Below are 225097 nucleotides of genomic sequence, written 5' to 3' on the forward strand. Positions count from 1 at the left end.
GGGTACCGGGGTGGTCAGCAGCGTGATGACCGTGGTGGCCGTCCGAGCGGGGGCTTCGAGCGCCGTGACGACCGGCCGCGTGGCCCGCGCCGTGAGGACGACCGGCCCTCCGGCGGCGGCTTCCGCCGCGACGACAACCGCGGCGGAGGTTCCGGCGGCGGTTTCCGCCGTGACGACAACCGGGGCGGAGGTTCCGGCGGCGGTTTCCGTCGGGATGACAACCGGGGCGGTGGCTCCGGTGGTGGGTTCCGTCGGGATGACAATCGGGGCGGGGGCTCCGGCGGCGGCTTCCGCCGTGACGACAACCGGGGCGGGGACCGTGATCGTGGGCCTCGTCGCGATGACGACCGTGGTGGGTACCGGGGTGGTCAGCAGCGTGATGACCGTGGTGGCCGTCCGAGCGGGGGCTTCGAGCGTCGTGACGACCGGCCGCGTGGCCCGCGTCGTGACGACGACCGGCCCTCCGGCGGTGGGTTCCGCCGCGACGACAACCGCGGCGGAGGCTCCGGCGGCGGCTTCCGCCGTGACGACAACCGGGGCGGGGACAGGGACCGGGGCGGATACCGCGGCGGTCAGCGCGACGACCGTGACCGTGGTGGCTTCCGGGGCCGCGATGACCGGGGCGGCGACCGCGATCGTGAGCCGATCAAGCGGCTGCCGATTCCGGACGACGTCACGGGCGACGAGATCGACAAGGACGTACGCCAGGAGCTCATGAGCCTGCCGAAGACCCTTGCCGAGGATGTCGCGCGCAACCTGGTCATGGTGGCCCGGCTGATCGACGAGGACCCCGAGGAGGCGTACGCGTACGCCCGTATCGCCCTCCGGCTCGCGTCCCGCGTCGCCGCTGTGCGTGAGGCGGCCGGGTTCGCGGCGTATGCGACGCAGAAGTACGCCGAGGCGCTCGCCGAGTTCCGGGCGACCCGGCGGATGACCGGGTCCGTGGACCTGTGGCCCGTCATGGCGGACTGCGAGCGTGGGCTCGGGCGTCCCGAGCGGGCGATGGCCATGGCCGGCGAACCCGAGGTGCAGAAGCTGGACAAGGCCGGACAGGTCGAGATGCGACTGGTGGCTGCTGGGGCCCGCCGTGACATGGGCCAGATCGACGCCGCCATCGTGACGCTCCAGAGCCCCGAACTCGCGTCCAACTCGGTGCAGCCGTGGACGCCGCGACTTCGCTACGCGTACGCGGACGCCCTGCTGGAGGCGGGGCGCGAGGACGAGGCGCGGGAGTGGTTCGGGAAGGCGCTGGAGGCCGACAAGGACGGTTCCACCGATGCGTCGGACCGGCTCGCAGCGCTGGACGGCGTGGAGTTCGTCGACGCCCTCGGTGACGACGAGACGGCCGAGGAGGACACGGTCGACGAGGTCGCGTCCGGAGACCTCGACCACGAGGACGACGTGCGTGACGACGCCGACCTCGATGACGAGCGGGACGAGGATCAGGACGGTTCCGGGGACGGTTCGGTCAAGGCTTAGCAGCTGCTGAAGAGGGGCGGCACTCCGACCGGAGTGCCGCCCCTCTTCACGTTCCGTATCGGTCTGACGATCCCGGGCAGCTTCGCGGATCAGTCGAGGGCGAGGCTTCGCATGACCAGACCCGTGGCCGGCTTCGGGCCGAACGACGTCGACTTGCGGGGCATGGTGACGCCCTGCCGGGCCAGGTCCCGGACGACCTCTTCGCGTACGGGATGCATCAGGACCGCCGTGCCGTCGAGGCGTTCCGCCTGCTCGACGGCTGCCGCGGTGTCGTGGATGTAGCCGATGTGCTCCGGTGCGTCGGGGATCCTCCACACGTCGTCGAGCAGCGTGGAGTGCAGGACCGTCGCGTCCAGGGCGCGCCAGGCGTCGGGGCGGTCCGTCCGGATGGTGCGGGCCAGCAGGGCCGGGTCGGGGCGGTCCACCAGGTGGAATCCGCCGTCGCCGGTGAGGAGGAACGCGTTGCCGCCGGCCGCGGCTCGGGCCAGCGCGTCGAGGGCGCGGGGGAGCGGCCCCTCGACCTGCCGGACGCGGAAGAGGCCGTTCAGCGCTTCCAGGGCCCGGGAGACCGGCAGCCCGCGCAGCAGCCGGTGGATGGCGCGGACCTGGAGGGGGTGGCGGGCCGTGTCGACGAGGAGGACGAGGCCGCGGTCCCACGGCCCGGGCGCGGTCTGTTCCCGCTGGAGCCGGAGGTAGGTGGCCCAGCGGTGGTGGCCGTCCGCGATGAGCGCCTGGTGCCGGGCGAGGTCCGACGCGATCGCGCTCCGTTCGGCCGGGTCCGTCACGGCCCAGAGACGGTGCCGGAAGCCGTCCTCCGTCGTGGTGGCGAGCAGCGGTTCCCGCAGGACCGTGCGCTCGATCACCGCTGCCGCCCCGGCGGGTGCGCCCGGCTCGCCGCGGTAGGTCAGCAGCAGCGGCTCCAGATGGGCCCCTGTCGTACGCATCAGCTCCGCGCGGTCCGCGACGACGTCGTCCATGACGTCCTCGTGGGGCAGCACGATGCCCTCGGAGGCGGGGGAGAGGGCCAGGGCGCCGATCAGGCCCCGCTGGAGGATCTCGTCGTTCCGCTGCTCGTAGACGTACAGCACCGGGTCCGGGTCCGGGGCGATGACGCCCTCGGTCAGCCAGCGGTCCAGGGTGGCGGCCGCCTGCCGGTGCCGGTCCCCGGCGGTGTCGGCCTGGGGGAGGATGAGGCGCACGATGTTGTGCGGATCCGCGGACTCCAGGTGGTGCAGCCCGTCGGGCCTGACGACCACGTCGTACGGGGGCGACGTCACGGCGGCGAGGCTGCCGACCCGCTCGGGGACGTAACGCAGTCCGCGGAACGGGGAAAGCCGCAGTCCCTGGTCGACGGGGCCTGAAGTGTTCATCAGGGCATCGTATGTGTGCAGAGGGCATGCGCGATGATCGGGGCAGAACGCATGGAAGAGGAGCGAGTCATATGAGCCACCAGCAGGACAGGTCCCGGCCGGCGGGGAGCGGTACGGCGCTGAGCGAGGCGTACGACACGGCTCTCCTCGACCTCGACGGGGTCGTGTACGCGGGCGGCGAGGCCATCGGCCACGCCGTGGAATCGCTGGCTCGGGCGCGGGCCGGGGGCATGCACCTCGCGTACGTCACCAACAACGCGCTGCGCACGCCGGACGCGGTGGCGGAGCACCTGACGGAGCTCGGGGTGCCCGCCGAACCCTCCGACGTGATCACCTCCGCCCAGGCCGTCGCCCGGCTGGTCGCCGACCAGCTTCCGCCCGGGGCACGGGTGCTGGCGATCGGCGGCGAAGGGCTGCGGGTCGCGCTGCGTGAGCGCGGACTGGTGCCGGTGGAGTCGGCGGACGACGACCCGGCGGCGGTGGTCCAGGGCTACGGCGGACCGGACATGGCGTGGGGGCGGTTCGCCGAGGCGAGCTACGCGATCCGGCGCGGGCTGCCGTGGTTCGCGTCCAACACCGACCTGACCATCCCGGGCGCCCGGGGCATCGCGCCCGGCAACGGGGCCGCGGTCGAGGTCGTTCGGATCGCCACCGGGGCCGAGCCGCAGGTCGCCGGGAAGCCGTTGCCGCCGATGCACCGCGAGACCGTGCTGCGGACCGGGGCGAAGCGGCCGATCGTCGTCGGGGACCGGCTGGACACGGACATCGAGGGCGCGTCCAACGGGGGCGTGGACTCGCTGCTGGTGCTGACCGGGGTGACCGACGCGGCGCAGCTGCTGGCCGCCCCGCCGCAGCACCGCCCGACCTATGTGGACCGGGACCTGCGGGGGCTGCTGACCGGGCAGCCCGAGGTGACGCCCGCCGGTGACGCGTACCGGTGCGGGGGCTGGACGGCCGCCGTGCGCGGGGGTGAGCTGGCCCTGGAGGGCGAGGGCGAGGCGCTCGACGGGCTGCGGGCGCTCTGCGCGGCGGCCTGGGCCTTCGCCGGTCCGGGTGTGTGCGGGCTGGGGACGGGGAAGGCCCTCTCCGGGCTCGGGCTCTGAACCGGATCCCCGGCGGCCTGGCGGACCGGCCCTGGGCTACCCGCTCGCACCGGGCCCGGCGTTGCCCGACGCCCTTGGGACGCGAAGGTGTTGAGGGTGTCGAGGGCCTGGGGCTGCGGGCCGCGACCAGTGGCGCGAAGAGGAAGATAGGTTAACCTAACTTGGCGCTGCTCGGTGGTCTGCCCGTGCCCCGTGCCGTGCCGCTCCACCTCACCGACTCCGGGAGTACGACCATGCAGCGCCTCACCGCGGAATCGGTGACCCTCGGCTACGACCAGCGGGTCATCACCGAGAACCTCTCGGTGGAGATTCCCGACAACTCCTTCACCGTGATCGTCGGTCCCAACGCCTGCGGCAAGTCGACCCTGCTGCGGGCCCTGGCCCGGATGCTGAAGCCGAGCCGGGGGCAGGTGCTGCTGGACGGGCAGACCATCCACCAGCTGCCGGCGAAGAAGGTCGCCCGGACGCTGGGGCTGCTGCCGCAGTCCTCCATAGCCCCCGACGGGATCACCGTCGCCGACCTCGTCGCCCGCGGCCGCTACCCCCACCAGGGGCTGCTGCGGCAGTGGTCGCCGGAGGACGAGCGGGTCGTCGGCGAGGCCATGGAGTCCACCGGAGTCGCCGAGCTGGCCGATCGCTATGTCGACGAACTGTCCGGCGGTCAGCGCCAGCGGGTCTGGATCGCCATGGCGCTGGCCCAGCAGACGCCGCTGCTGCTGCTCGACGAGCCGACGACGTACCTCGACATCCAGCACCAGATCGACGTCCTCGACCTGTGCGCGGAGCTGCACGAGACGCAGGGGCGCACGCTGGTCGCGGTGCTGCACGACCTGAACCACGCCGCGCGGTACGCCACGCATCTCATCGCGATGCGGGACGGGGACATCGTCGCGGAGGGACCGCCCTCGGAGGTGGTCGACGCGGCGCTGGTGGAGCGGGTGTTCGGGATGCGGTGCCAGGTGATCGACGATCCGGAGACGGGGACGCCGCTGGTGGTGCCCGCCGCCCGTAAGGCTCGGAAGGTCGCCGCGTAAGAGGTGGGCCGGGGGCACGGCGGCGGGTGCGGGGCGCGCCCCGGCGGGCGCTTTGTCCTCAATCGCCGGACGGGCTTGATGGTGCCGTCGCTCGTCCTTGACGGTGCGGGCCGGGACGGGCTCGAAACGCCTACAGCAGCGATCTCAGTTTCAGCAGGTCGCGGAAGCCCGCCTCCAGGCGTACGCGGCCCGAGCCCCACGCCTTCGCGAAGTTCAGGTCGCCGTCCACCAGTGCCACCAGGTCGTCGCCCGTCATCGCGAGCCTGATCTCGGCCTTCTCCCGGGGCGGGCCCTCGACCGTGTCCCGCACCTGGATCCGGCCGTCGGCCAGCCTGCCGGTGAACGTGACGTCGAGGTCCTTGATGTGACAGCTCAGCGAGCGGTCGAGGGCGGCCGCGCCGCGCACGTCGCCCTCGGCGGCTGCGAGGTTGTCGGAAAGTCTTGTCAGTGCGCTGCGGCACTCAGCCATGGTCGCCATCGTGCTCGACGGTACACCGGCCCGCCGATGTAGCGTTTCGGCATGAGCGACTGGACGCCGGAGGCGGGGACACCGCCCGTGAGCACGCCCGACGAGTCGGACCCGGCGGTGGACGGGCCGGTGGCGGGCACGCCCGACACCGGGGGGCCGGGCCTCGGCGTGCCCTCTTTCGAGCCCTTCGAGCCCGTCGAGCCCGTGCCCCTGGGGGTCGTGCGCACCCCCACCGGCCATGGAGCGGTGGACGCCCGGCTGGAGCGCCTGGCCGATGCGGACCACCTCCCGGCGGACGGGCACATCGAGGTGTACGAGGATGTACACCGTGGGCTGCGGGCCGAGCTGACCTCGCTGGACGCCCGTCCGGCCGCCGCATCCGGTCCCGTACCCACACCTTCGCAGCACACGCATCACGACAACAGGAGCTGAACCGAACGTGGCAGGAGTGGCACGTCGCCGCCTCGACGCCGAGCTGGTACGCCGCAAGCTCGCCCGCTCGCGCGAGCACGCGAGCCAGCTGATCGCCGCGGGGCGCGTCACCGTCGGCCGCACCACCGCGACCAAACCCGCCACCCAGGTCGAGACGGCCGCCGCGATCGTCGTGACCAAGGACGACGGCGATCCGGAGTACGTCTCGCGCGGCGGCCACAAGCTGGCCGGGGCGCTCGCCGCCTTCGTGCCGCTCGGACTGACCGTCCAGGGGCGGCGGGCGCTGGACGCGGGGGCGTCGACCGGCGGGTTCACCGACGTGCTGCTGCGGGCCGGGGCCCGGCAGGTCGTCGCCGTCGACGTCGGCTACGGGCAGCTCGCGTGGTCGTTGCAGTCCGATGAACGGGTCGTCGTCAAGGACCGCACCAACGTGCGGGAGTTGACGTTGGAGGCCATCGACGGGGAGGCGGTCGACCTGGTGGTGGGGGATCTGTCGTTCATCCCGCTGGGCCTCGTGCTGCCCGCCCTCGCCCGGTGCGCCGGGCCCGAGGCCGATCTGGTCCTCATGGTCAAGCCGCAGTTCGAGGTGGGCAAGGAGCGGCTCGGCAGCGGCGGAGTGGTGCGGAGCCCGGAGCTGCGCGCCGAAGCCGTGCGCGAAGTGGCGCGCCGGGCCTGGGGGCTCGGTCTCGGTGTACGGGGGGTGACGGCCAGTCCGCTGCCCGGCCCGTCGGGGAACGTCGAGTACTTTCTGTGGCTGCGGGCCGGCGCACCTGAGCTGGACCCCGCGGATGTCGACCGTGCAGTGGCGGAGGGGCCTCGTTGACGACGAATGTGACCACGAATACGGCACGAACTGTCTTCCTTTTGGCGCACACCGGCCGGCCGGCCGCGATCCGCAGCGCGGAGCTCGTCGTGCAGGGGCTGTTGCGCAACGGGCTGGGCGTGCGGGTCTCGGCGACCGAGGCGGCCGATCTGCCGCTGCCGGACACCGTGGAGACGGTCACCGACACCAGCCCGTCGGCCGTGGACGGCTGCGAGCTGCTGATCGTCCTCGGCGGTGACGGCACCCTGCTGCGTGGCGCGGAGTTCTCCCGCGCCTCCGGGGTGCCGATGCTCGGTGTCAACCTGGGGCGCGTCGGCTTCCTCGCCGAGGCCGAGCGCGACGACCTCGATCAGGTGGTCTCCCGGGTCGTCACCCGCGACTACGAGGTCGAGGAGCGGATGACGATCGACGTCGTCGTGCACAGCAACGGCGACGTCGTGCACACCGACTGGGCGCTCAACGAGGCGGCCGTGCAGAAGGTGTCGCCCGAGCGGATGCTCGAAGTGGTCCTGGAGATCGACGGCCGTCCGGTCACCGGGTTCGGCTGCGACGGGATCGTCTGCGCGACCCCGACCGGTTCGACCGCGTACGCCTTCTCGGCGGGCGGGCCCGTCGTCTGGCCCGAGGTCGAGGCGCTGCTGATGGTTCCGATCAGCGCCCACGCGCTGTTCGCCAAGCCGCTGGTGACCTCGCCCACGTCGGTGCTCGCGGTCGAGGTCCAGCCGCACACCCCGCACGGGGTGCTCTGGTGCGACGGGCGGCGGACCGTGGAGCTGCCCGCCGGGGCGCGGGTCGAGGTGCGGCGCGGTGCGGTGCCCGTACGGCTGGCGCGGCTGCACCAGGCCTCGTTCACCGACCGGCTGGTGGCGAAGTTCGCGCTGCCCGTCTCGGGCTGGCGGGGCGCGCCCCACTGACGGTCCGAGGACGCCCCACGGCCCCCGCGACCCCCGGGAGAGTGAATCCGGGAGCGGGGGCCGTCGCGCGCCCGGCCCGGGACCTCGTAAGGTCATGTCCGTGTTGGAGGAGATGCGGATACGGTCGCTCGGAGTCATCGACGACGCGGTGGTGGAGCTGTCACCCGGTTTCACCGCGGTCACGGGTGAGACCGGCGCGGGCAAGACCATGGTCGTCACGAGCCTCGGGCTGCTGCTCGGCGGGCGAGCGGACCCCGCTCTCGTACGGGTCGGGGCCAAGGCCGCGGTCGTCGAGGGCAGGATCACGGTGTCCGAGGGCGACGCGGCGGCGCTGCGGGCCGAGGAGGCCGGGGCCGAACTCGACGACGGCGCGCTGCTCATCAGCCGTACGGTCTCGGCGGAAGGACGCTCACGGGCCCATCTCGGCGGCAGATCCGTGCCGGTGGGGGTCCTGACCGAGCTGGCCGACGAGCTCGTCGCCGTGCACGGTCAGACCGACCAGCAGGGGCTGCTCAAGCCCGCGCGGCAGCGGGGGGCGCTCGACCGGTACGCCGGGGACGGTGTGGCGGTCCCGCTCGCCGCGTACACGGCGGCCTACCGGCGGCTGCGGACGGTCGCCGCGACCTTGGAGGAGCTGACCACCCGGGCCCGGGAGCGGGCCCAGGAGGCGGATCTCCTGCGTTTCGGCCTGAACGAGGTCGCCGCCGTCGAGCCGTTGCCGGGCGAGGACGTCGAGCTGGCCGCCGAGGCGGAGCGGCTCGGGCACGCCGAGGCCCTCGCCTCCGCCGCCTCCCTCGCCCACACCGCGCTGGCGGGGAACCCGGAGGATCCGGAGAGCGTCGACGCCACGACCGTGGTCGCCGCCGCCGGGCAGGCCCTGGAAGCTGTGCGGGCCCATGATCCGGCACTGGCCGCGCTGGCCGACCGGATCGGGGAGATCTCCATCCTGATCGCCGATGTCTCCGGCGAGCTGGCCGGGTACGCCGACCAGCTGGAGGCCGACCCGCTGCGGCTGGCCGCCGTGGAGGAGCGCCGGGCCGCGCTGACCACGCTGACCCGGAAGTACGGCACGGACATCACGGCCGTGCTCGCCTGGGCCCAGGAGGGCGCCGGCCGGCTCACCGAGCTGGAGGGCGACGACGAGCGCATCGGTGAACTGACCGCGGAGCGCGACGGGCTGCGGGCCGAACTCTCCGTGCTAGGACAGGCGTTGACCGATGCGCGCACGGAGGCGGCCGACCGGTTCGCCGAGGCGGTGACGGGCGAGCTGGCCTCGCTCGCCATGCCGCACGCCCGGGTCTCCTTCGCCATCCGGCAGACGGAGGCGGCGGACGAGGCGTCCGGCATCGACATCGGCGGGCGCAGCGTCGCCTACGGCCCCTCCGGCGCGGACGAGGTCGAGCTGCTGCTCGCCCCGCACCCCGGGGCCCAGCCCCGGCCGATCGCCAAGGGCGCCTCGGGCGGTGAGCTGTCCCGGGTGATGCTCGCGGTCGAGGTCGTCTTCGCGGGCTCCGACCCCGTACCGACCTATCTCTTCGACGAGGTCGACGCGGGCGTCGGCGGCAAGGCGGCGGTCGAGGTCGGCCGGCGGCTCGCCAAGCTCGCCCGGTCCGCCCAGGTGGTGGTCGTGACCCATCTGCCGCAGGTGGCGGCCTTCGCCGACCGGCAGCTGCTGGTCGAGAAGACCGTGGACGGCTCGGTGACCCGCAGTGGCGTCACGGTCCTGGAGGGCGAGGACCGGGTCCGGGAGCTGTCCCGGATGCTGGCGGGCCAGGAGGACTCCGAGACCGCCCGCGCCCACGCCGAGGAGCTGCTGGCCACGGCCCGCGCCGAATAGCCGCTCGTGGCGGCCGTACGGGTACGGGCGGGGGATTCCGCCCGCCCGCACGCCGCCCGTACGCCGCCCGTACGCCGCCCGTACGCCGCCCGTACGCCGCCCGTACGTGCTTCCGGCGGGCGGGTGGCGACAACCTCGCGCCTCGATATTCACCCGTGAGGGTGGTGCGGTGTGGTCGGTTGTCGCCCGGAGCGCGGCAGCAACGTTACGGCGGTCCAGAACGCGCGTACGGGCTGGCATCCTTGGCGCTGTACTTTCCGCCGACTCCGGAGCCCCGGGGAGCCAATCAACGTGTCACAACTGCGTACGGTCCAAGTCCTGGGCGGCGGCAGTGCGGGCAGCAGCGCGCACGTCGGTTCGCTGGCCGCCGGGCTGGTGGCGCGTGGGGTGCGGGTGACCGTCTGCGCCCCGTCCGCGGTGGACCGTGCCCACGACTTCACGGCGACCGGGGCCCGGTTCCTTCCGGTGCCCCGGCGCAGCGACCCGGCCGCCGTCGCCGCCCTGCGGGCCGCCTGCGCGGGTGCGGACGTCGTCCACGCCCATGGACTCCACACGGCCGCCCGCACCGCCCTCGCGCTGAGCGGCCGAGCCGTGCCCCTGGTGATGACCTGGCACACGCGGCGGTACGCGGAAGGCGCCCGCCGCCAGATCCTGCACCTGCTGGAGAGGCGCGCCGCACGGGCGGCGGCCGTGGTCCTCGCCCCCACGTCCGACTTGGTGGACCGGGCCCGCGAGCGGGGCGCCCGCGATGCCCGGTTCGCCCCCGTGGCCATCCCGCGCCCGCGCCCGGCCGGCGTCGCCGACGGGGGCAAGGCGCGGGCCGAACTGGGGGCGCTGGACCGGCCGTTGCTGGTGGCCGTCGGCAGTCTCGTACCGCACCAGGGCTTCGACGTCCTGCTGGACGCGGCCCGCGTCTGGCGGTCTCTGGAGCCCGTGCCGCTGCTCGCCATCGCGGGGGAGGTGCGCGACCGGGGCGCTCTCCAACGCCGGATCAGGGGCGAGGAGCTGCCCGTCACGCTCATCGGAAGCCGGGACGGCGTGGGGGAGTTGCTCGCCGCCGCCGACCTGGCCCTGCTGCCGAGCCGGTGGGAGGGCCGCTCCCCGCTGGCGCAGGAGGCGCTGCGCGCGGGGGTGCCGCTCGTCGCCACCGCGGTCGGCGGCGTACCCGAACTGGTCGGTGCGGCAGCCGCGTTGGTGCCCTACGGCGACGCCGAGGCCCTCGCCCGTACGGTCGTGAGGCTGCTCGGGGATCCGGCCGAGCGCGCCCGGCTCGCCGAGGCCGGGCGGGTGCAGGCGGCGGGCTGGCCCACCGAGGACGACACGATCGCCCATGTGCTCAGCGTCTACGACGAGTTGGCGCAGCCGCTGGCGACGGGGCGGGTGCGCTGACGAGGCGGGCCCCCAGGGCCTGCTCTCAGGTCGTGTGGCGACGGGCCCGCAGCGCCAGGCTCAGCGCCAGCACCGTCTGCGGGTCGTCCAGATCCGTGCCCAGCAGTTCGCCGATCCGGGCCAGGCGGTTGTAGAGCGTCTGGCGGTTGAGGTGCAGCTCGCGGGCGGTCTCCGCCTTGCGGCCCGCGTGCGCCAGATACGCCTGGAGCGTCGGGAGCAGCGGCGGGCGCGAGGTGCGGTCGTGCTCGCGCAGCGGACCGATCGCCCGGTTCACGAACGCCGCCAGGTCCGGATGGTCCCGCAGCCGCCACAGCAGCAGGTCGATGTCGAGGCGCCGGGCGTCGTACCAGGGCCGGTCGTCCAGGCCCTGCGCGGCCGTCGCCGTCTCCGACGCGTGCCGCAGCCCCGCGCCCGCCGCGGCCCAGCCGCCCGCGACGCCGGCCACGACCACCGGCGGCCGCGATCCGGCGCGGTCGAGGCCCGCCCGCTCCACCCCGGCCCGCAGCGCCGCCGCCACCCGGTCCGCGACCGCGGTGCGCTCGCCCTCCGAACGCAGCCCGACCAGCAGCGGAACCCGCCCCTCCACGGGCCGTACGCCGAGCAGCACCGGTACCCCGACCGAGGCCAGCTCCTCCAGGACCGCACGGGCCAGCACCGCCCAGTTGCCCGACGGGGACAGCTCGGGGGCCAGCCGCATCACCACCGGGAGCAGCGGGGTGTCGCCGGGCCGGAAGCCGAGCACCCGGGCCTGGGCCGGGGCGTCCTCCGGGGCGATCCGGCCCTCCGCGAGGTCGGTGAGGAAGTCGCCCCGGCCCCGGGCCGCCAGCTCCTCCTCCTGCCGGGCCTGCATCAGCACGACGGCGAGGAGGCCCGCCGCGCGCTCCGCCGCCATCCGGTGCACGGTCGCCAGCGGCCCGGCCACCGCGAGCAGCACCAGCCGGGCCCGCACCGCGCCCGTCTCCGGCCCGCCGCCGTCCACGTCCACCAGCACCGCACCGGCCGGCGGGCTCTCCCGGGCCGCCCGGTCGCCGCGCATGCCCTCCCAGATCTGAAGCGGGTCCGCGCCCACCGGGGCGGTCCCGGTGGACGCCGCGTACAGGAGCCGGCCGTCGGGCGTCTCCAGGAAGACCGGGTTGGCGGTGAAGTCGGCGAGGATCCCGAGGACCTGCGGCACTCCGCCGCCGTCGAGCAGCGCCCGGGTGGCGCGCCGGTGCACCTCCTCCGCCTGCTGGAGCAGCGCGTAGTGCCCGTTGACGATCTCGGTGTGCACCTCCTCGGTCACCACGACGAACGGCACCTCGCGGTGCAGCTGGACCAGCGGGAGCCCGGCCGCGCGGGCGGCGTCCACGATGGAGGCGGGCAGCCGGCCGAAGCGCGGGCCGAGCTCCACCACCAGGGCCGCGATGGACCGGTCGGCGAGACGACGGACGAAGGCGCGCTGTTCGGCGGGGCGGGTGCCCAGGCCCAGACCGGTCGTCAGGAGCAGCTCGCCGCCCTTGAGGAGGGAGGCGATGTTCGGGACCTCGCCCGCGTGCACCCAGCGCACCGTACGGTTCAGCCGGTCGGCGCCGGACACCACCTCCGGGAGCCCGGCGCGCAGCCCCGGCAGCTCCAGCGCCCGCTGCACGGTGATTCCGCTGTGGCTCTCCACGTACCGGCCCGCTTCCCTCGTGCCCCGCCCGTCGATCGGGCGGTCGTCCTGTTCAGGACGCTACCGCCCGGGGCGCGGGGCGCGCACCGCAGGGGAGGAGCGCGGACGCGCCGCCGCACCGGGCCCGCCGGTCAGGGCTTCGTCAGCAGCCCCGCGAGCGCGCCCCGGCTCAGCCGCAGCGTCTCGATCCGGTCGTCCATCTCCGCCAGCTCCCCGCCGAGGATCTCGCGCAGCTCCGCGCACCAGTCGAACCCGGGCCCCTCGCCCCGGGCACACGGCAGCACCTGGGCGATCACCTCGGTGGCCAGGCCCGCCCGCGGCAGCGCGCGGATCTGCGCGACGGTCACCCCCGGCTCCTCGCCGTAGGCGCGGTAGCCGTTCGCGCCCCGCCCGGCCGACAACAGCCCCTGCGCCTCGTAGGGCCGCAGCGACCACGCGCTGACGCCCGTCCGCCGGGACAACTCCCCGATCAGCATGTGCCTATGCCCCGTGCCCCGTCCCCTCTTGACCTGGTCACCGGTGTCAGGCCCTAACGTCCGGACCATGAACCAGGATTGCCGTACATCGTGCAGCTGGCGGAGCTGTTCGGGCGCGCTGTGCCGGACGACCGGGTGCGCTCCCGTCTGCGTGCGGCGCTCCGAGACGGTCCGGCCGGTCTCTCGCTGACGGCCACGGTGTAGTCCCCGGTGGGCGAGTTCACCGCCGCCGACGCCGATCCCGCGCTCCTCGTACGCACCGGCCCGGCGTCGTCCGGCCCCGGCGGGCCGTTCGCCCTGGCGGCGGTCCGGCACGACCGGTTCCAGCCGCACATCAAGCACGTCGGCGAGCCGGCCAAGACGCAGCTGCTCCGCACGGCCGTCGCCGACGGCTCCGACGACGCCGCCTTCCTGGACGGGGAGGGCCGGTTCAGCGAGGCGACGATCTGGAACCTGGCCTTCTGGGACGGCGAGTCGGTGCTGTGGCCCCGGGCCGGCCTGCTGACCGGGACGGCCATGGGCATCGTCCGCCGGCGACTGGACCGGCTCGGGGTCCGGCAGCGGACCGTCGCGATCACCCCCGACAACCTGCCCGCCCTCGGGCGTGTCCGGCGTCATGAACTCCTGGACGCCGGGTGTGGCCGTCCACCGGATCGGCGCGGCCGAGCTGCCGGCCGCCCCGCCGTTCCTGGAACGCCTACGAGGCCGAACCGCTCACCGCCCCCTGAGAACGCGCGACGGCCGCCCCGGAGTGCCCGGGGCGGCCGTTCTCACCGTCGGCGGCTCAGCCGACGTACGCGCCGCTCGCCGTCAGCCGCAGAGCCGTGTCGATCAGCGGGACGTGGCTGAACGCCTGCGGGAAGTTCCCCACCTGGCGCTGGAGGTTGGAGTCCCACTCCTCGGCCAGCAGGCCCAGGTCGTTGCGGAGCGACAGCAGCTTCTCGAACAGCTGGCGTGCCTCGTCGACCCGGCCGATCATCGCGAGGTCGTCGGCCATCCAGAACGAGCAGGCCAGGAACGCGCCCTCGTCGCCCGCCAGACCGTCGACGCCCGCGTGCTCGCCCTCCGTCGGGTAGCGCAGGATGAAGCCGTCCTCCGTGGACAGCTCCCGCTGGATCGCCTCGATCGTGCCGATGACCCGCTTGTCGTCCGGCGGCAGGAAGCCCATCTGCGGGATGAGCAGCAGGGAGGCGTCCAGCTCCTTCGACCCGTAGGACTGGGTGAAGGTGTTGCGCTCCTTGTCGTAGCCGCGGTCGCAGACGTCCCGGTGGATGTCGTCGCGGAGCTGGTACCACCGCTCCAGCGGACCCTCGACGTCCCCGGACTCGACCAGCTTGATCGTCCGGTCGACCGCGACCCACGCCATCACCTTCGAGTGCACGAAGTGCCGGCGCGGCCCGCGCACCTCCCAGATGCCCTCGTCGGGCTCCTCCCAGTGCTTCTCCAGATACTCGATCAGCTTGAGCTGGAGGCCCATGGCGTAGTCGTTGCGGGTCAGCCCCGTCATGTGCGCCAGGTGCAGCGCCTCGGTGACCTCGCCGTACACGTCGAGCTGGAGCTGGTTGGCCGCGCCGTTGCCGACCCGGACCGGGCCGGAGTTCTCGTAACCGGGCAGCCAGTCCAGCTCCGCCTCGCCGAGCTCGCGCTCGCCGGCGATGCCGTACATGATCTGGAGGTTCTCCGGGTCGCCCGCCACCGCCCGAAGCAGCCACTCGCGCCAGGCGCGGGCCTCCTCCCGGTATCCGGTGCGCAGCAGCGAGGAGAGGGTGATCGCGGCGTCCCGCAGCCAGGTGTAGCGGTAGTCCCAGTTCCGTACGCCCCCGATTTCCTCGGGCAGCGAGGTGGTCGGCGCCGCGACGATGCCGCCGGTCGGCGCGTACGTGAGGGCCTTCAGCGTGATCAGGGAGCGGACGACCGCCTCCCGATAGGGCCCGTGGTACGTGCACTGATCGACCCATTCGCGCCAGAACAGCTCGGTCGCCTCCAGGGACCCCTCGGGTTCGGGGAGGGCGGGCGGCTCGTGGTGCGAGGGCTGCCAGCTGATCGTGAACGCCACCCGTTCGCCGGGGCCGACGGTGAAGTCGGAGTAGGTGGTCAGGTTCTTGCCGTACGTCTCGGCCTCGGTGTCCAGCCAGACGGAGTCCGGACCGGCGACGGCGACCGTGCGGTTGTCGACCTTGTGCACCCAGGGCGTCACCCGGCCGTAGCTGAAACGCATCCGCAGCTCCGAGCGCATCGGCACCCGGCCGCTGACGCCCTCCACGATCCGGATGAGCTGCGGCGCGCCGTCACGCGGGGGCATGAAATCGGTCACCCGTACGGTGCCGCGCGGCGTGTCCCACTCCGATTCCAGGACGAGGGAATCACCGCGATAGCGCCGCCGGTCGGCGAAGGCCGGCTCCGTTCCTTCCGCTCTCGCGGGGCTCATGCGCCAGAAGCCGTGTTCCTCGGTGCCCAGAAGCCCCGCGAACACGGCGTGCGAGTCGAAGCGGGGCAGGCACAGCCAGTCCGCTGTGCCGTCCCGGCAGACCAGGGCTGCGGTCTGCATGTCTCCGATGAGTGCGTAATCCTCGATGCGCCCGGCCACGTGCGTCTCCAGTCGAACGGCCATGTCGCCCTGCAAGAGGGCGCTTACTGCGGGTCAAGGGGGGTCGTAGGGTCTTTCACCCGGGAAGATCCGACGAGTCCTGTACCGGTGGGCGGCGTGGGTGGCGCCGCCGCCCGGCCGTCTCGGCAGCGAGTGTTTGAGCAGGATACGACGCGCCGCGAAGATCCGCGCGACGGTCTCCGCAACATATCCGAGCTGATCGAGTGGGACGTGAAGTGGCTGGGGTGAAGGTGTGACGCCCCTGTGGGGGGTGTGGCCGGAAGCAGCCTCCCGCCGTCGCTGTTACCCTGGTAGCCCGTGGACCGGTGGTCGTTCGCGACAGCGCACGAGGCCCCCGAACCGCAGCGACGGCGCCCCCGGAATCTCCGGTTCGGCCGCCGGTACGCACCTCAGAATCGCGACCACGGGAGCCCCCTTTGGCTATGCAGCCCACATCCACGACGACCAAGCACATCTTCGTCACCGGGGGTGTCGCCTCCTCCCTCGGCAAGGGTCTGACTGCCTCCAGCCTGGGTGCCCTGCTCAAGGCGCGGGGCCTGCGGGTCACCATGCAGAAGCTCGACCCCTACCTCAACGTCGACCCGGGCACGATGAACCCCTTCCAGCACGGTGAGGTGTTCGTCACCAACGACGGCGCCGAGACCGACCTGGACATCGGCCACTACGAGCGTTTCCTCGACGTCGACCTCGACGGCTCCGCCAACGTGACGACCGGCCAGATCTACTCGCAGGTCATCGCCAAGGAGCGGCGCGGCGAGTATCTGGGCGACACCGTCCAGGTCATCCCGCACATCACCAACGAGATCAAGCACCGCATCCGCCGTATGGCCACCGACGACGTGGACGTCGTCATCACGGAGGTCGGCGGCACGGTCGGCGACATCGAGTCGCTGCCGTTCCTGGAGACCGTCCGCCAGGTCCGCCACGAGGTCGGCCGGGACAACGTCTTCGTCGTCCACATCTCGCTGCTGCCGTACATCGGCCCCTCCGGCGAGCTGAAGACCAAGCCCACCCAGCACTCGGTGGCCGCCCTGCGCAACATCGGCATCCAGCCGGACGCCATCGTGCTGCGCGCCGACCGCGAGGTCCCCACCGCCATCAAGCGCAAGATCTCGCTGATGTGCGATGTCGACGAGACCGCCGTGGTGGCCTGCCCGGACGCCCGGTCGATCTACGACATCCCCAAGGTGCTGCACACCGAGGGTCTGGACGCCTACGTCGTGCGCAAGCTCGACCTGCCGTTCCGGGACGTCGACTGGACCACCTGGGACGATCTGCTGGACCGGGTCCACAACCCCGACCACGAGGTCACCGTCGCGCTCGTCGGCAAGTACATCGACCTGCCCGACGCCTATCTCTCGGTCACCGAGGCGATCCGCGCCGGCGGCTTCGCCAACAAGGCCCGGGTCAAGGTCAAGTGGGTCACCTCCGACGACTGCCGGACCGCGGCGGGCGCCGCCGAGCACCTCGGGGACGTCGACGCGATCTGCATCCCGGGCGGCTTCGGCGAGCGCGGTGTCGACGGCAAGGTCGGCGCCATCCGCTACGCCCGCGAGAACAAGGTCCCGCTGCTCGGCCTCTGCCTCGGCCTCCAGTGCATCGTGATCGAGGCGGCCCGCTCGCTCGCCGAGATCCCCGACGCCAACTCCACCGAGTTCGACGCCGCCACCTCCCACCCCGTCATCTCGACGATGGAGGAGCAGCTCGCCTACGTCGAGGGCGCGGGCGACCTGGGCGGCACCATGCGGCTGGGCCTCTACCCGGCCAAGCTCGCCGAGGGCTCCCTCGTCCGCGAGGCCTACGACGGCCAGCCGTACGTGGAGGAGCGCCACCGCCACCGCTACGAGGTCAACAACAGCTACCGGGCCGAGCTGGAGAAGAAGGCCGGACTGGTCTTCTCCGGCACCTCCCCGGACAACAAGCTCGTCGAGTACGTCGAGTACCCGCGTGAGACGCACCCCTACCTGGTCGCCACCCAGGCGCACCCGGAGCTGCGCTCCCGCCCGACCCGCCCGCACCCGCTCTTCGCGGGTCTGGTGAAGGCCGCCGTCGCGCGTCAGGTGGCCGCCGCGAAGGGCGCGGACGCGTAACACCGAGGCATTACGGTTGACCGGGGTACGGATCCTGTGCGGATCCGTACCCCGGTTTCCGTTGGTTCGTGGGAGGACGTGGACGTACATGGGTATCCAGGACAAGCCCGAGGAGTGGCAGGTCACCGCGACCGCGACCCCCTTCACCGGCGCCAAGACCAGCGTCCGCACCGACCAGGTGGTGATGCCCGACGGGTCCGTCCACGGCCGTGACTACCAGGTCCACCCCGGCTCCGTGGCCGTCCTCGCGCTGGACGACGACGACCGGGTCATCGTGCTGCGTCAGTACCGCCATCCGGTGCGCCACCGGCTCTGGGAGATCCCGGCCGGACTGCTCGACGTCCCCGGCGAGAACCCCCTGCACGCCGCTCAGCGCGAGCTGTACGAGGAGGCGCACGTCAAGGCCGAGGACTGGCGGGTGCTGACCGACGTCTACACCACGCCCGGCGGCTGCGACGAGGCCGTGCGCGTCTTCCTCGCCCGCGATCTCTCCGAGGCGGAGGGCGAGCGGTACGCGGTCGCCGAGGAGGAGGCCGACATGGAGTACGCCCGGGTCCCGCTGCCCGAGCTGGTCCGCTCGGTGATCGCGGGGGACGTGCACAACAACTGCCTGGTCGTCGGGGTGCTCGCGCTCTCCGCCGTACGTGCGGGCGACGGCGTCGACTCCCTGCGCCCCGCCGACGCGCCGTGGCCGGCCCGGCCCTTCGAGGCCTGACGGGCAGTCTCGACCCCTGCCCCACCCCCCGATCGGTCATTAAGAATGAAGAAATGAAGAAATGCTGATCCGATCGGGGGATGTTCTCCGTGCTCCGCCCCACTCCGCAGTGATCGTCGTCACCGCTGAACTACGCTCGAAACGCACCCGACCGGAGTTCCGGCGGGCACCGCGTGCAGCGAAGTGGAGCGTGGCTCGTGACCGATCAGGCGGTGGACACCAGCGGCCCGGCAAAGGCCCCGGGGGCCGAGGAGCCGTCCGGCACCGCCCCGCCCCGATTCTTCGGCCGCGAACGTGAGTTGAAGGCTCTGCGGGCGGACATCGAGCGGGCCGGCCTCGACACCCTGGCCGGCCGCAAGACCCCCCGCGCCCGGGTCCTGCTCATCGCGGGCCGGCCCGGCTCCGGCCGCAGCGCACTCGCCGAGGAGCTGGCCGGGGCGCTCACCGGGACCGACGCCGCCCGGGCCGCCGCGACCGCCACGGGCGCACTGCCCTGGGCCGTTCCCGGCACGGGCTCCGGCGACTACCCGGACGGGGTGCTCCGGGTCGGCCTCACGGACCCCGGCGGCGGACGCGTCCCCACCGAACGCACCGCGGGCGAGATCCTCGGCCTCCTCGGGGTGGCTGTCCCGCCCGGCGCCGACCAGGACGAACTCTCCGAGATGGTCCGCGAGGCCCTCGCCGTACGCCGCCTCGTCCTGGTGCTCGACGACGCGGCCGACGCCGAACAGGTCGACCCGCTGCTCCCGGAGAACCCGGACTGCCTGGTCCTCGCCACCGCGACCGGGCCGCTGACCGGCATCCCCGACGTACGGCCCTGCACCCTCGGCGGACTGGAGGCGGGCGCGGCGGTGCGGCTGCTCGCCCGGGTCATCGGACAGGTCCGCATCACCGTCGACCCCCGCACGGCGGAGACCCTGGCGGAGGAGTGCGGGGGGCAGCCCGCGGCGCTCGCCCTGATGGGCGGCCTGCTCGCCGCGCACCCCATGGCCTCGGTCGCCGACGTCGCCAAGCAGTTGCACGAGCTGCCCGACCCCGGCGAGAGCCTGCCCACCGGAGCCCGCCCGCTGGCCCGCGCGTTCCGGCTCGTCCACGACTCCCTGCCCCAGGCCGCCGCCCGGATACTGCGGTTGCTGGCCCTCGCCCCCGCCGGGCTCGTCGACGCCCACACGGCCTCCGCGCTGGCCGGCTGCTCGGTCTCCGCCGCCCGCTCCACCCTCGACGACTTCGTGAAGCTCGGGCTGCTGCGGACGGACGGCGCGGCCCACCCCCAGTACGCGGTGCCCGGCTGCCTCGCCCCGCTGCTGCTGGCCCTCCTGGAGGACCGGGACCGGCCGGCCGAGATCCAGCTCGCCCGTGCCCGGATGCTGGAGCGGACCGTGCGCCGGCTCCAGTCCTGCCGGGCGGTCACCGAGCCGGAGGGCTCCGCGGCCCGCCGCAAGCTCGCCGGCCTGCCCCGCTCGCTGCGCTTCCCGAGCGCGGACGAGGCGGGCGCGTGGCTGCGGGTCCGCCAGCCCGCCCTGCTCGCGTCGGCCCGGCTCGCCGTGGCGGACGGCGAGCTCGACACCCTGGCGCGGCGGCTGGTCGCGGCCCTGGTGCGGGCGCTGGCCGCGCACCGGGGGACGGAGGCGGCCGCTTGCGAGCTGTACGGGCTGCACGGCCTCGTCCTGGACGTGGCGCTCCGCCGCGAGCTGCCCCGCGAGCAGGCGGCCGCCCTGCTGAACCTCGCGGACCTGGACGCCCGCACCGGCCGCACCCGGGACGCGCTGACCCGCTACCGGGCCGCGCTGGACGCCGGAAAGGCCGCGAAGGACCTGTACGCCACCGGCCGCGCGATGGAATCCGTAGGCGGCGCGTACGAGGAGCTGGGGGACTACCACCGGGCCGCCGACTGGTACGGCCGGGCGCTCGCCCAGCGGCTGACCCAGGGCGAGCGCGCCGACGAGGCCCGGCTGTACGGGCGGCTCGGGGCGGTCCACACGTACGCCGGGCGCTACGGCGAGGCGCTGCGGAACTGGCGGGCCGCCGCCTCGGGCCACCGCAGGCTCGGCGATCCGGCGGCCCGGGCGCGGGCGCTCAGCGAGGCGGCCCGGGTCCAGGAGTACGCGGGCCGGCCGCACGACTCGCTCCAGACCTGCCGGGAGGCCGTCGACCTGGCCAGGCGCGCCGGTGACGTACGGCTTCAGGCGGCGCTCCAGCTGCGGCTCGCCGACACGCTGGACCGGCTCGGGGACCCCGCGGCGGCCGGGTTGCACCGGAACGCGGCCGATAGATTGCTGGGCGAGGAGGCCTCTGCCTACGAAATCCGTAGCGCTTCGACAGAAAGTTAATGCTTTGTAAGGCTAGACAGCGCGAAGTCCTTCATTAGACTGGCTCTGCCGCGTTCCTCCGTGGCGTCTCCATTTATGCTGTATATGTCCGGGTGTGCACCGTTCTGCCCGGATGACCCTCCGAGCCAAGGACCGTGATCGACGTGAAGGTCGGCATCCCCCGCGAAGTCAAGAACAACGAGTTCCGGGTGGCGATCACCCCCGCCGGAGTGCATGAGCTCGTCCGCCACGGCCACCAGGTCGTCATCGAGCACGACGCCGGCGTCGGCTCGTCCATCCCGGACGAGGAGTACGTCGCCGCCGGCGCGCGGATCCTTGCCACCGCCGATGAGGTCTGGGCCGCCGCCGACCTGCTGCTGAAGGTCAAGGAGCCGGTCGCCGAGGAGTACCACCGCCTCCGCAAGGACCAGACCCTCTTCACGTACCTGCACCTCGCCGCCTCCCGCGAGTGCACCGACGCGCTGCTGGCCTCCGGCACCACCGCCATCGCCTACGAGACGGTCGAGACCGCGAACCGCGCCCTCCCGCTGCTCGCCCCGATGTCCGAGGTCGCGGGCCGCCTCGCCCCGCAGGTCGGCGCGTACCACCTGATGCGCTCCGTCGGTGGCCGTGGTGTGCTGCCCGGCGGCGTCCCCGGCACCGCGGCGGGCAGGGCCGTCGTCATCGGCGGCGGTGTCTCCGGCTGGAACGCCACGCAGATCGCCGTGGGTCTCGGCTTCCACGTCACGCTGCTCGACCGCGACATCAACAAGCTGCGCGAGGCCGACAAGATCTTCGGCACCAAGGTGCAGACCGTCGTCTCCAACGCCTTCGAGCTGGAGAAGGCCGTCGTCGAGGCCGATCTCGTCATCGGCGCCGTGCTGATCCCCGGAGCCAAGGCCCCGAAGCTGGTCACCAACGAGCTCGTCGCCAAGATGAAGCCCGGAAGTGTACTTGTCGACATCGCGATCGACCAGGGTGGCTGCTTCGAGGACTCGCGTCCGACGACCCACGCCGAGCCGACCTTCCAGGTCCACGACTCGGTCTTCTACTGCGTCGCCAACATGCCCGGCGCGGTGCCCCACACCTCCACCTACGCGCTCACCAACGCGACGATGCCCTACATCGTGGAGCTCGCGAACCGCGGCTGGGCCGACGCCCTGCGCCGCGACGCCGCACTCGCCAAGGGCCTCAACACCCATGAGGGCCAGGTGGTTTACCGCGAGGTGGCCGAAGCGCACGGTCTCCCGCACGTCGAGCTGAGCACGCTCCTCGGCTGACGGGTCAACTCCCCCGTCAACATCACGCGTCCGGCCGGACCTTGCCGAGCAAGGTCCGGCCGGACGCGTATCGGGCCCTGTGGGGCCCTTGCACAACTCGCGCCGAACGTAACCCTTTACCCGTTTCGTGCCGCGGTGAAATGTGCGGCTTGGTCGCTGTGCACCCTTGACAGCGAGGTGTTCGATTGCCGACACATCGGGCCGGGTCCGGCGGATTGTGTTGCTGCGGACCGGTGACACGCCATAGAGTCGCCAATCGTCGGCATGGTGCCACGCTGACCTATCGATAAGTTTCCTGGTCACGTCCAAGGAGGTAAGACGACTTGTGAATGAGTCGACAATTACTCCCGGGGGTGGTCAACCAGGGATGCCTGCACGGGGTCTGAGCCCGATCGGGCTCGAAGCTGTCGGCTCCGTCGCTGTCCGCACCTTCGCCACCCAACAGCACATGACGACAGCCCCCCAGATGATGGACGGCCTACACGTGAACGCCACGGCCGGCAACGAGAGCAGCCGGGACACCGACCGCTTCGCCGACTTCGCCGAGGTGCCCGAGGGGCACTTCTACGACCCCGACGCCGAGTACGAGCCCGATCCGGAGTACGCGGCCACCCTCGCGCCCGACGCCGCGCGTCAGCGCCGCGAGCGCATCGGTCCGACCGGGCGGCCCCTGCCGTACTTCCCGATCCCGGGCCCCCTGACCGACCACGGCCCCGCGAAGATCATCGCGATGTGCAACCAGAAGGGCGGCGTCGGCAAGACCACGTCGACCATCAACCTGGGCGCCGCGCTCGCGGAGTACGGACGCCGGGTCCTGCTCGTCGACTTCGACCCGCAGGGCGCCCTCTCCGTGGGCCTCGGGGTCAACCCGATGGAGCTGGACCTCACCGTCTACAACCTGCTCATGGAGCGGGGCATGACGGCCGACGACGTCCTGCTCAAGACCGCGGTCCCCAACATGGACCTGCTGCCCAGCAACATCGACCTCTCCGCGGCCGAGGTGCAGCTCGTCAGCGAGGTGGCCCGCGAGTCCACGCTCCAGCGCGCCCTGAAGCCGCTGATGGCCGACTACGACTACATCGTGATCGACTGTCAGCCCTCGCTCGGCCTGCTCACCGTGAACGCCCTGACGGCCGCTCACAAGGTCATAGTGCCGCTCGAGTGCGAGTTCTTCGCCCTGCGCGGGGTGGCGCTGCTCACCGAGACCATCGAGAAGGTGCAGGAGCGGCTCAACCCGGAGCTGGAGCTCGACGGCATCCTCGCCACCATGTACGACTCCCGTACGGTGCACAGCCGCGAGGTCCTGGCGCGCGTCGTCGAGGCCTTCGACGAGCACGTCTACCACACGGTCATCGGCCGCACGGTCCGCTTCCCGGAGACCACGGTCGCCGGTGAGCCCATCACCACCTATGCCTCGAACTCGGTCGGCGCGGCCGCCTATCGCCAGCTCGCCAGGGAGGTGCTCGCCCGGTGTCACGCCGAGTGAGTCTGCCGGGGGCCGACGAACTGTTCCGTACCACCGGAGGCGGGATGGGCCTCCAGCCGTCCTCGCCGGCGGAGCGGCGGCGCAAGGCGAACGGCGAGCCGCGGGTGCCCGCGCCCGCCGGGGAGAGCGACCCGTCCGGCCAGGCCCCGCCCGCCGACCGTGAGGAGCACGCCGCGGCCGACGCCGACGGCGGCGACTCGCGCAGCCGCGCCGGCGATCGCGCCCCGTCGGCCAAGGCCGCCTCCGGCGAGCGCCCCGCGCCCTCCGCCGCCCCGGCCGAGCAGCCCCCGGCGGTCCAGCAGCAGCGCAGGCGAGGCGGCGGACGCGGCGCCAACCGCCGCCCCAGCGGCCGGGAACGCCACGACGAGAAGATCACGGTCTACGTCTCCGCCGAGGAGCTGATGGACCTCGAACACGCCCGGCTCGTCCTGCGCGGCGAACACGGCCTCGCCGTCGACCGCGGCCGCATCGTCCGCGAGGCGGTGGCGGTGGTCCTGGCCGACCTGGAGTCCCGGGGCGACGCGAGCATCCTCGTACGGCGGCTGCGCGGCCGCTGAGCGGCACGGCGCGGGTAGCCTGCCCCAGGGCCTGTCGTCACGTTCCCGCCCGCCGGACGCCGCCTGGCAGGCGGGAACGTGACGACAGGCCCTGGACCCGCCGGCCGGCGGGACCCGCCCGCGCCGCCGCCCCACCCCTGGACCACCATGCCCACGCCCGACGACCCCGCCACCCCGCGCCGCCGTGCCCTGGGGCGGGGGCCGGGTGCGGTGGCGCCGCCCGTGGAGGCGGAGGGGGCCGTGCGAGAGCTTGGGCCCGTACGAGAGCCTGAGCCCGTACCGGAGCCGGAAGCCGTGCAGGGGTCGGAGCCGGAAGCCGTACCGGAGCCGGAGGCGGACGACAAGCGCTTCACCGTCCGGCTGGTGAACTTCGAGGGCCCCTTCGATCTCCTCCTGCAGCTGATCTCCAGGCACAAGCTGGATGTGACCGAGGTCGCCCTGTCGAAGGTCACCGACGAGTTCATGGCGTACATCCGCGCCATGGGCCCCGACTGGGACCTCGACCAGACCACCGAGTTCCTCGTCGTCGCCGCCACGCTGCTCGACCTCAAGGCCGCCCGGCTGCTGCCCGCGGCCGAGGTCGAGGACGAGGCCGACCTCGCGCTCCTGGAGGCGCGGGACCTGCTCTTCGCGCGGCTGCTCCAGTACCGCGCGTACAAGCGGATCGCCGAGATCTTCCAGGACCGCCTTCAGTCGGAGGCCCGCCGCCGCCCCCGTACGGTCGGCCTGGAGGACCAGCACGCCGCGCTGCTGCCCGAGGTGGTCATCAGCATCGGGCCCGAGGGCTTCGCCCGGCTCGCGGTGAAGGCGATGCGGCCGAAGCCCAGGCCCCAGGTGTACGTGGACCACATCCACGCCCCGCTGGTCAGCGTCCGGGAACAGGCGGGCCTCGTGGTGGAGCGGCTGCGCGAGGCCGGGGCGGCGGTGAGCTTCGCGGTGCTGACCGGGGACGCGCCGGACACCCTGACCGTGGTCGCCCGGTTCCTGGCCCTGCTGGAGCTGTACCGCGAGAAGGCCGTCACCCTCGACCAGGACGAGGCGCTGGGCGACCTGCTGGTGACCTGGTGCGGCGGGGCGGAAGCGGAGCCGGTGGTGACGGACGAGTTCGACCGGGAGCTCGACGGGCGCGCCGACGAGGAGGACGTACGGGAATGAGCGAGCAGCCGATTCAGGAGACCGACGGGGGCGCGGTCGCCGCGCTCGATCTGAAGCCCGCCCTCGAGGCGGTCCTCATGGTCGTCGACGAGCCCGCCACCGTCGACCACCTGGCCAAGGTGCTCCAGCGGCCCCGCAGGGCCGTGGCGGACGCGTTGCGGGAGCTGGCCGACGAGTACACCGTGCAGCGCAGGGGCTTCGACCTGCGGCTCGTCGCGGGCGGCTGGCGGTTCTACACGCGCCCCGAGTACGCGGCGGCCGTGGAGGGCTTCGTCCTGGACGGCCAGCACGCCCGGCTCACCCAGGCCGCGCTGGAGACCCTGGCGGTGGTCGCGTACCGGCAGCCGGTGAGCCGCTCGCGGGTCTCGGCGGTGCGCGGGGTGAACTGCGACGGCGTCATGCGGACCCTCCTCCAGAGGGGCCTGGTGGCGGAGGCGGGCGCGGAACCCGAAACAGGTGCGATCCTGTACAGGACGACGAACTACTTTCTGGAGCGAATGGGCCTGCGCGGCCTGGACGAGCTCCCGGAGCTCGCGCCCTTCCTCCCGGAGGCGGACGCGATCGAGGCTGAGACGCTAGAGGGTGTGCCGTCGTTCGATCCGGACGCACCGGACACCCCGGATACTCACGCAGACGACAAGACGGAATTTTGATGCGAAGCAGTGGCAGGAACAGCGGAAGCGGCAACGGCGGGAGCGGCGGCCGGAGCAGCGGCGGCGGCAACCGGAACCCCCGGAGCGGCGGCGGCGCGGGCAGCGGCGGCCGCAGCGGCGGCGGGTCCTTCCGCCAGGGCCAGGGACAGGGCGGCGGCCAGGGCGGTCGTCCCGGCGGCCAGGGCGGCGGCCGCGGCGGAAGCCAGGGCGGGCGGCCCGGAGCCCCCGGTGGCCGTCCCTCCGGTCAGGGAGGCCGTCCCGGCCAGGGAGGCCGTCCCACCGGCCAGGGCGGGCGTCAGGGCGCTCAGGACGGGCGTTCGAGCTACCAGGGCGGCCGCGACGAGGAGCAGCGTCCCCGCCGTCCCCGCCCGGAGGAGCGCCGCTACGACGTCGGCAACGACGCCCCCGGCGCCCGGTCCGAGCAGGACGGCCCCCGCAAGGGCCGCGGCTCGGCCGCCCGGGGCGGGGCCAAGGGCGGCCCGAAGCCCGCACAGGGCGGCAGTGGTCGCACCGGCGGTTTCCGCCGCGCCGCCCCCTCGCGCCCGCGTGAGCTGGACGCCAAGATCGAGCAGCGCAACCGCGACCGGTATGCGAACAAGCCCGAGATCAACCTCCCCAAGACCCACCCGGGCGCCGAGGAGGAGGGCGAGCGGTTGCAGAAGGTCCTCGCCCGGGCCGGCATGGGCTCGCGCCGCGCGTGCGAGGAGCTGATCGAGCAGTCCCGCGTCGAGGTCAACGGCGAGATCGTCGTCGAGCAGGGCAAGCGCGTCGATGTCCACAAGGACGAGATCAAGGTCGACGGCCTGACGGTCGCCGCCCAGTCCTACCTGTTCTTCGCGCTGAACAAGCCCGCCGGGGTCGTCTCCTCGATGGAGGACCCGGACGGCCGCCAGTGCCTCGGCGACTACGTGACCAACCGCGAGACGCGGCTGTTCCACGTCGGCCGGCTGGACACCGAGACGGAGGGCATCATCATGCTCACCAACCACGGTGAGCTGGCCCACCGCCTCACGCACCCCAAGTACGGCGTGAAGAAGACCTACCTGGCCGCCATCCAGGGCCCCCTGCCGCGCGACCTCGGCAAGCGGCTCAAGGACGGCATCCAGCTGGAGGACGGCTACGCCCGCGCCGACCACTTCCGCGTCGTCGAGAACACCGGCAAGAACTACCTGGTCGAGGTGACCCTCCACGAGGGCCGCAAGCACATCGTGCGCCGGATGCTGGCCGAGGCCGGCTTCCCGGTCGAGCGCCTCGTGCGGACGTCCTTCGGGCCGATCCCGCTGGGCGACCAGAAGTCCGGCTGGCTGCGCCGCCTCACCAACACCGAGGTCGGCATGCTGATGCGCGAGGTCGGCCTCTAGCCGTACCCGCTCCCACGCGACGGCCCGCGGCCGGTTCTGTTCGGAAAGTTCGAACAGAACCGGCCGCGGGCCTTTTGCCGTCCCCGCCACCTCCTTTATAGTCAGAGTGACTATAAAGGAGGTGGCGGCGGCGTGAAGCGCTACGAACACGGCCTGGTCCTCGGCCGGCGCCCCTGGATGACCGACCGCTTCCGCGCCGAACTCACCCGCACGGGAAGACGGTTCATCGAAATCACCGGCGTGCCCGAGGCGCGGCTCACCGCCGCCGTCACCGCCGTCGACGAACTCCTCGCCACCGGCTGGGACTTCGCCGCACCCCTCCCGGAGAGGCGATGAGCACCCCCGCCCCCGAGGGCTATGACCCGCACGCCTACGCCCCGTTCGCGGTCACCGTCGACCTCGCGGTCTTCACCGTCCGCGAGGCCCGGCTGCACGTGCTGCTCGTCGAACGCGGCCAGGAGCCCTTCCGGGGCAGGTGGGCGCTGCCCGGCGGCTTCCTGCTGCCCCGCGAGTCCGCCGAGGACGCCGCCCGCCGCGAACTCGCCGAGGAGACCGGCCTCGGACCCGGCGCCGTCGGCGCCCTCCACCTCGAACAGCTGCGCACCTACACCGCCCCGGACCGCGACCCGAGGATGCGGGTCGTCTCCGTCGCGTACGCCGCGCTCCTGCCGGACCTGCCCGAACCGCGCGGCGGCGGCGACGCGGCGAGCGCCCGGTGGTGGGACGCGGACTCCACCGGGCCACTGGCCTTCGACCACGACCGGATCCTCGCCGACGCCCACGACCGGATCGGCGCCAAGCTCGAATACAGCTGCCTGGCCACCGCGTTCTGCCTCGCCGAATTCACCCTCGGCGAGCTCCAACAGGTCTACGAGACCGTCTGGGGCGTCGAGCTCGACCGCCCCAACTTCCGGCGCAAGGTCCTGAACGCACCCGGCTTCGTCCAGGCCGTCGAGGGCCCGCCGCGCCGCACCGGCGGCCGGGGCAAACCGGCCGCCCTCTACCGGGCGGGCGACGCCACCGCCCTGCACCCGCCGCTCCTGCGCCCGCCACGACCGGACGCCCCGGCGGACCCGTCGTGACCCGCAGCCCCGTCGTCATGCGCAGACCCGCGCGATCCGCAGCCTCGCGCGTACGCGTAACCGCAGACCCGTCGCACTCCGCACCGGAAGGACGAGACAGATGACCATCGCCACCCCGCCCCTCACCAAGCAGGCCGCCACCGGCGTGCTGACCGGGCTCGCGCTCGGCGACGCCCTGGGCTTCCCCACGGAGTTCAACGACGTGCCCGCCATCCTCGCCAAGTTCGGCCCCTGGCGGCAGCTGCCCCTCCTGACGCCCGCCGTCGTCTCCGACGACACCCAGATGACGATCGCGCTGGGCCGGGCCATCCGCACCGCCATGGACAGCGGACTGCTCACGCCCGAACGGCTGGTGGACCCGGTCCGCGCGGAGTTCGTCGCCTGGTACCACTCACCGGACAACAACAGGGCCCCGGGCAACACCTGCCTCACCGCCTGCCGCCTGCTCGAACACACCCGGGTCTGGCAGGAGGCCAGCCAGACCCACTCCAAGGGCTGCGGCGCCAACATGCGGGTCGCCCCCGTCGGCCTGGTCCCCGGCCTCAGCGAGGAACAGCGCGCCGGGGCCGCCCAGCTCCAGGCCGCCCTCACCCACGGTCACCCCACCGCGCTCACCGCCTCCGACCTGCTGGCCCGCGCGGTGTTCCTGCTCGCCCAGGGCGCCGAACCCCTCGGCCTGATCGGACAGCTGCGCAGCTACGCCTACGAGAACCGGGGCCGCTACCACACCCGCTGGCTCGGCGACCTCTGGCGCCACGCGGGCGACGCCACCCCGCAGGCGTACATCCAGCGCGGCTGGGACGAGTGCCTGACCGCGCTGGGACACGTCCGGGACGCGCTGCGCGACCCGTCACCGGAGACCGACCCGTGCGAGCGGACCGGGGACGGCTGGATCGCCGAGGAGGCCCTCGCCACCGCGCTGCACTGCTTCCTGCTGTTCCCCGAGGAGCCCGTCACCGCCCTGCGCCGGGCCGCCTGCACGCGGGGCGACTCCGACTCGATCGCCTGCCTGACCGGAGCCCTCGCCGGGGCGCACCTGGGCGCGGCGGCCTGGCCCAAGGAATGGTCCGAGCGCATCGAGTACCGCAGCGACCTGCTCTCCCTCGCCGCGCTCTGGGACGCCTGAGCCGTACCGGCCGGCGGATGCGCGCCATCGCTTCGCCGACGGGACCGTCCCGAATGAGCGGAGGGCGATCGGGTACGAGAGGGCGGACCCGTTCCCGTACGGAAGGTTTGGTGGTATCCGTGTCCTCCTCACTCGTCGAGACCGTCGACATCAAGGCGCCCGTGGCCGTCGCCTGGTCCCTGTGGAGCGATGTCACGCAGTGGCCGAAGTTCCTGAGCCATGTCCAGCGCGTCGATCCGATCGACGAGCGGCGCTTCGCCTGGCAGCTCTCACTGCCCGGTGCGGAGAAGCGCTTCGTCGCGGAACTCACCGAGGTGGTCACCGAGGACCGCATCGCCTGGAGGACGACCGAGGGAGTCCACCACGCGGGGGTGGTCACCTTCCACCGGCTCGACTACACGTCGAGCCGTGTCGCCCTGCAGATCGAGTACGACCCCCAGGGATTCATCGAACACCTCGGGGCGCTGACCAACCTCGACTCCGCCCTCACCAACTACGACCTGGGCGAGTTCCAGAAGCTGGCCGAGCTCACGGCCGCGTCGGGCGGTCCCCGTACGGTGTGAGCGCGGACCGGTCCGGAGCGCGACCGGCCGAGGCCCGCCTGGTCCGGACGAGGAAGTCCTCCACGGCCGCCCGGTCGGGTTCCGGCGGCAGCGGGGAGCGGGGCGCCGCCTCGTCGTTCTCCTCGCCGAGGCGGTTCATCCGGCGCTCCACCTCCGGCCAGGACACCTCGCCCCGCTTCACCGCCAGCAGCTCCTCACGGGCCTCGCCGACGTCGATGCGCAGCTCGCCCGTACGCAGCAGGTCCCGGGAGCTCGCCAGCAGCCGCAGCAGATGCATCGCGTGCTTCCAGCGCGGCGCGCCATGGACCCGTACGTCGGCCTCCAGCTTCCTCCGCTGGCCGAGCGCGTACCGGACGAACGTGCCGTGCGCGAGCCGCGACAGGAACGCCCCGCGCAGCGCCAGCAGCTCGCGGCCGGTGTCGTCCACGGACTCCACCAGCGGGGAGTGCAGGCACTCCAGCACATTCGGGTTGGCTCGCAGTGCCAGCTCGCAGAAGCGTTCCAGCTCCCAGGAGAACTGCTCGGGCGCGGGGCCCTCCACATGCGTCGGCGGCTTGTCGAAGCGCCAGAACAGCGGGGTGGGCGCGAGGAACACCCCGCGCCGGTCCGTATCGCTGTCCTCCGTGGCCAGTCCGAACGCGCGCGAACCCATCACGCAGGCGTAGACCGTGTGGTCGCGTACGAGTGCCTCGTCGGCGGCGGTGATCATGCCCGTGAGCGTACGGGCGGGGTGGCCGCCGTGCCTCGGGGATTACGGCCCGCTCTCAGCCCAGCCGGATCGCGCCCCCCGATACGGTGATCCGCTCGGCGGGCAGCGGCCGGGTCGCCGGGCCGGCCTCGACCGCCGCGTCCGTGATGCTGTACTTGCTGCCGTGGCAGGGGCAGTTGATCGTGCCGTCGCTCACCGTCGAGACGAGGCAGCTCGCATGGGTGCAGACGGCGGAGAACGCCCGGAACTCGCCCTCCTCCGGCTGGGTCACCACCACCTTCCGTTCCTTGAAGACGGTGCCGCCGCCGACCGGGATGTCCGCGGTCCGGGCCAGCTCCGCCCCACCCGTGGCGTTCCCCGACGCGGTCGGCGTGGGGCTCGCGTCCTCGCCGCCGCCCCCGTCGGAGGATCCGCAGCCGGTGGCCAGGGCCGCGGCGCCCGCCGCACCCGCGGCCAGCACCGTCCTTCGCCGTGCGTTCATGAGCTCTCCTTCGGTGGCGGTGCGTGGGGCCATCGTGGCGGCGGCGGGCCCCCGGGCGAAGCAACCGCGCGGGCCGTGCCCCCGACCGGGTGGCGGCTGGGGCTCCTACGGGCCGCGGCCCGCCCGTCTCACGGACGGAACGCCGCCGACCGGGTCCGTCGCGCCGATCTAGGCTGAGGTGAGCAGCCGTGCCGCGCCCCAGGGCGACGGGCCCGGAGGCGGAAGCAGAGCGAACAGCGAAGACCAGGAGGAGCACGACGTGGCGGTACGAGCGGTCCGGGGCGCCGTCCAGCTGGACCAGGACGAGGCCGGGCACATGGGCCGGCGGGTCGGCGAGCTGCTGACGGCCGTCCTGGACCGGAACGAACTCGTCGCCGACGACCTGATCAGCATCTGGTTCACCGCCACCCCCGACCTGCACAGCGACTTCCCCGCCGCCGCCGCGCGCGGCCTCGGGATCGTCGACGTACCCCTGATCTGTGCCCAGGAACTGGACGTCGAGGGGGCCATGCCCCGGGTCGTCCGTATCCTCGTGCATGTCGAGACCTATCTCTCGCGCGCCGAGATCAGCCACGTCTACCTCGGCGCCACCGCCGCTCTGCGCAAGGACATCGCCCAGTGAGAACCGCCCTCGTCATCGGAACCGGGCTCGTCGGCACCTCCGCCGCCCTCGCACTGGCCGGTCGCGGCGTCCATGTGCACCTCGTCGACCACGACCCCGCCTCCGCCCGCACGGCAGCCGCGCTCGGCGCCGGTACCGACGAGGCGCCCCAAGGCCGCGTCGACCTGGCGATCGTCGCCGTGCCGCCCGCGCACACCGCCGCCGTCCTCGCCACCGCCATGCGCGACGGGGTGGCCCGCGGCTACCTGGACGTCGCCAGCGTCAAGGGCGGCCCGCGCCGCGAGCTGGAGGCGCTCGGCCTCGACCTCACCCCGTACATCGGTACGCACCCGATGGCCGGCAAGGAGCGCTCGGGGCCGCTCGCCGCGACCGCCGACCTCTTCGAGGGCCGCCCCTGGGTCCTCACCCCGACCCGGGACACCGACACCGAGGTGCTCAACCTCGCCCTGGAGCTCGTCGCCCTCTGCCGGGCCGTCCCCGTCGTCATGGACGCCGACGCCCACGACCGGGCCGTGGCCCTCGTCTCGCACACCCCGCAGCTGATCTCCTCGATGGTCGCCGCCCGGCTGGAGGAGGCCGACGAGACAGCCGTACGGCTGTGCGGACAGGGCATCCGCGACGTCACCCGGATCGCCGCGTCCGACCCCCGCATGTGGGTGGAGATCCTCTCCGCCAACCCCGGCCCGGTCGCCGACGTCCTCGCCGGGGTCGCCGCCGACCTGGCGGAGACCGTGACCGCGCTGCGCGGCCTGCACTCCGCCGACGAGGAGAAGCGGCGCGCGGGCACCGACGCCATCGAGGACATCCTGCGCCGCGGCAACGCGGGCCGCGTCCGGGTCCCCGGCAAGCACGGCGCGGCCCCCACCGTCTACGAGACCGTGGCCGTCCTCATCGGCGACAAGCCGGGCGAGCTGGCCGCGATCTTCGCCGACGCCGGCCGGGCCGGGGTCAACATCGAGGACGTCCGCATCGAGCACGCCACCGGCCAGCAGGCGGGCCTCGTCCAGATCATGGTCGAGCCCAGCGCCGCCCCGGTACTCGGCGCGGCCCTCCAGGAACGCGGCTGGTCGATCCGCGGCTGAGCCCGGTCCCGTACGACGGGGAGGCGCGCCACCCCCGCCCGGACGGTCCGCCTCCCCCGTACGGGGTACAAGGGCGCGCCCGGTACTCGGTAACCTGGTACGAGGCCGTCTCCGAGGCCCGCCCGTCCCCGCACCGTGTACCAGGAAGGTGTCCACCACCGTGGAAACCGCACGCTCCTCCGTGATCGTCGCCATCGACGGGCCCTCGGGCACCGGCAAGTCGAGCACGTCCAAGGCCGTCGCCGCCAAGCTCGGCCTGAGCTACCTGGACACGGGCGCGCAGTACCGGGCCATCACCTGGTGGATGCTGAGCAACGGCATCGACGTCGCCGACCCGGCCGAGATCGCGACCGCCGCCGCCAAGCCGGTGATCGTCTCCGGCACCGACCCCGCCGCCCCGACGATCACCGTCGACGGCGAGGACGCCTCCGGCCCGATCCGCACCCAGGAGGTCACCTCCAAGGTCAGCGCCGTCAGCGCCGTCCCCGAGGTGCGGGCGCTCATCACCGAGCTCCAGCGCTCCATCGCCGCGGCAGCGACCGGCGGCATCGTCGTCGAGGGCCGGGACATCGGCACCACCGTGCTGCCCGACGCCGACCTCAAGATCTTCCTCACCGCCTCCCCGGAGGCCCGCGCCGCCCGCCGTAGCGGCGAGGTCAAGGGCTCCGACCTGACCGCCACCCGCGACGCCCTCATCAAGCGGGACGCCGCCGACTCCGGCCGCAAGACCTCGCCACTCGCCAAGGCGGACGACGCCGTCGAGGTGGACACCACCGAGCTGACCCTCCAGCAGGTCATCGAGTGCGTCGTCACCCTCGTCGAGGGGAAGCGGGTCGCCGCGTGAGCGATGCCACAGGCGCGCCCACGCTGCGCGGAGCGGCCGTCGGGCGAACCATCGGCATCGGCCTGATGTACGGGCTGTGGAAGCCCAGAGTCCTGGGCGCGTGGCGCGTGCCCGCCGCCGGACCCGTCATACTCGCGGTGAACCACTCCCACAACATCGACGGACCGATGCTGATGGGCACCGCGCCTCGGCCGGTGCACTTCCTGATCAAGAAGGAGGCGTTCGTCGGCCCCCTCGACCCGTTCCTGCACGGAATCGGGCAGATCGAGGTGGACCGCCGATCCGTCGACCGCACCGCCATCACCCACGCGCTCGGCGTGCTGGAGGACGGCGGCGTCCTCGGGATCTTCCCCGAGGGCACCCGCGGCGAAGGAGACTTCGCCTCGCTGCGGGCCGGACTCGCGTACTTCGCGGTACGCGGCGGGGCTCCGATCGTCCCCGTGGCCGTTCTGGGAAGCACCGAGCGCCGCGGACGGTTGATACGGGGGCTGCCCCCGCTGCGCAGCCGGGTCGACGTCGTCTTCGGTGACGCGTTCGACGCGAGCGCCGGCGACGGGCGGCGGACGCGCAGGGCGCTGGACGATGCGACCCTGCGGATCCAGGCGAAGCTGACCGCCCACCTGAAAAGTGCCAAGCGCCTCACCGGGCGATAGGCGAGACTCGAGTAGTGGACCGCGGTGATCGCGGTCCATCGATGATGATGCAAAGAGGAACGGACTTCATGAACGACCAGATTCACTCCGACGGCTCGGGCCACGAGCACGGAGCACTTGGCGATGCCGAGTTCGCGGAGTTCATGGAGCTCGCCGCGCAGGAAGGCTTCGATCCCGAGGAGGTCGAGGGCGCCCTCGACGAGGCCGGTCACGGCCCGCTCCCCGTGCTCGCCGTCGTCGGACGCCCCAATGTCGGCAAGTCGACCCTGGTGAACCGGATCATCGGCCGCCGCGAGGCCGTCGTGCAGGACAAGCCCGGCGTCACCCGCGACCGCGTCAGCTACGAGGCCGAATGGGCCGGACGCCGCTTCAAGGTCGTCGACACCGGCGGCTGGGAACAGGACGTGCTGGGACTCGACGCCTCCGTCGCCGCCCAGGCCGAGTACGCCATCGAGACGGCCGACGCGGTCGTCTTCGTCGTCGACTCGACCGTCGGCGCCACCGACACCGACGAGGCCGTCGTCAAGCTGCTGCGCCGGGCCGGCAAGCCCGTCGTCCTCTGCGCCAACAAGGTCGACGGACAGAGCGGCGAGGCGGACGCCACCGCCCTGTGGTCGCTGGGCCTCGGCGAGCCCTACCCGGTCTCCTCGCTGCACGGCCGCGGCACCGGCGACATGCTGGACGCGGTCCTGGCGGCCCTGCCCGACGCCCCGGCCCAGAAGTTCGGCACGGCGCTCGGCGGCCCCCGCCGTATCGCCCTGATCGGCCGCCCGAACGTCGGCAAGTCCTCCCTGCTGAACAAGGTCGCGGGCGAGGACCGGGTCGTCGTCAACGAGCAGGCGGGCACCACCCGTGACCCGGTCGACGAACTGATCAAGCTCGGCGGCATCACCTGGAAGTTCATCGACACGGCCGGCATCCGCCGCCGCGTCCATCTCCAGGAAGGCGCGGACTACTACGCCTCGCTGCGTACGGCCGCCGCCGTCGAGAAGGCCGAGGTCGCCGTCGTCCTGATCGACTCCAGCGAGTCCATCAGCGTCCAGGACCAGCGGATCATCACCATGGCCGTGGACGCCGGGCGCGCCCTGGTCGTCGCCTTCAACAAGTGGGACACCCTCGACGAGGAGCGCCGCTACTACCTGGAGCGCGAGATCGAGACGGAGCTCGCGCAGATCGCCTGGGCCCCGCGCGTCAACGTCTCGGCCCTCACCGGCCGCCACATGGAGAAGCTGGTCCCGGCGATCGAGACCGCGATCGAGGGCTGGGAGACCCGCGTCCCCACCGGCCGGCTCAACGCCTTCCTCGGCGAGATCGTCGCCTCCCACCCGCACCCGATCCGCGGCGGCAAGCAGCCGCGCATCCTCTTCGGCACCCAGGCGGGCACCAAGCCCCCGCGCTTCGTGCTCTTCGCCTCCGGCTTCCTGGAGCACGGCTACCGCCGCTTCGTCGAGCGCCGCCTGCGCGAGGAGTTCGGCTTCGAGGGAACCCCGATCCACATCTCCGTCCGGGTCCGCGAGAAGCGCGGCCGCAACAAGTAGCACCGGCGAGCGCGACAAGCAGCACCAGCACACGACGGAGCCCCGGGCCGCTCTCGCGAGAGCGGCCCGGGGCTCCGTCGTGGGTCTGCGGGGCCTTCGTCGTGGGCCTTCGTCGTGGCACCCCAGAAGCCCCGATCCGTCCCGATCCGTGGGGTCTCAGGAGTCCCGCGACCCCGGCGGGAGCGCTGCGGGCCGGGGGCGCCCCGCATGCCGTCCCACCCGCTGCCAGGAGCCGAGGCTCCCGGTGTGCGGGCTCTGCCCGGCCCCACTTCCGCCCGGACCGTTGTGCCCGCCGTTGCCGCCGTGCCCGGAGGGGGCGGGGTGGCCGCTCAGCGCGGTCCTGGAGGCGAAGAGGCCGGCGCCGAAGGCCGGGAAACCGAGATTCTCCTCGCCGCTCCGGTCGCCCGGCAACGCCCGGAACGAGCGCCGGTACTCGGAGTACAGCGCGTCGTAGATCGGGGTGGGGGATACGCCCCCCGACGGATCCTGCGAAGGCCGCATGGCAGGGATCTGACTCTGATGCTGGCGGGAGGAGTCGTATGAGTGCACATAGGTGCCAACGACCTCACCGCCCGTCGGATGCGGCTCCGCCGGAGAAAACGCTGTTCGGTGGGGGTGCCCGAGCCGGCCGGACACGATCAGGTCCCGGCCAGCGGCATCGACGCGGCGACCAGCAGCCCGTTGACCGCGGCCTTCTCCAGGGCGTCCCGGAGCAGGTCCTCGCGCGGCTGCTGACCGATGGTGCCGGCCGGGGCGGCGAAGACGAGGACCGTCTGCGACTTGTTGGCCGCGGCCCGCCAGCCCTCGGTCACCTGGAGCGGCTGGTGGGCCTGCCACCAGGCGACCGGTTTGCCGCCGCCGGCGCTCGGCTGCAGCACGGCGTGCAGCTGGCCCACCGCCAGCAGCACGGACCAGCCCGCGAGGACCTCCGGCAGCCGGTTCAGGTCCGGGGCGGGGCGGAAACCCTGCTCCAGCAGCAGCTGGAGGAACTCGTCGCCCCCGCTGCCGTCGGTGCCGGGCCGGGCGACCGGGCCGGTCGGTTCGACGACCAGGGCCGGGCGGAGATCGTCCTCGATGAGGACGAGTCCGCTGGTGATGCCGAGGACGGCCTGTTCGGGCATGCGCCCCTCCGTATCCTTCTGCTCGCTTCCGGTGATGCTGCGCACCGCCCCCTGGAGCTGGTCCTCGGCGACCTTGACGACCTGCGAGGGGATGCACGTCGCGTGGGCGAACGCGAGGACCGCGGTCTCGTCGCCGATGAACAGCACCGTGCTGGTGCGTTCCTGGTCGGAGTCGCCGGGGGTGCGGCAGGAGGTGCAGTCGTAACTGCCCGGGGCGTTGTCGCCGACGAGCAGCCGGTCGGCTTCGTCGTCGCCGATCTCGGCGCGTACGTCCTGGCTGACGTCGAGCATGCGCGGCACGGGGACTCCTCGAACTCGGTGCGTGGGCCGGGTGGTTCCGGTCTCCATGAAGAGACAACGCGGGATCCGTGGCCGGGGTCACGCACCCGGGCGCACGGAAGTGCGGCACAGGTCGACACATCGGTACATCGAGCAGTCGACGTACGGCTCGCGCGTTCCGCCGGGGAAGTTTTTACCGGGGTGCGGGCAACCTCTCGGCATTCTCCTACGTCAAGCTCGGAGGAAAGTCCTGGTGAACGGGTGGCGGTAGCCGTCCGGGTTACCGCACCGATGGCCCGCACACGCGGTCCCGTTACCTCCGGGGTCTGCGCTATCCGGATTGCATGCCTCCGGAACCCGCAGGTCAGCGGCGGTGCGACGGTGGGACGGGCATACCGTGGGGGATGACGCGGATGCTCCGGGATTTCCCGGTGTATTTCGGGCGGAAAATCGCCGGGAAGCGCAGACTTGACAAGGCCGGGCCGACAGGGGAAACAGCGAAACCATGCATATTTCTTTTCTTCTGCACAATGCCTACGGAATCGGAGGGACCATTCGGACGACGTTCACGCTCGCCCGTACGCTCGCCGAGCAGCACGACGTCGAGATCGTGTCCGTCTTCCGGCACCGTGACGCCCCCGTCCTCGGCGCACCCGAGGGCGTGACGCTGCGCCACCTCGTGGACCTGCGGAAGAAGAGCGCGACGTACGACGGCGGCGACGCCGAACACGCCCGGCCCGCAGCGGTGTTCCCACGCGGGGACAGCAGGCACAAGCAGTACAGCAGGCTCACCGACTCCCGCATCGCCGCCCATCTCCGGGCGACCGAGGCGGACGTCGTCGTCGGCACCCGCCCCGGGCTCAACGTGCACCTCAGCCGGGCGACCCGCCGCGGACCGGTGCGCGTCGGGCAGGAGCATCTGACACTCGACAGCCACAACTACCGGCTGCGCCGCGAGATCGCCCACCGGTACACCCTGCTCGACGCGCTCACCACCGTCACCCGTGCCGACGCGGACGACTACCGAAGGCGGCTGAAGCTGCCGGGCGTGCGGATCGAGGCCATCCCCAACGCCGTGCCCGAGGCCGCCTGTCCGCCCGCGAGCGGGGACCTGAAGTGGGTCGTCGCGGCGGGCCGGCTGCACCGGGTCAAGCGCTACGACCTCCTGGTGCGGGCCTTCGCCCAGGTGTCCGCGGCCCGCCCGGACTGGCGGCTGCGCATCTACGGCGGCGGGGACGCGACCGGTGACGAACAGGCGTCGCTGCGCGCCCTCGTCGACGAACTCGGCCTGCACAACCACGTGTTCCTGATGGGCTCGGCCAACCCGATGGAGGCCGAGTGGCCCAAGGGGTCGATCGCCGCCGTCACTTCGGACCGAGAGTCGTTCGGCATGACGATCGTCGAGGCGATGCGCGGCGGTCTGCCGGTCGTCGCCACCGACTGCCCGCACGGGCCGGCCGAGATCGTCGAGGACGGCGTCGACGGGCGGCTGGTCCCGGTCGGCGACCCGGACGCGATCGCCGCCGCCCTGCTCCAGCTGATCGAGGACGACGAACTGCGCCACCGGATGGGCGGGGCCGCGCTCACCGCCTCGGCCCGCTTCGACCCGGCGCGGATCGCCGAGCGCCACGAGAGCCTGTTCGCCGAACTGGTCGCCCGCGGCGCCCGGGGGCACGGGCGAGGCGCCCTGCGCACCGCGCTGCACCGCACCCGGGGAAGCGTCCTCGACGGGGCCTACGCCCTGCGCTACAAAGCCGCCGACGTGCTCCGCAAGGGAAGGGCCGCATGACCCCCGCCATAGCCACCGTACGGGCCGACTGCACCGCCGATCCGGCCGGAACGCTCACCTTCGACCTGACCGTCCCGGCCTCCGCCTCCGCCCCCGCTCCCGCTCCCTCGCCCGAGTCCGTGCTGCTCCTGCGGCGCCGGGGCGCGGCCGGCGGCAGGCCCGGCGGCACGGTGCGGATCCCGCTCAGCGGATCAGGCCCGGGGCGGCTGCGGGCGGTGCTCCCGGCCTCCACCGAGCTGTCCGAGGGACGCTGGGACGCCTATGTCGAGGAGCCGGGAGCCGAGACCGCCCGGGCCGTGGAGCCGGGGCTGCGGGACCTGCGGGCCCTCGTCGACCGCGGCCCGGACACCGGAACCGCGCGCGTCAGCGCCCGGGTTCCCTACCCGACCGCCGACGGCCGGCTCGCCCTGCGCTGCTGGGTCCGCGCCCCGCACGCCGAGGCCGGAGCCGTCGTCGTCGGCCAGGACGGCATGACGGTCGAGGGCGTGCTGTACGGCGTCGCCGTGGGGGAGGAGGCCGCCGTGGAGGCCCGGCCGCCCGGGGGCCGGGGCCGGGCGCACCGCTTCCCGCTCACCCCCGCCGACGGGCGGTCAGGCGCCTTCGCCTTCACCCTGCCCTACGGCCCGCCGGCCGACGGGCCGGTGGACGGGGCGCAGCTCTGGCAGCTGTGGCTGGTCCCGGCGGCGGGCGCGCCCGGGGTCAGGATCTCCCGCATCCTCGACGACGTCTGGTCCCGCGCCAAGTCCTTCGTCTACCCGACCCGGGCGCCGGCCCCCGGGGTGCTCGCCACCCCCTGCTACACCGCCGACAACGACCTCTGCCTCCGGCTGGAGCCCGGCCCGGCGGACCGCTGAGGGAAGGGCTCGCGGACGGAGGGATCGCGCGCGTGCCCACCGCGGACCGAAAGGGATCGCAAGCCGAAGGGGGCGTGGGCCGAAGGGGGCGTGGGCCGAAGGGGGCGGGGGCCGAAGGGGGTGGGGGCCGAGGGGATCGTGGGCCGAACGGATCGTGGGCGGGCCGTCCCGGGCCGGAGGGGTTGCGGACCGATACTGTCCGCAACCCCTGGCAGACTCACCCGCATGTTGGAGACCTCGGCACGACTGCTGCGTCTGCTCTCACTGCTCCAGGCCCACCGGGACTGGTCCGGCGCCGACCTGGCCGACCGGCTCGGCGTCACCCCGCGCACCGTGCGCCGGGACGTCGACAAGCTGCGCGACCTGGGCTATCCGGTGAACGCCAGCAGGGGCACTGGCGGCGGCTACCAGCTCGGGGCCGGCGCCGAGCTGCCGCCGCTGCTGCTGGACGACGAGGAGGCCGTCGCGGTCGCCGTCGGCCTGCGCACGGCCGCCGGGCACGGCATCGAGGGCATCGGCGAGACCTCCGTACGCGCGCTGGCCAAGCTGGAACAGGTGCTGCCGCACCGGTTGCGCCGCCGGGTGAGCGCGCTCGGCGCGTTCACCGTGCCGATGCTCCGAGGGGCGGACGACTCCGCCGTGGACCCCGCTGTGCTCACCGAGCTGGCGGCCGCCTGCCGGGACGCGGAGCGGCTCCGGTTCGCCTACCGGACCCACGGCGGGGAGGTCTCGCGCCGGACCGTGGAGCCACACCGACTCGTCTGCACCGAGCACCGCTGGTATCTGGTGGCCTGGGACCCGGACCGGGCGGACTGGCGCACCTTCCGGGTGGACCGGATCACCCCGACCCCGCCGCACGGCCCCCGTTTCGTCCCCCGCCCTCCGCCGGCGGACGATCTCGCGGCCTACGTCTCCCGGGGCGTCGCGGTCTCGGCGTACGCGGCCCGGGCCGTGATCCTGCTGAAGGCGCCGCTGGCCCGGGCCGCCCGGCGGGTGTCGCCGTCCGCCGGGGTGCTGGAGGCCGTGGACGCGGACACCTGCCGTCTGATCGCGGGTGCGCCGGACCTCACCGTGCTGGTGATCCACGTGCTGATGATGGGGATCGATTTCGAGGTGATCGAGCCGCCCGAGCTGATCGAGGTCATGCGGGAGGCGAGGGACCGGCTCACGCGCGCGCTCGACTGATCGGAGACTCCGGGTGTGGCAGGGACCCGCCGTTACGCGCCCGGCGGGCGAGTGGGAGAAGCGTGGGAGAAGCGTGCGGTCAAGGAAAGGCCGGTTTACGGGGGCGGGAATTCCCGGTGACCCGGCCATTCGGGCGGAGCTCCCCTCCGTTGGGAAAAGAAGCAGGTCATCCCATGATTCCGGAAGGCTTCCGGCACCCCTCATGCCCTTGCGCGGGGTTTCCCGATAATGCGCGCGGACGCTTCCGGTCGGGCCGTTCGAGTGAATAGGACCGCGCATACACGTGTGGGGATCCTGTGACACAAGCGTGACCGCCACGGCATGTGGAGATGCAGGGGAACGCCCTCCCGGCCCGGCCTTCCGCCAGGGTCCGGGGCCGCCTACGGTGAAGGCATGGCATCTCTACCGACCCCTCCAGCCCAGCCGGACGACGCCGCCGAGTCGTACGTCGGTCTCGCCGCCGACGCCGCCGAGCGACAGGCCAGGAGCCGCGGCTGGGACACGGTCCGGGCCGTCCCCCCAGGCGCGTTCCTCACCATGGAGTTCCGTCACGGCCGCATCAACTTCCAGGTCGAGGACGACACGGTGACGCGCTGCTGGCTGGGCTGACCCGCCGGCCGCACCGGCCCCCGACGGCCACAGGCCCCGACCGCGGTCGGGGCCTGTGGTGTGTGCGGGCGAGGCGGTGCGCACCCCGCCCGGCGTTCGCGGGGGAGCGGGGGCGCGGGGAGGCGGGGTCAGCCGCCGGTCATCGGACGCGCCGGGCTGCCGGTGCCGCGTGCGCCCCGTTCCGTGTGCGGCGGCGGACGGCGGACGCCCGCCGGGGCGACCGGCACGGAGCCCGGACGCACGTGCCCGGCGTGGGCCCGCGCCCTGGCGCCCGGGGCCGGATGTCCCGCGGGGAGCACCGGCTCGGCAGCGGCGGCCATGGTCTCGGCGGCGAGGCCGTCGGCGGCCACCGACTGCGGGAGCGTCACCGGCCGCGGTTCCGGCCTGGGCCCGGTCCCGGCCACGGATGCCGGGCGGGCGCCGTCGCGATGCTCGCGCCACTGCTCGCGCATCGCGAAGATCCAGGCCTCGGTCCGGGCGATCAGCGGCTCGAACCAGGGCAGCGCCAGCAGGATGAGCAGCCCGGCCGCCCAGCCCAGCACGACGTCGCTGAGCCAGTGCGTACCGATGTACACGGTGGTGAGGCCGACGCCCAGCGAGACCGTCGCGGACACGGCCGACAGATAGCGCCTGGCGCGTGGTGTGGTGGCCAGATACGCGAGGATTCCCCAGGTCACGACGGCGTTGGCAGTGTGCCCGGAGGGAAATATATCGCCGCCGGCGAACATCTCGGCCGAGCCGATCTGCGTCGCGTAGTGCGGCCCGAGCCGCCCGAGCCCCAGCTTGACCGCGCCCACCGTCACGTTGAGCAGCAGCAGGGACGTGCCGAGGACCAGCAGCGGCCGGAGCGTGTGCTGACGCCAGGAGCGCCAGCCCAGCCAGCAGGCGACCATCACCGCTGTGGGGCCGCGCTGGCCGAGCACGACGTAGTAGTCCAGGAAGGCGTGCAGTTCGGGCCACTGCTGGTAGGGCCGGAACAGCATGACCTTCCAGTCCAGGGCCACCAGCCAGGACGTGATCAGCACCGCCCAGACGATGGCGAGATAGAACGCCAACGTCCCGCCGAAGAGGGCGATGCGGTGACGGCTCATCCGCGGTGCCACTATCTTCGGCGGTTCCGGCTCCCGGTCCAGCCGGGCAAAGATGTCGGTACGCACCCAATCGACGTTACAGCGAGTGAGTGTGCGAGCAGGCCAATCCGGGCTCTTTGTGATGACGATGTGATGTGGACTTTGTCTCGGAACGGCGTCTTTTCCGGACGCGGAGAAGAAGCTCCGTGATCTTGTGGCCAATTGCCCGCCGGTTCCGTTCGTAAGCGTGTTTGATCTCTCGGAAAAAGAGACGCACCGGAATCCGCGGCAATTGGTCCCGCCATTCGGGCGAGGCGCGCGCTGTCGCGCCGCACCCCTCGACGCCCGCCGGAACCCCCGTCACGGCGGGCCTCACGGCTCCTCGGACGGGAGCCCCCCGGCCGGTTCCGGAAGGGCGTACGCCAGACTGTGCGGCGGAACGCGGTATGACGTGGACCACAGGTGACCTCGCTGGACTCGCGTACGCTGACGGCTCGCTCGCCCGTCGATGCCGGGCCCCACGTCACCGTCGGTCCGCCGAGCGCGAGGGACTCATCGGTCCGCCGAGCGCGAGGGACTCATCGGGAGGTACGTAGATGTCCGGGACGACCACGGCCGGGGGCCGGCTGCGCGAGGCCGCCGACGACGCCAACCGCTGGGTCGTCCTCGTGGTCCTCTGCCTCAGTCTTCTGGTCGTCGCTCTCGACGCGACCGTGCTCCACGTCGCCGTTCCGGCGCTCACCGAGGACCTGCGGCCCAGCGGCACGGCCCTCCTGTGGATCGTCGACGCCTACCCCCTCGTCTGCGCCTCGCTGCTCATCCTCTTCGGCACGCTGGGTGACCGGATCGGCAGACGTCGCGTGCTGCTCATCGGCTACGCGCTGTTCGGCGTCGCCTCCGCGCTCGCCGCGACGGCCGACACCCCGGCCGTCCTGATGGCGGCCCGCGCCCTCCTCGGCGTCGGCGGCGCGATGATCATGCCCGCCACGCTGTCGATCCTGCGCCAGGTCTTCCCCGACCGCCGGGAGCGGGCCTTCGCCATCGGCGTGTGGACCGCGGTCGCCGCGGTCGGCGCCGCCACCGGACCGGTCGTCGGCGGCTTCCTGGTCGAGCACTTCTGGTGGGGCTCGGTCTTCCTGATCAACATCCCGCTGATGGCCGTGATCCTGCCGCTGGGCCGCTGGCTGCTGCCCGAGTCGCGCGGCGGCGACGACGGCCCATGGGACGTGCTGGGTGCCCTGACCGCCGCGGCGGGGGTGCTCGGCGTCGTCCTCGGCGTGAAGCGACTGGGCAGCGGCGCGGGGCTCCTGGATCCGGTCTCGCTGGGCCCGCTCGCCCTCGGGCTCGCGCTCCTGATCCTCTTCGTACGCCGTCAGAAGCGCCGCAGGCATCCGCTGATCGACGTCTCCATGTTCGCCCGCCCGGCCTTCTCCACCGCCGTGGGCTGCATCGTGCTCGCCATGCTGGCGCTGGTCGGCCTCCAGCTGATCGCCGTCCAGTACCTCCAGCTGGTGCTCGGGCTCAGCCCGCTGGAGACCGGGCTGCGGCTGCTGCCGCTGACCTTCGCGGCGATGGCCGCGGGCGCCACCGGCTCGCACACCCTGCGCCGCGTCGGGCCGCGCCGGATGGTCGGCTGGGGCTTCGTCCTCACCGCGACCTCGGTGCTGCTGCTCACCTCGATGGGCCAGCACGACCGGCCCGCCCTGCTGACCTGCGCGTTCGTCCTGCTCGGCTTCGGCCTCCAGACCACGCTCTTCGGGGCGTACGAGTCGATGCTCAGCGACGCCCCGCCGGAGCGGGCAGGTGGCGCGGCGGCCATAGGGGAGACCTCCTACCAACTGGGCGCGGGCCTGGGCATCGCCCTGCTCGGCAGTGTCATGAACGCCGCCTACGCCCCCGGCCTCGCCGGTCTGCACGAGAAGGGCGTGCCCGCCCGCGCCGGGGCGGAGGCCTCCCATTCGCTGGGCGAGGCCTATCAGGTGGCCGCGCAGTTGGGCGGCCCGATGGGCGACCTGCTGCGCTCCACGGCCCGGCACGCCTTCATCGGCGGACTCCACGTCACGCTGTTCGTCAGTGCGGGGCTGCTGCTGCTCGGGGCGCTGGCCGCCCTGCGGCTGCCGAAGGTCATGGAGTGTCCGCCGAAGGAGGCGTGCCGCCGGGGCGAGGCGGACGACGCCGTATCCACGACCGCTTCCGCGGCCTCCTCCGCGTCCCCGGCTTCCGCGCCCCGGGCTTCCGCGTCCCCGGCTTCCGCGTACGAGGCTTCCGCGTCCCCGGCTTCCCCGTACGGGGCTTCCACGTACGGGGCGGACGAACACCGGGTCCCCGGCGCCGCCCGGCCGGCCGGGCCGGACCGCCCGGCCCCGCGCCCGATGGTGCCCGCGCGGCGCGAGCCGGCCGAGGCGACCGGCTCTGGACGAGCGGCACACTGAGCCGTAACGTCAGCACGACGCCCTGACTACCACTGCTAGTTTTCGGAGGGCGGGCGTCTCCCGGTCCCTCCGAGCACCGTGCGAGCCGCCGGAGGCACCCTCATGTCCAGCACCGAGTCACCGAAGCCGTCGAAGCTCCCGCCGTTCGACGCGTCGGACCCCCTCGGCATCGACGACCTGCTCGGCCCCGACGACCTCGCGATCCGCGACACCGTCCGCACCTGGGCCACCGACCGCGTCCTGCCGCACATCGCCGAGTGGTACGAGAAGGGCGAGCTGCCCGGAATCAGGGAGCTGGCCCGGGAGCTCGGCGCGCTGGGCGCGCTCGGTATGTCGCTGGACGGGTACGGCTGCGCCGGGGCGAGCGCCGTCCAGTACGGGCTCGCCTGTCTGGAGCTGGAGGCCGCCGACTCCGGGATCCGCTCACTCGTCTCCGTACAGGGCTCGCTCGCCATGTACGCGATCCACCGCTTCGGCTCCGAGGAGCAGAAGCAGCGGTGGCTGCCCGGCATGGCGTCCGGCGAGATCATCGGCTGCTTCGGGCTGACGGAGCCCGACCACGGCTCCGACCCGGCCGGGATGCGGACCTACGCCAAGCGCGACGGCGAGGACTGGATCCTCATCGGCCGCAAGATGTGGATCACCAACGGATCGGTCGCCGGGGTCGCCGTCGTCTGGGCCCGGACCGACGAGGGCGAGGACGGGCGCGGCATCCGGGGCTTCGTCGTGCCGACCGACGCCCCCGGCTTCTCGGCCCCGGAGATCCACCACAAGTGGTCGCTGCGCGCCTCGGTCACCAGCGAGCTGGTCATGGACGAGGTGCGGCTGCCCGCCGACGCGGTGCTGCCGGACGCGAGCGGACTGCGCGGTCCGCTCAGCTGTCTGAGCCACGCCCGCTACGGCATCGTCTGGGGCGCCATGGGCGCGGCGCGGGCCAGCTTCGAGTCGGCCCTCGACTACGCGAGAAGCCGGGAACAGTTCGGCCGGCCGATCGGCGGCTTCCAGCTCACCCAGGCCAAGCTGGCGGACATGGCCCTGGAGCTGCACAAGGGCATCCTGCTCGCCCACCACCTGGGCCGCCGCATGGACGCCGGCAGGCTCCGGCCGGAGCAGGTCAGTTTCGGCAAGCTCAACAACGTGCGGGAGGCGATCGAGATCTGCCGCACCTCGCGCACGATCCTCGGGGCCAACGGGATCTCGCTGGAGTATCCGGTGATGCGGCACGCCACGAACCTGGAGTCGGTGCTCACCTACGAGGGAACCGTGGAGATGCACCAGCTGGTACTGGGCAAGGCGCTCACCGGTCTCGACGCCTTCCGGTGAGCGGGACGCGCCGGTACACGCGCGCCGGCCGGATGCGTTGACCGGATCTTTCCGGCGAGCGCCCTGCTCAGCTCTGGTTGAAGAAGCCGTCGGCCTTGCGGCCGGCGGCTTCGCCCGCCACCACCTGGGTGTCGGCGGGGGACAGCAGGAAGACGCGGGTGGCCACCCGGTCGATCGAGCCGCGCAGGCCGAAGATCAGCCCGGCGGCGAAGTCCACCACGCGCTTGGCGTCGGCGGGGTCCATGGCCGTGAGGTTGACGATCACCGGGACGCCGTCCCGGAAGAGCTCGCCGATGGCGCGTGCGTCCCGGAAGCTGTCCGGGGTCACCGTCGCGATCCGGCGGTCCTGCTCCTCGGCCGTCTCCGCGGCCACCTGCACCCGCGGGTCGGTGACCCAGGCCTGGTTGCCCGTACCGGTCTCCGCACCCTCGGCGTACTCGTCGTCGTAGTACCGCTCGTCGTTGTCCTCTACGAGGCCCAGCCAGGCACTCGCCTTGCGCACCGATCCCATGGACGCCTCCTCTCACCGCGGTTCCTTGGTGTTCCGCATCTCTTTCGTATCCCTATGGTCGTCCATGATGCGGATACCGCGCCAAGTGGATAGTCGGCCCGCAGGCGGTTCGTGACGTTACTGGTGCAGAAGATGTGGCGATTCGTCAGGGTTCCTCCTGCGTAAGGGGGCTTGTAGAAGGAAAATATGATGCTCCGGCCGTACGGGTGATCCGGGGGACGTACGGGTGAACGGGTCACTCGATACGATGCACGACGCTCCGGTGCGCGAGCGTCGCGCACCGGCTGAACGGCTCACGGGGGATCGTCGTGTTCGGAATCGTCAGGCCCTGTACGCATCGGCTCTCCGAAGGTCTCAGGGTCGAGTGGACGGCCCATCTCTGCGGTCTCTGCCTGGCTCTGAGGGCGGATCACGGACAGTTCGCCCGTGTCGTCACGAACTATGACGGCCTGATCGTCTCCGTCCTGACGGAGGCTCAGGCGGGCCGGGTGCCCGACGGCCGGCGGACCGCCGGTCCCTGCCCGCTGCGGGCCATGCGCACCGCGCCGGTCGCGACGGGGGAAGGTGCGCGGCTCGCCGCGGCCGTCTCCCTCGTCCTCGCCTCGGCCAAGGTCCGCGACCACGTCGCCGACCGGGACGGGCTGTTGGCCCGCCGCCCGGTCGCCGCCGCCGCGCGCCGGGTGGCCGCCGGGTGGGACCGGGCGGGCGCGCGGACGGGGGCGGCCCTCGGCTTCGACACCGCCCTCCTGGTCGACGCGGTCGACCGGCAGACCGGGATCGAGACGCTCGCCGGGCCGGGCACCCCGCTGCTGACGGTCACCGAACCGACCGAGACCGCCACCGCGGCCGCCTTCGCCCACACCGCCGTCCTCGCCGGGAGGCCGCAGAACGCCGCGCCGCTCGCGGAGGCCGGCCGGCTCTTCGGGCGGCTCGCCCATCTCCTGGACGCCGTGGAGGACCAGGAGGCCGACGCCGCGTCGGGAGCCTGGAACCCCCTCACCGCCACCGGCACCCCGCTGTCCGAGGCGCGCCGGCTCTGCGACGACGCCCTGCACGGCGTGCGGCTCGCGCTGCGCGAGGCGGAGTTCACCGACGGCAGGCTCGTCCACGTCCTCCTCGCCCATGAGCTGCGGCGCTCGGTCGACCGGGCGTTCGGCACCTCGTCCTGCTCGCATCAGGGGCAGCAGGGGCTTCAGCTGCCCGAGGGCGCCTTCGGGCCGCCGCCGGGAAATCCCTACGGCGCGCCGCCCGGTCAGCCGTACGGTCCGACGCCGGGACATCCGTACGGTCCGCCGCCCGGCGGCCCCGGCTCGCCGCCTCCGCCGCGCCCGCCCCGCGACCGGCGCGGGCTGATCGCCGGATGCCTGGTGTGGGCCGGCCTCGCCTGCACCTGCCAGATGTGCTGCGGGAGCTTCGAGGACCCCTGGAGCCGGGAGCGGCGGCAGTCGCCGTGCCAGAGCTGCGGCGACTGCTGCGAGGCTTGCAGCTGCTGCGGCGACTGCGGCGAGGGCTGCTGCTGCTGTGGCGACTCCTGCGGCTGCGACTGCTGAACCGGCGTCAGGTCACCTCGGCTCGCGCCGCGGTCGCACCTCGGCCTCCCGGGGCCGGTATGGAAAGGTTGACCGCATGAGCACGGACGCACAGCAGCAGGAGCAGGGCGGCGGGCCGGACGCCGCACAGGACTGGCAGCGGTGGCACGAAGGGCGCGTCGTCGCCGTCGCCGCCCCGTACGGCCCACTCTCCCTGACCGGGACCCACTGGCTCTCCGACTACCCGGAAGGGCGAATTCCGGCCGTCCCGGGGCAGTGGCGCGAGGACGGCGACGGGGTGGTCCTCACGGCCGCCGCCGAGGAGGGCGTCGTCGTCGACGGCAAGCCGCTGACCGGCGAGGTCAGGCTGGGGGCGGACCGTGGGCCGATCGACGACTCCCGGGTGGCGCGGGGGGAGCGGCGGCTGGTGGTGCTGCGCCGGGAAGGGCTCTGGGCGGTACGGGACTTCGACCCGGGGTCACCGGCCCGGCACGCCTTCTCGACCATCGAGGCCACCCCGTACGACCCCCGCTGGGCGCTGTCGGGAACGTTCCGTCCCTACGGCGACGACCGGACCGTGCGGGTGGTCAACGCGGACGGGGTCGAGCGCGGCCTCGGGCTCGGCGGCGAGATCGCCTTCACGGTGGACGGTGACGAGCACACGCTCCAGGTCGCGGTCGAACCCGACGGGTCGCTGTGGGCCGTCTTCGCCGACGCGACCAGCGGGAACGGCAGCTACCGCTTCCGCTTCCTGCGACCCGCGGCGCCCGCCGCCGACGGCAGCGTGAGCGTCGACTTCAACCGCGCGCTGCTGCCGCCGTGCGCCTTCGCCGATCACTTCATCTGCCCGTTCCCGCCCCCGGGCAACACGCTCTCCGTCGCGGTCCCGGCGGGGGAGCGGAACCGGATCGACGCCTGATCCGCGAGAGGTCCCTCCGGCCCCGGGAGCCCCACGGCTCCCGGGGCCGGAGGCGTGTGTGACCCGCGTGGCCGAAAGGCATTCTTGCGCCCCCTGTCCGGCCCCCTCGATACTCCGGTCAGCGATTGTCAGGGGCACGGCAACTCCGGAATCCGGACAGGCCCCCGACTGCGCCTCACGGGCCCGCCACCCCACAGGAGGGCCCCCGATTCCCCTCGGAGGAACCCGAAGTGAGGATCAAGCGCACCAGTAACCGCTCGACCGCGGCGAGACGCGTCCGTACCACGGCCGTACTCGCGGGGCTCGCCGCCGTCGCGGCGATGGCCATTCCCACCGCGAACGCCGAAACCCCCCGGACGTTCAGTGCCAACCAGCTGACCGCGGCGAGCGACGCCGTGCTCGGCGCCGACATCGCGGGCACCGCCTGGAACATCGACCCGCAGTCCAAGCGCCTCGTCGTCACCGTCGACAGCACGGTCTCGAAGGCGGAGATCAACCAGATCAAGAAGTCGGCGGGCGCCAACGCCGACGCGCTGCGCATCGAGCGCACGCCGGGCAAGTTCACCAAGCTGATCTCCGGCGGTGACGCGATCTACTCCAGCACCGGACGCTGCTCGCTCGGCTTCAACGTCCGCAGCGGCAGCACTTACTACTTCCTGACCGCCGGCCACTGCACGGACGGCGCGACCACCTGGTGGGCGAACTCGGCCCGCACCACCGTGCTCGGCACGACCGCCGGGTCGAGCTTCCCGAACAACGACTACGGCATCGTGCGCTACACCAACAGCAGCATCACCAAGAGCGGCACGGTCGGCAACCAGGACATCACCAGCGCCGCCAACGCCACCAACGGCATGTCCGTCACCCGCCGCGGCTCCACCACCGGCACCCACAGCGGTTCGGTCACCGGACTCAACGCCACCGTCAACTACGGGGGCGGCGACGTCGTCTACGGCATGATCCGCACCAACGTGTGCGCCGAGCCCGGCGACTCCGGCGGCCCGCTCTACTCCGGCACCCGGGCGATCGGTCTCACCTCCGGCGGCAGCGGCAACTGCTCCTCCGGCGGAACGACCTTCTTCCAGCCGGTCACCGAGGCGCTGAGCGCGTACGGCGTCAGCGTGTACTGACCGGTCCCACGCCGGCCGGGTACGGAGCAGTCCGTACAAACGTGCCCCCGTCCGGAATTCCGGACGGGGGCTCCCGCTCGCCGGGGAGCTCTTGAGAGGATGGCGCCAGGACGGGTCGCCGCTACGGGGCGACGGGGGCGGGGGCGGGGCGACGGGGGCGGGCGCGCCCACGGCCGCGCTCCGCTGGCATCAGGGGGTAGCAGGTCCGTGAATCGCATCGGAGTGACCGGTCACCGCTCCATCCCCGCCGAGGCCGAGGCCCATGTGCTCGCGGGTCTGCGGGCCGCACTGTGCGGCCTCGACGGTGCAACGCAGGCGCTCTCCAGCCTGGCGGTCGGCGCCGACCAGCTCTTCGCCGACCTCGCCCTCGCCTGTGGGGCCGAACTGACCGCCGTGATCCCCAGCGGCGACTACGAGGCCTGTTTCGAGAACGCCGTCGACCTCGCCCGCTATCGGATGCTCAAGGCGCGCGCGGTGCGGGAGGTCCGGCTCGACTTCCCGCACTCCACCGACGAGGCGTACTACGCGGCGGGCGCCTACATCGCCGACCACTGCGACCGGCTGCTCGCCGTCTGGGACGGCCTCCCGGCCCGGGGCCTCGGCGGCACGGGCGACATCGTGACGTACGCCCGCACCCTGGGCCGCCCGGTCACCGTGATCTGGCGAGACGGAGTACTGCGCGGCTGACCGGAGGGTGCCCAGGACCGGTGGGTGCCCAGGACCGGTGGGTGCCCACCGGCTCACACGCGATGTCTGACCAGCCAGTCGGTGTGCTCGGGCGACACGATCCGCTCGGTCTCGAACACCGCCGCCGGCCAGTGCCGCTCGGTGAGGGTGGTCTCCATGGCGGCCTGCATCGACTCCAGGTCCTTCTCCACCAGCGAGTGCGCCGAGATCAGCGGATGGTGCCGACGCATCTCGTTCCAGGCGAGACAGGCCGCCGCCGCCGCGGAGAACGCCCCCGTCAGGCCGAACGAGCGCCCCACCCCGAACGCCTGGAACACGCTCAGCGCCAGCGCCGGGAGCGTCAGCGCGACAATGGCGCCCGACCACAGGATCGCCCCACGCCGGGAGGCCTGCTGGCGCCTGCGGTACCAGCGCCGCTGTTCGATGAGCCGGTCCCGTACATACGTTTCCTTGCGCACCGTGTAGGCCTTGTTCCGTAACGCGCGCATGGATTCCGTGATGAGGCCGCCGGAATCCGGCAGTTCCTCGCGCGGGTCGGCCCAGCCCACCTTGCGCAACTCCTGGAGGCCGTCCTCCAGGCGATTGGCGAACAGTGCCTCCGGGTGCTCCGACGCGCTGTCGAACGGTGCGCCGTGGACGGCGTAGCGCCAGCAGTTGGACTTGATGAACTCGGCCGCCGAACGGTTCAGTTGCCAGTGCGATTTTGCCTTGCGGTGGGAGGCGAGGAAGGTCGCGAAGAGCACGCCCAGATAGGCCAGCACCGCGGCGCCGTACAGGGCACGGGCCGCCGGCCCGTCCTCGGTGTGCCAGGGCAGCGCCGCGGGCACCGTGCCCGCCACGAGCAGCGCGAGCTGCGCCCGGGTCGTGTTCACGGCCTCACGCTGGCGGGCCACGGCGACCGCGTCCGTGTGGTGGAACAGCGCCGGCAGGTCGTCGTTCCTGAAGACCATGGATCTCAGCGGCTCGGGCAACGCCGTCATGGACGCCTCCGTCTGCAGTTGTCGTATGACCCGGCCGGTCGTGGGGCCTGCCCGCCCGGGCCCCGAGAGTAGGGGGGAGGACCGGACGCGGCAAGAGCGTCCCGGCTCCTCGGACGGTCACCACGACAGGGTTCGGCCACTTCCGCGCGGGTGACCTTCCTCACATCGCGGCGCTGTGGCAAGGTTGTTCAACTGGGTTGAAGCAGACGTGAGTTGCTGCCCCCTGTGGTGGGCGCGACCACCTCCGTGCGGGGAGGGGCCATCGAGGGTGACCGGGATGGTGGGCGGGTGCCGGCGGTGGTGCGCCGAGCGGACCGACGCATCGCGCGTCCGGGCCCGGGTCACGGGCGCCGCGGGGCGACGGCCACGAACCCGCCCCGGACCGCGTGCGCGGCGCCCGGGCGGAACACGTCCTCCCTGGCGAGAGGCTGGTGAACGGGTGAACCGCCGTCCCGCCGGAGCCTCCCGGCGCCCGCCGTCCGGGACCCGCGCGATGCGCGCGCCCGTCACCTGTGCGAGCGGTCCCGCCGGTGGCGGGAAGCCTCTCACCTGCGCGTGCCGGCGGCGGCGGGGACGGCCCCCGGGGCCGCCGGTTCCGCCGCTCGTCCCCCGCTCACCCGAGCGGCCGAGCGGAAGGCGCGTTTCGAGTTTCGATTCCAGGTGTGAAGGCCGCTCCGCCGGCATGTGGAAGAGCCTCCGCGGTAGTAAAGTGCGCGTGCCGGGACGTGTGATGACACGCAATCCGGCAGCGTTTCAATGTCCGGAAACAGACCCCTTCAGGATCCCCCTAGGACGGCCGTGAAGACCTACGGAACCACCCCCGCCTCCGCCTCCGCGAAGACCCGCGCGACCCTCTCGGCGACCGACGTCCGCAGTGCCGAGGCCGCCAGGAAGATCAACCGCGTATGCGGTGCGACAACGGCCAGGTCCACCCGGATCTCCACGTTCAATTCGGCTCTCTGAGCCGACGTCAGAAGCGGCTAGAATGACGGGATGACAGGACCCCTGGTCCCCTTCCGTGAATTCGTGCTGAAAGTGCACAGCAGGTGCGATCTGGCCTGTGATCATTGTTATGTCTACGAACACGCCGACCAGAGCTGGCTGACACGCCCCAAGGTCATCTCTGACGAGGCGATTTCCTGGACCGCCCGGCGTCTGGCCGAGCATGCGACGACTCATGCGCTTCCCTCCGTAACAGTGATCCTGCACGGCGGGGAACCGCTCCTGGCGGGGCCCGCGCGACTGCGACGGGTCTGCGAGGAGCTCGGCTCGGCTCTGAACGGCATCGCTGAGCTGGACCTCAGGATCCACACCAACGGCGTCCAGCTCAGCCCCCGTTACCTCGACCTCTTCGACGAGTTCCACGTACGGGTCGGGATCTCGCTCGACGGCGACCGCGCGGCCAACGACCGCCACCGCCGCTTCGCCGATGGGCGCAGCAGCCACCCGATGGTGCTGCGAGCCGTCGAACTGCTCCGCGAGGAGCGCTACCGCCACCTGGACCTCGGCCTGCTGTGCACGGTCGACATCCACAACGACCCGGTGGCCGTCCAGGACGCCCTCGCCGCACTCCAGCCCCCGCTCGTCGACTTCCTGCTGCCGCACGCCACCTGGGACGACCCGCCCCCGCGCCCGGACGGCTCGCCCACCGCGTACGCCGACTGGCTCCTGACGGTCTTCGACCGCTGGACGGAGCAGGGCCGCCCCATGCCCGTCCGCATGTTCGCCTCGGTGCTCTCCAGCCTGAACGGCGGCCCCAGCCTCACCGAGTCCCTCGGCCTGGCCCCCACCGACCTCGTCGTCATCGAGACCGACGGGCAGCTGGAACAGGTCGACTCGCTCAAGAGCGCCTACGAGGGCGCCGCCGCCACCGGGTTCGACGTCTTCCGCAACACCTTCGACGAGGTCGCGGCCCACCCCGGCGTCCGGGCGCGGCAACTCGGTCTGGCCGGGGTCAGCGAGACCTGCCGCCGCTGCCCCGTCGTGCGCTCGTGCGGCGGCGGGCTCTACACCCACCGGTACCGCTCCGGCAGCGGCCCCGAAGGCGGCGGCAGCGGCTTCGACAACCCGTCGGTCTACTGCGCCGACCTGGCCGCCCTGATCCGGGGCATCGAGGAGCGTACGGCCGCCGCCACCGAGTCGCCCGCCGTCCGGGCGCCCGACGAACTGCTCGCCGCCCACCAGGACCTGACCCGGACCCTGCTCGCGGCTCTCCACGACACCCTCGACGGGCGGGGCGGGGCCCTCTGGGACGACGCCTGGCGCCTCGCGGCGACGCTGGAGGCGGACCCCCCGGGCGCCGAGGCGCTCGACACGGTGCTCGCCCACCCCTACACCCGCACCTGGCTCGTCGGCGCCCTGGGAGACGTCGAGGCGGGCCGCAGCCTGACGGGGCCCGCCGCCGAACGGCTCGGCGCCACCGTGGCCGCCGCCGCCGTCCGCGCCGGACACGACCTGTCCGTGCCGGTGGCCTACCGGGACGGAGGCCTGTATCTGCCCACCCTCGGCACCGTGCTCCTCGGCGGCCCGGGCGAGCGGGGAACGGCCGTGGTGCGCGCCACGGCCGACGGATTTTTCGTCCGCCGGCATGAGGACGCGCCCGGCACGGAGCTGCGCATCGCCCCCGGTGAGCCCGAGGGCCCGCACTGGCTGCCCGTACACGTCCTGCGCCGGGCGCCCGCCCCCGTACTCCTGCTGGACGACCTCGACCCCCTCCGCGACTGCTTCGACGCCCCCGCGACCGACCGCCTCGAAGCGGAGGAGGCCGACGCCTGGGCGCACCGGGTCGGCGAAGCCTGGTCGCTGCTGGCCGACGCGGTACCCGCTCAGGCGGCCGAGGCCGCCCTCACGCTGACCACGCTGACCCCGCTGGTCACCGGTGCCGCCGAGCCGGGGCGCCACGGGCCCGGCGCGCTCGGCGTCGGGCCGTCGGTGGAGGCGAACGAGCTGGCACTCGGCCTGCTGAGCGGATTCCGCCGGGCGAAACTGCGGGCGCTCGGTGAAGTGACGGATCTTTACGCCCTTGACGGTACCTGGGAACATCGGACGCCTTGGGGGAACGAACACGTGACGTTCTCCCGACTGCTGGCCGAGACATTCGAACGGGCGGGGCTCGGGCTTTACGACCCGCGCTTCCTCACGGGTGTTCCGGAAGCTCTCGACAAGATCGAAAACGCGGCGGAGGTGACGGTCGACGGAAAACAGCTGATCTCCGCTGTCCGCAAGGAGATCAGCGGAACACGGAGTGCGACCGAGAAGAATCGCGGCAGGAGCTTCCCGCCGTCCGGTCATACGGCGAACGTCCTGGGATCTGACCAGAAAGTGACGTTCGAATGACCGAACGGCAGGGGGGTGGAAAGCGGTCCGCTCCGGAATGATGAGTTCGCTTCCACTCCCTTCCTCCTTCCGGGATGCGAGTGCTCACACAGGACGGGGGTCGTGTGCACGCATCGACGCAACAGCGAGCGGTGGGCCATCGGCCGTATTTCTTTCTGAGTTACGCCCACACGCCGGGGTACGGCGGCGGCACGGACCCCGATATGTGGGTCGAACGGCTTTTCCAGGACCTCTGCGGCCACGTGATGGCCATGACCGACTTACCCGCGGGCGCGCCCGCGGGCTTCATGGACCGGGAGATACGTTCCGGAGAGGGCTGGTCGGAACGGCTCGGCGACGTTCTCGCCACCTGCCGGGTCTTCGTCCCGCTGTTCTCGCCGCGCTACTTCGCCAGCGAGATGTGCGGCAAGGAGTGGTACGCCTTCGAACAGCGCGCCATCCACCACCGCGCCCGCTCCAACCAGCCCGCCGAGGCCATCGTCCCGGCACTCTGGGTACCGGTGCCGCCGAATCAACTTCCAGGCTCCGCTGAGCGGTTGCAGTTCAACCACCGCGATTTCGGGGAACGGTACGTCAGCGACGGCCTGTACGGCCTGATCAAGCTCAGACTCTTCGCCGAGGAGTACGAACGGGCCGTCTACGAACTGGCCAAACGCATCGTGAGCGTCGCCGACTCGGTCCGCATCGACACCGGCCGGCCCGTCGACTACCGCCTCGCCCCCAGCGCCTTCGGCTCGCCCAGCAGCGGAGTCGGCGCCCCCCGGCCGATGCAGATCACCATCGCGGCACCGACGCGCCACGATCTGCCCGAGGGCCGCAACAGCGACCACTACGGCGACCACCCCCAGGACTGGAACCCCTACTACCCGGCCGCCGCACGCCCGCTGGCCTATGTGGCGGAGGAGCTGGTCCGGTCCCTCAACTACCAGGCCCACATCACCTCGTTCGACGAGGACCGGCACGACGGCAAGACCCCGCCCAGCACCCCCGAGATCCTGCTCGTCGACCGCTGGGCCCTCCGGGACGAGGACCACCGCCGCAGGCTCGCCGCCTTCGACGCCGAGAACCGGCCCTGGGTCACCATGGTCGTGCCGTGGAGCCGCGACGACCACCAGAGCAGAGCGGCGGAGAGCGAGCTCACCGCGACGCTCGAAGCGACCATGCCGATCAAGATGGGCCAGGGCCGGGCCCTGTGCCGGGCCGCCGCGAAAGGAGTGCCCACCATGGAGGCGTTCGGTCAACTCCTGCCCCAGGTGGTCGAGGTGGCCGCCCAGCAGTACCTCAAGCACGCCAAGGCCTACCCTCCCGGATCCGGCGGCGGCTCCGGCGAGCGGACCCGGCTCACCGGCCCCATGGGCAGTACGAGCTACATCCCCGACCCGCACGACCCTGCGACGGAAGCGGAGGACCTATGAGTGCCGGTCGTGACGGGCGCATCGTCACCTTCTACTCGTACAAGGGCGGTACCGGGCGCACCATGGCGCTCGCCAACACCGCCTGGATCCTCGCGGCCAACGGCAAGCGGGTACTGGCCGTCGACTGGGACCTGGAGGCCCCCGGGCTGCACCGGTTCTTCCACCCCTTCCTCGACCCGGCCACCCTCGGCGCCACCACCGGCGTGATCGACCTGATCACCGAGTACGCCTGGGCCGCGACCAGCCCCGCCCAGCGCCCCGATGACTGGCACCGCGACTACGCCCGCATCCAGCCGCACGCCGTGTCGCTGACCCCGGAGTCGCTCGGCTGGGAGTTCCCGCGCGGCGGGACGCTCGACTTCGTCTCCGCCGGACGGCAGAACCGCGAATACTCCGCGACCGTCTCCACCTTCGACTGGGACAACTTCTACGACCGGTTCGGCGGCGGCCACTTCTTCGACGCGCTGCGCGACGACATGAAGGCCAACTACGACTACGTCCTCATCGACAGCCGGACCGGCCTCAGCGACATCGCCGACATCTGCACCGTCCACCTCCCGGACGTGCTCGTCGACTGCTTCACCCTCAGCGACCAGTCCATCGACGGCGCGGCCTCCGTCGCCCGCCAGATCGCCGAGCGCAACACCGGCCGTCCCATCGCCCTCTACCCCGTCCCGATGCGCATCGACGAGGGCGAGAAGGAGAAGGCGGACGCCGGGCGGGCGCTGGCCCGGCTCAAGTTCGACCGGCTGCCGCGCGACCTGTCCGGCGACGAACTCACCGCCTACTGGGGCGCGGTCGAGATCCCCTACCGGCCCTACTACGCCTACGAGGAGACGCTCGCCACCTTCGGTGACGAGGCCGGGCTCTCCAACTCGCTGCTCTCCGCCTTCGAACGGCTCGTCGCGGTCATCACCGACCGGGAGATCACCTCGATGCCCCCGATCGGCGAGGAGGTCCGCCTGCGGATCCGCGACGCCTTCACCCGGCGCAGGCCCGCTCTGCCCGCCGATCTCTTCCTCAGCTATGTGGCGGAGAACCGGATGTGGGCCGACTGGCTCGAATCGATCCTCACCCGGGCCGGCTTCCGGGTGGTTCCGCGCGACGTCTCCGCCGAACGTCCTCCGGAGGAGGTCGGCGAGGCTCCCGCGGAGAACACCGTCCGCACCGTCGTGCTGCTCTCCAGCGCCTACCTGAAGTCCCAGCGCGCGGTCGAGCTGTGGGAGCGGACCGCCTCGGAGGCCGTCGGCAGCGGCCGCCGCCGACTGGTCCCCCTGCGGGTCGGGGACGTACGCCTGAGCGCTCCCTACATCGACCGCAACCCCGTCGACCTCTTCCGGCTGGACGAGGTGCACGCCACCACCGCCGTGATGCGGGCCCTGGACCGTCCGGTGCAGGTGGCCGACGGGGTCTCGCCCGGGCCCCGCTTCCCCGGCACCGTGCCGAGGATCTGGAACGCGCCGCCCCGCAACCCCGGATTCACCGGCCGCTCGCTCGTCCTGGAGCGGATGCGCGACCAGCTCGGCGGCGGCCTGGCCGTCGTCCTGCCGCAGCCGCAGACCCTGTACGGACTCGGCGGCGTCGGCAAGACCCAGGTGGCCCTGGAGTACGTGCACCGCTTCATGGCCGACTACGACCTGGTGTGGTGGATATCGTCCGAGCAGACCGACGACGTGGTCGCCTCGCTCGCCGAGCTCGCCGTCCGGCTCGGCGCCCAGGGCGGCGACGACATGGCCGCCGCCTCCCAGGAGGCCGTCGACCTGCTCCGGCGCGGCGTGCCCTCGGACCGCTGGCTGCTGGTCTTCGACAACGCGGACGACCCCGAGCAGCTGCGCCGCTACTTCCCGCAGGGCGGCTCGGGCCACATCCTGGTGACCTCCCGCAACCAGAGCTGGTCCCAGCACGGGGACGCGCTGCCCGTGGACGTCTTCCTGCGCGAGGAGTCGATCGAGCACCTCCAGCGCCGGGCGCCGGGGCTCAGCGACGAGGACGCCGACCAGGTGGCGACCGCCGTGGGCGACCTGCCGCTCGCGGTGGAGCAGGCGGCCGCCTGGATCGCGGAGACCGCCACTCCCATCGACGCCTATCTCGAACAGCTCGCCCGGCAGGCCCCCCAGGTCCTCGGGCTCAACCAGCCGGCCGGCTACCCGGAACCGGTCGCCGCGACCTGGAACATCTCCATCGCCCGGCTCAAGGAGCGCTCGCCCGCCGCCGTGCGGCTCCTCCAGCTCTGCGCCTTCTTCGCCCCGGAACCGATCTCCGCGAACCTCCTCTACAGCAAGGAGATGATCGACGCGCTGAAGCCGTACGACTCCTCGCTCCAGGAGAAGCTGGTGCTGGGCCGGGTCATCCGGGAGATCGGCCGGTTCGCCCTCGCCAAGGTCGACCAGGTCTCCAACTCCATCCAGGTCCACCGCCTCGTCCAGGCCGTGATCAAGGCACAGCTCAGCGAGGAGGAGCAGCGCGAGGCCCGGCACGTCGTCCACCGCATCCTGGCCGGCGCCCGGCCCGACGACGACGAGCCGATCGACAACCCGGAGACCTGGCCGCGCTTCGCGACGATCTGGCCGCACCTCGGCCCCTCCGACGCCCGCAACTGCAAGGAGCCGGAGACCCGCAGGCTCCTGATCGACCGGGTCCGCTACCTCTGGAAGCGCGGCGACGTCAGGACCGCGGGCGCGCTCGGCGACGAGCTGCGGGAGATCTGGGAGGGGAAGCTGGGAGAGCGCGACCTGCAGTACCTCTACCTCTGCTTCCACCTCTCCAACATCCTGCGCACCCGGGGCCGTTACGTGGAGGCGAAGGAGCTGGACGAGTTCACCCTGGAGCGGCAGCGGGCGGTGCTGGGACCCGAGCACCCGCACACGTACATGACCACCAGCAGCCTGGCCATCGACCTCGGTCTGCTGGGGGACTACGCCCGGGCGATCGAGATGGCGACCGAGGCCCACGAGGGGTTCGGGCAGATCTTCCACGACTCCCACCCCCGGACCCTGGCCGCCGCCAACAACCTGGCCCTGAACCTGCGCAGCGTCGGCCAGTACGCCCGCGCCCGGGAGATCGACCAGGACGTCTACGACCTCCGCTCCCAGGTGCTCGGACCGGAGCACCCCTACAGCCTGTCCTCCGCCATGAACCTCGCCCGTGACCTGCGGGAGGTCGGACGGTACGAGGACTCGGTGGGGCTGCTCAGCACCACGTACAACAGCTTCAAGGAGACGATGGGCCGCAGCTTCCCCACCACGCTGAGCGCCGCGAAGAGCCTCGCGGTGTCGTTGCGCAGGGCGGGCCGGCTGGAGGACGCCCGCCGTCTCACGGTGGCGACCCGCGCCCGCTACCGGGCGAAGTACACCATCGCCAACCCCGATTCGCTGGCCTGCGACCTCAACCTCGCCGCGGACCTGTTCGCGGCGGGCGAGAGCGCCGAGGCGAGGGACACGGCGCAGGAGGTCGTCGACCAGTTCATGAAGGTGCCGGGGGAGAGGCACCCGTACACCCTGGCGGCGCAGAACAACCTCGGCGTCTATCTGACGGGGGCCGGGGAGACGGAGGCGGCGGAGCGGGTGCTGAAGCTGGTCGTCGCCACCATGCGGGAGACGTTCGGCCGCGACCACCCGAACACCCTGTTCTGTGTGATGAACCTGGCCAGCGCGACGGCGGACCGGGGAGAGCTGGACCTCGTGCTGAAGACCGAGCAGCGGCTGGCCGGGCAGCTGCGCGCGGCGCTCGGGGCGCACCATCCGGAGACCCTGGCCATGTCCTCGAACATGGCGGTCACGCTCGCTGCCGTGGGGCGGGAGGACGAGGCGGTGCAGTTGCGGGCGGAGATCGTCCCCGAGCTGTCGCGCCAGCTCGGCGACGACCATCCGCTGGTCCGGATGGCCCGGACCGACGAGCGGTTCCGGCGGGAACTGGAACCGATGTCGGTGTGACCGCCCGGCCGGGAGGGCTCACCCTCCCGGCCGGACCCCCCGCACGGTCCCGTCCGGGGGCTCCCGCTCGTCCAGCAGCCAGTCGAGGATGCGGGGGAGCATGGGGAACGCGTCGAAGTGGGCCGCCTTCGGTTCGAGTACGGCGGTGGCGCCCGGTATCTGCCCGGCCAGCCAGCGGGAGTGGCCGACCGGGGAGAAGACGTCCTTCACCCCGTGCCAGAGGAGCACCTTGCCGGTGATCCGGCCGGGATCGAACCCCCAGGGGCTGCAGAACGCGATGGCGTCGTCGATCCAGCCGTACGCCGAGGTGCGCAGCCCCTCGCTGTAGTTGCGCAACAGCATGGAGCGGATCCCCGCGTCGTTGACCACCACCCGGTCGGAGTCGGTCAGCTCCCGGCGCAGGTCGTCCAGGAGCCGGACCGGGTCCCGGCGGATCTGCGCCGAGCGCGTGATGAAGGACTCCGCCAGGCTCTCCGGGTCGTCGGCCGCGGTGGAGTACGCGAGCACATTGGACGCGGTCATCCCGTCGAACCAGTCGAGACCGGCCGCGTCCGGGGGCGCGAGACTGACCAGCGCCGCGGTCCGGGTGATCCGTTCCGGCATCAGCGCCGCGCAGGCCAGGGCGTGCGGGGCCCCGCCGGAGCGGCCCACCACGGCGAATCGCTTCAGGCCCAGGGAGTCGGCGATGGCCCGGACGTCCTCGACGACGTCCGCGATCCGACGGCCCCCGTGCCGGTCGCTGCCGCCGTATCCCGGGCGGTCGTAGGTGATCAACTGCGTATGGCGCTGGTACAGCACCATGGAGCGGGGAGCGGGCCCGAGCCTGCTGCCCGGAGTGCCGTGGAGGAGGAAGACCGGTCTCCCCCGTGGATCGCCCATCCGTTCCACCATCAGATGCCGCCCGTCCGCCGCGAGCACCCGATTGCGCACCCGTTCCTCCTCCGCTCGGTCACCCGGCCGGCCCGGGCACGGTGTGCCCGGCGTGTGCTGCCTTTTCGATGATGACCCATCAGGGGCGTTACCGGGACTGTCGCGCGACAGGAACTGTGAAGCTACGGGGAGGCTCCCGGCGGACGATCTCCGTCGGCATCCGGACGGGCCGGCGCACCATCCGGATCCGCAACGGCGAATACCGGACAGCACTGGTCCTCACCCAGGGGCCGCCGGCGGTTGCACCGGGTGTTCGCGATCGGAACCGACGTGGCAGGACTCGAGGCAGGTGAACAGGACCCGGGGCAGGTGAACAACCCGCGCGCGAAGCGTCGCTGTCGTGTGCACGTCTGGAAGCCGACCTTGTGTGCGTTTCGCCGCGTCGGAATAGTGGGCGCCCCATCCTCCGTGTACGGGCACCCCACTTGCTCCGTGCACGGCCCCACAGGAGGTCGAAGTTGAAGCATCGACGTATATCCAGGAAGCGCGCGACGCTGGCCGGCTCGGCCGTCGTCGCCCTGGTCGCGGCGGGATTCACGTTCCAGACCGCGAACGCCAGTGACGATGTGCCGGTATTCGCGGCCAAGACCCTCGGCGCGGACGCGGCCGGAAAGCTGGCCACCGCCCTGGACCGTGACCTGGGCGCGGACGCGGCAGGCTCGTACTACGACACCACAGCGAAGACCCTCGTCGTGAACGTCGTCGACGAGGCCGCCGCCGAGCAGGTCCGCCAGGCGGGCGGCAAGGCCAGAATCGTGGAGAACTCCCTCGCCGAGCTGAAGTCGGCCCGGGCGACCCTCACCGACAGGGCGACGATCCCGGGCACCTCCTGGGCGGTCGACCCGGTGAGCAACAAGGTGCTCGTCACCGCCGACAGCACGGTCGACGGCGCGGCCTGGAAGAAGCTCTCGGCCGTGGTCGAGGGGCTCGGCGGCACGGCCGAACTCAACAGGACGGTGGGTGAGTTCACGCCGCTGATCGCGGGCGGCGACGCGATCTGGGGCTCCGGCTCCCGCTGCTCGCTCGGCTTCAACGTGGTCAAGGGCGGGGAGCCGTACTTCCTGACCGCCGGCCACTGCACCGAGTCGGTCACCAGCTGGTCGGACACCCAGGGCGGCCCGGAGATCGGGGCGAACGAGGGCTCCAGCTTCCCGGAGAACGACTACGGCCTGGTCAAGTACACCTCGGACACCGCGCACCCGAGCGAGGTGAACCTCTACGACGGCTCGACCCAGGCGATCACGCGGGCGGGCGACGCGACGGTCGGCCAGGCGGTCACCCGCAGCGGCTCCACCACCCAGGTGCACGACGGTGAGGTCACCGCGCTGGACGCCACGGTCAACTACGGCAACGGCGACATCGTCAACGGCCTCATCCGGACGACGGTCTGCGCCGAGCCCGGCGACAGCGGCGGCGCCCTCTTCGCGGGCGACACCGCGCTCGGTCTGACCTCGGGCGGCAGCGGCGACTGCTCCTCGGGCGGCACGACCTTCTTCCAGCCGGTACCGGAGGCGCTGGCCGCCTACGGCGCCGAGATCGGCTGACGCTCCACCGCGTCACGGCGACACGGTGAGGCCCCCGGTACGCCGGGGGCCTCTCCCCTTGTGCGGTGTGTCGTGCGAGGTGGCGCGGGTGCCGTGGGCGGCCGGGCGGTCAGGCGGCCTTGATCAGATTGTCGGAGTCCGCCTTGGCCGGGGAGACGCCGAAGATGCTCACGGCCTGGTAGTAGGTCCAGGCGGTGCCGTTGCACGAGGTCTTCGTCGCGCCCGAGTAGCGGGCGCACACGCGCTTGAGGTCCTCGTAGAAGGCGGAGTCGATGCGGGCCTTGTTGGCGGAGAACGTACCGGCGGCCTTGTAGTTCCGGTAGCCGAAGTCATGGCGGGCGCAGGAGGTCTGGAAGGGGAAGCCGAACGGGTTGTCGGGGGAGCTGCTGCAGTAGTCCGTCGACCAGTTGAAGCCATACGCGGACCAGGCGCCCTGGTTGTTGCGGGCGGCGTTCCAGGCGTTGTGGCTGGAGGCGCTCGTCTGGGTCCAGGAGCTGAGCACCTGGGGTTTGTCGGCGGGGGCTGCCGCGGCGGAGGCGGCGGTGATCAGGCTGAGCGGGAGCGACAGGGCGACCGCGGCGAGCGGAACCGTGAATCGACGACGCATGAGCGACCTCCGTGGGGTGAAAGGAGTGGTCCTGGCCGTGCTCCTCGTCGGGTGGTACGAGGCCGCTCCAGCATGCCGTCATGCACCTGTCATGACTAGGCGTCGCGCTGACCGGACATCAAGAGTTGGTGTGCACGTCAGATGGGGCCGCCCGGAAGGGCGGCCCCATGAACGTTTCACCGAGCGGAAGCGGGAGCGGCGTCAGGCAGCCGTCGATCCGCCCGCCGCGCGTGCTGTCTCCGTACCGTCGTCGTCCCGCCCCGCCCGGTGCCGCATCGACAGCAGCAGGGTCAGCGCCGTGCCGACGACCGCCCAGGTCGAGAGCACCAGCAGGGGCCCGGTGACCGCGTTGCCCCGGAAGTAGGCGATCGAGCGGGCCGTCCAGGTCCCGGCCCCCGGAGGGAGGGCCGGGCCGATCGCCCGCCAGAAGTCCGGGAGCATCGGGAGCGGGAAGGCTCCGCCCGCGCTCGGGTTGCCGGCGATGACGATGAGCAGGACGGCCAGACCGATGCCGACGATGCCCGTGAGGGCCTCCAGGGCGAGCGTGATCATGCCGACCGAGAAGACGACCAGGGCGCCGAGGCCGGCCAGGCCCCAGAAGCTGCCCGGCAGCGCTCCGAGGATCGGGCCGATGATGACCGCGCCGCCGATGCCGCCCGCGATCGCGTACAGCGCCATGACCACGGTCCGGATCGTGGCCCGCTGCCGGTTGGCGGGTTTCGTGCCCGCGCTGATCGCCAGGATCGAGGCGCAGAGGTAGCCGCCCACGCACCAGCCGACCACCAGGTAGAAGGACGAGAGTCCGTCGAAGTCGTCGGCGGAGGCCGGTGCCACGTCCACGGTCCGCACGGCCCGCTGCTGGGAGCCCTCGACCTGGGCGATGATCTTCTCCAGGGCGCCCGAGAGCACGGTCCCGCCCCCGGAGGCGACCAGCAGGGTGTCGGTGCGGCCTCCCGGCGAGACGATCAGGGCGCCGTCGATGTCGCGGTTCATGATCTGCTCGCGGGCCTCGGCGGCGCTGCTCACCGCACGGGGGTCGAGCGGTCCGCCGGGGAGCCCGTCCAACTGGTCCACGAGCTGCTGGGACAGTTGCTGCGGGGCCACCACCCCGAAGGCGACATCGGTCGGCTTCGGCTTGTGCAGAGCACCGACGTAGGACGCGATGAACAGCAGTTGCAGTCCGAGCACACCGATCACGAGCAGGGCGGCCCGTGGGGTGACGGCGTTCTTCACCTCGTCGACGAAAGTCATGCCCCCACGGTCCGGGCGTGGCCGCGTCCGCGCAGGCGGGGCGGGGCCGAACGGCGTAGCGCCGGGGGCGGCCCTCAGGGCTTTCCTTTCGTAAGGGCATGCTCTGCAGTAAGTTCTAGGCGTGGACGTGAGCTCTGAGGTCAAGGATGGGAAAGCCGTCGCGATGAGCGACGCATTCACGGCGGACTGCCCGGCCCGCACGGTGCTGAATCACGTCAGCAGCCGATGGGGCGTGCTGATTCTGGCCGCGTTGCAGGAGGGGCCGATGCGCTTCTACGTGCTGCGGGACAGGATCGGCGGCATCAGCGAGAAGATGCTGTCGCAGAATCTGCGGGTGTTCGTGCGGGACGGACTGATCGCCCGTGAGGTCGAACCCACGGTGCCGCCCCAGGTGACCTACTCGCTCACCCCTCTGGGGCGGGAGCTGGCGCTGACGCTGGGTGGCCTGGTCGAGTGGATCACGCATCGGATCGGAGATGTCCTCGCCGCGCGCGAGCGCCACGACGAGGTGAAGTGAACCCGCTGTCCGTCGGCGCCTCGCTCCCCGTGGAGCGGGGCGCCTTCTCCTGTTGAGCGGCATCTCGAATGTTTCCCCGGGTGGGTCGGCGGTCCGGCCTGCGCGCTATCGGCTCGGTCCGGGGCTGACCGCCAGGTAAGCCCGTACCAATCGAAAGCTCAAAACCTAGGGTAAGTCCGGCGGGCCGAGCGGCCCGGAAGGGAGAATTCGGTGGATACGGAAACCGCGCCGCGCGCCGGGGTACGCGAGTGGATCGGGCTGGCGGCCCTGGCGCTGCCCGCGATGCTCGTGATCATGGATATGAGCGTGCTCCATCTGGCGCTGCCGACCCTGAGCCGGGATCTGGAGCCTTCAGGGGCGCAACTGCTCTGGATCACCGATGTCTACGGGTTCGTCATCGCCGGCGCGATGATCACCATGGGTACGCTCGGCGACCGCATCGGCCGTCGCCGGATGCTGCTGCTCGGGGCCGTGGCCTTCGGCTGCGCCTCGGTGCTCGCCGCCTACGCGCCCACCGCGGAGACACTGATCGCGGCCCGCGCCCTCCTCGGCCTCGCCGGCGCGGTACTGGGCCCGTCGACGCTGTCGCTGATCAGCGCCATGTTCCACGACGCCAAACAGCGCGGCTTCGCCATCACGGTGTGGATGACGAGCTTCATGCTGGGCGGCGCGGTCGGCCCGCTGGTCGGCGGTGTGCTGCTGGAGGCGTTCTGGTGGGGTTCGGTCTTCCTCGTAGCCGTGCCGGTCATGGTGTTCCTGCTGGTGGCGGGCCCGCTGGTGCTTCCGGAGGTCCGTAACCCGGACGCCGGCCGACTGGACCTGACCAGCGCCGCGATGTCGCTGGCCGCCATTCTGCTGGTCGTCTTCGGCGTGAAGGAGTTCGCCAAGGAGGGCGTCACCTGGCTGCCGCTGCTGTCCCTGGTAATCGGTCTCGTGGTCGGCGCCCTCTTCGTCGTGCGGCAGCGCCGGCTCACCGACCCGCTGCTCGACATGAAGCTCTTCACGAACCGGGGCTTCAGCGTCTCCCTCGGAACGCTGACCTTGACCGTGGTGTTCATGCTGGGCAGCCAGTTCCTCATCGCCCAGTACATCCAGATGGTGGTGGGCATGGAGCCGCTGGAGTCGGCGGTGTGGAGCCTGCCGATGGTCATCAGCGGAACCCTCGCGATGTTCATCGCCCAGGGCGTGGCGGCCCAGGTGGGCAAAGCGTACGTTTTCGGAGCCGGTCTGGCGATCGCCGCCATCGGCTTCGCCGTGCTCTCCCAGGTGGACAGTGGTTCCGGGATCGGAACCGTCGTCACGGCGGCGTCGTTGCTGTTCGCCGGCCTGATGCCGGTCTCGTCCCTCGGGATCGGGATGATCGTCGACGCCGCGCCGCCCGAGCAGGCGGGCTCGGCCGCCGCGGTGGGCGAGACGACCCAGGAACTGGGCGGTGCCCTCGGCATCGCGGTCCTCGGCAGCGTGCTGAACGTTGCGTACCACAGCGGGATGACCGGTTCGGTGCCGGACGGTGTCCCCGCCTCCGCCCGGGAGACGGTCACCGACAACCTGCCCGCGGCCCTGGAGGCCGCCGGCCGGCTGCCCGCGGAGGCGGGGGCCCAACTCGTCTCCGTGGCAAGGGACTCCTTCGCCCAGGGGCTTGCCTGGATCGCGATGGGAGCGGTCCCGGTCATGCTCGCACTGGCCGTCACGGCAACGGTGCTGCTCCGGAACGTGGGGCGCGCCGGCGAAAGCGCGGATCAGGAAGGAGCGGCGGGCGAAACGGGAGAGGCCGGCAAGTCGACGTCCGCGGCGGGGTCGGCGGCTTCCTGACCTGACTGCCCGGCACCGGTCGGCCGCGCGTCACCCGTCGAGGCGGGGCGGGTGGCCGGCCGCGTCGGTGGCCGGGGGCGAGTACCCCGCCCCGCCAGTTTTTACCGACGCGTAACTTCCCTCGCCACCTTACTCGTGCGTAATTTGGCATGAGCACGTAAAGCTTGTGGTCCGGGCCACAGGGCGCACCGCCATCGCACCTCCCTTGAGCCGCAAGGAGACCACTCGATGCTGCCCTGGATCCGTGCTGCGCGCGTTCCCCGCACGCGCAGTCTGTTCGCCACCCTGCTCCTGGCCCTCGCCCTTCTCGTCGCCCCCACGGCGACCGCGGCGACCCCGGTCGCCGCCGAGGCCACTTCGCGTGGCTGGAACGACTACTCCTGCAAGCCCTCCGCCGCCCACCCCCGCCCCGTCGTCCTGGTCCACGGAACCTTCGGGAACTCGATCGACAACTGGCTGGTCCTCGCCCCCTACCTGGTCAACCGGGGCTACTGCGTCTTCTCCCTCGACTACGGCCAGCTTCCCGGCGTGCCGTTCTTCCACGGCCTCGGCCCCATCGACAAGTCCGCCGAACAGCTCGACGTGTTCGTCGACAAGGTCCTCGCCGCCACCGGAGCCCCGAAGGCCGACCTCGTCGGCCACTCGCAGGGCGGCATGATGCCGAACTACTACCTGAAGTTCCTTGGCGGCGCCGACAAGGTCAACGCCCTCGTCGGCATCGCCCCGGACAACCACGGCACCACGCTGCTCGGCCTCACCAAGCTGCTGCCGTTCTTCCCCGGCGTCGAGAGGTTCATCGGCGACAACACCCCCGGGCTCGCCGACCAGGTCGCGGGATCGCCCTTCATCACCAAGCTCACGGCGGGCGGCGACACCGTCCCCGGCGTCCGCTACACCGTCATCGCGACCAAGTACGACGAGGTCGTGACCCCGTACCGGACGCAGTACCTGGACGGGCCGAACGTACGCAACGTGCTGCTCCAGGACCTGTGCCCGCTCGACCTGTCCGAGCACGTGGCGATCGGGACCATCGACCGCATCGCCTTCCACGAAGTGGCCAACGCCCTCGACCCGGCGCGCGCCACCCCGACCACCTGCGCCTCGGTCATCGGCTGACCCGCCGCGCGACGACGGGCCGGGGCCCGGCGTCCGACGGTGCGGACGGCGGACCCCGGCCCGTCACGACCTGCCGCGCCCGACGTCCCGGAGGGACGCGGCAGGGGTATGAGAGGGGTGGTGCGGCGGTCAGCGGCTGTGGCGTCCCGCCGAGGCGGCGGCCCGCCGGCGCTGCGAGGCGAACAGCACGGCCGCACCGGCGGCGAGGACTCCCGCGCCCCCGATCGCCAGATACGTGCTGCTCGTGGAACCGCCCGTCTCGGCCAGCACCTCGTCGGAGCCCGCCGCGTTGACCTCCGGGGCATTGCCCTCAGCCTTCTCGGCCGGGGCGGCCGGGGCGGCCGGGGCGGCCGCGGTGGCCTTCGCCCCGGTGTTCGCGTCGTCGTCCCCGTGGCCGTTGTGCTCGACCGACGACTTCTCGGAACCCGCGGCGATGGCGTCCTCGGACGGCGCGGAGGGGGCCGCCGCCGGGGCCTCGGCGCCGGAATCACCACCGGACCCCTGCCCCTGCCCCTCCTCCTTCTCCGCTCCACCGCCGGCCGAAGCGCCGCCGAACGTCACGTCGGAGCAGGCGTAGAACGCCTCGGGGGAGTCGGAGCGCTGCCAGACCGTGTAGACCAGCTGCCGCCCCGAGCGCTCGGGGACCGTCCCGTCGAAGACGTACGAACCGTTCTCCAGCGCCGGGTCGGTGGCCTCGGCGAAGGGCTTCGCCTCCAGATCCGACCAGGCCAGCGGCTTCGTGGGGTCGTAACCGGGCTTGGTGAGGTACAGCTCGAACGATCCCCGGTGCGGGGCCGTCGCGCGGAACCGGAAGGTGTGCTCGCCCGCGGACATCGCGGAGGCCGGCCAGTCGGCGCGCGGGAGGTCCAGCCCCTTGAACTTGTCGTTGGCCGCGCTGCACAGCTTGCCGTCGGGGATCAACTCACGGTGCTTGCCCGCCGCGTTGGCGATGTTCACCCCGTTCCAGTCGTACAGCGCCTGCGTCCCGCCGGCCGAGACCGCCGCCCGGCACGCCGCCGACGACGGGCTCTCGGGCCCCTCGGCGAAGCACGCGGACACCCGGCTCACCGGGTCGGTGAGCGAACCGTGCGCGACGGCCGGGGCGGAGGCCAGCCCGGTCAGTGCGAGCGGTGCGAAACCGAGGGCGAGAATACCGGCGGCCTTGCGACGAGCGGTCATGGACGAATCTCCTTCGAGACAGCACAGCTGTGAGGGTGGCGCTCAGCAAGCTAGCCGCTCCGAAGGCCCAAAAAGCCTGGTGGGACGGGGTGGTGGCGATCCTTATGGTCACGTTAAGGAGGGGCTAAGAGGGCGCTCAGGAAGTGCACCGCCGAGAGGGGCAGATGCACTGGCCGGGGGCTGCACGGCCGTCGCCGGTCCGGGATCTGAGCCGAACTCGTCGCCGAGGCCGCCCGGCAAGCCCGCGACGCCGGATGCGAATGGCTTCACGTCGACTTCGAGGACGACCCGCGGTCGTTCTACGTCGACGCCTGTGGGTTCAGACCGACAGCGGCGGGTCACATCGCGCTCCGGGACAGCCCTTGGCCGCACGACGCCCCGGCCACGGGCAGGCGTGAGGCCCCTGGTAGCCGAGGGGACGAAATCTGGCCAGATTTTCCACCGAAGGGCCTTAATAGCCGTAATGTCGGTTTTAGTGGTCTGGTGCTGGCGGAGCTACCCGGTGAGGATGCCCGCCGTACCGGCGAACGGGGGCGGAGTGGGATTCGGGCGTGGAGCGCGTCTCAAGGAACGGGCCGATGGGGACTTGGCCGGAGGGCCGGCAATCCCTCGTCAGGCCGCTCCGGTGGCAGGGGGAGAGCACCGCTGTGACGAGGTGAATGCCACTGCATCGGACGTGACCAAGCTGCTGTGTCAGGCCGTTTACGCACGCCCCGACAGGGTCGCGGCCATCAAGGCGTGGTGGCGCAAGGTGAGAGGCAGAAGCGGCAGGACCGACAGGCCGCGCCGCAGTGCTCGTCGGCGTATCTACTTGGAGGGGAGTGATGATTGCCCGCCTCTGGGCGAGCCGATGGCTCGGTGGGTGCTGGACCATGTCTTGAACGGCCCGCCGCTGCCCGTCCCTTCGTACGGATTCGACCTCGCACCGGTCATCGCGCACAGCACGCGTGCGCGAAGGCGCCAATGGTTCCGCCGACTTGGCGTTCTGCTCGTCGTCGCTGGCCTGACATACGTGTCGCCGCCGGTCATGGCCGTGTGGAGCGGCGTCGCCCTGCTGGCCCTGGTGGTGCGATGGGCGGGGCTCAGGGCGTTGCGAAAGATGCGTCGAGCATCGCGACTAATGACGTCTCGTTGGTCGCCGCACGTCATTCTGTGCGTGCCCCTGGCGCTCGCGATGGTTCCCTTCGTGCCGCAGGGCGATCATGTACTTGGACTGCGAGCCGGCCTGCTTCTGCTGCCGCCCGCACTGTTGGCGGGGGTGGCGCTCGTGTTCGTCGCTGACCGGCTTGCCGCGCTCGCGGCCTTGGCCGTGCTCAGCAGCCAGGGTGCCGGACCGGATCGGCTGCCGCGGGTTGCCTGGAAAGCCGGGTGGCGCATGGCACGGATCGGCCGCGAGCAGAAGCGGCGGGAGTTGCCGTACGAGAATCCGGAGCGCTTCGTAGGAGCCGGGCGGGACGTCTGGGGTGCGGCGGATATCGGCATTCCGCTCAAGTTCAGGGACCAGGTGAAGCCGGGCAACGGGTCGTTGAGCGATACGGAGTTGCTGCGTCAGACCGGTGCGGCTCTGCTGAGGCTGGGACGAGACGTGCGGGAGATCACCGACCCGTTGCCCGGCTTCACCGTGGCGGAGGTGCAAGGGCTGCCTGCGGCCCTATGGCTGCAGCGAACGCGGGCGGCGACGTTGGAGCCACCGGATCTCGGCGGCCGGGGGCGCAGGTCGCCTTCAAGCATGCCGGACCGGCTCTACCTGCGTGCACAGACCGTGAGCTGGAGTGGTCAAGTCGTCGTCAGTGTCTTCGTGCACGCCGCACTGGAAGCGGGGGAGCTGCGGCTGACCGTTCGCCCCCACGTGATGACTCCGCTGTTCAACGAGCTGCGTGCCGCCACTGCTCCCCTCGCCAGACGAGGCGTTCGACGACTCGGTTGGGTGGCGGCCCAGGCCTTTCTCGACGCTGCCGCGGGCCCGCTCGCCCTCTGGCGCTCGGTCGCCCGCCTCGCCCTCGGGGAAAGGGCAGACGCCGGCCGGGCGGAGGAGAAGGATCCGGTCAGTCTGCGCGACCGGTACTCCACTGAGGAAGTGGGAGACATGCACCAGAGCGACGATGCCAAACGCCATGTTGTGCTGATGCAGACCTGCATTTTCCGAACGGTCTCGGAGTATCTCGAAGAGCGGGGGATCGACACGAGCGCGTATGACCGCCAAGTAGCCGCGGTCATCACGAACATTCAGGTCTACGGAGACAACAACGCCCCCATCCAGAACGTCGCGGGTAGCGGCATCAATGGTGTGGGTCAGAACAATGGAAAGCAGGGAGACGCGCAGTGATCGTTGGACGAGGCCGCCGCGAACAAGAACGGGAACAAGGGCACGGCTCCGGTATCAGTGTCGGAGGCGACAACATCGCCCCGCTCCAGAACGTCGTGGGAGAGAACATCTCCCACGTGTATCAGTCCGCACCCGGGCAGGGGGGCGTCGACGCCGGGACCGTGCGGGATCTGCTGGCCTCCTTCCGGTCGGACTTGGACCGCGGTGCCGAAAGCCTGGACGACTTGGTGGTCCTGCGCGCCATGGCGGACAGGATTGATGGCGTCCTGGCCATGCCGGATCCTCAGGCACGGGCCGGCGCGCTCCAAGGACTGGCTCAGGCTCTTCCCTCCTTGGTCGCGGGAACCGTCGTGCAGCAAGGCGGGCAGGCGCTCGCGCATGCTCTTGCGGGGTGGGCGGGCTGAGAACGCCGCAGCCGAGCGGGCGACGGAGACGGGGGCCCGCGTGAGGTGTCGCTGAGGCCGACGACGCCTGCATGGCTGCCCGAGGCCCGACCGGTCGTGGGCCGAGCCGCCCGCGCCTTCATCCAGCTCGTACGTCAGGACAGCCGTGCAGTGACGCTCCAGGCTCCCGTCGACCTGACGGAGGTTCCCGGTGATCGTTTCCGGCGTGCCCACGCGATCGTGCGCGGTACTTCGCAGGAGCGGTGCGCGGACGCCGCCCCGTGCCGCCTCACCCCGTCCACCGGTACCGCCGCTCCGGCCGCCCCGTGCCTCCGTAGCGCAGGGTCACCTCGGCCCGGCCCGTTCCGGCGAAGTACTCCAGGTAGCGGCGCGCGCTCACCCGGGACAGGGCTCCCGCCTCGGCGCACTCCGACGCGGACAGGCCCTCGGGGTGGTCGCGCAGGGTGCGTTCCACCAGGTCGGCCGTGGGGGCGGCCAGGCCCTTCGGCAGCTCGCGCGAGCCGGGCGGGCGGGTGCCGAAGATCTGGTCGACGTCCTCCTGGCGGGCCTCTCCCAGCCTGTCCAGGCGGGTGCGCAGCGAGGCGACGTGGCGCATCTGCTCCTGGAGCGCGGACCGGCTGAACGGCTTGATCAGATAGTGCAGGGCCCCCGCCCGCAGCGCCGCCCGGATCACCCCCGCGTCCCGGGCCGCCGTGATGAACAGGGCGTCCGCGCTGGGGCGCGAGGTGTCCCGCTCCTCCGCCGCACGCAAGGCGCGCAGCACCCCGATCCCATCCATATCGGGCAGATAGATGTCCAGCAGCACCAGATCGGGGCGCAGCCGCTCGGCCGCCCGCAAGGCGTCGGCACCGTTGTGCGCCACCCCGACGACCGCGAAGCCGTCCATAGCGGACACATAGCGGCTGTGCAGCTTCGCGACCATGAAGTCGTCGTCCACCACCAGCACAGTTGTCACGCCGCCACGCTAGGCGGCGACCGCAATGACCACAACGTCCGTTGATACCGGAAGAGAGACAGCTTCTTAACGCGCAGGCAACATGTGGGCCACTTCACAGCTGAAAGGCGGAACCTGTGCGACTGCGCACTCTCCTCGCCCTCTTCGGGGCCGCGTTGCTGGTGGTGGTCGGGCCACCCCTGCTGTCCACCGGTGACGGTTCCGACACCGGCACCCAGATTCCCGGGCTCCGCTTCATGGTCCCCAACACTCCCGGCGGCGGCTACGACATCACCGCGCGCACCCTGGCCAAGAACGCCGAGGACGCCGGACTCACCCACAACGTCGAGGTGTTCAACCTGCCGGGCGCCGGCGGAACGGTCGGCCTGACCCGGCTCGTCGGCGAGCACGGCAACGGCAAGCTCGCGCTCTCCATGGGACTCGGCGTCGTCGGAGCCGTCCACACCAACAAGTCCCCGAGCACGCTGGCCGACACCACCCCGATCGCCCGGCTCACCGAGGAGCCGGACATCGTCGTCGTCTCCAAGGACTCCCCGTACCGGACCATCGCCGACCTGCTCGCCGCCTGGAAGAAGGACCCGGCCGGCGTCCCGGTCGGCGGCGGTTCCTCGCCCGGCGGCCCGGACCACCTCGCCCCGATGCTCATGGCGCAGGCGGCCGGCATCGCCCCGAGGACGGTCAACTACATCCCCTTCGACGGCGGCGGCGAACTGCTCGCCTCCATCCTCGGCAACAAGGTCGGCTTCGGGGTCTCCGGCCTCGGCGAGTACCGCGACCAGATCGAGGCGGGCGAGCTGCGCCTGCTCGCGGTGACCGGTCCGAAGCGGGTACCGGGCCTCGATGCCCCCACCCTGCGCGAAGCCGGCCTCGACACCGAGTTCACCAACTGGCGCGGCGTCGTCGCCCCGCCCGGCCTCTCGCCGGCCGAACGCGACAAGCTCACGGGCCTGATCCGCGAACTCCACAGCACGAAGCAGTGGAAGGAGTCGATGAAGAAGAACGGCTGGGACGACGCCCTTCTCATCGGCGAACCCTTCGGCGACTTCCTCGACGAGCAGAACCAGCGCGTCGCCACCGTTCTCAAGGAGTTGGGGCTGTGACCACCGGACCCACCGGACCTACCGGCTCTACCGGATCCACCGGACCCACGGGACCCACCGGCTCCACCGGCTCCACCGGCTCCACCGGCTCCACCGGACCCACGGGACCCACCGGCTCCACCGGCTCCGCCGGACCCACCAGCTCCACCGGACCCACCGGATCCACCCGAACCCCTGACCCCGCGGCGCAGGAGAGCGCCGAAGCCGCACAGGAGGGGAACGCCACCCTCGGCTGGCTGCGCGAGCACTCCGAACTCGGCGTCTGCGTTCTGCTGTTCGCGCTCGGCGTGCTCGTCCTCACCGACGCCTTCACCATGAGCGTCGACATCGCCCAGCGCGGTCCCGTCGGCCCCCGGACGGTCCCCTTCGTCATCGGCGGCCTGTTCCTCCTCATCTCCGTCCTGCTCGCCGGCGACGTCCTGCGCGGCGGACGCGGCGAGGCGGAGGGAGGCGAGGACGTCGACCTCGACGAACCGGCCGACTGGCGCACCGTCCTCCTGCTCACCGGGGTCTTCCTCGGCGCCGCCGTCCTGATCGCTCCCCTGGGCTTCCCGATCGCCGGGGCGCTGCTCTTCTGGGGCTCCGCCTACGCGCTCGGCAGCCGGCACCACGGCCGGGACCCGCTCATCGCGGCCGGCATCTCCCTGGCCACCTACTTCGTCTTCGACAACCTGCTCGGTGTCCCCCTTCCGGGCGGCCCGCTGATGGGGGTGCTCTGACCGATGGATTCCCTCAACTCCCTCATCGACGGCTTCGGTACCGCGCTCACCCCGATGAACCTGCTGTGGGCCGCGATCGGCGTCCTGCTCGGCACCGCGATCGGCGTGCTCCCCGGCATCGGCCCGGCGATGGCCGTGGCGCTGCTGCTCCCGGTGACGTACGGACTCGACCCGACCGGAGCGTTCATCATGTTCGCCGGGATCTACTACGGCGCGATGTTCGGCGGCTCCACCACCTCGATCCTCCTCAACACCCCCGGGGAGAGCGCCGCCGTGGTCGCCGCGATCGAGGGCAACCCGATGGCGAAGGGCGGACGCGGCGCCCAGGCGCTCGCCGCCGCCGCGATCGGTCACTTCGCCGGCGGCATGATCGGCACGGTCCTGCTGGTCGTCCTCGCCCCGACCGTCGCCTCCCTCGCCGTCGGTATCGGCGCCCCCGACTACTTCGCCATCATGGTGCTGGCCTTCATCGCCGTCACCTCCGTCCTCGGCGCCTCCCGCATCCGCGGCATCGCCTCGCTCCTCATCGGCCTCACCATCGGACTGGTCGGCCTCGACCAGATGACCGGCCAGCAGCGCCTGACCTTCGGCTCGCTCCAACTGGCCGACGGCGTCGACGTGGTCATCGTCGCGGTCGGGCTCTTCGCGATCGGCGAAGCGCTCTGGGTCGCCGCCCACCTGCGCCGCTCCACCGGAAATCCGATCCCCGTCGGCAGACCGTGGCTCGGCCGCGCCGACCTGAGGCGCACCTGGAAGCCCTGGCTGCGCGGCCCCGTCATCGGCTTCCCCTTCGGAGCGATCCCGGCGGGCGGCGCGGAGATCCCCACCTTCCTCAGTTACGTCACCGAGAAGCGGCTCTCGAAGCACCGTGACCAGTTCGGCAAGGGGGCCATCGAAGGCGTCGCGGGACCGGAGGCCGCCGCCTCCGCCTCCGCCGCCGGAACCCTCGTCTCGATGCTCACGCTCGGTCTGCCCACCACCGCCGTCGCCGCCGTCATGCTGGCCGCCTTCCAGCAGTACGGGATCCAGCCCGGCCCCCTGCTGTTCGAACGCGAACCGGAGCTGGTCTGGGGCCTCATCGCCTCGCTCTTCGTCGGCATGGTGCTGCTGCTCGCCCTCAACCTGCCGCTCGCCCCGGTCTGGGCGAAGCTCCTGCGGATCCCGCGCCCCTACCTGTACGCGGGCATCCTCTTCTTCGCCGCCGTCGGCGCGTACGCGGTCGGTGGCGAGTCCCTCGACCTGGTGATCCTCCTGATCATCGGGCTGATCGGGTTCGGGATGCGGCGCTACGGACTGCCGGTGCTGCCCGCCGTCATCGGGGTGATCCTCGGCCCGGCCGCCGAACAGCAGCTGCGCCGCGCGCTCCAGATCAGCGACGGGAGCGTGTCCGGCCTGGTCAACACCCCGTTCTCCGTCACGGTCTACGCGATCGTGGTGCTGATCGTGGCGTGGCCGCTGATCAGCCGGCTGATCGTCCGGCTGCGCGGTGGTCGGAAAACGGCAGAGGGGTCCCGCACGGTCAGTGGCGGCTGAGACCATCGGCTCCATGACCACGATCGACTGGGACGCGGCTGCCGGATCCTTCGACGAGGAGCCCGACCACGGGCTCCTCGACCCCGCGGTGCGCGACGCCTGGGCCGGGCGGCTGGAGAGCTGGCTGCCCGGCACCCGCGCCGACGTGCTGGACCTGGGGTGCGGCACCGGCAGCCTCTCCCTGCTCGCCGCGGGCCAGGGCCACCGCGTCACCGCCGTCGACCGCTCGCCCCGCATGGCCGACCGGGCCCGTGCCAAGCTCGCCGGGACCGGTGCGGAGGTCCTCGTCGGGGACGCCGCCCGGCCCCCGGTCGGGGAGCGGGTGTTCGACGTCGTCGTGGCCCGGCACGTCGTCTGGCTGCTGCCCGACCCCGCGGCGGCCCTGGAGCACTGGTTCGGCCTGCTGAAGCTGGGCGGGCGGCTCGTTCTCGTCGAAGGAGTGTGGGGTGGCGCCGGCCTGTCCGCCACCGCGCTCACCGCCCTGCTCTCCGTCCACACCGAGCGCATCCACCACGAGGACCTGGCCCCCGACTCCCGGCTCTGGGGCAAGGAGGTCGAGGACGAGCGCTATGCGCTGGTCGCCCGCGCGATGCCGCCGCACCGGCACACCGAGGTCGTCGACGTCCATCTGATCCTGCGTCGAGGCCCGGACGTCCTGCTGGCCCGCCGCTCCAACACCGGGTATGCGGACGGACTGCTCCACATGCCCTCCGGCCACGCGGAGGACGGCGAGGACGTCCGCGAGGCGATGATCCGGGAGGCCGCCGAGGAGATCGGCCTCGATCTGGAGCCCGAGGAGCTGAAGGTGGCCCTCGTGATGCAGCACCGGGGCCCGGGGGGCGGGGCGCGCATGGGCTGGTTCTTCGTCGCGGAGCACGACCCGGCCCGCCCGCCGTGGAACGCGGAGCCGGAGAAGTGCTCCGAGCTGGACTGGTTCCCGCTGGCCGCCCTGCCGGACGACATGGTCGCGTACTGCCGTGCGGGTCTGGACGGTTACCGGGCGGGCGAGCACTTCATGATCCACTGGCACCGGGACGGGGAGCCGATCGCGTACGTTCCGGGCGGCGCCGGCCGCGCGGTCCCGCTGCCCGCCGCCGGGGACGTCACCGGGCGGGTGCACCACATCGAGCTGTGGGTGGCGGACCTGGCGGAGGCGGAGCGCGGCTGGGGCTGGCTGCTGGGCCGGCTCGGCCATGTGCCGTACCAGCGCTGGGCCCACGGCCGCAGCTGGCGGCGCGGTGACGCGTACGTCGTGGTGGAGCAGTCGCCCGACCTGGCGGCCGGCGGCCACGACCGCCGGCGCCCCGGCCTCAACCACCTGGCGTTCCACGTCGCGGACCGGGCCGCCCTCGACGCCCTGGTCGCCGAGGCCCCGGCGTACGGCTGGCGGCTGCTGTTCCCCGACCGCCATCCGTACGCGGGCGGCGAGGGGCATCACGCCGCCTATCTGGAGGACCCGGCGGGGTACGAGGTGGAGCTGGTCGCCGACTCCCGGCCCCGCCCCTGAGCGGCCGGGGTTTCCGTAGGAGAGCCGCGCCCGGCGGTCCGTACGCCCCCGCCCGGCGGTCCGTACGCCCCCGTCCGGCGGTCCGTACGCCCCCGTCCGGCGGTCCGTACGCCCCCGTCCGGCGGTCCGTACGCCCCCGTCCGGCGGTCCGTACGCCCCCGCTTGGCGACCCGTACGCCCCAGGCCCGGCGGTCCGTACGAAAGCCGCGCCCGGCGGTCCGTACGCTCTCGCCCGCCATCGCCGCCGGGGCCGTTCAGCCGAGCAGGGCGGTCAGCCCCTCCGTCCGGGCCAGGCGTTCCAGGTCGTCCAGGGCTCGGACCGCCGCCCCGGCCGCCGCCGGATCGCGCCCGGCCAGACCGCTCTCCTCGAACTCGTCCTCGTCCAGCCGCAGGACCGAAGCGCCGTCGGCCGAGACCCACAGGTCCAGGTCCAGGTCCTCGACCGTCAGCACCCCGTCCGCCAGCACGGCGGGCCGGGTGATGTCGCAGTACCAGCCCTTGAGCCGGCCGTCGCCGGTGCGGACCTCCTTCACCGCGAACCACCGGTCCCGCCAGTAGTGCTCGGTGAGGACGTCGCCCGGCTCGAACCGGACGAAGCCGAAGTCCCGCACCCCCGGGGCGGCCCAGGGCGCCCGGACGGTGACGCGGACGCCGTCGTCCCGGACCAGCTCCGCCGGATACCTGATCTTGGTGCGGCCCGCCTTGGACAGGGCGACGACGAGGCCCTTCGTACGGCCCGCGCGGGCCTCAGAGGGTGCGGACATGGCGGACCTCCGTCGCGCAGACCTGGTAGCCGAACCACTGGTTGACGGCCAGCATCGGGCCGTTGCCGGTGTCGTTGGAGGTGTACGCGTCCGTGTATCCGGCCGCCCGGGCCCGGTGCAGCGAGTCGTTCTTCGCGAGCTTCGCCAGGCCCCGCCCCCGGAAGTCCCGCAGGGTGCCGGTCATGGCGCTCAGATACGTCCGCGCGCCGTCGGTGGTGGCCGCGCTGAACGCCGCCACCTTCCCGTCCACCAGCACCACCGAGGTGAGCCCCTGGTCGAAGGCCGGGTGCTGCCAGACGCTCGTCAGCCAGTCCTCGTAGTCGTCCAGCTCGGCAGCGATGTCGCCCGGCTCGTCGGCCGTCACCTCGGCGTCCGCCTCGAACAGCGGCCGGGGATCGTCGGCGAAGTCGGAGCCGGGCCGCAGCTCGGCCCCAGCCGGCGGCTCCTGGCGCGGCGGCAGGGCCCCGCCCGCGAGGTCGAGGTGCTGGAAGTGCGCGGAGCGGCTGGGCCGGTAGCCCCGCTTACGGGCGAACTCCAGGCTCTCCGGGCTGTCCAGGACCCACGCGTACAGGACCGTGGCCCCGACCTCGGCCAGGTGCTCCTCCGCCGTGCGCAGCAGCAGCGAGCCCGCGCCGCGGTTCGTCCGGCCGGGAAGCGTCTGCGGCGTGAAATACCCCTGCCCCGGCTCCGGACTGTCATGGGCGATGCCCGCCTGCGCCGTGGCGATGATCTCGCCGTCCTCCTCGGCGACCAGCAGCCGGTAGTGCCGGTCCGGATGGGCGTGGGCCAGGTCGTGGACGATCTGTTCGGGGGTGGCCACCATCCAGGGCACCGAGGCCCGGCGGGCGTCGGTCCACGCCTCCGCGTCGGACGGCCGGAAATCGCGCACGATCACAGTCATGCGGTGGACCGTATGCGCAGCCGCGCCCCGAACGCCTCCCCTTTTCCGCCGGTGGGGGAGAATCGGCCCGTGACTGACAAGATCGTCCTCGACCCGGACTCCGGCATCGCGCCGTACGAGCAACTGCGCACCCAGCTCTCCGAACTGGCCCGTTCCGGCGCGCTGCCCGTCGGCCACCGGCTCCCGACCGTACGCGGCTTCGCCAAGGACCTGGGCCTCGCCGCCAACACCGTCGCCAAGGCCTACCGGGCCCTGGAGGCGGACGGAGTGATCGAGACCCGGGGCCGCAACGGAACCTTCGTCGCCGCCGCCGGGGGAGCGGCCGAACAGCGGGCGGCGACCGCCGCGCGGCTCTACGCCGAGACCGCCGAGCGGCTCGGCCTCACCCGGCAGCAGGCCCTGGCGCTGGCCGAGGACGCGGTGCGCGCGGCGTACGGGGACTGAAGCGGCACGCGGGCACCCGTGGCGGCCGGCCGGCTGTCACAGATACAGCCCCGCGTCCGACCCGGCGTCCTGCTTCGGCACCGAGGCGGGGCCGATGCCCCGGCGCAGCGCGGGGAGACGTACCAGAAGCCCATGGTCACGTTGTCGGGCTGGGGCTCCGGCTCGTCCTGCGCCCCCTCGGTGGCCTGGCCGAGGACCTTCACCGCCAGTTCGTCGCTGGTCGCGGTGACGGTGACGTCCGCGCCCCGGTTCCACCGGGACGCCAGCAGCGTCCAGCCCTCCCCCTCCGCGAGCGTCGCGCTGCGGTCGTCGTCGCGGGCGGCCCGCAGCACGGTGGCGTCCGGCGGCAGCAGCGTCGCCCCGGCCCTGACCCGGTCGAGGGAGGAACTGTGCGCGTACGGCTGCTCGCCCGTCACGAAGCGGCCGAGGAAGAGCGCGTCGACGACGTCGGACGGTGAATCGCTGTCGTCGACGGTGAGCCGGATCGGCAGAGCGGATTCGGGGGAGTCAGGCATGGCGCCCATGATCCGGTACCGGTTGCCCCCGTGCACCCGGGTTTCGCAGGCCCGCGTACCGGGCCGGCGGCCCGCCCAGGAACCGACAGGGCTTCAGCGGGGCGTCAAGGAGCGCCCGTTGAACGGCCGGGGGCGGACGGAAGCACACCACCCTTATTTTTGGCATGAACACTTCCGGTGTGGTGCGGGTGCTGCTACTACGGAGTAGGCAGATACCCCCTGCTCAAGGAGGTCCCATGAAAATGTCCAGACTTGTGGCGTTCTCGTCCTCGCTCCTCCTCGGCGCCGCCCTCGCCCTCACCGGCGCGGGGGTCGCGAACGCCGACTCGTCCGCCGCGGCCGTCGACTACGTCGCCCTCGGCGACTCGTACTCCTCCGGAGTCGGGGCCGGCAGCTACGACGGCTCCAGTTGCAAGCGCAGCAGCCGCGCCTACCCCGCTCTCTGGGCGGCTGCCAACTCCCCCTCCACGTTCGACTTCGCCGCCTGTTCCGGCGCCCGGACCGGAGACGTGACGGGCAGTCAGCTCGGCCGCGTGAACACCTCGACCGACCTCGTCTCGATCTCCATCGGCGGCAACGACGCGGGCTTCGCCGACGTCATGACGACCTGTGTCCTTCAGTCCGAGGCCACCTGCCTCAACCGCGTCGCCACCGCCCGCGCCTACGTCGACTCCACCCTGCCCGGCAGACTCGACTCCGTGTACACGGCCATCCGCTCCAAGGCCCCCTCGGCGCAGGTCGTCGTCCTCGGCTACCCCCGCTTCTACCAGCTCGGCGGCGGCTGTCTCGCCGGTCTGAGCGAGAAGGAGCGCTCCGCGATCAACGGGGCGTCCGACCACCTCAACACGGCCACCGCCAAGCGGGCGGCGGACCACGGCTTCACCTTCGGCGACGTCAGGCCGGCCTTCACCGGGCACGAGATCTGCTCGGGCAACGCCTGGCTGCACAGCGTGAACTGGCTCAATATCGGCGAGTCCTACCACCCCACCGCCGCCGGACAGTCGGGCGGCTATCTTCCCGTCCTCAACTCCGCTCTCTGACCCGGAGGCCCGGCGCTCTCGACCCGGGCGCTCCTCCCCCGTCGTCCCCCACGCGACTGCGCGCGGGGGGACGGCACGGCGGGCGCTCCGAACCGCGCGAACCGCTCGAACTGTCCGAAGTCGCCCTGGAATCGCGCAGATTCGGTAACGAGGCGTCAACCTCCGTATGTGTGTGCGTAATCCTGTGGCCGGGATACACGGGTGTCACCGCGGGACGATAGGGTTAACCTGCCCGGACCGGGTGCCCTCGTACGGGTGGGGAGTGACATGGAACAGATAACGGTGCGAAGCAGGCCGCGTGTGCCTGCCATCACATGCGGGAGCGGTGCGACCAGTACGCGCCTCGACCGCCATCTCGCGGTGCTCGGCGGCCCCGTCGTCCCGCAGCGCGAGTCGGCGGAAGCGACGCTGCTCATGCGTGAACTGACCTCGCGTGATGCCGCGCACACCCGCAGGAGCAGGAGCGCACGCGTGTCGCTCTTCGCGCCGCTGCGGCGACTGCGGCGCTCGCTCTTCGGCAGCCGCCGCTGACCCACGGCATCGCCCGTCGGGACCGGCCCGCCGCTCGGGACGGTTCAGACGATCACTCCGTCCCGGCGCAGCACCGATGTCTGCTCGTCCGTCATCCCCAGGGCTCGCAGCAGCACATCGGTGTGCTCACCCAGCGCCGGTACGGCACCCATCCGCGCCTCCTCGCTCCCCGGCAGCGTGATCGGCGGCAGCAGAGCCCGCAACGGCCCCACCGGCGTCCCCACCTCCCGCCACCGGTCCCGTGCCGCGAGCTGCGGATGCGCCGCCACATCGGCCACCGTGTTCAGCCGGGCACAGGCGACGCCCGCCGCCTCCAGGCCGGCCAGCGCCTCCCGCCCCGTCAGGCCCGCCAGCGCCCGGCCCACCGCCTCGTCGGTCCGCTCCCGGTTCGCGGTACGCGCCGCGTTCGTCGCGAAGTCCGGGTCGTCGGCCAACTCTGGCCGCCCAAGCACCTGTTCCGCCAGCCGCCGCCACTCCCGGTCGTTCTGCACGGAGAGCAGCACCTGCTCCCCGTCGGCCGTCGCGTAGGCGTCGTACGGGGCGATCACCGAGTGCGCGAGACCGGTGCGCGCCGGGGGAGCGGAGCCGTGCGTCCCCTGGTGCAGCGGGTGGCCCATCCACTCGGCCAGCGCGTCCAGCATGGAGACCTCCACCGGTCCGCCCCGCCCGGTGTTCGCCCGCCGCAGCAGCGCCGCGAGCACCCCGGAGAACGCGTACATCGCCGCCGCGATGTCCGCCGCCGGAATGCCCGCCTTCACCGGCTGCTCGGCCGTTCCCGTCACCGCGACCAGGCCGGCCTCGCACTGCACGAGCATGTCGTAGGCCCGCTTGTGCGCGTACGGTCCCACCGCGCCGTAACCGGAGATGTCGACCGCCACCAGGCGCGGGTGCGCCGCGCAGAGCGAGGCGGCGTCGAGCCCCAGCCGGGCCGCCGCCCCCTGGGCCAGGTTCTGGACGAACACATCGGCGCCGGCGACGAGTTCATGGACCACCGCGAGGCCACGCGGCTCCTTCAGGTCGACGGCGAGGGACTCCTTGCCGCGGTTGCACCAGACGAAGTGCGAGGCGAGACCGCGCGCCGCCGTGTCGTAGCCGCGCGCGAAGTCGCCGCCGTCCGGACGCTCCACCTTGATGACCCTGGCTCCGAGGTCGGCGAGCTGCCGGGTGGCGAAGGGGGCGGCGACCGCTTGCTCGACGGCCACCACGGTGATGCCGTCGAGGGGGAGTGGCAAGGTGTTCATGCACCCGTGCTTACCCTCCGAGCGCCGCTCGCGCCACCTCTGGCCGTCCTGCGGACTCCCCGGCCGGTCGCTACAGCAGCGCGAACTGCCCCTCCGGGCCCTCCTCCTGGTGCCCGAGCACCGATGCGGGACGCCGTGCCGAGGGCGGCACCGGCAGCACCCCGGCCGCCCGCAGGTCGGCGGGCCCGATCAGCGGTCCCGCGTCCAGCGCCGCCGACAGCTCCTTCCGCCGCCCGGCCGTGCCGTCCAGCAGAGCAAGCACGGTGATGAGTTCGAGCAGCTCCGAGGTCCACTCCCGGGGCCAGCCGCGCGCACCGACCGCGTCCAGTCCGTCCGGGGCGGCCCCGTCCGGCCCCCGGCCCGTCGCCGCCGCGACCCGGCGCCCGAACCAGAGCTCCAGCACCCGCACCCCGCCCACCGTGAACTCCCAGGCCGCCGCGGGCACCGGCGAGATCCGGCCATCGCCGACGACCAGCGCCTCCCCCTCGGCCTCATGGACCAGCTCGGTGGGGCGGGCCGGGAGGGCTGCCCGCACATAGGGCCTGCGCCCGCCCGGCAGCCGGGGCCGCTCCCCGCCCCGGGCCCCGCGCGACTGGAGCCGCATCAGCTCCCGGCCGAGCGCCACCCCCGACGACCACACCTCCGTGTCGGCCGGCAACGGGACCCTGGGTCCGGTGGCGGAGGGCCGGGCGGCGGCCAGGACCCAGGCCAGTACCGCTTCCGGGGTGAACGCGTCCGGCTCCGCCGCGCCGCCGAGCCGCCCGCGCAGCAGGTCCGTGAGGCCGGGGACCAGGTTGGGTTCCGTGCCGCCGGGCCTGCGGTAGAGCGGCCTGATCCGGCCGGGCCGCCCGGCGGGGGAGTGCCCGTCGGGCAGCAGCGCGGTCACGGACAGGGCGGGCCCGGGATCCTCGGGGGCGCAGCTGTGCTCGACCGCGAAGAGCTGCTGCCCGTCGGCGACCCGCCACAGCTCCGGACGGGCCGCGTCGATCAGCCGGTGGTCGGGGAGCAGCCACTGTTCGTCGTAGGGGCCGTGGAGGATCCGCACGGGGTCGGGGCAGGGGCCGGGGTCCCGGGCGAAGCGGCCCGTTCCGGCGGACCGGCCGGGCAGGGCGGCGACCGAGGTGTGCGGCGTACGGGAACGGGTGGGCGCGAACAGCCGCTCCTGTTCGGCGGGGCCGGCGGCGGCCAGCCGTTCCCAGCGGGCCCGGAGCGCCACGGGGTCGGGGCCGGTCACCCAGGCGCGGCCGGTCCGCAGCGGCCGTACGGACCACGGCATCAGCTCGTCGAGCGACAGCAGTCCGTCCGGTGACAGCGGTCCGTCCAGCGAAGGCGGACCGTCCGGTGACAGCGGTCCGTCCGGTGACGGGGGGCCGTCCGGCGGTCGGGGTGTCACCGGAGGTGAGGACCGGGCGTTCCCGTCGCCGCCGGCCGCCGCTGTCCCGTGCGCTGTCACCTGCCCGTCCTCCCCTGTCCGCCGTGACCCTTGCGCATCGTAACGGCGGGCGGCGCGCCCGTGGGCGGGGTCAGTGGGCCTCCACCGTCACGGAGAAGGAGAACCGGTCGCCCCGGTAGCGGATCCGGGCCACGTCCACCACGCGCCCCTCCTCGTCGTACGTCACGCCGGTGTAGTGCAGGATCGGGCTGAGCAACGGGACCTGGAGCAGCTCGGCGGTGACGGGGTCGGCGAGCCGCGCCTCGACCGTGTCGGTGATCCGGGAGATCCGCACCCCGACGACGTCGCGCAGGACCTTGGTCATCGGCCAGCGTTCGAGGTCGGCCACGTCGATCCGGGCGGCGATGTCGGGACGGACCGCGTTCTCCGCCCAGTTGGTGGGCTCGTCGCTCTGCCCGTCGCGGCGCAGCCGCCGGTAGCAGGTGACCTCGGCGCAGTCCGGGAAGAACTCGGCGAGATCACCGGGCACCGCCGTCGGGCCGTGGCCGAGAACGGTCGTCGCCTCCCCGGACTGCTGGGCCACGATCGCGTCGACCGAGCCAAGCAGCCGGACCGGGGAGACCCGCCGGGCGCGCGGCTCGATGAACGTGCCGCGCCGCCGGTGCCGGCTGATCAGCCCCTCCGCCTCCAGCTCCTTGAGCGCCTGGCGCATCGTGAGCACGCTGACCCCGTAGTGCGCGGCGAGCTGCTCCTCGGTGGGCAGCCGGGCGGAGGCGTCCTGGGGGCGGCCCAGTATGGAGGCCCGCAGGGACTGGGACACCTGGTACCAGAGAGGCAGCTTCCGGTTCAGGACGAGGGAGTCGGGGGCGAAGGCGGGCGAGGGCGGCGCGGGGGCCGCCTCGGCGTCCCCGCCGGCCCCGGCGGTGGGGGTCCCGACGGTCCTGGCGGTGGGGGTCCCGTCGGTCCCGGCCCGGGCCGGGACCGTGGTGTCGCCGTCGGTCCCGGTCAGGGCCGGGACCGTGGTGTCGCCGTCGGCCCCGGTCCGGGTGTCCGCCCCGGCTCTCTCCTGGCTCTCTGTCATGTCGTCCCCGTCCCGTCCCCTCCGGCCTTCCGCCGTCTACGGCCGGAAGTTGCGGCTCAGACCCTGCCACACGTCGTCGTAACCGCGCTGGAGATGTCCGGCGGAGGCCGCCTGCGCCGTGGCCGTGACCGGCCAGCGGGTCTCGAACATGAAGGCCAGGCCGTCGTCGATCTTCTGCGGCTTCAGCTCCGCCGCGCTCGCCCGGTCGAAGGTCTCCCGGTCCGGTCCGTGCGCCGACATCATGTTGTGCAGGGAGCCGCCGCCCGGGACGAAGCCGTCCGCCTTGGCGTCGTAGGCACCGTCGATCAGACCCATGTACTCGCTCATCACATTGCGGTGGAAGTACGGCGGGCGGAAGGTGTCCTCGCCGACCAGCCAGCGCGGGGCGAAGACCACGAAGTCCACCCCGGCCAGCCCGGGGGTGTCGGACGGCGAGGTCAGCACCGTGAAGATCGACGGGTCGGGGTGGTCGTAGCTGATCGTGCCGATCACGTTGAACCGGCGCAGGTCGTAGACGTAGGGGGTGTGGTTCCCGTGCCAGGCCACCACGTCGAGCGGCGAGTGGTCGTACGTCGCCGACCAGAGGTTCCCGCAGAACTTGTTGACCACCTCCACGGGACCCTCGTGGTCCTCGTACGCGGCGACGGGCGCGAGGAAGTCCCGGGCGTTCGCCAGGCCGTTGGCGCCGATCGGGCCGAGGTCGGGCAGCGCGAACGGGCGGCCGTAGTTCTCGCAGACGTATCCGCGCGCGGTCTCCTCCAGCAGCTCCACCCGGAAGCGGATCCCGCGCGGGATCAGCGCGACATGTCCCGGTTCGGCGCGCAGCAGGCCCAGTTCGGTCTGGAGCAGCAGGCCGCCGCGCTCGGGGACGATCAGCAACTCGCCGTCGGAGTCGCTGAACACACGGCCCGTCATCGAGGAGTCGGCGTTGTACAGGTGGATCGCCATGCCCGCGCGCTGCGCGGCGTCGCCGTTGCCGCCGAGCGTCCACAGGCCGCTCAGGAAGTCCGTGCCGGGCGCGGGGTCGGGCAGCGGGTTCCAGCGCAGCCGGTTCGGGTCCGGCACGGTCTCGGTGAAGGGCGCCGAGCGCAGGCCCCCGTTGTCGATGCGGGTGAACGCCGGGTGGGCGGCCGAGGGGCGGATCCGGTAGAGCCAGGAGCGGCGGTTGTCCGCGCGCGGCTCGGTGAAGGCGGAGCCGCTCAACTGCTCGGCGTACAGCCCGAGCGGGGCGCGCTGGGGGGAGTTGCGGCCGTGCGGCAGCGCCCCGGGAACCGCCTCCGATGCGTGCTCGTTGCCGAAGCCCGAGGAATACGTCAGCCCCTCGGCCGTCTTCCTCGCCTGGTCGATCGCGCTCATCCCGCACTCCTGGTGCCCAAGAAAGCCCTCGGATCCGCCGGACGACGAATCCTATGCACTACCGTAGGAATAGGAGAGGGGCACGTCAACGGCATACATCGCGCCATTCGTGGCCTGTGTCGCGCCCGTCGCGCCCGTCGTGGCGGGTGCGGGGAGGGGGCCTGCGTGGCGGGCGTCGCCGCCGTCCACCGGGTGGCGGGCGCGGTCCGCCGGTTCGCGTCGGGCACGGCATCATGGGGCCCGTGCCCCAAGTCAACCCGAACCTCCGCCGCGCCCCCGTGCAGCAACGCAGCGCCGACCGGCTGGCCCGGATACTCGACTCCTGTGCCGGCCTCCTCGACGAGACCGGCTACGAGCAGCTCACCACGCGGGCCGTCGCCGAGCGCGCCGACGTGCCCATCGGCTCCGTCTACCGGTTCTTCTCCAACAAGCGGGCGCTCGTCGAGGCCCTCGCGCTCCGCAACCTGGACACCTACGCCGACCGCATCGCCGCCCGGCTCGCGGACCTCCCGGCGGGCGACTGGCGTGCCGCCATCGACGCGGTGCTCGACGAGTACCTGGCGATGAAGCGGAGCGTCCCCGGTTTCGCGCTCGTCGATTTCGGGCCGCCGTTCCCGGCCGAGGGCGCGGCGGACGACGCCAACCGGCGGCTGGCGGCCCGGCTCGCCGTGCTGCTCGCCGGCCACCTCGGCCGGCGGCCCGACGAGGTGTTGTCCCGGGCGATCCTGGTGAGCGTCGAGGCCGCCGACGCGCTCCTCCAGCTGGCCTTCCGCACGCAACCGTCGGGGGACGCGGCCATCGTCGCCGAGACGCGGACCCTGGTCAGGTCCTACCTCGCCCAGACGCTCGACTGAGCGAGGCCCTGACCGGGGAGCTTCGGCCGCTCCGGGTGCCCGGGCGCGGTCGCGCCCGCCTGCCCGCACGCCCTGCGTATCGCCTCCTGGCCGGGTCTCCGGCCCCCGTCCCCCGCCGCCTGCGCGTCCTTTCGCGCCGCTCCTGGCGGAGCCCGTCCGCCTTCTTCTCCGCGCAACACCTCCCCACCGTGCGTACCGGTCGGTATGCTCGCCCGTGCCGGGGCTTCCACGCCCGCCCGGCCCCAGTGCCGACGTCGTCCTGCCACCGCCACCGCCGCCGCCCCGGGGAGGGCCCATGTCCCACGACACCCGCACCGCACCGCGTATCTGCCCCCTCTGCGAGGCCACTTGCGGCCTCACCCTCACCATCGAGGGGACCACCGTCACCGGTGCCCGCGGCGACCGCGACGACATCTTCAGCCGGGGGTTCATCTGCCCCAAGGGGGCCTCCTTCGGAGGGCTCGACGCCGACCCCGACCGGCTGCGCGTCCCCCTCGTGCGCGGCGACGACGGGAAGCTGCGCGAGGCTGCCTGGAGCGAGGCGTTCGACCTGATCGCCGCACGGATACCGGAGCTGACGAAGGCCCACGGGCCGAACGCGGTCGGCGTGGTCCTCGGCAACCCCAACGTGCACACGATGGCGGGCTCCCTCTACCCGCCCCTGCTGCTCGCGGCCCTGCGCACCCGCAACGTGTTCACCGCGAGCACCCTGGACCAGATGCCCAAGCACGTCTCCAGCGGCCTGCTCTTCGGCGACGCGCACGCCATCCCCGTACCGGATCTGGACCGTACCGACCACCTCCTCCTGATCGGCGCCAACCCGCTGGAGTCCAACGGCAGCCTCTGCACCGCCCCCGACTTCCCCGGCCGGCTCAAGGCGCTGCGCAGGCGCGGCGGCACCCTCACCGTCATCGACCCGCGCCGCACCCGCACCGCCCGTCTCGCCGACCGGCACGTCGCGATCCGGCCCGGCGCGGACGCCCTGCTGCTGGCCGCGCTCGCGCACACGCTCATCGACGAGAAGCTCGCCGACCCCGGTCCGCTCGCAGGCCACCTGGAAGGGGTCGACGAACTGGCCGCCGCCCTCGTGGACTTCACCCCGGACGCCGTCGCCGCCGCCTGCGACGTGGACGCGGACACCATCACCGCCATCGCCCGCGAACTCGCCGCCGCCCCCACCGCGGCCGTCTACGGGCGCATCGGCAGCTGCACCGTCGAGCACGGCACCCTCGCCAGCTGGCTGGTGGACGTCCTCAACATCCTCACCGGCAACCTCGACCGGCCGGGCGGCGCGCTGTTCCCGCTCTCCGCGACCGCACGCGCCCCACGGCCCGCCGACCCCGGGACGCGTAAAGCCGTCCCGGGCAAGGGCTTCGCGCTCGGCCGCTGGGCGAGCCGGGTCTCCGGGCACCCCGAGGCCAAGGGCGAACTGCCCATCGCCGCCCTCGCCGAGGAGATCGACATCCCGGGCGAGGACCGCATCCGCGCCCTGCTGGTCATCGCGGCCAACCCCGTGCTCTCCGCGCCCGACGGCGACCGCCTCGACGCGGCCCTCGCCGACGGGCTCGACTTCATGGTCAGCGTCGATCCGTATCTCAACGAGACCTCCCGGCACGCCGACGTCGTCCTGCCACCGCCGCCGCCCTCGCAGAGCGCCCACTTCGACTTCGCGTTCAACGGCTTCGCCGTGCACAACCAGGTCCGCTACACCCGCGCCGCCGTGCCCCTGGAGGACGGGCGGATGGACGAGAGCGAGATCCACGCCCGACTCGTCCTCGCGGTGAGCGGCACGCACGGCGCGCCGCCCTCCGCCGTCGACGACCTGGCCATCGAAACCGCCCTCACCCGCGCCGGAGCCCCGAAGGAGCTGTCCACCGGCCTCACCGGCGAGAACGGCCCCGAACGGCGACTGGACCTGATGCTGCGCCTCGGCCCGTACGGGCTGACGCTGGAGCAGCTCCTCGCCCACCCGCACGGCATCGACCTCGGCCCGCTGGAACCCCGCGTTCCGGAGGTCCTGCGTACCCGCTCCGGCCGCGTCGAACTGCTCCCGGAGCCGATCGCCGCCGATCTGCCGCGCCTGCGCCGGGCGCTGGGCGACCGGCCCGCCCCGCTCGTCCTCGTCGGCCGTCGCCATCTGCGCTCCAACAACAGCTGGATGCACAACGTCGGCTCGCTCACCGGCGGGTCCAATGTCTGCACCCTCCAGATCCACCCCGACGACGCGGCCCGCCTCGGGCTGGTGGACGGGGCCACCGCCCGGATCGAGTCGTCGGGCGGCGCGATCGAGGCCCCCGCCGAGATCACCGACACCGTGCGCAGCGGCGTGGTGAGCCTGCCGCACGGATGGGGTCACAGCCGCCCCGGCACCCGTATGAACGTCGCCGCCGCCCACCCGGGGGTGAACGTGAACCAACTGCTCGACGGCACGCTCCTGGACCCGCTGTCCGGCACCGCCGTACTGAACGCCATTCCGGTCTCCGTGACCCCCGCTCCCTGACACACCCGTGTTGACCTGGGGTTTTGCTCGTATTGCTCACGCGTCAACGTCTTGTTAACGCCGCGAGAACGCCCCTAACGTCATCCGGACCGCCGACACCGGTGGGAGTTCAAGGATGAACGTTAGGTATCCCCCATGCTGACAATCCTCGGCTTCGCCATGATCGCGACCTTCCTGGTCCTGATCATGACGAAGAAGATGTCGCCGATCGCGGCGCTGGTACTGATCCCCGCACTGTTCTGTGTCGCCGTCGGACAGGGGGCGCAGCTCGGCGACTACGTCATCGAAGGCGTCGGCAACCTCGCGCCCACCGCGGCCATGCTGATGTTCGCCATCGTCTACTTCGGCGTGATGATCGACGTCGGCCTGTTCGACCCGATCGTCCGGGGCATCCTGAAGTTCTGCCAGGCAGACCCGATGCGCATCGTCGTCGGTACGGCGGTGCTCGCCGCGATCGTCTCGCTGGACGGCGACGGCTCCACCACCTTCATGATCACCGTCTCGGCGATGTATCCCCTCTACAAACGCCTGAAGATGAGCCTGGTCGTGATGACCGGCGTCGCGGCCACCGCCAACGGCGTCATGAACACCCTCCCCTGGGGCGGCCCCACCGCCCGTGCCGCCACCGCCCTCAAGCTGGACGCCTCCGAGATCTTCGTGCCGATGATCCCGGCGCTGGCCATGGGGCTGGTCGCCGTCTTTATTCTGGCGTACGTGCTCGGCCTCCGGGAGCGCAAGCGCCTGGGGATGCTCACGCTCGACGAGGCGCTGGCCCGGGAGCCGGAGCCGGAGACGGTGACCACCGGCGCGGGCGGCACCGGCGGTGAGGACCGCCTCCGCAAGGGCGCCTCAGCCTCCGCGGGCGGTACGGGTACGAGCACTGGCACCGGCACTGGCACCGGCAGCGACTCCGCGGCCGACCCCGCGGACGGGGACGACGACGCGTTCCGGGGCCTCGACCCGAACCGGTCCACGCTCCGCCCGAAGCTCTACTGGTTCAACGCCGGACTCACTGCCGCCCTGCTGACGGCGATGATCATGGAACTGATGCCGATCCCGGTGCTCTTCCTGCTCGGCGCGGCCCTCGCGCTCACCGTCAACTTCCCCCACATGCCCGACCAGCGGGCCCGGATCGCCGCGCACGCCGACAACGTCCTCAACGTCTCCGGCATGGTCTTCGCCGCCGCCGTCTTCACCGGAGTCCTCACCGGCACCGGCATGGTCGAGAACATGGCGGACTGGGTCGTCGGCGCGGTCCCCGACGCGATGGGCCCGCACATGGCCATCGTCACCGGCCTCCTCAGCCTGCCGCTCACCTACTTCATGTCCAACGACGGCTTCTACTTCGGTGTCCTCCCCGTCCTCGCCGAGGCCGGCGCGGCCCACGGGGTCTCGCCGCTGGAGATCGCGCGCGCCTCCCTGGCCGGCCAGGCCCTGCACATGTCCTCGCCGCTCGTGCCCGCCGTGTACGTCCTCGTCGGCATGGCGAAGGTCGAGTTCGGCGACCACACCCGCTTCACCGTCAAGTGGGCCGTCCTCACCTCGCTCGTGGTGCTCGGGGCGGGCATCCTCTTCGGCATCATGTAATGGCACCCGAACCACGAACCGGGCCCGGCAGGGGCTGGCTGCTGCGCCTCGTCATCGCCTTCGCCTTCGCGCAGGGGGCGGTGTCGATGGCGCGGCCCGCCGTCTCCTACCGGGCCCTCGCGCTCGGTGCGGAAGAGACGGCCGTCGGCGTCATCGCCGGGGTCTACGCCCTGCTCCCGCTCTTCGCCGCCGTGCCGCTCGGCCGCCGCACCGACCACGGCCGCTGCGCGCCCCTGCTGCCGCTCGGCGTGCTCCTGATCTCCGGCGGCTGCGCGGTCAGCGGCCTGGTCTCCTCGCTGCCCGCGATGGCCGCCTGGAGCGGGGTGATGGGCCTCGGCCACCTGTGCTTCGTGATCGGCGCGCAGTCGATCGTGGCCCGGCAGTCCGCGCCCGACGAACAGGACCGCAACTTCGGGCACTTCACCATCGGGGCCTCGCTCGGCCAGCTCATCGGCCCGGTCGCCGCGGGCGCGCTCATCTCCGGGCAGGGCGGGGCCCTGGGCCGTACGAGCGCGCTCGCCCTCCTCGTATCGGCCGCGGTCGCCGCCGTCGCCCTCGCCTCGCTCTGGCGCATCGAGCACCGCCGGGAGGCCGGCCCCGGGCGCCGGCCCGGCGACAAGGTCCCGGTCCGCGCGATCCTGGGCGCGCGCGGCGTCCCCGCGGGCATCTTCATCAGCATGGCGGTGCTGTCCGCCACCGACATCCTCACCGCCTACCTGCCGGTCGTCGGCGAACACCGCTCCATCGCCCCGGCCACCGTCGGGCTGCTGCTGAGCCTGCGGGCCGCAGCCACGATCGCCTGCCGGCTGGTCATGTCGCCGCTGCTGCGGCTGCTGGGCCGCAGGGCCCTGCTGACCACGAGCTGCCTGCTCGCCGGGCTCCTCTGCGCGAGCGTGGCCCTCCCCGTGTCCGTCCCCGTCCTCGCCGTCATGCTCGCCGTTCTCGGCTTCTGCCTCGGCGTCGGCCAGCCGCTGTCCATGACCACCGTGGTCCGGGCCGCCCCCGACCGGGCCCGGTCCACCGCGCTCGCCCTCCGGCTGACCGGCAACCGGCTCGGCCAGGTCGCCGCCCCCGCCGGGGCGGGGCTGATCGCGGGCGCGGTGGGAGTGGCCGCCCCGTTCGTGCTGCTCGGCGTGGGCCTGCTCGGCGCGGCGGGACTCGGCCTGCGCGGCGACGGGTGCCCGGAGCCGTCGCCGACGCCCCTGGACGCGGGGCCGGCTCCGGCATTCCCGGACACGGGGTCGGCACCGGCGCCCCCGGACACGGAGTCCGTTCTCGCCCCGCCGGACGCGGTGCCCGCGGCCGTACCGCCGCAGGACACACCGGCCGGCAGCGGGCCCGTACCGACGACCGCACCGAACGGGGCTCCCGAGAACCCCGGCTGACCGGCAAACCACCGGACCCGTCTGCCCCAACCTTCGCGCGAGTCATTCCCACACCCCGCCCGGTGGGCTAACTTCCCCACACAGCCGCTCCCCACCGCGATGCCACCACTTCCTCCGGGCGGACCCTCATGACGCGCGCGATCTCCCTGCACCAAGTCAGCAAGAACTACGGCCGGGACCGGCGGGCCGTCGACCGGTTCACGCTCTCCATCGACCCCGGCGAGTTCGTCGTGCTGCTCGGACCCTCCGGCTGCGGCAAGTCCACCGTGCTGCGCATGATCGCGGGCCTGGAGGAGATCACCGAGGGCGAGCTGCTCCTCGACGGGGAGTACGCCAACCACACCCCGCCGCGCGAACGCGGCATGGCGATGGTGTTCCAGAACTTCGCCCTCTACCCGAGCATGACCAACCGGGCCAACATCGGCTTCCCGCTGAAACTGGAGAACCCCCGCGAGGACAACACCGCGCGCGTCGAGGCCACCGCCCGGATGCTCGGGATCGGGCACGTCCTCGACCGCTACCCGGCGCAGCTCTCCGGCGGCGAGCGCCAGCGGGTCGCGATGGGCCGGGCCATCTCCCGCCGGCCCTCCGTGTTCCTGATGGACGAGCCGCTCTCCAACCTCGACGCGAAGCTGCGCAGCCATCTGCGTGCCGAGATCGCCCTGCTCACCAAGGAACTGGGCGTCACCACGGTCTACGTCACGCATGATCAGGCCGAGGCGATGTCCCTGGGCGACCGGGTGGCCGTGATGCGCGGCGGAGTCCTCCAGCAGGTCAGCCCGCCCCGCGAGGTCTACGCCCTGCCGGACAACGTGTTCGTGGCCGCCTTCATCGGCACCCCGCGCATCAACCTCCTCCAGGCCGTCGTGCACGCCCCGCTGGAGGGCCGGATGTCGATCGACCTCGGCAGACAGCGGCTCGCCCTGCCCGAACCCCTCAGCCCCGACCACCAGTTGCTCCGGATCCAGCAGGGCCGGCGAATCATCGTGGGGCTGCGCTCGGAGGCGGTCCGGATCGCCCCGCCCAGTCAGGCCCGGCCCGGCGAGGTCGCCCTCAGCGGCATCGTCGAGCACGTCGAGTACCAGGGGCACGAGGCGCTGGTCCACCTCAGGACGGGTTCGCGGCCCGCCGTGGTCCCGGACCTCGAATCCGCCCGGCCCCGGGCGATGCCCCGCCGCCGCAGGGCCGCGGCCGGCGGGGGTGGCGGGGTCGGCGTCCTGGAACGGCTCAGGGGGCGGACGAGCGGCCGTATCAGCGGTCCTGTCGTCACCCTCGACGAACCCGAGCCGGGCCCCGCTGAGACCCGGGGCCCCGACCACCCCTCCGCCCCCTCCGGCGACCTGGTCGTGCGCACCGGCCCCGACATGCGACTGCGGACCGGGGGACAGGTGCCGCTGCTGGTGGACCTGGCCCACCTGTACGTCTTCGACCACTACGGCCGCCGCATCTGCCCCCTGCCCCGGGACGCCCCCGGCTTCGACGACCTTCCCGAGGGCTGAGGGGCCCGCCGGCTCAGCGCCCCGTCGAGCCGTCGGCCAGCTCGCGGAGGATGTCCGCGTGCCCGGCATGGCGACCGGTCTCCTCGATCATGTGCGTGAGGGCCCAACGGACGCTGGGGGCGGGGTCGTCCGGGCGGGGGCGGGGCACCGGCGCGCCGAGGTCGGTGCACGTGTCGAGTGCGCCGTTCGCCTCCGCGACCGCCTCCCGGTAGCGGGCGACGACCTCGGCCACGCCGTCCGCGGGGGCGGCGTGGAAGGTCGCCGGCCAGTCGTCGACCCGCTTCCCGAGGAACAGGGACCGCTCGACGGACGTCAGGTGGTTGAGCAGGCCGAGCAGATTCGTGCCCGAGGGCACCGCGGCGGCGCGGGCCTCCGGTTCCGGGGCTCCCTCGACCTTCGCGGCGACCGAATCACGCAGGTAGTCGAGGAAGCCGCGCAGCACCTCGGCCTCGCTGCCCCCGGTCCGGGGCGGCGGGGTGTCCCGGCGGCGTCGCGGGCGGGGTTCGGCGGTCATGGGTGCCTCCTGGGGATCCGGGTTCGCGTGCTCGTTCCAGTCTTGGCCGCTCCACTGCCGCCAGGGCAAGGGATCATGCCGTTACGGCAAGGCGGCGCGAGGCAGGGGCGCTCGTGCCGGTTGTGCGTGCCGGTCGTGCGTGCCGGTTGTGCGTGCCGGTCGTGCGTGCCGGGCGTGACCGGCGTCTCGGAGGGCTCCCTGGCGTCAGAAAACTAACGGCGCTAGTTTGGGCGGGTGCGACGTGCTGCCCCGCGCCGCACGGCTCCGGCACGCCGCACGGCTTCGGCACGCCGCACGGCTCCGCACGCCGCACAGCACGGCTCCGCACCGCACGTCCGGGAGGAAACAGCCATGAAGGCCCATGACCAGATGTACATCGACGGTGCGTGGCGACCCGCCGCCGGCCAGGACACGATCGCGGTCGTGAACCCGGCCGACGAGCAGGTCATCGCGCACGTGCCGGCGGGGACGGCCGAGGACGTCGACGCGGCGGTACGGGCCGCGCGCGCCGCCTTCCCCGCCTGGGCCGCGGCCCCGCCCGCCGAGCGCGCCGCCCGGCTCACCGCGCTAACCGACGCGCTGGCGGCCCGCAAGGACACGCTGGCCGAGACGATCACGGCCGAGCTGGGCTCGCCGCTGCCGCTGTCGCAGATGGTCCACGCGAGCGTGCCCGTGCTGGTGGCCGCCTCCTACGCCGAACTGACCGCCCGGTACGCCTTCGAGGAGCGGATCGGCAACTCCACCGTGCTGCTGGAACCGGTCGGCGTGGTCGGCGCGATCACCCCCTGGAACTACCCGCTCCACCAGATCGTCGCCAAGGTCGCCCCCGCGCTCGCCGCCGGCTGCACCGTCGTCCTCAAGCCCGCCGAGGACACCCCGCTCACCGCCCAGCTCTTCGCGGAGGCCACCGAGGCGGCCGGTCTGCCACCGGGCGTCTTCAACCTCGTCACCGGCCTCGGGCCGGTCGCCGGCCAGGCGCTCGCCGCCCACGAGGACGTCGACCTGGTCTCGTTCACCGGCTCCACCGCCGTGGGCCGGCAGATCGGCGCCACCGCAGGGGCCGCCGTCAAGCGGGTCGCGCTGGAGCTGGGCGGCAAGTCCGCCAACGTGATCCTGCCCGGCGCGGACCTCGCCAGGGCGGTCAACGTCGGCATCGCCAACGTGATGACCAACTCCGGCCAGACGTGCAGCGCCTGGACCCGGATGCTGGTGGACGCCGACCGGTACGAGGAGGCCGTGGAGCTCGCGGCGAACGCCGTCACCAAGTACCGGGTCGGCGAGCGGGTCGGTCCGCTCGTCAACGCCAAGCAGCAGACCCGGGTGCGTGGTTACATCGCCAAGGGCGTCGAGGAGGGCGCCCGGCTGGTCGCGGGCGGCCCGGACGCGCCCCTGGAGACCGGCTACTACGTCAGCCCGACCGTCTTCGCCGACGTCACCCCGGACATGACGATCGCCCGCGAGGAGATCTTCGGCCCGGTGATCTCGATCCTGCGGTACGAGGACGTGGACGACGCCCTCCGTATCGCCAACGACACCGTGTACGGGCTCGCCGGCGCCGTGTGGGCCGCCGACGACGAGGAGGCGGTGGCCTTCGCCCGCCGGATGGACACCGGACAGGTCGACATCAACGGCGGACGGTTCAACCCGCTGGCCCCGTTCGGCGGTTACAAGCAGTCGGGGGTGGGTCGCGAGCTGGGGCCGCACGGCCTGGCGGAGTACCTCCAGACCAAGTCGCTCCAGTTCTGACCCCCGTAACCCTTCCCGCACAAGGAGCCTGCTCGTGGTCCGCGCCGCCGTACTGCCCGCCGTCGGAGCTCCGCTGGAGATCACCGACATCGTCCTGCCGGAGCCCGGCCCCGGCCAGGTGCGCGTCTCCCTCGCCGCCGCCGGCGTCTGCCACTCCGACCTCTCCCTGTCCAACGGCACCATGCGCGTCCCGGTGCCCGCCGTCCTCGGCCACGAGGGCGCCGGTACGGTCCTGGCGGTCGGCGAGGGCGTCACGCATGTGGCCCCCGGCGACGGCGTGGTCCTCAACTGGGCCCCCTCCTGCGGGGTCTGCTTCCACTGCGGGATCGGCGAGGTCTGGCTCTGCGCCGACGCCCTGAAGGGGACCGCCAACCTCCACGCCCGTACGGCCGACGGCACCGACCTCCACCCCGGCCTCAACGTCGCGGCCTTCGCGGAGGAGACCGTCGTCGCCGCGAACTGCGTGCTCCCCGCCCCCGACGGCATCCCGCTCACCGACGCCGCCCTCCTCGGCTGCGCGGTCCTCACCGGCTACGGGGCGATCCACCACAGCGCCCGGGTCCGCGAGGGCGAGAGCGTCGTCGTCTTCGGGATCGGCGGCGTCGGCCTCGCCGTGCTCCAGGCCGCCCGGATCGCGGGCGCCTCCCGGATCATCGCGGTCGACGTCTCCCCGGCCAAGGAGGAGCTGGCCCGGCAGGCGGGCGCCACCGACTACGTCATCGCCTCCGCCACCACCCCGCGCGAGATCCGCAAGCTCACCGGCGGCCAGGGCACGGACGTCGCCGTCGAGTGCGTCGGCCGGCCCGCGACCATCCGGGCCGCCTGGGAATCCACCCGGCGCGGCGGGCGCACCACGGTCGTCGGGATCGGCGGCAAGGACCAGGAAGTCACCTTCAACGCCCTGGAGCTCTTCCACTGGGGCAGGTCCCTGACGGGCTGCGTCTACGGCAACAGCGACCCCGCCCGCGACCTGCCCGTCCTCGCCGGCCACATCCGCGCGGGCCGCTTCGACCTGTCGATGATGGTCACCGAGCACATCGCCCTGGACGGCATTCCCGCCGCCTTCGACAACATGATCGCGGGCAAGGGCGGCCGCGCCCTGGTCGTCTTCCCATGACCGGCCAGAACTCCCTGACCGCCCAGAAGTCCGTGACCGGCCAGAAGTCCGTGACCGGCCAGAAGTCCGTGACCGGCCAGAAGTCCGTGACCGGTCAGAGCCCCGTGATCCGCTGGATGCCGGTGGCCCGGGACGCCGACGTCACCGGGCCACCAGCAGCCGGGCGTCCATCGCGCCCTCCTCGAACAGCCGGGAGGTCCCGTTACGCGCGTTCCGCTTGACGCTCCTCGTCATGACGGGACTCCTCCACCGGCCGGGCCGGATCTCCGGGTGTGGCCCCCGTCCGCTGACGGCTCCGGGAGACCGCCACCCCGGCCAGGCAGAGCAGCCCGCCGAGGACCCCGAGCAGCGTCGGCACCTCGTCCAGCAGGACCCACGCCATGAGCACGACGATCGCCGGGACGGCGTACGTGGTCGCGCCCATCCGGCCCGCCGTGGTCCGGGCCAGGGCGTAGCCCCAGGTGGTGAAGGCCAGCGCGGTCGGGAAGACGCCCAGATAGATCATGTTCAGCGTCGCGGACATGGGGGCGTCGGCCGCCTCGGAGACCAGCACCCCGGTGAACGGCAGACAGGCGACGGCACCGATCACGCAGCCGAAGGTGTTGATCTGCAACGAGGAGCCGTGCGCGAGCGCCGGCTTCTGGCTGACCACGCCCAGCGCGTAGACCACCGCGGCCAGCAGGCAGAGCGCCACGCCCAGCACGGAGGAGCTGCCGTGCCCGGACATCGCGAGGCCGACGACGACCGCGCCCGAGAACGAGATGCCCATGCCGAGCAGCAGGCGGCGCGGCAGCCCCTCGCCGAGCATGCGGGCCCCCATCAGGGCCATCAGGATCGGCCCGATGTTCACCAGCATCGCCGCCGTTCCGGCGTCGACCTCCTGCTCGCCCCAGTTGAGCGCCACCATGTACAGCCCGAACCACAGCACGCCGGACGTGACGATTCCGCGCCAGGCGCCGCGCCCGGGCAGCCCCTCCCGCCGTACGAGGAGGATCGCCCCGAGCACCAGCGCGCCCGTCAGCAGCCGCCCGAGGGCGAGGGCGCCGGGGGAGTAGGTCTCGCCCGCACTCCGGATGGACACGAAGGCGGAGGCCCACAGCACGACGGTGGTGCAGGCGGCGGCGGTGGCGCGCCAGTGGTGGGCCGGCGGGGAGACCGGAAGGGGGGTCGGGGTCGTCGTCATGGCCACGACCGTAGAGCGGGGAACGCTCCGACCCCCACTGAATTGTCGAGGACCGTCAATCGGCGACCGGCCCGCCCCGTCCACCCTCGCCCTGTCCGTGTCTCTCCGGGAACGGCCCCGGACGGGCTGTTCGAGGCCGGCCCGCGTCAGCGACGATGCGGTGCGGGGGGAGCCGTTTCCGTGGGTCGCGCGTACTGCTCGTACTGGATCGCCAGCCCGTCCAGCAGGGCCCGCAGCCCGGTCTCGAAGGCCCCTTCGTCGACCTGGCGGCGGTGGTCGGCGAGCAGGTGGGCCTGGCCGAGATGCGGGTAGTCGGCGGGGTCGTAGGCGGTCTCGTCGTCGACGAAGCCCCCGGCGAAGGAGCCCAGCGCCGAGCCGGTGATGAAGTAGCGCATGAGCGCCCCGATCCGGGTCGCCTGCGCGGGCGGCCACCCCGCCCCCACCATCGCCCCGAACACCGCGTCGGCGACCCGCAGCCCCGCCGGGCGCCGTCCGGGGCCCCGGGCCAGGACCGGGACGATGTGCGGGTGCGCGGCGAGGGCGGCCCGGTAGGAGAGCGCCCAGTCGTGCAGGGCCTCGCGCCAGTCGCGCGGGTCCGCCTCCTCGAACATCGACAGATCGACCTGTACGGAGACCGCGTCGGCGACGGCGTCGAGGATCTCCTCCTTGTTGCGGAAGTGGTTGTAGAGCGAAGGGCCGCTGACGCCCAGGACGGCCGCCAGCCGACGCGTGGAGACGGCGTCCAGCCCTTCGGAGTCCACGAGCGCGCTCGCCGCCCCGACGATGCGGTCTCTGCTCAGGAGGGGCTTGCGCGGTCGGGCCATGCGGCTCATAGTAGGGCCTGCGAACCGAAAACTAGCAGTGCTAATTAAAGTGCGCCCGAGCGGCGCCCGTGAGAGGCAGTGGGTGGGCACGATGGACCTGACGCTCAGCGAGGAGCAGGAAGCCGTCCGGAAACTGGCCGAGGACTTCGTCGCCCGCGAGGTCTCGCCCCACGTCGTCGCGTGGGACCGAGCCGAGAATGTCGACAGGTCGATCGTGAAGAAGCTCGGGGGCCTCGGCTTCCTCGGTCTGACCGTCCCCGAGGAGTACGGCGGCTCCGGCGGCGACCACCTGTCCTACTGCCTGGTCACCGAGGAGCTGGGGCGCGGCGACTCCTCGGTGCGCGGCATCGTCTCCGTATCGCTCGGGCTGGTCGCCAAGACCGTCGCGTCCTGGGGCGACGAGGAGCAGAAGCGGGCCTGGCTGCCCCGGCTCACCTCCGGCGAGGCGATCGGCTGCTTCGGGCTCACCGAGCCCGGCACCGGATCGGACGCCGGGAACCTCGCCACCCGGGCCGTGCGCGACGGCGGTGACTACGTCGTCAACGGCACCAAGATGTTCATCACCAACGGCACCTGGGCCGATGTCGTGCTGCTCTTCGCGCGGACGAACGACGCCCCCGGTCACCGGGGCGTCTCCGCCTTCCTCGTCCCCACCGACACCCCCGGCCTCACCCGCCGCACCGTCCACGGCAAGCTCGGCCTGCGCGGCCAGGCCACCGCCGAACTGGTCCTCCAGGACGTCCGGATACCGGCCGGTTCCCTCCTCGGGCCCGAGGGCAAGGGCTTCTCCATCGCCATGTCCGCCCTGGCCAAGGGGCGGATGTCCGTCGCGGCGGGCTGCGTGGGCATCGCGCAGGCGGCCCTGGACGCGGCCGTGCGCTACGCCGGTGAGCGCGAACAGTTCGGCAAGGTCATCGCCCGCCATCAGCTCGTCCAGGAGCTGCTCAGTGACATCGCCGTGGACGTGGACGCGGCCCGGCTGCTGACCTGGCGGGTCGCCGACCTGATCGACCGGGGCCAGGAGTTCGCCACCGCCGCGTCCAAGGCCAAGCTGTACGCGTCCGAGGCCGCCGTCCGCTGCGCCAACAACGCCCTCCAGGTCTTCGGCGGCTACGGCTACATCGACGAGTACCCGGTCGGCAAGCTGCTGCGGGACGCCCGCGTGATGACGCTCTACGAGGGCACCAGCCAGATCCAGAAGCTGATCATCGGGCGCGCGCTGACCGGCGTCTCCGCCTTCTGACCGGCTCGCGGGTTCGTACGGGTGTCTGAGTACGGGCCTGAGTACGGGCGCGGATGTGGCAGGCGCCACGTCGGCGGATGCTGAACCCATGAGTGACACGACATCGGTCAAGCAGCAGAGCACCGCCGCCTTCTACCTGCAGGCGGTCGCCTCCTTCATGGTGGCGATCGGTGCGGTGGCCTTCGGCATCTTCTTCCTCGACGCCGACGCCTGGGTACGCGGCTTCCTCGCCATCGGTGTGCTCTACCTCGTCACGTCCTGCTTCACGCTCGCCAAGGTGATCAGGGACCGCCAGGAGGCCGGACAGATCGTCAGCCGGGTGGACCAGGCCCGGCTGGAGAAGATCCTCGCCGAGCACGACCCCTTCCAGAAGCTCTGACCGGCAAGATCGGCGGGGCAACCGCTAAGCGCTTGCTCAGGTTCGGGGTATGGTGTTCGTCCTGCTGACGGAGAGGGGCCCTGGGCGATGTGTGCGGCGGAGGAGACGAGCGGCGAGGACGCGCCGTGGGGCGAGGTCACTCCCGAGGCGGCCAGGCGGCTCCTCGTCGCCGCCGTGGACGCCTTCGCCGAGCGCGGGTACCACGCGACCACCACCCGTGACATCGCCGGCCGGGCCGGGATGAGCCCGGCCGCGCTCTACATCCACTACAAGACCAAGGAAGAGCTGCTCCACCGGATCAGCAAGCTCGGCCACGAGCGGGCGCTGCACGTGCTCGCGGCCGAGGCCGACCGGGACGGCACGGCCGCCGAACGCCTCGCCGGGGCCGTCCGCTCCTTCGTCCGCTGGCACGCGGAGCGGCACACCACCGCCCGGGTCGTGCAGTACGAGCTCGACGCGCTCGGCGAGGGGCACCGCACCGAGATCGTCGCCCTGCGGCGCAGGAGCGACGCGGTGGTGCGCCGGATCATCGGCGAAGGGGTGCGGGACGGCGAGTTCGACGTCCCCGACGTCCCCGGCACCGCCCTCGCGGTGCTCTCCCTCTGCATCGACGTGGCCCGCTGGTTCAACGCCCGGGGCGCCCGCACCCCCGACGAGGTCGGCGAACTGTACGCCGGCCTCGTCCTGCGCATGGTCGGAGCCGGGCAGGCCCAGAAGTAGCCGACGGTTTCGGAAGCAGCCGACGGTTTCAGGAGTATCAGAAGTAGTAGCGGGACACCGACTCGGCGACGCAGGCCGGCTTCTCGCTGCCCTCGCGCTCGACCGTGACGACCGCCGTGACCTGTACACCGCCGCCGGCCTCCTCGACGTCACGCAGCACCGCTGTCGCCCGCAGCCGCGAGCCGACCGGGACGGTCGAGGGGAAACGGACCTTGTTGGTTCCGTAGTTGATGCCCATCTTCATGCCCTCGACCCGCATCACCTGCGGCACCAGCGCGGGCAGCAACGAGAGCGTCAGATAGCCGTGCGCGATGGTCGTGCCGAACGGCCCGTCCTTCGCCCGCTCCGGGTCCACGTGGATCCACTGGTGGTCGCCGGTCGCGTCGGCGAACCGGTCGACCCTCTCCTGATCGATCTCCAGCCAGTCGCTGTGTCCCAGCTGCTCACCCACTCCGTCCCGCAGCTCCCGCGCGGATGTGAAGATCCTCGGCTCTGCCATGTTCCCGGTTCCTGCCTTCCGGCTCGGCGCACCATCAGGCGCGATGTCTAAGCGCTTGCTCAGCATCGTTGTGGGGCGCGTTCCTGTCAACGACATGGCAGTAGATTCGAGGGGTGCCCCAGATTCCCCAGACACACCACGAACTCTCGGTCGGCCAGCTCTCGGCGCGCAGCGGCGCGGCCATCTCGGCCCTGCACTTCTACGAGACCAAAGGCCTGATCAGTAGCAGCCGCACCAGCGGCAACCAGCGCCGCTACTCGCGGGACGCGCTGCGCCGGGTCGCCTTCGTCCGGGCGGCCCAGCGCGTCGGTATTCCCCTGGTCACGATCCGGGAGGCGCTCGCCGAACTGCCCGAGGAGCGCACGCCGAACCGCGAGGACTGGGCCCGCCTCTCCGAGGCCTGGCGCAAGGAACTGGACGAGCGCATCGGGCAGTTGCACCGCCTGCGCGACCATCTGACCGACTGCATCGGATGCGGCTGTCTCTCGCTGGAGACCTGTGTGCTGTCCAACCCCGACGACATCGTCGGTGAGCGGATCACCGGTTCCCGTCTCATGCCCGAGGGCCGGAAGCCGCCCAGGCGCCCGTAGTCCCCGCGGCGCGGGCGCGAGGCCTCACGCCGCCGTTGTGGCCGGCCTCCGGTGCCGTGGCAGCCGCGCCCTGGCCAGTGTGCGGTCGGTCAGGGCGGGCTGCGGCACCGCGATCCCGCACCCCGTGCACACCGGGCCCGCCCACGGCGCCTCGCCCCGCTCCTGCCGCCACTCGATGCCGGTGTCCGCGCAGACCGGGCAGGCGGAGCCGGCGCCGGCGCCCAGAGCCGCGATCAGGCGGCGCAGGACCTCGGCGAGCGGTTCGGTGGGATGGATGTCCGGGTCGGAGCAGCGGGCCACCCCGTGACCGCCCCAGGTGCGGCGGTGCCAGTCGTCGAACGCACCGGGCCGCCGCACCCCCGCGTGCTTCTCGCGCCGCCGCCGCTCGGCGAACCCCGCCTCGTACGCGAGCCAGACGGCCCGCGCCTCCTCCAGCTCGTCCAGCGCGCCCACCAGGCGCACCGGATCGGGCGCCCGGTCCTCGGGATCGATCCCGTGCCGGGCGCACAGATGGTCCCAGGTCGCCCGGTGCCCGTAGGGGGCGAACCTCTCCAAACACTTGCGCAGCGAATACCGCCGCAGGGCCAGATCCCCCATCGGATCGCGGACCTGTCTCGCAAGACTCCGGAAACCGGCCATGGCACCGCCACCTCCGTCGCTCGTCCTTGGACGTCAAGGAATGGACGTACGCCTGCCCGTTTCGGCTCCATCGAAAGATGAGATCCGTCCATTGGCCGAGACTCCCCATGTGGGAAGGGGTGCAACGGGCGGGAGCGAAGCGGCGCGCGGACGGGTGGTGCGAGGGCTCACTCCTCGCGCGGGTGGCGAAATCCGATGGCGGCGTCACGGTCCCGTGCGGTTGGGTTCCCCCATGACAACAGCTCGTCCGCGCCTGGAAAAGGTGACCCCCGACAACGTGCTCGCCGCCTGTCGGCTGGAAGTCGCACCCGAACAGCGCCGGTTCGTCGCCCCGGTCGCGCGGTCCCTGGCCGAGGCCTATGTCCACCCCGACCTGGCCTGGCCCCGGCTGATCCGCGACGGCGAGCGCCTCGTCGGCTTCGTGATGGCCTACTTCGACCTGCCGTTCGACTTCGACGCCGGGGTGCCGGACGCCCCGCCCCGCTCGGGGCTCTGGCGGCTCGCCATCGCCGCCGACGAGCAGGGCCGGGGCTACGGACGGTTCGCCGTGGGGGCGGTGAACGAGGAGATCCGCCGGCGGGGCGGGACAGTCTCGACCGTGACCTGGGAGCCCGGTGAGGGCGGCCCCGAGGAGTTCTACCTCCGCCTCGGCTACCGCAAGCGGGGCCTCACGGACGACGGCGAATACCTCGGCGACCTGGACCTCACGGCCTGATCGGACGCAGGGACCGCCCTCCGTATCCTCAGTACGAAGGTGCTCCTGATCCTCGGTACGAAGGTGCTCCTACCCTCCGTACCGCAGATACCTCCGCCGCTTCGCCCGGAACGCCGACAGGTCCCGCCGCCACGCCCGTACCACCGTGTCGGTGTCCGCGCCCGCGTCGATCATCGTACGGACGCGGGTGTTCCCGGTCAGCTTGTCGATCCAGTTGTCCGGCCGCCAGGTGAAGCCGCTCCACGTCTGCTTCGCCGTCACCAGCAGGGCGATCCCGGTGCGGACCGGGTCGAAGACCTCCCGGTCCTGGACGTGCACCTGCACCCCGCCCACCGTCTTCCCCGCGAACTTGGAGAAGGTCGGCGCGAAGTACGCCTCGCGGAAGGCCACCCCCGGCAGCTCCAGGGCGTTCGCGGCGGCCGCCCAGCGGTGGTCGACGCCCTCCGCTCCCAGGAGCTCGAAGGGGCGCGTCGTGCCGCGGCCCTCGGAGAGGTTCGTGCCCTCGAAGAGACAGGTGCCGGAGTAGACGAGCGCCGTCTCGGGCGTCGGCATGTTCGGGCTCGGCGGCACCCACGGCAGCCCGGTGTCGTCGAAGAAGTCCGAGCGCCGCCACCCCGACATCGTCACCACGTCCAGCCGCACCGGATTCTCGTGCAGGAACTCCGCGTTGAAGAACAGCGCCAGCTCCGCCACCGTCATCCCGTGCGCCTGGGCGATCTCCCCGCGGCCGACGAACGTGCCGAACGCCGGGTCCAGCACCGGGCCCAGCGCTGCCCGCCCGGTCACCGGGTTCGGCCGGTCCAGCACGACGAGGCGCTTGCCCGCCAGCGCCGCCGCCTCCATGCAGTCGTACAGCGTCCAGATGTACGTGTAGAAGCGCGCGCCCGCGTCCTGGATGTCGAAGAGGACCGTGTCCACGCCCGAGGCGCTGAAGATGTCCGCGAGCGGCTGCCCGCTCTTGAGGTACGTGTCGTAGACCGGCAGCCCGGTCGCCGGGTCGTCGTAGCGGCCCTCGGAGCCACCGGCCTGCGCGGTGCCCCGGAACCCGTGCTCGGGGCCGAAGACGGCGGTCAGGTCCACCCGTGCGTCCGGGTGCATCACGTCGACGATGTGCCGGACGTCCGCGGTGACGCCGGTCGGGTTGGTGACGATCCCGACCTCCTGGCCCCGCAGCGACCGGTAGCCGTCGGCCGCCAGCCGGTCGAAGCCGGTGCGCACCCGGCCGCGCCCGGGCCCGGAGCCGCGTCCGGGGACGGCCGAAGCCGCGGCGGGGCCGGTGCCGGCCCCTGTCGCCGCGAGCGCGCCCACGGCGCCTCCCGCGGCCAGCACACCACGTCGGGACAGGCTCATTCCGCTACCTCCATGATCGCGCCGACTGTCATGGCCACGCACGCTAGCGCGGGCCGGGGCCGCACGGAACGACCTGGACCGCGCCGGATTCCCCGAGCCGGGCACCTCGCTCCTCCCGGCCTCCTTCCGGCCCTCTCCCGCGCCTGCTCCGGGCTCCGGCCGGTCCGTTCCCGCCTCTTCCCGGATCACATACCGACCGGTTAGTCTGCCGGTGCAGCCGGATGGGAAGGGCGGGATGACGATGGGTACGGTGCAGGGCGCCGGCGTAGTGGTCACAGGGGCCGGAGGCGGCATCGGCGCCGCTCTGGCCCGCAGGTTCGCCGCCGGGGGCGCGCGGGTCGTCGTCAACGACCTCGACCTCGCCCGGATCGAACCGCTCGCGAAGGAGATCGGCGGCTTCGCCGTCGCCGGGGACGCCTCGGGCATCGTGGACGCCGCCCGGGATGCGCTGGACGGCACGGTGGACGTCTACTGCGCCAACGCCGGCCTGGCCTCGCCCGGCGACGTGTTCGCCGACGAGGAGATCTGGGCCGCCGCCTGGGACGTCAACGTGATGGCCCACGTCCGCGCGGCCAGGGCCCTCCTGCCGGACTGGCTGGAGCGCGGCAGGGGCCGTTTCGTCACCACGGCCTCCGCCGCCGGGCTGCTCACGATGATCGGCGCGGCCCCGTACAGCGTCACCAAGCACGGTGCGGTCGCCTTCGCCGAGTGGCTCTCGCTCACCTACCGCCATCGCGGGATCAAGGTCCACGCGATCTGCCCGCAGGGCGTGCGCACCGACATGCTCACCGCCGCCGGTTCGGCCGGCGAGCTGGTCCTCGCTCCCGGTGCCATCGAGCCGGACGCGGTCGCCGACGCGCTGTTCGAGGCGATGGACGCCGACCGCTTCCTGGTCCTGCCGCACCCCGAGGTGGCCGGCTACTACCAGGCCCGCGCCGCCGATCCCGACCGGTGGATGGGCAGTATGAACCGCCTCCAGCGGAAGTGGGAGGCGAGCGGCGCGTGAACGACCCGACCCCCGCCCCCGCCACCCCGGGCCCCGGCGGCTCGGTCTACGCGGCCCAGCCGTGGCTCGCCCTGCTCAGCGACGCCCAGCGCGCCCCCGTCACCCCGCCCGCGACCGTGCTGCACGCCTTCCGCGCCGCGGTCGGGCGCGCACCCGAGCACCCGGCCCTGGCCTACTTCGACGGCCGCCTGAGCTACCGCGAGACCGACGAGCTGTCCGACTCGGTGGCCGGGCACCTCGCCGCCCGGGGGCTGCGCCGCGGCGACCGGGTCGCGATCATGCTCCAGAACAGCCCGCACTTCGTGCTCGCGCTGCTCGGCGCCTGGAAGGCGGGCGCGACCGTCGTCCCCCTCAACCCGATGTACAAGTCCGGCGAGGTCGGCCACGTCCTCGCGGACGCCGGGGTCACCGCGCTGATCTGCTCGGACCGGGCGTGGGAGGCGTATCTGAGGGAGACCGCGGCGGCGGCCCCGCACCTCACCGTCGCGCTCACCGCCTGCGAGCTGGACCTCCAGACCGTGAACGACCCCCGCGTCCTCGGTTTCGAACGGCTCCCGGCCCCCGGCCCCGACGACCTCGCGGACGACCTGCTGGCCGCCGCCCGCGCCGGGAACCCGGCCCCGGCCGGCCGGGAGCTCACCGCCGGCGACACGGCGCTGATCAGCTACACCTCCGGGACGAGCGGCACCCCCAAGGGCGCGATGAACTCCCACGGCAACATCATGGTCAACGCCGAACGCCAGCGCACCGGCCATCCGATCGCCGAGGGCTCCGCCTACTTCGCGCTCGCCCCGCTCTTCCACATCACCGGCATGGTCTGCCAGCTCGCCGCCTGCGTCGCCAACGCGGGCACCCTCGTCCTGGCCCACCGCTTCGAGGCGGGCGTCGTCCTGGAGGCCTTCGCCGCCCACCGCCCCGCCTACACCGTCGGCCCCTCCACCGCCTTTATGGCACTGGCCGCGCATCCGGACGCCACCCCGGACCACTTCGCCTCGTTCCGGGTGATCTCCTCAGGCGGCGCGCCCCTGCCGCCCGCGCTCGTGGAGAAGTTCCGCGCGGGCTTCGGCCCGTACCTCCGCAACGGCTACGGACTCACCGAGTGCACAGCCCCCTGCGCCTCGGTCCCGCCCGAGCGCGAGGCCCCGGTGGACCCGGCCTCGGGCACCCTCTCCGTCGGCGTCCCCGGCCCCGACACCTTCGTACGGATCCTCGACGAGACCGGCCGGGAGGTCCCCTTCGGGGAGCAGGGCGAGATCGCGGTGCGCGGCCCCCAGGTCGTCTCCGGCTACTGGAACCTCCCCGAGGCCACGGCCGCCGCCTTCCCGGACGGCGAGCTGCGCACCGGCGACATCGGCTTCATGGACGCGGCGGGCTGGCTGTACGTCGTCGACCGCAAGAAGGACATGATCAACGCCTCCGGGTTCAAGGTGTGGCCGCGCGAGGTGGAGGACGTCCTCCACACCCACCCGGCGGTGCGCGAGGCGGCCGTCGTGGGCGTGCCCGACGCGTACCGGGGGGAGACGGTCCGGGCGTACGTGAGCCTGCGTCCGGGGGCCGTCGTGGAGCCCGGCGAGCTGAGCGCCTACTGCGAGGAACGGCTCGCCGCGTACAAGTATCCGCGCGAGGTGGAGATCCTGGCCGAGCTGCCGAAGACGGCGAGTGGGAAGATCCTCAGGCGGGAACTGCGTTCCCCCCGTTAGAACGGCGTCGAAACAGCGCGCGCACGGTACGAAAGGAAGGTGGCGGCTCATGGCCAAGGCGACGGATCAGAACGGCACTCCCGTCCCTCAGAGGCTGCTGGCCGCCGCCACCCGGCTCTTCGCCGAGCGCGGGTACGACCGCACCTCGGTCCAGGAGATCGTCGAGGCGGCGGGCGTCACCAAGGGGGCGCTCTACCACTACTTCGGCTCGAAGGAGGACCTGCTCCAGGAGGTCTACGCCCGGGTGCTCCGGCTCCAGCAGGAGCGGCTGGACGCCTTCGCGGACGCCGAGGCGCCCATCGAGCGGCGGCTGCGCGACGCGGCGGCCGACGTGGTCGTCACGACCATCGACAACCTGGACGACGCGGCGATCTTCTTCCGCTCCATGCACCACCTGAGCCCCGAGAAGAACAAGCAGGTGCGCGTCGAGCGCCGCCGCTACCACGAGCGCTTCCGGGCCCTGATCGAGGAGGGCCAGCGCACCGGCGTGTTCTCCTCGGCCACCCCCGCCGACCTGGTCGTCGACTACCACTTCGGCTCGGTCCACCACCTCTCCACCTGGTACCGCCCGGACGGCCCGCTCAGCCGCCAGGAGGTCGCCGACCACCTCGCGGACCTGCTGCTGCGGGCCCTGCGTCCGTAGCGGGGGACGGGACCGGCCGACGGACCGTGCCATCCACTGGCCCGCTCCGCCGGTCGGGGTGAGTCTGGATAGATGACGTATGTCCTGCCTCCCGATGAGGCGCCGGGGTCCACGGGCGAACCACTGTCCGTTAATAGAACGGCCATGTCCGGTTTCCGCTCTTGACGGAGCACTGTCATTTCCTTGAGCATCGGTCACGCATTGCGCACCTCTGGGCCGCTTGTCGGGGCCCACGCTCCAGGACCCGGCCGCATCACCGCGCGGCCGGGGACCCCCCGCACGTTCCGTCAGTCCCCAACGGAATCCGGAGCCCGTGAATGAGACCGAACCGTTTCACCCTGCGCAGATCCCCGACGGCCGTCGCGGCCGTCGCCCTCGCCGCCGTCCTCGGAGCCGGAGCACCGGCCGCCCAGGCCGCCGGCGCGCAGGCGTCGCCGACAGCCGCCGCCGCGGCGCCCGACATCCCCCTGGCAGGCGTCAAGGCCCACCTTACGCAGCTCTCGACGATCGCCGCGAACAACGGCGGCAACCGCGCCCACGGCCGCCCCGGCTACAAGGCGTCCGTCGACTACGTGAAGGCCAAGCTCGACGCAGCCGGATACACCACCACCCTCCAGCAGTTCACCTCCAACGGAGCCACCGGCTACAACCTGATAGCCGACTGGCCCGGCGGCGACCCGAACAAGGTCCTGATGGCCGGGGCCCACCTCGACTCGGTCTCCTCCGGCGCCGGGATCAACGACAACGGCTCCGGCTCGGCAGGCATCCTGGAGACCGCCCTCGCCGTCTCCCGCGCCGGGTACCAGCCCGACAAGCACCTGCGGTTCGCCTGGTGGGGCGCCGAGGAGCTGGGCCTGGTCGGCTCGAAGTACTACGTCAACAACCTGCCGTCCGCCGAGCGTTCCAAGCTCTCCGGCTATCTCAACTTCGACATGATCGGCTCGCCCAACGCCGGCTACTTCGTCTACGACGACGACCCGGTCATCGAGAAGACCTTCAAGGACTACTTCGCCGGCCTGAACGTCCCCACCGAGATCGAGACCGAGGGCGACGGCCGCTCCGACCACGCCCCCTTCAAGAACGTCGGCGTCCCCGTCGGCGGACTCTTCACCGGCGCCGGCTACACCAAGTCCGCCGCCCAGGCGCAGAAGTGGGGCGGGACCGCGGGGCAGGCCTTCGACCGCTGCTACCACTCGTCCTGCGACACCACGAGCAACATCAACGACACCGCCCTGGACCGCAACAGCGACGCCGCCGCCCACGCCATCTGGACCCTCTCCTCCGGCACCGGCGAACCGCCCGCCGGGGACGTGTTCAGCAACACCGCCGATGTCGCCATCCCGGACGCGGGAGCGGCCGTGACCTCGCCGGTCTCGGTCACCGGACGGACGGGCAACGCCCCGGCCGCCCTCCAGGTCGGCGTCGACATCAAGCACACCTGGCGCGGCGACCTGGTCGTCGACCTGGTGGCCCCGGACGGCACCGCGTACCGGCTGAAGAACTCCAGCAGCGGCGACTCGGCCGACAACGTCATCACGACGTACACGGTCAACGCCTCCGCCGAGGTGGCCAACGGCTCCTGGAAGCTCCGCGTCCAGGACGTCGCCCGTCAGGACACCGGCTACATCGACAGCTGGAAGCTCACCTTCTGACTCCTGCCGCACGCGTACGTTCTGAGTCCTGCCGCACGCGTACGGGCGCCGCCCCCTCCCGAAGAGCACCTCGGGAGGGGGCGGCACCGCTGTCCGTCACACGTACCGCTTGATCTCCCGCCGGGCCAGCGACCGCTGATGCACCTCGTCCGGCCCGTCCGCCAGCCGCAGCGTCCGCGCCGAGGCCCACAGCTCCGCCAGCGGGAAGTCCTGGCTCACCCCGCCCGCGCCGTACAGCTGCACCGCCGAGTCGAGGATGTCCACCACCGCGCGCGGGGTGGCGATCTTGATGGCCTGGATCTCGGTGTGCGCGCCCTTGTTGCCCACGGTGTCCATCAGCCAGGCCGTCTTCAGCACCAGCAGCCGCAACTGTTCCACCGTGACCCGGGCGTCCGCGATCCAGTTCTGTACGACGCCCTGCTGGGCGAGCGGCTTGCCGAACGCCGTACGCGCCACCGCCCGCCGGCACATCAGCTCGATGGCCCGCTCCGCCATCCCGATGAGCCGCATGCAGTGGTGGATCCGCCCCGGACCCAGCCGCGCCTGCGCGATGGCGAAGCCGCCGCCCTCCTCGCCGATCAGGTTCGCCGCGGGCACCCGTACATCGTGGAAGACCACCTCGGCGTGACCGCCGTGCGAGTGGTCCTCGTACCCGTACACCCGCATCGCGCGCCGCACTTCGAGGCCCGGGGTGTCGCGCGGCACCAGGATCATCGACTGCTGGCGGCGGATGTCCGCGCCGTCCGGGTCCGTCTTGCCCATCACGATGAAGACCGCGCAGTCCGGGTTCATCGCCCCGGAGATGTACCACTTGCGCCCGTTGACGACATAGTCCTCGCCGTCCCGGACGATCCGCGTCTCGATGTTCGTCGCGTCGGAGGACGCCACGTCCGGCTCCGTCATCGCGAACGCGGAGCGGATCTCCCCGGCGAGCAGCGGCTCCAGCCACCGCTTCTTCTGCTCGTCGGTGGCGAACTGGAAGAGCACCTCCATGTTCCCGGTGTCCGGGGCCGCGCAGTTCAGCGCGGTCGGCGCGAGGTGCGGGGAGCGGCCGGTGATCTCCGCGAGCGGGGCGTACTGGAGGTTCGTCAGCCCGGCCCCGTACTCCGCGTCGGGCAGGAAGAGGTTCCACAGCCCCTGCCGCCGCGCCTCGGCCTTCAGCTCGCCCACCACCGCCGGGGTGTCCCACGGGGACGCGAGCCGCGCCCGCTGCTCCTCGGCGACCTCCTCGGCCGGATACACGTGCTCGTCCATGAACGCGAGCAGCCTGCTCCGCAGCTCCTCGGTACGGGCGTCGAATGCGAAGTCCATGGGTTCAGCCTTCCTGGAGGGTGGTGAGGCCGTGCTCGATGAAGACGGGGACCAGATCGCCGATCCGGTCGAAGCCCGCGCCGACGGTCTGGCCGAGGGTGTAGCGGTAGTGGATGCCCTCCAGGATCACGGCGAGCTTGAACCACGCGAACGCGGTGTACCAGGAGATGGCGGAGGTGTCCCGGCCCGAGCGGGCCGCGTAGCGCTCGATCAGCTCGGCGGGGGAGGGATGCCCGGCCGCGCCGCTGGTGGTGGAGACGGGCGACCGGGGCAGGTCGAGGTCGGAGCTGTACATCACGAGCAGACCGAGGTCGGTCAGCGGATCGCCGAGCGTGGACATCTCCCAGTCGAGGACGGCCTTGATCCGGTCGTCGGAGCCGAGCAGCACGTTGTCCAGGCGGTAGTCGCCGTGGACGACGGTGGGCGCGGGAGAGGAGGGCAGCCCGCGGCCGAGGGCGGCGTGCAGCTCGTCGATGCCCGCCAGCTCGCGGTTGCGGGAGGCGTCCAGCTGCTTGCCCCAGCGCCGCAACTGGCGGTCCAGGAAGCCGTCGGGACGCCCGAAGTCCCCGAGCCCGACCGCCCCGGGATCCACGGCGTGCAGGTCGACCAGGGTGTCGACGAGCCCGAGGACCGCCGTCCGGGTGCGCTCCGGTCCCAGGGGGGCGAGCTGCTCGGCGGTGCGGTACGGGGTGCCATCGACGTACTCCATCACGTAGAACGGGGCGCCGATCACGCTGTCGTCCTCGCAGAGCAGCAGCGGCTCCGGCACGGGTACGGCGGTGGGGTACAGGCCGCTGATCACCCGGTGTTCGCGCGTCATGTCGTGCGCGGTGGCCAGCACATGGCCGAGCGGAGGCCTGCGCACCACCCACCGGCCCGTCCCGTCGCTGACGGTGTACGTGAGGTTCGAGCGGCCGCCCTCGATCAGCCGCGCTTCGAGAGGTCCGCTCACCAGCCCCGGCCGCTCGCGGTCGAGATGGCCGCGCAGCAGTTCCGGGTCGAGACCTGGTGGGGGGAGTGAGCTCATGGTGCGTACCTCCGGGCGGCGGAACGAGGCGACTGGACGATCGCGAACCATGATGCCGACCAGTCGGTATGTCGTCCAGTGCACGCCCGGGATCCGGTGGTGCGGAAGCCGGTCCGACCCTGGCGGTGAAACGTATCCCTGAATAGAGTTCACGTATGCATACTGCTGATCTGGTGATCGAAGGCGTCCGGCTCACCCCGATCCTCGTGTCCGATCCACCCCTGCTGAACACCCAGGGAGTCCACCAGCCGTACACCCCGCGCCTGATCGTGGAGGTGGTCACCCGGGGCGGGACGACCGGCGTGGGGGAGACCTACGGCGACGGCGCCTACCTGGAGCCCGCGCGCTCCCTCGCCGAGGCGCTCCCGGGCCGGGCGGTCACGGATCTGAACGGGCTGTTCGTCCTGGCCGAGGAGGTGTGCGGTGCGTCGCGCGCCGCCGACGACCGGGTCGACGCCGGGGGGCTGCGCGGAGTCAGGAACGCGGAGAAGATCCGGCTCTCGGTCGTCTCCGCCTTCGAGGTCGCCTGCCTGGACGCCCTCGGCAAGGCCCGGAGCCTGCCCGTGCACGCCCTGCTCGGCGGCAAGGTCCGTGACACCGTCGAGTACAGCGCCTACCTCTTCTACCGCTGGGCCGCCCACCCCGGCCCCGGCGAGAGGGACGACTGGGGCGCGGCGCTCGACCCGGCCGGCGTCGTCGCCCAGGCCCGGCGCTTCGCCGACACCTACGGCTTCGGCTCCTTCAAGCTCAAGGGCGGCGTCTTCGAGCCCGACCGGGAGATCGCCGCGATCCACGCCCTGGCCGAGGCGTTCCCGGGCCGCCCGCTGCGCCTGGACCCGAACGGCGCCTGGTCCGTCCCCACCTCGCTGTACGTCGCCGAGCGGCTGAAGGGCGTCCTCGAATACCTGGAGGACCCCACCAGCGGCACGGCCGGCATGGCCGCGGTGTCGGCCGGAACCGACGTCCCGCTCGCCACCAACATGTGCGTCACCACCCTCGCCGAGGTCCCCGAGGCCTTCGCCCGCGACGCCGTCCAGATCGTCCTGAGCGACCACCACTACTGGGGCGGACTGCACCGCACCCGGGAACTGGCGGGCATCTGCCGCACGTTCGGCGTCGGACTCTCCATGCACTCCAACACCCACCTCGGCATCAGCCTCGCCGCGATGACCCACGTCGCCGCCACGGTGCCGGACCTCGCGTACGCCTGCGACAGCCACTACCCCTGGCAGACCGAGGACGTCATCACCGAGCGCCACACCTTCACCGGGGGCCGGCTCACCGTCTCCGACGCCCCCGGTCTCGGCGTCGAACTGGACCGCGAGCGCCTGTCCGCCCTGCACCGTCGCTGGCTGGCGGACGAGACCCACCGCGAGCGCGACGACGCGGCGGCGATGCGCGCCGCCGACCCGGAGTGGACGACGCCGACGGTCCCGCGCTGGTGAGCACGCCGACGGTCCCGCGCTGGTGAGAGGGGCGGGACCCGGCCGTACCCCCTGAGTTGCGGCGGCCCCGACCTGCACGGAAGGTCGAGGCATGAAGGCGATCAGCTACAGCGCGTACGGTTCCGCCGACGTCATGGAGTACGGCGAGCGGCCCGACCCCAAGGTCGGCCCCGACACGGTCCTGGTGAAGGTACGGGCCGCCGCCGTCAACCCGGTCGACTGGAAGGCCCGCGAGGGCTATCTCCAGGGTGGCCTCGAAGCCGTCTTCCCGGTGATCCCCGGCTGGGACGTCTCCGGGGTCGTCGTGCAACCGGGCGTCGCCGTCGACGAGTTCGCGGTCGGCGACGAGGTCATCGGCTACGTACGCGAGGACTTCCTCTCGCGCGGTACGTTCGCCGAGTACGTCGCCGCCCCCGTGCGCACCCTCGCCCGCAAGCCCCTGAGCCTGAGCTTCGAGGAGGCCGCGGGCCTGCCGCTGGCCGGGCTGACCGCCTACCAGGTGCTGCACCGCGTCCTGAAGATCCGCGACGGCGACACCGTCCTGGTCCACGCGGCGGCCGGCGGCGTCGGATCGATGGCCGTCCAGATCGCCCGGCACACCGGCTGCCGGGTGATCGGCACCGCGAGCCCCCGCAACCACGAGCATCTCCGGAGCCTCGGCGCGGAGCCCGTGGAGTACGGCGAGGGCCTCGTCGACCGGCTGCGCGCACTGGTCCCGGACGGCTTCGACGCCTCCTTCGACACGGTGGGCGGCGACGCGCTGCGCGCCTCCGCCGACACCCTCGCCCCGGGCGGCCGGCTCGCCTCCATCGCGGACGGCGAGGTCTTCTCCTACGGCGGCCGCTACGCGTTCGTGCGCCCCGACGCCGACGACCTGGCCCAGGTCGCGGAACTGGCCGAACGGGGCATCGTCACCGTCCATGTGGACCGGGTGTTCCCGCTGGAGCAGGCCGCCGACGCGTACCGGCTCAACCAGGAGGGGCGGACCCGCGGCAAGATCGTGGTGACGGTGGACTGGGACGGCTGAGGAGCCCCGCCGGGCCGGTCCACCCGGTTCGGACTCAGCGGCTCGGCGGCTCGGCGGCTCAGAACAGCATCGCCGCCGCGAACACCGCCAGCGCCACCGTGCACAGCGTCGCCGCCAGCGCTCCGCGCGGGGCGAGCGGCTCCGGCCGCGCCGTCTCCATCCGCAGCATCCGACGGTGGGCCACCACCAGGAAACCCAGCCAGACCGCCGCGCTCAACGCCACCGCGACCAGCGCCATCGGGGTCGCCCCGCCGTGCAGCGCCTGCCGCACCGCGAGCAGCCCGACGACCGTGGCGGACAGCGTCGTACGCCGCCAGGCCAGCCGTGTCCGCTCGGGCTGGAGCCCGGGATCCCGGTCCGTCGTCCCCGTCACACGCCCTCCCAGCCGAAGAGGACCACCACCACCATCGCCACGGCGACGACGGCGACCACCAGGCTCAGCAGGGTCGGGAACCGGGACACCGGCAGGTCCTCGCCCCGCCGCATCGCCCGCTCGCACCGCACCCAGTGGTTGACCGCCCGCAGCGCGCAGAGCACCCCGGCCGCGAGCAGCCCGAGCGCGAGCCCGGCCCGGGCGCCCCACACCAGCTCCGGCAGAAACTGGTCGACGGCGAAACCCCCGGCGATCAGGGCCAGGGCCGTCCGGATCCAGGCGAGGAACGTCCGCTCGTTGGCCAGCGAGAACCGGTAGTCGGGGGTGTCCCCCTCGTCCCGGATCCGCTGCGGCGCGAACCACAGCCGTACGCTCTGCACGATCTTGTTCACACCTGGAACCCTAGAGGCTGCTCACCGATCAGGCCCGGTCGGTCTCGATTGCGTCCAGTCAATTCTGTTCGATCTCGGTCAGTCTCGGTCGGCCCCGGTCAGCCTCGCGCGGACCCGTTCGGGGCGTCCGAGTCCGGTCGGGCCGCCCGGAACTCCCGCAGCCGCCGGTACGCCTCCACCCCGTCGGGCACCCAGGGCCACTCGTCGAGCCGCCGCTCCAGCTCCGCGTCGTCCAGGAACGTGTGCCAGGCGACCTCCTCCACCTGCGGGGCCACCGGCAGTTCGCACCGCACCCGGTAGACGGCGGACCACCAGGTGTACCCGGTGTCCGCGTCGGAGTAGAGGAACCGGAACAGCGGCTCCGGCCGCGGCAGCCCCGAGACCCCCAGCTCCTCCTCCGCCTCGCGCAGCGCCGCCTCGTCGTACGACTCGCCCGCCCCCACCACCCCGCCGACGAACATGTCGTAGTGCGAGGGGAAGACCAGCTTCGTGGGCGTACGCCGATGGACGAACACCCGCCCGTCGGCGTCGCGGGCCTCGATGGACACACAGCGGTGCCGCAGCCTTCGCGCGGTCGCCTCGCCGCGCGGGGCCTGCCCGATGACCTCGTCGTTCTCGTCGACGATGTCCAGGATCTCGTCAGAGGGCGTCATACGTTTCATCCAACATCACCCGGACGGTTGACGTGGCCCCGGCGGGTACCCAAGATCTGACGCACGGGTAACCTGCACGTTTCGCCGGTCCGGTGGGCCGGCCTTCCCCGCCCGCCCCGAGCCACCCCCGACAGGACGGAACCCATGGCGTACGACGCTGATGTGATCGTGATCGGGGCAGGACTCGCCGGGCTGGTGGCCACCGCCGAACTGGTCGACGCCGGCCGCTCCGTGATCCTCCTCGACCAGGAGCCCGAGCAGTCCATCGGCGGCCAGGCACACTGGTCCTTCGGCGGCCTCTTCCTCGTGGACTCGCCCGAACAGCGCCGGCTGCGGATCAAGGACAGCCGGGAGCTGGCCCTCCAGGACTGGTACGGCACGGCGGGCTTCGACCGGGAGACCGAGGACCGCTGGCCCCGGAAGTGGGCCGAGGCGTACGTCGACTTCGCCGCCGGGGAGAAGCGCTCCTGGCTGCACCAGCAGGGGCTGCGCATCTTCCCGGTCGTCGGCTGGGCGGAACGCGGCGGCTACGACGCGACGGGCCACGGCAACTCCGTACCCCGCTTCCACATCACGTGGGGCACCGGACCCGGCGTCGTCGCCCCCTTCGAACGACGGGTCCGCGAGGGCGTCGCCAAGGGCCTCGTCCAGCTGAGGTTCCGCCACCGCGTCACCGGCCTCGCCCGCACCGCCGGAGCGCTCGACACGGTCACCGGCGAGATCCTGGAGCCCAGCGCCGCCGAGCGCGGTACCGCGAGCAGCCGGAAGGCCACGGGCTCCTTCGAGCTGACGGCGCAGGCGGTGATCGTCACCTCCGGCGGCATCGGCGGCAACCACGACCTGGTCCGCGCCCAGTGGCCCGAGCGCCTGGGCACCCCGCCCGAGAAGATGCTGTCCGGGGTGCCCGCGCACGTCGACGGACTGATGCTCGGCATCGCCGAGAAGGCGGGCGCGCACCACATCAACCGCGACCGGATGTGGCACTACACCGAGGGCATCGAGAACTGGAACCCGATCTGGGCCCGGCACGGCATCCGGATCCTGCCCGGCCCCTCGTCGCTCTGGCTCGACGCGCGCGGCAAGCGCCTGCCGGTCCCGCTCTTCCCCGGCTTCGACACGCTCGGCACCCTCGAACACATCATGGGATCCGGCCACGGCTACACCTGGTTCGTGCTCAACCAGCGCATCATCGGCAAGGAGTTCGCGCTCTCCGGCTCCGAGCAGAACCCGGACCTGACCGGCAAGTCGGTCCGCGACGTGATCGGCAGGGCCCGCGCGGACGTGCCCGCACCGGTCAGGGCGTTCATGGACCACGGCGTCGACTTCGTCGTCGAGAAGGATCTCGACGCACTCGTCCGGGGCATGAACGCGGTGACGGGCGACGGCCTGATCGACGCGGCCGACCTGCGCCGCGAGATCACCGCCCGTGACCGGGAGATCGCCAACCCCTTCACCAAGGACCTCCAGGTCACCGCGGTCCACGGGGCCCGCGCCTACCTCGGCGACCGCCTCATCCGCACCGCGAAACCGCACCGGATCCTGGACCCGGCGGCGGGCCCGCTGATCGCCGTCCGGCTCAACATCCTCACCCGCAAGTCCCTGGGCGGCCTGGAGACCGACCTGTCCTCCCGCGTCCTCGACCTCGACGGCGCCCCGCTCCCCGGCCTGTACGCGGCGGGCGAGGCCGCGGGCTTCGGCGGCGGCGGAGTCCACGGCTACCGCTCCCTGGAGGGCACGTTCCTGGGCGGCTGCATCTTCTCCGGCAGGGCGGCCGGCCGGGCGGCAGCGGAAGCGACGGGGTAACGCCCCCAACCGGGGCCGCGCCCCGAACCCCTCCCGACCATCGAGGACGGGGCCGGCAATTCAAGCCCCTCCGGCGATCGAGGAGCGGGGTCCGGGGCGGAGCCCCGAAGTCACCCCAACCGCTCGACCACCCGGAACCGCTCCGCGACGATCAGCGTCCCGTCGTTCACCGTGAACCCCGGATCCCCCAGCGCCTCCCGCATCTCCTCGCTGTGCCAGAACCGCTCGTGCCCCGCCCGCCATTCGGCCACCGACCGATATCCCTCGCCCTCGTCGAGCGCATGCTGGAGATCCACCTCCCCCAGGGGCAGTACCCGTACGTCGATCAGCTCCAGCACCGCCACCTCCCGCCCGTCCGAGTCGATCAGCGCGGAGCGTTCGCCCACGGGGGGAAGCTCCTCCTGCTCCCGTTCGTACTCGGCCAACAACCCGGATGTGAACACCTTTTCACCGGAGAGGACCGCCGCCACCAGCTGGTCGCGCAACGGCCCGGGAAAGGCGAGAAGGAAGGGGCTGAGGGGTTCGCGAGGTTCCATGTCCTCAGTGTGTCAGGCGCCACTCCGCGCCCACCTGCACCGCCGCACGCTGCGCGAACGCCCCGCCCGATGGGGCGCAATCCAGCCAAGTAGCGGAAAAGTGAACTGAGTTGACGTCAGGCGCCCCTTGACGGGGAGCATTGCCTACCGCTTTGCTGTGGCGCGATCATCCGCTCGCACACCGCATCGAAAGAAGCCTGCGGCATGCCCCCGCCTCCGCCGCCCCTGGGCCGCTCCCGCCGTCGGGGCAGCCGCTCGGACCACGTCTTCGACCCGGCCCTCGATGACGATGAACTCATCGCCGCACGCGGCCAGTTCGTTCAGGGCAGATGGTCCGAGGCCCGCACCCTGCTCGTGGGCACCGGGCGGGACTGGGACCGCCGCGGACACCGCGTGCTGGCCCTCGCCGAGACCCCGTCCGCCGTGGACTGGGCCGGTGACTGGCTGCTCGTCGAACCCGAGAGCGCCGACGCCGCCACTCTCCTCGGCTGCGCCCGGGTCGTTCGCGCTCTGCGGCCCAAGGCCAAGGCGCACGACGCCGCCCGCGCCCGGGAAGCCTGCCTGGCCGCCGCCCGTCTCCTCCCCGACGACCCCACCCCCTGGCTCGCGCTGCTCCTCCTGGACCGGGGCCGCGACGACGGGGCGGACGAGACCGGCCGGCTCTTCGAGGAGGTGCGCTCCCGCCACCCCGACCACCATCACGCCCACCACGTGATGACCGCTCTGCTGGCCGAGAGCAACCCCGCCAGCGGCCACGACCCCCTCCACGAGGTGTACGACTTCGCCGCCTGGGCCGCCGAACTGGCCCCCGCCGACTCCCCGTTGTCCGTTCTCCCGGTCATCGCCCACGCCGAGCGCTACCGCGTCCTGGTCGCCGCCGGCATCGAGCCCGGCGACCCGGCGCTCTCCGAGCACTGGTCCGGACGGCGGGCCCGCCAGGTGATGAAGGCCGCCTTCGACTGGTGGCTGGAATGGGAGCGCGAGGACCATCCGCGGCACCGCCTCGATCTGAACTTCCTGGCCCACGCCAAGGTCTGCGAGGGCCGGCCCGCGGAGGCCGCCGCCCTGTTCCACCGCATCGGCCCGTACGCCACCGCCGCGCCCTGGTCGTACTCCGGACGCGAGCCCCACGCCGCGTTCGTCGCCGCGCGCACCTACGCGCTCGGCACCCCGTGAAGCGCCCGTGATCCACGGAAGGCACCACCCCACCACGAAGAAGGGACCCATCCCGCCATGTCGAGGGGCAGTTCGATTTCCAGCGAGACCGGCAGCACGAGGAAGACGGCCGATACCGGCGGGATCAATACCTACAAGGGCGAGGAACGAGCCCTGCGGGCGAACCGGCTCGGCACCCCCGGACTCCTGCTGTCGGTGATCGCGGCCAGCGCCCCCCTGATGGTGGTCGCCGGAGTGATGCCCACGGTCTTCGGCGTGATGGGCATCGTCGGCCAGCCGCTGCTCTACCTCATCCTGGGCGTCGTCCTGATGCTGTTCAGCGTCGGCTACGCGGAGATGAGCCGGCACGTCCACAACGCCGGCGCGTTCTACGCGTACATCGCCCGCGGGCTCGGCCCGACCGCCGGCGCCGGAGCCTCGCTGGTGGCGCTGGTCGCGTACAGCGCGATGCAGGTCGGCATCTACGGGATCCTCGGCTTCGAGGTCTCCGGCATCTTCGCCACGTACCTCGACATCGAGCTGGCGTGGTGGGTACCGGCCCTGGCCGCGGCGGCCGTCGTCGGCGGCCTCGGCTGGCTCAAGATCGACCTCAACGCGAAGGTGCTCGGCGTCCTGCTGGTCATCGAGTGCGCCCTCGTCGTGATCTTCGACATCGCCGCCGTGAGCAAGCCCGGCCCCGAGGGCCTGTCGCTGCACGCGTTCAACCCCGAGACCCTTACTGGCGCCGGGCTCGGCACCGCGCTCTGCTTCTGCATCGCCGCGTTCGTCGGCTTCGAGCAGGCCCCGGTGTACGCGGAGGAGACCAGCCGCCCGCAGATCGTGGTCTCCCGGGTGATGTTCCTCGCGGTGGGCTACGCCGCGCTGTTCCTGGCGATCAGCTCCTGGGCCCTCACCGTCGCCGCCGGACCCGGCTCCATCGCCGACACCTCCCTCAAGGAGGGGCCCGGCATGCTGTTCGGCCTCACCGAGGAGCGGCTCGGCTCCACCTTCACCGACATCCTGCACGTCCTCTTCGTGACCGGGATGTTCGCCGCGCTCCTCAGCTTCCACAACGTTGTCGCCCGCTACGCGTTCGCCATGGGCCGCGAGGGCCTGCTGCCCGCCCGTTTCGGCCGCACCAACCGGGCGAGCGGCGCCCCCGGCACCGGCTCGCTGCTCCAGACCGTCGTCTCCGTGGTGATCATCCTGGCGTTCGCGTTCACCGACGACAAGCCGGTCGGCGACCCCACCGCCCCCGTCCTGCGGCTGTTCACCTGGATGGGCAACGTCGGCGCGCTCGGCATCATCCTGCTGATGGCCGCAGCCTCCTTCGCCGTCATCGCCTTCTTCGTCAAGCGCGGCGCCGGCCGCGCGCAGGCCCCGCGCCTGGTCGCCTCCGCCCTCGCCGGACTCGCGCTCCTGACGATCGCCGTCTTCACCGTCCGCGACTTCGACGTCCTCGTCGGCTCCGGCCCCGGCTCGGCCCTCAGCCGGCTGCTCCCGGGCGTGATCATCCTGGCGCTCGTCGGAGGCCTCGTGTACGGGGCGGTGCTGCGCTCGGTCAAGCCCGAGGTGCACGCCCGCATCGGCCTCGGCAACGAGGCGTTCCAGCTGGAGAAGGCGGCCGAGAGCGAGTCGGGCCGCCGCTGACCACTCCCGTACGTACGCGAGACGCCCGCCCCGGTGCGGTACCGGGGCGGGCGTCTCGCGTACGTACGGGAGGGCCTACAGCAACAGCGACAGCAGCAGGATGAAGGCCATGGCCACCACGGAGATGATCGTCTCCATCACCGACCAGGTCTTCACGGTCTGGCCGACGTCCATGCCGAAGTACTCCTTCACCAGCCAGAACCCGGCGTCGTTGACATGGCTGAAGAAGAGCGAACCGGCGCCGACGGCCAGCACCAGCAGGGCCGCGTGCGAGGTCGACATGTCGGCGGCCAGCGGGGCGACCAGACCGGCGGCCGAGATGGTGGCGACGGTGGCCGAGCCGGTGGCGAGGCGGATCGCGACGGCGATCAGCCAGCCGAGCAGCAGGGCCGGGATCGACCAGTTCTCGGAGAACTCCAGGATCATCTGGCCCACCCCGGCGTCGATCAGCGTCTGCTTGAAGCCGCCGCCCGCGCCGACGATGAGCAGGATCCCGGCGATCGGCGCGAGGGACTTCTCCACGGTGCCGGCGAGCCGGTCCTTGGTGAACCCGGCGGCCCGGCCGAGCGTGAACATCCCGACGAGGACGGCCGCGAGCAGGGCGATCAGCGGCGACCCGACGACCGCGGTGACCTTCTGGAGGCCGTTCTCGGGGTTGTCGACCACGATCTCGACGAGCGCGTTCAGCAGCATCAGGACGACCGGCAGCAGGATGGTCGCCAGGGTCGCGCCGAAGCTCGGACGGCGGTCCAGGTCCTCGGAGGGACGCTGCGGGATCATGTTCTCCGGCGGCTTGATGTCCACCCAGCGCGCGGCGTAGCGGGAGAACACCGGACCGGCGATGATCACCGTCGGGATGGCGACCAGCACACCGAGCGCCAGCGTCACGCCGAGATTGGCGTCCAGGGCGTCGATCGCGACCAGCGGGCCGGGGTGCGGCGGGATCAGCCCGTGCATCACGGAGAGACCGGCCAGCGCCGGGATGCCGATCCGCATCAGGGAGTAGTTGCCGCGCTTGGCGACGAGCAGCACGACCGGGATCATCAGCACGATCCCGACCTCGAAGAACAGCGGCAGACCGATGATCGAGGCGATCAGCACCATCGCCCAGGGCATGACCCGGCCACTGGCCTTCGCGAGGATGGTGTCGACGACCTGGTCGGCCCCGCCCGAGTCGGCGAGCAGTTTGCCGAGGATCGCGCCGAGCGCGATCAGGACGCCCACACCCGCGACGGTGGAGCCGAGGCCCGCGGTGAAACTGGCGATCGTGTCCGCCGGGGCGGCTCCCGCGAAGGAGCCGAGCGCCAGCGACCCGATGGTCAGCGCCAGGAACGCGTGCATCCTGAGCTTGGTGATGAGGAGAACGATGACGGCGATGCCCGCCAGGACGGCGATGCCCAACTGAGCGTTGCCTGCCGAGGTGATCGGTTCGGCGGCTTCCGCTGCCAGCATCTCGACGCTGAGACTGGTCACGGTGATGGTCCTTAACTATCGAGCCGGCGCAGCGCGGCGACGGCTCGGCGGGTGATTTCCTCGGGAGTGCCGGACACGTCGACGCTCACCCCGGCCTCGTCGGCCTGGAGGGGCTGCAACGTCGCGAACTGCGAGTCGAGCAGCGCGGTGGGCATGAAGTGGCCCTTGCGGTCCGCCATTCGCTCCTCGATCAGCGCCCGGTCACCGGTCAGATGCAGGAAGACGGCGTCCGGCGCCCCGTCCCGCAGCCGGTCCCGGTAGACCCGCTTGAGCGCGGAGCTGGAGACGACCCCGCCGAGCCCCGCCCGCCCGTGCGCCCACGCGCCGATGGCGTCCAGCCAGGGCCACCGGTCGTCGTCGTCCAGGGGGGTGCCGGCCGACATCTTGGCGATGTTCGCCGGGGGATGGAAGTCGTCGCCCTCGGCGTACGGAACGCCGAGCTCTGCGGCGAGCAGGGGACCGATCGTGGTCTTGCCGGTTCCTGCCACGCCCATCACCACGACGACGTGGGGGGCGCTCATGGGGGGTGCCGTGTTCATGGGGTGTCTCGCTGTCTTCTTCGACATCGGTCCGTCGCGCTACTGAAACCTATTAGGTACGACTTATTCAAGAGTCTGTGACGTAAACGTCGTACTTATTGTTCCCGAGGGTCTCCCCGTAGGCTTGACCCATGACCACACAGAGCCAGGGGCTGCATACACATGTGCTGGACACCCTGGGTCTGGAGATCTCCTCCGGCCAGTGCCCGCCCGGCAGCGTCCTACGCACCGACGAGCTCGCCCAGCGCTTCGACGTCTCCCGTACGGTCGTCCGCGAAGTGGTCCGGGTCCTGGAATCGATGCACCTGGTCGAATCCCGCCGCCGCGTCGGCGTGACGGTCCGCCCCACCGAGACCTGGAACGTCTACGACCCCCAGGTCATCCGCTGGCGCCTCGCCGGCGCCGACCGCCCCCGCCAGCTGCGCTCCCTCACCGTGCTGCGCTCCGCGATCGAACCGGTCGCGGCGTCCCTCGCCGCCCGCCACGCCACCGCCGCCCAGTGCGCCGAGCTCACCGAACGCGCCCTCGGCATGGTCGCCACCTCGCGCGGCCAGCAGCTGGAGGGCTACCTCGAACACGACATCGCCTTCCACCGGATCGTCCTCAACGCCTCGGGCAACGAGATGTTCGCCCGGCTCGGGGACGTCGTCGCCGAGGTGCTGGCGGGCCGCACCCACCACCAGGTGATGTTCGAGGACCCCGACCCGGCCGCCGTCACCCTCCACGTCCGCCTCGCCGAGGCGGTCCGCGAGGGCGACCCGGAGGCCGCCGAACGGCTCACCAAGGAGATCGCGGTCGGCGCCCTGCACGAACTGGACGTGCTCGCTCCGTAGCGGGTGCCCCAAGGCGTACGGTGGTCCGCGATCGATCTTCGCGAAAGCTCAGGAGCAGGGAGAACACGGTTATGGCGCAGCAGGTGCAAGGGGTCATCGCACCGGGGAAGAACGAGCCGGTCAGGGTCGAGACGATCGTGATCCCGGACCCCGGCCCCGGCGAGGCGGTCGTGAAGATCCAGGCGTGCGGTGTCTGCCACACCGACCTGCACTACAAGCAGGGCGGCATCAACGACGAGTTCCCCTTCCTCCTCGGCCACGAGGCCGCGGGCGTCGTGGAGTCGGTCGGCGCGGGCGTCACGGACGTCGCCCCCGGCGACTTCGTCGTCCTCAACTGGCGTGCCGTGTGCGGCCAGTGCCGCGCCTGTCTGCGCGGCCGCCCCTGGTACTGCTTCGACACCCACAACGCGAAGCAGAAGATGACGCTGCTCGACGGCACGGAGCTGTCGCCCGCGCTGGGCATCGGAGCGTTCGCCGAGAAGACCCTCGTCGCCTCCGGCCAGTGCACCAAGGTCGACCCCGAGGTCTCCCCGGCCGTCGCCGGACTGCTCGGCTGCGGCGTCATGGCGGGCATCGGCGCCGCCATCAACACCGGCCAGGTCGGCCGGGGCGACTCCGTCGCCGTCATCGGCTGCGGCGGCGTCGGCGACGCGGCGATCGCCGGCTCCCGGCTGGCCGGCGCGGCGAAGATCATCGCGGTCGACATCGACGACCGCAAGCTGGAGACGGCGAAGAAGATGGGCGCCACCCACACCGTCAACTCCCGTTCCACCGACCCGGTCGAGGCCATCCGCGCCCTCACCGACGGCAACGGCGCCGACGTCGTCATCGAGGCCGTCGGCCGCCCGGAGACCTACCAGCAGGCCTTCTACGCCCGCGACCTCGCCGGAACGGTCGTCCTCGTCGGCGTCCCCACCCCGGACATGAAGCTCGAACTGCCGCTCCTGGACGTCTTCGGCCGCGGCGGCTCGCTCAAGTCCTCCTGGTACGGCGACTGCCTGCCCTCCCGCGACTTCCCGATGCTCGTCGACCTCCACCAGCAGGGCCGCCTCGACCTCGCCGCCTTCGTCACCGAGACCATCGGCCTGGGCGACGTCGAGCAGGCCTTCGCCCGGATGCACGACGGCGACGTCCTCCGCTCGGTGGTGGTCTTCTGATGTCCGCCCGCATCGACCACCTGGTCACCTCCGGCACCTTCGCCCTCGACGGCGGCGAGTGGGACGTCGACAACAACGTCTGGATCGTCGGCGACGACACCGAGGCGATCGTCATCGACGCCGCCCACGACGCCGCCGCCATCGAGGCCGCGCTCGGCGGCCGGACGCTGCGCGCCATCGTCTGCACCCACGCGCACAACGACCACATCGACGCCGCCCCCGCCCTCGCGGACGCCACCGGCGCCCCGATCCTGCTCCACCCGGACGACCTGCCCCTCTGGCAGCAGACCCACCCGGACCGCGCCCCCGACGGCACCCTCACCGACGGCCAGGAACTGACCGTCGCCGGCACCACGCTCACGGTCCTGCACACCCCGGGCCACGCCCCCGGCGCGGTCTGCCTGTACGCCCCCGAGCTGGGAACGGTCTTCACCGGCGACACCCTCTTCCAGGGCGGCCCCGGCGCCACCGGCCGGTCCTTCTCGTCGTTCCCGACGATCATCGACTCGATCCGGGACCGGCTGCTCACCCTGCCCGGCGACACCGCCGTCCGCACCGGCCACGGAGACCCCACCTCCATCGGCGCGGAGGCCCCGGGGCTCGACGAGTGGATCAAGCGCGGCCACTGAGCGCCGCGCGCCTCACCCCTCCGGCCAGGCGGAGAGCCGCAGCCCGCTCGCGAAGCGGCGAGGCTCCCCGCCGACCGGATCGGTGAACTCCAGCACCCGGGCGAGCAACTGCAACGGCCGCGAGAAGTCGTCAGCGGCCCCTTCCTCCTTCACCACCGGATACAGCGGATCGTGGACGATGGGCACCCCCAGCGCGTTCATATGGACGCGCAGCTGATGCGTGCGCCCGGTAGCGGGCAGCAGCCGGTAACGCCCGGCCCCGCCCCGGTGCTCCACCAGCTCCACCCGGCTCTCGCTGTTCGCCTCACCCGGCTCCTCGCGGGCGGCGAGCACCCCGCGCTCCTTCACGATCCGGCTCCTCACGGTCCGGGGCAGGACGAGCTCCGGGTCGTACGGGGCCACCGCCTCGTACTCCTTCCGCACCAGCCGGTCCCGGAACAGCGTCTGGTACGCGCCCCGGTCCCCGGGCCGCACCACGAACAGCACGAGCCCCGCGGTCAGCCGGTCCAGCCGGTGCGCGGGCTGCAACGCGGGCAGGTCCAGCTCCCGCCGGAGCCGGGCCACCGCGGTCTCGGTGATGTGCCGCCCCCGGGGCATGGTCGCCAGGAAGTGCGGCTTGTCCGCGACCACGAGCCGCTCGTCCCGGTACACGACGCCGACCGGGAAGGGCACCGTCTCCTCCGGCGCGAAGTCCCGGTGGAACCAGAGGCACCGCCCCGCGGCATACGGCTCGTCGCCCCGCACGGCCACCCCGTCGGCCCCCACGAACCGCCCGGCCCCCAGCATCTCCGCCACCCGGTCCGCCCCGATCGCCCCGCCGAACCGCCCGACCAGATGGTCCCCGACACAGCCCCAGAGCCCGTCGGGATCCTCCGGCAACCGCACCCGCACCGCGTCGATCCCGTTCCGCTGGGGGAGCGGCGCGGGAGGCGGCTTCCTGCGCCCTCGCATCGTCGCCCCTCTCCGTGGTCGGCCGGTGACGCAAAAGAGCCCCACCGAAGTGGGGCTCCTGCTGGTGTCCGAGGGGGGACTTGAACCCCCACGCCCGATAAAGGGCACTAGCACCTCAAGCTAGCGCGTCTGCCATTCCGCCACCCGGACAAGGTGTCTGTCTCGCGGGCCGTGCCCGTTCCGACGTGGAAAACCATAGCAAACATTCGAGGGTGCTCGATCACCCCCCGATGGCTGTGAACGGTGCGTGACGGGGGGTGCGCGGCCTTGGGTGCGGGCCGTGGGCGCGGGAGGATGAGGGGGAGCACCACAGCGACAGTGGAAGGAACCAGCGTGAGCGAGAGCAGCACGGGCAAGGCCGTCACCGGCGGCAACGCCGAGAGGGAGGTCGTCGACCTCTGTCGTGACCTGATCCGGATCGACACCAGCAACTACGGCGACCACTCCGGCCCCGGTGAGCGGCTCGCAGCCGAGTACGTCGCGGAGAAGCTCGCGGAGGTCGGCCTGGAGCCGAAGATCTTCGAGTCGCACAAGGGGCGGGCCTCCACGGTCGCCCGGATCGAGGGCGAGGACCCCTCCCGCCCGGCGCTCCTGATCCACGGGCACACCGACGTCGTCCCGGCCAACGCGGCGGACTGGACGCACGACCCGTTCTCCGGGGAGATCGCGGACGGCTGCGTCTGGGGCCGGGGCGCGGTCGACATGAAGGACATGGACGCGATGACCCTCGCGGTCGTCCGCGAGCGCATGCGCACCGGCCGCAAGCCCCCGCGCGACATCGTGCTCGCCTTCCTCGCGGACGAGGAGGCCGGCGGGACGTACGGCGCGCGCTACCTCGTCGACAACCACCCGGGACTCTTCGAGGGCGTCACCGAGGCGATCAGCGAGGTCGGCGGCTTCTCCTTCACCGTCAACGAGAACCTGCGGCTGTATCTGGTGGAGACGGCCCAGAAGGGCATGCACTGGATGAAGCTGACCGTGGACGGCACCGCCGGACACGGATCGATGATCCACAAGGACAACGCCATCACGGAGCTGTCCGAGGCGGTCGGCCGGCTGGGCCGGCACAAGTTCCCGGTGCGGGTCACCAAGACGCTGCGGCACTTCCTGGACGAGCTCTCCGACGCGCTGGGCACCGAGCTGGACCCGGAGAACATGGACGAGACGCTCGCCAAGCTGGGCGGCATCGCCAAGCTCATCGGCGCCTCCCTCCAGAACACCGCCAACCCCACGCAGCTCGGCGCCGGCTACAAGGTCAACGTCATCCCGGGCCAGGCGACCGCCCACGTCGACGGCCGGTGCCTCCCCGGGTACGAGGAGGAGTTCCTCGCGGACCTGGACCGGATCCTCGGGCCCAACGTCCGGCGCGAGGACGTGCACGCGGACAAGGCCCTGGAGACCACGTTCGACGGCGCGCTGGTCGACGCCATGCAGACCGCGCTGGTCGCCGAGGACCCCATCGCCCGTGCCGTCCCGTACATGCTCTCGGCCGGCACCGACGCCAAGTCCTTCGACGACCTCGGCATCCGGGGCTTCGGATTCGCCCCGCTGAAGCTGCCGCCGGAGCTGGACTTCGCCGGGATGTTCCACGGCGTCGACGAGCGGGTCCCGGTCGACGGTCTGCAGTTCGGCGTGCGGGTGCTCGACCGGTTCATCGACCACTCCTGACCGCTCCCTGACCGATTCACCGTTGAATCGCCCACCTGTACGGACATGTCCGAACGAGTGAAACGAACCGTTCACACGTAGCCCCGCCAGATTCTCCTCGTTACAAGGTTTGCGGTCCGCGGCTGGGACCGCATTTTCCAACTAGGAGGAATCATGATCAAGAAGGTCGTCGCAGTTGCGGCTGCTACGGGTGGCCTCGTTCTCGCGGGTGCGGGCATGGCTTCCGCCGACGCGGGCGCCCAGGGTGCTGCCATCGGCAGCCCCGGCGTGCTCTCCGGCAACGTCGTCCAGGTTCCGATCCACGTGCCGATCAACGTGTGCGGCAACACGGTCTCCGTGATCGGTCTGCTGAACCCCGCCTTCGGCAACACCTGCGTCAACGCCTGACGTTGAAGGTCAACCCGTAAGGGTTTGAGCTCGACCGGTCCCGGAGTGCACCCCATGCACTCCGGGACCGTTCGGCATTCGGCTCCCGCACGGTCATGTCCGGGGGTTTTTCGGAAGCCAGAAGGCAGGAAACGAACCTATGCGACAGGTCACTCGTAAAGGCCTGATCACCATGGCGGCTGCGGGCGGAGTGCTCGCACTGAGTGGCGGATACGCCCACGCCGACTCCGGGGCGGCCGGTACCGCCTCCAACTCACCGGGCGTGCTGTCCGGCAACTTGATCCAGGTCCCGATCGACATCCCGGTCAACGCCTGCGGCAACTCCGGCACCGTCGGCGGACTCATCAACCCGGTGTTCGGAAACGACTGCGAGAACGGACCGACGGGATCGAGCGGGGGCTCCGGGCCGCAGAACCGGACCGCCGGCTCCGGCGACGGGGCGCAGGCCGGGGACACCACCGCGACGGACCGGCACGGCGAGCCCGGAACGGGCCGACACCGGGCCGGCGGTGCCGGTGCGGAAGGAGTCGCGCAGGGCTCGCCCGGCATTCTCTCCGGTAACACGATCCAGGCTCCGATCAGCGTCCCCGTGAACATCTGCGGCAACAGCGTCTCCGTGATCGGACTGCTGAATCCGACCTTCGGCAACGGCTGCTCCAACGACGCCGAGGTTCCGCCCCCGCCGCCCGAGCAGCCGGAGAAGCCCCCCGTCACGCCGGAGACGCCGGTCACCCCACCGGCCAACCAGCCGCCCGAGCCGAACGCTCCCGAGCCCCGCCACATCCCCGGCGAGCAGCTCGCGCAGACCGGTGGGGGCGGGCTCGAACTGCTCATCCCGGCCAGCGCCGGACTGCTGCTCGCCGGTGCCGGATCGGTTCTCTACCGCCGCTCGCGCAGCGCCGCCTGATCCGGGCGCGCGCAGCACGGTACAGCCCAGGTGAGGGAGGGGCCCCGCGATCGCGGGGCCCCTCCCTGTCACCAGGTGGCCCGTAGCTGACGGATGATCCGTCTGCGCAGCCGCACCCTGCGGCTGCCGTCCCTGCGGAGCGTCAGGCGGTCCAGTTCCCAGTGTCCGTACTCGGCGTGGTCGGTCAGGAGTCGGGCCGCTTCCTTGCGGGAGACCCCGCGCGGCACGTACACGTCGACGAATTCGTATTCCGGCATCGCATCTATTGTGCGGGCAGAGCCCCGGTACGGATAGCGTCTGCACTATGTCTGATGCTGCGCAGCCCACCGCTGCCGAGGTACGTGCCGCCGCCGAGGCGGTCAAAGCCGCGATCGACCGTCACCTCGACGCGGTCGAACGCCGCACCGGGGACGACGACCCCGCCGTCTACGACGCGTTCAACGCCCTTGCCGCTGCCGCCGAGGTCTACGACGAACTCCTCTACGAGCGCTACGACGAAGTCACCCCCTTCGAGATCCCCGGCGCCGACGACTCCCTGCCTCCCTACGCCGGTCCCGCCGAGCCGAGCGCGCTCAGCGTCCTGATCCGACGCGACTACCTGGTCGCGGAGCCCCCGCGGCTGCTCGCACAGGCTCAGCGCCTCGCCGAGCTCGACGCGGGGCCGGGCGGCGGACAGGACACGGCCCCGGTGGTCGGCACCAGCGTCCACGCCGCGCTCGGCGTGCTGTTCGGCGAGTACGAACCGGACGAGATCGCCTCCCGGCACAAGGAGTTCGGCCTGGAGGAGGGCGACTCCACCCTCTGGGTCTCGGCCGGCGAAACCGCACCGGAGCCGGGGGAGTGGCTCGGCGCCCCCTTCGAGGACGCCGACCCCGAGCTGGTGGTCTGCCGCTTCGACGTCAGCGCGGTCTTCGACGAGGAGGACGAGTCGGACGAGGACTTCGCCGGGCCCTCGGCGGGCGGCCTCTGACCTTTCTCCCTCCTCCCGCACCGGACGTGACGGTGGGGCCCCGGCGCGCGGCTGGAAACCGCGCAGCGCACCGGGGCCCCACCGTTGTCCGGTGCGGCTCAGCCGCTGGGCCCTGTCGTCAGACTGCCGTCTGCCCCGCGGCGCCATGTACGCGCTCTCGCCGCACCGGGCACACGCCCGAGTACGTCCAGTACGAGGACGTGAGCCCGGCACGCCGAGAGCACGCACCTGACCCCGCAGGACCGCCCTCCGGGCGACGACGGCAGTTTGACGGCAGGACCTAGGACGACGCGTCGGGCGTCGGGAGCGCCTCCAGCAGCGGGCGCAGCCGTGTCGTCCGCTCCTGGGCCGAAACCTGCGCCACCGCGTGCTGGAGCGCCTGGTCCACCCCGTGCACCACGGACAGATGCCTCTCACCCCGGCCGAACGCGGTGTACACCCAGGGCCTGCTCAGCCCCTGCGCGGCGTCGCCCGGCAGCACCACGACGGCGGCGGGCCAGCGCATCCCGGCCGCCTGATGGGCGCTGAGGGCCCAGCCGTGCCGCACCGACGACTCCACCCGCTCCTGCGGTACGACGACGGGGACGCCCCCGCAGTCCAGCCGCAGCCCCTCGGCGTCGGCCGAGCGCACCACCCCGGGCACCGCCCGGCCGGGCGCGGGCACATGGACCACGCGGTCCCCCGGGTCGAAACCGCCGAACCGGCCGGGCCCCGGGTTGAGCCGCTGCTTCAGCGCCTCGTTCAGCGCCCTGGTCCCGGCGGCCCCGCCATGGCCCACGGTGATCACCTGGGTCTCCTCGGCGGGGATGGAGAACGCCCGGGGCACCGAGTCGGCGACCAGCTGCACGGTGCGGTGGACGGCCTCGCCCGCATCGCGGACCGGGACGATCACCACCTCCCTGCCCGGGGCGTCGACCTGGTTCAGCTCGCCGATGCCGATGCCGGAGACCAGCTCGCCGATCGGCCCGGGGTCCGGGGTACGGGAGACGACCTGCGGGCAGGCGTGGGAGGCCAGCACATCGGCGAACACCCGCCCGGCGCCCGCTGAGCCCAGCACACCCGGGTCGCCGCTCAGCACCAGCCGGGCACCGTCGGCCAGCGCCTCGACCAGGACCGCCGCGCCCTCCACGTCCAGCTGCGGGGCGTCCAGCACGACCAGCAGGTCCAGGGCGAGCGCCCCGTCCTCGTCCCGGCCGGGGCCCTGCGCCCCGGAGAGCAGGCCGGCCAGGGTGACCGCCGTGTCCGGATCGCCGGTGGCGGCCGCGAGCCGGCGTCGGCCGTCCTCGCTGTGGGTGGCGCCCAGGGCCCGCAGCCCCAGGCCGCGCGCCGCCGCGATCAGGGCGGCGGGCTCGGCCCGGGCCGCCTCGCCGCCGCTGTGCGCGACCAGTCCGGCCGCGGCGGTCGTACGGATCAGCTCGGCGGCCGACGGGCTCGGGGCGGCGGCGGCCGCCGCCGTCCAGTCGGCGGCCTTCTCGCAGGCGTTGACCAGTCGGGCCAGACCGTCGGCGAGGCTCTCCTCGGCCAGGGCGTAGCGGTCCAGGCCCAGCAGCACCTGGACCGGCTCCCGCGCGACGTCGGCCTCCTCCGCGGGGCCCGCTCCGTCCGTTACGCCGTCCTCGGCCCCGGTGTCGTCCGGTGCCGGTTCGTCGCCCTCCTGGAAGAGCAGGGCGACGCCCTCCTCGACGGCGTCCCGCACCGCCGCGTCCGGGTCGCCGACCGCCCGCTCGGCGAGCGCCGCCCGTACGGTCTGGGCGTCCAGGGCCGTGTGGCCCTGGCGGGCGGCACGCTCCAGCAGCCAGCCGACCAGGGCCGACGTCCTGCGACCGTCGTCCGGGCCGCATTCGGCGCCCAGCAGGGCCCGTGCGAAGCCGTCGGCCTGTTCCGGCCGCACCCCGGGCACGGCCAGCAGCTGCCAGGGGTCGGTGCGCAGCAGCTCGGCGGCCTGCTCGCCGAGCGCGCCGACGGCCGGACGGGCCAGCGCCTCGGGGGCCCCGCCCTCCGTGAGCACCGCGCGCACCGCGTCCAGGGCTGCGGGAGAGGCGGTCTCTGCCGTCGGGGTGGCGGCGGGCGCGGGGCGCCGGGACGGCTGTGCGGCGGCCGGTGCGGGGAGCCGGGCGGCCGGGGCCGAGGCGGGCGAGTCGAAGAACGCGGTGCCCGCCTTCTCGCCGCTCTCCACGGCGCGGACGGCCGCGAGCAGATCGGCGGCCGTGCCGCTCAGACCCGTGCCGGCGGCGATGGGCGCGGCCTTCTCCGCCTTGCGCTTCTCGATCCGCTCCCGCAGTTCGCGCTGGGCGGCCAGCTCGGCCTGGGCCTCCGAGAGCTCGGCGGCGGGAGCCGCTTCGGCGGGCGCGGCGTCAGCGGTCGCCCCGTCCTGCCCGTCCTCCGCGTCGTCGCCGTCCTCCGCGTCCTCCTCGGCGTCCGGCGGAGTGCCCGACGACTCGGTGCCTTCAGGCGCGTCGGGCGCTTCGGCGTGCTCGGGGCCTTCGGCACCGGCCTCCGGCGGGGACACGGTGTCCTGTGGTGTGTCCGTGCCGACGGTGCCGGGGGTCTCCCCGGGAAGCGCAGTCACAGCGTGCTCCAGTCCTGGTCGGGATAGCGGTGCACGGGCGCCGACACATCGTCGAGCGCCTGGCAGATCTCGTAGGGAAGACTAAGCGCCTCCACTGACAAAGCCTCCGCGAGCTGCCCGGCGTTGCGCGCACCGATGATCGGCGCGGCCACCCCGGGCCGGTCCCGGACCCAGGCGAGCGCCACCTGGAGCGGGCTCGTCGCCAGTCCGTCCGCCGCCGTCGCCACCGCGTCGGTGATGCGGGCCGCCGCGTCGTCGAGATACGGCTCGACGAACGGGGCGAGCCGTGTCGACGCGCCCCGGGAGTCGGACGGGGTGCCCTGGCGGTACTTGCCGGTGAGCACACCGCGCCCCAGCGGCGAGGAGGGCAGCAGCCCGATCCCGAGGTCCAGCGCGGCGGGCAGCACCTCGCGCTCGATGCCCCGCTGGAGCAGCGAGTACTCCATCTGCGTACTGGCCAGCCGGGTGCGCGCCCCGGGCGCGGCCAGCTGCCAGGTGGCGGCCTTCGCCAGCTGCCAGCCACAGAAGTTCGACACGCCCGCGTACCGCACGCGGCCGGAGGACACGGCGAGGTCCACCGCCTGGAGGGTCTCCTCCAACGGGGTCCCCGGGTCGAAGGCGTGGATCTGCCACAGGTCCACGTAATCCGTGCCGAGCCGCTCCAGGGACGCGTCAAGGGCGGCCAGGAGGTGCCCGCGCGAACCGTTGAAGCGGCGGTAGGGGTCCGGGACGTTGCCCGCCTTCGTGGCGAGCACCAGGTCCTGGCGGGGGACCAGGCTCCCGACGAGCCGCCCGAGCAGATATTCGGCCTCGCCGCCCCCGTACACGTCGGCGGTGTCCACCAGGGTGCCGCCCGCGTCCCAGAAGGCCTTGAGCTGGTCGGCGGCGTCGTGCTCGTCCGTGTCCCGGCCCCAGGTGAGGGTGCCGAGCCCGATCCGGGACACGCGAAGGCCGGTGCGGCCGAGATGCCTCTGCTCCATGGGCGCTGAGATTACTGGCCATGGCCCCACCGGGTGGAGGCCTGGGGACAACCGGAGGTCCGCCAGGCCTGCCGGATCTCCGTCACCCGCGCTAGAGTCCGGAGAAAGGGACGTTACTGATCAGTAAGGGGAGCGGTTATGCGGCTCGGCATCAATCTCGGTTACTGGGGCGCCGGCATGGACGGCGACAACCTCGCCGTCGCGCAGGAGGCCGACCGGCTCGGCTACGACGTCTGCTGGGCGGCCGAGGCCTACGGCTCCGACGCCCCGACCGTGCTGACCTGGGTCGCGGCCCGGACCGAGTCGATCGACGTCGGCTCCGCGATCATGCAGATCCCGGCCCGCCAGCCCACCATGACGGCGATGACCGCCGCCACCCTCGACTCGCTGTCCGGCGGCCGCTTCCGCCTCGGCCTCGGGGTCTCCGGCCCGCAGGTCTCCGAGGGCTGGTACGGCGTGAAGTTCGACAAGCCGCTGGCCCGCACCCGGGAGTACGTGGAGATCGTCCGCAAGGCCATGACCCGCGAGCGCGTGTCGTACGAGGGGGCGCACTGGACGCTGCCGCTCCCCGACGGTCCGGGCAAGCCGATCAAGCTCACCGTGCACCCCCAGCGCGAGCACATCCCGCTCTACATCGCCGCGATCGGCCCCAAGAACCTGGAGCAGACCGGCGAGATCGCCGACGGCGCCCTGCTGATCTTCCCCTCGGCCGAGCACCTGGAGGAGACCGCGATCCAGCCGCTGCGCGCGGGCCGGGAGAAGGCGGGGAAGACGATGGAGGGCTTCGACGTCAGCCCGACGCTGCCGCTCGCCGTCGGTGACGACGTGACCGGTCTCGCCGACATGTTCCGCCCGTACACCGCGCTGTACGTCGGCGGGATGGGCAGCCGGAAGCAGAACTTCTACAACCAGCTCGCCCAGCGCATGGGGTACGAGAAGGAGGCCGCCGAGATCCAGGACAAGTACCTCGGCGGGGACAAGGCGGGGGCCGCCGCGGCCGTGCCGCACCAGTTGATCGACCAGACAGCGCTGCTCGGCCCCGTCGAGCGGATCGCCGAGCGGATGCAGGCCTATGCCGCCGCCGGGGTCACCACGCTCAACCTCGCCCCGGCCGGCTTCACGCTGGAGGAGCGGCTCACCGCCCTGCGCGCCGGCACGGACGCCCTGGAGCGCTCCGGGCTCGCCTGACGGACGACACCGGTAGTACCGGGACAGCACTACGGCCGTGGTGGGGGCTCGGGGGTCCTCCCCGCCACGGCCGTCACCCGGAACAACGCGCCGCGCGCCCAGGGGTTACGCCGCCGCGCCGGGCGCCGCCCGCCGGCTGCTCCGGTTGCCGACCGCCCCGCGGCACATTTGACTCTTCCTGCGCACTACTGCTCCGCGGACCTCGCTTCCGCGGGCAACGGGTACGGAGGTGGCCGTCATGCTCTCAGCACAGACTCTGTTCCAGGAGATTCTGGACAACGACGAGTCCTACCGGCTCTTCTGTTCCATCGCCGCGAGCGGTGAGGCCCAGGGCGGCTGGGAGAACGCCCGCATCGCCGCACTCGTCCCGGAGGGCTGCCGCGACCTGGCTCCCAAGATCGTCCGGCACGGCGCCGACGAGGACAAGCACGGCCGGATCTTCAACGCGCTCCTGAAGAAGCGCGGACTGCCGCCCGTCGAGGTCCCGCCGGAGACCGACTACACGATGCTCCTGGAACAGCAGGGCATCGGGCTCGCGCACTCACGGTTGCGCGGCGAGCAGCGACTCACCGAGCGCGACATCATCACCTATCTCGCCCACAGCCGCGTCACCGAGCAGCGCGCCTCCGAGCAGATGCGCCTGCTGCGCCGGCACTTCGCCGACCACCCCGACATCGGCCGCGCGGTGAGGATGATCTCCCACGACGAGGACAACCACCTCGCCTACTGCCACGAGGAACTCCTCGGCCTCGCCCGCGCCGGGCACGGCCGCACCATCCAGCGGACCATGCGCGAGTGCGCCCTGGCCGAGATCCGCGTCTACCGAGACGTCAGCCTCGCCGTGATGGCCGCCATGGGCCGGGTGCTCGGCTGGCCGCGGCCCAAGGCGGCCGTTCTCGCCGCAGGCATCAACGCGGTGTACGCGTACGAGCGGCTCGTCGGCTGGCGGCGCATGGTGAGCCTGGAGATGCCGCGCCGGCGGGACGCGCTGGGCAGGCCCGCCGCACCGGAACGCGAGTACGCCTGAGGGTGCGGGGCGCACGGCTCTCGGCTCGCGGGCGCCGGGTGCCGGGCGCTCAGAGCCAGCCGCGCCGCTTGAACAGCCGGTAGAGACCGAACACGGCGCAGCCCATCGCCGCGACCACCGCCGGGTAGGTCCACACCCAGTGCAGCTCCGGCATGTGGTCGAAGTTCATGCCGTAGACGCCCGCCACCATCGTCGGGACGGCGGCCATGGCCGCCCAGGCGGAGATCTTGCGCATGTCGTCGTTCTGCCGCACGCCCATCTGTGCCAGATGCGCCGACAGAATGTCCGAAAGCAGCCGGTCCAACCCCTCCACCTGCTCGTTGGCGCGCGTCAGATGGTCGGCCACGTCCCGGAAGAACGGCTGCGCGTGCTCGTGGACGAACGGCACGCCCGCCCCCGAGAGCCGGGCCATCGGAGCGGTCAGCGGCCCGGCCGCCCGGCGGAACTCCAGCACCTGCCGCTTGAAGGTGTAGATCCGGGCCGCGGTGTTCTTCGAGTCGCCCCCGCTCGGGGCGAAGACCTGCGTCTCCAGCTCCTCCAGGTCCACCTGGAGCTCGCCCGCCACGTCCATGTAGTGGTCCACGACCGCGTCGCTGACCGCGTACAGCACCGCCGTCGGGCCGTGCTTCAGCACCTCGGGCTCGGCCTCCAGCCGACGGCGCACGGCCGCCAGCGGGGCTCCCTCGCCGTGCCGGACCGTCACCACGAACGAGTCGCCTATGAAGACCATCAGCTCGTCGGCGCTGACCTTGTCGCTCTCGGGCTCGTAGACGACCGGCTTGAGGACCGCGAACAGGGAGTCGTCGTACACCTCCAGCTTGGGCCGCTGATGCGCCCGCAGCGCGTCCTCCACGGCCAGCGGGTGCAGCCCGAACTCGTCCCGTACGAGGTCGAACTCCTCCTCCGTCGGCTCGTGCAGTCCGATCCACAGGAACGCGTCCTGCGCGTCCCGCGCCTCGTCCAGGGCATCGGAGAAGTCGTCGGGCCGTTCGGTGCGGCGCCCGTCCCGGTAGATGGCACAGTCCACGATCACGGCGGGCATTCTTCCCCGTGACCGGCTCCCGCGCACCTTCGCCACCCCTCTACGCTGGCGGGTATGCCCACCCTGATCCTCGTACGCCACGGACGCTCCACCGCCAACACCGCCGGAGTGCTCGCGGGACGCACCTCCGGTGTCTCCCTCGACGAACGCGGCGCCGAACAGGCCGCGGCCCTCCCCGCGCGGCTTTCCGCGGTGGCCCCGGTCCTCGCCGTCAGCAGCCCCCTGGAGCGCTGCCGGCAGACGCTCCAGCCGCTCCTCGACGCCCGCCCCGGCCTGCCCCTGCACACCGAGGACCGCATCAGCGAGTGCGACTACGGCGACTGGTCGGGACGGAAGCTGGCCGAACTGTCCGACGAGCCCCTGATGTCCGTCGTCCAGCAGCACCCCTCCGCCGCTGCCTTCCCGGGCGGCGAGTCGATGCGCGCGATGCAGGCCCGCGCCGTCGACGCCGTACGCGACTGGAACGACCGGGTCGAGGCGGAGCACGGTGAGGACGCCACGTACGTCATGTGCTCGCACGGCGACATCATCAAGTCCCTCGTCGCCGACGCGCTGGGCATGCACCTGGACCTCTTCCAGCGTGTCCACGTCGACCCCTGCTCGGTCACCGCGATCCGCTACACCCGGCTGCGCCCCTTCGTCCTGAGGCTCGGCGACACCGGCGACCTCTCCTCCCTGGGCCCCCGCGAGCAGTCCGTCGGGGCGGACGCCGCCCCGTCCCCCGTGGACAGCGGCTCGGCGGACGCGACGGTCGGGGGCGGTGCGGGCGCGCCGTGATCGCTCCGGGCAGTAGGGTGGACGCGCCGTAGCGCCGCTCAACCACCATCGAAGCTCAAGGGAGCAGGACGTGTCCCGTCAGGTGTTCCTCTACGACCCACCGGACCGATTCGTGGCCGGTACGGTCGGGCTGCCTGGCCGCCGTACGTTTTTCCTCCAGGCGTCCTCCCAGGGCAGGGTCACCAGCGTCGCCCTGGAGAAGGCCCAGGTCACCGCTCTCGCCGAGCGGATCGACGAACTGCTCGACGAGGTCGTACGCCGCACCGGGGGCAACTCCCCGGTGCCCGCGGTGGCCCCCACCGACGTCTCCGACACCGCGCCGCTCGACGTGCCCGTGGAGGAGGAGTTCCGGGTCGGCACCATGGCCCTGGCCTGGGACGGCGAGGAGCAGCGCATGATCGTCGAGGCGCAGGCCCTCGTCGAACTCGACGCCGGCTCCGAGGACGACCTCGCGGAAGCCGAGGAGAAGCTCCTCCAAGACGAGGAGAACGGCCCGCCGATGCTCCGTGTCCGGCTCAGCGGCGCCCAGGCCCGAGCCTTCGCCAAGCGGGCCCTGGACGTCGTCAACGCCGGCCGCCCGCCGTGTCCGTTGTGCAGCTTGCCCCTTGATCCGGAAGGACACGTATGCCCGCGCCAGAACGGATACCGTCGCGGAGCCTGACGGACGCGGACCTGCTCACCCTGCTCACCGAGGGCACGCTCACCGTCCTCGGGCAGGTCGGCGGGGCTTCCAACGCGGTGCTGCACTGCACGGTGGCGTACGAGGGCGAGGAGCGCACCTGCGCCTACAAGCCGGTCGCGGGGGAGCAGCCGCTGTGGGACTTCCCCGACGGGACCCTCGCCCAGCGGGAGGTCGCCGCGTACGAGATCTCCCGGGCGACCGGCTGGGACCTCGTGCCGCCGACCGTGCTGCGGGACGGGCCGTACGGGCAGGGCATGTGCCAGCTCTGGATCGACGGCCCCCCGGCCGACGAGGACGCCCCCGAGCTGCTGGCGCTCGTCGAGGGCGAGGAGCCAGGCGACGGCTGGAAGGCCGTGGGCTTCGCGGACGTGGGGGAGGGGAAGACCGCGCTGCTGGTGCACGCCGACGACGTCCGGCTACGGCGGCTCGCCGTGCTGGACGCGGTGATCAACAACGGCGACCGCAAGGGCGGACACCTGCTGCCCGCCCACGGCGGAAGGCTCTTCGGCATCGACCACGGAGTCACCTTCAACGCGGACGACAAGCTGCGGACCCTGCTCTGGGGCTGGGCGGGCGAGCCGCTGACCGAGGAGGCGCTGGCCGTGCTGGGCCGGCTCGCCGGCGAGCTGGCGCCGGGGGCCGCCCTCGCCACCCGGATGGCCGAACTCATCACACCGGCCGAACTGAAGGCCTTGCGGCAGCGGGTCGCCGGGCTGGTCAAGGGCGCCGTGCACCCGCGGCCGAGCGGCCAGTGGCCGCCCATTCCCTGGCCGCCGGTGTAGGAGCTCCGCGCGTCCGGGCCAGGCCGTACCGCCTGCCCCGGGCGCCACGCAAGAGGGCCTCTTCGGACAGGTTTCCGATGCCGGTTCGTATCCGGAAGCATCGTCCGGTTACGCTCATGACATGCATGCCTGGCCCGCTTCTGAGGTCCCCGCCCTGCCTGGCAAGGGCCGCGACCTTCGGATCCACGACACCGCGACCGGCGGACGGATCACCCTTGACCCCGGTCCCGTCGCCCGCATCTATGTCTGCGGCATCACGCCGTACGACGCGACCCATATGGGTCATGCGGCGACCTACAACGCGTTCGACCTCGTTCAGCGCGTGTGGCTCGACACCAAGCGGCAGGTCCACTACGTCCAGAACGTGACCGACGTGGACGATCCGCTGCTGGAGCGGGCCGTGCGCGACGGTCAGGACTGGACCGAGCTCGCGGAGCGCGAGACGGCGCTCTTCCGCGAGGACATGACCGCCCTGCGGATGCTGCCCCCGCAGCACTACATCGGAGCGGTCGAGGCGATACCGGGCATCGTGCCCCTCGTCGAACGCCTCCGGGACGCGGGCGCCGCCTACGACCTGGACGGCGACGTCTACTTCTCCGTCGACGCCGACCCGCACTTCGGCGAGGTCTCCGGCCTCGACGCCGAGGCGATGCGCCTGCTCTCCGCCGAACGCGGCGGCGACCCGGAGCGCCCCGGCAAGAAGAACCCCCTCGACCCGATGCTCTGGACGGCAGCCCGCCCGGGCGAGCCGAGCTGGGACGGGGCCTCCCTGGGCGAGGGTCGCCCGGGCTGGCACATCGAGTGCGTCGCCATCGCGCTCGACCACCTCGGCATGGGCTTCGACATCCAGGGCGGCGGCTCCGACCTCGCCTTCCCGCACCACGAGATGGGCGCCTCCCACGCCCAGGCGCTGACCGGCGAGCACCCGTTCGCCAAGGCGTACGTCCACGCCGGAATGGTCGGCCTGGACGGCGAGAAGATGTCCAAGTCGCGCGGCAACCTGGTCTTCGTCTCGACGCTGCGCCGAGACGGCGTGGACCCGGCGGCCCTCCGGCTCGCCCTGCTCTCCCGCCACTACCGGTCCGACTGGGAGTGGACCGACCAGGTACTGGCCGACGCCGTCGAGCGCCTCGCGCGCTGGCGGGCCGCCGTCTCGCGCCCCGACGGACCGTCCGCCGACGCGCTGGTCGAAGAGGTCCGCGAGGCCCTCGCGGACGACCTGGACAGCCCTGCGGCGCTCGCCGCGGTGGACCGCTGGGCCGCGCTCCAGGGCGCGGAGGGCGGCACGGACGAGGGTGCGCCCGGCGTCGTCTCGCGTACGGTCGACGCCCTGCTGGGCGTCGCGCTGTAGGACGGAACGCGACCTTCGGACATACGAACGGAGCGCCGCACGGGATCGTCTCCCGTGCGGCGCTCCGCCGTTCGCCACCGGCGCCCGGTCAGTCCTCGTCGGGGGTGTCCCCGGAGCCTTCGCCCGGGGCGTTCCCCGGCGTCTCGTCAGGGCCCTTGGCCCCCCGGTCGTCGGCGGCCCTACCCCGCCCCGGCTCCGGACGCGGCGGCTTCGGCGGGCGGGTGCGGCCGCTGGAGGGGTCGCGCAGATACGGCACGTCCCCGGACTCCGTCGCATGGCCGCCCGGCCCCTGCCCGGGGCCGCCGTCCCGCCGCCGCAGATAGCGCTCGAACTCCCGGGCGATGGCCTCGCCGGACGCCTCGGGAAGCTCCGCGGTGTCCCGCGCCTCCTCCAGCGTCTGCACGTACTCGGCGACCTCGCTGTCCTCCGAGGCCAGCTGGTCCACCCCGAGCTGCCAGGCCCGTGCGTCCTCGGGCAGTTCGCCCAGCGGGATCCGCAGCCCGATCAGGTCCTCCAGACGGTTCAGCAGGGCCAGCGTCGCCTTCGGGTTCGGCGGCTGCGACACATAGTGCGGGACCGCCGCCCACAGGCTGACCGCGGGCACCCCGGCGTGGGTGCACGCCTCCTGGAGGACCCCGACGATGCCCGTGGGCCCCTCGTACCGCGTCTCCTCCAGGTCCATCGTCCGCGCCAGGTCCGCGTCCGAGGTGACCCCGCTCACCGGCACCGGCCGGGTGTGCGGGGTGTCGCCGAGCAACGCGCCCAGGATGACGACCATCTCGACGCCCAGCTCATGGGCGAAGCCGAGGATCTCGTTGCAGAACGACCGCCAGCGCATGGACGGTTCGATGCCGCGCACCAGGACCAGGTCCCGGGGCTTCTCCCCGCCCACGCGCACCACGGACAGCCGCGTCGTCGGCCAGGTGATCTTCCGCGTACCGCCGTCCAGCCACACCGTGGGCCGGTTGACCTGGAAGTCGTAGTAGTCCTCGGCGTCCAGCGCCGCGAACACCTCGCCCTTCCACTCCCGGTCCAGATGACCGACCGCTGTGGAGGCGGCGTCCCCGGCGTCGTTCCAGCCTTCGAACGCGGCCACCATGACCGGGTCGATCAGCTCGGGCACCGACTCGAGCTCGATCACCCGGGCCTCCTTCCGATGTCTCCATACGTACGGAGCAACCTTACGGCGTCCGGGGGGCCCCGCCGCAGCCCTCTTGCACGGCCGGGTGAACCTTGCCACCGGGAGTGGATCATCGGGCGGATCAGTGCATCATGGCCCCCGCGACCGCGCCGACGGGGCGGCTCCCCCGGGGAGCCGCCCCGTCCTCGTACGTGTGGGTCAGTCCCTTTCGGCCAGCAGCCTCTCGACGCCGGCGCGGACGTCTCCCGTCGCCAGGCCCCGGATCGTCAGCGTGGTCCGGCGGCGCAGCACGTCGTCCGCCGTCTCGGCCCACTCGTGGTCCCGGGCGTAGGCGACCTGCGCCCAGATCTCCGGGGCGTCCGGGTGGACGCGCTCGGCCAGCTCCGGGTTCTCGTTCGCCAGCCGGGCGATGTCGAAGGCGAGCGAACCGTAGTGCGTGGCCAGGTGCCGGGCGGTGTCCGGCGCCATCCGGGGGCCGGGTGTGCCGCCGTCGATCAGCAGCCGGTGCGCCACCGCGTTCGGGTTGGCGATACCGGGCAGCGGGAGTTTCCGCGGCAGCCGGTTCATCGGCTCCATGTCCTCGGCCAGCGGGTGCCCGGGCAGGGCGGCCAGCTTGTTCATGACGGTGCGGCCGATGTGGCGGAACGTCGTCCACTTGCCGCCGGCGACCGACAGCATCCCGCCGCGGCCCTCGGTGACGACCGTCTCGCGCTTGGCCTTGGAGGTGTCGCCGGGACCGCCGGGCAGCACCCGCAGACCCGCGAAGGAGTACGTGATCAGGTCACGCGACAGCTGCTGGTCCTTGATCGAGAACGCCGCCTCGTCGAGGATCTGCGCGGTGTCCGCCTCGGTCACCGAGACGTCCGCCGGGTCGCCCTCGTACTCCTCGTCCGTCGTGCCGAGCAGCAGCATGTCCTCCCACGGCAGGGCGAACGTGATCCGGTACTTGTCGATCGGGGTGGCCAGCGCCGCCCGCCACGGCCGGGTCCGCCTGAGGACCAGGTGCGCGCCCTTGGACAGCCGGATGGAGGGGGCCGCGTTCGGGTCCTCCATCTTCCGCAGGTGGTCGACCCAGGGGCCGGTGGCGTTCAGCACGAGCCGGGCGGTGACGCCGAACTCGGTGCCGTCCGTGCTGTCCTTCAGGTCGGCGCCCGTGACCCGGCCCCGGGTGAAGCGCAGTCCGGTGACCGCCGCGTGGTTCAGGACGACCGCGCCCGCGTCGACGGCCGCGCGGACCGTCATCAGCGCCATGCGGGCGTCGTTCATCTGGTCGTCGCCGTAGACCGCGACGGCCTTCAGGTTGTCGGTGCGCAGCTCGGGGACGTCGCGCTGCGCCTTGGCCGGGGAGATGACATGGCCGACGCCGTCGCCGAACGCGGAGAGCGCGGAGTAGGCGAAGACGCCGGCGCCGAGCTTGGCCGCGCCGTGCGGGCCGCCCTTGTAGACCGGCAGGTAGAAGGTGAGCGGGTTGGCCAGGTGCGGGGCCACCTCGCGGGAGACCGCGCGGCGCTCGAAGTGGTTCTCCGCGACCAGCTTGACCGCACCGGTCTGGAGGTAGCGCAGACCGCCGTGGAGGAGCTTGGAGGAGGCGGAGGAGGTGGCGCCGGCGAAGTCGCCGGCGTCCACCAGAGCCACCCGCAGCCCGGACTGCGCGGCATGCCAGGCGGTGGAGATGCCCAGGATGCCGCCGCCGATGACCAGGAGGTCGTACGTGGCCCGGGACAGCTGGTCCCGGGTCTCGGCGCGGCTCGGCAGCGAGCCGGAGGCCGGGTGCGTTCCGAGGGCGGGAACGCTCTGCAGGGTGGTCATGGTGATGCTCCTCGTCAGCTTTCTTCGTCCTCGACCCAGCCCATGGTCCGTTCGACGGCCTTGAGCCAGCTCTTGTACTCGCGGGCACGGGTGTCCGCGTCCATGCGGGGTGTCCACTCGGCGGCCCGGCGCCAGTTGGCGCGCAGCGCGTCGGTGTCCGGCCAGAAGCCGACGGCCAGGCCGGCGGCGTAGGCGGCGCCGAGGCAGGTGGTCTCGGCGACCATGGGGCGCACCACCGGCGCGTCCAGGAAGTCGGCGAGCGTCTGCATCAGCAGGTTGTTGGACGTCATGCCGCCGTCGACCTTGAGCGCGGCCAGCTCGACGCCGGAGTCCTTCGTCATGGCGTCGCTGATCTCGCGGGTCTGCCAGGCGGTGGCCTCCAGGACGGCACGGGCGATGTGCGCCTTGGTGACGTAACGGGTGAGACCGGTGATCACCCCGCGGGCGTCGGGGCGCCAGTAGGGGGCGAAGAGGCCGGAGAAGGCGGGCACGAAGTACGCGCCGCCGTTGTCCTCGACCGAGGAGGCCAGCGTCTCGATCTCGGCGGCCGACTTGATCAGGCCCATCTGGTCGCGCATCCACTGCACCAGCGAGCCGGTGACCGCGATGGAGCCCTCCAGCGCGTACACCGGGGGTTTGTCCCCGATCTGGTAGCCGACGGTGGTGAGCAGCCCGTTGTACGAGTTCACCGGGGTGGATCCGGTGTTCATCAGCATGAAGGTGCCGGTGCCGTACGTGGACTTGGCCTCGCCCTCGGCGAAGCAGGTCTGGCCGAAGAGCGCCGCCTGCTGGTCGCCGAGCGCGGAGGCGACGGGGATGCCGTCGAGGATGCCGCCCTTGGCGTGGCCGTACACCTCGGCGGAGGAGCGGATCTCGGGGAGCACCGCCGCCGGGATGCCGATGGAGGAGAGGATCTTCTCGTCCCACGCCATGGTGTGCAGGTTCATCAGGAGGGTGCGGGAAGCGTTGGTGACGTCGGTGACGTGCACCCCGCCGTCGGTACCGCCGGTCAGGTTCCAGATGACCCAGGAGTCCATGGTGCCGAAGAGGATGTCGCCGGCCTCGGCGCGCTCGCGCAGCCCCTCGACGTTGTCGAGCAGCCAGCGGACCTTGGGGCCGGCGAAGTACGAGGCGAGCGGCAGCCCGGTCTCGCGGCGGAACCGGTCCTGGCCCACGTTGCGGCCGAGCTCCTTGCAGAGCGCGTCGGTGCGGGTGTCCTGCCAGACCAGCGCGTTGTGGACCGGCTCACCGGTGTGCTTGTCCCACATCAGCGTGGTCTCGCGCTGGTTGGTGATGCCGATCGCCTTGACGTCGGCGGAGGTGATCCCGGCCTTGACGATGGCCCCGGCGACGACCTCCTGGACGTTCTCCCAGATCTCGGTCGCGTCGTGCTCGACCCAGCCCGGCTTCGGGAAGATCTGCTCGTGCTCCTTCTGGTCGACGGAGACGATCCGGCCGTCCTTGTCGAAGACGATGCAGCGGCTGGAGGTGGTGCCCTGGTCGATGGCCGCGATGAACGGCCCGGTGCCGTGGGTGCCGGTGGTGTGTGCGTCGGTCACGGTGTGCTCCCGGAAGTCTGTGGAGTGAAGAGGTGCGGCTGGGACTTCGGTGTCTACGCGAAGGCGAGGTTGTAGAGCCCGCCGGCGAGTGCGCCGCCGATGAGCGGGCCCACGATGGGTACCCACGCGTAGCCCCAGTCCGAACCACCCTTGTTCGGCAGCGGCAGCAGGGAGTGCACGATGCGCGGACCGAGGTCGCGGACCGGGTTGATGGCGTAGCCGGTCGGGCCGCCGAGCGAGAGGCCGATGGAGACGACGACCAGGGCGGTGATCAGCGCGCCGAGCGTGCCGAGGCCGTTGCCCTCGTCGTTCAGGCCCTGGGTCAGGATCGCCAGGACCAGCACGACGGTCGCGACGATCTCGGTGATCACGTTCTGTACGCCGTTGCGGATCTCGGGGCCGGTGGAGAAGATCCCGAGCACCGGGCCGGCCTTCGGGGCGGCGGCCCGGTCGACCATGCCCTCGTCGGTGGACGTGGTCGCGATGATCTCCGGGTCGGTCAGATGCGCGTGGAACTGGCCGTAGTAGACCGCCCAGACGAGCAGGGCGCCGATCATCGCGCCGAGCAGCTGCGAGCCGAGGTAGAGGGGGACGTCGCCCCAGGCGGTGCCGCCCTCGATGGCGAGGCCGACCGTGACCGCGGGATTGAGATGGGCGCCCGATACGCCGCCGGCGAGATAGGCGCCGGTCAGCACGGCGAAACCCCACCCGAAGGTGATGGCCAGCCAGCCCGCGTCACGGGCCTTCGAGCTCTTCAGCGTGACGGCGGCACAGACACCGCCGCCGAGCAGGATGAGTACGGCGGTACCTATGGTCTCGCCGATGAATATGTCGGAGCTGGACACCCGCGACTCCTTTGTCCTTCGTCCAGGGGAGAGCGGAGCACCGGTCCCGCCGGTGTTCCGCGCCCCAGATGGGTATCCACGAAGCGTGGGCAGCCCATCTGTAAGGGCTTGACCGGCCCTTGGCACCGTCACACCCTAACGCGTATTGCCGTTAGGCGTTCGACAATGCCGACCGTTGAACGGCAGTGTTTCCCCCGAGTGAAGGAAGCGTCAAGGGTTATGTGGTCCACGACTCGGTGCGCGACGCGATCGTTACCGCGACGGACCGGGACGGCCCGGGCGCCCCGGGGCGCGAGCGGGCGCGGGTCGGTACGGAGTGCCGGAAGGGGCGGGACGGGCCGTGGAAGGCTCAGAAGCGGCCGGCGCCCAGATCCCGGGAGACCGCGCGGGCGCAGTCGCGCACGGCCGCGATCAGCTCGGGGCGGAGACTGCCGCCCGGGGCCACCCGCTCCACCGCGCCCGTCACGGCGACCGCCCCGACGGGCATCCTGCGCCGGTCGTGGATGGGGGCGGCCACCGCGGCCACACCCTCCCAGGTCTCCTCGGCGTCGGCGGCCCAGCCCTGGGCCCGGATCAGGTCGAGCATCGACTCGAAGGCGTCGGCGGCGGTGACGGTGCGGCCGGTGAAGGAGCGGCGCTCCGCCTCCATGACCTCGCTGTGGGCCACCGGGTCGTACGCGGACAGCACCTTGCCCAGCGCCGTGGAGTGCAGCGGCTGCATGGCCCCGACCTCCAGCACCTGGCGGCTGTCGTCGGGCCGGAAGACGTGGTGGACGATGAGTACGCCGTGCTGGTGCAACACCCCGAGGTGCACGCTCTCGCCGCTGGAGCGGGCCAGGTCGTCCGTCCAGACCAGGGCGCGCGCCCGCAGCTCGTGGACGTCCAGATAGCTGTTGCCCAGCCGCAGCAGTTCCGCGCCCAGCTGGTAGCGGCCCGACGCCGCGTCCTGTTCGACGAAGCCCTCCAGTTGGAGCGTGCGCAGAATGCCGTGCGCGGTGCCCTTGGCCAGCCCCAGCGAGGAGGCGATGTCGGAGAGCCCGAGCCGGCGCTCGCCGCCCGCCAGCAGACGCAGCATCGCGGCCGCCCGCTCCAGCGACTGGATGTTCTTGGCCATCGCGCCGTACTCCTCCACCTCGGTTCGACAATGCTGAACACTATCGGTCGATGCCGACCTGCGCCGGACTCCGGGAGAAAGTCTCCGCCACCGGGCCGCACCCGCCGCACCCGCACAGCATGCAGTCCGTCCCATGGACGCCCCCTACGGTCCCGGGCGGTGTCCGGCTAGGCTGGCGAGGTGCGCCTTCCCCCAAGAAGGACGCAAAGCCGACAGCCGTCGCATCCCTGGGAGATCATCCATGGCCTCGTTGCCGACATCCGCCGCCGACAGCCGGACCCGCGCAGACGCGCTCCGAGAGGCACTCGCCACCCGTGTGGTGGTGGCCGACGGGGCGATGGGCACCATGCTCCAGGCACAGGACCCCACGCTGGAGGACTTCGAGAACCTCGAAGGCTGCAACGAGATCCTGAACGTCACCCGGCCCGACATCGTGCGCTCGGTCCACGAGGAGTACTTCGCGGTCGGCGTCGACTGCGTCGAGACGAACACCTTCGGCGCGAACCACTCCGCCGCGAACGAGTACGAGATCGCCGACCGGATCTTCGAGCTCTCCGAGTCCGGCGCGCGAATCGCCCGTGAGGTCGCGGACGAGTTCGCGCAGAAGGACGGCCGGCAGCGCTGGGTCCTCGGCTCGATCGGCCCCGGCACCAAGCTGCCCTCGCTCGGCCACATCACCTACGACGTCCTGCGCGACGGCTACCAGAAGAACGCCGAAGGCCTCCTCACCGGCGGCTCCGACGCGCTGATCGTCGAGACCACCCAGGACCTGCTGCAGACCAAGTCCAGCATCATCGGCGCGCGCCGGGCGATGGACGCCCTCGGCGTCCACGTGCCGCTGATCTGCTCCCTCGCCTTCGAGACGACCGGCGTCATGCTGCTCGGCTCCGAGATCGGCGCCGCCCTGACCGCCCTGGAGCCGCTGGGCATCGACCTGATCGGGCTGAACTGCTCGACCGGCCCGGACGAGATGAGCGAGCACCTGCGCTACCTCGCCCGCCACTCCCGTACGCCCCTGATGTGCATGCCCAACGCCGGCCTGCCCGTCCTCACCAAGGACGGCGCGCACTTCCCGCTCGGCCCCGACGGTCTCGCCGACTCCCAGGAGCACTTCGTCCGGGACTACGGCCTCTCCCTCATCGGCGGTTGCTGCGGTACGACGCCGGAGCACCTGCGTAAGGTCGTGGAGCGGGTCCGCGGGCTCACGCCGACCGAGCGGGACCCGCGCCCCGAGCCCGGCGCGGCCTCGCTCTACCAGACCATCCCCTTCCGCCAGGACACCGCCTACCTGGCGATCGGGGAGCGCACCAACGCCAACGGCTCCAAGAAGTTCCGCGAGGCCATGCTGGAGGCCCGCTGGGACGACTGCGTGGAGATGGCCCGCGACCAGATCCGCGAGGGCGCGCACATGCTCGACCTCTGCGTCGACTACGTGGGCCGTGACGGCGTCGCCGACATGGCGGAGCTGGCCGGCCGCTTCGCGACCGCCTCCACCCTCCCGATCGTGCTGGACTCCACCGAACTGCCCGTGCTCCGCGCCGGCCTGGAGAAGCTCGGCGGCCGGGCCGTGCTGAACTCGGTGAACTACGAGGACGGCGACGGCCCCGAGTCCCGCTTCGCCCAGGTCAGCGCCCTGGCCTCCGAGCACGGCGCCGCCCTGATCGCCCTCACGATCGACGAGGAGGGCCAGGCCCGTACGGTCGAGCACAAGGTCGCCATCGCCGAGCGGCTGATCGAGGACCTCACCACCAACTGGGGCATCCACGAGTCGGACATCCTCATCGACACCCTGACCTTCACCATCTGCACCGGTCAGGAGGAGTCCCGCGGTGACGGCATCGCCACCATCGGAGCGATCCGCGAGCTGAAGAAGCGCCACCCGGACGTCCAGACCACGCTGGGCCTCTCCAACATCTCCTTCGGCCTGAACCCGGCCGCCCGCGTCGTGCTGAACTCCGTCTTCCTGGACGAGTGCGTCAAGGCGGGTCTGGACTCCGCGATCGTGCACGCCTCGAAGATCCTGCCGATCGCCCGGCTGGAGGAGGAGCAGGTCAAGGTCGCCCTCGACCTGATCTACGACCGCCGCGCCGAGGGCTACGACCCCCTCCAGAAGCTCATGGAGCTGTTCGAGGGCGTCAACATGAAGTCGATGAAGGCGGGCAAGGCCGAGGAGCTGATGGCCCTCCCGCTGGACGAGCGCCTCCAGCGCCGCATCATCGACGGAGAGAAGAACGGCCTGGAGGCCGACCTGGACGAGGCCCTCCAGGACACCCCGGCCCTCGACATCGTCAACAACACGCTGCTGGAAGGCATGAAGGTGGTCGGCGAGCTGTTCGGCTCCGGCCAGATGCAACTGCCGTTCGTGCTCCAGTCCGCCGAGGTCATGAAGACCGCGGTGGCCCATCTGGAGCCGCACATGGAGAAGACCGACGACGACGGCAAGGGCACGATCGTGCTCGCCACCGTCCGCGGCGACGTCCACGACATCGGCAAGAACCTCGTCGACATCATCCTCTCCAACAACGGCTACAACGTCGTCAACCTCGGCATCAAGCAGCCCGTCTCCGCGATCCTGGAAGCCGCCGAGGAACACCGCGCCGACGTGATCGGCATGTCCGGCCTCCTGGTGAAGTCGACGGTGATCATGAAGGAGAACCTCCAGGAGCTCAACCAGCGCAAGATGGCCGCCGACTTCCCCGTCATCCTCGGCGGCGCCGCGCTGACCAGGGCCTACGTCGAGCAGGACCTGCACGAGATCTACGAGGGCGAGGTCCGCTACGCCCGCGACGCCTTCGAAGGCCTGCGCCTCATGGACGCGCTCATCGGCGTCAAGCGCGGCGTGCCCGGCGCGGTCCTGCCCGAGCTCAAGCAGCGCCGAGTGCCCAAGAAGGACATCGACACCGCGGTCCTGGAGGTCGAGGAGCCCGAGGGCTCGGTGCGCTCGGACGTCTCCACCACCAACCCCATCCCCGAGCCGCCGTTCCGGGGCACCCGCGTCATCAAGGGCATCCCGCTCAAGGACTACGCCTCCTGGCTCGACGAGGGCGCGCTGTTCAAGGGCCAGTGGGGCCTCAAGCAGGCCCGGACCGGCGACGGACCGACGTACGAGGAGCTGGTGGAGACCGAGGGGCGCCCGCACCTGCGCGGCTGGCTCGACCACCTCCAGTCCAACAACCTGCTGGAAGCAGCCGTCGTCTACGGCTACTTCCCCTGCGTCTCCAAGGGCGACGACCTGGTCCTCCTCCACGAGGACGGCTCCGAGCGCACCCGCTTCACCTTCCCGCGCCAGCGCCGCGGCCGCCGCCTCTGCCTCGCCGACTTCTTCCGTCCCGAGGAATCCGGCGAGACCGACGTCATCGGCCTCCAGATCGTCACCGTCGGCTCCCGGATCGGCGAGGCCACCGCCGAACTGTTCGCCGCCAACTCCTACCGCGACTACCTGGAGCTGCACGGCCTCTCCGTCCAGCTCGCCGAGGCGCTCGCCGAGTACTGGCACGCCCGGGTCCGCAGCGAGCTGGGCTTCGCCGGGGAGGACCCGGCGGACGTCGAGGACATGTTCGCGCTGAAGTACCGCGGCGCGCGGTTCTCGCTCGGTTACGGGGCGTGCCCGGACCTGGAGGACCGGGCGAAGATCGCCGACCTCCTCCAGCCGGAACGCATCGGCGTACACCTCTCCGAGGAGTTCCAGCTCCACCCGGAGCAGTCCACCGACGCCATCGTCATCCACCACCCCGAGGCGAAGTACTTCAACGCGCGGTAACCCCGTATTCCCGCCGCGGCCTCGTGCCCTTCGCGCACCGCGGCCGGACACGTCGTACACTGGTCGGTCCAGTGCAGGCCGGTCGCCCTCCCGTTTTCCGGGAATGGCGGCCGGCCTTCTCGTCCCTTACGGAAGGTGTGCCGGATGACCAGTACGGTCCCCGCGTCCTTGACCCGCACGGCCGAAGGCGCCGCCCTGCAGGCGGTCCTTCTCGACATGGACGGAACCCTGGTCGATACCGAGGGCTTCTGGTGGGACGTCGAGAAGGAGGTCTTCGCAGGCCTCGGGCACCGGCTGGACGAGGCCTGGCGGGACGTGGTCGTCGGCGGGCCGATGACCCGCAGCGCCGGCTACCTCATCGACGCCACCGGCGCCGACATCCGGCTGGACGAGCTGACCGTGCTGCTCAACGACGGATTCGAGAAGCGCATCGAGCGCGGGGTGCCGCTGATGCCGGGCGCCGAGCGGCTGCTCGCCGAGCTGGCCGCTTACGAGGTGCCCACCGCGCTCGTCTCCGCCTCCCACCGCCGGATCATCGACCGGGTGCTGGAATCGGTGGGCCGCCACCACTTCGCGCTCACCGTCGCCGGGGACGAGGTCGCCCGGACCAAGCCCCACCCCGAGCCCTACCTCACCGCGGCCGCGGGCTTCGGCGCCGATCCCTGGCGCTGCGCCGTCATCGAGGACACGGCGACCGGGGTGGCCGCTGCCGAGGCCGCCGGCTGCCGGGTCGTCGCCGTGCCCTCCGTCGCCCCGATCGCGCCCGCGGCCGGACGCGTGGTCGTCGGCTCCCTCGAAGAGGTCGACCTCGCCTTCCTGCGCAAGCTCATCACCCAGGCGGGCGGAACGGGCTGACCCGCACCGGGCGTGCGCCCGCGCCCGCCGCGCAGTTGTGAACGAACAGCGGATTTTCTGGTCGTCCCCGTGTGCGTTCCGGCAACGTTCCGTGGATGTGGATCAGTTGCGGGGTGCGTCTGTGAAGAGGTCCGGCAGGTGACCTTCCTCACCTGGAGGTCTCCGGAGGGCTGCCGAGATCGGGTGAGCTGTCCTTAATGGTGGTCGTATGTCATCCCACCCGGTCGCGGGAGACGCGGGTGCCGTCCGCCGGACGGTCAAAGGCATCACCGGTGGCTACTAGCTTTGATTCCTCACCTGCCGGGATGAGGGAGAACGTCCAGATGAACCGCAAGACCCTGGTGCTGCCGGCCGTCGTCGGCCTGCTCGCCCCCGTGCTCGCCGCCTGCGGCAGCACGGACAGCGGCGCCGGTGGCAACGGAGCCATCGTCGTCGGCACCACGGACCAGCTCGTGGCCTCCAAGGAGAACCCCGCGCCGCTCGACCCGGCCATCGGCTACGAGGCGGGCGTCTGGAACGTCCTGCGGCAGACCGTGCAGACCTTGACCACGGTGCCGAGCGGCGGCGGGGAGCCGGTGCCCGAGGCCGCCCGCAGCTGTACCTTCACCGACACCGCGAACGAGAGCTACCGCTGCACCCTGCGGGCGGGCCTCACCTTCGCCGACGGGGCGCCCGTCACCGCCGAGGACGTGAAGCACTCCATCCAGCGCGTCATCGACATCGACGCGGACAGCGGGCCGGTCGGACTCCTCGCCAACATCGACATGATCGAGACCAAGGGCGACGACCAGGTGATCTTCCACCTGAACGCGCCCGACGCGACCTTCCCGTACAAGCTCGCCACCCCCGCCGCCGGCATCGTCCCGAAGGCGCAGTACCCGGCGGAGGAGGGCCGCACCGGCTTCCAGGTGAACGGCTCCGGCCCGTACACCATGAAGCCGCGGGTCGAGGACGGCCGGGTCGTCGAGATCGCCTTCACCAAGAACCCCTCGTACAAGGGCGAGCTGAAGGTCCTCAACGACAAGGTCGAGATGGAGCTGTTCCCCGACGCCGAGGCCATGGGCAGGGCGCTCGACGAGGAGAAGATCCACATGATGACCCGGGCGATGTCGCCCCAGCAGGCCCGCGACCTGCTCGTGGAGCCGGAGGAGGGCATCGAGCTCACCGAGCTGCCCGGCCTGGCCATCAGCTACCTCGGGTTCGACACCAAGGACCCCGCGGTCAGCAAGCCCGTCCGGCAGGCCATCGCGCAGATCGTCGACCGGGGCGCGATCGCGGGCAAGGTGTACGGCACCACCGCCGAACCGCTCTACTCCCTGATCCCGTCCAGCATCGCCGGGCACACCAACGCCTTCTTCAACAAGTACGGCGAGCCCAGCACCGCCAAGGCCCGGGCCATCCTCGACGACGCCGGGATCAAGACGCCGGTGAAGTTCACCCTGCACTACACCAGCGACCACTACGGCCCGGCCACCGCCGAGGAGTTCAAGGCGATCCAGCAGCAGCTGAACAGCTCGGGCCTCTTCGACGTCTCCGTCCAGGGCAAGGAGTGGTCGCAGTACCGCCCCGAGCAGAAGCGCGGCGACTACGCGGCCTACGGCATGGGCTGGTTCCCCGACTTCCCGGACCCGGACAACTACACCGCGCCCTTCCTGGACGAGAACAACTTCCTCAACTCGCCCTACCGCTCGCGCGAGGCTCAGGAGGTCCTCATCCCGCGGTCCCGCCGCGAGACCGACCGCACCGCCGCCGGCGCCACCTACGAGAAGCTCCAGGACATCGTCGCCACCGATGTTCCGGTGCTGCCGATCTGGCAGGGCAAGCAGTACGTGGCCTCCCGCGACGGGATCGCCGGTGTGGAGCGTTCCGTCAGCGCCACCTCCGAACTCCAGCTCTGGGAGCTCAACCGGCCCAGCGTCTGAGACCCGACCGGAAAGCCGTCCGGCCCGTCCCCCTCCTGTTTCAAGGGCGGGGACGGGCCGGACGGCTTCGTCGTGTGCGTGTGCGTGTGCGTGTGCGTGTGCGTGTGCGTGCGTGTGGCGCGGGGCCGCTACTGCGCGCCGGGACGCACCAGCCCGCTCTCGTACGCGTACACCGCGGCCTGCACCCGGTCCCGCAGGCCCAGCTTCGTCAGCACATGGCCCACATGCGTCTTGACCGTCGTCTCGCTGACGAACAGATCCGCCGCGATCTCCGCGTTGGACAGGCCCCGCGCCACCAGCTTCAGCACCTCGACCTCACGGTCCGTCAGCGTGTGCAGCGCGTCCGGCACCGGGTCCTCACCGGACGGCAGGTGGTCCGCGTACTTGTCCAGCAGCCGACGCGTGATGCTCGGAGCGAGCATCGCCTCGCCCGCCGCCACCACCCGGATCGCCTGCACCAGCTCCGCCGCCGGAGCGTCCTTCAGCAGGAAGCCGCTCGCCCCCGCGCGCAGCGCCTCCACCACGTACTCGTCGAGATCGAAGGTGGTCAGCACCAGCACCTTCGCCGGGCCGTCCTTCCCGGGACCGGTGATCTGACGCGTGGCCTCCACGCCGTCCATCCGCGGCATCCGGATGTCCATCAGCACCACATCGGGCTGCAGCGCCCGCACCTGATCGATGGCCTGCAGACCGTCACCGGCCTCACCGACCACCGCCAGATCGCCTTCGGCCTCCAGAATCATCCGGAAACCGGTGCGCAGCAGAGGCTGGTCATCGACCAGAAGGACGCGGATCGCCACAGGAACTCCTTAAGGGCCCTCAAGGGCCACGGCACGGCCGGCCTCGGCCTGGACCGGTCCCATTCTGCCCTGGCCATCCTCACCCGAATCCGCAGGGCGGACCGACAGCGGGTATACCGGGGGAGTCCCGCCGAATTCCGGACACACCGCCTGGTGGTCGCACCAGCCGCACAGCTTCGTCGGCCGGGGCCGCCAGTCACCGGTCTCCGTCGCCAGCGAGATCGCCTCCCACAACGCCAGCAGCTTGCGCTCCACCCGCTCCAGGTCCGCCACCACCGGGTCGTACGTCAGCACGTCCCCGCTCCCCAGATAGACCAGCTGGAGGCGGCGCGGCACCACGCCCTTCAGCCGCCAGATCACCAGCGCGTAGAACGTCATCTGGAACAGCGGACCGTCGGAATACTCCGGCCGCGGCGCCTTCCCCGTCTTGTAGTCGACGATCCGGACCTCGCCGCTCGGCGCGACGTCCACCCGGTCGATCACCCCGCGCAGCCGCAGCCCCGACTCCAGCTCCGTCTCGACGAACAGCTCACGCTCCGCCGGCTCAAGACGCGTCGGGTCCTCCAGCGAGAACCACCGGTCCACCAACCGCTCCGCCTCACCCAGCCAGCGCGTCAGGCGCTCCCCCTCGGTATCCCCGGCGAACAGCCCGCTCAGCTCCGGCTTCGACTCCAGCAGCCGGTCCCACTGGCCGGGAATCAGCGCGCGCGCCCGCGGCGCCGTCCGGTCGGCCGCCGGTGCGTCGAAGAGCCGCTCAAGCACCGCATGGACCAGCGTGCCGCGGGTAGCCGCCTCGCTGGGCTTCTCCGGCAGCTTGTCGATGACCCGGAAGCGGTAGAGCAAGGGACACTGCATGAAATCGCTCGCCCGCGACGGCGACAGGGACGAAGGCGGCTGGGGCGGCCGCGGCACGGAAGTCATGTCTCCAGACCCTACGGCCCGCCACTGACAGCGAGCGGCATACCATCGACGGCAGACCCTCGCACACTGCATGATCGTGGCAAACGCCACTCACCGAACCGAAGGGACCCCGTGGACGACAGCGGCGACAGCGGGCGGCCGCAGCCCGGCGCAGGGGGAACGGCCCCCGGCGCCGATCCCGACAACGGCAAGCCGAGACGCCCCGCCGAGCCGGGCGGCGGCCTGCTCATGGGCCGGCCCTTCGGCGTGCCCGTCTACGTCGCCCCCAGCTGGTTCGTCGTCGCCGCGCTGATCACCTGGGTGTTCGGCGGCCAGCTCGACCGGGTGCTGCCCGAGCTGGGCGCCGCCCGCTACCTCGTCGCCCTGTTCTTCGCCATCGCCTTCTACGCCTCCGTACTCGTCCACGAACTGGCCCACACGGTCGCCGCGCTGCGCTACAAGCTCCCGGTCCGCCGCATCCAGCTCCAGTTCTTCGGCGGCGTCTCGGAGATCGAGAAGGAGAGCGAGACACCCGGCCGCGAGTTCGTCCTCGCCTTCGTCGGACCGCTGCTGTCCCTGGTCCTCGGCGGCGTCTTCTACGGCGCGATGCAGTTCGTCGAGCCCGGCACCGTCCCAGGCGTCCTGGTCGCGGGCCTGATGATCTCCAACCTCATCGTGGCCGCCTTCAACCTGCTGCCCGGCCTGCCGCTGGACGGCGGCCGGATGCTCCGCGCCGTCGTCTGGAAGATCACCGGCAAGCCCATGAGCGGCACCATCGCCGCCGCCTGGGTCGGCCGCGGCCTCGCCGTCGTCGTCCTCGTCGGACTGCCGCTGCTCACCCACACCGGAGCACTCGGCGGCACCGCCCAGAACATCGGCGGCGTCGAGACCGTCATGGACGCGCTGCTCGCCGCGATCCTCGCGGGCATCATCTGGACCGGCGCCGGGAACAGCCTGCGCATGGCCCGCCTCCGCGAGCACCTGCCCGACCTCCGGGCCCGGACCCTGACCCGCCGCGCCGTCCCCGTCGAGTCCGCCACCCCGCTCTCCGAAGCGCTGCGCCGGGCCAACGAGGCGGGTGCCCGCGCCCTGGTCGTCGTCGACGGACAGGGCAACCCCAAGGGCGTCGTCCGCGAGGCCGCCATCGCCGGAGTCCCCGAACACCGCCGCCCCTGGGTCGCCGTCAGCGGCCTCGCCCAGGACCTCACCGACGGCATGAAGGTCCCAGCCGAACTGGCCGGCGAAGCCCTCCTGGACCGGCTCAAGGCCACCCCCGCCACCGAGTACCTGGTCGTCGAGGAGACCGGCGAGATCTACGGAGTCCTCTCCACCGCCGACGTGGAGCGCGCCTTCGTCAAGGCCATGGCCCGCCCCGGCGCCTGACAGCCCTCCCGGACGGTCGACGGCCGCGGCCCGCGCGGTCGGCGGCCCTGGAATCACCGGTAGGCTGGTCACATGTCTGAACCGACCGGTGCCGCCCGCCGACGTGGGCCCTTCAAGGTCGGGGACCAGGTACAGCTCACCGACCCCAAGGGCCGCCACTACACCTTCACGCTCGAAGCCGGAAAGAACTTCCACACCCACAAGGGTTCTTTCCCGCACGACGAGCTGATCGGTGCTCCCGAGGGCAGTGTTGTCCGCACCACGGGAAACGTCGCCTATCTCGCGCTGCGCCCCCTGCTCCCCGACTACGTCCTGTCCATGCCCCGCGGCGCCGCCGTGGTCTACCCCAAGGACGCCGGCCAGATCCTGGCCTTCGCCGACATCTTCCCCGGCGCCCGCGTCGTGGAGGCCGGGGTCGGGTCCGGCTCGCTCAGCACCTTCCTGCTGCGCGCCATCGGCGAGCAGGGCATGCTGCACTCCTACGAGCGCCGCGCGGACTTCGCCGAGATCGCCCAGCAGAACGTCGAGCGCTACTTCGGCTCACCGCACCCGGCCTGGCAGCTGACCGTCGGGGACCTCCAGGACAACCTCTCCGACACCGACGTCGACCGCGTCGTGCTGGACATGCTCGCCCCCTGGGAGTGCCTGGAGGCGGTCTCCAAGGCGCTGGTGCCCGGCGGCATCCTCTGTGCCTACGTCGCCACCACCACCCAGCTCTCGCGCACCGTCGAGTCCATCCGCGAGATCGGCTGCTTCGCCGAACCGCAGCCCTGGGAGTCGATGATCCGCAACTGGCACGTGGAGGGCCTCGCCGTCCGCCCCGACCACCGGATGATCGGCCACACCGGCTTCCTGGTCACCGCCCGCCGCCTCGCGGACGGCGTCGAGCCGCCGCTGCGCCGCCGCCGCCCGTCCAAGGGCGCCTACGGCGAGGACTACGACGGACCCGGCAGCCAGAGCCGCGGGGGCTCCGCCGCCGACCGCGGCTGACCCGTCCAACGCACCGGCGCCGCCGCGCGGTTCCCCGACCGACCGGGGGACCCGCGCGGCGGTGCCTTTTCGTTGCCCCGCCGTTCCGCCCGGATGTGAGGTGTGGCACGATGCTGGCCACCCCTCAGGGGGTTCCCACCCCTCACCGGGCTTCCAGGAACCATCAGGAGACAGACCGCGTGCAGACCCCCGCGCTCCCGGACCTCGCCCACACCGCCGCCAAGCCGGTGCACTGGCTCGCCACGGCCGCGGCGATGGCCGGGGTCGTCGCACTGGCCGGGCTGCTCCAGCCCCGTACGGCCACCGCGACCGCCACGGCCCCCGAGCAGCGGACCACGACACAGCACGGCACCCCCGCGCCCGCTCCCGACCCGGCCGGCGTGGAGTTCCCGCTGGAGTGCGGCGGCGCCGGGACGACCGTCGCGAAGAAGGCCTCCGGGGACCTCGACGGCGACGGACGGCCGGAAACCGTCGCCGTGGTGCACTGCGCCGCCGGATCGGGGACCCCGCCCGGCGGCATCTACGTCCTGACACGGAGCAGCGGGGCCGCACCCCGGGTCGTGGCGACCCTGGTGGACCCCGCTGACAGGAAGACCGTCGGGGACTTCGCCGTACGCGACGGCCTCGTCTCGGCGACCCTGCTCGGCTACTCCTCGCTCGACGTGCCCCGCTGCTGCCCCGACCAGGAGGAACAGGCCTCCTGGCGGTGGAAGGGAAAGGCGTTCGTCCGCGCCTCCGGGGACCTCGCGCGCAGCGTCTGAACGCGCTTCGCGGCGCTCCGGCCGACGAGGGGGCGCGAGCGCCCGTACCGGCTAGTCGGCGTCGGGTCCGTACACCTCGACGCTGTCCTTGACGCGCCGCACGTGGATGCAGTCCCCGGGGCACTCCTTGGCCGAATCGACGACGTCCTGGAGGAGCGGCAGCGGCACCGGCGTGGTCGCCCCCGGGCTCTGCAGTAGCTCGTCGTCGCCGCTCTTCACATAGGCCAGGCCGTCGATGTCCAGCTCGAAGACGTCGGGGGCGTACTGCACACAGATGCCGTCCCCCGTACAGAGTTCCTGGTCGATCCAGACCTCCAGGTCCTGCGTGTCACTGTCGCCCGGCGAGTCCTGCTGCACGGTCATGTGTCCTGCCGTTCCTGCGTATCTGAACCAATTGGAGCCAGCCCTGACGGGTGTTGAACAGTTCGACGATACAACCGGCGGCTTTCCGGTGGCGAAGGGTGGGTATTCCCTTGACGTGAGGGAGAGCGCAAGGGTGAAGATCGGACACGCCCCGCAGTCTTTGTGATCTAGGGGTTTCAATCACCACCCACCCAGGTAGGGTCAGGAAGCGTCCAGCTCCCCATGGAGGAGGTGAGGACCGTGGCAGCCCACGACGACGACATCAACCGCGGCACCCGGCCCGCGCGAGGGTCAGAGGACCCTGCCGGCCAGGTTGCCTATCTCGAGCAGGAGATCGCCGTCCTGCGACGTAAGCTCGCCGACTCTCCGCGTCACTCGAGGATTCTCGAAGAGCGGATCGTCGAGTTGCAGACGAACCTGGCAGGCGTGTCCGCGCAGAACGAGCGGCTCGCCAACACGCTCCGTGAGGCGCGTGACCAGATCGTGGCCCTCAAGGAGGAGGTCGACCGGTTGGCGCAGCCGCCGGCCGGCTTCGGCGTCTTCCTGCAGGCCAACGAGGACGGCACCTGCGACATCTTCACCGGGGGCCGCAAGCTCCGGGTGAACGTCAGCCCCAGTGTCGAGCTCGATGACCTCCGGCGTGGCCAGGAGGTCATGCTCAACGAAGCGCTCAACGTGGTCGAGGCCATGCAGTTCGAGCGCGCCGGGGACATCGTCACCCTCAAGGAGATCCTCGAGGACGGCGAGCGCGCCCTGGTGGTCGGGCACACCGACGAGGAGAGGGTGGTGCGGCTCGCCGAGCCGTTGCTGGACATCACCATCCGCTCCGGCGACGCCCTGCTCCTGGACTCCAGGTCGGGTTACGTCTACGAGGTGGTCCCCAAGAGCGAGGTCGAGGAGCTCGTCCTCGAAGAGGTCCCGGACATCGACTACGACAAGATCGGCGGCCTGGGCGACCAGATCGAGCTGATCCGCGACGCGGTCGAGCTTCCGTACCTGCACCCCGACCTCTTCAAGGAGCACGAGCTCCGCCCGCCGAAGGGCATCCTGCTCTACGGTCCGCCCGGCTGTGGCAAGACCCTCATCGCCAAGGCCGTCGCCAATTCGCTCGCCAAGAAGGTCGCCGAGGTCACCGGGCAGCCCACGGGGAAGAGCTACTTCCTCAATATCAAGGGCCCCGAGCTCCTCAACAAGTACGTCGGCGAGACCGAGCGGCACATCCGCCTGGTCTTCCAGCGTGCGAGGGAGAAGGCGAGCGAGGGCACCCCCGTCATCGTCTTCTTCGACGAGATGGAGTCCCTCTTCCGTACCCGCGGCAGTGGCGTCAGCTCGGACGTGGAGAACACCATCGTCCCGCAGCTGCTCGCCGAGATCGACGGTGTGGAAGGCCTGGAGAACGTCATCGTCATCGGCGCCTCCAACCGCGAGGACATGATCGACCCCGCCATCCTGCGACCCGGCCGTCTCGATGTGAAGATCAAGATCGAGCGTCCGGACGCCGAGGCGGCGAAGGACATCTTCGCGAAGTACCTGACCCCGGGGCTCCCGCTGCACGCGGACGATCTGGCCGAGCACACCGGCTCCCGGCCGGCCGCCGCCCACGCCATGATCCAGTCGGTCGTGGAGCGGATGTACACGGAGTCCGAGGAGAACCGCTTCCTGGAGGTCACGTACGCCAACGGCGACAAGGAAGTCCTCTACTTCAAGGACTTCAACTCCGGCGCGATGATTCAGAACATCGTCGACCGGGCGAAGAAAATGGCCATCAAGGCATTCCTGGAACAGGGCCAGAAGGGACTGCGGGTCGCTCATCTCCTGCAGGCCTGCGTGGACGAGTTCAAGGAGAACGAGGACCTGCCGAACACGACCAACCCGGACGACTGGGCCAGGATTTCCGGCAAGAAGGGTGAGCGGATCGTCTTCATCCGCACACTCGTCACCGGAAAGCAGGGCGCGGACACCGGCCGTTCCATCGATACGGTGGCCAATACCGGCCAATACCTGTAGTACACGGACCGGCTGCGGAAGCCCCCAGGGGCCTCCGCAGCCGGTTTCATTCCCCCGTTCCGGCCGTGCCGGAGCAATGTCGTAATGGAGCTCCCCACCGGCGCAGAGGCGCTCTAGGCTCTGCGGTACCGCCGAGTCGCGCAGTGCGGTGACGGGCACCGCACACGCACCGGACACAGCAGCGGTACTTGAGCGTCGTCCCCGGAGGGGGCCGACGCCGGGCAAGGAGGGCCGCATGACCGTACGGCGAGTAATGGGCATCGAGACGGAGTACGGGATTTCCGTCCCCGGCCACCCCAACGCCAATGCCATGCTCACCTCGTCCCAGATCGTCAACGCCTACGCGGCGGCGATGCACCGGGCGCGCCGCGCCCGCTGGGACTTCGAGGAGGAGAACCCGCTGCGTGACGCGCGAGGCTTCGACCTCGCCCGGGAGACCGCCGACTCCAGTCAGCTGACCGACGAGGACATCGGCCTGGCCAATGTCATCCTCACCAACGGCGCCCGGCTGTACGTCGACCACGCGCACCCCGAGTACAGCTCCCCGGAGATCACCAATCCGCGCGACGCGGTGCTCTGGGACAAGGCCGGGGAACGGATCATGGCGGAGGCGGCCGAGCGGGCGGCCGCCATCCCGGGCGCGCAGCCGATCCACCTCTACAAGAACAACACCGACAACAAGGGCGCCTCCTACGGCACGCACGAGAACTACCTCATGCAGCGGGAGACGCCGTTCTCGGACATCGTGCGCCATCTGACGCCGTTCTTCGTCTCGCGCCAGGTCGTCACGGGCGCGGGCCGGGTCGGCATCGGCCAGGACGGCAACGAGCACGGCTTCCAGATCAGTCAGCGCGCCGACTACTTCGAGGTCGAGGTCGGGCTGGAGACCACGCTCAAGCGCCCCATCATCAACACCCGGGACGAGCCGCACTCCGACGCCGAGAAGTACCGCCGGCTCCATGTGATCATCGGCGACGCCAACCTCTCGGAGATCTCCACCTATCTCAAGCTCGGCACCACGTCCCTGGTGCTGTCCATGATCGAGGACGCCTTCATCAACGTCGACCTCGCGGTCGACCAGCCCGTGCGCACCCTGCACCAGGTCTCCCACGACCCGGACCTGCGGCAGCTGATCACGCTCCGCAGCGGCCGGACACTCACCGCGGTCCAGCTCCAGATGGAGTACTTCGAACTGGCCCGCAAGTACGTCGACGAGCGGTACGGCGCGGACGCCGACGAGCAGACCAAGGACATCCTGACCCGCTGGGAGGACACCCTCAACCGGCTGGAGACCGATCCGATGAGCCTGGCGGGCGAGCTGGACTGGATCGCCAAGCGGGAGCTCATGGAGGGCTACCGCCGCCGTGACGCGCTGGACTGGGACGCGCCCCGGCTGCACCTGGTGGATCTCCAGTACGCGGACGTGCGGCCCGACAAGGGCCTCTACAACCGCCTGGCGGCCCGGGGGAAGATGAAGCGCCTCCTGGACGAGGACGAGGTTACCAGGGCCCGCACGAAGCCCCCGGAGGACACCAGGGCCTACTTCCGGGGGCGCTGCCTGGAGCAGTACGCCGACGACGTCGCGGCGGCCTCGTGGGACTCGGTGATCTTCGACCTGCCGGACCGCGACTCCCTGCAGCGGGTGCCCACTCTGGAGCCGCTGCGCGGCACCAAGGAACACGTCAAGGACCTGCTGGACCGCTGCCGGACGGCGGAGGAGCTGGTCCGGGTGCTGTCGGGCGGCTGAAAGGCCCTCGGGCTGGGAATCAATCACCTGAGGCGCGGGCGTTGCATCAACTACCGGGTCAAATGTCGGACCCCGTGGGTAGGGTCTGATCAAGAGCTTCGATTGCTTCGAACCGAGCGGGGTGAGCTACATGGCGACCAAGGACACCGGCGGCGGACAGCAGAAGGCGACACGTTCCACCGAGGAGGTCGAGGAGCAGGCGCAGGACGCGCAGGCGTCCGAGGACCTCGCGGAGCGCCAGGAGAAGCTGAGCGACGACGTCGACTCGGTCCTGGACGAGATCGACGACGTGCTCGAAGAGAACGCCGAGGATTTCGTGAGGTCATTTGTTCAGAAGGGTGGGGAATAAGGGCTTAATGTCCGAAATTCCCATGGAGAGGCAATGCTCGCGTTGCCGGAAGGACCTGCCGCGGCAGGCCTTCGCCGGCAATAGGGCTATGTCTGATGGCCTCCAGGCGTACTGCCGGAAGTGCTCTGCTGAGTACTACCGGCAGCGTCAGGAGGCCAGGGGCAAGTCGGTCCGGGTCAAGGTGCCGGTGCCGAGGGAGCACAAGCGTTGCCCGCAGTGCCGCGAGGTGAAGCCGCATGATCAGTGGGAGCGCAACAAGTCGCCTTCGGACGGATGGTCGAGCTATTGCCGGGAGTGCAGGGCGGAGCGAAACCGGATCAGCTACTTCAAGCGCAAGTACGGTCTTGCTCCTGCCGAGCTGGACGCGCTCATCGCGGCTCAGCAGGGCGTGTGCTGTATCTGTCTAATCGCTCCGGCTGAGCACGTGGATCACTGCCATGAGACGGGTAGGGTCCGTGGCGTACTGTGCTTCAGCTGCAACGCAGCCCTGGGGCAGTTCAAGGATCGGCCGGACGCCATAAGGCGTGCAGCCGCATACGTGGAGGGAAACGCGTGGAAGCCAACACTCGTAGCACCGGGCGTCTACCAGCTGCCTTCCTGACGCCGGGTTCGTCCTCGTTCATGGACTTCCTGTCCGACCAGTCACCCGCGATGCTCCCGGGCAACCGGAGCCTGCCGCCGCTCCAGGGGGCCATCGAGGCGCCGCACGGGACGACCATCGTCTCGACGTCCTTCCCCGGTGGCGTGGTCCTGGCCGGCGACCGGCGCGCCACCATGGGCAACATGATCGCCTCGCGCGACATGCAGAAGGTCTTCCCGGCCGACGAGTACTCCGCGGTGGGCATCGCCGGCACCGCCGGACTGGCTGTGGAGATGGTCAAGCTGTTCCAGCTGGAGCTGGAGCACTTCGAGAAGGTCGAGGGCGCCCAGCTCTCCCTGGAGGGGAAGGCCAACCGCCTCTCCACCATGATCCGCAGCAACCTCGCCATGGCCATGCAGGGCCTCGCCGTGGTGCCGCTCTTCGCCGGCTACGACGTCGACCGCGAGAAGGGCCGCATCTTCTCCTACGACGTCACCGGTGGCCGTACCGAGGAGAGCGGCTACGCGGCCACCGGCTCCGGGTCGATCTTCGCCCGCAACGCGATGAAGAAGCTCTACCGCGAGGACCTGACGGAGGAGCAGGCCCTCACCCTGGTCGTGCAGGCGCTGTACGACGCGGCGGACGACGACTCGGCGACCGGCGGCCCCGACGTGGCCCGACGCATCTACCCGATCGTCACCGTCATCACCGACGAAGGCTTCCGGAGGCTGACCGACCAGGAGTCATCCGAGATCGCGCGCTCCATCCTGGAACGCCGACTCGAGCAGCCCGACGGCCCGCGCGCCGCGCTGCTCTGATCCGCAGGGTCTTTCGTTCGGATCGGGCCGGACCCCGCGCCCGACCCGATCCGGACGAGAGCCCTGGCCTCCCGACGCACTCGTCACTGACAGAAAGGGACGGATAGCCGGTGTCGACGCCGTTCTATGTCTCACCCCAGCAGGCCATGGCCGACCGGGCGGAATACGCCCGCAAGGGCATCGCCCGCGGTCGCAGCCTCGTTGTGCTGCAGTACGCCGACGGCATTGTGTTCGTCGGCGAGAACCCGTCCCGCGCTCTGCACAAGTTCAGCGAGATCTATGACCGGATCGGCTTCGCGGCCGCCGGCAAGTACAACGAGTACGAGAACCTCCGCATCGGCGGCGTGCGCTACGCCGATCTGCGGGGATACACCTACGACCGGGACGATGTGACGGCCCGTGGGCTGGCCAACGTCTACGCCCAGACGCTCGGCACCATCTTCTCCAGTGCGGCCGAGAAGCCGTACGAGGTGGAGCTCGTGGTCGCCGAGGTCGGCAGCGCGGCCGAGGGCGACCAGATCTACCGGCTGCCGCACGACGGTTCGATCGTGGACGAGCACGGCTCGGTAGCGGTCGGCGGCAACTCCGAGCAGATCAGCACCTTCCTCGATCAGCGCCACCGCGACGGGATGACGCTGGCCGAGGCGCTCAAGCTCGCCGTCCAGGCGCTCTCGCGGGAGCCGGGCGGCGGCGAGCGGGAGATTCCGGCGGAACGGCTGGAGGTGGCGGTCCTGGACCGCACCCGCCCCCAGCAGCGCAAGTTCAAGCGGATCGTCGGCCGTCAGCTGGCCCGGCTGCTGGACACGGAGACCGCCGGCAGCACTCCGACGGACGCCCCGTCCGACACCGAGGACCCCGAGGGCACCGGCGTCACGGACGGCACGGGCAGTGCCGACGGCACGACCGACTCCACGGAGGAGACGGACAAGTAGGAGACGAGCGGCGCCCCTCGGGGCGCTGTGCCCCCCGGGTCCGGGCCCAGGGGGCACCGTCATGTCCGGGCATCGGGCGGCGCCGTGGAGCCGCGTACGACGAGCCGGACCGGCAGACCGCCCCGCTCGACGGGGCGGCCGTCCAGCACCGCGAGCAGCGCCTCCATGCCCCGCTTCCCGACCTGCTCCGCCGGCAGCCGCACCGTGGTCAGCTCCGGCTCCAGCGCGGTGGCCAGGGCCAGGTCGTCGAAGCCGGTGACCGACAGTTCGTCCGGCACCCGCAGCCCGAGCCTGCGGGCCGCCTTGCAGGCCCCGGCGGCCAGAATGTCGTCGTCGCAGATGATCGCGGTGGGCCGGCCCCCGATGGCCGACAGGGCCTGTTCGGCCGCCTCGCGCCCCGCCCGGACCTCCAGCGGGGCGCGCACCGTGCGCACCGTCACGCCCCCCGCCGCTCCCAGCGCGTCGTGCAGCGCCTCGGCGCGCACGGCGAACGTCCAGGTGTCCACGGCGGACGCCAGATGCAGGAAGCGGCGGTGGCCGAGTCCCAGCAGATGGTCCGTCACCTGCCGCATCCCGTCGGCGATGTCGAGGTTCACACGGGCGGCGGGTCCGGTGTCCGAGGGGTCGCTGTCCAGCATCACCAGCGGCAGATCCGCCCCGTGCAGCGCGCCCAGCGCGTCGGCGGCCATCGAGGACGCGATGATCCCGTCGAGCGCGGCGCGGGCCGAGGCGAACGGGTCCCGGGCCGGGCCCGTACCGTCGGGCGAGGGGTAGAGCACCACGCCGAAGTCGTGCTCGGCGGCGAGTTCCGCGGCCCCGGCGTACACCCGCGCGAAGAACTCGTTGGTGAGCGCGGGCACCACCAGCAGCGCGGTCCTGGTGCGGCCGAGCCGCAGACTGCGCGCCGCCAGATTGGGCCGGTAGCCGATCTCCGCCGCGGTGTCCCGGACCCGCTGGGCCGTGGTCTCCGACACCCTGCCCGGCCACTTCTCGCCGAGCACCAAGGAGACCGTCGCCTGGGAGACGCCCGCCGCACGGGCCACGTCGCGGCTGGTGGGCCGGGTGGGGCCGGGCTGCTGCGCGCTGGTCACTCGTGCCTCCGTGCGGGATGTTTCCGTAACGCCGCGAGGTGGACCCGCGAACTGCGCACATGGTACGTATGAACCTCGACGTTATACGTAACACCTCGGGGGCGGTGCAGCCGGTCGGGGCGGAGAGGGGCGGACATGGCCGCGGGATATCTGGACATCCTCCGGGCGCGGCATGCCGCCCGGCTGCTGACGGGCACCCTGGTGGGACGGCTGCCCAACGGCACCGCGCACATCGCGATCGTGCTGTTCACCCGGGCGGAGGGCGGCAGCTACACCCTGGCCGGGGTGCTCGCCGCCGCCTACGGACTGGCCACCGCCGTCGGGCAGCCGCTGCTCGGCCGGGCGGTCGACCTCTACGGGCAGCCCCGTGTCCAGCTCCCGGCCGCCGTGGTCTCCGCGCTCGGCATGTCGCTGCTGGCCGTCACGGGCCTCTCCTCGCTCCCGCTGGCCTACCTCGCCGTTATCGTCGCCGGAGTCGCCACACCGCCGCTGGAGGGCGGCCTGCGGGCCCTGTGGCCCAGCGTCCTCAAGGGCGAGGGCCAGGTGCACCGGGCCTACGCCATGGACGCCGTGGCGCAGGAGATCATGTTCACCGTCGGCCCGCTCCTCGTGACGCTGCTCGTCTCGCTCTGGTCGCCTGCCGCCGCACTGCTCGTCATCAACGCCATCGGAGTCCTCGGCGCCCTCTCGGTCGTCCTGTCCGAGCCCTCGCGCACCTGGCGTTCCGCGCCCCGTGAGGCCCACTGGCTCGGCGCCCTGCGCTCGCCCGGACTCCTCGCCCTGCTCGGCGCGTTCTTCTTCGTCGGGCTCGCCCTGGGCTCCATCACGGTGGCCGGGGTGGCGTACGCGGACGACCACGGCCGGGAATCGGTGTACGGGTGGCTGATGGCCGCACTCGGGCTCGGCGCGCTGATCGGCGGCCTCGGCTACGGGGCGCGGCAGTGGGCCGGCGCCCCCGAGAAGCGGCTGCGGGTCATCGTCGGGCTGCTGGCACTGGGCTATCTGCCGCTGACGCTCACCCCCTCGGTGCCCGTCATGACCGCCCTCGCCGCCCTCGCCGGAGTGTTCCTCGCGCCGGCCATCGCCTGCTCCTTCATCGTGGTCGACCGGCACGCCCCGCGGGGGACGGTGACCGAGGCGTTCTCCTGGCTCGTCACCACGTTCGGCGTGGGCGCGGCGGCCGGCACGGCCGTCGCGGGACCGGCCGTCGAACTCGGTTCGACCGCTTGGAGCTTCGCCGTCGCCGGGGCCGGGGGAGTGGCCGCCCTGGTGGTCCTCCTGGCCACCGGGAACGTCCTCGCGGCCCCCTCCCGTACGCCCGCCGTCGTGACGGGATCGGAAAATGATCGAAACGGAGCCGTCGAACCCGGTTTCAGCTCAGGCCATAAGGCGTAATGTTCAGTCATGGACCGCCGCATTTTCGGGCTGGAGAACGAGTACGGCGTCACGTGCACGTTCAGGGGACAGCGCCGACTGTCACCTGACGAAGTGGCGCGCTACCTCTTCCGCCGTGTTGTGTCATGGGGCCGCAGCAGCAATGTCTTTCTGCGGAACGGCGCCCGCCTCTACCTCGACGTGGGATCGCATCCGGAATATGCAACCCCCGAATGCGACAACGTGACCGAACTGGTCACGCACGACAAGGCGGGCGAGCGCATTCTCGAAGGTCTGCTCGTCGACGCCGAACGCCGCCTGCACGAGGAGGGAATCGCGGGCGACGTCTATCTCTTCAAGAACAACACCGACTCGGCGGGAAACTCCTACGGCTGCCACGAGAACTACCTCGTCGCCCGCCACGGAGAATTCTCCCGGCTCGCGGACATCCTCATTCCGTTCCTCGTCACCAGGCAGCTGATCTGCGGCGCGGGCAAGGTGCTCCAGACCCCGCGCGGCGCGGTCTACTGCGTCAGCCAGCGTGCCGAGCACATCTGGGAGGGCGTCAGCTCCGCGACCACCCGCTCCCGGCCGATCATCAACACCCGCGACGAACCCCACGCCGACGCCGAGCGGTACCGCCGCCTCCACGTCATCGTCGGTGACTCGAACATGTCCGAGACGACCATGCTGCTCAAGGTGGGCGCCACCGACCTGGTGCTCCGCATGATCGAGGCGGGCACCGTGATGCGCGACCTGACCCTGGAGAACCCGATCCGGGCGATCCGCGAGGTCAGCCACGACCTCACCGGGCAGCGCAAGGTGCGTCTGGCCAGCGGCCGGGAGGCCTCGGCCATCGAGGTCCAGCGGGAGTACTACGAGAAGGCCGTGGACTTCGTCGAGCGCCGGGGGATCCGCACCGGCACCGTCGACCAGGTCCTGGAGCTGTGGGGGCGCACCCTGGACGCGATCGAGGCCGAGGACCTCGACCGGATCGACACCGAGATCGACTGGGTCATGAAGTACAAGCTCATCGAGCGGTACCGGGCCAAGCACAACATGACCATGTCGAATCCGCGGGTCGCCCAGATAGACCTCGCCTACCACGACATCCACCGCCGCCGAGGCCTCTTCTACCTCCTGGAGCGCAAGGGGCAGACCGCCCGCATCTGCAACGACCTGAAGATCTTCGAGGGCAAGTCGGTGCCCCCGCAGACCACCCGGGCACGGCTGCGCGGCGACTTCATCCGCAGGGCCCAGGAGCAGCGGCGGGACTTCACCGTCGACTGGGTCCATCTCAAGCTCAACGACCAGGCGCAGCGCACGGTGTTGTGCAAGGACCCGTTCCGTTCCGTGGACGAACGGGTGGAGAAGCTGATCGCCGGCATGTGAGCCGATGTCACCGCGGACGTCCCCGGCCCCCAGGACCCACCGGTCCTGGGGGCCGGGGACGTCCGTGCGGGTCCGGCCCCAACCGAATCGGAGGGCCTCAGGGCTGTCCCGCGATTCCCGGTGGATCAGCGCGCGGCGTCAGATGCGGTGCGTCGCAAGGCGGAGGGACGTCCGCATACTGGATGTGCGGGGACGTTCCGGCAGCGCGGCGAGGTGCCGTAGCTGTCGTCGCGCGCCCGCCGGGAATTGCGGGACAGCCCTTAGAGTGTTGCGGGACCGATTCACCGTGCCCCCTGAGATCTGAGGAACCAGTGCGCCGAATTGCCGGCCTTCTTCTCGCCCCCCTCCTGCTGCTGTCGGCAGTGGCGTGCGGCAGCGACGACAAGGCCTCCGACTCCGCCTCGTCCAAGAACGGCGTCCCCGCGATCACCGCGGGCGCCAAGTTCGGCGAGAAGCCCACCCTCTCCAAGGGTGAGGGTGACCCGCCCAAGGAGTTGAAGACCGAGGTCCTCAGCGAGGGGGACGGCGCGAAGCTCAAGAACGGCGACGCGATCCAGGTCAACTACCTCGGCCAGGCGTGGGACTCCACCAAGCCGTTCGACAACAGCTTCGACCGCAAGCAGCCCTTCGACCTCACGCTCGGCGCGGGCATGGTCATCCAGGGCTGGGACAAGGGCCTGGTCGGCCAGAAGGTCGGCAGCCGCGTCGAGCTGGTCATTCCGCCGGAGCTCGGCTACGGCGAGCAGGGCCAGGGCGACATCAAGCCCAACGCCACGCTCGTGTTCGTCGTCGACGTCCTGAAGGCCACCCAGATCCCGGCCTCCGCCAAGGGCACCGAGGTCGCCCAGGACAACATCGACCTGCCCAAGGTCGGCGTCAAGACCGACGGCAAGGCCCCGACGGTCACCATCCCCAAGGGCGACCCGCCGAAGAAGCTCGTCTCCAACTACGTCCTGGAGTCCGACGGCGATGTCGTCAAGGAGTCCGACAGCGTCGTCGTGAACTACGTCGGCATGATCTGGAAGGGCGCCAAGGAGTTCGACAACACGTACACCACGGGCAAGACCCAGACCTTCCCGCTGTCCCAGGTCACCCTCAAGGGCCTGAAGAACGGCCTGGTCGACAAGAAGGTCGGCAGCCGCGTGCTGCTCGTCATCCCGCCGGACCAGGCCTTCGGGGACCAGCAGCAGCAGGCCATCCCGAAGAACTCCACCCTGGTCTTCGCCGTGGACATCCTCGCCAAGGTGTAAGACTGTCCCGGTTGTCCAGTTCATCATTTAGAGGAGCAGTTTCCGTGAGCATCGAGAAGCCCGAGGTCGACTTCCCGGGTGGCGAGCCGCCGGCCGACCTGCAGATCAAGGACATCTGGGAGGGCGACGGCGCGGTCGCCCAGGCCGGCCAGACCGTCTCCGTCCACTACGTGGGCGTGGCCTTCTCCACCGGCGAGGAGTTCGACGCCTCCTGGAACCGCGGCACGCCGCTGCAGTTCCAGCTCGGTGCCGGCCAGGTCATCTCCGGCTGGGACCAGGGCGTGCAGGGCATGAAGGTCGGCGGTCGCCGCGAGCTGATCATCCCCGCGCACCTCGCCTACGGCGAGCGCGGCGCAGGCGGCGGCAAGATCGCCCCGGGCGAGACGCTGATCTTCGTCTGCGACCTCGTAGCGGTCTGATCCGTTCCGGTTGTGCGCACGAGGGCCCCCGCCGTACGGCGGGGGCCCTCACCGCCCTCCGGGCCCCGTCACCGCTCTCCGGTCGGCGGTCCGCCTTTTGGTCCCCACACCCCGGGGCGGTACGGTCGGCGGTCGTAGAGCAACAAGAGAGAGGGCGTCGATGGCGATTGCCAAGGCCGAGCGGCTGATGAACCTCGCGCTGTGCCTGCTGGGGACCCGGCGCCCGCTCAGCAAGCGCGAACTCCGCGGATCCATCGAGGCCTACCTCGAAGCCGGTTCCGACGACTCCTTCAACCGGATGTTCGAGCGCGACAAGGACGATCTGCGAGAGCTCGGCCTCGTCATCGAGACCGTCGAGAACCTCGACGGCGACACCGGATACCTGGCCCGCCGCGACAGCAACCGGCTGCCCCCCATCACCCTGGACGCCGAGGAGGCCGCGGCCCTCGGCCTCGCCGCCAAGGTCTGGCAGCAGGCCCGCCTCGCCGGAGCCGCCAGCGGCGCCCTCCAGAAGCTGCGGGCCGCCGGAATGCCGGAGGCCGAGGACGCCTACGAGGTCCACAGCGCCCTCGAACCCCGCATCCCCGTCCACGAGGCGGCGTTCGAGCCCCTGATGCTGGCCTGCCGCGACCGGCGCCCCGTCACCTTCGACTACCGCAAGGCCAACTCCGCCCGCCCCGAGCAGCGCCAGGTCGAACCCTGGACCCTCGAATGCTGGCGCGGCCACTGGTATCTGGCGGGCTGGGACCGCGAGCGCGGCGCCGAACGCGTCTTCCGGCTCTCCCGCATCACCGGCAAGGTCCGCTCCCGCGCCGGGGCCTTCAGCGCCGAGGTGCCCGACGTCGTCACCGTCCGCGAGACCGTCGAGAGCTGGGCCGGCGAGACCGCGACCCGTACCGCCCGGATCAGGCTCCGCGCCGGAGCCGGCTACCCGCTGCGCTCGCGCGCGATAGCCGTGAGGGAACGCGGCGACGGCTGGGACGAGCTGGAGATCCCGTACGGGCACGGACTCGACGCCTGGCTCGTCGAGTTCGGCCCGGACGTCGTCGTGGAGGAACCCGCCGATCTGCGGGCCGATGTGGTGGACCGGCTCCGTGCCGTGGCCAAGGACTAGGGACAGGGACAGGGAAACGATGGCCACGAACGCGATCGACCAGACCCGCCGGATGCTGTCCCTGGTGACGTATCTGCGCGAGCGCCCCGGTGCCCACGTCCAGGACGTGGCACGGGCCTTCGGGATCACCGAGGACGAGCTGATCTCCGACCTCGACGTCCTGCCCATGTGCGGTACCAGCTTCCGCGGCGGAGACCTCCTCGACATCGACACCGACGGCGACCGGATCTGGTGGCACAACCCGGACGACGTCGCCGAGCCGCTCCGCCTCGCCGCCGACGAGGCCACCGCGCTGCTCGTCGCGGCCCGCGCCGTCGCCACCCTGCCGGGCCTGCGCGAGAGCGACCGGCTCGCCCTCGTCCGCGCCACCGCCAAGCTGGAGACGGCCGCCGGCGAGTCCGGCGCGGCCAGCTCCCGCCTCTCGGTGACCTTCGAGGCGGAGGGCGGCGTCTTCGCCGACGTCGACCGGGCCATCTCCGAGCGCCGTCGGCTCTGGCTGCGCTACTACTCGCCCGCCCGCGACGAACTCACCGAGCGCGAGGTCGACCCGATCCGGCTCTTCGCCGTCGGCCACACCTATATGGAGGGCTGGTGCCGGCTCTCCGAGGCCCGCCGGACCTTCCGGCTGGACCGGGTCGCCGAGATCCGCCTCCTCGACGCCCCCGCCGCCCCGCCCGAGCTGGAGCTGCGCGACCTGTCCGCGGGGCTGGTCCAGCCCGCCGCCGAGGACCCGGAAGTCGTGATCGAGGTCGGCACCGGCGGCCGCTGGGTCGCGGAGTACTACCCGCACGACTCCGCCGACGAGCTCCCCGACGGCGGCCTGCGGATCACCCTGCGCACCCCGGACCCGGCCTCCCTGCGCCGGCTCGCCCTGCGCCTCGGCGGCGACGGCCGCATCGTCACCCCGCCGGAGCTCGCGGACAGCGCCCGCGAGGCCGCCCGCGAGGCACTCGCCGCCTACGAGGACGCGGTCTGAGACCCGAGGAGGGGAGACAACGATGAACCGGACGCCCCTGTTCCCGGCCACCACCCCAGGGATCCGCCCGGCGCCCCCGCCCGGCGCCGGACCCGTCCCGGTGCCCGTACCCGCCGCCGTACGCTTCCGGGCCGCCTGCCCCGACTGCCGCGGACGCTTCGAGCTGGCCGCCGCGGCACTGCGCCTCGCGATCGGCGCCACCAGCCGCACCACCTTCTACACCTTCACCTGCCCCGAATGCGGCGCCTCGGTCCGTAAGCCCGCCGGGGAGCGCATCATCGAACTGCTCACCGGCGGCGGCGTACGGACGCTGCGCCTGCACACCGCCCTTTAGCGACCCGACCGCCGCACCCTCAGGAAGCACGTCAGAAAGCCCCGTAGGAAGAGGCACCGTCGTATGTTCTGGCCCATGCTCGCCATCGCCCTGGGGTTCCTGGGCATCGCCGTGCTCGGCGTGCTCGGCGTCAAGGTCTTCGTCGAGGCCCAGCGTCTCGGCCGGCAGGTCACGGTCACCACGGAGCGGATCAACCGGGCGTCCGAGGACCTCGAACGGGCGGCCACCCGCCTCGCGACCACCGGCGAAGGCCTGCGATAACGGCCCCTGAGCCCTGATGTCCGACCGCACCGGGGGGTACGCTGCATGGGTCGGCCCAGGCAGGGGGATGCGGGTCGCAAGCAGGAGTACGCACGGGCATTGCCACGCGTTTACCCTTGCGGGTTACGATCGCTGCCAAGCGCAACGATCGGACGTATGCCCGGTCGAACGGGTAGCGAGCCCACCCTCCAGCCGCCTCAGTGAGAAGGAAGTCGCACATGATCGGCAATCTGAAGCCCCTCGAGATCGTTCTGATCATCGCTGTCATCCTGCTGCTCTTCGGTGCCAAGAAGCTTCCCGACATGGCGCGCTCGCTCGGCAAGTCGGCCCGCATCCTCAAGAGCGAGGCCAAGGCCATGAAGAAGGACGACGCGCCGGCCGCGGCGCCCACGACGGAGACCGTCGAGGACCCGACGCCCCCGCAGTCCACCACAGCGCGCACCATCCAGGCCGCTCCGGGAGACGTCACCAGTTCCCGCCCGGTCAGCGAGGCCAAGCCCACCACCCAGAGCTGACAGCTGACGCGCTCCGCCGACAGCCGCCGCACGAGACGAGGGAAGTGGGTTGCTCAAGTCTGCCCGCAAGCAGGAGAAGGACGACGAGGGGCGGATGCCTCTCCTCGATCACCTGCGTGAGCTGCGTAACCGGCTGCTGAAGGCCGTGCTGGCGATCGTCGTGGTGACGACCGTCGCGGCGTTCTTCCAGAAGGAGATCTACGACTTCCTTCTGCGCCCCCTTCTTCAGTCCGTCGGGTGCGACGACGGCGTGGTCGTGGCCGTCAACGGCAAGCCCTGCGCGCTGCTGAAGACCAACACCCTGCTGGCGCCGTTCACCAACGCCCTCAAGGTCGCCCTGATGTCCGGCGTCCTGCTGGCGACTCCGGTCTGGCTGTACCAGTTGTGGGCCTTCGTGGCCCCCGGGCTGCACAAGGGCGAGAAGCGCTACGCCTACGCCTTCGCCATCGTGGGCGCGCCCCTCTTCCTCTCCGGCGGCTACCTCGCGTACGCGATCCTGCCGCAGACCGCCGAGATCATGCTCGGGTTCAGCCCCGAGAACGTGCAGAACCAGATCGAGCTCGACAGCTATCTGGATCTGCTGGTCCGCATGGTGATCGTCTTCGGCATCGCCTTCGAGCTGCCGCTGCTCCTCATCGCGCTGAACATGACCGGTGTCGTCTCCGGCAAGCGGATGTTCGGCTGGTGGCGCGGGATGATCGTGGGGCTCACGGGTTTCGCGGCCATCGCGACCCCCGGCGGCGAACCGGTCTCCATGCTGCTTCTCGCAGGCCCGCTCGCGGTCCTCTACTTCATCGCCGTCGGCTTCTCCCTGCTGAACGACAAGCGGCGCAACCGCAACAACCCCGACGCCGGCCTCAGCGACGACGAGGCATCCGATCTCGACCTGACGCCCGAGCCCGTCGGGAGCGTGGAGCATGTCTCGGGCTCCCGCCCCGCACTTCCGGGGCAGGCGTCCGGCGAGGCGGACGGTCCGGGATCGCACCGGCTGAACCGTTACGACGACATCACCTGACCTTGTAATGTCCGGCGGGTGACCAGCGAGATCACCCTCTTCGTCAATCCCACAGCGGGACGCGGCCGGGGCGCGCACGCCGCGCAGCCGGCCGCTTCCGCGTTGCGGGACGCCGGATTCTCCGTCGTGACGGTGCTGGGCGAGGACGCCGACGACGCCCTGCGCCGGGCTCGCCGGGCCGTCGCGGCGGGAACGGGGGCGCTGATAGCCGTGGGCGGGGACGGGCTGATGTCCCTCGCCCTCCAGGCCGTCGCCGGGACCGCCACCCCGCTCGGCGTCGTCGCCGTCGGCACCGGCAACGACTTCGCCCGTGCGCTGGGGCTGCCGATACGTGACCCGGCCGCCGCCGGACGGCTGGCCGCGCGGGCGCTCAAGGAGGGCGGTCACCGCGACATCGACCTCGGGCGGGTCGGGGACCGCTGGTTCGGCTCGGTCCTCGCCTCCGGCTTCGACTCCCGGGTCAACGACCGGGGCAACCGGATGCGGTTCGTCGGCGGCCGGTTCACGTACGACCTCGCGATCCTCGCCGAACTGGCAGCCTTCCGGCCGATCCCGTACCGGATCCGGCTCGACGGGGGAGAGGCCACCGAGATCGAGGCCACCCTCATCGCGGTGGGCAACGGAACCACGTACGGCGGGGGCATGCGGATCTGTGCCGACGCGGAGATGGACGACGGACTCTTCGACGTGACCGTGGTGGGGCGGTGCACCCGCACCACGCTCCTCAAGGTCTTCCCGAAGGTCTACCGGGGCACGCACCTCGGCCACCCCGCCGTCACCGTGCACCGGGTCTCCTCGATCGAGCTGGCGGCGGCCGGGATCACGGCGTACGCGGACGGGGAACCGCTGGGCGCGCTGCCGCTCACCGCCACCTGCGTACCGGGTGCCGTGCGGGTGCTCACCGGGGGGTGAGCGGAGGCCGACCGGGCGGAGGCCCAAGGGAATTCAAAGATCAGGCTGACTGTCAGAGGTGACGGGTAGGCTCGTAGCCAAGATGACAGAGGACCTCTCACCAGCTGAGCGATACCAGGCTTCTCGGGACCGTGCGGCCGAGATGGCGACCGCCCTCGGGCCCTTCCGCGAGATGTACGAGTTCGGTCTGGACCCGTTCCAGATCAAGGCCTGCCAGGCCCTGGAGGCGGGCAAGGGGGTGCTGGTCGCGGCCCCCACCGGGTCGGGCAAGACGATCGTCGGCGAGTTCGCCGTGCACCTGGCCCTGGAGCAGGGCCGCAAGTGCTTCTACACCACACCGATCAAGGCGCTCTCCAACCAGAAGTTCGCCGATCTGGTCAAGCGCTACGGCGCCGACAAGGTCGGTCTGCTGACCGGTGACAACAGTGTCAACTCCGAGGCGCCGGTGGTCGTGATGACCACCGAGGTCCTGCGGAACATGCTGTACGCGGGCTCCCAGTCGCTGTCCGGCCTCGGCTATGTGGTCATGGACGAGGTGCACTACCTCTCCGACCGCTTCCGGGGCGCGGTGTGGGAGGAGGTGATCATTCACCTCCCGGAGTCGGTGACGCTGGTCTCGTTGTCGGCGACCGTTTCCAACGCGGAGGAGTTCGGCGACTGGCTGGACACCGTGCGCGGCGACACCGAGGTGATCGTCTCCGAGCACCGCCCGGTGCCGCTCTGGCAGCACGTGATGGCCGGACGCAAGATGTACGACCTCTTCGAGGAGGCGACCGACCACGGGGGGCGCGGCGCCGGACGGCGTGAGGTCAACCCGGACCTGGTCCGGCTCGCCCGGCAGGAGAGCCAGAACCTCTACAACCCCCGTGACCGCCGCCGGGGCAAGATGGTGCGCGAGGCCGACCGTGAGCGCGAGAGGCGTCAGCGCGGCCGTATCTGGACGCCCGGCCGGCCCGAGGTCATCGACCGGCTGGACAACGAGGGCCTGCTCCCCGCCATCACCTTCATCTTCAGCCGGGCCGGCTGCGAGGCCGCCGTCCAGCAGTGCCTGTACGCCGGCCTGCGGCTCAATGACGAGGACAAGCGTCGCCTGGTCCGGGAGATCGTCGAGGAGCGGACCGCGTCCATCCCCGGTGAGGACCTGCACGTCCTGGGCTACTACGAGTGGCTCGAAGGCCTGGAGCGAGGCATCGCCGCGCACCACGCGGGCATGCTGCCGACCTTCAAGGAAGTCGTCGAGGAGCTGTTCGTCCGCGGTCTGGTGAAGGCCGTCTTCGCCACCGAGACGCTGGCGCTCGGCATCAACATGCCCGCGCGTTCCGTGGTGCTGGAGAAGCTCGTCAAGTGGAACGGCGAGCAGCACGCCGACATCACCCCCGGCGAGTACACCCAGCTCACCGGCCGGGCCGGACGCCGCGGCATCGACGTCGAGGGCCACGCGGTGGTCCTGTGGCAGCGTGGCATGGACCCGACGGCGCTGGCCGGCCTCGCGGGCACCCGTACGTATCCGCTGCGCTCCAGCTTCCGCCCCTCGTACAACATGGCGGTCAACCTGGTGCAGCAGTTCGGGCGGCACCGCTCGCGGGAGCTGCTGGAGACCTCGTTCGCCCAGTTCCAGGCGGACAAGTCCGTCGTGGGGATCTCGCGTCAGGTGCAGCGGAACGAGGAGGGTCTGGAGGGCTACCAGGAGGGCATGACCTGCCACCTCGGCGACTTCGAGGAGTACGCGCGCCTGCGGCGCGATCTCAAGGACCGCGAGACGGAGCTGGCCAAGCAGGGCGCGGCGCAGCGGCGGGCGGCGGCGGCCTCGTCCTTGGAGAAGCTGAAGCCCGGAGACGTCATCCACGTCCCGACGGGGAAGTTCGCGGGGCTTGCCCTCGTGCTCGACCCGGGGCTCCCTGCCGGGCGGGCCAACGGGCACCGCGGGTTCGACCACCACGACGGGCCGCGTCCGCTGGTGCTGACCGCCGAGCGGCAGGTCAAGCGGCTCGCCTCGATGGACTTCCCGGTGCCCGTGGAGGCGCTGGACCGGATGCGCGTCCCGAAGTCGTTCAACCCGCGCTCGCCGCAGTCCCGGCGTGATCTGGCCTCCGCGCTGCGGACGAAGGCCGGGCACATCGTGCCCGACCGGCACCGCAAGGGGCGGGCGCCGGCCGCCGATGACCGTGAGATCGCCCGGCTGCGGACCGAGCTGCGCGCCCACCCGTGCCACGGGTGCGACGAGCGGGAGGACCACGCGCGGTGGGCCGAGCGCTACCACCGGCTGCAGCGGGACACCCGGCAGTTGGAGAAGCGGATCGAGGGGCGGACGAACACGATCGCCCGGACCTTCGACCGGATCGTCGCGCTCCTCACCGAGCTGGACTACCTCCGGGGCAACGAGGTCACCGCGAACGGGCGGCGGCTGGCCCGGCTGTACGGGGAGCTGGATCTGCTCGCCAGCGAGTGCCTGCGGGAGGGTGTGTGGGAGGGGCTCAACCCCGCCGAACTCGCCGCGTGCGTCTCGGCGCTGGTGTACGAGGCGCGGCAGGCCGATGACGCCGTCGCGCCGAAGCTGCCGTCCGGTCCTGCCAAGGTCGCCATGGGCGAGATGGTGCGGATCTGGGGGCGGCTGGACGCCCTGGAGGAGGACTTCAAGATCAACCAGACGGAAGGGGTCGGGCAGCGCGAGCCCGATCTCGGCTTCGCCTGGGCGGTCTACATGTGGGCCTCCGGCCGGACGCTGGACGAGGTGCTGCGCGAGGCGGAGATGCCGGCGGGGGACTTCGTACGGTGGTGCAAGCAGGTGATCGACGTGCTGGGTCAGGTGGCCGCGGCGGCTCCTCGCGATGCGGGGGAGGGGGCGAGTTCCGTGGCGAAGAACGCGCGCAAGGCGGTGGACGCGGTGTTGCGGGGGGTCGTGGCGTACAGCTCTGTCGGCTGACGCCGGTGCTGGGCGCGGCGCGCGGGCGGGGTGGGGCAGGTCGTGCGGGTGCGCCTGCGGCGGGCTTGTTCCCCTATCCACCCCTTCCCGAAACCGGGGCTCCGCCCCGGGCCCCGCTCCTCAAACGCCGGAGGGGCTGGGAGGGTAGGCGGTCGGCTCTGCCCCGGGCCCCGCTCCTCAAGCGCCGGAGGGGCTGGGAGGGTAGGCGGTCGGCTCTGCTCCGGGCCCCGCTCCTCAAACGCCGGAGGGGCTGGAATGCGGCCGCCGGAGGGGCTTGAGCGGGATCGAAGAGGGGCGGGGGCTGTCGGGGCGCGTCCGAGTCAGGTTCTGCGGGTTTTGGCGGCTGCTCCCGCGCAGACCATGCCCAGCAGTACGGTCAGGCCGCCGACGATGATGTTGTTGATCACGATCCCGGTGTCCGGGCTGCTGCCCACCACCCAGCTCGACACGATGATCCACGCACCCATGGCGCAGATCGCCCAGCTCAGGCCGTACATGCGCTCCGGCATCGCCGTGAAGCCGAGAGCCAGTACCGCGATGGCGATGCCCATCACCAGGTTGTGCGTGACCAGGGCCGGCTGGCTGGCCGTGAAGTGGAGCACCCACGGGGAAACGGCGCAGTAGAGGCCGACGAGGAACACCGGCGCGTCCACCAGCGCCACATCGCGGCCTCCCATCACCCGGTCGTACCGCGCACGCATTTCGGAGGCATCGGGGTGGCCCGATATGTCACTCCTCGCGTGTGAGACGTTGCTCATGAGATGTCGTCTCCTTCGTCGCGCGGGCCCCGCCGCGCGGATGAATACGGCAGGCACCCTTATCTCCATAGTGCGCTTATTCGGCGCTTATGTGTACTTTTCGGGCGATGTCGTTGGCCGGGATCCTCAGGTGGTCCGAGGCCCTTCGGAGGCCAGCCGACCGGCCAGGGCGCGAAGGTCCCCCGCGGTCGGCCGGCGGTCCCCGTAGCCGGGCAGCGGTACGTGCAGGGGCTCGGTCCAGCGGGCGGGGATCGTTCCGATGCCGTACACCGCTCCCGACAGGCCACCCGTCACGGCCGCCACCGTGTCGGTGTCCCCGCCCACGTCGACGGCGGCCGCCAGGGACCGCTCGAAGGTGTCCGTCGTGCGCAGCGCCCAGAGCGCCGTGCCCAGGCAGGGCCACACCGCGCCGTTGAACTCGGTCGCCAGGCCCGGGTGCCAGTCGGGGGCCAGCACCGTCGCCCAGCGGGCCCGGTGGTCGGCGTGGACCTCGGCCGGCGTCGCGGGGAGGGCGGCGAGCGGGTCCTCGCCCGCCAGTGCGACCCGGACCAGTTCGTGGAGGACCGCGGTGCCCTCCCAGGCCGCCCGGTCGCCGTGGGTCAGCGCCGCGATCCGACGGGCCGCCTCCATCGTCGCCGGGCGGCCGGAACGCGCGAAGTACACCGCCGACGTGGTCGCCCGCATCAGTGAACCGTTGCCCGCGGCCCGCCCGTTGAGCTGGAAGTGCAGGGCCGCCGCCAGGTCCCACGGGTCGCCGTTGGTCAGCACGTCCTCGGTCTGGAGGCTGATGTCCTTCGGCCCGCCGGCGGCCCACCTCCGGAACCGGTCGAACATGTCCGGCAGGTCCAGGCCGCCCCGCTCCAGCAGCGACTCCCCGACCAGCACCGCCATCTGGGTGTCGTCCGTCGCCTCGCCCGGGTCCCAGCCGCCGCCCCCGCACAGCTCCCCGACGCCGTCCGGGAAGCGGGTGGTGAACACGCCGGCGGGGCCGAACTCGAACGGGGCGCCGAGCGCGCCCCCGGCGGCGGACCCGACCACGGCTCCGGCCACGCGGTCGCCACGGCCCAGGGGGTCACGGCCCAGGGGGTCACGGTGTGTCACCCGGTCAGCCTATGAGCTGTCCCGCGATTTCCGGCGGGCGCACGACGAGGGGCGGGGGGCCGCAGCGTACCGCGGCTCCCCGCCCCTCGTCCGTGGGGGTGGGTGGGGGTTACTTCGGGGGCATCAGGACCGAGTCGACGATGTAGACCGTGGCGTTGGCGGTCGGGACGTTGCCGCAGACGACCTTCGAGGCGTCGTTCACGGTGTACTCGACGCCCGAGCCGGCCGTGGTCAGCTTGCTCTTCTCCAGCGTGTCGAAGGAGCCCTTCTCCAGCTGCTGGGGCGTCAGCTTCTCGCCCACCACGTGGTAGGTGAGGACCTTGGTGAGCTCGGCCTTGTTCGCGAGCAGTGCGTCCAGGTCGGCCTTCGGGATTTTGGCGAAGGCGTCGTTGGTCGGGGCGAACACCGTGATGTTCTCCGCGTTGTTGAGCGTGTCGACGAGGCCTGCCTGCTTCACGGCGGCCACCAGCGTCGACAGCTCCTCGTTGTTCGAGGCGGCCGTGGCGACCGGGTCCTTCGCCATCCCGTCGAACGAGCCCGCGCCTTCCTTCGGCACCGACGAACAGGCCGGACCGAACGGCTCGTCCATGGTCGCCGAGTCGTCGGCCGAGGGGCTCGCCGGGGCGGACGAGCTGGGCGTCGAGCCTGCCGCCGAGTCCTTGGAGGAGTCGTCCGACGAGCAGGCGGTCAGGGCGAGCGGCAGCACGGCGGCTGCGGACACGGCGACGGCTGCGCGGCGGAAGAGGAGCGTGTTCATGGCGTTTCTCCTGGATCGAAGGTCGTGTGCGAAGAGAGAAAGAGAAGAGAAAAGGGGAGTGGGGCATGCGGCCGACGGGACCGGCGGGGCGGAAGTGCCCCGGCCAGCCGCGCGTCGTTCCGGTCTGCTCTCACACAAGGGGTTCGACGCCGGTCGGCCGGCGGATTGGTCCGGGACCCTCATTCATCCGTTCGGAGTAGATCCACTGGTCCACCAATCCATCCGGTCACCGGCCACGAATGCAGGGTGAGGAGCGCTCCAGCAGCGCTCCGACCTGTGCGGAAGGACCGGAGGGAGCCGGAATGGCAGGGGAACGACGGCGGACGGCCGTGGTCGGATCCGGAGTGGCGGGCCTGACCGCCGCCCACGTTCTCCGGAACGCCCACGAGGTGACGCTGTACGAGGCGGACGACCGCGTCGGAGGCCACGCCCACACGCATGACCTGACCGCCTCCGACGGCCGGGTGCACCGCGTCGACTCCGGGTTCATCGTGCACAACCGCCGTACCTACCCCCACCTGCTGCGGCTCTTCGACGAACTGGGCGTCGCCACCCAGGAGTCCGAGATGTCGATGTCCGTACGGTGCGAGGGATGCGGCCTCGAATACGCCGGGGCGCGCGGCCCGGCCGGGCTCTTCGCGCAGCCGCGCTCCGCCGTGCGCGGCCCCTATCTGCGGATGCTCGCCGAGGTGCCGCGCTTCCACCGCGAGGCCCGGGCCCTCCTGGAACTGCCGGAGAGCGGTACGGGCGAGATGGATGGGATAAATGGGACGGGTGGGACGGGTAGGACGAGCGGGATGACGCTGGGGGAGTTCGCCCGGCGCGGACGCTTCTCGCCCTACTTCCACGCCCACTTCCTCACGCCCATGGTGTCCGCCGTCTGGTCCTGCGACCCGGTCACCGCCCTGCGCTACCCGGCCCGCTACCTCTTCCGCTTCCTGGCCCACCACGGCATGCTCACCATCGGTGACTCCCCGGTCTGGCGCACCGTCACCGGCGGCTCGCGCGCCTACGTCGACCTCCTCGTCAAGCAGCTCACCGCCGTGCACACCTCGACCCCGGTGCGCGCGATCACCCGGCACGCGGACGGCGTCGACGTCACCACCGAGGACGGCACGAGAACCCCGTACGACTCCGTCGTCATCGCCACCCACCCCGACCAGGCGCTGCGGCTGCTCACCGACCCGACCGACGCCGAGCGCGGCACGCTCGGCGCGTTCCGGTACTCCCGCAACCCGACCCTGCTGCACACGGACACCGCGTTGCTGCCGCGCGCCCGGGGGGCCAGGGCCTCCTGGAACTACCTGATGCCCTCGTGCGCCGCCGACGCCGACCGCGTCACCGTCAGCTACGACATGAACCGGCTCCAGCGGCTCGACGCGCCCGAGACCTTCGTCGTCACGCTGAACGGCTCCGACCGCGTCGACCCCGCCTCCGTACGCGCCCGCATGGTCTACGAGCACCCCGTCTACACGCCCGAGTCCGTCGAGGCGCAGGCCGGGCTGCCCGCCCTCTCCGGTCCCGTCACCGCCTACGCGGGGGCGTACCACGGCTGGGGGTTCCACGAGGACGGCTGCCGTTCGGGGGCCGAGGCCGCGGCGGCCCTGGGGGTGAGGTGGTGAACGCCCTCTATCCGTGCACCATCACGCACGTGCGGAACCGGCCGACGAGGTACGCGTTCCGGCACCGTACGTATCTGTGGCTCATCGACCCCGACCGGCCGCCCCGGCTGCCACGCCTCCTGCGGCCGCTGGCCCGGTTCGACCCCCGCGACCACTTCGGCGGCACCGCCCCCACCGTCCGGGCCGGGCTGGAGCGCTTCCTGCGGGCCCGGGGCGTCGAACTCGGCGACGGCACCGTCACCATGCTCACCCAGGCCCGGGTGTTCGGACACGTCTTCAACCCGATCACCGTCTACTGGTGCCGCCGGGGCGACGGGAGCCCCCTCTGCGTCGTCGCCGAGGTGCACAACACGTACGGCGGACGGCACGGCTACCTCCTGCGCCCCGACAGGAATGACCGGGCCGTGGCCGACAAGGAGTTCTACGTCTCGCCGTTCTTCCCCGTGGACGGCGGCTACCGGATGCGGCTGCCCGAGCCCGGGCCCCGGCTCGACCTGAGCATCCACCTGGAGCGCGACGGGGCCCGCCCGTTCACCGCCACCGTCCGGGGCAACCGGCGGCCCGCCGGCCCCCGGGAGCTGGTGCGGCTCGCCCTGCGTCACCCCCTCTCCACCGTCCTCGTCTCCGCCGCGATCCGCCTGCACGGCATCCGGCTCTATCTGCGCGGGCTCCCCGTGCGACCCCGTCCCCCGCACCGCCCACAGGAAGGCATGCAGTGACCGCGCCCACCTCCGCGCTGCCGGCAGAACACACCCCCGGAACCGACCCGGAACGCTGGCCCGACATCATCGCGCCGCCCCCGTCCTCCCGCGCCCGGACCGCCGTCGCCGAGCGCGTCGTCCGCCACGCGCTCGGCCGCCTTCCTCTGCGCGCCCGGCTCGCGGGCCGGGACGACATAGGCATCGGCGGGCCGCTCATGGACATCCGCGACCCCGACGCCTTCTTCCGGCGGATCGGCGCGAGCGGACTCATCGGTTTCGGCGAGTCCTACATGGCGGGGGAGTGGGACGCGCCCGACCTGGTCGGCGTGCTGACGGTGCTGGCCGACAACGTGGCCGGCCTCGTCCCCCGGCCGCTGCAACGCCTGCGCGGCATCTGGGCCCCGCGCAGGCCCGCCGCACAGCTGAACACCCCCGAAGGCTCCCGGGACAACATCAGCCACCACTACGACCTGTCCAACGAGCTGTTCGCCCTCTTCCTGGACGAGACGCTCTCGTACTCCTCCGCCGTCTTCCGCGGCTTCCCCGCCGAACACGATCTGCTGCCCGCCGCCCAGCACCGCAAGATCGACCGGCTGCTGGACGCCGCCGGGGTCACCGAGGGCACCCGCCTCCTGGAGATCGGCACCGGCTGGGGCGAACTGGCCGTCCGCGCGGCCGCCCGCGGCGCCCGGGTCACCACCGTCACCCTCTCCGGCGAACAGCGCGACCTGGCCCGCGCCCGGATCCGCGAGGCCGGGTACGCGGACCGCGTCGAGGTACGGCTGAGCGACTACCGCCACGTCACCGGCGACTACGACGCCATCGTCAGCGTCGAGATGGTCGAGGCGGTCGGCGAGGAGTTCTGGCCGGTCTACTTCGAGACCCTGGACCGGCTGCTCGCCCCCGGCGGCCGGATCGCCCTCCAGGCCATCACCATGCCCGACGACCGGCTCCGCGCCAGCCGCTCCACGTACACCTGGATCCACAAGTACATCTTCCCCGGCGGGCTCCTGCCCTCCACCGAAGCCGTGGAGCGGATCACCGCCGCCCGCACCCGCCTGCGCACCACCCAGCGCATCCGCTTCGGCGCGCACTACGCCGAGACGCTCCGGCTGTGGCGGGAGAGGTTCACCGAGCGGGCGGCCGAGGTCGACGCCCTCGGCTTCGACGCCGTCTTCCGCCGGATGTGGACCTTCTACCTCGCCTACTCCGAAGCGGGCTTCCGCTCCGGCTATCTCGATGTGCAGCAACTGCTTCTGACCCGTGAGGAGTCCGCGTGACCACGACCGCGCCCAAGCCCCCCGCCCGGCGTACCCCGACCGGGGCCGCCCAGCGCGTCGAACCACTGATGGAGCGGTTCCTCGGCGGCCCGCCGCCGGTCCGGGTACGGATGTGGGACGGCAGCGAGACCGGGCCCAGGGACGCCCCCACCGTCCATGTGCGGACCCGCAGAGCGCTGCGCCGCCTGCTGTGGGAGCCGGGCGAACTCGGCCTCGCCGAGGCCTACATCACCGGCGACATCGACCTCGACACCGACCTCGGCGACGGGCTGCGCGCCATGCGCCGCGCCGGGCGTGACCGCGGCCTGACCGCGCCCGCCCCCGCCCTCGCCGACCGGCTCAGGGCGGCGGGCCTCGCCCTGCGGCTCGGCGCGGTCGGCCCCCGGCCACCGGTCCCCGCCGCCCGCGCCGGACTCCGCGGGACCCTGCACAGCAAGGCCCGGGACCGGGCGGCGATCAGCCACCACTACGACCTGTCCAACGCCTTCTACACGCTGCTCCTCGACGAGACGATGGCGTACTCCTGCGGCTACTGGACCAGCGAGGCGCCCGGCTACGGCCCGGCCGACGCGCAGCGCGACAAGCTGGAGCTGATCTGCCGCAAGCTCGGACTGCGGCCCGGCGCACGGCTGCTGGACATCGGCTGCGGCTGGGGTTCGCTGACCCTGTACGCGGCCGAGCGCCACGGCGTCCACGTCACCGCCGTCACCCTCGCCGCCGAACAGGCCGCGTACGTACGGGAGCAGGTCACCGCGCGCGGCCTCGACGATCGCGTCGAGGTGCTGAACATCGACTACCGGGACATCGCGGGGCGGCCGGAGACCCGGGGCGCGTACGACGCCGTGTCCACCATCGAGATGGGCGAGCACGTCGGGGACGCCGAGTACCCGGCGTTCACCGAGATCCTGCACGACGCGCTGCGGCCGAAGGGCCGGGCCCTGGTCCAGCAGATGTCCCGGGGGACGACCGCGCCGGGCGGCGGCGCGTTCATCGAGTCGTACATCGCCCCCGACATGCACATGCGGCCGCTCGGCGAGACCGTAGCCCTGCTGGAGGGCGCGGGGCTGGAGGTACGGGACGTCGAATCGCTGCGCGAGCACTACGTGTGGACGGTGGAGGCGTGGCGGCGCACGCTGGAGGAGCGCTGGGCGGAGTTCGTCGCGCTGGTGGGGGAGGAGACCGCGCGGGTGTGGCGGCTCTACCTCGTCGGCGGCGCGCTCGCGTTCGAGGAACGCCGGATGGGCGTCGACCAGATCCTCTCCGTACGGCCCGACCCGGTCGGCTCCGCGGCGATGCCCGCCACCCGGCGGGACTGGTACGCACCGGGCGGTCCGGGAGCGGACCGATGAGCGGCTTCGTCTGGTCCGCGTTCGTGAGCGGGCTCGCGGGCGCGGCCGTCGCCGCGCTCGGCGTCATGCTCGTCACCTTCGCCGTCGCGATGAAGAAGGGCGTGCACCGGATCGTCGACATCGCCTGGGGAATCGGGTTCGCCGCCGTCGCCCTGGTCTCCTACGGCCTGTCGGCGGGCGACGGCGACGACGGCCGCCGGCTCCTGGTGACGGCGCTGACCGTGATCTGGGGGCTGCGCCTGGCGATCCACATCGGCCGGCGCGGACGGGGCCACGGAGAGGACCCGCGCTACGCGAAGATGCTGGCCAAGGCCCCCGGCAACCCGGACTTCCACGCCCTGCGCAAGGTGTATCTGCTCCAGGGTGCGCTGGTCTGGCTGGTCTCGCTCCCGGTGCAGGCCGCGCAGTACCTCACCGCGCCGCTCGCCTGGTGGGCCTGGGCGGGGGCGCTCCTGTGGGCGGTCGGCCTCGCCTTCGAGGCGATCGGCGACGCGCAGCTCGCCCGGTTCAAGGCCGACCCCGCCAACAAGGGGAAGATCATGGACCGGGGGCTGTGGTCCTGGACCCGCCACCCGAACTACTTCGGCGACTTCTGCGTCTGGTGGGGCCTCTTCCTCTTCGTCTGCCAGGCCCCCGCCGCCGCTGCCGCCACGGTCGTCGCCCCGCTGGTGATGAGCTTCCTGCTGACCAAGGGCAGCGGCAAGGCCCTGCTGGAGCGTCATATGGCCGACCGGCCCGGGTTCGACGCGTACGTGGCGCGGACGAGCGGCTTCTTCCCCCGGCCGCCGCGCCGGGTCTGACAACCGAGGAGGCCCGCCCCGCATCTCCGCGGGACGGGCCTTATCGTGTCGTGGCCGTCGTGGCCGTCGTGGCCGTCGTGGCCGTCGTGGCCCTCGTGCGGTCAGTCCAGGCCCCGGGCGCGCTCGAAGCGGGCCCGGCCCTCGGCCAGGTCCACCACCGGGTCCGGGTAGTCCAGACCCGCCCGGTCCGGACCCCGAAGCTTCCAGGGCTCGTGGATCGCGGCCCCCTCCAGCTCCGCCAGCTCCGGCACCCAGCGCCGTACGTAGGCACCGCGAGGATCGAAGCGCTTGCCCTGGATCACCGGGTTGAGCACGCGGTTGGGCCGGGTGTCCGTGCCGGTGCCCGCCACCCACTGCCAGTTGAGCTGGTTGTTCGCCAGGTCGCCGTCGACCAGCAGGTCCAGGAAGTGCCGGGCACCCACCCGCCAGTCCACGTACAGCGTCTTGGTGAGGAAGCTCGCGGCCAGCATCCGGCCCCGGTTGTGCATCCAGCCCTCGTGCGCGAGCTGACGCATCGCCGCGTCCACCAGCGGATAGCCCGTACGCCCGGACTTCCAGGCGCCGATCTCGTCCTCGTCGGAGCGCCAGCGGTCCCGGCGCGGCCGGTAGTCGGACCAGGAGGCGTCCGGCCGGTCCGCGAGGACCTGGTGGTGGAAGTCGCGCCAGGCCAGTTGCCGCACGAACGCCTCGCCGCCGGGCCCGCCCTTCTCCCGGGCGCGGTGGACCAGTTCGGCGGCGGAGACCGTACCGAAGTGCAGATGCGGGGAGAGCCGGGACGTCGCGTCGCCGGCCAGGTCGTCGTGGCCGCCCTCGTAGTCGGCCATCGGCCCGTTCAGCCAGGACGTCACCAGCTTGCGGCCCACGTCCTCGCCGCCCCGGGCGAGACCGGGGGAGAGGTTCTCGACGGTTTCCCGGTCGGGGAGCGGATCGCTCGCCGGACCGTCCGGCACCCGCACCGTGCGGGGAGCGGTCAGTGTGCCCCGTACTCCCTCCGCCTCCCAACGGCGGAAGTACGGGGTGAACACCGCGAAGTGGCCCTTGCCGCCCGCCGGGACCACCCGGCCCGGAGGGAGCGCGGTGACCACCGCGTCATGGACGCGCAGCTCGCACCCGGTGCCCGCCAGGGCCTCCCGGATCCGTTGCTCGCGCCGAGCCGCGTACCGGCTGACCCCGGCGGCGACGTGCACGGAGGCCGCCCCGGTCTCCTCGGCCACCCGCCTCACCGCTGCGGCCACCTCGCCCCGGCGGACGACCAGCCGGCCGCCCCGGTGGCGGAGCCCGGCGTCCAGGGCGGCCAGGCAGTCGGCGAGGAAGGCCAGCCGGTTGGGCGCGTCGAACCCGGCGCTGTGGACGGCGTCGTCCCGGACGAACAACGGGACGACCTCGTCCGCGTCCCGCAGGGCGACCCGCAGCACCGGGTTGTCGTGCAGCCGCAGATCGGAGGTGAACAGCACCACCGCGACACTCATGGAAGGGGCGCTCCCTTGCGTGGTTCGTGGATGAGTGGCCAGGTGAGTGGTCAGGCCGGGAAGTCCATCAGCGCCACCGGGGACGAGGTCGGTTCGTCGGAGCCTCCGGCGGGCTCGACCGTGATGCCCATCCCGGACGCCCGGTCCACCGGTCCGTCCAGCAGGACCGCGTCGTCGCTCGCCCTCGGATCCATCAGACCGGCCGAGCGCATCGTGCCCTCGTCGTTGAACCAGAGCTGGTAGACCTTGCCGCTCGGCGGCCGGTCCATCCCCGAGGCCAGGAACACGGCGCGGTTCTGGCTCCGCGAGACGACGACGGTGCCGTGCGCGCCGCCCGTCAGCTCACTCGACGTGGTCTTCGCGTCCGGGGCCGAGAGCACCTGGGCCAGCTGCTCGTTCTGCCGCTGCGCCTGGTTCGCCTCCTGCCGCGCGTCCTGCGCCACCTGGTTCTGCCAGACCGCGACCCCACCGAACGCGGCGGCCGCGGCGACGCAGGCGGCGAGCGCGTAGGCGTACCACCGGCCGGTGCGTCCGCCCCCGCCTGCCCGCGCCCGTCTGCCGGGCGCCGGAGCCTCCTGGCGTACGGTCGTGATCTCCCGCAGCACCCTCTCGCGCAGCTCGCGCGGCGGGGTCTCGGCGACGGCGAGGCCGAGCCGGGCAGCGGTGGCCGACAGCTCCCGCACCTCCTGGGTGCAGGCCTCGCAGTCCTCCAGGTGCCGCTCGAACGCCTGCCGTTCGGAGTCCGGCAGCGCGTGCAGGGCATAGGCACCGGTCAGCGTGTGCAGTTCGGCCGTGCTCATGCGCTCACCCCCAGGCAGTCGCGCAGGCGGATGAGGCCGTCGCGGAGTCGTGTCTTGATGGTGCCCAGCGGCACGGCGAGCAGCTCGGAGACCTCACGGTAGGTCAGGCCCCGGTAGTAGGCCAGGGTCACCGACTCCCGTTGCAGCTCGGACAGGGTGCGCATACAGCGCCGTACCTGTTCTCTCTCCAACCGGGTCTCGACCTGTTCGGACACCTCGTCGAAGGCGGGTGTCCGGTCCAGCAGCGCCGCCTTGTGCTCCCGAGCGGCGGCGGCCTCCGCCGCGCGGACCCGGTCGACGGCCCGGTGGTGGGCCACGGTCAGCACCCAGTTCATCGCGCTGCCCCGGGAGGCCCGGAAACGGGGCGCGGTGCGCCACACCTCCACCAGCACCTCCTGCGCCACCTCCTCCGACTGGGCCGGATCGCGGAGCACGCTGCGCACCAGGCCGAGCACGGGCCCGCTCACCGCGTCGTACACCGCGGCGAACGCGTCCTGGTCGCCTCGTGCTACCCGCACCAGGAGCTCCTGGAGGTCGGGGCCGGGCGAGGGCACCCCACTGATGTGTACGGCTTCCTTCACGCGGGTTTCCTCCCGGGACGATCTCGCTTCCGGCAGTGATTCGGAGCCGAGGACCGTACGGATTGGTCGGATGCCCGCGATCTTCGCAGACCGGGCCCCGGGAGGGCGTGACTCAGCCGGTGGGCGTTTCGCGCCGTCGCAGGCGGACGGCGCGGACGGCGAGGAAGATCAGCAGCCCGAACGGCGACAGCAGGATCGTCAGGACCAGCAGCGGCCCCATCAGCAGCGGCGAGAGCCCCAGCTTCCGGCTCTGGAGGTACATCCACTGCCCGATCAGCAGGTCCCAGGCGAGCACCTGCGCCCAGATGGTCCCCGCGCCGCCGGCCAGCGCCGTCAGATCACGGAAGGTGCCGAGGTCCGGGCTGCTCACCGCCGTCCAGAGCTCCGGGAACACCGGCACGGCCATGACGACGTAGACGGCGAGCACGGGCAGCACGGTCAGCGGCGAGGCGGCGACGCGTGCGGTGCCGGACCAGGAGGGGGCGAAGATCATCAGCAGCCAGAACGGGGCGGTCAGATAGAACGTGATCTCGAACAGTGCGCCGGTCATGCCACGGGCTCCTTGTCGTCGGCGGTGCGGGACGGGCGGGCGGGGGCGGCCGGGCGCAGCGTGCTCCAGGTGCCGCACGCCACCGCCGCCAGCAGGACTCCGGCTACGGCCAGCGTGGCCCCGTCCGGGTGGATCAGCGGCTGGCCCCGGAGCGCCTGCCAGGTGAGGAGCGCGACGAGCGCCGTGTAGCCGGCCACGGCGACCCGTACGAGCCGCAGCCGCACCCCGGCGTCGCGCAGCCGGGCGAAGCGGGGCGCGAGGAGCACCAGGACGATCAGGAGGAGCGGCAGCAGCTGGAGGGCGTGCATGCCCACGAAGTGCGGGGCCCGCAGATCGCCGCCGGTCGTCGACCAGCCGGTCAGCGGCATGGCCGGGCCGCCGTCCGGGACGCCCACGGAGTGTGCGCCGACGACGTCGGCGGTGTCGAGGTTCCCCGCCGCCCGCTGGCTCTCGCTCGGCAGCACCATCAGGAAGCCGAGGGCCGCACCCGCCAGGGCGATCAGCAGCCCGCCCCGGACGGCCAGGGCCGTTGCCCGGTCGGCGATCCGGGTGCGCAGCAGCAGGACGGCGATCACCAGGGTGGCCGCCCACAGGACGACGATGGTCAGCCCCATCGCGTCCCACAGCACCGCGTCGAACGAGGTCGCGAAATTGAAGTGGCTGCGTCGGCCCCGGACGACCTGCACCGTGATCAGCACCATCTCGGTCAGGCTCGTCAGTACGACGACGTGCCCCGCCCACCGACCGGTCCGGCGCCCCCGGGTGAGATGGGCCAGCATCCAGGCCAGGGTCAGACCGTACGCGGCGAAGGACACGGCGAACTTGAACGGCTTCGCCCAGATCGGCGCCCCCACCAGGACCCGGTCGTCGACCACGAGGCCCACGGCGGAAACGAGGGCCATGACGGCCATCGCGGCGGAGAAGACGACTAAGGGACGGTGCCAGGAACGCCATGAGGACATGCGGGACCCCCTGTGTTGATGTGATTAGAGTAGATAGCTGCGCTGTCTGCTATCCGATAGAGGGACTATCTATGATGAGGGCGGTTTCTGGCAAGGGCGAAAGGGCGAACACGCGATGCGCATCGGTGAGTTGAGTCGCAGGTCCGGGGTCCCGGTGCCGACGATCAAGTACTACCTACGGGAAGGGCTGCTGCCCGCAGGGGAGTTGACCAGCCCGAATCAGGCCCACTACGGCCCCGGGCACGAGCGCCGGCTGCGCCTGATCCGGGCGCTGCTGGATGTCGGCGGCCTCTCGCTCGCCAGCATCGGTGAGGTGCTGGAGGTCATGGACGACCCCGATCAGCCGGTGCACAAGGTGCTCGGCATCGCGGCGGACGGCGTCACTCCGGCAGGGGGGGAGGAGGCGGGGCCGGAGCTGGAGGAGGCGCGGGAGGAGGTGGCCGAGCTGCTGCTGAGGCGGGGCTGGCATGCCGACGAGCGGTGTTCCGCCGCCGAATCACTGGCGGGGGTGCTGGCCGCGCTGCGCAGGGCCGGGCACAGCGGATACATCGCCCTGCTGGACGTCTACGCGGATGCCGCCGAGCCGCTCGCCCGCGCCGACCTCGACTACGTACAGCGACGGGTGGCCCGCGAGGACCTGGTCGAGAGCGTCGTCGTGGGCACCGTCCTGGGCGAGGCGATGTTCGGCGCGCTGCGGCGGCTGGCGCACATCGACGTGTCCTTCCGGCGCTTCGAGTCCCCGCAGAACCTCTCGGGGCCGGTCGATCCGGAGGGCTCCCAGGCCGCGGAAGAGGGCGTGGGCGGCGGCGGGGCGCGGGATGCCGGGGCTGGTGGCGGGGCGGAGGCGAGCGGTGGCGGAGACGAGCCCTTCCGACGCCTGAAGCCGGGGGCGGGTCCGGCGGACGGACCCGCGGGCTGAGCGGGTGCGTGCCCGGTGGGCGGGCGTAGCGGCCCCGGCCCGGCGGCCTCACCCGCCATACCCCCCCCGACACGCGGGCCCCGCCCGCCGCGGGTGCGGGCGGACGGGGTCCGGTGGTCAGCTCGCCGGGCGGCCCGGGCGACCTCGGGTGACCCCGGCGACCCGGGCGGCCAGGGGACCGGGGAGGCCAGGGGGCCCGGGAGGTCACGCGACCCGGAGGCCAGGGGGACCCGGGAGGCCAGGGGCCCCGGTGACCCGGGCGACCTGGGCGGCCAGGGGGCCCCGGGGGCCGGGGAGGTCAGGGGACCCGGAGGCCAGGGGGACCCCGGCGACCTGGGCGACCCGCGCGATCCCGGCGACCCGGGCGGCCAGGGGACCCGGGCGGCCAGGGGGCCCGGGCGGCGACCCGGCGGAGCCCGGCCAGTGGCTCCGGGCGGGGTCGACGCCGGGAGCGGGTGCTACGCGGCGGTCGTGCCGCTCTCCTGCTCGCGCTCCACCTGCTCGTTCCACTCGCGCTTGACGGCACGCCAGGCGTCGTCGTTCTGGCCGAGACGCCAGTAACCCGAGATCGACAGCCGCGTCAGCGGGATCTGCCGCTCCACGCGCAGATACCGGCGGATCTCCTTCACGAAGCCCGCTTCCCCGTGCACGAAGGCCTGGATCTCGCCCTCCGGGAAGTCCAGCCCCTTCACGGCGGCGGTCAGCAGCTCGCCGACGGGCCGGTCGCCGCGGTGCAGCCAGGTCACGGCCACCCCGTCGGGCGTCACGATCTTCTGCTCCTCGGAGGCGTCCGACACCTCCACGAAGGCGTGCACCAGCGCACCCGACGGCATCTGCTCCAGCGCCGCCGCGATCGCCGGCAGCGCGCTCTCGTCGCCGGCCAGCAGGTGCCAGTCCGCCGACGCCTCGGGACCGTAACCGCCGCCGGGGCCGAGGAAGGTCACCTGCTCGCCCACCCGGGCCCGCTGCGCCCACGGTCCCGCGAGCCCCGCGTCGCCGTGCACGACGAAGTCGACGGCCATCTCCCGGGCGACCGGGTCCCACGAGCGCACCGTGTACGTACGGGTGGTGGGCCACAGCTCGCGCGGGTACCGCTCCCGGATCGCGGCCATGTCGAACGGGTGCGCGTAGTCCGCGCCCTCGGGCGCGAAGCACAGCTTGATGTAGTGGTCGGTGAAGCCGGAGAGGGCGAAGTCCGCGAGCCCTTCGCCGCCGAGGACCACCCGGACCATGTGCGGGGTGATCTGCTCGGTGCGCACGACCTGCGCCCCCTGAGCCGTGGGTCCCTGCCGGGCCGGCCGCTCTGCCACGAGGTACTCCCTGGTTCGAAAACGTGAGCTTAGGTATGCCTAAGTTAACACCTCAGTGCTGAAGGGTGGTCAGGAGCCGCTGAAGCGCTCCGCCCAGTCCCCACTGCTCCGCCAGCGCCTCCAGGGCGGCCGGGTCGCGCGGCTCGCGGGGCAGCGCCGGGTCGAAGGCGGGCAGGGGGACGTCCCCTGCCACCCGGACCACCTTCGGCGCGACGGCCACATAGGCACGCGACTCGTCCAGCCGCTTGCGCTGCGAGGGCGTCAGCTTCGCCTTCGGATCGTCCACCGCCGCCATGATCCCGTCGAGATCGCCGTACGCGTCCAGCAGCTTCGCCGCCGTCTTCTCGCCGATGCCGGGGACGCCCGGGAGCCCGTCGCTCGGGTCGCCGCGGAGCAGTGCCAGGTCGACGTAGCCCGCGCCGTCCACGCCGTACTTCTCGCGGAGCCAGGCCTCGTCGGTCACCTGAAGGGTGCCGACGCCCTTGAGCGGGTAGAGCACGCGCACCCGGCGGGCGTCGTCGACCAGTTGATACAGATCGCGGTCGCCGGTGACGATGTCCACCGGTCCGGTCGCCCGCCCCGTGAGGGTGCCGATGACGTCGTCCGCCTCGTACGGCGTGACGCCGACCCGGGCGATCCCGAGCGCCGCCAGCACGTCCTCGATGATCGGGACCTGCGGGGACAGGGTGTCGGGGATCTCCTCCTCGTCCGTCTGCCCGGCGGGCGTCTCCTCGGCGACCCGGTGCGCCTTGTACGTCGGAATCAGGTCGACCCGCCACTGCGGACGCCAGTCGTTGTCCCAGCAGGCGACCAGATCGTCCGGCCGGTGGTCCTGCACCAGGCGGCCGATGAAGTCGAGGAGTCCGCGCACGGCGTTCACCGGCGTACCGTCCGGCGCGCGCACCGAATCGGGCACGCCGAAGTAGGCGCGGAAGTAGAGGGAGGCGGTGTCGAGGAGCATCAGGCGTCGCGTCACGGTCCCGATGATGCCCCACCGCTCCGACAGTCGCTCCGGGTAACCGCTTACCACCACTCCGTCGCAGGTCGGTGATCTGGGTCACTGTTGTGTTTGGGCTGTGTAAGTGAGGGCAGGCGCGGCATTGGAGCGAACCACGTCGCATTTTCAACTAGTGCATGTGCCACGCGGAAAGAGCCCGCACCGCTCCACGGTCTGCCGGAGGGGGTGGCAGACCGTTTTTCGGTTCAACGCGTGAGGTGTATGTGTCCAGGCTGCAAGCCGAGCACTTGTACAAAGTCTTCGGAAGACGACCCGATGAAGCCGTGCGGAAGCTCGAGAGCGGCTCCGGCCGCGACGAGTTGCGCGGCGAGGGAACGACCGCAGCGGTGATCGACGCCTCGTTCACCGTGGAGCCGGGGCAGATCTTCGTTGTCATGGGGTTGTCCGGCTCGGGCAAGTCCACCCTGCTGCGCATGCTCAACGGTCTGCTCGATCCCACCGCGGGCCGGGTGCTCTTCGACGGCCAGGACCTGACCGCCCTGAGCCCCCGCGACCTGCGGCACGTCCGCTCCACCAAGATCAGCATGGTGTTCCAGCACTTCGCGCTCTTCCCCCACCGGAGCGTCCTGGAGAACGCCGCGTACGGCCTGGAGGTCCAGGGCGTGTCGCGCGAGGAGCGTGAGGTGCGCGCCACCGAGGCGCTGCGGATGACCGGCCTCGAAGGCTGGGAGAAGTCCTGGCCCGACGAGCTGTCCGGCGGTATGCAGCAGCGCGTGGGCCTCGCCCGCGCGCTGGCCACCGACGCCGACCTGCTGCTCATGGACGAGTCCTTCAGCGCGCTCGACCCGCTGATCCGCCGTGACATGCAGGACCAGCTGCTGGAGCTCCAGAAGCGCCTGAAGAAGACCATCGTCTTCATCACCCACGACCTCAACGAGGCCATGCGCCTGGGTGACCGGATCGCTGTCATGCGCGACGGGGAGATCGTCCAGCTCGGCACCGCCGAGGACATCCTCGTCACCCCGGCCAACGACTACGTCGCCTCCTTCACCCAGGACGTCGACCGCTCCCGGGTGCTCACCGCGGGCGCGATCATGGCCGAGGCGCACACCGTGATGGGCACCAGGGCGGCGGACGGCAAGGAGCTGCGCACCCCGCAGGACGTGCTGGCCGCGGCCCCCGCCACGGTCCCGGAGTCCACGCCGATCATCGACCTGTTCACGCCCTGCTCGCAGAGCTCGAACCCGGTCGCCGTGACCGACGCCAAGGGCAAGCTCGTCGGCGTCGTCCCGAGCTCCCGGCTGCTCGCCGTCCTCGGTGAGCCGATGACCCCGGCCGAGGCCCCCCGCGACACCGAACCCGCGGCAGCGGACGGCGTGAAGAAGGTGGCCAGTGTTTAGGCTCCCCCTCGGCGAATGGGTCGACTCCGCGGTCGACTGGCTGCAGACCCACCTCGCCTGGCTCTTCGACGCCATCAGCTCCATCGTCAGCGGCATGTTCGACGGCATAGCCGCCGTCCTGTCCGCCCCCGCGCCGCTGCTGTTCGCCGGCATCGTCGCCGTCATCGCCTGGTGGCTGCGCGGCCTGCCCGCGGCGCTGCTCACCTTCGTCGGGTTCGCCCTCATCGACTCCGTCGAACTGTGGGACGAAGCGATGGACACCCTCACCCTGGTGCTCGTCGCGACACTCGTCACCCTGGTCATCGCCGTGCCCCTGGGCATCTGGGCCTCCCGGTCCAGGACGGTCAGCGCGATCACCCGGCCGGTCCTGGACTTCATGCAGACCATGCCCGCCATGGTCTACCTCATCCCCGGCGTCATCTTCTTCGGCGTCGGCGTGGTCCCCGGCATCATCGCCACCATCATCTTCGCCCTGCCCCCGGGCGTCCGGATGACCGAGCTCGGCATCCGCCAGGTCGACGGCGAACTCGTCGAGGCGGCCGAGGCCTTCGGCACCACCTCGCGCAACACCCTGCTGCGCGTCCAGCTGCCGCTCGCCCTGCCCACGATCATGGCCGGAATCAACCAGGTCATCATGCTCGGCCTGTCCATGGTCGTCATCGCGGGCATGGTCGGCGGCGGCGGCCTCGGCGGCTCCGTCTACCGTGCCATCGGCAACGTCGACGTCGGCCTCGGTTTCGAGGCGGGCATCTCCATCGTCATCCTCGCCATGTACCTGGACCGGATGACCGGCGCGCTCGGCACCGAGGTCTCCCCGCTGGGCCGCCGCGCGGTCGCCAAGGCCCAGGCCATGGCCGAGGGCTGGAAGATCTGGACCTACCGCCCGCAGCCCCGCATCGCGGCCGTCGGCATCGTCGTCCTCGCGCTCGTCGCGGGCAGCATGAGCATGTTCGGCGGCTCGGAGGACGACACCGCCGGCAAGGCCGCGCGGATCGGCGACGGCAAGAAGGTCAGCATCGGCTACATCCCGTGGGACGAGGGCATCGCCTCCACCTTCCTCTGGAAGGAGATGCTGGAGCAGCGCGGCTTCGAGGTCGACGTCAAGCAGTACGAGGCCGGCGCGCTGTACACCGGTATGGCCAACGGGCAGATCGACTTCCAGACCGACTCGTGGCTGCCGGTCACCCACGCCAGCTACTGGGCGAAGTACAAGGACCGCCTGGAGGACCTCGGCGCGTGGTACGCCCCGACCTCGCTGGAGCTCGCCGTCCCCGCGTACATGAAGGACGTCCAGACGATGGACGACCTCAAGGGCCGGGCGTCCGAGTTCAAGGGCCGCATCGTCGGCATCGAGCCGAGCGCCGGCGAGATGGGCCTGCTCAAGGACAAGCTGCTGCCGGGCTACGGCCTGGACAAGGAGTACAAGCTCATCGACGGCTCCACGCCGTCCATGCTGGCCGAGCTGAAGCGCGCGTACGCCAAGAAGGAACCGATCGTGGTTCCGCTCTGGTCGCCGCACTGGGCGTACAACGAGTACGACCTCACCAAGCTGAAGGACCCCAAGGGTCTCTGGGGCGCGGGCGACGGCGTCCACACCCTGGCGCGCAAGGGCTTCTCCGCCGAGAACCCGGTGGTCAGCAAGTGGCTCAAGGACTTCAAGATGAGCGAGAAGCAGCTCACCAGCCTTGAGGCCCAGATCCAGAAGTCCGGTTCCGGCAAGGAGCAGGAAGCCGTCCGTACCTGGCTGAAGGACAACCCGGGCGTCGCCGACAAGTGGTCCCCGGTCCCCGAGGACGCCAAGGCCGACGGCGGCAAGGACGAGCGTGACCGTGCCGTCGAGGTCGCCTGGTTCCCCTGGGAGGAGGACATCGCCGCCACGTACCTGTGGAAGGCGGTCCTGGAGGAGCGCGGCTACAAGATCAACCTCAAGCAGTTCGAGGTCGGCCCGATGTACGCCGCGATGTCACGCGGTCAGATCGACGTGCAGTTCGACGGCTGGCTGCCGTACACCCAGAAGAATTACTGGGACAAGTACGGCGACAAGCTGACCGATATCGGCTCCTGGTACGGGCCGACCTCCATCGAGGTAGCCGTCCCCGACTACGTCAAGGACGTCAAGACCCTCGACGACCTCAAGGGCAAGGGCTCCGACTTCAAGGGCCGGATCATCGGCATCGAGCCCGGCACCGCGACCATGGAGAACCTCAAGAAGAACGTCCTGCCGAGTTACGGCCTGGACAAGGAGTACGAGGTCCTCGACTCCTCCACGCCCGGCATGCTGGCCGAGCTGAAGCGCGCGTACGCCAAGAAGGAGCCCATCGCGGTCCTGCTGTGGACCCCGCACTGGGCGTACAACGAGTACGGCATGACCAAGCTGAAGGACCCGAAGAAGGCGTTCGGTGAGGGCGACCGGCTGCACACCATCGCCTCCAAGGAGTTCCCGAAGCAGTACCCGCAGCTGACGAAGTGGTTCAAGGACTTCAAGCTCACCGAGAAGCAGCTCGGCGGCCTGGAGAACGAGATCCAGAAGCGCGGCGTGGGTCACGAGGAGGAAGCCGTGAAGGCCTGGATGGACGACAACCCGGGCATCGCGGACACCATGGCGCCCCAGTAAGGGCCCACGGGCACGAAAGCAGCAGGTCGTCAGGGGTGGCCCCCGCCTTCGGGCGGGGCCACCCCTTCCGACTGCCCGGGGGCGTTTACCGGACGTCGTGCGCAACCATGTGCGTAAGGTGCTGGCAACCGGGAGGATGGCGGAGGCGGGAGGGAGCCGGGACATGGACGACAAGGACACACCGCGGGTGGGCGCCGCCGTCCGCCGACGGCGCAGAACCCTGGGACTCACGCTGGCCGCGGTCGCCTCGCGCAGCGGCCTCTCCGTGCCCTTCCTCAGCCAGATCGAGAACGAGCGCGCCCGCCCCAGCGCCCGCTCCCTCGACCGGGTCGCCGAAGCACTGGAGACCACCACCGGGCGCCTGCGGGCCGCCGCCGACTCCGCGCGCGCCATCGACGTCGTCCGGGCCGATGGGGGCGAGGGCGTACGCCGCCTGGTGCGCGGCCGGCATCAGCTCAGCGCCCTGGAGTTCACCGGCGAACCGGACCTCGGCCGCGAGTTCCAGCACCGCAACGACGAACTGATGTACGTCGTCGAGGGCGCCGTCGACGTCGAGGCCGAGGGCCAGGTCCACCGCCTGGAGCGCGGCGACACCCTGTTCCTCTCCGGCGGGGTCCGCCACCGCTGGCGCGCCACCGTGCCCGGCACCCGGCTGCTGGTCGTCGCGGTGGCCGAACACATCGACGCCACGTTCGACTCGCGCCGCTGACCCCGTACGCATTCGTCCCGTACGGGGCCGAGTCCGTACGGTGCCGAGTCCCTACCCCTCCACCCGCGAAAGGCCCTCCGTGCGCGTCGTCTCCCTGGTCCCCTCGCTCACCGAGGCCGTCGCCCACACCGCGCCCGGGCTGCTCGTCGGGGTCACCGACTGGTGCACGCACCCCGCGGATCTCACCGCCGCCCGCGTCGGCGGCACGAAGAACCCGGACGTGGCCGCGATCGCCGCCCTCGCCCCCGACCTCGTGATCGCCAACGAGGAGGAGAACCGGGCCCCCGACCTCGACGCGCTCCGGGCGGCCGGGCTCGACGTCCTGGTCACCGAGGTCCGCACCCTGGACCAGGCACTCGCCGAACTGCACCGCGTCCTCGTCGACGGCTGCGGGCTGGCCCGGCCCCGCTGGCTGGACACGGCCGAGGCCGCCTGGGCCACCCTGCCCGCGCCCTCCGGGAGCCCGCGCCCCGCCGCCGTGCCGATCTGGCGGCGGCCCTGGATGGTGCTGGGCCGCGACACCTTCGCCGGCGACCTCCTCGCCCGCCTCGGCATCCGCAACGTCTACGCCGACCACCCCGAGCGCTACCCGCGCATCCCGCTCGACGAGCTGAACGCCTCCGGGGCCGAGCTGATCGTGCTGCCCGACGAGCCCTACCGCTTCACCGCCGACGACGGGCCCGAAGCCTTCCCCGCCCTGCCCGCCGCACTCGTCGACGGACGGCTGCTCACGTGGTACGGGCCGTCGCTGGCCGAGGCGGCACGGGCGCTGCCGTCAGCGCTCCGCTGAGCACCCCGAGCGCCGTCCGCGCCCCGGCCGCCGCCCACGCCGCGACCAGGGCGACGTACAGCGCCACCGCCAGCCACGTCAGCGCGTCGAGACCGGTGTGCCGCGCCAGACCCGCCGCGCCCGTCACACACGTACCGACGGGGAAGGTGAACGCCCACCACGTCATCGCGAACCCCATCCCGTTCCGCGCGGCCCGCACCACCATCGCGGTCGCCAGGGCCAGCCACAGCAGCGCGAAGCCCATCACCGGAACCCCGTACAGCACGGCGAACGCGCCGAACGCGGAGGCGTAGGGAGCCCCGACCGCCCCCGGGGCGACATCGGCCAGCTGGTTGACGGCGGTCGTCGACTGCCCGAGCGGGCCCAGCACCAGAAAGAGCGTCGGGGTCAGCGCGAGCGGCAGCGGACCGTGGTGGACCAGCCGGGAGAAGACCAGCGGCAGCACGACCAGTGTGGCCAGCAGCGACAGGCCGAACATCGCGTAGCAGGCCAGCAGCAGCGCCTCGCGCCCCTGTCCGGCGGCGATGTGGGGCACCAGCAGCGCGCCCTGCGAGGCCGACACCATCGGGGCGACCAGCGGCAGCAGCCACACCGGCGACGCGGTCCCGGACGCGGGACGGTGGCGTACGACCATCAGATACGGCACCACGACGGCGGCCACCAGACCGATCGCCGTACCCGCCACGAACAGCACCACGTCCACCGCGAGCGCCGCGCGTGCGCCCACCACGTCCTGGCCCACCGTCAGCGTGGCCCCGCCGACGGCCATCAGGGCCATCGACAGACAACCGTAGAACGGGGCGACGGCCGGGTCCAGCAGATGGGCGCGGGCCTGGTCGCGGTGGCAGAGCCAGTGCCCGGTACGGGCGGCGAGGACGGCAAGCAGCAGCACGGCCGACAGCGCCCACACCACGGTGCACGCGGCCCGCAGCCCGGGAACGTCCCCCGGAAGCATCGCGCCGGCACTCGCGACGATCGCGGTGCCCATGACGCTCGCGTACCAGTTGGGGCCGATGTGCCGGAGGGACGGCAGCCGCGTCGCGTCGCCGGGCGCCTCCGCCGGACGGGTCGGAAGCGCGGCGGGGGGCGGCGGAACGGCGGTCCGGGTCCCCGGAAAGATGGTCATGCCACGATTCTTCGCGGCCGGGCCCCCGCCCACCAGGGACTCCGCCCCTATGAGGTCATAAGCTGGCTTTATGACCGGCACCGACGCACACGCACCCCACGTTCCCCTCTCCCACCGGGTCCCCGACCTCGGGGCGCTGGAACTGCTGCTCGCCGTCGCCCGGCACGGCAGCCTCGGGCGGGCCGCCCGGGACGTCGGCATCACCCAGCCCGCCGCCTCCAGCCGCGTCCGGTCCATGGAGCGCCAGCTCGGCGTCGCCCTCCTGGACCGCTCCCCGCGCGGCTCCCGGCTCACCGACGCGGGCGCGCTGGTCACTGACTGGGCGCGCCGGGTCGTCGAGGCGGCGGAGGCCTTCGACGCCGGCGCCCAGGCGCTGCGCGACCGCCGCGACTCCCGGCTCCGGGTCGCCGCCAGCATGACGATCGCCGAATACCTCCTGCCGGGCTGGCTGATCGCCCTGCGCGGCGAGCGCCCGGACACCGCGGTCTCGCTCCTCGTCGGCAACTCCTCGGACGTCGCCCGCCGCCTGGTCACCGGCGAGGCCGACCTCGGCTTCGTCGAGGGCCTGTCGATACCGGAGGGCCTCGACGGCACCGTCATCGCCCACGACCGCCTCGTCGTCGTGGTCGCCCCCAGCCACCCCTGGGCCCGCCGCCGCACCCCGCTGCTGCCCGGCGAACTCGCCGCCACCCCGCTGATCCTGCGCGAACACGGCTCCGGCACCCGCCAGGTCCTGGACGCGGCGCTCGCCGTGCACGGCGGACTGGCCCAGCCCCTGCTGGAGCTCTCCTCGACCACGGCGGTCAAGGGCGCGGCGGAGAGCGGCGCGGGCCCATGCGTCCTGAGCGAACTGGCCCTCGGCGAGGAGCTGTCGTCCCGCCGCCTCGTCAAGGTCCCCATCGCGGGCGTACGGCTGCGCCGGCAACTGCGCGCGGTCTGGCCCGGGGGCCACCGCCCCACCGGCCCCGCCCGCGATCTGCTGTCCCTGACCGGCCGCGAGGCCTGACCCGCGAACCCCGGCCGCCGTGTCGGAGCCCGACCCTAGAGTGGGGGCATGAGCTACGCGACGCCGCCCGGCTGGTATCCGGACACGGGCGCACCCGGCTTCGAGCGCTGGTGGGACGGCACGGCCTGGACCGTGCACACCCGCCGGCCCGGCGCTGCCCACGCCGCACCGGAACAGTCGCCCGCACCCGCGGCGTTCGGCCCGCCGTCGCTTCCGCTCCCGCACCAGCGCGGCCCCCGGGACGAGGCCGGCGGCGGCAGCCGGACGAAGGTCCTGGCGATCACGCTTTCCGGGGTGCTGGTCCTGGGCGCGGCCGTCGCCGGGGCCGTGCTGCTCGGCCGCGACGACGGCGATACGCCCGCGGCTCCGACGGCGACCGCCTCGCCCCAGGCCCCCGTCGCCGCCCCCACGGCCACCGCCTCGTCCGCCGAACCGGACCCGGACTCCGGCCCGGCGGAGGATCCCACTGTCCTCGTCGACCAGCTCAACGGGGTCACCCTGCCGGTGCCCGAGGGCTGGGAGAAGCCGGGGAGCACCTCCGACGACGCCGCCACCATCCGTACCGAGCAGTCCTACGACTGCCCGGGAGGCGCGGCGTTCTGCTACCACGGCACGGTCACCACCCGCACCGCCCGGGGCGGCGAGACCGATGTCAGAAGCCTGGCCGAGGCCGACATCGTCACCGCGGCCGACAAGGCCTACGAGGAGGACAGCCTCGGCCGGCGCACCCACGGCGGCATCACGTCCCACAAGGTGCTCAAGACGCAGGAGCTGTCCGTCGCCGGCCGCACCGGCTACCTGGTGCGCTGGCAGGTCACCACCGGCAAGGGGCCCGGCGGGTACGTGCAGTCCCTGGTCTTCCCCTCCTCGGTGGGCGCCGGGACACCGGTGATCGTCCGGTTCGCCTTCGACGCCGGGGTGCCCGGCCTGCCGCTGTCCCTGATGGACACCATCACCCGGGGCATCCGCCCGCTCGGCGACAGCGCGACGAGCGGTGGAGTGGGCGCGTCCATCGGCCCCTGAACCCCGGATCGCACCCCCCGGGACCCGGGATCAGAGGAAGGTCTGTCCCTCGCACCCCCCGGGACCCGGGATCAGAGGAAGGTCTGTCCCTCGCCCCCCCCGGGGCCCCGGATCAGAGGAAGGTCTGCCCCTCGCCCCGGTACGTCGGAACGCTCGCCGTCACCCGGTCGCCCTCGACCAGGTGCAGCGCGTCGAAGCGCTCGCACAGCTCCCCGGCCTTGGCGTGCCGGAACCAGACCTTGTCGCCGATCAGCAGGTCGTCGGCGGGGGAGCCCAGCAGCGGCGTCTGCACCTCGCCCGCGCCCTCCAGCGCGTCGTAGCGCAGCCCCTCCGGCAGATACGGCACCGGCGAGCGGTCGGCGCCGGCCGCGCCGGACGCCGGATAGCCGCCCCCGAGCACCGTCACCACACCCACGCCGGGCCGACGCACCACGGGCTGCGCGAACAGGGCCGCGGGCCGGCCGGTGAACGACGTGTAGTTGTCGAACAGCCGGGGCACGTACAGCCCCGACCCGGCCGCGATCTCCGTGACCGCGGCCTCGGCCGCCGTGTGCTGCACACTGCCGGTCCCGCCGCCGTTGACGAACTCCAGCCCCGGCGCGACCGCCCGGACCGCCCGCACCGCCTCGGCCCGGCGCACCGCCAGCTCCTTGCGGGCGGCCGACTGCATCAGCCGGATCGCCCGGGACCGCAGCGGCCGCCCCGCCAGCGCGTCGCCGACCCCGGCGACATGCCCCTCGTACGCCATCAGCCCCACCAGCCGGAAGCCCGGCCTGCGGACCACCGAGCGGGCCAGTTCGGCGAGTTGTGCGGGGGAGCGCAGAGGCGAGCGCAGCGCCCCGATCCTCACCCGGCCACCCAGCATCCGCAGCGAGGTGTCCAGCTCCAGGCAGACCCGGATCTCCTCCCGGCCGCCCGCCCGGGAGGCGTCGATCAGCTCCAGCTGGGCGTGGTCGTCGACCATCACGGTCACGGCCGCGGCCAGTTTCGGATCGGCGGCCAGCTCGGCGAACGCGGACCGGTCGGCCGACGGGTAGGCCAGCAGGACGTCGTCGAATCCGGCCCGCGCCAGCCACAGCGACTCCGCCAGCGTGTACGACATGACCCCGGCGAACCCGGGACGCGCGAGCACCCGCTCCAGCAGGGCCCGGCACCGCACCGACTTGCTCGCCACCCGGACCGGCTTCCCGGCCGCCCGCCGCACCAGATCGTCGGCGTTGGCGTCGAACGCCTCAAGATCGACGATCGCGATCGGGGCGTCGAGATGGGCAGTGGCCCGGTTGTAGCGGGTCCGGTCAGCCGCGCGGGCAGTCATGGCCGCAGCTTGCCAGACAGCCGGTACGGCTGGGTAGGGGGATGAACGCGACAGATCGTCCGCCGACCGGGGCGTCCCGTTCCCCGCGGCTCGCCCACAGCCCGTAGAGTGACGTGCACGCGAGCACCAACGGGCCTGTCAGCGGCGGTGATCCGTGGTCGGTACGAGGACGTGTATGCAGGGGGCCGGATGAGTACCGAAGCGCAGCGCGCCCCTGTGCCGCCCCGCCCGACCACCCCTCCCACGGCCCAGCCTCCCACGCCCCCGGCACCCGTTTCCACGCCCACGCCCGCCTCACGGACCGCGCCGCCTCAGCAGGTTCGGCCGGCGGTCACTCCGCAGACGGCTCAGGCCACACCGGCCCGCCCGCCGGCTTCGGCCCCGCAGGAAGCGTCTCCGGCCCCGGCGTCTCCGGCCTCGGCTGCTCCGGCCTCGGCTGCTCCGGCCCAGCAGTCGGCCCAGCCCCCTCTCCCGCCCAGCCCGGCCGCACCGGCCGCAAAGGCCCCGCCGATGCGTCCGGCTGAGCCTGCAGCGCCTGCCCCGCTGGACCCGAAGGCCCCGCCGGCCCGCTTCACCCTGGCGGCCCGTGCCGTCCCACCAGCCCGCCCGGCCCCACCGGCAGCCCCCGTCCCGGCCCCTTCCGCCCGGACGACCGCGCAGGCCGCACCGGCCCCGCAGGCCGGACCCGGGACGCAGGCGGCACCGGCCCCACCGGCAGCCCCCGCCCCGCAGGCCCGACCCGGTACTCAGGCGGCACCGGCAGCCCCCGCCCCGCCGGCCGGACCCGGGACGCAGGCGGCACCGCCGGCCGGACCTGGGATGCAGGCCGCACCGGCAGCCCCCGCCCCGCAGGCCGCACCCGGGACTCAGGCGGCACCGGCGGCCCGCGCCCCGCAGGCCGCACCCGGGACGCAGGCCCCACCGGCAGCCCCCGCCCCGCACGGAACCCCCGCCCCGCAGGAAACCCCGGCCCAGCGGCCCACGTCCCCCAAGGTGTCCGCGCCGGCGCCGCCCACCGCGAGCCCCACCCCGATGCGGCCGGGCCCGCCCCCCGCGGGTTCCGCGAGCCCGGCGCTTCCCGGTCCGCCCGTCGGCCCGCCGCCCGTCACCCGGCGCAGGCCCGTCGGGGCCGTCGATCTGACGCCCGCGCCGGGAGCCGTTCCGCCGCCCCCCGGCGGCTACCGGACGCCGGTCCGTTACGGCTACCCGGAGACGCCTGCCGAGACCACCACCCGGCTGCGGCCGGTCCGCCCCCGGCAGCGGTGGCGTACCGCGGCGGCCGCCGCCTGCGTCGTGCTCGGCCTCGGGCTTATCGGCGGGGCGGTCACCGGGGCCTGGCTGACCGGCGACTCCTCGGCCGAGACCACCGGGGACCCGTACACCGCCGCACGCGGCGCCTGGCACAGCGTCCCCGTCGACACACTGTTCCCGCGCACCGTCCAGGGCAAGGGCGCGGGCCCCGGCGGCACCCACCGCACCTGGACCCGGATCGCCGTCGCCGCCGACAGCACCTGCAAGGACGGGCTCGACCCGCTGCTCCTGACCACGCTCCGCTCCGTCGGGTGCGAACGGCTGGTGCGCGCCACCTACACCGACGCCACCCGCTCCGCCGTCACCACCGTCGGCCTCGTCTTCACCGAGGCCGACGCCCCGGGTATGCGGGCCCTGCACACCCGGTTCACCGAGCAGAAGCTCGGCGCGCGCAAGGACCTCATGCCCCGTACGTACGCTCCCGAGGGCACGCTCGCGGCCTCCTTCGGCGACGGGCAGCGCGCCAGCTGGACGGTCAACCCGCTCACCGAGATCCCGGTCGTCGTCCTCGCCGTCTCCGGCTTCGCGGACGGCCGCACCGTCGCCGACCCCCAGCCCGCGCCCGCCGCCATGGCCCCGGGCGCCACGACCGACATCGCCCAGGCCGGGCTCGGCCACGAGGCGAAGGGCATCGCGGACCGGGTGGAGCGCGGGCTGCGCACGCACGTCGCCGAACTCACGGAGCAGCCCGGATGACCCGACGACCCCACCGCGTCCTCGCCGCGGTCTGCGCCGCGGCCGTCCTCGCGCTCACCCCCGCCGCGCCCGCCCACGCGGACGCCATCCGCGACCAGCAGTGGGCGCTGGACGCCCTGCACACGGACCGGGCCTGGGAGACCACCCGGGGCCAGGGCGTCACCGTCGCCGTCCTGGACACCGGGGTCGACGACGCCCACCCCGACCTGACGGGGCAGGTGCTCCCCGGCAAGGACCTCGTCGGCTTCGGCGCCGCACGCGGCGACTCCTCCTGGGCCCTGCACGGCACCGCGATGGCCGGCATCATCGCCGGACGCGGCAACGGCCCCGGACGCTCCGACGGCATCCTCGGCATAGCCCCCGAGGCCCGGATCCTGCCGGTCCGGGTCATTCTGGAGTCCAAGGACCCCGCCCGGGCCAAGGCCCGCAAGTCCCGCGGCCCCGCCCTCGCCGACGGCATCCGCTGGGCCGCGGACAACGGCGCCGACGTCATCAACCTCTCCCTGGGAGACGACAGCAAGTCCGCCCACCCCGACCCCGGAGAGGACGCGGCCATCCAGTACGCCCTGTCCAAGGGCGTCCCCGTCGTCGCGTCGGCGGGCAACGGCGGCGAGAAGGGGGACCGGATCTCCTACCCGGCCGCCTACCCCGGGGTGATCGCGGTCGCCGCGGTCGACGAGTACGGCACACACGCCTCGTTCTCCACCCGCCGCTGGTACGCCACCGTCAGCGCCCCCGGCGTCGACATCGTGGTCGCCAACCCGGACGGGCACTACTACATCGAGTGGGGCACCTCGGCCGCCGCCGCGTTCGTCTCCGGCGCGGTCGCCCTGGTCCGGGCAGCCCACCCCGGCCTGGACCCGGCCCAGATCAAGAAGCTCCTCGCCGACACCGCCCGCGATGCCCCCGCCGAGGGCCGCGACGACGCCCGCGGCTACGGCATCGTCGACCCGGCGGAGGCCATCGAGGCGGGCTCCCGGCTGCGTCCGGCAGACCTGGACGCCAAGGCCGCCCCGGCGGGACACCGGGGGCGGTACTTCGGCGACGGCCCGACCCCGGCCCGTACCGCCGACGCGGCGGCCAACTGGGCCGCCCCGCTCGCCGGCGGCCTCGGCGCGGCGCTGCTGGCCGCGGCCGTCGTCCTGTGGCGCGGCCGGAACGCCCCCGGCCGCCGCTGAACGCACCGCGCCCGGCCGGCCCCCCACCGACTCACCGGCCCGCCCCGGACACCGCGTCCGACCGGTCGCGCCTGGGCGCCTTCCGAGCCTGATCACCGGTGTGCCCGTCGCCGCGCGGGGAGGCCCCGCGGTGCACCACGACCACCGCCACCAGCCCCAGCGCCAGGCCGAGCACGGTCCGGGGACCGAACGGCTCCCCGAACATCAGGGCTCCCCACACCGCCGTGACCGGGGCCATCAGGAACATGAGCGTGTTGACCGCCGTGACGCCCGAGCGCCTCAGGATCAGCCAGTACAGCCCGTACCCGCCGAAGGTGGACAGCACCACCAGCCAGCCGACCGCGCCCCAGAACGCGAGCTCGGCGGGCGGCAGCGCGGTCCCCGTGCCGAGGGCGAGCGCGGTGAAGATCACGGTGCTGGCGGCGCAGTGCACGGTCAGTGAGACCGAAGGGGCCACCCGGGTGGCGGAACGGCTCTCCAGGAAGGTGGCGGCCACCAGCGACAGCATGCCGACGAACGGCAAGGCGTAGGCCCACCCGGCCGCCCCGGCGGCGGCGGAGGCGTCGGCCGTCGTGACCACGACGACCCCGGCGACCCCCAGGCACAGGCCGAGCCACTGCCGGGCGGTCACGTGACTCCGCAGCAGCGGCCCGGCCAGCGCCCCCGCCACCAGCGGCTGGACCCCGTCGATCAGGGCCGTGGTGCCCGTGGAGACCCCGAGCTGGATCGCGTAGTAGACGGTCAGCAGATAGCCGCTCTGCGACAACGTGCCGATCACGGCCTGCCGGACCACGTCCCGGGCGCCGAGGCCCCGCCAGGAGGCGCGCGCGACGGTCACCGCGACCACGGCCAGGACGACCGTCAGCGGCAGGAACCGCCACATGAGGATCGTGAGCGCGGACGCGCTGCCGGCGCCGAGCTTGGCCCCGATGAACCCGGAGCTCCAGCACAGCACGAAGGCGACCGGGAGCAGGACGTTCATGACGCACCTCGCTAAACAGATCGGTATACCTACCCTCTCGACTATACAGATCGGTATACTCGTGGCCATGGGTACTCCCGAGGAACTACGCCGGATCACCATGACGCCTGCCGCGCGACGAGCCCTGGCGGCCGCCGGGCGGCTCTTCTACGACCGGGGCATCCATGCCGTCGGGGTGGACCTGATCGCCGCCGAGGCCGGGGTGACCAAGAAGACCCTCTACGACCGCTTCGGCTCCAAGGAGCAGATCGTCGTGGAGTACCTCGCCGACCGCGACGAACGCTGGCGCGCCTTGCTCGCCGAGCGCCTCGACGCCGCGCCGCCCGCGCCACGCGCCCGGATCCTGGCCGTCTTCGACGCCTCGCGCGCCTGGATGGCGGAGAACGGCTCCAAAGGGTGCAGCATGATCAACGCCCATGCGGAGATCAGCGACCCTTCCCACCCGGCGCACGCGGTCATCACCGGCCAGAAGCAGTGGATGCTCGACCTGTTCACCCGGCTCGCCCGAGGCGTCGAGGGGCTCGGCCCCGACGCCGCCGACCGGCTGGGCCGGACGCTCATGCTGCTGCACGAAGGGGCCCTGGCCGCCCACGGGCTGAAGGTCTTCCCGGACCCCGTCGCCCACGCCCGCGAGGAGGCGGCCGGCCTGCTGGCCGGGGCGACGGAACGCTGAGCCCGCGCCCGGCTCCCGGTGGCGGCCGGAACGCTGAGCCCGCGCCCGGTCCTCGGTGACGGCCGGAGCGCCGAGCCCCGCGCCCGCCCCACCTGCGGGCAGGCGGCCGGAGCCCAGGCACTACCCTCGTCCCGTGGAGCTCAAGAACATCCCGGACCCCGGTTTCTCCGACGACGACGGCTCGGCGTCCCCCGCCCTGACCAGGGCCCTGGACGCCTGGTCCCGCGACCGGAACGCCGTCGGCCCGGTCCTCACGGCGCTGCGCGACGCCCGGCTCCTGGTCCCCGTCGTCGCCGTCCTGGGGGAGGTCGAGGAGGACGGTCATGAGGGGCGCGAAGCACTTCAGAAGGGCGGTGGTGGGAGACGGGGGGGCGGGCTGCGGCGCGAGAAGACCAGCGACATGGCCGTCCCCACCCTCAAGGCCGGCGACCGGCGTGCGCTCCCCGCCTTCACCTCGACCGCGTCGCTGGCACTCTGGGACCCGGAGGCGCGCCCCGTCGCCGTACCGCTGCACCAGGCGCTCCAGGCCGCCGCCCACGAGAAGGCCGACACCGTCGTGCTGGATCTCGCCGGGCCCGTCGCCTTCGAGCTGAGCGGGCAGGCGCTCCTGGCCCTCGCCGAGAACCGCACCAGCACCGACCCGCTCCAGGACCCCGCCGTCGTCGCGGCCGTACGGGAGACCGTGGCCGCCGACTCCGCCGTGGTCCGCGCCCACCTCGGCCCCGGCAGCGCGGACGGCACCCTCGCCCTCGTCCTCGCGCCGGACGCCGTGCCCGCCGAGGCGGCCCGCCGCATCGCGCGGGCGCTGTCGGCCAGCGAGGTGCTGCGGGCCCGGCTGGTGAGCGGCCTGGATCTGGCCGTTCTCCCCGCCGGTACGCCCACACCGGGGGAGCCCCTCTTCGCCCGCTGACGTAGCGGGCCGAACCGGACCGGGGCCGGACCGGAGCCGGGACGACCCGGTCGACGCGCGCCAAGTGCCCGCCGCCGTGAGAATTGTCGGGAATTCGGAGAAATCCGACCAACCGATCAAGCTCGCGAGGTGGTTCCATGCAGAAGCGGATCGTGGCGTCAGAGTTCCTCGGCACCCTGCTGCTGGTGTTCTTCGCCGTGGGTTCCGCGGTCGTCGCCGTCGAATACCTCGGCACGGTAGGCATCGCCCTGACCTTCGGCTTCACCCTCCTCGCACTGGCCTACGCGCTCGGCCCGATCTCCGGCTGCCACGTCAACCCCGCGGTCACGCTGGGCATGTATATGGCGGGCCGGATCGGCATCCGTACGGCCGTCGAGCGGTGGGTGGCCCAGTTCCTCGGAGCGGTCGTCGGCGCGGCCCTGCTGTTCCTGCTGGCGAAGCAGATCCCGGGCCTGGAGACCAGCGGCGAGTTCGGCACCAACGGCTACGGAGACCGGTCGGCCGTCGGCATCAACATCGGCGGCGCGTTCCTCGCCGAGGTGGTCCTGACGTTCCTGCTGGTCTACGTGGTCCTCGCGGTGACCCACAAGGTGGCGGTCACCGGATTCGACGGGCTGCCCATCGGCCTGGCTCTCGCCGCGATCCACCTGGTGGGCATCCCGCTGACCGGCACGTCGGTCAACCCGGCGCGCAGCTTCGGCCCGGCGCTCTTCGCGGGCGGCGCGGCCCTCTCCCAGCTCTGGCTTTTCATCGTCGCGCCCGTGGTCGGCGGAGCGATCGCCGCCTACGCCCACCGGCTCACCCACCCCTGCCCCAACGTCCTGCCCGAGGAGACCGAGGACGCCATCTGACGGACCTCCCCGGCCCGCACCCACGCGGAAGCCCGCCGCCCCACGGGGGACGGCGGGCTTCCCGGCGTACGAGGAAGGGGGGCGGCTAGCCGTAGACGGGACCGGTGTACTTCTCGCCGGGGCCGTGGCCGGGCTCGTCCGGCACCAGCGACGCCTCGCGGAAGGCGAGCTGGAGGGACTTCAGGCCGTCGCGCAGCGGGGAGGCATGGAAGGTGCTGATCTCCGTGGCGCTCGCGTCCAGCAGTCCGGCCAGCGCCTGGACCAGCTTGCGGGCCTCGTCGAGGTCCTTGTGCTCCTCGCCCTCCTCGGTGAGGCCGAGCTTCACGGCGGCTGCGCTCATCAGGTTGACGGCGACCGTCACGATCACCTCGACCGCGGGGACCTCCGCGATGTCGCGGGCCATGTCGTCGAAGCCGGGGTTCTCACTGCTGGGGGTCGCGTCACTCATGCCCACACGATAAGGCCAGGCCACCGCCCTCCCGCGCACGGGCAGCCCTCCCGCTCGGCTGCTGCACGTGCCATGGATATGAGGTAGTGTTGTGCAACGACCGGCCGGACATCTATATGCCCGGCCCACAAGTGGAGGCTCCGATCTCCCACCTGGCTGTCCTCACCGGACGGCGGGTCACCGGTCAGACGGTCCCCATCGTTCCGTACGGACGATGGAACCGTCCGATGCGCCCCGCGGTTGACCGCGGCGGTGCTCCGGTTGTTCCTGGAGCCTCGCCTGTGTCCCGTCCGGGGCTTTTTTGCGCTCCCGGCTCGGTTGGTCTTGACGTTATAAGACGTTACGCGGCTGTCCGCCAGGCGGTCGCGTGGTGCTACCGAGGAGGATCCATCAGCGCCGAGCCCCGCATCAACGACCGGATTCGCGTTCCCGAGGTCCGACTTGTCGGTCCCAGTGGCGAGCAGGTCGGGATCGTTCCGCTTGCCAAGGCCCTGGAACTCGCACAGGAGTACGACCTCGACCTGGTCGAGGTGGCGGCGACAGCCCGTCCGCCCGTGTGCAAGCTCATGGACTACGGGAAGTTCAAGTACGAGTCGGCCATGAAGGCCCGTGAGGCGCGCAAGAACCAGGCGCACACGGTCATCAAGGAGATGAAGCTCCGGCCGAAGATCGACCCGCACGACTATGACACCAAGAAGGGTCACGTCGTCCGGTTCCTCAAGCAGGGCGACAAGGTCAAGATCACGATCATGTTCCGTGGTCGTGAGCAGTCCCGCCCCGAGCTGGGCTTCCGACTGCTCCAGCGTCTCGCTTCGGACGTGGAGGACCTGGGCTTCATCGAGTCCAACCCGAAGCAGGACGGCCGGAACATGATCATGGTTCTGGGCCCGCACAAGAAGAAGACCGAAGCCATGGCCGAGGCCCGTGAGGCCCAGGCCGCCCGCAAGGCGGAGCGTCAGGGCACGACCGACGCACCGTCGGAGGACAAGACCGCCGAGGCTCCGGCCGAAGCGGTCGAGGCTCCGGCCGAGACACCTTCCGAGGCGTGACCTCAGGGGCTGCCATCCAGGCAGCCCCGGGTCCCCCCGGAATCCCATAGAGATCTGACGCCCCTGCAGTCCGGTGCCCCGCACCGTGAGGGGCGCCACTGACGAGGAGAGAACGGCGCGATGCCGAAGAACAAGACGCACAGCGGTGCCAGCAAGCGCTTCAAGATCACCGGCTCCGGCAAGGTGCTCCGCGAGAGGGCCGGCAAGCGCCACCTGCTCGAGCACAAGTCGTCCAAGAAGACCCGCTCGCTGACCGGCACGGTCGTCGTGGCTCCGGCCGACGCCAAGAAGATCAAGAAGCTTCTCGGCAAGTGAGGCCCGGCCTCCGGCTCGCCCCGGAGGCACGACCTCGATCACACCGGGACCAATTCGTTTCCGGGCCGTGTGAAGACACCCACGGCCCCGCTACAAGGAGTTAACAAGTGGCACGCGTCAAGCGGGCAGTCAACGCCCACAAGAAGCGCCGGGCAATCCTCGAGGCCGCCAGCGGCTACCGCGGTCAGCGCTCGCGCCTGTACCGCAAGGCCAAGGAGCAGGTCACCCACTCCCTGGTCTACAACTACAACGACCGCAAGAAGCGCAAGGGCGACTTCCGTCAGCTGTGGATCCAGCGCATCAACGCCGCTGCCCGCCAGAACGGCATGACGTACAACCGCCTCATCCAGGGTCTGAAGGCCGCCAACATCGAGGTGGACCGCAAGATCCTGGCCGAGCTCGCGGTCAACGACGCCAATGCGTTCGCCTCCCTCGTCGAGGTCGCTCAGAAGGCCCTCCCGAGCGACGTCAACGCCCCGAAGGCCGCCTGATCCAGGCCCCCTTCCAGGTAGCGCACCGGACCCGCAGGCGTACGCCGCCTGCGGGTCCGGTGCGTTGGACCCGCCGACGGCACACGTCCGCCGACGACACCCGCACACCGCCACAGCCGTTCGCAGAGAGGCTCGCCGCCGACCATGGGCACCCCCGAACTGATCTCCCCGCGTTCCCCCCGAGTCGCCGCCGCCCGCCGGCTGGCCCGCCGCAACTTCCGCGGCAAGGAGCGCAGGTTCATCGCCGAGGGACCCCAGGCCGTGCGCGAGGCCGCCGCCCACCGGGGCGGTGACGGCGAGCCGACGCTCATCGAGCTGTTCGCCACGCCCGAGGCCGCCGACCGGTACGCCGACATCGTCGAGGCCGCCCACACCGCGGGCGCCCGGGTGCACCTGGCCGACGACGACGTCCTCGCCGACGTCTCGCAGACCGTCACCCCGCAGGGCCTCATCGGCGTCTGCCGCTTCCTGGACACCCCGTTCCAGGAGATCCTCGCCGCGAAGCCCACCCTGGTGGCCGTCCTGGCCAACGTGCGGGACCCCGGGAACGCCGGGACGGTACTGCGCTGCGCGGACGCGGCCGGCGCGGACGCGGTGATCCTGACCGACGCCTCGGTCGACCTCTACAACCCCAAGTCCGTACGGGCCTCGGTCGGTTCGCTCTACCACCTGCCCGTCGCCGTCGGCGTCCCCGTCGAACAGGCCGTGCAGGGCCTCCGGGACGCCGGAGTGCGCATCCTCGCCGCCGACGGGGCCGGCGCCGACGATCTGGACGACGAGCTGGACGCGGGCACCATGGGGACCCCCACCGCCTGGGTCTTCGGCAACGAGGCCTGGGGGCTCCCCGAGGAGACCCGCGCGCTCGCCGACGCCGTCGTCCGCGTCCCCATCCACGGCAAGGCGGAGAGCCTCAACCTCGCCACCGCCGCCGCCGTCTGCCTGTACGCCTCCGCCCGCGCGCAGCGTCCCCGGCGTACCCCCGACGCGTGAACGCAGCGCCGCCCCGACGGCCCGTCAGCACACGATCCCAGCCATTCCCGCGCCCCTCCCACCGGCGCACTCCTCTCCGCGCCCCCACAGGGTGTCGCCGGTTCGCCACCGCCTAGTAGGGTGACGAACTCGGGGGCCCACTGCACCGGTTCGAGAGGTGGGGATACGGGAAGATGGCTGTCGGCATGAGCTCGCCGCGACCGGCGCACACCACCGCGGCACGCGCTGCGGAAGAGGAGCCGGACGGATCGGCGGCCGGTCCGGACGGCCTCGGCGCCGGCCTCGGCCAGGAAGCCCCCGACATCGACCCGGACGACCTTCCCGACGGTCTCGTCGTCGCCGACGAGAGCGGGCGCGTCGTCTGCTTCAACGCCGCCGCCGCCCGCATCACCGCCACCCCCCGCGCAGCCGCCATCGGACGCCCCCTGGACGTCGCCCTCCCGCTGGAGGACCTCAAGGGGAAGCGCTGGTGGGAGCTGACCGACCCGTACGGCGGTCTCACCACGCGCAAGGCCCAGCCCGAGCGCAACCTGCTGCTGCCCGGCGGCCGTGAGGTGCTGGTCTCCGCCCGTTACGTACGCGAGCACCCGCTCGGCCCGGTGCGACGGGTCGTGGTCTCGCTGCGGGGCACCGAGGCCCGCCGGCGTACCGAACGCAGCCACGCCGAGCTGATCGCCACCGTCGCCCACGAACTGCGCTCCCCGCTGACCTCCGTCAAGGGGTTCACCGCGACGCTGCTCGCCAAGTGGGAACGCTTCACCGACGACCAGAAGCGGCTGATGCTGGAGACCGTCGACGCGGACGCCGGCCGGGTCACCCGGCTCATCGCCGAACTGCTCGACATCTCCCGCATCGACTCCGGCCGGCTGGAGCTGCGCCGCCAGCCCGTCGACGTCTCCGCCGCCGTGGCACGGCACATCCAGGCGCTCATCACGGGGGGCCAGGCCGCCGAGCGCTTCCTCGTCCGCACCCGGGGGCCGCTGCCCGCTCTGTGGGCCGACCCGGACAAGGTCGACCAGGTCCTGGGCAACCTCCTGGAAAACGCGGTGCGCCACGGCGAGGGAACCGTCACCATTGAGATCGCCCCGGCACCCGCGCCGGGCGCCGATGACGAGATGGGAACGGCTGTCACCGTGAGCGACGAAGGCCCCGGCATCCCCGAGGAGTCGATGGGCCGCGTCTTCACCCGCTTCTGGCGGGGGAGTAAACGCGGTGGCACGGGGCTGGGCCTCTACATCGTCAAGGGCATCGTCGAGGCGCACGGCGGCACCATCACCGTCGACCGGGGGCCCGGCGGCGGAGCCCGATTCCGATTTATTCTGCCCGTGAGCATGCCCGCCTACCTGGTGTGAGCAGCCCGCGGGCGCCCCGACCGTCCTGCGGCCTTTAGACTCGACCTTTGGCACCTTTGCGTCCTCCAGTCGTCGAGCGGGGTCGCGCCATCAGCCAATCGGAAGCACGGGAAGAGATGTCGGCACCGAACAAGTCGTACGACCCAGTCGAGGTCGAGGCACTGAAACCGGAAGAGATCGAGCGCCTGCGGGACGAGGCGTTCGCCGCCTTCGCCGCCGCCGGCGACCTCGACGCGCTCGCCCAGGCGAAGACCGCGCACACCGGAGGCACCTCGCCGCTGTCCCTCGCCAACCGCGAGATCGGCGCCCTGCCCCCGCAGGCCAAGGCCGAGGCGGGCAAGCGCGTGGGCCAGGCCCGCGGAGCCGTCTCCAAGGCGCTCGCCGCCCGCCAGGCGGAGCTGGAGGCCGAGCGGGACGCCCGGGTGCTCGTCGAGGAGGCCGTGGACGTCACGCTGCCCTACGACCGCGTCCCGGCCGGCGCCCGCCACCCCCTGACGACCATCATGGAGCGCGTCGCGGACGTCTTCGTGGCCATGGGCTACGAGATCGCCGAGGGCCCCGAGGTCGAGGCGGAGTGGTTCAACTTCGACGCCCTGAACTTCGTGCCCGACCACCCGGCCCGCCAGATGCAGGACACCTTCTTCGTCCAGGGCACCACGCCCGACGGGAAGGCGACCGAGGGCGACCAGTCCGGCGTCGTGCTGCGTACGCACACCTCCCCGGTCCAGGCCCGCTCGCTGCTGGAGCGCAAGCCCCCCGTCTACGTGGTCTGCCCCGGCCGGGTCTACCGCACCGACGAGCTCGACGCCACGCACACCCCGGTCTTCCACCAGATCGAGCTGCTCGCCGTCGACGAGGGCCTCACCATGGCCGACCTCAAGGGCACCCTCGACCACATGGTCCAGGCGCTCTTCGGGCCGGACATGAAGACCCGGCTGCGGCCGAACTTCTTCCCGTTCACCGAGCCGTCCGCCGAGATGGACATGGTCTGCTACGTCTGCCGCGGCGAGTCCGTCGGCAACCCGGACCGACCCTGCCGCACCTGCGGCAGCGAGGGCTGGATCGAGCTCGGCGGCTGCGGCATGGTCAACCCCAAGGTGCTCACCGCCTGCGGCGTCGACCCCCAGAAGTACAGCGGATTCGCCTTCGGGTTCGGCATCGAACGGATGCTGATGTTCCGCCACAACGTCGAAGACATGCGAGACATGGTCGAGGGTGACGTCCGGTTCACCCGGCCGTTCGGGATGGAGATCTGATGCGCGTCCCGCTTTCCTGGCTGCGGGAGTACGTCGACCTGCCGGCGACGGAGACCGGCCGTGACGTACAGGCCAAGCTCGTCTCCGTCGGCCTCGAGGTCGAGACCGTCGAGCAGATCGGCGCGGGCCTCAAGGGCCCCCTGGTCGTCGGCAAGGTCCTGACCATCGAGGAGCTGGAGGGCTTCAAGAAGCCCATCCGCTTCTGCACCGTCGACGTCGGCACCGCCAACGGCACCGGCGAACCGCAGGAGATCGTCTGCGGCGCCCGCAACTTCTCGGTCGGCGACAAGGTCGTCGTGGTCCTCCCGGGCGCGGTCCTGCCCGGCGACTTCGCGATCGCCGCCCGCAAGACGTACGGCAAGACCTCGCACGGCATGATCTGCTCCACCGACGAGCTCGGCATGGGCGACGACGGCACGCACGGCATCATCGTGCTGCCCCCGGAGCACGAGGTCGGCACCGACGCGATCGAGCTGCTCCAGCTCGTCGACGAGGTCCTCGACATCGCCGTCACCCCGGACCGCGGCTACTGCCTCTCGATGCGCGGTGTCGCCCGTGAGACCGCCATCGCGTACGGGCTGCCGCTGCGCGACCCGGCGCTGCTGGACGTGCCCGCGCCGAACGCGTACGGCTACCCGGTCAAGATCACCGACCCCATCGGCTGCGACCGCTTCACCGCGCGCACCGTCACCGGTCTCCAGCCCGAGGCCCGCTCCCCGATCTGGATGCGCCGCCGCCTCCAGAAGGCCGGGATGCGGCCCATCTCGCTGGCCGTCGACATCACCAACTACGTGATGCTGGAGCTCGGCCAGCCGCTGCACGCCTACGACCGCACCCGGGTCGAGGGGCCGATCGGTGTGCGCCGAGCCGCGCAGGGCGAGAAGCTCACCACGCTGGACGGCACCGTGCGCGTGCTGGACGCCGAGGACCTCGTCATCACCGACGACCGCGGGCCCATCGGCCTCGCGGGCGTCATGGGCGGGGCCAACACCGAGATCGCCGACGCGGACGGCGAGCACGCCCTCACCACCGAGGTCGTCATCGAGGCCGCGCACTTCGACGCGATCTCGATCGCCCGCACCGCGCGCCGCCACAAGCTGTCCTCCGAGGCGTCCAAGCGCTTCGAGCGCGGCGTCGACCCGCAGGCCGCCGCCGCTGCCGCGCAGCGCACGGTGGATCTGCTGGTCCTCCTCGCGGGCGGCACCGCCGAGGCCGGGGTCACCGAGATCACCGCCCCGTCCGCGCCGCGCACCATCGCGATGCCCGCCGACCACCCGGACCGGGTCGCCGGTATGGATTACGGCCGCGAGACCGTCGTCCGCCGGCTCCAGCAGGTCGGCTGCGACGTCTACGGGCAGGACGAGCTGATCGTCACCGTCCCGTCCTGGCGGCCCGACCTGAACGAGCCGAACGACCTGGCCGAAGAGGTCATCCGTCTCGAGGGCTACGAGAACCTGCCCTCCACGCTGCCCACGCCCCCCTCCGGACGTGGTCTCACCGACCGCCAGCGGCTGCACCGCCGCATCGGCCGGGCGTTGGCCGGAGCCGGTTACGTCGAGGCGCTGAGCTACCCGTTCATCGGCGACGCGGTCCTGGACCAGCTCGGCCTGGAGGCGGACGACGCCCGCCGCCGCACGGTCAAGCTCGTCAACCCGCTCTCCGACGAGGAGCCGGCGCTGCGCACCACGCTGCTGCCGGGCCTCCTCGGCGCCCTGCGCCGCAACGACGGTCGCGGCAGCCACGACCTGGCGCTCTTCGAGACGGGTCTGGTCTTCAGGCCGACCGGCGAGGAGACGCAGGCGGTCCGGCTGCCCGTCGACCGCCGGCCCACCGACGAGGAGATCGCCGGTCTCGACGCGGCCCTGCCGCGTCAGCCGCGCCGCGCCGCCGTCGTCCTCGCGGGCGCCCGCGAGCAGTCCGGCTGGTGGGGCAAGGGCACCCCGGCGACCTGGGCGGACGCCGTCGAGGCCGCTCGCTCGATCGCCGCGGAGGCCGGTGTGGAGGTCATCGTCCGCGCCGACCAGCACGCCCCCTGGCACCCAGGCCGCTGTGCCGCGCTGTACGTCACCGTGAACGGCGAGGAGACCCTCTTCGGACACGCGGGCGAACTGCACCCGCGCGTCATCAAGGCGCTCCACCTGCCCGAGCGGACCTGCGCCGCCGAGGTCGAGCTCGACGTCCTGGAGCAGGCCGTCGACGGAGCGCTCCAGGCGCCCCGGATCTCCACCTTCCCGGTGGCGACCCAGGACGTCGCGCTCGTCGTCGCCGGGGACGTACCGGCCGCCGACGTGGAGCGGGCCCTGCGCGAGGGCGCGGGTGAACTCCTCGAATCGCTGCGGCTGTTCGACGTCTTCACCGGTGAGCAGATCGGCGGGGGCAACAAGTCCCTGGCGTACGCGCTGCGCTTCCGCGCCGCCGACCGCACCCTGACCGTCGAGGAGGCGTCCGCCGCCCGCGACAGCGCGGTGGCCCTGGCCGCCGAGCGCACGGGCGCGGTGCTGCGCGGCGCGTAGCCCGCCGCAGCGTTGAGAAGGGGCGTATCCGGCCACCGGATACGCCCCTTCTCCATCCCGCCGAGCGACGGGGACCACACGCCGGAGCCGGAACCGGAACCGGGAGGAACGCGGTGCCGATGTCCGTTCCGCAGCCACCCTCCTTCGTCGTCGGTCAGTGGGCCGTGCGGTCCGGGCGCCGTCCGCGCTGCCTCGGAGTGTCGGGCAGGTCAGCAGCGCGGACGGCGCGGGTGCGGGTCGTAGGCCGTTACGAGGGGGAGCCGACGACCCGGCCGCCTCTTGCGAGGGAGCCCATTCAACCGAGGCCCGGGACCCGCGCGGCAGAGCGCACAGCAGGAGGGTTCGGGCATTCCGTTCACACCCCGTGTGAATCGTGCTCCACTAGGCTCATTGCGACACGCACCTGGGGGGACGATGGAGCCCAATGTCCTGCTCGAAGCCCTGATCGAGGAGGCCGGTGTGTCCCGTGCGGGCCTCGCCGGTCACGTCAACCGGGCGGGCCTGACCCGTGGGCTGAGCCTGCGGTACGAACACACGGCGGTCTCCCGCTGGCTCAAGGGCCAGCGCCCGCGGGGGCAGGTGCCCGACCTGATCTGCGAGGTACTGGCCGGCCGGCTGGGGCGGCCCGTCGGGCTCGACGACGTCGGGATGGGCGCCTTCGCCGGGACGGGGGCGGACACCGGCGCCGAGGGCGCCTCCCTCTCCGGGTTCGTCGAGCGGGCCACCGCCCTGTGGCGCTCCGACGAACAGCGGCGCCCGCATCTGGCCACCGTGCCCGCCGTCACCGGCACGCCGGCGGTGATGCCGGTCTGGGAGTGGGAGAACCCCCCGGAGGACACCGACGTCTCGCGGCCGGGACCGGGCCGGGTCAGCGCGGCCGACATAGCGATGCTCAAGTCGGCCCGCGACCACTACGAGCAGATGTACCGCAAGACGGGCGGCCTCGCGACCAGGTCCCGGATCGTCCGCTTCCTCAACGCGGAGGCCGCGCCGCTGCTGCGCGGCGGCTACAGCGACGCCCTGGGCCGGAGCCTGCACCGGGCGACGGCGGGGCTCGTGGCGGTGGCGGGCATCTGCGCCTACGACTCCGACGCCCACGGACTCGCCCAGCGTTACTTCCACCAGGCGCTGCGGCTCGCCAAATCCAGCGGGGACCGGGGGCTGGGCGGCTATGTGATCGCGCTGCTGGTCACCCAGTCGCTGTTCCTCGGCGACTACCGCCGCTCCATCGCCTTCGCCGAGGCCGCGCTGCGGGCCGCCGGCGATCACATCACCCCCGCCCTCGCCGCCGATCTGCACGCCATGCAGGCCAAGGCGTACGCCCGGCTGGGCGACGCGGCGAGCGCCCGGGCCTGCATCGGGCGGGCCGAGGCGCAGGCGGGCCGGATCCACACCGGCCGGGAGCCGGACGAGACCGGGTACGTCCAGCCGGGCCTGGTCGACGTCCAGGTGGCGGAGGCGCTGCTCGGTCTCGGGGACCTGCCCGCCGCCCGGGAGCACGCGGCCTCCGCCGTGCGCGCCCCGGCGCACGACCGGGGGCGCGTGCACCGTCTCGCGATGTTGAGTCATATCGAGCTGCTTCAGGGCGAGGCCGACCGCGCGGCCGGTACAGCTGCCGAAATGGCGATGAGGGCCCGGGGAATGGAGTCCCAGCGGCTGCGCGACCGGCTGCGGCAGGTCCGGAGCGAACTGGCGGCGAGCGGCTGCTCCGACGCGGTGGGGACCACCGACCTCATCGACGAGGCGCTCCGCGTGCCTCTGTGAGCTCTGCCGACGCCCCGTCGTGCGCTCCCCGTGACAGCCGAGCCTGCTGACATGTTGACCCCAACATGTCGAAAGGCGGCAGAACCATGCAGTGGGCGAACTTGAACGAACGGAATGTGTATCAGAACCCGTGGTTCCGGGTGAATCTGGCGGACGTCCAGCTCCCCGACGGCAGTCACCTCGACCACTTCGTCATCCGGCTGCGACCCGTCGCGGCCGCCACCGTCGTCAACGAGGCGAACGAGGTGCTGCTGCTCTGGCGGCACCGGTTCATCACCGACAGCTGGGGGTGGGAACTGGCCGCGGGCGTCGTCGAGGACGGCGAGGACATCGCGGTGGCGGCGGCCCGGGAGATGGAGGAGGAGACCGGCTGGCGCCCCGGCGAGCTGCGCCCGCTGCTCACCGTGGAACCGTCGAACGGCCTCACCGACGCCCGCCACCACCTCTTCTGGTCCGACGAGGCGCACTGGACCGGGCATCCCAGGGACGCCTTCGAGTCCTCGCGCCGCGAGTGGATACCGCTCAAGGTGGTCCCGGACATGATCGCCCGGGGCGAGGTGCCCGCCGCGAACATGGCGGCCGCCCTGCTGATGCTGCACCACCTGAGACTGGGCTGACCCGGCCGCGCACGAACGCCCCGCACGCGCGAGGAGCCGGCCCCGGGGGGGGTGACCGGGACCGGCTCGCTTCGGCGCATGGCGCGGGCGGTTCAGGCGTACGGGTAGAAGCCGGCCCGGTCTTTCGGCCGAGGTGGCCCGCGCCGTGGCGCAGCATCCGGCCGCGCTTCTGGCCGTCCCCGTGCTTACGGGCGTCGGCACCG

At 72.2% G+C, this 225097-nt stretch carries 201 protein-coding genes, 1 tRNA gene and 4 pseudogenes; 139 read left to right on the forward strand and 67 right to left on the reverse strand.

Features of this window, described 5'->3' with window-relative positions; all coding sequences use genetic code 11:
• The first annotated feature begins 714 nt into the window (after positions 1–714).
• A complete protein-coding gene (locus ACH4KB_RS20030; protein ID WP_398067568.1) occupies positions 715–1479 on the forward strand; it encodes a tetratricopeptide repeat protein in 765 nt (254 codons plus the stop codon).
• An 89-nt stretch (positions 1480–1568) separates the two neighbouring features.
• Here the strand turns inward: ACH4KB_RS20030 and ACH4KB_RS20035 are convergent, their stop codons facing one another.
• Positions 1569–2849 carry a DUF1015 family protein gene (locus ACH4KB_RS20035; RefSeq protein ID WP_398067230.1) on the reverse strand — a complete coding sequence of 427 codons (1281 nt, stop codon included), beginning with the start codon at positions 2847–2849 and terminating at the stop codon, positions 1569–1571.
• A 71-nt stretch (positions 2850–2920) separates the two neighbouring features.
• Between ACH4KB_RS20035 and ACH4KB_RS20040 the strand changes: the two genes are divergently transcribed.
• Positions 2921–3952, forward strand: coding sequence for an HAD-IIA family hydrolase (locus ACH4KB_RS20040; RefSeq protein ID WP_398067231.1), 1032 nt, complete (start codon positions 2921–2923; stop codon positions 3950–3952).
• 233 nt (positions 3953–4185) lie between these two features.
• Positions 4186–4986, forward strand: coding sequence for an ABC transporter ATP-binding protein (locus ACH4KB_RS20045; protein WP_398067569.1), 801 nt, complete (start codon positions 4186–4188; stop codon positions 4984–4986).
• Positions 4987–5116: 130 nt separating this feature from the next.
• Here the strand turns inward: ACH4KB_RS20045 and ACH4KB_RS20050 are convergent, their stop codons facing one another.
• Positions 5117–5464 carry an SCP2 sterol-binding domain-containing protein gene (locus tag ACH4KB_RS20050; RefSeq protein WP_398067232.1) on the reverse strand — a complete coding sequence of 116 codons (348 nt, stop codon included), beginning with the start codon at positions 5462–5464 and terminating at the stop codon, positions 5117–5119.
• 42 nt (positions 5465–5506) lie between these two features.
• Between ACH4KB_RS20050 and ACH4KB_RS20055 the strand changes: the two genes are divergently transcribed.
• The 5 genes from ACH4KB_RS20055 (at position 5507) to ACH4KB_RS20075 (ending at position 10850) form a co-directional block, all read left to right on the forward strand.
• Positions 5507–5887 (forward strand): hypothetical protein, encoded by a 381-nt coding sequence (locus ACH4KB_RS20055; RefSeq protein ID WP_398067233.1) that lies wholly within the window; start codon positions 5507–5509, stop codon positions 5885–5887.
• 7 nt (positions 5888–5894) lie between these two features.
• Positions 5895–6710 (forward strand): TlyA family RNA methyltransferase, encoded by an 816-nt coding sequence (locus tag ACH4KB_RS20060; RefSeq protein WP_398067234.1) that lies wholly within the window; start codon positions 5895–5897, stop codon positions 6708–6710.
• A gap of 8 nt (positions 6711–6718) precedes the next feature.
• The gene (locus ACH4KB_RS20065) at positions 6719–7624 is read left to right on the forward strand and encodes an NAD kinase (protein WP_398067570.1); all 906 of its coding nucleotides are present in this window, start codon (positions 6719–6721) and stop codon (positions 7622–7624) included.
• 94 nt (positions 7625–7718) lie between these two features.
• Positions 7719–9461 (forward strand): DNA repair protein RecN, encoded by a 1743-nt coding sequence (gene recN / locus ACH4KB_RS20070; protein ID WP_398067235.1) that lies wholly within the window; start codon positions 7719–7721, stop codon positions 9459–9461.
• A gap of 291 nt (positions 9462–9752) precedes the next feature.
• The gene (locus tag ACH4KB_RS20075; protein ID WP_398067236.1) at positions 9753–10850 is read left to right on the forward strand and encodes a glycosyltransferase family 4 protein; all 1098 of its coding nucleotides are present in this window, start codon (positions 9753–9755) and stop codon (positions 10848–10850) included.
• Between the two features lie 25 nt (positions 10851–10875).
• Here ACH4KB_RS20075 and ACH4KB_RS20080 read toward each other — a convergent pair whose 3' ends face one another.
• Positions 10876–12501 carry a PucR family transcriptional regulator gene (locus tag ACH4KB_RS20080; protein WP_398067237.1) on the reverse strand — a complete coding sequence of 542 codons (1626 nt, stop codon included), beginning with the start codon at positions 12499–12501 and terminating at the stop codon, positions 10876–10878.
• A 131-nt stretch (positions 12502–12632) separates the two neighbouring features.
• Entirely contained in the window at positions 12633–12977 is a 345-nt protein-coding gene (locus ACH4KB_RS20085; RefSeq protein WP_398067238.1) for a MerR family transcriptional regulator, read from the reverse strand.
• A gap of 99 nt (positions 12978–13076) precedes the next feature.
• Here ACH4KB_RS20085 and ACH4KB_RS20090 point away from each other — a divergent pair.
• A pseudogene (locus tag ACH4KB_RS20090) lies at positions 13077–13705 on the forward strand (aminotransferase class IV); the annotation flags it as partial.
• Between the two features lie 56 nt (positions 13706–13761).
• Here the strand turns inward: ACH4KB_RS20090 and ACH4KB_RS20095 are convergent.
• Positions 13762–15564 (reverse strand): glycoside hydrolase family 15 protein, encoded by a 1803-nt coding sequence (locus tag ACH4KB_RS20095; protein WP_398067571.1) that lies wholly within the window; start codon positions 15562–15564, stop codon positions 13762–13764.
• Between the two features lie 443 nt (positions 15565–16007).
• On the opposite strand from ACH4KB_RS20095, the gene ACH4KB_RS20100 reads away from it, so the two are divergent.
• From ACH4KB_RS20100 to ACH4KB_RS20160, 13 genes and pseudogenes are all read left to right on the forward strand, one after another.
• The gene (locus tag ACH4KB_RS20100) at positions 16008–17675 is read left to right on the forward strand and encodes a CTP synthase (RefSeq protein ID WP_398067239.1); all 1668 of its coding nucleotides are present in this window, start codon (positions 16008–16010) and stop codon (positions 17673–17675) included.
• Positions 17676–17763: 88 nt separating this feature from the next.
• Positions 17764–18390, forward strand: coding sequence for an NUDIX domain-containing protein (locus ACH4KB_RS20105; protein ID WP_398067240.1), 627 nt, complete (start codon positions 17764–17766; stop codon positions 18388–18390).
• Between the two features lie 197 nt (positions 18391–18587).
• Positions 18588–20720, forward strand: a complete 2133-nt coding sequence (locus tag ACH4KB_RS20110; protein WP_398067241.1) for a tetratricopeptide repeat protein — start codon at positions 18588–18590, stop codon at positions 20718–20720.
• 143 nt (positions 20721–20863) lie between these two features.
• Positions 20864–21979 carry an alanine dehydrogenase gene (gene ald, locus ACH4KB_RS20115; RefSeq protein ID WP_398067572.1) on the forward strand — a complete coding sequence of 372 codons (1116 nt, stop codon included), beginning with the start codon at positions 20864–20866 and terminating at the stop codon, positions 21977–21979.
• 367 nt (positions 21980–22346) lie between these two features.
• Entirely contained in the window at positions 22347–23465 is a 1119-nt protein-coding gene (locus tag ACH4KB_RS20120) for a ParA family protein (RefSeq protein WP_007448578.1), read from the forward strand.
• Positions 23462–24022 (forward strand): hypothetical protein, encoded by a 561-nt coding sequence (locus tag ACH4KB_RS20125; protein ID WP_398067573.1) that lies wholly within the window; start codon positions 23462–23464, stop codon positions 24020–24022. Before ACH4KB_RS20120 ends, ACH4KB_RS20125 begins: the two co-directional genes overlap by 4 nt.
• A 147-nt stretch (positions 24023–24169) precedes the next feature.
• Entirely contained in the window at positions 24170–25177 is a 1008-nt protein-coding gene (locus ACH4KB_RS20130) for a segregation and condensation protein A (protein ID WP_398067242.1), read from the forward strand.
• Entirely contained in the window at positions 25174–25830 is a 657-nt protein-coding gene (scpB, locus tag ACH4KB_RS20135; protein WP_398067243.1) for an SMC-Scp complex subunit ScpB, read from the forward strand. Before ACH4KB_RS20130 ends, scpB begins: the two co-directional genes overlap by 4 nt.
• Positions 25830–27191: a pseudouridine synthase gene (locus ACH4KB_RS20140; protein WP_398067244.1), complete on the forward strand. Its 1362-nt coding sequence runs from the start codon at positions 25830–25832 to the stop codon at positions 27189–27191. The genes scpB and ACH4KB_RS20140 overlap by 1 nt, the downstream gene beginning before the upstream one ends.
• A 78-nt stretch (positions 27192–27269) precedes the next feature.
• Positions 27270–27527: pseudogene (locus tag ACH4KB_RS20145) on the forward strand (transcriptional regulator); the annotation flags it as partial.
• On the forward strand, positions 27524–28273 hold the full coding sequence (locus tag ACH4KB_RS20150; RefSeq protein WP_398067245.1) for an NUDIX hydrolase: 750 nt from the start codon (positions 27524–27526) through the stop codon (positions 28271–28273). The pseudogene ACH4KB_RS20145 and the gene ACH4KB_RS20150, both read left to right, overlap by 4 nt.
• A gap of 100 nt (positions 28274–28373) precedes the next feature.
• Positions 28374–29399, forward strand: coding sequence for an ADP-ribosylglycohydrolase family protein (locus tag ACH4KB_RS20155; protein ID WP_398067246.1), 1026 nt, complete (start codon positions 28374–28376; stop codon positions 29397–29399).
• A 119-nt stretch (positions 29400–29518) separates the two neighbouring features.
• The gene (locus ACH4KB_RS20160) at positions 29519–29962 is read left to right on the forward strand and encodes an SRPBCC family protein (RefSeq protein WP_398067247.1); all 444 of its coding nucleotides are present in this window, start codon (positions 29519–29521) and stop codon (positions 29960–29962) included.
• On the opposite strand, the gene ACH4KB_RS20165 is transcribed toward ACH4KB_RS20160, so the two are convergent.
• Both ACH4KB_RS20165 and ACH4KB_RS20170 read right to left on the reverse strand, forming a co-directional pair.
• On the reverse strand, positions 29928–30671 hold the full coding sequence (locus ACH4KB_RS20165; protein ID WP_398067248.1) for a DNA polymerase beta superfamily protein: 744 nt from the start codon (positions 30669–30671) through the stop codon (positions 29928–29930). The genes ACH4KB_RS20160 and ACH4KB_RS20165 overlap by 35 nt on opposite strands.
• A gap of 55 nt (positions 30672–30726) precedes the next feature.
• Positions 30727–31152, reverse strand: coding sequence for a Rieske (2Fe-2S) protein (locus ACH4KB_RS20170; protein ID WP_398067249.1), 426 nt, complete (start codon positions 31150–31152; stop codon positions 30727–30729).
• A 259-nt stretch (positions 31153–31411) separates the two neighbouring features.
• Between ACH4KB_RS20170 and aroH the strand changes: the two genes are divergently transcribed.
• The 5 genes from aroH (at position 31412) to der (ending at position 35891) form a co-directional block, all read left to right on the forward strand.
• Positions 31412–31774: a chorismate mutase gene (aroH, locus tag ACH4KB_RS20175; protein ID WP_398067250.1), complete on the forward strand. Its 363-nt coding sequence runs from the start codon at positions 31412–31414 to the stop codon at positions 31772–31774.
• Entirely contained in the window at positions 31771–32856 is a 1086-nt protein-coding gene (locus ACH4KB_RS20180; protein ID WP_398067251.1) for a prephenate dehydrogenase, read from the forward strand. Before aroH ends, ACH4KB_RS20180 begins: the two co-directional genes overlap by 4 nt.
• A gap of 148 nt (positions 32857–33004) precedes the next feature.
• Positions 33005–33700 (forward strand): (d)CMP kinase, encoded by a 696-nt coding sequence (gene cmk / locus ACH4KB_RS20185; RefSeq protein ID WP_398067252.1) that lies wholly within the window; start codon positions 33005–33007, stop codon positions 33698–33700.
• On the forward strand, positions 33697–34353 hold the full coding sequence (locus tag ACH4KB_RS20190; RefSeq protein ID WP_398067253.1) for a lysophospholipid acyltransferase family protein: 657 nt from the start codon (positions 33697–33699) through the stop codon (positions 34351–34353). Before cmk ends, ACH4KB_RS20190 begins: the two co-directional genes overlap by 4 nt.
• Before the next feature lie 68 nt (positions 34354–34421).
• Positions 34422–35891 (forward strand): ribosome biogenesis GTPase Der, encoded by a 1470-nt coding sequence (der, locus tag ACH4KB_RS20195; RefSeq protein WP_398067254.1) that lies wholly within the window; start codon positions 34422–34424, stop codon positions 35889–35891.
• A 156-nt stretch (positions 35892–36047) separates the two neighbouring features.
• Here der and ACH4KB_RS20200 read toward each other — a convergent pair whose 3' ends face one another.
• Both ACH4KB_RS20200 and ACH4KB_RS20205 read right to left on the reverse strand, forming a co-directional pair.
• Positions 36048–36392: a hypothetical protein gene (locus ACH4KB_RS20200; RefSeq protein ID WP_398067255.1), complete on the reverse strand. Its 345-nt coding sequence runs from the start codon at positions 36390–36392 to the stop codon at positions 36048–36050.
• A gap of 137 nt (positions 36393–36529) precedes the next feature.
• Entirely contained in the window at positions 36530–37312 is a 783-nt protein-coding gene (locus tag ACH4KB_RS20205; protein ID WP_398067256.1) for a hypothetical protein, read from the reverse strand.
• A 484-nt stretch (positions 37313–37796) separates the two neighbouring features.
• Here ACH4KB_RS20205 and ACH4KB_RS20210 point away from each other — a divergent pair, with 484 nt between their 5' ends.
• The 4 genes from ACH4KB_RS20210 to ACH4KB_RS20225 all read left to right on the forward strand — a co-directional run bounded on the left by ACH4KB_RS20210 (position 37797) and on the right by ACH4KB_RS20225 (position 41728).
• Positions 37797–39080, forward strand: a complete 1284-nt coding sequence (locus ACH4KB_RS20210; RefSeq protein ID WP_398067257.1) for a glycosyltransferase family 4 protein — start codon at positions 37797–37799, stop codon at positions 39078–39080.
• Positions 39077–39934, forward strand: coding sequence for a transferase (locus ACH4KB_RS20215; RefSeq protein ID WP_398067258.1), 858 nt, complete (start codon positions 39077–39079; stop codon positions 39932–39934). Before ACH4KB_RS20210 ends, ACH4KB_RS20215 begins: the two co-directional genes overlap by 4 nt.
• A 225-nt stretch (positions 39935–40159) precedes the next feature.
• The gene (locus ACH4KB_RS20220; protein WP_398067259.1) at positions 40160–41119 is read left to right on the forward strand and encodes a helix-turn-helix transcriptional regulator; all 960 of its coding nucleotides are present in this window, start codon (positions 40160–40162) and stop codon (positions 41117–41119) included.
• 393 nt (positions 41120–41512) lie between these two features.
• Positions 41513–41728, forward strand: coding sequence for an I78 family peptidase inhibitor (locus ACH4KB_RS20225; protein ID WP_398067260.1), 216 nt, complete (start codon positions 41513–41515; stop codon positions 41726–41728).
• 128 nt (positions 41729–41856) lie between these two features.
• Here ACH4KB_RS20225 and ACH4KB_RS20230 read toward each other — a convergent pair whose 3' ends face one another.
• On the reverse strand, positions 41857–42885 hold the full coding sequence (locus ACH4KB_RS20230) for a phosphatase PAP2 family protein (protein WP_398067261.1): 1029 nt from the start codon (positions 42883–42885) through the stop codon (positions 41857–41859).
• Positions 42886–43394: 509 nt separating this feature from the next.
• Here ACH4KB_RS20230 and ACH4KB_RS20235 point away from each other — a divergent pair.
• Together ACH4KB_RS20235 and ACH4KB_RS20240 are read left to right on the forward strand one after the other, a co-directional pair.
• Positions 43395–45230, forward strand: coding sequence for an MFS transporter (locus ACH4KB_RS20235; RefSeq protein WP_398067262.1), 1836 nt, complete (start codon positions 43395–43397; stop codon positions 45228–45230).
• Positions 45231–45332: 102 nt separating this feature from the next.
• Positions 45333–46553 (forward strand): acyl-CoA dehydrogenase family protein, encoded by a 1221-nt coding sequence (locus ACH4KB_RS20240; RefSeq protein WP_398067263.1) that lies wholly within the window; start codon positions 45333–45335, stop codon positions 46551–46553.
• A 67-nt stretch (positions 46554–46620) separates the two neighbouring features.
• Here the strand turns inward: ACH4KB_RS20240 and ACH4KB_RS20245 are convergent, their stop codons facing one another.
• Entirely contained in the window at positions 46621–47064 is a 444-nt protein-coding gene (locus tag ACH4KB_RS20245; protein WP_307515949.1) for a cell division protein SepF, read from the reverse strand.
• 308 nt (positions 47065–47372) lie between these two features.
• Between ACH4KB_RS20245 and ACH4KB_RS20250 the strand changes: the two genes are divergently transcribed.
• From ACH4KB_RS20250 to ACH4KB_RS20265, 4 genes are all read left to right on the forward strand, one after another.
• Positions 47373–48614 (forward strand): DUF5685 family protein, encoded by a 1242-nt coding sequence (locus tag ACH4KB_RS20250; RefSeq protein WP_398067264.1) that lies wholly within the window; start codon positions 47373–47375, stop codon positions 48612–48614.
• Positions 48615–48690: 76 nt separating this feature from the next.
• Positions 48691–49512, forward strand: a complete 822-nt coding sequence (locus tag ACH4KB_RS20255; protein WP_398067265.1) for a DUF1684 domain-containing protein — start codon at positions 48691–48693, stop codon at positions 49510–49512.
• Positions 49513–49742: 230 nt separating this feature from the next.
• The gene (locus ACH4KB_RS20260) at positions 49743–50642 is read left to right on the forward strand and encodes a S1 family peptidase (protein ID WP_398067266.1); all 900 of its coding nucleotides are present in this window, start codon (positions 49743–49745) and stop codon (positions 50640–50642) included.
• 207 nt (positions 50643–50849) lie between these two features.
• A complete protein-coding gene (locus ACH4KB_RS20265; RefSeq protein ID WP_398067267.1) occupies positions 50850–51329 on the forward strand; it encodes a hypothetical protein in 480 nt (159 codons plus the stop codon).
• A gap of 53 nt (positions 51330–51382) precedes the next feature.
• Here ACH4KB_RS20265 and ACH4KB_RS20270 read toward each other — a convergent pair whose 3' ends face one another.
• Entirely contained in the window at positions 51383–52309 is a 927-nt protein-coding gene (locus tag ACH4KB_RS20270) for a DUF4231 domain-containing protein (RefSeq protein WP_398067268.1), read from the reverse strand.
• 798 nt (positions 52310–53107) lie between these two features.
• On the opposite strand from ACH4KB_RS20270, the gene fxsA reads away from it, so the two are divergent.
• The 4 genes from fxsA to fxsT all read left to right on the forward strand — a co-directional run bounded on the left by fxsA (position 53108) and on the right by fxsT (position 60992).
• A complete protein-coding gene (gene fxsA, locus ACH4KB_RS20275) occupies positions 53108–53272 on the forward strand; it encodes an FxSxx-COOH cyclophane-containing RiPP peptide (protein WP_398067269.1) in 165 nt (54 codons plus the stop codon).
• Between the two features lie 30 nt (positions 53273–53302).
• The gene (gene fxsBH, locus ACH4KB_RS20280) at positions 53303–55645 is read left to right on the forward strand and encodes a radical SAM/SPASM protein FxsBH, inactivated beta-hydroxylase extension form (RefSeq protein WP_398067270.1); all 2343 of its coding nucleotides are present in this window, start codon (positions 53303–53305) and stop codon (positions 55643–55645) included.
• A 74-nt stretch (positions 55646–55719) separates the two neighbouring features.
• Positions 55720–57060 (forward strand): FxsC protein, encoded by a 1341-nt coding sequence (gene fsxC, locus ACH4KB_RS20285; RefSeq protein WP_398067271.1) that lies wholly within the window; start codon positions 55720–55722, stop codon positions 57058–57060.
• On the forward strand, positions 57057–60992 hold the full coding sequence (gene fxsT / locus ACH4KB_RS20290; protein ID WP_398067272.1) for an FxSxx-COOH system tetratricopeptide repeat protein: 3936 nt from the start codon (positions 57057–57059) through the stop codon (positions 60990–60992). Before fsxC ends, fxsT begins: the two co-directional genes overlap by 4 nt.
• An 18-nt stretch (positions 60993–61010) precedes the next feature.
• Here fxsT and ACH4KB_RS20295 read toward each other — a convergent pair whose 3' ends face one another.
• Positions 61011–61922, reverse strand: a complete 912-nt coding sequence (locus ACH4KB_RS20295) for an alpha/beta fold hydrolase (protein WP_398067273.1) — start codon at positions 61920–61922, stop codon at positions 61011–61013.
• Positions 61923–62287: 365 nt separating this feature from the next.
• Here ACH4KB_RS20295 and ACH4KB_RS20300 point away from each other — a divergent pair, with 365 nt between their 5' ends.
• Positions 62288–63466 (forward strand): S1 family peptidase, encoded by a 1179-nt coding sequence (locus ACH4KB_RS20300; protein ID WP_398067274.1) that lies wholly within the window; start codon positions 62288–62290, stop codon positions 63464–63466.
• Positions 63467–63575: 109 nt separating this feature from the next.
• On the opposite strand, the gene ACH4KB_RS20305 is transcribed toward ACH4KB_RS20300, so the two are convergent.
• Complete coding sequence (locus tag ACH4KB_RS20305; RefSeq protein WP_398067275.1) at positions 63576–64073, reverse strand: phospholipase; 498 nt, start codon at positions 64071–64073, stop codon at positions 63576–63578.
• A gap of 201 nt (positions 64074–64274) precedes the next feature.
• Positions 64275–65324 carry a DUF3533 domain-containing protein gene (locus ACH4KB_RS20310; protein WP_398067276.1) on the reverse strand — a complete coding sequence of 350 codons (1050 nt, stop codon included), beginning with the start codon at positions 65322–65324 and terminating at the stop codon, positions 64275–64277.
• Positions 65325–65445: 121 nt separating this feature from the next.
• Here ACH4KB_RS20310 and ACH4KB_RS20315 point away from each other — a divergent pair, with 121 nt between their 5' ends.
• The 3 genes from ACH4KB_RS20315 (at position 65446) to ACH4KB_RS20325 (ending at position 68769) form a co-directional block, all read left to right on the forward strand.
• Positions 65446–65841: a winged helix-turn-helix transcriptional regulator gene (locus ACH4KB_RS20315; protein WP_398067277.1), complete on the forward strand. Its 396-nt coding sequence runs from the start codon at positions 65446–65448 to the stop codon at positions 65839–65841.
• A 210-nt stretch (positions 65842–66051) separates the two neighbouring features.
• Positions 66052–67653, forward strand: a complete 1602-nt coding sequence (locus tag ACH4KB_RS20320; protein WP_398067278.1) for an MFS transporter — start codon at positions 66052–66054, stop codon at positions 67651–67653.
• Positions 67654–67881: 228 nt separating this feature from the next.
• The gene (locus tag ACH4KB_RS20325) at positions 67882–68769 is read left to right on the forward strand and encodes an esterase/lipase family protein (RefSeq protein ID WP_398067279.1); all 888 of its coding nucleotides are present in this window, start codon (positions 67882–67884) and stop codon (positions 68767–68769) included.
• A 129-nt stretch (positions 68770–68898) separates the two neighbouring features.
• Here ACH4KB_RS20325 and ACH4KB_RS20330 read toward each other — a convergent pair whose 3' ends face one another.
• Positions 68899–69948 carry a lytic polysaccharide monooxygenase gene (locus ACH4KB_RS20330; RefSeq protein WP_398067280.1) on the reverse strand — a complete coding sequence of 350 codons (1050 nt, stop codon included), beginning with the start codon at positions 69946–69948 and terminating at the stop codon, positions 68899–68901.
• Positions 69949–70158: 210 nt separating this feature from the next.
• Between ACH4KB_RS20330 and ACH4KB_RS20335 the strand changes: the two are divergent.
• The 3 genes and pseudogenes from ACH4KB_RS20335 to ACH4KB_RS20345 all read left to right on the forward strand — a co-directional run.
• Positions 70159–70299 (forward strand): annotated as a pseudogene (locus tag ACH4KB_RS20335) (acetyltransferase); the annotation flags it as partial.
• A 325-nt stretch (positions 70300–70624) separates the two neighbouring features.
• Entirely contained in the window at positions 70625–72274 is a 1650-nt protein-coding gene (locus ACH4KB_RS20340) for a hypothetical protein (protein ID WP_398067281.1), read from the forward strand.
• Entirely contained in the window at positions 72271–72678 is a 408-nt protein-coding gene (locus ACH4KB_RS20345; RefSeq protein ID WP_398067282.1) for a hypothetical protein, read from the forward strand. Before ACH4KB_RS20340 ends, ACH4KB_RS20345 begins: the two co-directional genes overlap by 4 nt.
• Before the next feature lie 268 nt (positions 72679–72946).
• On the opposite strand, the gene ACH4KB_RS20350 is transcribed toward ACH4KB_RS20345, so the two are convergent.
• The gene (locus ACH4KB_RS20350) at positions 72947–73624 is read right to left on the reverse strand and encodes a response regulator (protein WP_398067574.1); all 678 of its coding nucleotides are present in this window, start codon (positions 73622–73624) and stop codon (positions 72947–72949) included.
• A 125-nt stretch (positions 73625–73749) separates the two neighbouring features.
• Here ACH4KB_RS20350 and ACH4KB_RS20355 point away from each other — a divergent pair, with 125 nt between their 5' ends.
• The 4 genes from ACH4KB_RS20355 to ACH4KB_RS20370 are packed head-to-tail and all read left to right on the forward strand — an operon-like array spanning position 73750 to position 78492.
• Positions 73750–74733, forward strand: coding sequence for a Bug family tripartite tricarboxylate transporter substrate binding protein (locus tag ACH4KB_RS20355; protein ID WP_398067283.1), 984 nt, complete (start codon positions 73750–73752; stop codon positions 74731–74733).
• The gene (locus tag ACH4KB_RS20360; RefSeq protein ID WP_398067284.1) at positions 74730–75452 is read left to right on the forward strand and encodes a tripartite tricarboxylate transporter TctB family protein; all 723 of its coding nucleotides are present in this window, start codon (positions 74730–74732) and stop codon (positions 75450–75452) included. The genes ACH4KB_RS20355 and ACH4KB_RS20360 overlap by 4 nt, the downstream gene beginning before the upstream one ends.
• Before the next feature lie 3 nt (positions 75453–75455).
• Positions 75456–76985 carry a tripartite tricarboxylate transporter permease gene (locus tag ACH4KB_RS20365; RefSeq protein WP_398067285.1) on the forward strand — a complete coding sequence of 510 codons (1530 nt, stop codon included), beginning with the start codon at positions 75456–75458 and terminating at the stop codon, positions 76983–76985.
• A gap of 13 nt (positions 76986–76998) precedes the next feature.
• Entirely contained in the window at positions 76999–78492 is a 1494-nt protein-coding gene (locus tag ACH4KB_RS20370; protein ID WP_398067286.1) for a trifunctional class I SAM-dependent methyltransferase/NUDIX hydrolase/VOC family protein, read from the forward strand.
• Between the two features lie 254 nt (positions 78493–78746).
• On the opposite strand, the gene ACH4KB_RS20375 is transcribed toward ACH4KB_RS20370, so the two are convergent.
• Entirely contained in the window at positions 78747–79256 is a 510-nt protein-coding gene (locus tag ACH4KB_RS20375; RefSeq protein WP_398067287.1) for a DUF402 domain-containing protein, read from the reverse strand.
• Positions 79240–80157, reverse strand: coding sequence for a GNAT family N-acetyltransferase (locus tag ACH4KB_RS20380; protein ID WP_398067288.1), 918 nt, complete (start codon positions 80155–80157; stop codon positions 79240–79242). Before ACH4KB_RS20380 ends, ACH4KB_RS20375 begins: the two co-directional genes overlap by 17 nt.
• A gap of 69 nt (positions 80158–80226) precedes the next feature.
• Here ACH4KB_RS20380 and ACH4KB_RS20385 point away from each other — a divergent pair, with 69 nt between their 5' ends.
• Positions 80227–80601, forward strand: a complete 375-nt coding sequence (locus ACH4KB_RS20385) for a GntR family transcriptional regulator (RefSeq protein ID WP_398067289.1) — start codon at positions 80227–80229, stop codon at positions 80599–80601.
• Here the strand turns inward: ACH4KB_RS20385 and ACH4KB_RS20390 are convergent.
• Positions 80568–81116: pseudogene (locus tag ACH4KB_RS20390) on the reverse strand (DUF5925 domain-containing protein); the annotation flags it as partial. The gene ACH4KB_RS20385 and the pseudogene ACH4KB_RS20390 overlap by 34 nt on opposite strands.
• A 236-nt stretch (positions 81117–81352) precedes the next feature.
• Between ACH4KB_RS20390 and ACH4KB_RS20395 the strand changes: the two are divergent.
• The gene (locus ACH4KB_RS20395; protein ID WP_398067290.1) at positions 81353–82156 is read left to right on the forward strand and encodes an SGNH/GDSL hydrolase family protein; all 804 of its coding nucleotides are present in this window, start codon (positions 81353–81355) and stop codon (positions 82154–82156) included.
• Positions 82157–82423: 267 nt separating this feature from the next.
• Positions 82424–82687 carry a hypothetical protein gene (locus ACH4KB_RS20400; protein WP_003970092.1) on the forward strand — a complete coding sequence of 88 codons (264 nt, stop codon included), beginning with the start codon at positions 82424–82426 and terminating at the stop codon, positions 82685–82687.
• Between the two features lie 44 nt (positions 82688–82731).
• On the opposite strand, the gene ACH4KB_RS20405 is transcribed toward ACH4KB_RS20400, so the two are convergent.
• From ACH4KB_RS20405 to hmgA, 4 genes are all read right to left on the reverse strand, one after another.
• Positions 82732–83928 carry a CaiB/BaiF CoA transferase family protein gene (locus tag ACH4KB_RS20405; protein ID WP_398067291.1) on the reverse strand — a complete coding sequence of 399 codons (1197 nt, stop codon included), beginning with the start codon at positions 83926–83928 and terminating at the stop codon, positions 82732–82734.
• Positions 83929–83998: 70 nt separating this feature from the next.
• Entirely contained in the window at positions 83999–85381 is a 1383-nt protein-coding gene (locus tag ACH4KB_RS20410) for a type ISP restriction/modification enzyme (RefSeq protein ID WP_398067292.1), read from the reverse strand.
• 70 nt (positions 85382–85451) lie between these two features.
• On the reverse strand, positions 85452–86402 hold the full coding sequence (locus ACH4KB_RS20415; protein ID WP_398067293.1) for a GntR family transcriptional regulator: 951 nt from the start codon (positions 86400–86402) through the stop codon (positions 85452–85454).
• A gap of 36 nt (positions 86403–86438) precedes the next feature.
• Entirely contained in the window at positions 86439–87758 is a 1320-nt protein-coding gene (gene hmgA / locus ACH4KB_RS20420) for a homogentisate 1,2-dioxygenase (protein ID WP_398067294.1), read from the reverse strand.
• A 233-nt stretch (positions 87759–87991) separates the two neighbouring features.
• Here hmgA and ACH4KB_RS20425 point away from each other — a divergent pair, with 233 nt between their 5' ends.
• The 5 genes from ACH4KB_RS20425 (at position 87992) to ACH4KB_RS20445 (ending at position 95583) form a co-directional block, all read left to right on the forward strand.
• Entirely contained in the window at positions 87992–88612 is a 621-nt protein-coding gene (locus tag ACH4KB_RS20425) for a TetR/AcrR family transcriptional regulator (RefSeq protein WP_398067295.1), read from the forward strand.
• A gap of 295 nt (positions 88613–88907) precedes the next feature.
• Positions 88908–91112 carry a molybdopterin oxidoreductase family protein gene (locus tag ACH4KB_RS20430; RefSeq protein WP_398067296.1) on the forward strand — a complete coding sequence of 735 codons (2205 nt, stop codon included), beginning with the start codon at positions 88908–88910 and terminating at the stop codon, positions 91110–91112.
• Positions 91113–91247: 135 nt separating this feature from the next.
• Positions 91248–92699: a CitMHS family transporter gene (locus ACH4KB_RS20435; protein ID WP_398067297.1), complete on the forward strand. Its 1452-nt coding sequence runs from the start codon at positions 91248–91250 to the stop codon at positions 92697–92699.
• The gene (locus tag ACH4KB_RS20440) at positions 92699–94084 is read left to right on the forward strand and encodes an MFS transporter (protein ID WP_398067298.1); all 1386 of its coding nucleotides are present in this window, start codon (positions 92699–92701) and stop codon (positions 94082–94084) included. Before ACH4KB_RS20435 ends, ACH4KB_RS20440 begins: the two co-directional genes overlap by 1 nt.
• 128 nt (positions 94085–94212) lie before the next feature.
• Positions 94213–95583: an ABC transporter ATP-binding protein gene (locus tag ACH4KB_RS20445; protein ID WP_398067299.1), complete on the forward strand. Its 1371-nt coding sequence runs from the start codon at positions 94213–94215 to the stop codon at positions 95581–95583.
• 13 nt (positions 95584–95596) lie between these two features.
• Here the strand turns inward: ACH4KB_RS20445 and ACH4KB_RS20450 are convergent, their stop codons facing one another.
• Positions 95597–96097: a DinB family protein gene (locus ACH4KB_RS20450; protein ID WP_398067300.1), complete on the reverse strand. Its 501-nt coding sequence runs from the start codon at positions 96095–96097 to the stop codon at positions 95597–95599.
• Between the two features lie 351 nt (positions 96098–96448).
• Between ACH4KB_RS20450 and ACH4KB_RS20455 the strand changes: the two genes are divergently transcribed.
• Positions 96449–97843 (forward strand): aldehyde dehydrogenase family protein, encoded by a 1395-nt coding sequence (locus tag ACH4KB_RS20455; RefSeq protein WP_398067301.1) that lies wholly within the window; start codon positions 96449–96451, stop codon positions 97841–97843.
• A gap of 34 nt (positions 97844–97877) precedes the next feature.
• Positions 97878–98960, forward strand: a complete 1083-nt coding sequence (locus tag ACH4KB_RS20460) for a Zn-dependent alcohol dehydrogenase (RefSeq protein ID WP_398067302.1) — start codon at positions 97878–97880, stop codon at positions 98958–98960.
• Positions 98961–99162: 202 nt separating this feature from the next.
• Here the strand turns inward: ACH4KB_RS20460 and ACH4KB_RS20465 are convergent, their stop codons facing one another.
• Both ACH4KB_RS20465 and ACH4KB_RS20470 read right to left on the reverse strand, forming a co-directional pair.
• Positions 99163–100143, reverse strand: a complete 981-nt coding sequence (locus ACH4KB_RS20465; protein ID WP_398067303.1) for a DMT family transporter — start codon at positions 100141–100143, stop codon at positions 99163–99165.
• 146 nt (positions 100144–100289) lie between these two features.
• A complete protein-coding gene (locus tag ACH4KB_RS20470; RefSeq protein WP_398067304.1) occupies positions 100290–100967 on the reverse strand; it encodes a TetR/AcrR family transcriptional regulator in 678 nt (225 codons plus the stop codon).
• A 91-nt stretch (positions 100968–101058) separates the two neighbouring features.
• Between ACH4KB_RS20470 and ACH4KB_RS20475 the strand changes: the two genes are divergently transcribed.
• The 3 genes from ACH4KB_RS20475 (at position 101059) to ACH4KB_RS20485 (ending at position 103309) form a co-directional block, all read left to right on the forward strand.
• Positions 101059–102210 (forward strand): acyl-CoA dehydrogenase family protein, encoded by a 1152-nt coding sequence (locus ACH4KB_RS20475; protein WP_398067305.1) that lies wholly within the window; start codon positions 101059–101061, stop codon positions 102208–102210.
• A gap of 88 nt (positions 102211–102298) precedes the next feature.
• Positions 102299–102589, forward strand: coding sequence for a YiaA/YiaB family inner membrane protein (locus ACH4KB_RS20480; protein WP_069754201.1), 291 nt, complete (start codon positions 102299–102301; stop codon positions 102587–102589).
• A gap of 87 nt (positions 102590–102676) precedes the next feature.
• The gene (locus tag ACH4KB_RS20485) at positions 102677–103309 is read left to right on the forward strand and encodes a TetR/AcrR family transcriptional regulator (protein WP_398067306.1); all 633 of its coding nucleotides are present in this window, start codon (positions 102677–102679) and stop codon (positions 103307–103309) included.
• A gap of 37 nt (positions 103310–103346) precedes the next feature.
• On the opposite strand, the gene ACH4KB_RS20490 is transcribed toward ACH4KB_RS20485, so the two are convergent.
• Positions 103347–103808, reverse strand: a complete 462-nt coding sequence (locus tag ACH4KB_RS20490) for a MaoC family dehydratase (RefSeq protein ID WP_398067307.1) — start codon at positions 103806–103808, stop codon at positions 103347–103349.
• 113 nt (positions 103809–103921) lie between these two features.
• On the opposite strand from ACH4KB_RS20490, the gene soxR reads away from it, so the two are divergent.
• Positions 103922–104398: a redox-sensitive transcriptional activator SoxR gene (soxR, locus tag ACH4KB_RS20495; RefSeq protein WP_398067308.1), complete on the forward strand. Its 477-nt coding sequence runs from the start codon at positions 103922–103924 to the stop codon at positions 104396–104398.
• Positions 104399–104422: 24 nt separating this feature from the next.
• Here the strand turns inward: soxR and ACH4KB_RS20500 are convergent, their stop codons facing one another.
• Positions 104423–105037: a hypothetical protein gene (locus ACH4KB_RS20500; protein WP_398067309.1), complete on the reverse strand. Its 615-nt coding sequence runs from the start codon at positions 105035–105037 to the stop codon at positions 104423–104425.
• Between the two features lie 232 nt (positions 105038–105269).
• On the opposite strand from ACH4KB_RS20500, the gene ACH4KB_RS20505 reads away from it, so the two are divergent.
• Entirely contained in the window at positions 105270–105752 is a 483-nt protein-coding gene (locus ACH4KB_RS20505) for a GNAT family N-acetyltransferase (RefSeq protein ID WP_398067310.1), read from the forward strand.
• 69 nt (positions 105753–105821) lie between these two features.
• On the opposite strand, the gene ACH4KB_RS20510 is transcribed toward ACH4KB_RS20505, so the two are convergent.
• The gene (locus ACH4KB_RS20510) at positions 105822–107102 is read right to left on the reverse strand and encodes an exo-beta-N-acetylmuramidase NamZ domain-containing protein (protein WP_398067311.1); all 1281 of its coding nucleotides are present in this window, start codon (positions 107100–107102) and stop codon (positions 105822–105824) included.
• A gap of 235 nt (positions 107103–107337) precedes the next feature.
• Here ACH4KB_RS20510 and ACH4KB_RS20515 point away from each other — a divergent pair, with 235 nt between their 5' ends.
• The 4 genes from ACH4KB_RS20515 (at position 107338) to ACH4KB_RS20530 (ending at position 112103) form a co-directional block, all read left to right on the forward strand.
• The gene (locus ACH4KB_RS20515) at positions 107338–108108 is read left to right on the forward strand and encodes an SDR family oxidoreductase (protein WP_398067312.1); all 771 of its coding nucleotides are present in this window, start codon (positions 107338–107340) and stop codon (positions 108106–108108) included.
• Positions 108105–109808: an AMP-binding protein gene (locus ACH4KB_RS20520; protein WP_398067313.1), complete on the forward strand. Its 1704-nt coding sequence runs from the start codon at positions 108105–108107 to the stop codon at positions 109806–109808. The genes ACH4KB_RS20515 and ACH4KB_RS20520 overlap by 4 nt, the downstream gene beginning before the upstream one ends.
• A 49-nt stretch (positions 109809–109857) precedes the next feature.
• On the forward strand, positions 109858–110451 hold the full coding sequence (locus tag ACH4KB_RS20525; protein WP_398067314.1) for a TetR/AcrR family transcriptional regulator: 594 nt from the start codon (positions 109858–109860) through the stop codon (positions 110449–110451).
• Between the two features lie 317 nt (positions 110452–110768).
• Positions 110769–112103, forward strand: coding sequence for a M28 family metallopeptidase (locus ACH4KB_RS20530; protein WP_398067315.1), 1335 nt, complete (start codon positions 110769–110771; stop codon positions 112101–112103).
• A 96-nt stretch (positions 112104–112199) separates the two neighbouring features.
• Here the strand turns inward: ACH4KB_RS20530 and ACH4KB_RS20535 are convergent, their stop codons facing one another.
• Together ACH4KB_RS20535 and ACH4KB_RS20540 are read right to left on the reverse strand one after the other, a co-directional pair.
• Positions 112200–113414: an acyl-CoA dehydrogenase family protein gene (locus ACH4KB_RS20535; RefSeq protein WP_398067316.1), complete on the reverse strand. Its 1215-nt coding sequence runs from the start codon at positions 113412–113414 to the stop codon at positions 112200–112202.
• 4 nt (positions 113415–113418) lie between these two features.
• Entirely contained in the window at positions 113419–114441 is a 1023-nt protein-coding gene (locus tag ACH4KB_RS20540) for a phosphotransferase family protein (protein ID WP_398067317.1), read from the reverse strand.
• A 155-nt stretch (positions 114442–114596) separates the two neighbouring features.
• Between ACH4KB_RS20540 and ACH4KB_RS20545 the strand changes: the two genes are divergently transcribed.
• Entirely contained in the window at positions 114597–115886 is a 1290-nt protein-coding gene (locus ACH4KB_RS20545) for an enolase C-terminal domain-like protein (protein ID WP_398067318.1), read from the forward strand.
• Between the two features lie 91 nt (positions 115887–115977).
• Positions 115978–116913 carry an NADP-dependent oxidoreductase gene (locus ACH4KB_RS20550; protein WP_398067319.1) on the forward strand — a complete coding sequence of 312 codons (936 nt, stop codon included), beginning with the start codon at positions 115978–115980 and terminating at the stop codon, positions 116911–116913.
• A 58-nt stretch (positions 116914–116971) separates the two neighbouring features.
• Here ACH4KB_RS20550 and ACH4KB_RS20555 read toward each other — a convergent pair whose 3' ends face one another.
• The 3 genes from ACH4KB_RS20555 to ACH4KB_RS20565 form a co-directional block, all read right to left on the reverse strand.
• Positions 116972–117286, reverse strand: a complete 315-nt coding sequence (locus tag ACH4KB_RS20555; RefSeq protein WP_398067320.1) for a DUF202 domain-containing protein — start codon at positions 117284–117286, stop codon at positions 116972–116974.
• Complete coding sequence (locus ACH4KB_RS20560) at positions 117283–117678, reverse strand: YidH family protein (protein WP_398067321.1); 396 nt, start codon at positions 117676–117678, stop codon at positions 117283–117285. The genes ACH4KB_RS20555 and ACH4KB_RS20560 overlap by 4 nt, the downstream gene beginning before the upstream one ends.
• A gap of 98 nt (positions 117679–117776) precedes the next feature.
• Complete coding sequence (locus ACH4KB_RS20565) at positions 117777–118331, reverse strand: NUDIX domain-containing protein (protein ID WP_398067322.1); 555 nt, start codon at positions 118329–118331, stop codon at positions 117777–117779.
• A 144-nt stretch (positions 118332–118475) separates the two neighbouring features.
• On the opposite strand from ACH4KB_RS20565, the gene ACH4KB_RS20570 reads away from it, so the two are divergent.
• Positions 118476–120134 (forward strand): FAD-binding dehydrogenase, encoded by a 1659-nt coding sequence (locus tag ACH4KB_RS20570; RefSeq protein WP_398067323.1) that lies wholly within the window; start codon positions 118476–118478, stop codon positions 120132–120134.
• A 110-nt stretch (positions 120135–120244) separates the two neighbouring features.
• Here ACH4KB_RS20570 and ACH4KB_RS20575 read toward each other — a convergent pair whose 3' ends face one another.
• Positions 120245–120670 (reverse strand): ASCH domain-containing protein, encoded by a 426-nt coding sequence (locus tag ACH4KB_RS20575; RefSeq protein ID WP_398067324.1) that lies wholly within the window; start codon positions 120668–120670, stop codon positions 120245–120247.
• A gap of 204 nt (positions 120671–120874) precedes the next feature.
• Here ACH4KB_RS20575 and ACH4KB_RS20580 point away from each other — a divergent pair, with 204 nt between their 5' ends.
• Together ACH4KB_RS20580 and ACH4KB_RS20585 are read left to right on the forward strand one after the other, a co-directional pair.
• On the forward strand, positions 120875–121846 hold the full coding sequence (locus ACH4KB_RS20580) for a hypothetical protein (protein WP_398067325.1): 972 nt from the start codon (positions 120875–120877) through the stop codon (positions 121844–121846).
• A 57-nt stretch (positions 121847–121903) separates the two neighbouring features.
• Complete coding sequence (locus tag ACH4KB_RS20585; protein WP_398067326.1) at positions 121904–123475, forward strand: APC family permease; 1572 nt, start codon at positions 121904–121906, stop codon at positions 123473–123475.
• A gap of 75 nt (positions 123476–123550) precedes the next feature.
• On the opposite strand, the gene ACH4KB_RS20590 is transcribed toward ACH4KB_RS20585, so the two are convergent.
• Together ACH4KB_RS20590 and ACH4KB_RS20595 are read right to left on the reverse strand one after the other, a co-directional pair.
• Positions 123551–124948: a GntP family permease gene (locus tag ACH4KB_RS20590; protein WP_398067327.1), complete on the reverse strand. Its 1398-nt coding sequence runs from the start codon at positions 124946–124948 to the stop codon at positions 123551–123553.
• Positions 124949–124959: 11 nt separating this feature from the next.
• Complete coding sequence (locus tag ACH4KB_RS20595; protein ID WP_398067328.1) at positions 124960–125469, reverse strand: gluconokinase; 510 nt, start codon at positions 125467–125469, stop codon at positions 124960–124962.
• A gap of 149 nt (positions 125470–125618) precedes the next feature.
• Here ACH4KB_RS20595 and ACH4KB_RS20600 point away from each other — a divergent pair, with 149 nt between their 5' ends.
• From ACH4KB_RS20600 to ACH4KB_RS20610, 3 genes are all read left to right on the forward strand, one after another.
• The gene (locus ACH4KB_RS20600; protein ID WP_398067329.1) at positions 125619–126320 is read left to right on the forward strand and encodes a FadR/GntR family transcriptional regulator; all 702 of its coding nucleotides are present in this window, start codon (positions 125619–125621) and stop codon (positions 126318–126320) included.
• A 71-nt stretch (positions 126321–126391) separates the two neighbouring features.
• A complete protein-coding gene (locus ACH4KB_RS20605) occupies positions 126392–127477 on the forward strand; it encodes an S-(hydroxymethyl)mycothiol dehydrogenase (protein ID WP_398067330.1) in 1086 nt (361 codons plus the stop codon).
• Entirely contained in the window at positions 127477–128106 is a 630-nt protein-coding gene (locus ACH4KB_RS20610) for an MBL fold metallo-hydrolase (RefSeq protein ID WP_398067331.1), read from the forward strand. The genes ACH4KB_RS20605 and ACH4KB_RS20610 overlap by 1 nt, the downstream gene beginning before the upstream one ends.
• Positions 128107–128118: 12 nt before the next feature.
• On the opposite strand, the gene ACH4KB_RS20615 is transcribed toward ACH4KB_RS20610, so the two are convergent.
• Positions 128119–129057, reverse strand: a complete 939-nt coding sequence (locus ACH4KB_RS20615; protein ID WP_398067332.1) for an RluA family pseudouridine synthase — start codon at positions 129055–129057, stop codon at positions 128119–128121.
• 62 nt (positions 129058–129119) lie between these two features.
• Positions 129120–129207, reverse strand: a tRNA-Leu gene (locus ACH4KB_RS20620).
• Between the two features lie 183 nt (positions 129208–129390).
• On the opposite strand from ACH4KB_RS20620, the gene ACH4KB_RS20625 reads away from it, so the two are divergent.
• The 3 genes from ACH4KB_RS20625 to ACH4KB_RS20635 all read left to right on the forward strand — a co-directional run bounded on the left by ACH4KB_RS20625 (position 129391) and on the right by ACH4KB_RS20635 (position 132019).
• On the forward strand, positions 129391–130725 hold the full coding sequence (locus ACH4KB_RS20625) for a M20/M25/M40 family metallo-hydrolase (RefSeq protein ID WP_398067333.1): 1335 nt from the start codon (positions 129391–129393) through the stop codon (positions 130723–130725).
• Positions 130726–130878: 153 nt separating this feature from the next.
• Positions 130879–131112, forward strand: a complete 234-nt coding sequence (chpH, locus tag ACH4KB_RS20630; protein ID WP_361868997.1) for a chaplin ChpH — start codon at positions 130879–130881, stop codon at positions 131110–131112.
• 139 nt (positions 131113–131251) lie between these two features.
• On the forward strand, positions 131252–132019 hold the full coding sequence (locus ACH4KB_RS20635; protein ID WP_398067334.1) for a chaplin: 768 nt from the start codon (positions 131252–131254) through the stop codon (positions 132017–132019).
• A 68-nt stretch (positions 132020–132087) separates the two neighbouring features.
• Here ACH4KB_RS20635 and ACH4KB_RS20640 read toward each other — a convergent pair whose 3' ends face one another.
• The gene (locus ACH4KB_RS20640) at positions 132088–132276 is read right to left on the reverse strand and encodes a DUF5703 family protein (RefSeq protein WP_003970138.1); all 189 of its coding nucleotides are present in this window, start codon (positions 132274–132276) and stop codon (positions 132088–132090) included.
• Positions 132277–132323: 47 nt separating this feature from the next.
• On the opposite strand from ACH4KB_RS20640, the gene ACH4KB_RS20645 reads away from it, so the two are divergent.
• Positions 132324–132989: a hypothetical protein gene (locus tag ACH4KB_RS20645; protein ID WP_398067335.1), complete on the forward strand. Its 666-nt coding sequence runs from the start codon at positions 132324–132326 to the stop codon at positions 132987–132989.
• A gap of 280 nt (positions 132990–133269) precedes the next feature.
• Here the strand turns inward: ACH4KB_RS20645 and ACH4KB_RS20650 are convergent, their stop codons facing one another.
• A complete protein-coding gene (locus ACH4KB_RS20650; RefSeq protein ID WP_398067336.1) occupies positions 133270–135558 on the reverse strand; it encodes a helix-hairpin-helix domain-containing protein in 2289 nt (762 codons plus the stop codon).
• Positions 135555–136538: an aldo/keto reductase gene (locus ACH4KB_RS20655; RefSeq protein ID WP_398067337.1), complete on the reverse strand. Its 984-nt coding sequence runs from the start codon at positions 136536–136538 to the stop codon at positions 135555–135557. The genes ACH4KB_RS20650 and ACH4KB_RS20655 overlap by 4 nt, the downstream gene beginning before the upstream one ends.
• A 138-nt stretch (positions 136539–136676) precedes the next feature.
• Here ACH4KB_RS20655 and ACH4KB_RS20660 point away from each other — a divergent pair, with 138 nt between their 5' ends.
• Together ACH4KB_RS20660 and ACH4KB_RS20665 are read left to right on the forward strand one after the other, a co-directional pair.
• The gene (locus ACH4KB_RS20660) at positions 136677–137726 is read left to right on the forward strand and encodes an LLM class F420-dependent oxidoreductase (protein ID WP_398067338.1); all 1050 of its coding nucleotides are present in this window, start codon (positions 136677–136679) and stop codon (positions 137724–137726) included.
• Between the two features lie 238 nt (positions 137727–137964).
• On the forward strand, positions 137965–138753 hold the full coding sequence (locus tag ACH4KB_RS20665; protein WP_398067339.1) for a ferritin-like domain-containing protein: 789 nt from the start codon (positions 137965–137967) through the stop codon (positions 138751–138753).
• 49 nt (positions 138754–138802) lie between these two features.
• Here ACH4KB_RS20665 and corA read toward each other — a convergent pair whose 3' ends face one another.
• Positions 138803–139795: a magnesium/cobalt transporter CorA gene (gene corA, locus ACH4KB_RS20670; RefSeq protein ID WP_398067340.1), complete on the reverse strand. Its 993-nt coding sequence runs from the start codon at positions 139793–139795 to the stop codon at positions 138803–138805.
• 54 nt (positions 139796–139849) lie between these two features.
• Between corA and ACH4KB_RS20675 the strand changes: the two genes are divergently transcribed.
• The 4 genes from ACH4KB_RS20675 (at position 139850) to mshC (ending at position 143387) form a co-directional block, all read left to right on the forward strand.
• The gene (locus tag ACH4KB_RS20675; protein WP_398067341.1) at positions 139850–140572 is read left to right on the forward strand and encodes a histidine phosphatase family protein; all 723 of its coding nucleotides are present in this window, start codon (positions 139850–139852) and stop codon (positions 140570–140572) included.
• 70 nt (positions 140573–140642) lie between these two features.
• Entirely contained in the window at positions 140643–141233 is a 591-nt protein-coding gene (locus ACH4KB_RS20680) for a DUF3090 domain-containing protein (protein ID WP_018959545.1), read from the forward strand.
• A complete protein-coding gene (locus ACH4KB_RS20685) occupies positions 141197–142036 on the forward strand; it encodes an SCO1664 family protein (RefSeq protein WP_398067342.1) in 840 nt (279 codons plus the stop codon). Before ACH4KB_RS20680 ends, ACH4KB_RS20685 begins: the two co-directional genes overlap by 37 nt.
• Positions 142037–142157: 121 nt before the next feature.
• Positions 142158–143387 (forward strand): cysteine--1-D-myo-inosityl 2-amino-2-deoxy-alpha-D-glucopyranoside ligase, encoded by a 1230-nt coding sequence (gene mshC / locus ACH4KB_RS20690; protein ID WP_398067343.1) that lies wholly within the window; start codon positions 142158–142160, stop codon positions 143385–143387.
• A gap of 88 nt (positions 143388–143475) precedes the next feature.
• Here the strand turns inward: mshC and ACH4KB_RS20695 are convergent, their stop codons facing one another.
• From ACH4KB_RS20695 to ACH4KB_RS20715, 5 genes are all read right to left on the reverse strand, one after another.
• Positions 143476–144528: a PAC2 family protein gene (locus tag ACH4KB_RS20695; protein WP_398067344.1), complete on the reverse strand. Its 1053-nt coding sequence runs from the start codon at positions 144526–144528 to the stop codon at positions 143476–143478.
• 198 nt (positions 144529–144726) lie between these two features.
• Positions 144727–146337 (reverse strand): FAD-dependent oxidoreductase, encoded by a 1611-nt coding sequence (locus ACH4KB_RS20700; protein ID WP_398067345.1) that lies wholly within the window; start codon positions 146335–146337, stop codon positions 144727–144729.
• 14 nt (positions 146338–146351) lie between these two features.
• Positions 146352–147896 carry a glycerol kinase GlpK gene (gene glpK, locus ACH4KB_RS20705; RefSeq protein WP_398067346.1) on the reverse strand — a complete coding sequence of 515 codons (1545 nt, stop codon included), beginning with the start codon at positions 147894–147896 and terminating at the stop codon, positions 146352–146354.
• Positions 147897–147949: 53 nt separating this feature from the next.
• Positions 147950–148741 carry an MIP/aquaporin family protein gene (locus ACH4KB_RS20710; RefSeq protein ID WP_398067347.1) on the reverse strand — a complete coding sequence of 264 codons (792 nt, stop codon included), beginning with the start codon at positions 148739–148741 and terminating at the stop codon, positions 147950–147952.
• 349 nt (positions 148742–149090) lie between these two features.
• Entirely contained in the window at positions 149091–149855 is a 765-nt protein-coding gene (locus tag ACH4KB_RS20715) for an IclR family transcriptional regulator (RefSeq protein ID WP_398067348.1), read from the reverse strand.
• A gap of 241 nt (positions 149856–150096) precedes the next feature.
• On the opposite strand from ACH4KB_RS20715, the gene metH reads away from it, so the two are divergent.
• The 3 genes from metH to ACH4KB_RS20730 all read left to right on the forward strand — a co-directional run bounded on the left by metH (position 150097) and on the right by ACH4KB_RS20730 (position 156392).
• Positions 150097–153615, forward strand: a complete 3519-nt coding sequence (gene metH, locus ACH4KB_RS20720) for a methionine synthase (RefSeq protein WP_398067349.1) — start codon at positions 150097–150099, stop codon at positions 153613–153615.
• Between the two features lie 144 nt (positions 153616–153759).
• Positions 153760–154470: an HAD family hydrolase gene (locus ACH4KB_RS20725; RefSeq protein ID WP_398067350.1), complete on the forward strand. Its 711-nt coding sequence runs from the start codon at positions 153760–153762 to the stop codon at positions 154468–154470.
• Positions 154471–154793: 323 nt separating this feature from the next.
• Entirely contained in the window at positions 154794–156392 is a 1599-nt protein-coding gene (locus ACH4KB_RS20730) for an ABC transporter substrate-binding protein (RefSeq protein ID WP_398067351.1), read from the forward strand.
• A gap of 128 nt (positions 156393–156520) precedes the next feature.
• Here the strand turns inward: ACH4KB_RS20730 and ACH4KB_RS20735 are convergent, their stop codons facing one another.
• Positions 156521–157192: a response regulator transcription factor gene (locus ACH4KB_RS20735; RefSeq protein ID WP_003970158.1), complete on the reverse strand. Its 672-nt coding sequence runs from the start codon at positions 157190–157192 to the stop codon at positions 156521–156523.
• Between the two features lie 9 nt (positions 157193–157201).
• Positions 157202–158047, reverse strand: a complete 846-nt coding sequence (locus tag ACH4KB_RS20740; RefSeq protein WP_398067352.1) for a RecB family exonuclease — start codon at positions 158045–158047, stop codon at positions 157202–157204.
• Between the two features lie 177 nt (positions 158048–158224).
• Here ACH4KB_RS20740 and ACH4KB_RS20745 point away from each other — a divergent pair, with 177 nt between their 5' ends.
• The 3 genes from ACH4KB_RS20745 to ACH4KB_RS20755 all read left to right on the forward strand — a co-directional run bounded on the left by ACH4KB_RS20745 (position 158225) and on the right by ACH4KB_RS20755 (position 161226).
• Positions 158225–159475: a site-2 protease family protein gene (locus ACH4KB_RS20745; RefSeq protein ID WP_398067353.1), complete on the forward strand. Its 1251-nt coding sequence runs from the start codon at positions 158225–158227 to the stop codon at positions 159473–159475.
• Between the two features lie 72 nt (positions 159476–159547).
• A complete protein-coding gene (locus ACH4KB_RS20750; RefSeq protein ID WP_398067354.1) occupies positions 159548–160465 on the forward strand; it encodes a tRNA (adenine-N1)-methyltransferase in 918 nt (305 codons plus the stop codon).
• Between the two features lie 179 nt (positions 160466–160644).
• Positions 160645–161226, forward strand: a complete 582-nt coding sequence (locus ACH4KB_RS20755) for a hypothetical protein (protein WP_398067355.1) — start codon at positions 160645–160647, stop codon at positions 161224–161226.
• A 51-nt stretch (positions 161227–161277) separates the two neighbouring features.
• Here the strand turns inward: ACH4KB_RS20755 and ACH4KB_RS20760 are convergent, their stop codons facing one another.
• Positions 161278–161589: a ferredoxin gene (locus ACH4KB_RS20760; protein ID WP_398067356.1), complete on the reverse strand. Its 312-nt coding sequence runs from the start codon at positions 161587–161589 to the stop codon at positions 161278–161280.
• Positions 161590–161829: 240 nt separating this feature from the next.
• Here ACH4KB_RS20760 and arc point away from each other — a divergent pair, with 240 nt between their 5' ends.
• The 6 genes from arc (at position 161830) to prcA (ending at position 168022) form a co-directional block, all read left to right on the forward strand.
• Positions 161830–163596 (forward strand): proteasome ATPase, encoded by a 1767-nt coding sequence (gene arc, locus ACH4KB_RS20765; protein ID WP_398067357.1) that lies wholly within the window; start codon positions 161830–161832, stop codon positions 163594–163596.
• Between the two features lie 235 nt (positions 163597–163831).
• Entirely contained in the window at positions 163832–165343 is a 1512-nt protein-coding gene (dop, locus tag ACH4KB_RS20770; RefSeq protein WP_361327925.1) for a depupylase/deamidase Dop, read from the forward strand.
• Positions 165344–165473: 130 nt separating this feature from the next.
• A complete protein-coding gene (locus ACH4KB_RS20775; protein WP_010057120.1) occupies positions 165474–165692 on the forward strand; it encodes a ubiquitin-like protein Pup in 219 nt (72 codons plus the stop codon).
• Positions 165693–165780: 88 nt separating this feature from the next.
• A complete protein-coding gene (locus ACH4KB_RS20780; RefSeq protein WP_398067358.1) occupies positions 165781–166293 on the forward strand; it encodes an endonuclease VII domain-containing protein in 513 nt (170 codons plus the stop codon).
• The gene (gene prcB / locus ACH4KB_RS20785; protein ID WP_398067359.1) at positions 166245–167090 is read left to right on the forward strand and encodes a proteasome subunit beta; all 846 of its coding nucleotides are present in this window, start codon (positions 166245–166247) and stop codon (positions 167088–167090) included. Before ACH4KB_RS20780 ends, prcB begins: the two co-directional genes overlap by 49 nt.
• 110 nt (positions 167091–167200) lie before the next feature.
• Positions 167201–168022 (forward strand): proteasome subunit alpha, encoded by an 822-nt coding sequence (gene prcA, locus ACH4KB_RS20790; protein ID WP_398067361.1) that lies wholly within the window; start codon positions 167201–167203, stop codon positions 168020–168022.
• Positions 168023–168081: 59 nt separating this feature from the next.
• On the opposite strand, the gene ACH4KB_RS20795 is transcribed toward prcA, so the two are convergent.
• A complete protein-coding gene (locus ACH4KB_RS20795; RefSeq protein ID WP_398067363.1) occupies positions 168082–169113 on the reverse strand; it encodes a LacI family DNA-binding transcriptional regulator in 1032 nt (343 codons plus the stop codon).
• A gap of 135 nt (positions 169114–169248) precedes the next feature.
• Between ACH4KB_RS20795 and ACH4KB_RS20800 the strand changes: the two genes are divergently transcribed.
• The 12 genes from ACH4KB_RS20800 to ACH4KB_RS20855 all read left to right on the forward strand — a co-directional run bounded on the left by ACH4KB_RS20800 (position 169249) and on the right by ACH4KB_RS20855 (position 181598).
• The gene (locus tag ACH4KB_RS20800) at positions 169249–170508 is read left to right on the forward strand and encodes an MFS transporter (protein ID WP_398067365.1); all 1260 of its coding nucleotides are present in this window, start codon (positions 169249–169251) and stop codon (positions 170506–170508) included.
• Between the two features lie 9 nt (positions 170509–170517).
• On the forward strand, positions 170518–171879 hold the full coding sequence (pafA, locus tag ACH4KB_RS20805; RefSeq protein ID WP_026290808.1) for a Pup--protein ligase: 1362 nt from the start codon (positions 170518–170520) through the stop codon (positions 171877–171879).
• A 311-nt stretch (positions 171880–172190) separates the two neighbouring features.
• A complete protein-coding gene (locus ACH4KB_RS20810; protein WP_398067366.1) occupies positions 172191–173129 on the forward strand; it encodes an FKBP-type peptidyl-prolyl cis-trans isomerase in 939 nt (312 codons plus the stop codon).
• Positions 173130–173173: 44 nt separating this feature from the next.
• A complete protein-coding gene (locus tag ACH4KB_RS20815; protein ID WP_003970173.1) occupies positions 173174–173548 on the forward strand; it encodes an FKBP-type peptidyl-prolyl cis-trans isomerase in 375 nt (124 codons plus the stop codon).
• A gap of 160 nt (positions 173549–173708) precedes the next feature.
• Positions 173709–174662, forward strand: a complete 954-nt coding sequence (locus ACH4KB_RS20820; RefSeq protein ID WP_018959519.1) for a YafY family protein — start codon at positions 173709–173711, stop codon at positions 174660–174662.
• A 19-nt stretch (positions 174663–174681) separates the two neighbouring features.
• Positions 174682–175638 carry a WYL domain-containing protein gene (locus ACH4KB_RS20825; protein ID WP_361869070.1) on the forward strand — a complete coding sequence of 319 codons (957 nt, stop codon included), beginning with the start codon at positions 174682–174684 and terminating at the stop codon, positions 175636–175638.
• A gap of 22 nt (positions 175639–175660) precedes the next feature.
• A complete protein-coding gene (locus ACH4KB_RS20830) occupies positions 175661–175972 on the forward strand; it encodes a hypothetical protein (RefSeq protein ID WP_398067367.1) in 312 nt (103 codons plus the stop codon).
• A gap of 63 nt (positions 175973–176035) precedes the next feature.
• Positions 176036–176233: a hypothetical protein gene (locus ACH4KB_RS20835; RefSeq protein WP_018959516.1), complete on the forward strand. Its 198-nt coding sequence runs from the start codon at positions 176036–176038 to the stop codon at positions 176231–176233.
• 218 nt (positions 176234–176451) lie between these two features.
• On the forward strand, positions 176452–176748 hold the full coding sequence (gene tatA / locus ACH4KB_RS20840; protein ID WP_018959515.1) for a Sec-independent protein translocase subunit TatA: 297 nt from the start codon (positions 176452–176454) through the stop codon (positions 176746–176748).
• A gap of 49 nt (positions 176749–176797) precedes the next feature.
• Entirely contained in the window at positions 176798–177763 is a 966-nt protein-coding gene (gene tatC, locus ACH4KB_RS20845; protein WP_398067368.1) for a twin-arginine translocase subunit TatC, read from the forward strand.
• 18 nt (positions 177764–177781) lie between these two features.
• A complete protein-coding gene (locus ACH4KB_RS20850; protein ID WP_398067369.1) occupies positions 177782–178675 on the forward strand; it encodes a diacylglycerol kinase in 894 nt (297 codons plus the stop codon).
• Between the two features lie 82 nt (positions 178676–178757).
• Positions 178758–181598, forward strand: a complete 2841-nt coding sequence (locus ACH4KB_RS20855) for a DEAD/DEAH box helicase (protein WP_398067370.1) — start codon at positions 178758–178760, stop codon at positions 181596–181598.
• A gap of 320 nt (positions 181599–181918) precedes the next feature.
• Here ACH4KB_RS20855 and ACH4KB_RS20860 read toward each other — a convergent pair whose 3' ends face one another.
• From ACH4KB_RS20860 to ACH4KB_RS20870, 3 genes are all read right to left on the reverse strand, one after another.
• Complete coding sequence (locus tag ACH4KB_RS20860) at positions 181919–182356, reverse strand: SPW repeat protein (protein ID WP_398067371.1); 438 nt, start codon at positions 182354–182356, stop codon at positions 181919–181921.
• A 126-nt stretch (positions 182357–182482) separates the two neighbouring features.
• Positions 182483–183424 (reverse strand): ADP-ribosylglycohydrolase family protein, encoded by a 942-nt coding sequence (locus ACH4KB_RS20865; RefSeq protein WP_398067575.1) that lies wholly within the window; start codon positions 183422–183424, stop codon positions 182483–182485.
• A gap of 142 nt (positions 183425–183566) precedes the next feature.
• Entirely contained in the window at positions 183567–184214 is a 648-nt protein-coding gene (locus tag ACH4KB_RS20870; protein WP_215106779.1) for a fasciclin domain-containing protein, read from the reverse strand.
• 302 nt (positions 184215–184516) lie between these two features.
• On the opposite strand from ACH4KB_RS20870, the gene ACH4KB_RS20875 reads away from it, so the two are divergent.
• Genes ACH4KB_RS20875 through ACH4KB_RS20895 form a run of 5 tightly spaced genes read left to right on the forward strand, consistent with a single transcriptional unit; the run spans position 184517 to position 189966 of the window.
• On the forward strand, positions 184517–185836 hold the full coding sequence (locus ACH4KB_RS20875) for an NAD(P)/FAD-dependent oxidoreductase (protein WP_398067372.1): 1320 nt from the start codon (positions 184517–184519) through the stop codon (positions 185834–185836).
• Positions 185833–186555 carry a DUF1365 domain-containing protein gene (locus ACH4KB_RS20880; protein WP_398067373.1) on the forward strand — a complete coding sequence of 241 codons (723 nt, stop codon included), beginning with the start codon at positions 185833–185835 and terminating at the stop codon, positions 186553–186555. Before ACH4KB_RS20875 ends, ACH4KB_RS20880 begins: the two co-directional genes overlap by 4 nt.
• A complete protein-coding gene (locus tag ACH4KB_RS20885) occupies positions 186552–187817 on the forward strand; it encodes a class I SAM-dependent methyltransferase (protein ID WP_398067374.1) in 1266 nt (421 codons plus the stop codon). Before ACH4KB_RS20880 ends, ACH4KB_RS20885 begins: the two co-directional genes overlap by 4 nt.
• A complete protein-coding gene (locus tag ACH4KB_RS20890) occupies positions 187814–189166 on the forward strand; it encodes a class I SAM-dependent methyltransferase (protein WP_398067375.1) in 1353 nt (450 codons plus the stop codon). The genes ACH4KB_RS20885 and ACH4KB_RS20890 overlap by 4 nt, the downstream gene beginning before the upstream one ends.
• Complete coding sequence (locus ACH4KB_RS20895) at positions 189163–189966, forward strand: DUF1295 domain-containing protein (RefSeq protein ID WP_398067376.1); 804 nt, start codon at positions 189163–189165, stop codon at positions 189964–189966. Before ACH4KB_RS20890 ends, ACH4KB_RS20895 begins: the two co-directional genes overlap by 4 nt.
• 101 nt (positions 189967–190067) lie before the next feature.
• Here ACH4KB_RS20895 and ACH4KB_RS20900 read toward each other — a convergent pair whose 3' ends face one another.
• The 5 genes from ACH4KB_RS20900 to ACH4KB_RS20920 form a co-directional block, all read right to left on the reverse strand.
• A complete protein-coding gene (locus tag ACH4KB_RS20900; RefSeq protein ID WP_398067377.1) occupies positions 190068–191435 on the reverse strand; it encodes a cryptochrome/photolyase family protein in 1368 nt (455 codons plus the stop codon).
• 50 nt (positions 191436–191485) lie between these two features.
• Entirely contained in the window at positions 191486–192235 is a 750-nt protein-coding gene (locus ACH4KB_RS20905; protein WP_398067378.1) for an anti-sigma factor domain-containing protein, read from the reverse strand.
• Positions 192232–192816, reverse strand: coding sequence for a sigma-70 family RNA polymerase sigma factor (locus tag ACH4KB_RS20910; RefSeq protein WP_398067379.1), 585 nt, complete (start codon positions 192814–192816; stop codon positions 192232–192234). The genes ACH4KB_RS20905 and ACH4KB_RS20910 overlap by 4 nt, the downstream gene beginning before the upstream one ends.
• A gap of 112 nt (positions 192817–192928) precedes the next feature.
• On the reverse strand, positions 192929–193366 hold the full coding sequence (locus tag ACH4KB_RS20915) for an ABA4-like family protein (protein WP_398067380.1): 438 nt from the start codon (positions 193364–193366) through the stop codon (positions 192929–192931).
• On the reverse strand, positions 193363–194328 hold the full coding sequence (locus tag ACH4KB_RS20920) for a hypothetical protein (protein ID WP_398067381.1): 966 nt from the start codon (positions 194326–194328) through the stop codon (positions 193363–193365). The genes ACH4KB_RS20915 and ACH4KB_RS20920 overlap by 4 nt, the downstream gene beginning before the upstream one ends.
• A 115-nt stretch (positions 194329–194443) precedes the next feature.
• Between ACH4KB_RS20920 and ACH4KB_RS20925 the strand changes: the two genes are divergently transcribed.
• Complete coding sequence (locus ACH4KB_RS20925; RefSeq protein ID WP_398067382.1) at positions 194444–195247, forward strand: MerR family transcriptional regulator; 804 nt, start codon at positions 194444–194446, stop codon at positions 195245–195247.
• A 458-nt stretch (positions 195248–195705) separates the two neighbouring features.
• Here the strand turns inward: ACH4KB_RS20925 and ACH4KB_RS20930 are convergent, their stop codons facing one another.
• Together ACH4KB_RS20930 and ACH4KB_RS20935 are read right to left on the reverse strand one after the other, a co-directional pair.
• Positions 195706–196557, reverse strand: a complete 852-nt coding sequence (locus tag ACH4KB_RS20930; RefSeq protein ID WP_398067383.1) for a siderophore-interacting protein — start codon at positions 196555–196557, stop codon at positions 195706–195708.
• Between the two features lie 52 nt (positions 196558–196609).
• Positions 196610–197518: a 5'-3' exonuclease H3TH domain-containing protein gene (locus ACH4KB_RS20935; RefSeq protein WP_398067576.1), complete on the reverse strand. Its 909-nt coding sequence runs from the start codon at positions 197516–197518 to the stop codon at positions 196610–196612.
• A 260-nt stretch (positions 197519–197778) separates the two neighbouring features.
• Between ACH4KB_RS20935 and ACH4KB_RS20940 the strand changes: the two genes are divergently transcribed.
• The 4 genes from ACH4KB_RS20940 (at position 197779) to ACH4KB_RS20955 (ending at position 203028) form a co-directional block, all read left to right on the forward strand.
• Entirely contained in the window at positions 197779–198915 is a 1137-nt protein-coding gene (locus tag ACH4KB_RS20940) for a glycine betaine/L-proline ABC transporter ATP-binding protein (RefSeq protein WP_398067384.1), read from the forward strand.
• Positions 198908–201529: an ABC transporter permease/substrate binding protein gene (locus ACH4KB_RS20945; RefSeq protein ID WP_398067385.1), complete on the forward strand. Its 2622-nt coding sequence runs from the start codon at positions 198908–198910 to the stop codon at positions 201527–201529. The genes ACH4KB_RS20940 and ACH4KB_RS20945 overlap by 8 nt, the downstream gene beginning before the upstream one ends.
• 163 nt (positions 201530–201692) lie before the next feature.
• Complete coding sequence (locus ACH4KB_RS20950) at positions 201693–202238, forward strand: helix-turn-helix domain-containing protein (RefSeq protein WP_398067386.1); 546 nt, start codon at positions 201693–201695, stop codon at positions 202236–202238.
• A 79-nt stretch (positions 202239–202317) separates the two neighbouring features.
• Positions 202318–203028 carry a helical backbone metal receptor gene (locus ACH4KB_RS20955; protein WP_398067577.1) on the forward strand — a complete coding sequence of 237 codons (711 nt, stop codon included), beginning with the start codon at positions 202318–202320 and terminating at the stop codon, positions 203026–203028.
• Here ACH4KB_RS20955 and ACH4KB_RS20960 read toward each other — a convergent pair.
• Positions 202967–204154, reverse strand: a complete 1188-nt coding sequence (locus tag ACH4KB_RS20960) for a TDT family transporter (protein WP_398067387.1) — start codon at positions 204152–204154, stop codon at positions 202967–202969. The genes ACH4KB_RS20955 and ACH4KB_RS20960 overlap by 62 nt on opposite strands.
• Positions 204155–204224: 70 nt before the next feature.
• Between ACH4KB_RS20960 and ACH4KB_RS20965 the strand changes: the two genes are divergently transcribed.
• Positions 204225–205160 (forward strand): LysR family transcriptional regulator, encoded by a 936-nt coding sequence (locus tag ACH4KB_RS20965; protein ID WP_398067388.1) that lies wholly within the window; start codon positions 204225–204227, stop codon positions 205158–205160.
• Positions 205161–205208: 48 nt separating this feature from the next.
• A complete protein-coding gene (locus tag ACH4KB_RS20970) occupies positions 205209–206183 on the forward strand; it encodes a DUF2510 domain-containing protein (protein WP_398067389.1) in 975 nt (324 codons plus the stop codon).
• A 112-nt stretch (positions 206184–206295) separates the two neighbouring features.
• On the opposite strand, the gene ACH4KB_RS20975 is transcribed toward ACH4KB_RS20970, so the two are convergent.
• On the reverse strand, positions 206296–207498 hold the full coding sequence (locus tag ACH4KB_RS20975; protein ID WP_398067390.1) for an amino acid deaminase/aldolase: 1203 nt from the start codon (positions 207496–207498) through the stop codon (positions 206296–206298).
• 1032 nt (positions 207499–208530) lie between these two features.
• Between ACH4KB_RS20975 and ACH4KB_RS20980 the strand changes: the two genes are divergently transcribed.
• Positions 208531–209505, forward strand: coding sequence for a hypothetical protein (locus ACH4KB_RS20980; protein WP_398067578.1), 975 nt, complete (start codon positions 208531–208533; stop codon positions 209503–209505).
• Entirely contained in the window at positions 209502–210683 is a 1182-nt protein-coding gene (gene mycP / locus ACH4KB_RS20985) for a type VII secretion-associated serine protease mycosin (protein ID WP_398067391.1), read from the forward strand. Before ACH4KB_RS20980 ends, mycP begins: the two co-directional genes overlap by 4 nt.
• Before the next feature lie 31 nt (positions 210684–210714).
• Here the strand turns inward: mycP and ACH4KB_RS20990 are convergent, their stop codons facing one another.
• Complete coding sequence (locus tag ACH4KB_RS20990) at positions 210715–211665, reverse strand: DMT family transporter (protein WP_398067393.1); 951 nt, start codon at positions 211663–211665, stop codon at positions 210715–210717.
• Positions 211666–211732: 67 nt separating this feature from the next.
• Between ACH4KB_RS20990 and ACH4KB_RS20995 the strand changes: the two genes are divergently transcribed.
• The 3 genes from ACH4KB_RS20995 (at position 211733) to ACH4KB_RS21005 (ending at position 214099) form a co-directional block, all read left to right on the forward strand.
• Entirely contained in the window at positions 211733–212338 is a 606-nt protein-coding gene (locus ACH4KB_RS20995; protein WP_398067394.1) for a TetR/AcrR family transcriptional regulator, read from the forward strand.
• A 133-nt stretch (positions 212339–212471) separates the two neighbouring features.
• Positions 212472–213248 (forward strand): SseB family protein, encoded by a 777-nt coding sequence (locus ACH4KB_RS21000; RefSeq protein ID WP_398067395.1) that lies wholly within the window; start codon positions 212472–212474, stop codon positions 213246–213248.
• 137 nt (positions 213249–213385) lie between these two features.
• Complete coding sequence (locus ACH4KB_RS21005) at positions 213386–214099, forward strand: MIP family channel protein (protein ID WP_398067396.1); 714 nt, start codon at positions 213386–213388, stop codon at positions 214097–214099.
• An 85-nt stretch (positions 214100–214184) separates the two neighbouring features.
• Here ACH4KB_RS21005 and ACH4KB_RS21010 read toward each other — a convergent pair whose 3' ends face one another.
• The gene (locus tag ACH4KB_RS21010) at positions 214185–214547 is read right to left on the reverse strand and encodes a DUF1844 domain-containing protein (RefSeq protein WP_018959482.1); all 363 of its coding nucleotides are present in this window, start codon (positions 214545–214547) and stop codon (positions 214185–214187) included.
• 332 nt (positions 214548–214879) lie between these two features.
• Between ACH4KB_RS21010 and infC the strand changes: the two genes are divergently transcribed.
• The 9 genes from infC (at position 214880) to ACH4KB_RS21055 (ending at position 224894) form a co-directional block, all read left to right on the forward strand.
• On the forward strand, positions 214880–215596 hold the full coding sequence (gene infC, locus ACH4KB_RS21015) for a translation initiation factor IF-3 (protein WP_398067579.1): 717 nt from the start codon (positions 214880–214882) through the stop codon (positions 215594–215596).
• A gap of 120 nt (positions 215597–215716) precedes the next feature.
• Positions 215717–215911, forward strand: a complete 195-nt coding sequence (gene rpmI / locus ACH4KB_RS21020; protein ID WP_003970213.1) for a 50S ribosomal protein L35 — start codon at positions 215717–215719, stop codon at positions 215909–215911.
• Between the two features lie 107 nt (positions 215912–216018).
• On the forward strand, positions 216019–216402 hold the full coding sequence (rplT, locus tag ACH4KB_RS21025; protein ID WP_398067397.1) for a 50S ribosomal protein L20: 384 nt from the start codon (positions 216019–216021) through the stop codon (positions 216400–216402).
• 144 nt (positions 216403–216546) lie between these two features.
• The gene (locus ACH4KB_RS21030) at positions 216547–217392 is read left to right on the forward strand and encodes a TrmH family RNA methyltransferase (protein ID WP_398067398.1); all 846 of its coding nucleotides are present in this window, start codon (positions 216547–216549) and stop codon (positions 217390–217392) included.
• Between the two features lie 173 nt (positions 217393–217565).
• On the forward strand, positions 217566–218744 hold the full coding sequence (locus ACH4KB_RS21035; RefSeq protein ID WP_398067399.1) for an ATP-binding protein: 1179 nt from the start codon (positions 217566–217568) through the stop codon (positions 218742–218744).
• A 116-nt stretch (positions 218745–218860) separates the two neighbouring features.
• Positions 218861–220000 (forward strand): phenylalanine--tRNA ligase subunit alpha, encoded by a 1140-nt coding sequence (gene pheS / locus ACH4KB_RS21040; RefSeq protein WP_398067400.1) that lies wholly within the window; start codon positions 218861–218863, stop codon positions 219998–220000.
• Complete coding sequence (gene pheT, locus ACH4KB_RS21045; RefSeq protein WP_398067401.1) at positions 220000–222513, forward strand: phenylalanine--tRNA ligase subunit beta; 2514 nt, start codon at positions 220000–220002, stop codon at positions 222511–222513. Before pheS ends, pheT begins: the two co-directional genes overlap by 1 nt.
• A 414-nt stretch (positions 222514–222927) precedes the next feature.
• Positions 222928–224277, forward strand: a complete 1350-nt coding sequence (locus ACH4KB_RS21050) for a transcriptional regulator (RefSeq protein WP_398067402.1) — start codon at positions 222928–222930, stop codon at positions 224275–224277.
• An 86-nt stretch (positions 224278–224363) separates the two neighbouring features.
• Positions 224364–224894: an NUDIX hydrolase gene (locus tag ACH4KB_RS21055; RefSeq protein ID WP_398067403.1), complete on the forward strand. Its 531-nt coding sequence runs from the start codon at positions 224364–224366 to the stop codon at positions 224892–224894.
• Positions 224895–225097: the final 203 nt, after the last annotated feature.

This window comes from Streptomyces sp. NPDC017520 (assembly GCF_044329855.1).
Lineage (GTDB): Bacteria > Actinomycetota > Actinomycetes > Streptomycetales > Streptomycetaceae > Streptomyces.

What these genes read in the sequence shown, in the direction of transcription:
- ACH4KB_RS20605 (WP_398067330.1), top strand. Translation starts at nt 126,392, where the DNA reads ATGGCGCAGCAGGTGCAAGGGGTCATCGCACCGGGGAAGAACGAGCCG.
- ACH4KB_RS20105 (WP_398067240.1), top strand. Translation starts at nt 17,764, where the DNA reads ATGGGTATCCAGGACAAGCCCGAGGAGTGGCAGGTCACCGCGACCGCG.
- ACH4KB_RS20525 (WP_398067314.1), top strand. Translation starts at nt 109,858, where the DNA reads ATGGCCAAGGCGACGGATCAGAACGGCACTCCCGTCCCTCAGAGGCTG.
- ACH4KB_RS21050 (WP_398067402.1), top strand. Translation starts at nt 222,928, where the DNA reads ATGGAGCCCAATGTCCTGCTCGAAGCCCTGATCGAGGAGGCCGGTGTG.
- ACH4KB_RS20045 (WP_398067569.1), top strand. Translation starts at nt 4,186, where the DNA reads ATGCAGCGCCTCACCGCGGAATCGGTGACCCTCGGCTACGACCAGCGG.
- ACH4KB_RS20660 (WP_398067338.1), top strand. Translation starts at nt 136,677, where the DNA reads ATGCGGCTCGGCATCAATCTCGGTTACTGGGGCGCCGGCATGGACGGC.
- ACH4KB_RS20700 (WP_398067345.1), bottom strand. Translation starts at nt 146,337, where the DNA reads ATGACCACCCTGCAGAGCGTTCCCGCCCTCGGAACGCACCCGGCCTCC.
- ACH4KB_RS20900 (WP_398067377.1), bottom strand. Translation starts at nt 191,435, where the DNA reads ATGAGTGTCGCGGTGGTGCTGTTCACCTCCGATCTGCGGCTGCACGAC.
- fsxC (WP_398067271.1), top strand. Translation starts at nt 55,720, where the DNA reads ATGCGAGTGCTCACACAGGACGGGGGTCGTGTGCACGCATCGACGCAA.
- ACH4KB_RS20450 (WP_398067300.1), bottom strand. Translation starts at nt 96,097, where the DNA reads ATGACCGCCGAACCCCGCCCGCGACGCCGCCGGGACACCCCGCCGCCC.
- ACH4KB_RS20255 (WP_398067265.1), top strand. Translation starts at nt 48,691, where the DNA reads ATGAGCACGGACGCACAGCAGCAGGAGCAGGGCGGCGGGCCGGACGCC.
- ACH4KB_RS20510 (WP_398067311.1), bottom strand. Translation starts at nt 107,102, where the DNA reads ATGAGCCTGTCCCGACGTGGTGTGCTGGCCGCGGGAGGCGCCGTGGGC.
- ACH4KB_RS20505 (WP_398067310.1), top strand. Translation starts at nt 105,270, where the DNA reads ATGACAACAGCTCGTCCGCGCCTGGAAAAGGTGACCCCCGACAACGTG.
- chpH (WP_361868997.1), top strand. Translation starts at nt 130,879, where the DNA reads ATGATCAAGAAGGTCGTCGCAGTTGCGGCTGCTACGGGTGGCCTCGTT.
- ACH4KB_RS20950 (WP_398067386.1), top strand. Translation starts at nt 201,693, where the DNA reads ATGGACGACAAGGACACACCGCGGGTGGGCGCCGCCGTCCGCCGACGG.
- ACH4KB_RS20540 (WP_398067317.1), bottom strand. Translation starts at nt 114,441, where the DNA reads ATGAGCTCACTCCCCCCACCAGGTCTCGACCCGGAACTGCTGCGCGGC.
- ACH4KB_RS20870 (WP_215106779.1), bottom strand. Translation starts at nt 184,214, where the DNA reads ATGAACACGCTCCTCTTCCGCCGCGCAGCCGTCGCCGTGTCCGCAGCC.
- ACH4KB_RS20565 (WP_398067322.1), bottom strand. Translation starts at nt 118,331, where the DNA reads ATGACGCCCTCTGACGAGATCCTGGACATCGTCGACGAGAACGACGAG.
- ACH4KB_RS20825 (WP_361869070.1), top strand. Translation starts at nt 174,682, where the DNA reads ATGGCCACGAACGCGATCGACCAGACCCGCCGGATGCTGTCCCTGGTG.
- mshC (WP_398067343.1), top strand. Translation starts at nt 142,158, where the DNA reads ATGCATGCCTGGCCCGCTTCTGAGGTCCCCGCCCTGCCTGGCAAGGGC.
- ACH4KB_RS20820 (WP_018959519.1), top strand. Translation starts at nt 173,709, where the DNA reads ATGGCGATTGCCAAGGCCGAGCGGCTGATGAACCTCGCGCTGTGCCTG.
- ACH4KB_RS20915 (WP_398067380.1), bottom strand. Translation starts at nt 193,366, where the DNA reads ATGACCGGCGCACTGTTCGAGATCACGTTCTATCTGACCGCCCCGTTC.
- ACH4KB_RS20375 (WP_398067287.1), bottom strand. Translation starts at nt 79,256, where the DNA reads ATGTCCGCACCCTCTGAGGCCCGCGCGGGCCGTACGAAGGGCCTCGTC.
- ACH4KB_RS20730 (WP_398067351.1), top strand. Translation starts at nt 154,794, where the DNA reads ATGAACCGCAAGACCCTGGTGCTGCCGGCCGTCGTCGGCCTGCTCGCC.
- ACH4KB_RS20725 (WP_398067350.1), top strand. Translation starts at nt 153,760, where the DNA reads ATGACCAGTACGGTCCCCGCGTCCTTGACCCGCACGGCCGAAGGCGCC.
- ACH4KB_RS20835 (WP_018959516.1), top strand. Translation starts at nt 176,036, where the DNA reads ATGTTCTGGCCCATGCTCGCCATCGCCCTGGGGTTCCTGGGCATCGCC.
- ACH4KB_RS20030 (WP_398067568.1), top strand. Translation starts at nt 715, where the DNA reads ATGAGCCTGCCGAAGACCCTTGCCGAGGATGTCGCGCGCAACCTGGTC.
- ACH4KB_RS20445 (WP_398067299.1), top strand. Translation starts at nt 94,213, where the DNA reads ATGACGCGCGCGATCTCCCTGCACCAAGTCAGCAAGAACTACGGCCGG.
- ACH4KB_RS21030 (WP_398067398.1), top strand. Translation starts at nt 216,547, where the DNA reads ATGGGCACCCCCGAACTGATCTCCCCGCGTTCCCCCCGAGTCGCCGCC.
- ACH4KB_RS20610 (WP_398067331.1), top strand. Translation starts at nt 127,477, where the DNA reads ATGTCCGCCCGCATCGACCACCTGGTCACCTCCGGCACCTTCGCCCTC.
- ACH4KB_RS20400 (WP_003970092.1), top strand. Translation starts at nt 82,424, where the DNA reads ATGGAACAGATAACGGTGCGAAGCAGGCCGCGTGTGCCTGCCATCACA.
- ACH4KB_RS20055 (WP_398067233.1), top strand. Translation starts at nt 5,507, where the DNA reads ATGAGCGACTGGACGCCGGAGGCGGGGACACCGCCCGTGAGCACGCCC.
- ACH4KB_RS20140 (WP_398067244.1), top strand. Translation starts at nt 25,830, where the DNA reads ATGCGAAGCAGTGGCAGGAACAGCGGAAGCGGCAACGGCGGGAGCGGC.
- ACH4KB_RS20150 (WP_398067245.1), top strand. Translation starts at nt 27,524, where the DNA reads ATGAGCACCCCCGCCCCCGAGGGCTATGACCCGCACGCCTACGCCCCG.
- ACH4KB_RS20595 (WP_398067328.1), bottom strand. Translation starts at nt 125,469, where the DNA reads ATGAGCGCCCCCCACGTCGTCGTGGTGATGGGCGTGGCAGGAACCGGC.
- ACH4KB_RS20470 (WP_398067304.1), bottom strand. Translation starts at nt 100,967, where the DNA reads ATGGCCCGACCGCGCAAGCCCCTCCTGAGCAGAGACCGCATCGTCGGG.
- ACH4KB_RS20475 (WP_398067305.1), top strand. Translation starts at nt 101,059, where the DNA reads ATGGACCTGACGCTCAGCGAGGAGCAGGAAGCCGTCCGGAAACTGGCC.
- ACH4KB_RS20990 (WP_398067393.1), bottom strand. Translation starts at nt 211,665, where the DNA reads ATGAACGTCCTGCTCCCGGTCGCCTTCGTGCTGTGCTGGAGCTCCGGG.
- ACH4KB_RS20155 (WP_398067246.1), top strand. Translation starts at nt 28,374, where the DNA reads ATGACCATCGCCACCCCGCCCCTCACCAAGCAGGCCGCCACCGGCGTG.
- ACH4KB_RS20640 (WP_003970138.1), bottom strand. Translation starts at nt 132,276, where the DNA reads ATGCCGGAATACGAATTCGTCGACGTGTACGTGCCGCGCGGGGTCTCC.
- ACH4KB_RS20515 (WP_398067312.1), top strand. Translation starts at nt 107,338, where the DNA reads ATGACGATGGGTACGGTGCAGGGCGCCGGCGTAGTGGTCACAGGGGCC.
- ACH4KB_RS20665 (WP_398067339.1), top strand. Translation starts at nt 137,965, where the DNA reads ATGCTCTCAGCACAGACTCTGTTCCAGGAGATTCTGGACAACGACGAG.
- ACH4KB_RS20920 (WP_398067381.1), bottom strand. Translation starts at nt 194,328, where the DNA reads ATGTCCTCATGGCGTTCCTGGCACCGTCCCTTAGTCGTCTTCTCCGCC.
- ACH4KB_RS20435 (WP_398067297.1), top strand. Translation starts at nt 91,248, where the DNA reads ATGCTGACAATCCTCGGCTTCGCCATGATCGCGACCTTCCTGGTCCTG.
- ACH4KB_RS20200 (WP_398067255.1), bottom strand. Translation starts at nt 36,392, where the DNA reads ATGCGGCCTTCGCAGGATCCGTCGGGGGGCGTATCCCCCACCCCGATC.
- ACH4KB_RS20855 (WP_398067370.1), top strand. Translation starts at nt 178,758, where the DNA reads ATGACAGAGGACCTCTCACCAGCTGAGCGATACCAGGCTTCTCGGGAC.
- ACH4KB_RS20635 (WP_398067334.1), top strand. Translation starts at nt 131,252, where the DNA reads ATGCGACAGGTCACTCGTAAAGGCCTGATCACCATGGCGGCTGCGGGC.
- ACH4KB_RS20860 (WP_398067371.1), bottom strand. Translation starts at nt 182,356, where the DNA reads ATGAGCAACGTCTCACACGCGAGGAGTGACATATCGGGCCACCCCGAT.
- ACH4KB_RS20600 (WP_398067329.1), top strand. Translation starts at nt 125,619, where the DNA reads ATGACCACACAGAGCCAGGGGCTGCATACACATGTGCTGGACACCCTG.
- der (WP_398067254.1), top strand. Translation starts at nt 34,422, where the DNA reads ATGAACGACCAGATTCACTCCGACGGCTCGGGCCACGAGCACGGAGCA.
- ACH4KB_RS20130 (WP_398067242.1), top strand. Translation starts at nt 24,170, where the DNA reads ATGCCCACGCCCGACGACCCCGCCACCCCGCGCCGCCGTGCCCTGGGG.
- ACH4KB_RS20490 (WP_398067307.1), bottom strand. Translation starts at nt 103,808, where the DNA reads ATGGCAGAGCCGAGGATCTTCACATCCGCGCGGGAGCTGCGGGACGGA.
- ACH4KB_RS20760 (WP_398067356.1), bottom strand. Translation starts at nt 161,589, where the DNA reads ATGACCGTGCAGCAGGACTCGCCGGGCGACAGTGACACGCAGGACCTG.
- ACH4KB_RS20875 (WP_398067372.1), top strand. Translation starts at nt 184,517, where the DNA reads ATGGCAGGGGAACGACGGCGGACGGCCGTGGTCGGATCCGGAGTGGCG.
- ACH4KB_RS20235 (WP_398067262.1), top strand. Translation starts at nt 43,395, where the DNA reads ATGTCCGGGACGACCACGGCCGGGGGCCGGCTGCGCGAGGCCGCCGAC.
- hmgA (WP_398067294.1), bottom strand. Translation starts at nt 87,758, where the DNA reads ATGAGCGCGATCGACCAGGCGAGGAAGACGGCCGAGGGGCTGACGTAT.
- ACH4KB_RS20655 (WP_398067337.1), bottom strand. Translation starts at nt 136,538, where the DNA reads ATGGAGCAGAGGCATCTCGGCCGCACCGGCCTTCGCGTGTCCCGGATC.
- ACH4KB_RS20980 (WP_398067578.1), top strand. Translation starts at nt 208,531, where the DNA reads ATGCGGCCGGGCCCGCCCCCCGCGGGTTCCGCGAGCCCGGCGCTTCCC.
- ACH4KB_RS20440 (WP_398067298.1), top strand. Translation starts at nt 92,699, where the DNA reads ATGGCACCCGAACCACGAACCGGGCCCGGCAGGGGCTGGCTGCTGCGC.
- rpmI (WP_003970213.1), top strand. Translation starts at nt 215,717, where the DNA reads ATGCCGAAGAACAAGACGCACAGCGGTGCCAGCAAGCGCTTCAAGATC.
- ACH4KB_RS20365 (WP_398067285.1), top strand. Translation starts at nt 75,456, where the DNA reads ATGGATTCCCTCAACTCCCTCATCGACGGCTTCGGTACCGCGCTCACC.
- ACH4KB_RS20970 (WP_398067389.1), top strand. Translation starts at nt 205,209, where the DNA reads ATGAGCTACGCGACGCCGCCCGGCTGGTATCCGGACACGGGCGCACCC.
- scpB (WP_398067243.1), top strand. Translation starts at nt 25,174, where the DNA reads ATGAGCGAGCAGCCGATTCAGGAGACCGACGGGGGCGCGGTCGCCGCG.
- ACH4KB_RS20675 (WP_398067341.1), top strand. Translation starts at nt 139,850, where the DNA reads ATGCCCACCCTGATCCTCGTACGCCACGGACGCTCCACCGCCAACACC.
- ACH4KB_RS20905 (WP_398067378.1), bottom strand. Translation starts at nt 192,235, where the DNA reads ATGAGCACGGCCGAACTGCACACGCTGACCGGTGCCTATGCCCTGCAC.
- ACH4KB_RS20165 (WP_398067248.1), bottom strand. Translation starts at nt 30,671, where the DNA reads ATGATCACCGCCGCCGACGAGGCACTCGTACGCGACCACACGGTCTAC.
- tatA (WP_018959515.1), top strand. Translation starts at nt 176,452, where the DNA reads ATGATCGGCAATCTGAAGCCCCTCGAGATCGTTCTGATCATCGCTGTC.
- ACH4KB_RS20580 (WP_398067325.1), top strand. Translation starts at nt 120,875, where the DNA reads ATGCCCCCGCCTCCGCCGCCCCTGGGCCGCTCCCGCCGTCGGGGCAGC.
- ACH4KB_RS20500 (WP_398067309.1), bottom strand. Translation starts at nt 105,037, where the DNA reads ATGGCCGGTTTCCGGAGTCTTGCGAGACAGGTCCGCGATCCGATGGGG.
- ACH4KB_RS20100 (WP_398067239.1), top strand. Translation starts at nt 16,008, where the DNA reads ATGCAGCCCACATCCACGACGACCAAGCACATCTTCGTCACCGGGGGT.
- ACH4KB_RS21035 (WP_398067399.1), top strand. Translation starts at nt 217,566, where the DNA reads ATGGCTGTCGGCATGAGCTCGCCGCGACCGGCGCACACCACCGCGGCA.
- ACH4KB_RS20415 (WP_398067293.1), bottom strand. Translation starts at nt 86,402, where the DNA reads ATGACAGAGAGCCAGGAGAGAGCCGGGGCGGACACCCGGACCGGGGCC.
- ACH4KB_RS20330 (WP_398067280.1), bottom strand. Translation starts at nt 69,948, where the DNA reads ATGACCGCTCGTCGCAAGGCCGCCGGTATTCTCGCCCTCGGTTTCGCA.
- ACH4KB_RS20585 (WP_398067326.1), top strand. Translation starts at nt 121,904, where the DNA reads ATGTCGAGGGGCAGTTCGATTTCCAGCGAGACCGGCAGCACGAGGAAG.
- ACH4KB_RS20685 (WP_398067342.1), top strand. Translation starts at nt 141,197, where the DNA reads ATGCCCGCGCCAGAACGGATACCGTCGCGGAGCCTGACGGACGCGGAC.
- ACH4KB_RS20430 (WP_398067296.1), top strand. Translation starts at nt 88,908, where the DNA reads ATGTCCCACGACACCCGCACCGCACCGCGTATCTGCCCCCTCTGCGAG.
- ACH4KB_RS20370 (WP_398067286.1), top strand. Translation starts at nt 76,999, where the DNA reads ATGACCACGATCGACTGGGACGCGGCTGCCGGATCCTTCGACGAGGAG.
- ACH4KB_RS20995 (WP_398067394.1), top strand. Translation starts at nt 211,733, where the DNA reads ATGGGTACTCCCGAGGAACTACGCCGGATCACCATGACGCCTGCCGCG.
- ACH4KB_RS20170 (WP_398067249.1), bottom strand. Translation starts at nt 31,152, where the DNA reads ATGAACGCACGGCGAAGGACGGTGCTGGCCGCGGGTGCGGCGGGCGCC.
- ACH4KB_RS20085 (WP_398067238.1), bottom strand. Translation starts at nt 12,977, where the DNA reads ATGCTGATCGGGGAGTTGTCCCGGCGGACGGGCGTCAGCGCGTGGTCG.
- ACH4KB_RS20895 (WP_398067376.1), top strand. Translation starts at nt 189,163, where the DNA reads ATGAGCGGCTTCGTCTGGTCCGCGTTCGTGAGCGGGCTCGCGGGCGCG.
- recN (WP_398067235.1), top strand. Translation starts at nt 7,719, where the DNA reads ATGTCCGTGTTGGAGGAGATGCGGATACGGTCGCTCGGAGTCATCGAC.
- ACH4KB_RS20830 (WP_398067367.1), top strand. Translation starts at nt 175,661, where the DNA reads ATGAACCGGACGCCCCTGTTCCCGGCCACCACCCCAGGGATCCGCCCG.
- ACH4KB_RS20800 (WP_398067365.1), top strand. Translation starts at nt 169,249, where the DNA reads ATGGCCGCGGGATATCTGGACATCCTCCGGGCGCGGCATGCCGCCCGG.
- ACH4KB_RS20270 (WP_398067268.1), bottom strand. Translation starts at nt 52,309, where the DNA reads ATGACGGCGTTGCCCGAGCCGCTGAGATCCATGGTCTTCAGGAACGAC.
- ACH4KB_RS20575 (WP_398067324.1), bottom strand. Translation starts at nt 120,670, where the DNA reads ATGGAACCTCGCGAACCCCTCAGCCCCTTCCTTCTCGCCTTTCCCGGG.
- ACH4KB_RS20035 (WP_398067230.1), bottom strand. Translation starts at nt 2,849, where the DNA reads ATGAACACTTCAGGCCCCGTCGACCAGGGACTGCGGCTTTCCCCGTTC.
- pheT (WP_398067401.1), top strand. Translation starts at nt 220,000, where the DNA reads ATGCGCGTCCCGCTTTCCTGGCTGCGGGAGTACGTCGACCTGCCGGCG.
- ACH4KB_RS20750 (WP_398067354.1), top strand. Translation starts at nt 159,548, where the DNA reads ATGTCTGAACCGACCGGTGCCGCCCGCCGACGTGGGCCCTTCAAGGTC.
- ACH4KB_RS21010 (WP_018959482.1), bottom strand. Translation starts at nt 214,547, where the DNA reads ATGAGTGACGCGACCCCCAGCAGTGAGAACCCCGGCTTCGACGACATG.
- ACH4KB_RS20425 (WP_398067295.1), top strand. Translation starts at nt 87,992, where the DNA reads ATGGGGCCCGTGCCCCAAGTCAACCCGAACCTCCGCCGCGCCCCCGTG.
- ACH4KB_RS20615 (WP_398067332.1), bottom strand. Translation starts at nt 129,057, where the DNA reads ATGCGAGGGCGCAGGAAGCCGCCTCCCGCGCCGCTCCCCCAGCGGAAC.
- ACH4KB_RS20740 (WP_398067352.1), bottom strand. Translation starts at nt 158,047, where the DNA reads ATGCAGTGTCCCTTGCTCTACCGCTTCCGGGTCATCGACAAGCTGCCG.
- ACH4KB_RS20455 (WP_398067301.1), top strand. Translation starts at nt 96,449, where the DNA reads ATGAAGGCCCATGACCAGATGTACATCGACGGTGCGTGGCGACCCGCC.
- ACH4KB_RS20535 (WP_398067316.1), bottom strand. Translation starts at nt 113,414, where the DNA reads ATGGACTTCGCATTCGACGCCCGTACCGAGGAGCTGCGGAGCAGGCTG.
- ACH4KB_RS20570 (WP_398067323.1), top strand. Translation starts at nt 118,476, where the DNA reads ATGGCGTACGACGCTGATGTGATCGTGATCGGGGCAGGACTCGCCGGG.
- ACH4KB_RS20225 (WP_398067260.1), top strand. Translation starts at nt 41,513, where the DNA reads ATGGCATCTCTACCGACCCCTCCAGCCCAGCCGGACGACGCCGCCGAG.
- ACH4KB_RS20545 (WP_398067318.1), top strand. Translation starts at nt 114,597, where the DNA reads ATGCATACTGCTGATCTGGTGATCGAAGGCGTCCGGCTCACCCCGATC.
- ACH4KB_RS20310 (WP_398067276.1), bottom strand. Translation starts at nt 65,324, where the DNA reads ATGACTTTCGTCGACGAGGTGAAGAACGCCGTCACCCCACGGGCCGCC.
- ACH4KB_RS20395 (WP_398067290.1), top strand. Translation starts at nt 81,353, where the DNA reads ATGAAAATGTCCAGACTTGTGGCGTTCTCGTCCTCGCTCCTCCTCGGC.
- ACH4KB_RS20050 (WP_398067232.1), bottom strand. Translation starts at nt 5,464, where the DNA reads ATGGCGACCATGGCTGAGTGCCGCAGCGCACTGACAAGACTTTCCGAC.
- ACH4KB_RS20245 (WP_307515949.1), bottom strand. Translation starts at nt 47,064, where the DNA reads ATGGGATCGGTGCGCAAGGCGAGTGCCTGGCTGGGCCTCGTAGAGGAC.
- pheS (WP_398067400.1), top strand. Translation starts at nt 218,861, where the DNA reads ATGTCGGCACCGAACAAGTCGTACGACCCAGTCGAGGTCGAGGCACTG.
- fxsT (WP_398067272.1), top strand. Translation starts at nt 57,057, where the DNA reads ATGAGTGCCGGTCGTGACGGGCGCATCGTCACCTTCTACTCGTACAAG.
- ACH4KB_RS20325 (WP_398067279.1), top strand. Translation starts at nt 67,882, where the DNA reads ATGCTGCCCTGGATCCGTGCTGCGCGCGTTCCCCGCACGCGCAGTCTG.
- ACH4KB_RS20975 (WP_398067390.1), bottom strand. Translation starts at nt 207,498, where the DNA reads ATGACTGCCCGCGCGGCTGACCGGACCCGCTACAACCGGGCCACTGCC.
- ACH4KB_RS21005 (WP_398067396.1), top strand. Translation starts at nt 213,386, where the DNA reads ATGCAGAAGCGGATCGTGGCGTCAGAGTTCCTCGGCACCCTGCTGCTG.
- ACH4KB_RS21055 (WP_398067403.1), top strand. Translation starts at nt 224,364, where the DNA reads ATGCAGTGGGCGAACTTGAACGAACGGAATGTGTATCAGAACCCGTGG.
- ACH4KB_RS20210 (WP_398067257.1), top strand. Translation starts at nt 37,797, where the DNA reads ATGCATATTTCTTTTCTTCTGCACAATGCCTACGGAATCGGAGGGACC.
- ACH4KB_RS20465 (WP_398067303.1), bottom strand. Translation starts at nt 100,143, where the DNA reads ATGACGACGACCCCGACCCCCCTTCCGGTCTCCCCGCCGGCCCACCAC.
- ACH4KB_RS20040 (WP_398067231.1), top strand. Translation starts at nt 2,921, where the DNA reads ATGAGCCACCAGCAGGACAGGTCCCGGCCGGCGGGGAGCGGTACGGCG.
- metH (WP_398067349.1), top strand. Translation starts at nt 150,097, where the DNA reads ATGGCCTCGTTGCCGACATCCGCCGCCGACAGCCGGACCCGCGCAGAC.
- ACH4KB_RS20215 (WP_398067258.1), top strand. Translation starts at nt 39,077, where the DNA reads ATGACCCCCGCCATAGCCACCGTACGGGCCGACTGCACCGCCGATCCG.
- mycP (WP_398067391.1), top strand. Translation starts at nt 209,502, where the DNA reads ATGACCCGACGACCCCACCGCGTCCTCGCCGCGGTCTGCGCCGCGGCC.
- ACH4KB_RS20405 (WP_398067291.1), bottom strand. Translation starts at nt 83,928, where the DNA reads ATGAACACCTTGCCACTCCCCCTCGACGGCATCACCGTGGTGGCCGTC.
- ACH4KB_RS20645 (WP_398067335.1), top strand. Translation starts at nt 132,324, where the DNA reads ATGTCTGATGCTGCGCAGCCCACCGCTGCCGAGGTACGTGCCGCCGCC.
- fxsBH (WP_398067270.1), top strand. Translation starts at nt 53,303, where the DNA reads ATGACAGGACCCCTGGTCCCCTTCCGTGAATTCGTGCTGAAAGTGCAC.
- ACH4KB_RS20935 (WP_398067576.1), bottom strand. Translation starts at nt 197,518, where the DNA reads ATGCTCCTCGACACCGCCTCCCTCTACTTCCGCGCCTACTTCGGCGTG.
- dop (WP_361327925.1), top strand. Translation starts at nt 163,832, where the DNA reads ATGACCGTACGGCGAGTAATGGGCATCGAGACGGAGTACGGGATTTCC.
- ACH4KB_RS20780 (WP_398067358.1), top strand. Translation starts at nt 165,781, where the DNA reads ATGTCTGATGGCCTCCAGGCGTACTGCCGGAAGTGCTCTGCTGAGTAC.
- ACH4KB_RS20120 (WP_007448578.1), top strand. Translation starts at nt 22,347, where the DNA reads ATGCCTGCACGGGGTCTGAGCCCGATCGGGCTCGAAGCTGTCGGCTCC.
- ACH4KB_RS20960 (WP_398067387.1), bottom strand. Translation starts at nt 204,154, where the DNA reads ATGACCATCTTTCCGGGGACCCGGACCGCCGTTCCGCCGCCCCCCGCC.
- ACH4KB_RS20485 (WP_398067306.1), top strand. Translation starts at nt 102,677, where the DNA reads ATGTGTGCGGCGGAGGAGACGAGCGGCGAGGACGCGCCGTGGGGCGAG.
- ACH4KB_RS20305 (WP_398067275.1), bottom strand. Translation starts at nt 64,073, where the DNA reads ATGCGTCGTCGATTCACGGTTCCGCTCGCCGCGGTCGCCCTGTCGCTC.
- ACH4KB_RS20775 (WP_010057120.1), top strand. Translation starts at nt 165,474, where the DNA reads ATGGCGACCAAGGACACCGGCGGCGGACAGCAGAAGGCGACACGTTCC.
- corA (WP_398067340.1), bottom strand. Translation starts at nt 139,795, where the DNA reads ATGCCCGCCGTGATCGTGGACTGTGCCATCTACCGGGACGGGCGCCGC.
- ACH4KB_RS20220 (WP_398067259.1), top strand. Translation starts at nt 40,160, where the DNA reads ATGTTGGAGACCTCGGCACGACTGCTGCGTCTGCTCTCACTGCTCCAG.
- pafA (WP_026290808.1), top strand. Translation starts at nt 170,518, where the DNA reads ATGGACCGCCGCATTTTCGGGCTGGAGAACGAGTACGGCGTCACGTGC.
- ACH4KB_RS20530 (WP_398067315.1), top strand. Translation starts at nt 110,769, where the DNA reads ATGAGACCGAACCGTTTCACCCTGCGCAGATCCCCGACGGCCGTCGCG.
- ACH4KB_RS20480 (WP_069754201.1), top strand. Translation starts at nt 102,299, where the DNA reads ATGAGTGACACGACATCGGTCAAGCAGCAGAGCACCGCCGCCTTCTAC.
- ACH4KB_RS20965 (WP_398067388.1), top strand. Translation starts at nt 204,225, where the DNA reads ATGACCGGCACCGACGCACACGCACCCCACGTTCCCCTCTCCCACCGG.
- ACH4KB_RS20550 (WP_398067319.1), top strand. Translation starts at nt 115,978, where the DNA reads ATGAAGGCGATCAGCTACAGCGCGTACGGTTCCGCCGACGTCATGGAG.
- ACH4KB_RS20925 (WP_398067382.1), top strand. Translation starts at nt 194,444, where the DNA reads ATGCGCATCGGTGAGTTGAGTCGCAGGTCCGGGGTCCCGGTGCCGACG.
- ACH4KB_RS20380 (WP_398067288.1), bottom strand. Translation starts at nt 80,157, where the DNA reads ATGACTGTGATCGTGCGCGATTTCCGGCCGTCCGACGCGGAGGCGTGG.
- ACH4KB_RS20240 (WP_398067263.1), top strand. Translation starts at nt 45,333, where the DNA reads ATGTCCAGCACCGAGTCACCGAAGCCGTCGAAGCTCCCGCCGTTCGAC.
- ACH4KB_RS20715 (WP_398067348.1), bottom strand. Translation starts at nt 149,855, where the DNA reads ATGGCCAAGAACATCCAGTCGCTGGAGCGGGCGGCCGCGATGCTGCGT.